The sequence below is a fragment of the Cronobacter sp. JZ38 genome (assembly GCF_008932145.1).
Lineage (GTDB): Bacteria > Pseudomonadota > Gammaproteobacteria > Enterobacterales > Enterobacteriaceae > Cronobacter > Cronobacter muytjensii.
The window spans coordinates 2,294,542-2,523,765 of record NZ_CP017662.1 but is presented as its reverse complement, the minus strand read 5'-3'; the positions used below and the strand labels follow the sequence as shown (position 1 = coordinate 2,523,765).

Sequence of the window (229,224 nt, the reverse complement as noted above, 5' to 3'; positions counted from 1 at the left end):
CACAGGATGTCGCGCAGATGTATCAGCAGAACCCGCAGCAGTTCGGCGAGTTTGTCGATCATCTTGGTCTAACAAGCCTCGGGCCGGAAAAGTATTTTGACCTGCAGGACAAAATGCAGGGCCGGCAGGTGACGATGCGCGGACAGGACATCGACGCTCAGACAGCAGCGCGCAACCAGGCGATCACCATGCGCGGGCAGGATATTCAGGCCGACCTTGGGCAGCAGCGAATCAATCTCGACGCCGAAACCAATCGTATCAACAACGAGAATAAGCGCCTCGACCGCATGCTATCAGCCGAAACAAACGACCTGAAACGACAGGAGATTCAGAGTCGAATTGCCGCTAACAATCAGCAGTTGCAGCAAAAGCAGCAGGCACTGAACGATGGTTATAAGGATGGCATTAACACGCTGACTACCAGCATGTTTACGCTGAATGACATCGTTAGCTCTCCTGCGCTTAAGAGCATTACCGGTCTACGAGGAGCCATCCCCAACGTTCCAGGCTCACAAGCTGCCGATACTCAGGCTCGCCTGGATACCTTTAAATCTCAGGCGTATCTTACGGCTGTTCAGGCCATGCGAGGCATGGGTGCCCTGTCTGACGCAGAAGGCAAGAAGCTCGACCAGGCTGTCGGCTCACTTCAAAACTCACAGAGTGAAGAATCATTCCGCCGCAACGCTGGCGTCATCCTGAACACGTTGAATCAGAAGCGTAACGAGGCGGTTGGTAAGTACGTTCAGCAAAATGGCATCAAGCGTATGGAAGCTCCGCAGGCTTCTATCGATTATCTGAAGCAGCATCCCGAGCTGTCCACCGACTTCATTAACCGCTACGGATACCTTCCACCTTTGGGGCAGTAAATGGCTAATTACCGTGATTTGTTAGAGCAGGCTGGCGCACGTCACGGTGTGCCAGAAGGTCTGATGACAGCTTTGGGTGCCAAGGAATCATCCTACAAACCTGCCGCCATAAGCTCCGCCGGGGCTGTAGGATTGACTCAGGTTATGCCAGGAACGTGGCGTGATATGGGTTATACCGATGAGCAAATGCAGGACCCCGAATATCAGGCGGATGCCGGAGCTCGCTATCTGGCAAAAATGTATCAGCAATTTGGTAACTGGCGTGATGCGCTTCAGGCTTATCACGACGGGCCCGGCAACGTCATGAAGGCAAAGCGAGGCGAATATACGCCGGGCCCGGAAGGTCGCGGCTACGTTGACGACCGTTTTGCTCAATGGGCTGGCGACCCGGTAACAGACTCAACCGTTGAACAGCGCGCCACGTCTGCAAAGGTTCATCCTCAGGAAGACCCGAATAACCCGTTTGCACAACTGGAAACCCAGGCATCGGCACAATCAGCAGCATCAAACGTGCAGTCAGATCCGAATAACCCATTTGCGCAGATAGAGCAGCAGGCCGCAAGTCAGCAGTCAGCTCAACCGGCAAGCGCAGCCGCGCCGCAACCTGCACAGGCTCAGCAATCAGGTGGAATAATGTCAGACCTCGGCAATGGTCTTGCAGAAACCGGGCGTGGCTTATTGCAGGCTGGAATCAACGTAGCGAACATACCCGCGGAACTCACTGATGCGGTAACGAGTGCTGCAACATGGGCTGGTAATAAGCTTGGCATAGGCGACGGAACGTATCAGCCAGCGCCGCGCGTAACCACTCAGGGTCTTGAACAGGACTTCGGACTTCAGCCGGGAACGTTAACACCTCAAACATCCGAGGGGCGTATTTTTGCTGAGGCGCTGCCTTATCTCACGCCTGTAGGGATTGAGCGCGCAGCGACAGCGGCTCCCACTCTTGCCGGCCGCATTGCTGAAGGTGGTTCGCGCCTGCTGGCAGAGAATGCCATTGGCTCACTGGCCGCTAACAGCGACAAGAACGATGCTGCCGCGCTGGCAACAGACTTAGGGCTTGGTGTTGGGCTTGGTGCAGCCGCAAACGGCGTCGTCAGGGCAGCAGGCGCGGGGTATCGCGCGCTGACTGGCTCAATGGCACCGGAAGCTGCACAGGCAATTCGTTTTGCAGAGCAGAACAACGTGCCATTGACCACAACTGACGTCATTCCTCCGACATCCAGAGTAGGGCGCGCTGCACAGACGACAGCCGAGAATATCCCCTTTGTTGGCACCTCAGGAATGCGCGCCGCGCAGCAGGAATCACGCAGCCAACTGGTGCAAAACTTTGCCAATAAGTTTGGCGAGTACAATCCAGCGGAAGTGGTAAACAGCCTCAAAGCCAAAACGTCAGGCATTAAGCAGGCTGCCGGACGCCGTCTTGAGCAGGTACAAAGCGCCATGTCTGGAGTCAGCATCCAGCCATCACGGGCTATTCAGCAGATTGATGATGAGGTTGCAAGGCTGCAAAAGCTAGGTGGAGTTGCCGACACTGACACCATCAGCAAGCTTCAGGCATATCGTGATGAGCTGGCAACGGGCAATGTTGACCTTGAGCAGTTAAGTAACCTGCGCAGTCAGTTCAGGATGGATGTGAAGGGAGAGCGTCCGTTAATGCCTACGCGCTCAGATGCGGCAGTCCAGCGCGTTTATCGAGCCATGACAGGAGATATCGATAGCGCCATAGGCCAGAGCCTTGGTAACGACGTTCTTCGCCGTTATCGGCAGGCTAACGCGGTATACGCTGATGAAGCTGCAAAGCTTCAGAACACGCGACTGAAGAGTGTGCTGATGAAAGGTGACCTGACTCCTGAGGTCGTGAACAATATGCTGTTCAGCAAGAACAAGTCTGAGATTCAGAGCCTCTATAACTCTGTGGGCCAGGCTGGGCGCGTGCAAATGCGCAACGGCATCATTGGGAAGGCGATGGAGAAATCAGGCGGATCACCAGACCAGTTCCTCCGCCAATTGAACATCATGTCTAACCAGGCAGGTATTGCTTTCAAAGGCGAGGAAGCGGCCTATGTCCGAGGGCTGAAGAACTATCTGGAGTCCACAAAACAGGCAGCCCGAGCAGGAGTAAGCACGCCGACAGGGCAGCAAGCGGTCCCGCTGATTATGGGGTTTGGTGCTGCCGCCAACCCTACAGCAGCCGCTGCTGGCGTGAGTTATGGGCTGATAGCACGAATGTACGAAAGCAAGGCTGTGCGCAATGCCATGCTTCGCCTGGCAAATACGCCGCGTGGAAGTTCAGCCTTTGAAAAGGCGGCAGCCGATGTTGCAGCCGCAATAAAAGCATTGTCTCAGGGTGCTAAATCTGACGCCTTAGCTCAGTAAATATTTACCTACGCAATAGGCAAATATCAGTAAAGCCAGATTCAAAAAATCTCTGTCCATTGATACCTCGCCTTTTACCTCATTATAACTAACGCCATCGCAAAGCTGCGCAAACTTAGCTTGTGCGGCGTTGCCACGCCCGGAGCTTACTAATGGCCGATATCACAGCAAATGTAGTTGTAACCAACCCGCGCCCCGTATTTACTGACTCGCGCACGTTCAAAGCAGTAGCTAATGGTCGCGTTTATATTGGGTTGCCTGACACTGACCCAACAATTCCTACAAACCAAATTCCCGTTTATATCGAAAACGAGGATGGCAGCCATGTGCAGATTCAGCAGCCGTTAATTATCAACGCAGGCGGAAAAATCGTATATAACGGGCAAATCGTCAAAGTTGTGACCGTTCAGGGCCACAGCATGAAGGTAGTCGATGCATACGGCGCCCAGGTTGACTATATCGCGAACGTTCTAAAATATGACCCTGATAAATTACGGCAGGACTTGGCAAGCGATGCGGATGGGATGGGTGATAGTCTTGTAACGGTCAAACAGCCATTTACCGGTGCGGTTGCAAGAACTCAGCATGATGTTAATGCTGATATGGTTATCAACGTCAAAGACTGTGGCGGAATTGGCAACGGGTCGGCAAGCTCAGCTTCTGACATTTCTGCGGTGCAGGCAGCCATCAACGCTTACGCACCAATGACCACTCCCGTCCACGTTAAAATCCCACGCGGCACCTGGAATCTTACTGGCATCACCATTCCCCGGCGTGGGGTTGTACTTGATTTAACTGAGGCCACAATCGTGGCGTCTTCCGGTAGCGTTTTTTCACGCGTATTTACTCAGCTTGCAGCTGCGGACTTCAAGGCTGCCAATTCCCCACTTGATGGCAACCAGACGTATTTTCGCCCTATCATCATCAAGGGTGGCACAGTAAATCTTAGTGGTACTGCAACGTTCGTTGAGATTCGCCAGCCATACCTTGCTGAATATAGCATCTGGGGTAAAACCCTAATTATTAGCGACACGCAGATAAAGACATACGGAACATCCGTCGCATTTGCCATCCACGGCGGCTGGGGTTTTGATTTCAACTCAGTGTCTGTAACTGGTGATATTACTGCCTCTACAGGTTTCGGTTCGTCAGTTGGTTCAGGCACATGCCTGTATATGCGACCAGACGGCAGTAACAATGCGTCGTCTCATCCTCAATTAATCTGTTTTAATTCCTGCAACATAAGCTATTGCAAAGTATTGGACGGGCTGAAGGGCACATGCACCAACTCATGCGAAGCGTTGGTTTTCAACAACAGCGCCTGCATGTTTGTTAATGGCGGAGATATCCAGGGGGTTAACCTCTTTCAATTCTACGGTGGGATGTTCGTTACTACTGCAAAAGAAATGACACTTACCGGCATGGCGGGAACTCGAATTATCGGTCCTCAGTTGCAGAGATATAACAACCCAAGGGGCGATCAAAAACGAGGTGGTTGCTTCGCTTTCGTAGGTGGTGGTAACGACATCGTTATCAGTGATATCAGGGGCCAGGCAGGTGCCGGATTAACAGGTGCCATGGTTTCATTCCTGGCGTCATCTGGAGAGCAGTTCATTGATATTGAGGTTTCCAACTTCAAGCAGGCATCCGGAGCGGTTGCAGATCTTAATGAAGCCAATGTAGACCTCCAGACATGCGCAGTGCGACTGATGACGGGGGGAACTGGAACTATAACCGGAATTACTCTCGACAATATAACTGGAATCAATCTCCATAATATTGTGGATATGGGAGATAGCGCGGCACCTCAAAGTATGAGTAGGGCCAATGTAACAAGAATACGAAACATAACAACCACCGTTAAAAGACGAGTGCGATGGACGCCTGAGAATGTTGGTCAGTTAAACGCACCTGAACTATATAAACAAGTAACGGTGAGGATGAAGGGGGCGTCAAACTCAGCAGCAGCTAACGTGGCATGTCTTACGGAATCATTTTACACCGGGCTGACTGGCACAATTACAGGGACAAGAATAACCACCTCTGGGATTAGTAACTCGACGGGGATATCGTTGAGAGAGGTGCAGGAAGGTGGCGTTGCGATATTGGATCTTTATCAGGTCTCCGGAATTGGTGCGGGAGCTTCTGTTGAAGCATCCGGTCAATTTAGATTTAGCTCTGCGGATTCAATACTTTCTTGAAAAGAAAGGGGCGTAAGCCCCTTCTTCTCATTTGCACCTATAATCTTTCATATTGCCCACAAAAAAGAATGAGCGAGACTCAGTTTTAAGTAATGTGTAATTACCCTCGTCAACGATTTCTTTGCGGCTGGCTTGGCAAGACTCGGCAAGCCAGTCTTGCATTTCAGATCTATTATAGCGGAATGAAATTCGTTCTATTCCTATGTTTTTAAGGCGCATATAGTTAGTCCAATCATATGAATTTAGGACTAATTTAGATATCACAGGGAATGTCTTTTGCTGTGTTCTGTTGAAAGAAGATGAGTTAAAAGTACCAAGAATTACTGATGTGCCAACACTTCGGTCTTTAATGATTTTGTTTGCTATAGCATAAAGGGTGTGTGACTCATACTCAATTTGAGATTTCTGAGCATTCACGAATGAATAGCAGATGCTAAAGCAAAGCAGTATGTTATAAACGCCAAGCGTTATGGATATTAATTTAAACGCCTTTCCTTGTTGTTGAAGAACGGAAACGCAATAAAAAATATATAGCGCAAATCCGGAAAATCCTACCAAAACTCTTGGAACAAAGCCGAAGTTTTTAAGTAAGAATAGTGGCCCGCAAACTGATACCAAAGCAACAATTGTAGATAAAGTTATGAGGAAAATATTACGCCAGCCCGACCTGTGAGCCAAAGCTGCCAATCCAAATATAGCAGCAGCAAACAATGGAATGTATGAGTAAAGAGCCCCGTGATTGAAAAGCGCAGAGATATTTTCTATGAGCGAGCTAACATTTCCCTCTATATGCTTAATCGAGCCTTGACCAACCGCTAACTCAGATCTTGACGTTGTGCTGAATATTGGGGCGATACAAAATGTATAAACAGCATATGAAGAACAGAAAATTGCCGACCTGATTGCAAGATTCTTAAATGCATTGCCATTGGCAGCCACATCTTTCAGCACTGAGACTGCAATCATCCCTATGAAAACATTCACTACCGGTTGATACAGGCATAAGGAAGCAACGAGAAGTGCCCCGGATAAAACATGCGATCTGATGTTATAATTATGGATAACAAACGCCATAGTCGTAAGGAAAACGCCAGCAGCCATGGTGATGCTATCGTATTTATAAGCAAGGTTTTGCAGGAAAAACGGATTGAGTAGTAACGGTGAACTAAACACAACGCCTGCCAGCGATACCTTTCCGTATACCGATGATGAATAATACCAAGCAGACATAGTTAGCAGTATGACAGATGCTATCTGAGGTAATGGGCTTATATCGACAATCCTACCAGATGAAAATCCAATAATGTAAAATATCAAATTTGAAAGCGGCCGCCCAAGCTCAGTCCAGCCAAATCCACCGCTAAGTGTTCTGACTATATCGTCTGCATAGTATATGTCTGCCGTTGCGAACGGATACACGTACAGGAGTGCGACTATCAAAGATATCTCTTTTACATGTGGAGCAAACGTTAATTTGGTCGAGAACATTTCTTATCCTTCAATAAATATTTCGGGCGCTGCTTAACTTCAACATATATCCGGCCTATATATTCCCCGAGGACACCTATGCCAATAAGCTGCACGCCTCCAAGAAAAAGAATAGATACAAGCAACGAAGGGTAGCCTCGAACCGGGTTACCAAAGGCCAAGGTGTCAACGATCATCCATGCGCCATAAAGGAAAGCCATTCCTGCAACGAAAAGGCCAATGTAGGTCCACATCCGCAGCGGAAAAGTAGAGAAGCTTGTAATACCCTCAAGAGCCAAATTCCACAGCTTCCAGCCATTGAACTTTGTGCTGCCAGCAACGCGTTCAGCTCGTGCGTATTCAACCACATCAGTGCGTCCGCCTACCCAGGAAAGCACTCCTTTCATGAACAAGTTCCGCTCAGGCATTAGCTTGATGTTTTCTACAACTTCTCTCGACATCAGGCGAAAATCACCGACGTTTTCCTCAATCTGAGGGTTACTGATTTTGTTGTGCAACTTGTAAAACATTTCAGCGCTCTTGCGCTTCAGGCGACCATCCGTAGAACGGTCTGTACGCTTAGCAAGCACCATGTCTGCGCCGGCCTTCCAGCGCTCGATTAACTGAGGGATAACTTCAATCGGGTCCTGCAAATCGACGTCGATTGGAATCACCGCGTCTCCGGTCGCATGGTCAAGACCTGCAAATAGCGCGGGCTCCTTTCCGAAATTGCGAGTGAAGGATAAAGGGACGACAAGCGGATCTGACACGGCTAGCGCATTAATAATTGACTCTGTAGAGTCTTTACTGCCGTCATTGATAAATACGATCTCCACCTCAAACGATTTGAGTGGTTCATACTCCCTGACGGTTTTATAGAAAATGGGTATTGTGTCTTCCTCATTGAAGACCGGAACCACGAGTGAAATCTTCATTTTGCTTCCCTGAAGACGATGTATTTCGAATAGATAAACCCGCACACCAGGCTGATAGCTGAGAACACGACCAGTGTCACAACTGGCGGGAGAGAGCATTTATCAGCGGCCCATCCGACAGCCGCGCTAAGCGACCCCATGAACCCCACGTAAAGCATGTAGCGCGCCGTGGTCGTAGAACTGTTGAAGGTAAATCTTGCGTTAGCGAAGAAGCTGAAGCTTACCGCGACCACAAATCCGCTGAAGTTCGCCAGCGCCTGGCTGGCTCCTAGCGCATAAAAGCAGGCAGCGAACACCACCCAATGGATTAGCGTATTGAGCACGCCCACAGAGGCGTACTTCGTAAAGAGCTTGAGCATATCTAAGTCCGTTAGATTTGAAGGGGAAGAGTCTAGCATCGGACGGGTCATCGATCGACGGGTAGTGGGGCATGGATGGGGCAAAAAATTAGCGCAAAACAACTCAAAACCTCGGAAGGTGTCGATTCGTCTTGCGCTAATGCATTGCTTGCAAGCTAGTTTTCTTCTACATCAACCCACTTTCGCAGAAAAGGCCCGCCTATCATGATAAAACACTAAGCAAAACCGTGGCTGGTTTGTCGCAGGCGAGCAAACCAGCCGTTTCGTTGCAGCGAACACGTAAGCGGTAATTTTACGAAAAATGGTAGGTAATAAAAAATTCATGAAATGTTAGGATGTTTCCGATTGTTATCAAAAGGAAGCATTGAATGAAAAAGGTTTTATTACTCGCTCTGGGCGCGATGTTATTATCCGGCTGTAGCGCACGCGTCGCTGACATGACGGTAGCGAGCACAAAAAATTACAACCTGAACTCCAATAAGTTCGTCAAAGGTGCGCGAATTACGGGTGAAGATTCTGCGCCAGTGGTTATTTTCCCGCTGGGCGTCCCGAACGTGAAAACCGCGATGGATCGTGCAATCGAGAAGAATCGTTGCGCTGTAGCACTCTCAGATGTTGTCGTTACTCAGTTTAACCACTCTTTCCTGTTTGGTAAGTTTGGCTTCATCATCGAAGGCACTGAAGTTATTGACCGCAGCCAGCCTGGTTGTGAGAACGCCAGCTAAAACAAAAAAACCGCCTTCGGGCGGTTTTTTACTGTAAGGGTTTTAAAGCGAATGCAGCAGGTTTTGCACCTGCGGCAAAAGCATGCATTAAATGGCATCCCCCGTTTCATTGATCTCTTTCTCGCGCAGCACGCGGCTAAATCCTGCCTGCCCCCCAGAAACCGCAGGTGACACGCACGCTTAACGCGGCTTACGCTCTCCCTGTGCCCGGCGCTTAACCGTGGCATACACCTGCCCCTTACTCGCCTAAAGAATGATAACGATGATAACCACCCGAGCCGCGACGCCCGCTGATGCCCTTGCCATCAGCGCCTTATTAACCGAACTGGATTACCCTGAGACTTCACGCTTTATCGAGCGACGCATCTCCGAACTGCTGGCGCACCCTGACGAAGCGCTGCTGGTCGCAGAAGAAGACGGTGTGCTGTTGGGCGTGCTGTCGCTACACTTTATCCCGCAACTGGCGCTGGAAGGCGCTTTCTGCCGCATCAGCTATTTCTGCGTCGATGGCAGCGCCCGCAGCAAAGGGATCGGCAGGCTGCTGGAAAGTGAAGCCGAGGCGCTCGCCCGCTCGCGCGGCTGCGATCGTATTGAAGTTCACTGCCACAGCCGCCGCAGCGACGCGCACCGCTTTTATTACCGCCAGGGCTACAGCGAATCGCCGAAATATCTGTGTAAATCGCTGGAAAAGGGAGGCGAGGTATGATTATCCGCGACGCTCGCCTGAACGACGAGACGCAGCTTTGTCTGCTCTTTGAACAGCTCGGCTATAGCATCGGCGAAACGCAGGTAGCCGCATGGCTTGGGCCGCGCGAGGCGTCAGGCACGCGGGTGCTGGTTGCGGAAACGGCAAAACGGATCAGCGGCGCGATTGTGCTGCACCTCATCCAGCCGCTGCACGAGCCGGGCAAATGGGGCCTTATCTCCGCGCTGATTGTCGATGACGCCTCACGCGGCGAGGGCATCGGCGCGAAGCTGCTTGCGGCGGCGCACGCCGAGGCGCGTGCGCAGGGCTGTACGCAGATTGAGCTTTCCAGCAGCGAACGTCGTGTTCGCGCGCACCAGTTTTACGAAACCCAGGGCTACCGCGAAGCGCGTAAGCGTTTTGTAAAACGCCCGGTGTGAATATCGAGTCCCCGACCGCTTCACATTCACATCCCTTTACCCTTTAGCGGCTTTGCTGGTTAAATTGGCGTTATGAATCAGTTAACATTCTGAACAGGCATTACCCCCGCATAACGCTGAGAACCCATGAAACGACTATTCACCCTGTTCGCGCTCGCGTGCGCGCTGTTTATCCAGGCCGCGCGGGCGGATATCGCGCCCGTGTCGCTCTCTGATGTGCATTTTGTCCGTACCGAAGCCGGTAAACTGCAGCTTGAGGGGATAGTAAAAAACCTGACTCATCACTCTCTGCGTCAGGTTTACGTGGCGTTTAACCTGTTGCGTAACGGCATGGTGGTGAGCTACACGACCGCGATCACGTTTAACCTTGCGCCGGACGACACCTGGCTCTTTCAGGCGCCGTGCCGCACGCGCGTGTTCAGGCCGGATCACTTCCGGCTGGCGGAGCTGTCGGCGATCCCCTGACGCGGTGCGAGAAATACTCTACCTTTTAAGTGTTGACGACTGAAAGGAGGATGTATGTCACTGTCTATCGACAAAAAACAGCAGCCGGGCGGGGCCTATGAATATACGGCCACCTGCCGGGAGGAAAATTACCACTTTGTCATTACCGGCAAAGGCGATACGGCCACCGAAGCGGACAATAATCTGCTGAACAATCTGAAAGAGATGCAGCAGCGGCTGGATGAAGTCGCCCAGACCGGCAAACTTTCCGCTTAAACCTTCCGCTATCCCACGCCTGCCGGGGTGCCCGGCAGGTAAAAATTCTGTACCATTACATAACAAACTGAAAACAATAATTTTTGTCCTTTAAGGAAGCTCTATGGCAATCACCCGACGTGATTTTCTTAATGGCGTCGCCATCACCGTGGCCGCCGGAATGACGCCGTGGCACATCTTGCGCGCCTCGCCGCAAACCGCAGCGCAGTCGCTTTATTACCCGCCAACCCTGACGGGGCTGCGAGGCAACCATCCGGGCTCGTTCGAGCAGGCGCATGCGCTGGGTCGTGAAGGCAAGCGGTTCGACCCGGCAAGCGTGCCGGTGGAAGAGCAGTACGATCTGGTGATTGTCGGCGCGGGCATCAGCGGGCTCGCCGCCGCCTGTTTCTGGCAGGAACTGCGCGGCAAACAGCAGCGTATTTTGTTGCTCGACAACCATGACGACTTTGGCGGTCATGCCAAACGTAACGAATTTCACATCGACGGGAAAACCGTGCTCGGCTACGGCGGCAGCGAATCTTTCCAGTCGCCCGCGAATAACTTCAGCGAAATCGCGATGGGTCTGCTGAAGACGCTTAATGTCAGCATCGAGCGGATGGCGAAAAGCTTCGACCAGACGTTCTACCCGGATCTCAACTTAAGCCGCGGCGTCTACTTCGACAAAACCAATTTCGGCGTCGATAAAATCGTAAGCGGCGATCCGGGCCGCGCCGTGGCGGACGATATTCCTCCCGATCGCATGAACGCCCGCGACATTCGCGCGTTTATCAACGATTTCCCGCTGCCGCAGGCGGACCGCGATGCGCTGATCGCCCTGCATACTGAGAAAAAAGATTATCTCGCCGGGATGCGCGTTGAAGATAAAGTCGCCTGGCTCGACTCACACAGCTACCGCCAGTTCCTGAGCGAAAAAGTCGGCCTGAGCGACAGCGCCATCCGTTATTTCCAGCAGCGCACCAATGATTTCCAGGCGATCGGCATCGATGGCACATCGGCGAGCGACGCCCGCATCTGCGCGCTGCCGGGCCTGGACGGCATGGATTTACCGCCGCTGGACGCCGAATCGCTGGCAGACCTCGAAGAGCCGTATATCTATCACTTCCCGGACGGCAACGCCGGGCTGGCGCGCCTGATGGTGCGTCATCTCATTCCGGCGGTAGCGCCGGGTGACAGCATGGACGATATCGTGATGGCGACTTTCGACTACAGCCAGCTCGATAAACCGGAACATCCGGTGCGTCTGCGCCTGAACAGCACCGGCGTGCATGCCGCGAACGTGGCAGGCGGTGTGGAAGTCACCTACCTGCGCGACGGCAAGCTGCATAAGGTGAAAGCGGGGCAGACCGTCATGGCGGGCTACAACATGATGATCCCGTATCTGGTGCCGGAAATCCCGCACGACCAGCAGGAGGCGCTGAAGCAAAACGTGAAAGCGCCGCTGGTCTACAGCAAAGTGGTGATTCGCAACTGGCAGCCGTTTGTGAAACTCGGCGTGCATGAAATTTATTCCCCCGCCGCGCCGTACAGCCGCGTCAAGCTTGACTACCCGGTGAATATGGGCGGTTACCCGCATCCGCGTGATCCCAATGCGCCCATCGGGCTGCATATGGTCTATGTGCCGACGTTCCCGGGCAGCGAGCTGAGCGCCCGCGAACAGTTCCGTAAGGGACGCGCGTTTCTGCTTGGCACGCCGTTCGAGGTGCATGAGAAGATGATCCGCGAGCAGTTGCAGGGGATGTTCGGCGAGGCCGGGTTTGACCACGAGCGCGATATCGCGGCGATCACGGTCAACCGCTGGTCACACGGCTACTCCTATTTCTTCAGCGGCCTGTTCGATGACGAAGAGGGATCGCAGAAAATCATCGAAAAAGCGCGTCAGCCGGTAGGGCGCATCACCATCGCCAACTCTGACGCCGACTGGAGCCCGTATGCCAACTCGGCTATCGACCAGGGCTACCGCGCGGTGAAAGAGCTGCACGAGATGGCGAAGGAGAGCGCATGAAACGATTAACGCTTCTGGCGCTGGGGCTGTTGGCGGCGCACGCGGGCGCGCAGGAGATGACGCGCGGCGAATATGTGGCGCGCGCGGGCGACTGCATGGCCTGTCACACGTCCCCCGACGGCGCGCCGCTGGCGGGCGGGCTGAAATTCGGCACGCCGCTTGGCGATATTTACTCTACCAATATCACGCCTGATAAGACGCATGGCATCGGTGGCTACAGCTATGACGACTTCGCCCGCGCCATGCGCGAAGGGGTGGCCAAAGACGGCCATCATCTCTACCCGGCGATGCCATACCCGTCCTACGCCAAAATGAGCGATGACGATCTGCGCGCGCTTTACGATTACCTGATGAACGAGGTGAAGCCGCAGGCGACCGCGAATCGCGAGAGCGATATTCCCTGGCCGCTCTCAATGCGCTGGCCGCTTGGCATCTGGAACCGCCTGTTCGTCGAGGATAAACCCTTTACGCCGCGAGCGGACAAAAGCGCTGCCTGGAACCGCGGCGCGTACCTGGTGCAGGGGCCGGGCCACTGCGGCGCATGCCATACGCCGCGCGGTGTGGGGATGCAGGAAAAAGCCTTCGACGAGCGCGACGAGCAGTTCCTCGCGGGCGAAGCCCTCAACGGCTGGTACGCGCCGTCGCTGCGCGGCCTGGCAATGTCGCAGGACGAACTCGCGGCGCTCCTGCGCGACGGGCGCAGCAAACACGCGGCGCTCAGCGGGCCGATGGATGAAGTCGTCACCAACAGCACGCAATACCTGAGCGATGACGATAATCGCGCGATAGCCGGTTATCTGTTAAGCCTGCCGGGCAGCGCGCCGGTGAAAAATGCTGTGCCGAAGACGGCGAAAGCCGAAATGGAGAACGGGCATCAGCTTTACGCCCGCTACTGCGCCACCTGTCACGGCAGCAACGGCGAGGGCGCGGATTACGCCGTGCCGGCGCTGAACGGCAACCTGACCGTCAATGCTGACAACACCCTGACGCTGCTGCGCGTAGTGCTTGAGGGCGGCAAAACCGCCGTCACTCAGGGCCATCTGCCGTACAGTATGCCCGGCTACGGCTGGGCGCTCAGCGACCAGGACGCGGCGGATGTCACCAACTATATTCGCGGCAGCTTCGGCAACAACGCCGCGCCGGTGACGCCGGATGATGTCAAAGAGGCCCGCGAGTGGCAGCATAACGAGTAACGCACACGACGCCGCCTTTACGGCGGCGCTTTTTTCTGGTTTCCGCCCACCCGTTTTTCTGAAACTTTCCGCTACGCGCCGTTCCGTTTTTTCCCATTGATACTCATCAAGCTTTCCCACCCAGGGGCTTTGCAGAATACGCCCTTTTGATGAGGGAGCATGATGAAACCAGTAACCAAAAAGGATGAACCTGGCGAGGGCGGGCTGTCGCGGCGCGACTTTCTGCTCGCCACGTCGGCGCTTGCGGCTGCGCCGCTGTTTAGCGCCGCAGGCACGGCGCATGCGATGCCAGCCCGCGACACGACGCCTGCCGAAACCCTGGTACCGACCTGCAGCACCTTCGACTGCGGCGGCAAGTGCGATATTCGCGCCCACGTGCAGGACGGCGTGGTCACGCGTATTTCCACCTGCCCGGATAACGAGGTTGACCCGGACATGCCGCTGATGCGCGCCTGCGTTCGCGGGCGCGGCTACCGACAGTTCGTTTATCACCCCGATCGGCTGAAATACCCGATGAAGCGCGTCGGCAAGCGTGGCGAAGGCAAATTCGCGCGTATCAGCTGGGACGAGGCGACGACGCTGATTGCCGACAATTTGCAGCGTATTACCGAAAAATATGGCCCGGCGTCGCGCTTTATGCACACCGACACGGCGGTGTCCGGCGGCGCGTTTTCTGGCGATAAAATGGCGCGGCGGCTGCTCAACCTGACCGGCGGTTATCTGGAGTCTTACCACTCCGTCAGCATGGGCAACACCGCGGCGGCCACGCCGTATACCTACGGCACCGCCGCCAGCGGCAGTTCGCTTGATACGCTCACAGAGACGAAGCTTGTGATCCTCTGGGGCCATAACCCCAACGAAACCATCTTCGGCCATACCAATCACTACTTTCAGCAGATGAAGCGCAACGGCACGCGGTTTATTGTGGTCGATCCGCGTTACTCCGACACCGTGGCGTCGCTTGCCGACCAGTGGGTGCCGCTGCTGCCCACCACCGATAACGCGCTGATGGACGCGATGATGTACGTCATCATCAGTGAAAATCTGCATGACAGCGCCTTTATTGCGCGCTACGCCATAGGCTTTGATGAAAGCACGATGCCGGAAGGCGTACCGGCGGGCGAATCGCTGACGGCGTATCTCTTTGGTAACAAAGACGGCGTGGCGAAAACGCCGGAGTGGGCGGAGCGCATCACTCGTGTTCCCGCACAAACCATCCGCCAGCTGGCGCGCGACTACGCCACCACGAAACCGGCGGCGCTGATCCAGGGCTGGGGCCCACAGCGGCATATCTGCGGCGAGCGCACCGCGCGCGGTTCCACGCTGCTCGCCACCATCACCGGCAATGTCGGCGTGAAAGGCGGCTGGGCGGCGGGCTACGGCGGCATTGGCAACCGGCTCTTCTGCGCCGATCCGTACAGCGTGCCAAACCCGGTCACGGCGAAAATCTCCATCATGAACTGGGTACAGGCCTGCGACGACGCGCAACAGGTGACGCCGGAATGCGGCCTGAAAGGCGCCGAAGCGCTCAGCAGCACGATTAAATTTATCTTCAACCTTGCCGGCAACTATCTGGCGAATCAGAACCCCGATATCAACCAGACCGTGAAAGTGCTGGAGGATGAAAGCAAGGTGGAGTTTATCGTGGTGAGCGATCTCTTCCTGACGCCGAGCGCCCGCTATGCCGATCTGCTGCTGCCGGAAACCAGCTTTATGGAGCGCTGGAATATTGGCGAAACCTGGGGTACCGGCAACTATCTGCTGCTGTCGCAAAAGCTGGTGGAGCCGCAGTTTGAGCGGCGCTCGGACTACGACTGGCTACGTGACGTCGCGCGCAAGCTCGGCATTGAGGCGCGTTTTAGCGAAGGGCGCAGCGAAAAACAGTGGGTAGAACATATCTGGGAGAAAACGCGCGAGGCGCTGGCGGACCGCGAGCTGCCGGATTTCGCCGGGCTGTGTCAAAACCCGCACGTGTACCTTAAAGCGCCGCCTTACGTGGCGTTTGAGGCGAATATTCGCGACCCGGAAAATCATCCGTTCCCGACGCCCTCCGGCAAAATTGAGATCTTCTCGAAACGGCTCTGGGAGATGAATCACCCGGAGATCCCGGCGCTCTCCCATTATGTACCCGCGCAGGAGGGGCCGCAGGACGCATTACGCGCTAAATACCCGCTGCAACTCATCACCTGGAAAGGGAAAAACCGCGCCAACTCCACGCAGTACGCCAACCCGTGGCTTCAGGAGGTGCAGCGCCAGCAGCTCTGGATCAACCCGCAAGACGCGCAGGCGCGCAACATCCGGCAAGGCGACATGGTGCGGATTTATAACGATCGCGGCGTGGTGCAAATCCCGGCGGAAGTAACGCCGCGCATCATTCCCGGCGTGGTGGCGATGCAGGCAGGCGCCTGGTGGCAGCCTGACGCGCAGGGCGTCGATAACGGCGGCTGCCCGAACGTGCTTACCAGCGCGCGCATTACCCCGCTTGCCAAAGGCAATGCCCATCAAACCCTGCTGGTCGAGGTTACCAAACATGAGTCAGTTTAAGGAATATCCCCCGGTCAGCGAGGAGCAACTGGGCTTTTTTATCGACTCGTCGCGCTGTTCAGGCTGCAAAGCCTGTCAGGTGGCGTGCAAAGACAAAAATAATCTGGAGGTCGGACGCCGCTACCGCCGCGTCTACGAGGTGCACGGCGGCGGCTTCACGCCGACGGGCGAGGGCGGGCTTATCCATAACGTCTTCGCGTATACCTTGTCTGTCTCCTGCAACCACTGCGCGGACCCCATCTGCACCCGCAACTGCCCGACCACCGCGATGCATAAGCGCCCCGGCGACGGCATCGTGCGGGTCAACACCGATAAATGCGTCGGCTGCGGCTATTGCGCCTGGTCATGCCCTTACGGCGCGCCGCAGCGCAACACCCAGACCGGGCAGATGTCGAAATGCGATTTCTGCGTCGACCGGCTCGCGCAGGGCCAGGTGCCGGTGTGCGTCGCCACCTGTCCGCTCGGCGCTATTCAGTTCGGGCCCATCTCCCGGCTTCGCGCGCGTTACGGCACCTTAAGCGAGGTGAAAGGGCTGCCGCCCTCATCCCTCACAAAGCCAAATCTGGTCATAAAACCGCATCAGGGCGCGCAGCAAGAGGAACAACACGATGCATGAGTTTCCGTTAGTGCTTTTCACGCTACTGATGCAGGGCGCCGTGGGCGTGATGCTGATGCTCTGTCTCACCGCCGGGCTGATGCCGCGCGCAGGCCACATGACGCTTGTCACGCTGCCCGCGCTGCTTGGCGTGGGAGTCGCGGCCGGGCTCGGACTGCTGGCCTCGACGCTGCATCTTGGCTATCCGCTGAACGCCTTTAACGCGCTGCGCCACCTCTCCAGCTCCTGGCTTAGCCGGGAAATAGCGCTCGCGGGCGTGTTTATGGCGCTGCTTGGCATCAGCGTGCTGCTCCTGATGATGAAACGCCGCGCGCCGTGGCCGCTGCTGTGGCTTGTCACGCTGGCGGGGCTTGCCGATATTGCCGCGATGGCGTCGATTTACTGCCACGCGTCGGTGGTCACCTGGCAGCACGTCAACACCTGGGCGATGTTTTTGGGCTCGGTAGTGGTGACGGGGGCTTCGATCACGTTGCTGCGCCTCGCACTCCGTCCACTGTTTAATGCGCAGACCGCACAGGCGCTCAGCCGACGCCTTTCGCTGCTGGCGCTGACGGCGGTACTGATTCGGCTGCTGGTGCAGCCAGCGTACGATCGCTTCCTGGCGCATGCCGTGGCGCCGGTGACGTTTCCGCTGCAGTCGCTGGCCGCGTTTGACGCCAGCGCCGGGCTGCGGCTGGCGGGCTGGTGCTGCTCGGTGGGGGGCGCGCTGCTGCTGATGGTCAACCTGACGCGCCCGCACGGCGCGCGCAGCGGCCAGACGACCAGCTGCCTGCTTCTCCTGTTGGGCGAGCTGCTGCTGCGCCTGGCGTTTTTTTGCATCAACGTCTGATGAAGCTCATTGATACCTTCGCGCCCGCCCCACCCGGAGTGGGCGCACGCTGCGCCAGAAAACGGCTGCGCCGCAGCCGCTGCGAGCATTGCGTCGCGCGCTGTCCGACCGGCGCGCTGGCGTGGCGCGACGGCGATATCCATCTGCTGGCCGAGCGTTGCACGGGCTGCGGCATCTGCCTGTTTGTCTGTCCGGCGGACGCGCTGGAAAACCTTGCGCCGTTGCGGCGTCACTACCGCGACGGAGTTTTACTCGGCCCGTTTACGCTGCCGGTGGCCGTCGGGGAGCTGTTACTGTGGCATACGCATTACGGCATTCGTGCGGTCGCAGTGGATCTCACGTTGTTTCCGCACTGGCTGCAACCGCTTGCCGAACTCAACCTGCGGCTGCGCGAGCGCGGCGAGCCGGGCTGGAGATGTTTGCCAGCCATGCAGACGCCAGGCGAGACGACGCGCCGTTGGCTGCGCGGCGAGGGGGGACGCGTGCCGCATGACGTCGCGACGCGGTGGGCCGCAGGTGCGCTATGCTCAAAGTATGGCGTTGCGCTGGCGTCATCGCGCTGCCTGTTATGCGGGGCCTGTGGAAAAGTCTGCGTTGCGGGCGCCATCACCTTTAGCGATGAGGCGGTCACGCTCGACCCGGCGCGCTGCACCGGCTGCGGCGACTGCGCGGCAGTCTGTCCGACAGATGCCGTAAGTATTGCGGCTGGCGACACCGGGCCGGTTAGCCGTCAGGCGATTTATCACGCGCGCTGTGAGCGCTGCGGCGAGCCCTGGCGCGCCTGGCGGCAAGACGAAACGCGCTGTCCACTCTGTCGACATCACCGCTTTGGCATGCGCGGCGGCTGACGCTGTGACCTGCTGAATCCACACAGGAAAACCGCGCTGTCATTATTCTGTCACGCATGCGCCTTATAACAGTGCCACGACAAATCCGGACTCGAAAATAATGAAAATCAAACCCCTTGCGCTGCTTTTCACCGTCGTGTTCCCGCTCAGCTCCCTGGCCGCCGCGCCGCAGGTGGAACGCTTTGTGGTCACGTTTCCGCAGGAAGATCACGTGGTCTATTCCGGCAACTACGCCAGCGCGTTTCCTGACGGTCTGCCGGTCGGCGTGGGCTCCGGCCTGCTGTTTTTGCGTAAAGAGGGCGATGACCTGATTTTCGCGACCGTCACCGATCGCGGCCCGAACGCCGACTCGCCGAAAATGGGCAAGCAGGAGTCGAAAATTTTCGCAAGCCCCGAGTATACGCCGCTGATGATGACAATCCGCGTCAGCAAAGATAACGCGCAGGCAAGCGACCCGATGCCGCTGCATGACGAGCAGGGCAATATCAGCGGCCTGCCGTTGCCCGCCGGGCTTATCGGCGCCACCAATGAACTGGCGCTGAACGATGCGTTGCAAACGCTGGCTGGCGATAAGCGCGGGCTTGATACCGAGGGCATCACGCCGGACGGCAAAGGCGGTTACTGGCTCTGCGACGAATATGGCCCGTTTATCATTAACGTCGACGCCAGCGGCGCGATTATCGCCAAACATGGCCCGCAGGCGGGCAAGGGTGAAGAGGGCGTGGCGGGCGGTCTGCCGAATATCCTGAAATGGCGTCAGCCTAATCGCGGTTTCGAAGGGCTGACCCGTATGCCGGACGGTCGCATTATCGCGGCGGTGCAGAGCACGCTGGATATCGACGGCAAAACCAAAAACACGGCGCGATTCACGCGTCTGGTGAGTTTCGACCCGGCGACCGGCAAAACCGCGATGTATGGCTACCCGATTGACATCGACGTCTATAAAAAAGCTAAAGATGCCAAAATCGGCGATATCGTGGCCCTGGATGACCACCGCATTCTGCTCATTGAACAGGGCGGCGATAAAAACAAAACCATGCGCAACCGCGTTTATGTGGTGGATTTGAGCAACGCTACCGATCTGAGCGCCCTGGATAACACCCAGCCGCCGGAATTTGACGATGCCGATAAACTCAACGCGCGCGGCGTGAAACTTGCCAGTAAAACCCTGGCGGTGGACTTGCGCGAGGCGGGCTGGCAGCAGGAGAAAGCCGAAGGGCTGGCGCTTATCGATTCGCAAACCATTGCTGTCATTAATGACAACGACTTCGGGCTGCAATCGGAACTGCTGGAGCCGCAGGGCGATAAAAAAGAGATGGACGATTATAACGTGGACGGCCAGGGCCATCTGACGCTCGACGGCCAGCCGGTCGCGAGCAAAATCGGCGTGAAGCCGCTGGAAAAAACCGCCTCGCAAAATGAGCTGTGGGTTATCAAACTCGACAAGCCTTTGTAAGCGCAATAAAAAAAGGCAGGCCACTGGCCTGCCTTTACGCTTTCCCGTCAGGCTTTTCTCGACTTAGTTCAGCCTGAACACCGCCACGGCCTGATTCAGCAACTGCGACTGCTCTTTCAGAGAGTGAGCGGCAGCGGAGGCTTCTTCCACCAGCGCGGCGTTCTGCTGGGTGACGGAATCCATCTGCGCCACGGCCTGGTTAATCTGCTCAATCCCGCGGCTCTGCTCGCCAGTGGAAAGCGCAATTTCCGACATCAGCTCAGAAACCTGCTTAATCGAGCCGATAATGCGCTTCATGCTCTCGCCTGCGCGCGCGACGCGATCGCTGCCCAGCACCACCTGCTCGCCGGACTGCTCGATAAGCTCTTTGATCTCCTTCGCGGCGACAGAAGAACGCTGCGCGAGGTTACGCACTTCGCTTGCCACTACGGCAAAACCACGACCCTGCTCACCGGCGCGCGCGGCTTCCACCGCAGCGTTCAGCGCCAGGATATTGGTCTGGAAGGCAATATCTTCAATAATGCCGATAATATTATCGATTTTGCTGGAGCTGGACTCTATCTCCTGCATTGATACCACCACTTCCTCAACGATAGCGTTGCCTTCCTGCGCGGCGCTACGCATATTGCCCGCCAGCTTATTAGCCTCGGCGGTATTTTCGGAGGTGTGCTTCACGGTCGAGGTCAGTTGCTCCATGCTGGCGGCGGTTTCGCCAAGCGAGGCAGCCTGTTCTTCGGTACGTGCCGAGAGATCGACGTTACCGGCGGCAATCTCTTCGGCGGCGTGCGCCACGCTCTGGCTGGAGTCGCGCACCTGGGCGATGATATTCACCAGCGACAGACGCATCTGCTCCAGCGAGCCGAGCATATCGCCAATTTCATCCTTCGAGCCGGAAAGCACCGGCGTGTGCAGTTCGCCTTCAGCCATCTGCTGGCAGTGAAGACGAGCGGCATCCAGCGGTGCCAGCACGCGGCGCTTGAGCAGAATAAACATTGCGCCAATCAGCAGCGTAAAGAGCAGGGCGAACACCGCGATGGTCACGATGCTGTTCACGAAGCGGTCCTGCGCGTCCTGGTTAAGGCGCTGGGCATATTTCTCGCGGAACGCCAGCAGTTGATCGAGCGTGATTTCAAACTGGCGATCGAGCTGCGGGATAGTGGTGCTGACCAGCTGATTAAAACGCGCGGTGTCGTTGCGGCTCGCCGCATCCATCAACGGACGCAGGCCCTCATCGACATAGGCCTGCCAGGCCTGACGGTACGGCGCGGCCAGCGCTTCTTCACCTTCGACCGCCGGGGCCGCTTTGTAATTATTAAACGCGGCGGCGGCTTTTTGCATCACCTCGTTCGCGCTTTGAAGCGACGCCTGTGTTTTCTGGGTATCGCCGATAGAGGCGTTAATCATCGCCTCCATCAGACGCACGCGCAGCGTACGGCTGTGGTTAATCGGATCAATCACCGACAGCACCACGCGAATTTCTTTATTCACGTTATCCAGCGACTGGTTGCTGCGGGTAAGAGACCAGAGGTTAGAGACGGTACTGACGAGAAAGATAAAAAGTAACAGACTGAATACGAGAAATGAAAAACGCCTTACTGACATGTTGTTCCCTTGCGTGAAGTTGCGACACAACGACCCGGCATCTCTGAAAATGAAGATTGCCACCAGACGGTTATCGGTCTGGCGCGAAATAAATTTAGGTTAAATGCCTTTCACTCACTAAAACAAGGGCTTATGAATATTGTCCGCGTCATAAGACAGGCGTATAAGCCGCCAGGCTATGCTTAACGCTGGTTTAGCGAACAGGCGCGCAGGCGCATAAGGAGCGATATTGAAAACGCTACAAGGACCTTCTCTTTTCCTCTCGCAATTTATCAGCGACCGGCCGCCGTTTAATCAGCTCGATACAATGGCGGCCTGGGCGGCGGGGCTTGGCTATAAAGCGGTGCAGTTGCCGACCCATCTGCCGCACATTTTCGACCTCGCTAAAGCCGCTGAAAGCCTCGACTACTGCGCAGAGGTGCGCGAAACGCTCGGTAACGTCGGGCTGCAAATCAGCGAGCTGTCAACGCACTTTCAGGGCCAGCTCGTAGCCGTACATCCGGCGTATGACAAGGCTTTTGCCGGTTTTGCGCCCGAGACGGTGCGTCACGATCCGAAGGCACGCCAGCAGTGGGCGGTCAGCACGCTCAAGCTGGCGGCGCGGGCCTCGCAAAATCTCAGTCTCACTGCACACGCCACGTTTTCCGGCTCGCTCGCCTGGCCTTTTTTCTACCCGTGGCCGCCGCACAATCCTGTGCTGGTGGAAGAGGCCTTTAACGAACTGGCGCGCCGCTGGCTGCCGATTCTGCAAAGCTTTGACGAGGCGGGCGTGGATCTCTGTTTTGAGCTTCACCCCGGCGAAGATCTGCATGATGGCGCGACCTTCGGGCGTTTTCTCGCGCTTACCGGCGACCATCCGCGCTGCCACATCCTTTACGATCCGAGCCACATGCTGCTTCAGCACATGGATTATCTTGGCTTTATCGATCGCTGGCACCCGCGCATCCGCGCGTTTCATGTTAAAGACGCCGAGTTCAACCGCTCGGCGAACAGCGGCGTCTATGGCGGCTATCAGCCGTGGATTGACCGCCCCGGTCGCTTTCGCTCGCCCGGCGACGGGCAAATCGACTTTACGGCCATTTTCAGCAAGCTCGCGCAGTACGACTACCCCGGCTGGGCGACGCTTGAGTGGGAATGCTGCCTGAAAGAAGGGGAAACCGGCGCGCGGGAAGGGGCTAAGTTTATCGCCGAACATATCATCAAAGTCTCGGAGCAAAACTTTGAAGACTACGCGGGCGGGCAGCACGAGAGGGAGGCGGTACGCGGGATGCTGGGGCTTGATCCGGCACCGTAAAAGAGCCGGGCGGCTGCCCGGCTCTGATGTCTGTGAGCGCGTTTATCAGTCAAACACGTTATTGATGACGGCGGTCACCAGCGCGGTACTGAGCGCAATCAGCACCAGGTTATCGCCGACCATTTTCCATTCGTAGCCCGGATAGTACGGCAGTTCATTGAGCATACTGGCCGGTACGGATTTTTTGGCGATGCCCGGCGGCAGCGGTTTGCCGCGCGCCAGGTTTTTGGCGATGCCCGGCGGCAGCGAGTCATAACCCGTCAGGCCATAATTTACCGCCAGGCTGCGCGCGCGGCTGAAGCTGATATCGGCGTCGACATTATCGGGTTTGCCATAGTTTTTACGTCCCGACGCGTTGGCGTTTTTCTTCTCTTTGTTGTCGGCACTTTTGCCATTATTGCCGTGGCCATTGCCATGATTTCCGCTGTTGCCGTTGCCGTTGCCGTTGCCGTTGCCGTTGCCGGGGTTGGCGAGCGCAGGCGTGGCGCACAGGGTAAAAGCCGCAAGCAGGAGCGCCATTGCGCCCAGGCGTTTCGTTTTCATAACGTTTCCTCAGTCAGGTGGAGCAACGCTATTTCAGCATAGCGGCAACAAAAAACGATTGCGCTTTTTCCTGGATTTCATACTTCTGAAGGCATCTCGCAAAATCGCAACGCCGGTTTGCTGGCACCCTCGAAAATCGGCATTATGACTGTATAAACAACCAGTGTTCCTGTGTTGTTCATCTTACGGTCAACCGGGCGCACACGGGTGGCGCAGGGAAGCGGGCGGTTTAAGCAAAGCCGCTCAAGTGAACCCACTGAAGCCATGCAACTGAATTAAACAAGGAGAACAGAATGTCGGAGGCCATGCTGAAAACCGCACCGCTGTCGACCCGCCCGATGTTAAACCGCGATGAGGCCGCCGCTTACACGCGGGAACATTACTTCGCACGGGGCGGCTGGCTGCATACGCCTGACGGGCCGTGGCACCCGGCGCCCATCGCTCCGCCGCCTGAAGGGCGCGTGTTGCAGGTCGATGCGCGAAAAGGGCCGTACCGCACGGTGCAGCAGGCCGTGAACGCCGCCGTCGCGTCAGGGCCGCGCAACGCGCGGGTGTGGATAGCCATCGCGCCGGGCGTCTATCGCGGCGTGGCGTATCTGCCGGCGGATTTTCCTCCCGTCACGATTTACGGCACCGGCGAGACGCCGGAACAGGTGCGCCTTGAACTCACGCTGGATGCGCGCTTTACGCCGCAGCACTATCAGGCGGCGGTGAATGCGCAGGGCGAGTTTCAGCCCGGCGACCCGGCGTGGGAGGTGTATCAGCATATTGCCGAATCAGGCGCGGCGGAAATCGGCACCGGCGCGTCTGCCGTCGTGCGGGCGCTGTGTGACGATGTTCAACTGGCGAACCTGAGCATCGTTAATACGCTGCTCGACAGCGTGGACGGCGCGTCGCATCAGGCTGTTGCGCTACGTACTGACGGCGACAGGGTGCAGCTTGCACGTCTGCGCCTTATCAGCCGTCAGGATACGCTCTGGCTTAGCAGCCGCAGCGCGCCGCAGGGCGAGGCGTCGCACATCAGTCGCGTCCACGTGACGGACTGTTATCTTGAAGGCGATGTCGATTACGTCTTTGGTTCGGCGAGCGCGGTTTTCGAGCGCGTTCACTTCCACACCGTCTCATCACGCGGCGCGGGCGAAGCTTTCGTACTGGCTCCCTCTACGCCATATAACGTGCCGTATGGGTTTCTGGCGCAGCAGTGCTGGTTTACAAGCGACAGGGGGTTTGGCAAGACGCTATACGGGAAGTTTGGCCGGGCATGGGATCACGGCGCGCGCGAGACCGGGTATCAGCCAGGACGCACCGCCAATGGTCAGGCGCTGATACGGGATTCCGTTTCAGATGCAGGTTTTGATTCGGCCGCGCCATGGGGTGCGGCGGCGACAACCGGGCGGCCCTTTGCGCCCAGCCGAAGCGGGGCGCGTAACGACCCACGCGGTAATCGCCTGGTGGAATACCAGAACCGGCAGGAGAGCAGGGAAGAACCGCGATAAAAACGCCGGCGCGGGTGCGCCGGCAGGGTTATCAGCGAAGGCCGATGATTTTCGCCAGCGCTTTACGGTCGGCGGGTTTGATATCGAGCGGATGCTCGTAGCCGATGTTCTCAATGGCGCGCGTATAGAGCGCCACCAGCCAGTCGTAGACATAACGCGTGGCCGCATGCACCGGTTTCTCGCCAAGACGCGTCAGACGCTGGTCATGCGCTGCGGCCGAGGCGAACAGTCGTTCGTTCGGGTTAACGCGGCTTGCCGGGCGTTCGGCCTGCGGCACGCGTTCGAAGCCGAGCCAGCTCACGAAATTACCCAGCTCAGCGCGCAGTTGCGCGCCGGAGAGGCCTTCGTGCGCAGCCAGCGCTTCCAGGCGACCAGCCAGGTTGAGGCGGTAGCTTGCGATGATCAGCGTATCGCCGAGCCAGTGCAGCGTGGCGGTGTCGATACCGAGCTGCGCGGCGTGGTCGTCATTCTGCATCCACTGGCGCACATGGTTCACCCACAAACGATGCGCGCGGCGGGCCAGCGACGCGCCGGAGGCGTTATCCACAGGGCGCGTGGAGACCGATTCGCCAAAGAGGTCGATCTCAGCGCTGAACAGCCCCTGGGGCGTCTCTTCGCGACGTTCTTCGGTTTCACACAGCGCCTGCAGCGCGGCCGGGTCTGGCAGCAGCGCCTGAAGCAGATCGCCGTGACGCGCGGCCTGACGCTGCAACGTACGCACGCCGTTTTCGGCGGTGGCACGCAGTGTAGCTTCATCGGCGGTAAGCGGCGCCAGATAACGGCTGAAAAGCAGGGCGGGTTGCGCCTGCGCGCTCGCGTTAAGCAGCGTCAGACGGCGCGCGCGGCTGTTTTCGCTCAGCGCCTGCGATAACCATTCGGTCAGGCGTTGCAGGTTGCGGCCATCGAGCGCCTGCAACGTGCCCCAGGTGTGGCCCGGCTTGCCGAGCAGACGCTGCACGCCTTCATCAAGGTGCTGGCCGTCGAGAAAACGGGCGTCGTGCGGCGTAATCGCCCACACCAGGCCCGGCAGCGCGTCCGGAGAGGCTGGCTGCGTGGCGTTCACCCAGCGCAGCAGCGTGCGCGCGACCGGCGCGATATCCGCGCGGCTCTGAACGGCATTACAGACCATCAGCACGTCCGGCTGTTGATGCTGGCGGTAGTAGTCGAGCAGAAACGCGATTTTGCTGGCGTTCAGGCTCTCCTGCTGACCATAGGTCGCGCCGGGGATATCCAGCAGGTCGACGCCTTCCGGCACCGACGGCGTGGCGAGCGGCAAGGTCAGTTCGGCGCACAGCAGCGTCAGCGTTGTCAGCGGCACGCTGACCATCCCCTGCAACTGCTGCTGTTCGAGCGCGCGGACCAGCACTTCATCGGGCAGCGCCTCCTCGCCGGAGCCTGCCGGGAGAAGAAAGCCTTCCACCGGCAGGGAAAAATTGTCCACCAGCAGGCTCAGCGGGGCGGCCACTTCGCGGGCGTGCCCGAGCAGAAGCAGCCCTTCGGCAAGCGTGACGAACTGCTGCGTCAGCTCGGCAATATCCCCCCACAGCAGCGCGTACAGGCGCACGCGCTCGGTGAGGTTCAGGGCGGGCAGCAGTTGCGCCATCTGATGCCACGCGTCATCGCCAAGCGTGCGCTGGCGCGCGGGCGTCAGTTCACGCCAGCGGGCGGCGAGCGTCATGACATCCGGCGCGCTGATGGCCGGGTGCGGCTGGGGCTGGCCGAGCGTCTGCAACTGCGCTAAACGCTGGCGCAGCTCCTCTTCGCTCACGGCGCGCGCCTGGCCGCTGGTCTGATAGTGCGCGAGGAAAATTTGTACCAGTTCCGCCTCGCTGAACAGACGCAGGCGCAGCGGAAACTCTTCCGGCAGCGTCTGCGGCGTGCGGGTGAAGCGAACGGCCATCGCCGTCGCGCTGTGGCCAGGGTTGATATGGGTCAGCCAGTCGAGATGTTTATCGCCAGGTGCTACGGCCACCTGACCCTGCGAGCCGTTGGCGAGCGTCGCCAGCAGGTGCGCTTTGCCTGCCTGCGAGTGGCCGTAAATACCGAGCGTGCGCGGTTCGCCCGCCAGCGCGTTCAGCGTCTGCGCCTGAGCATGAAGCGCGCTCAGACGCGCCAGCAGGGGGCCTGCTTCTTCATCCAGCAGCGGCGCATGTTCGCGGGTCTTCTCGACCCACTGGGTCAGGGCGGCAGGCGTCGTGATTGTCTGGTTAATGAGGGTAGAAACAGTCATTTCAGATAAACGCTCCCGCTGTCGATCCAGTAATGGCTGCCGGAACTGCGGCGGTCAGCCAGGGTATTAAGTTTAAACGTGACCTGCTCTGGCGGCACGCGGGTGCCGTCGGAAAGCCAGGCTTCGCTAAGGGTAAAGCCTTCCGGCGCCTGATGCTTGCCGCCGCCGGTCAGCTGCAGACGCACGTTGAGCACGCCGTCGCCGGCGATGGCTTTAGCAAGCTCCGGCGAGTTGACCGAGAGCGTATAGAGCGGCGTGGCGGGCCAGCGGGCGTTATCCAGCTGACGAAAGCCGAGCGTGACATTGCCGCGCAGCGGGAAATGCAAGCGTGCGTCGAGCTTCGCGCCCGGGGCGTCGAGGTCAATATCGCGATACCAGACGTTTTCGTCGCGCAGCGTGTTCACCACATTATCCAGCACGCCGAGGTAGCGCACGGTGGAATAAGCGCCGATATCCGCCGCTTTAAAGTTAAAGCGCGGCAGGCGCAGGTCGAGCGCCAGGCTGCAGAGCATCGCGCCGACGGCGGCGGTGGATTTCGGGTTTCCGACACGGCGGTGCTGACTGAAGGGATACCATTCATGCACTTCATAGTTATCAAGCCAGACCATACGGCTGACCGGCACTGGCTGGAGCAGGCGGATAAGCGACTGCAAGCCCGGCAGACAGCCCGGACGGCCCGTTATCAGCAGCACGTCGCAGCAGTAGTAAGAGATGGCTTCGCACAGCGCCTGGATGGGCGCGCAGATGCTGAATTTACCGGCATGCAGCGCCTCTTCCAGCTCGCTGAAGCTCACCTGCAGCGGCACGTCCAGCACGTTAAACGCCGGGCTGCCTGCCGGCAGCGCGTGTTCGATAGCCTGATGAAGATAATTATGCACATTGCGGGTCGGCGGTTGTTTCAGCATCTCGCCAAACGTGGTGTAGAGGCCGCTTTGCGGATCGGCCGGATCGCTGTTTTCCCATGCCGAAAGCACCGCGTGCCCCAGCGGCATAAACAGTTGCAGCGCGGTCTGCTGGCGCAAAATCGCTTGCGTGTCCATGCGTCCGGAATCACCGAACAGCGTGGACATCAGCGTCGCGGCGTCGGCGACGCCCGCTTTTTGCAGTTGTTCCTGCAACGCAGGCAGTACGCAGCGCTGGATAACGTCCAGCAGAATGTCATCGCCCGCCACTTTAAACCCTTCGCGGAACAGCAGCGTCGGGCTGATTTTTACGTTACTGCCGACGCCGTCATCCAACTGATACTCGGCAATCGCCATATCGGTGGTGCCGCCGCCGATATCTATCGAGGCAACGCGCAGCTGACGGCCCGGTGTGGCGCCAGGCGGCGTTTCGCGATCCGGACGGGCAAGGCTTGCGAAAAAGCGCTCGGTCTGGCCTGCGAAGTGCACCATCGCTTCGTTATAGAGCCACACCAGCTGGCCACAGCTGGCTTCGTCCCACTCCATCTGGATTTCCGGCACCGGTACGCGGCTCTGGCGCTGGCCTTTTTCGACGCTAAAGTCGTCATCATGCGGGTGCCAGCCCAGCGCTTTCCAGACCAGCGCGATGGCCTCCTGCATACGGCGGCGAAAAATCTCGCGCTCCTGTTTCGGCATCGCCGAGGGGAGCGTCAGGATCAGCTGGCGCAACTGGCGCGGCGAGCTGGCATTGCCCATGCGCAGACGGCTGGCGACGCTGTTAATCTGACATACCGCCTGGGCGAGCAGCTCGCACAGCATATGGGTCATCAGCGAGCTGCGGCTGTACTGCGGGGAAAATACCGGCAAACGTTCCTCCGGCGGCAACTGCCAGAGCGGTTCGCCATCGTCGTTCATCAGGTTCATCAGCGGGCCTGCGGTCGCGAGCGGCTCACGCTGGGTTTTCGGTGTCATCAGGTTAAAACGCCACTCCTGCGCCGCCGGGGTTTCATCCCACAGGTAACGGCGCGGGCTGGAGATGCCGCTGTTGCCTTCGGTGCCAAGACGCTGCATCGCCAGTTTGCGGGCTTCGTCGCCGACGCGCACGATGGAAGGCCAGACAAACGCTTCGTCACGACCGCTCTCTACCGAAAAATGCTGCTTACCAAAGCGCGCTTCGGCGAACGCGAGGCGGCTGGTGAACATCAGGGCGTTCATAAACTGCGGCTCGCTCAGCGAGCGCACCTGCAGCTCCATGGTCTGGCGCAGGCCGTCGTTGGCCTCGCCGTGATCTTCAATTATCACGCCGCAGGTGTGAGTGTTGCCGACGTCCAGGATGAGATCCACCGCGACCGCAGGCGAACTCAGGGTGCCGGTAACGATTTTCAGCTCCGGCACGTTCAACTGGTTGCCGAGCAGCGACATCACGTTCAGCCAGTGAGCCTGATACTCAAACACCTTCAGCGCGCGCTGGATCTCCTGTTCGCTGCGCGCTTCCTGAGCGCCGGCAAACTGCGTAAACGCCTCACGCAGCCAGCCGTCGACCCAGGTCTGGTCGAGGAAATCCGCCACTTCGTCATCGCGCCAGGCGAGCGCGAAACGCGTGCCGTTGCGGACATCGTTTTCGACCGGCGCAAGCTGGGAGGCCGCGCCTTCGTCCTGCTGGATCTGGGTGTCGAAGGCGAGGGTGACGCGGTGAGTATTGCCCGCGCTGTCCGGCTCGCTGAGCTTGCGGATCTGCACGCGGGCCCAGTTATCCGGCCCCTGCACGAACGTGCGCGGCGGGTTGAAGCGCAGCACCGGCAGCGGCAGCCAGACGCCATCCATCATCGCGAGCGACTGGCTCAGTGCGACGCTGCTTTCCGGTTTCACCACTTCCGGCTGCCCGCCGTGGCGGGCGGGCAGAGTGAACTTGCCGGAAGCGATATCGTAATCGAGGCGCAGCAGCGGCCCGTTGGCGGTTTTACGGACAAAACGCCCGTCGTGGGGCGCCTCCACCGGCGTCAGGCCGAAATCAAGAAATTGCACCCCGCTGTTTTCAATCAGGGTGACGCTCTGTTTGTAATCACACAGGTTTGCCAGCATAAATCAGGCGCTCACTTTCTTCATGGTCAGGGGCAGAACGGTCTTTTCATCATAGCGACCGGTACACTCGGCAACGTCATTCGGGCCCGCTTTGCAGGAAATTTCCGGCATCGGGTAGCGGGAGCCGTCGCTGCAGCGGGCTTTGCCGCGAGTCTTAATCATCAGCTCGCCGGACTGGTGCAGTCCGGAGAAAAGATCGGCGCGACAGACAACATTGTCGCCAAGCGTCACGCGGGCGCTGCCTTTGTTGCTTTTCATATCAATACGCATCGAGGTCGCCTTGCCGGTAATCGGGTCGGGGCTGCCGATGCTGAGACGCCAGGTGCCGTTAAGGAAACGGGTCGTGCCCGCTTTCACCTGACTGGCGTCCATCACCAGCGCATTTTTATCGACCGGCGCAGGCGCGACAGGCTTCTCTTCAGCCACCGGCGCGGGCGGTGTGACCTGGGCGGCGGCGAGCGGCAGCGAGGTCACGGGCGCGACAGGGGCAACCGCCGGAGCATCCACCGATTTCACGGGCGCGGGCGCAATTTCCAGCGCCTTGATCTGCTCGACTGAAACGGAGGGCGCAGGGACGGTTTTTTGTTGCAACGTGTACCAGGTGAGCGGGGCGGCGATGGCGCCAACCACCACGGCGGCCGCGAGCGGCCATGTCCAGAGCGGAATACGCGAGCGGCGGGCAGGGGCGGCGGTCGGCGCGGCTACTGGCGCGGTGTCTTCAGGCTGCGGCGCAGCCCCGGCGTCTGCGGCGTAGGCCGCGAGCACGGCGGCCTGAGTCGGCACCGGCACGGCTGGCGCAGGGGGCGCGACGGGGGCTGGCTGAGACGCGGCAGGCGGTACGGCCAGCAGCGGCGCGTCCGGCTCGTTCATCATGACCGGCGCGGGTTCCGGCTCCGGCTCGTCCTGCGGCGTCATGATGATTTCCGGCTCGACAGGCTCGGCTTCGCGCAGGCAGTCCAGCACGTCGTCACGCGCGCCCTGGTTTAAGTTAACGAAGCCCCAGAAGGTGATAACCGGCTTGCCGTCCACCAGATAAAGGAAATTCGCGCCGGGAAACTGCACGGCCTTTGCCAGCAGCGCGCCAAAAAGCTGCTGGGCGGTTTTTTCCGACCCCAGGCAGCGCTTGCTCAGCGCGCGGGCGCCAGAGAGGGCGCTTTCCAGAAAGCGCAGGGCGCGCTCGCGCTCTTCGTGGCTGGCGGAGGCCCAGCCCATGACCTTGCCGCTGACCGGTGAATACCAGTCCACGCGGTCACCCTCTTCATTGAGTTGCGGGATAGCCAGAGACTCCACCAGCGGCTGCTTGCGCAGGCGAAGCGTTTCACGGATTTGCAGCGCAGACTCGAAAACCGCCTGACCATTTTCGCCTACAGACTGGAAGTCATCGAGGTCGCCACTGCGCAATAGAATTTTTGCCACGTCATTCTCTCTGCCAGGAAAAACATTTTCACCACGCTACTTTGAACGATAGACCTGTCCAGCAAAGCGCGAAAGAAACGCGAAAAAGCGTAAATTCTCGGGTCATTGAATCTTAGGAATTTTCTTGACTTAAGCAAAAATTCGCGGTGATAACGCGACTTAACCGGAGCGTAAATCATTTTTAGCTGAAATTGACTGATATTCAGGCGAAAAATGCCAGAAAGGCATAAAGCAACAGTTTTTTGTTATTTGCCAGTTGACGCGGCCTGTGATGTGATGGCTTTCCTTCTGAAAAGTAAAATAAAAGGCACATGATGAAGACAGGGAAAACTCTGCTCGGGCTGCTGTTAAGCGCCCTGTTACCGGCAAGCGCGATCGCGGCGAACAGCGATACGATTATTTACTGCTCCGAGGCATCGCCGGAATCCTTCAACCCGCAAATCGCGAGTTCCGGGCCGAGCTTCGTGGCGAGCTCGCAGGTGTTGTATAGCCGCCTGGTCAACTTCGATCCGAAAACCAATACCCCGGTGCCGTCGCTTGCCACCGGGTGGACGGTGAGCCAGGACGGCAAGACCTGGACGTTTACGCTGCGCCAGGGCGTGAAGTTCAACAGCAACAAATTTTTCAAACCGACGCGCGACTTCAATGCGGACGACGTGATTTTCTCGGTGATGCGCCAGAAAGACCCTAACCATCCTTACCATAAGGTGTCGCAGGGCAACTACGAATACTTCCAGGATGTGGGCCTCGATAAGCTTATCACCGACGTGAAAAAGCTCGACGACTACCATGTCCAGTTCACGCTGAGCGAGCCAAACGCCGCGTTCCTGGCTGACTGGGGCATGGATTTCGCCTCGATCCTCTCGGCGGAATACGCCGATGCGATGCTGAAAAAAGGCACGCCGGAAAATGTCGATAACTGGCCCATCGGCACCGGCCCCTATGCGCTGCAACAGTATAAAGTCGACTCGCTTATCCGCTATATCGCTAACCCGAACTACTGGGACGGCGAAGTGCCGACCAAACACCTGATCTTCTCGATTACCCCGAACGTCGAGACGCGCCTTGCCAAGCTTAAAACCAACGAGTGCCAGATTATTCCGGCGCCAAGCCCGGTGCAGTTTGAGCAGATCAAGGGCGATAAAAACCTGACGCTGCACAGCGTCGAGGCGCTGAACGTCGGTTATCTGGCGTTCAACACCGAGAAGAAACCGTTCGATAACGTGCTGGTTCGTCAGGCGCTTAATTACGCGGTCGATAAGAAGTCGATCATTTATGCGGTATTTATGGGCAGCGGCAGCGTCGCGAAATCGCCGATCCCGCCGAATATGATGGGCTTTAACAAGGATCTCAAAGACTACGATTACAACCCGGAAAAAGCCAAAGCGCTGCTTAAGCAGGCGGGGCTGGATAAAGGCTTTGAAGCGACGCTGTGGTCGATGCCGGTTCAGCGCCCGTATAACCCGAACTCTAAGCGCATCGCCGAGATGATCCAGAGCGACTGGGCGAAAGTGGGCGTGAAGGCGAAAATCGTCAGCTACGAGTGGGGCGAATACCTCTCCGGCATTCGTAAAGGCGAGCACGACGCCGCGCTGTATGGCTGGATGTCTGACAACGGCGACCCGGATAACTTCGCCGACGTGCTGCTGAGCTGCGACAGTATCCAGAGCGGCTCCAACGCCGCGCGCTGGTGCGACAAGCAGTACACCTCGCTGATTGATCAGGCCAGGCGCGTCAGCGCGCCGCAAGAACGCGCTAAACTCTACGAGCAGGCACAGGAGATCTTCTACCAGCAGGCGCCGTGGGTGCCGCTCGCCAATGGCCGCACCTTCTACGCGACCCGCAGCAACGTGACGGGGTACAGCGTCAGCCTGATGGGCAGCGACTTCTCGAAAGCGAAAATCAATTAAGCACTGCGCCGCGGCCTCTGCCGCGGCGACGCGTTTAAGGAGGTTTAATGTCTCATCTTGATGAAGTGAAACGCCGGGTCGACGCGGTGATTGAAGAGCACGTTATCGCGCACATGAACGAACTGCTGATTGAACTCAGCGACGACGCGCAGCTCAGCCGCGACGAGCGCTACGTCGAGCAGCAGCGGCTGCGCACCGCCATTGCCCATCACGGGCGTCAACATAAAGAAGATCGCGAGCGCGAGGCGGCTGAACGCCTGGCGGAGCTGACCCGCGGCGGCACGATTTTATAAGGAATTGTCATGCATATTGCTTTTCTCGGCCTCGGCGGCATGGGCCAGCCGATGGCGACCAATCTTATCAACGCCGGTTTTACGGTAACGGTATGGAACCGCTCGCCCGCACCGTCTGAGGCGCTGCGCGCGCTCGGCGCGCAGGTGGCGCAAAGTCCGAAAGACATTTATGACGCCGACGTGTTAATCACCATTCTTGCTGATGACGCGGTCACCGAAAGCGTGGTGGTAGAGCAGGGCGCGCTGGCGTCGCTCGCGCCAGGGGCGCTGTGGATCAACATGGCGACGGTCTCGGTGGCTTTCACGCAGGCGATGGATGCGCTCTCGCAACAGCGCCGTATCGGGTACGTGGCCGCGCCCGTGCTTGGACGCGTGGATGTCGCCGCGGCGGGCAATCTCAACATTCTCGCAGCGGGCGCGCCGGAGTGGCTTGCGAAAGCGCAGCCGGTTTTCGATGTGCTGGGCCAGAAAATCTGGACGTTTGGCGACAGCCCGGCGCAGGCGGCCGCGGTGAAGCTTGCCGCTAATTTTATGCTCGCGAGCGCGATTGAGACGATGGGCGAAGCCTCCGCCCTGGTGGAGGCGTATGACGTCGGCAAAGGCGATTTTCTCGGGATGATGACGGGCACGCTGTTTGCCGCGCCGGCCTATAAAAATTACGGCGCGATGATCGCCGAAGACCGCTATTCGCCTGCGGGTTTCACCATGAAGCTCGGGCTGAAAGATGTGCGTCTGGCGCAGCAGGCGGCGGAGAGTAAAAACGTGCCGATGGGCATTGCGGGGGTGCTGCGCGATAATTATCTCGACGCGCTGGCCCACGGCGACGAGCAGCTGGACTGGGCGGCGCTTGCCACCGTCAGCGCGCGCCGCAGCGGGCAGAAACCGAAAGCGTAATCGTCAGAAGGTGCGCCTGGCGACCAGCCAGGCGCCAATCACCAGCAATACCGCGCCCGCCACAGGCCCCGCCACCATACGCAGCGTCAGGCCGCTGGTACGGGCGATATCAAACAGCAATCCGCCGATAAGCTGACTCGCCACGAGTACCGCAATGGTCGTGGCCGCGCCGAGATGCTGATAACCATTGATGCTCGCGAACACGAAAAACGAGCCGAGCAGCCCCGGCAGCAGCGTCCACCAGCGCACGGTGGCGATAAGCTCGCTAAAGCCCGCCGTGCCGTTACGCAGCAGCAGGATCGCGCAGAACAGCACAATCCCCACCAGCGAATTAAGCAGCATCGCAATCAGGATAGTGGACGCCGACTGCGTAATGCGCACCATCAGCATATTCTGCACCACCAGGCCCACCCCGGCGGCGGCGAGAAACAGCAGGCTCAGCGACGCATTCATCCGATGGCGTCCGGTTCACGGCGGTTATCAAGCTGGAGCTGCATAAACGTTAAATCGAGCCAGCGGCCAAATTTGGTGCCGACCTGCGGCATCTGCGCGGTGATGGTAAACCCGAGCTTTTCATGCAGCGCGATGGACGCCACGTTTTGCGACTCAATCCCCGCGACCATCACATGCTTGCCGATAGCCCGCGCCTCGGCAATCAGCTGCGTCATCAACAGCTTGCCGATGCCTTTGCCATGATGCTGCGGATGCACATAGACCGAGTGTTCGACGGTATGACGAAAGCCGTCAAACGCGCGCCAGTCGCCGAATGAGGAATAGCCTACGACGGTGTTGCCTTCAACCGCCACCAGCACCGGGTAGCCCGCGTTGCCGCGTTGATAAAACCAGGCGAGGCGGTTGTCGGTATCGACGGTAGTATCGTTCCAGATGGCGGCGGTGTGCTGTACCGCGTAGTTATAGATGTCGGCGATAGCCGCGCAGTCTTCGGCGGTGGCGTGGCGAATGAGCATGGTTGAACCCCGGTGGTTGTTCACTATAATGTTACGTAATGAATAATATAATCGACACATTAAATCAACGGATTGGTGAGCGTATTCGCCTTGAGCGCGAGACGCGCGGCTGGTCGCTCTCTGAACTGGCGGAGCGCGCCGGCGTTTCACGCGCCATGATCCATAAAATCGAGCGCGGCGAAAGCAGCCCGACGGCGACGCTGCTGGGCAGGCTTTCCGGCGCGCTCGGGCTTAGCATGTCCACGCTTATCGCGCGCGCGGAGATGAACGAAGGGCGGCTGCTGCGCTTTGCGGATCAGCCCGTCTGGCAGGATCCGCAGAGCCACTATCTGCGCCGCCACGTCTCGCCGAAATCCGATCTGCCGCTCGATCTCGTGCAGGTGGAGCTGCCCGCCGGCAGCGATATCCCGATGCCCGCCTCGGCCTACGCCTTCGCCCGCCAGCTCATCTGGGTACAGCGCGGGGAGCTGGTGTTTCGCGAAGGCGACACGCATCACCAGATGCGCGAGGGCGACTGTCTGGAGCTCGGCCCGCCGAATGAATGCCATTTCATCAACCCAGGCGACGCGCCCTGCGTCTATCTGGTGGTGCGTCTGAATAACGTCGCCAGTTGACGTGAATGCACTACGCTTTGGGGATGCCCTGAAAATAAAGGAGAACCGCATGACACAACAAGCTTCCCGTAATCGCCGCTGGGTGCTCGCCTCCCGGCCGCATGGCGCGCCGGTGGCGGACAACTTCCGTCTTGAAGAAGATACCGTCGCCACACCGGGCGAAAACCAGGTGCTGGTGCGCACGGTCTGGCTGTCGCTCGACCCGTATATGCGCGGGCGTATGAGCGATGAGCCGTCCTATTCGCCGCCGGTGCAAATCGGCGAGGTGATGGTCGGCGGTACCGTCGGGGTGGTGGAGCAATCCGAACACCCTGATTTTCACCCTGGCGACTGGGTGCTCGGGTACAGCGGCTGGCAGGATTACTGCATCTGTGACGCCAAACAACTGACTCCGCTCGGCACATCGCCAGAGCACCCGTCCTGGTTCCTCGGCGTGCTGGGGATGCCGGGCTTTACCGCCTATATGGGCCTGCTGGATATCGGCGCGCCGAAAGAGGGTGAGACGCTGGTGGTCGCCGCGGCGACCGGGCCGGTAGGCGCGAGCGTCGGACAGATTGGTAAAATTAAAGGTTGTCGCGTGGTCGGCGTGGCGGGCGGCGAAGAGAAATGCCGCTACGCCGTTGAGCATCTGGGGTTTGACGCCTGTATCGATCACCGCGCGCCGGATTTTGCGGATAAGCTTGCCGCCGCCTGCCCGCAGGGCATCGACGTCTATTATGAGAATGTCGGCGGTAAAGTGTTCGACGCCGTATTGCCGCTGCTGAACACCGGCGCGCGCGTGCCGCTCTGCGGTCTGGTCTCCGGCTATAACGCCACAGACCTGCCGCCAGGCCCGGATCGCCTGCCGCTGTTAATGGGCACGCTGCTTAAAAAACGCATCCGCATGCAGGGCTTTATCATCAACCAGGATTATGGTCACCGGATTGAAGAGTTCCAGCGTGAAATGGGCCAGTGGGTCTCAAGCGGGAAAATCCACTACCGCGAGCAGATTGTCGATGGTCTTGAACAAGCGCCTCAGGCGTTCATCGGCCTGCTGGAGGGCAAAAACTTCGGCAAGCTGGTTATTCGCGTGGGTCAGGATGAATCATAAACCAGCTAAATAACAACTTGTTAACCACGGCGGCTGCCGATATGCTCGACCCATGCCTGTTGTCGGGAGCCGCCTGTGCCGTTGTTAACCGTATCCCACCTCAGCCTGCAAAGTCGGCAGGCTGTTTTACTTCATGACGTCAGCCTGACCGTTGACCGCCGCGAAATGGTCGCGCTGGTGGGCGAATCGGGTTGCGGCAAAACCCTCACGTCGCTCGCCATTACCGGCCTGCTGCCGCGCGGCGTCTGGCAGAGCGGCGGCGAAATCCGCTTTGACGACGCCCACTCGATTATCCCGGATTCGCCATACCCGACGGGCCTGCGCGGACGGCACATCGCCATGATTTTTCAGGAGCCGATGAGCAGCATGAATCCGGTGCTGAAAGTGGGCGAACAGATAGCCGAAGTGCTGGTGCGTCATCGCGGGCTTGGCTGGAAAGCCGCCTGGCGCGAGGCGGTGGCGCTGCTCGGCCATGTCGGCATCGGCGAGCCGGAAAAGCGCGCGCGCCAGTATATTCATCAGCTCTCCGGCGGCATGCGCCAGCGCGTGATGATTGCGAGCGCCATCAGCGGCAAACCGGATCTGCTGATTGCGGATGAACCTACCACCGCGCTGGACGTGACGCTCCAGGCGCAAATCCTCGGGCTGTTAAAACATCTCCAGCAGGAGATGGGCATGGGCGTGCTGCTGGTCACGCACGATCTCAGCGTGGTTGCGCGTTTTGCCGATCGCGCCTGCGTGATGAACGGTGGTGAAATCGTCGAACAGGGCCCGGTGGAGCCGCTCTTTACCGCGCCTCAGGCCGACTGGACGCGGCGGCTTATTGCGGCATCCACGCCGCAAACGCCAGAGGTCCGTGAAATTGAACGCCAGACGCCGCCGCTGTTGCAGGTGACCGGCATCGTGAAAAGTTATCCGCGCCGTCAACGGTTGCCGTTTATTCCCCCGGAGCGCCAGCGGGTGCTGCATCCCACTTCCTTCAGCCTGGCGCGCGGGGAAATCGTCGGGCTAATCGGCGAATCCGGGTCCGGCAAAACCACGCTCGGGCGCGCGGCTATCGGGCTTATCGAAGCAGACAGCGGCGCTATTCTCTTTGACGGCGTCGATATGGCGCAGGCGAGCCGCGCCGAACAAAAGCGCGTGCGCCGCCGCGCGCAAATGATCTTTCAGGACCCCTACGCCAGTCTCGATCCGCGTATGAGCATCGGCGAGCAGCTCGCGGAGCCGCTGCGGGTACACGGCCTGCGCCACGGCGACGCCATCCCCGCGCGGGTGAGCGAACTCATGACGCTGGTGGGGCTTGACCCTTCCTGGGCGCAGCGGCGTCCGGCGGCTTTCTCCGGCGGGCAGCGCCAGCGTATCGCCATCGCCCGCGCGCTGGCGCTGGAACCCGATCTGCTGGTCGCCGACGAAGCCGTGGCGGCGCTCGACCTGCCGGTTCGCGGACAAATCCTGCGCCTGCTGGCGGAACTTCGCGACAAGCTCGGGCTGTCGGTGCTGTTTATCAGTCACGATTTACAGGCGGTGCGCCAGCTCTGCGATCGCGTGCTGGTGCTCTATCTTGGCGATGTCGTGGAGGAGGGGCCGACGCATCAGGTGCTGGCGTCGCCCGCGCACCCGTATACCCGGCGGCTTATCGACAGCGCGCCGGATCTTCACCAGGCGCTGCGCCTGCGCCACACCGTTTAAGGCGCGCAAGAGAGCGCAAGCGAGGTGCCCACATCGTCGCGCTCCGCCGCCTGCAACACGCGCGCGGCGAGCGCGATATCAAACACATTCAGACCGAACGACGAAAAATAGACGCAGTCGTCAGCCGCCGGACGCCAGCGCCCGCTGACCAGCGCCGGAAGATCGGCGGCCCAGCCGTCATCCGGGAATTCGCCTGCGCGATACATCTGAAACAGGCTCTTGGCGCTGGTATGGCGAAACTCGCCCCAGGCGTCGACCACCACCTTTGTGGCGCGTTTAATGGCCGCAAAGCTCACTTCGTGATAACCAATCTGCATCACCAGCCTGCCGGGGGTAAACCAGGCCGGGCCGAGAAACGGCTGCTGCGCGCCGGTACAGGTGATAACCGCATCCCAGGGCTGCGCCTGCGCGTCGTCAGGATGACAATAACGCGTAAACGGGAACGGCAGCGGGGCGGCGGTGAGGCCGTCGAGGCGTTCCGGCGTGCGGTTCCACAGGCCAAGCGCCTCAAGCGACGGGAAATGCGCGCTGAGCATGGCGAGATGCGCGCGCGCCTGGACGCCCGCGCCGAGCAGCAGCACGCGTCTTATCTCGCGGGGCGCGGCGTGGCGCAGGGCCAGCGCCGAGACGGCGGCGGTGCGCACCGCCGTCAGCCCGCCACTCTCCACAAGCCCGACCGGCAGCCCGCTGTCGGCGCGGTTGATGAGCGTCACCGTCAGCGCCATCGGCAGGCCGTCCTGCGGCTGCGGGCGGTGCGCCGTCCATTTGACGCCGGTGGCGTTAAAGCGTCCGCCGACCCGCGCGGGCAGCGCATAGACCTTGCCCGGCGCGGTATCGAGCGGAACGTGCGTTTCGGCTGGCATCACGGCGTCTCCAGACGCCATGAGCGTTACCGTATCGGTCACATCGCGCAGCGCCGCCTGCGGGTCGAGCCCGCCGAGGCTCGCCACCTGCTGGCCGCTAAGAAATCGCATGAAATCCTCCTGAATCCATCAGAATGAGAGCAGCCAGTCGCGAAGCGATTGGGTAAAGCGCGACAGCCCGCGCAGGGTGACAAATTCATTCACCCCATGCGCGTTGCCGCCATAGCCGAGCCCGCCGATAAGAAACGCCGGAGCGACGGGCGCGAACGCATACGCCGGGGCGCAGCCGGGCGCCCAGGGCCAGATTTGCGGCCGGGCCTGCTGCTGGTGATAGCTGTTTAACAACTCCAGCACGCCCGGATCGTCATCGGAAAAGCGGCGGCCCGGGTAGCTGTCATCCACCATCAGTTCCGCGCCGCTTATCTCCTGCATGGAAAGCTGCGCGCGCATGGCATCCAGCAGCCTTGAGGGCGAGCTGCCAGGCGGGGTGCGCAGGGCAAATTCGGCGCAGGCGAGCGGGGGAATAATGCCGCGCCCCGGCAGCGGTGAGGTGCGGATCTCGCTGAGATTGAGCACCGCGCTGCCGAGTAAAAACGCCAGCGCTTCGCGGCTGTCGCCGTCGACAGTCAGCCGCTGGCTTTTACGCATCGTCAGTTCATCCTTGATGCTGAACTGCGGCGCCAGTTCGTCGAGCCAGCGCAGGGCGCGCTCGTCAAGCGGCAGCGTTTCCAGCACGCCGTTGCGCCCGGCAGGCGCGATCGCGGCCAGCGCCTGCACCAGTCGCCAGGCGGGGTTGGCAATCCAGGCCGCGTTGCTGGCGTGAATGGCGGCCTGCGGGCCGCCCCAGTCGCCGCCCGCGACGCGCAGACGGCCTGTCGTCATGCCGGTAAAGCCGAGGTAGAGGCGCGGCGCGCCGCCGCCATATTCGCATAATGACGGAAAAAGCACCGCCAGCGCGGGCGATACCGGGCAGGGCGTGCGGGCGAGATAGCGTCGCAAGGCGCCGCTGCCGCACTCCTCTTCACCCTCCAGCAGGATCTCCAGATTGGTGGCGAGCCTGCCGCTCTGCCACAGCTCGCGCACCACGGTAAGCATCCCGGCGAGCGGGCCTTTGTTGTTTTCCGCGCCGCGCGAGATAAACACATCGCCTTTATCAGCCCAGCGACGGATGCCGCCGGTGAACGGGTCGACCTGCCAGCCTTCTCTGTCTGCGGGCATCACGTCATACATGTTGTAGAGCACCAGCGTATCGGGCGCGCCGATATCGACGCGCACATGCACCAGCGGCGGGTGGTCGGGGGGCTGCTGCGCCACCGGCAGCATCACCTGCGCGTCCAGCGCGTCCACCAGCCAGGCCTCCAGCCAGGCGGCAAGCGAGCGCTGCTCGTCCGGCTCATCCGCCACGCTTTGCCATGCAGTGAGCGACGCGAGCAGCTCCAGGGTCGCATCCAGGTCGGCATGCGGCTGAACGGTCATAAACGGATCCTCGGGTTCAGTACCAGATAAAGCAAATCAATCAGCAGGTTAACGACCACGAATGTCAGCGCGGCGAGCAACACCACGCCCTGCACCAGCGGAAAATCACGATTCTGGATGGCCTGCACCGCCAGGCGGCCAATGCCGGGCCAGGCGAAGATTATCTCGGTGACCAGCGCGCCGCCGAGCAGGGCGGCGAGCGAAATCCCCTGAACCGTCACGACCGGGATCAGCGCGTTGCGCAGCCCGTGTCGCACCAGCACCCGCCAGGCGCTGAGTCCTTTGGCGCGCGCGGTGCGGATATACTCCTGGTCCAGCACGTCAATCAGGCTGGCGCGCACCAGACGGGCCATCGCGCTCATGTAGTAGGCGCCAAGACAGACGGCAGGCATGATGAGCTGCAACGGCTCGCCGTAGCCGCCGGAGGGCAGCCAGCGCAGTTGCAGGCTGAAGAACAAAATCATCAGCAGCCCCAGCCAGAACACCGGCACCGCCTGACCGCTGAAGGCCACCAGACGCGCCAGCAGATCCCAGAACGTGTCGCGCCACAGCGCGCTGATAAGCCCGAGCGCGAGCCCGGCAAGCGTGCTCCAGGCAAGCGCGGTGAGCGCGAGCAGCGCGGTGGCGGGTAAGCGCTCGGCAATCAGCGTCGACACCGGCTGGCCAAAGCGCAGGGAATCGCCCAAGTCGCCGCGCAGCAGATGGCCCGCGTAATCGGCGTATTGCGCAAGCAAGGGCCTGTCAAAGCCCATCGCGTGGCGGAAATCGGCGATCTCCTGCGTGGTCGCGCCGGGCGGCATCATGACGGCCGCCGGATCGCCCGTCAGATGCAGGCTGAAGAAGATAAGCAGCGAAACGCCGAACATCACCAGCAGCGCCTGGAAAAACCGTGAAATGAGATAACGCGCCATTATTCAACCCTCGCCTGCGTGGTGCGCAGCCAGTAATCGCCGAGCAGGTTACAGCCCACCACCAGCATCGCGATAGCGCAGCCGGGCCAGACCACCAGCCAGGGCGCAAGGAGCATATAGGCGCGGCCTTCGCCGATAAGATTGCCAAGCGTCGGCGTCGGCGGCTGAATGCCCATGCCGAGAAACCCGACCGACGCCTCCAGCACGATAAGCCGGGGAATATCGAGCGTCAGCAGCACCAGCAGCGGGGTGGCGAGCGCCGGTAAAATATGGCGCAGCATAATGCGCAGATGCGAAAAACCCATGGTTTTCGCGGCGTCGATATACTCCAGCTCGCGAATTTCCAGCGTTCTGGCGCGCGCCACGCGGGCGTAAATCGCCCAGCTTGTCACGCCCATAATCACAATAATATTCACAAGCGAAGTGCCGAAGAGCGCCATCACCAGCAGGATCAGCAGGATAAACGGCACGGCCAGCTGGATGTCGATAAGCCGCATAATCAGCGCATCGACCCAGCCGCCGAAGTAACCGGCCATCATGCCCATCAGCGTGCCCATCGTGGCGGCGATAACGGCGGCGATGATCACCACAAAGAGCGACAGCCGGGCGCCCGCCAGGATGCGCGCGAGCAGGTCGCGGCCCAGCTGGTCGGCGCCCAGCCAGTGGCTCGCGCCAGGCGACTGAAAGACCGCCGTGAGATCGCTTAACAGCGGGTCGGGCAAAGGGAGCCAGGGAGAAAGCAGCGCGGCCAGGATGAGAATCGCCAGCAGCGCGCCGCCGAGAAGGCCGTCCCCCGGCAGGGGACGGCGACGTGAACGGGATGCGTAACGGCCAGGGAAGATCATTTCACCCTCATGTCGAACAGCGACACGCGCGCGTCTTCACGCCCTTTAAACGTGACGTTGTCACTGGAGGCGTAAATCGCATCTTCCCGGTAGAGCGGGATGAGCGGCTGTTCGCTGGCCACGCGGTCCTGGATTTGCTCCAGCAGCGCTTTGCGCTTCGCGGCGTCCACAGTGGCGCGGCTCTCGTTTAAGAGCTTATCCAGCGCCGGATCGCTTACCGTTGAGTACGGCTCGCCCGCGTGCAGCACCGGATAGAGCGCGGCATCGGCATCCAGCGTCTGGGTGGAGCCCCAGCCGAGCATATAGAGCGGCGCCTGCTTGCCTGAGGCCACCTGCTGGGTATAGACCGACCACTCCGGCACTTCGAGCTGCGCCTTCACGCCGATTGCGGCGAGATCCTGGACAATCGCCTGGCCCACATCGGCGCTGGCGATATAGCGTCGCGGCGCCTGGAATTTCAGCGTAAAGCCATCAGCAACACCGGCCTCTTTCAGCAGCGCTTTGGCTTTCGCCAGATCCTGTTTCGGGGCGGCAATCGCTTTGTAGCCATAATCTTTCGGGCCCGCGAGCGTGCCGGTCGGCGTGCCGAAACCATGCAGCAGCGACTGGGTATAGGCGTCGCGGTTCAGCGCCAGCGACAGCGCCTGACGCACGCGCGCGTCGTTCAGCGGCGGCTGGTTATTTTTAATGCCGAGGTAAATGGTCAGCCCGCCGCCTTTAACCTGCTCAAGCCTGACGCCCGGCTTGCTTTTCACCAGCGGCGCGAGATCCGCCGGTACGCCTTCGACCAGTTGCGCTTCGCCGGTCAGCAGCGCGGTGATGCGCGCGGTCGCTTCCGGAATGGGGCGCCAGGTCACTTCGTCAATGGCCGGTTTGCCGCGCCAGTAGTTCGGGTTGGCCTCCATCACAACGCGCTCGTCGGGAATAAAGGTTTTGACGATATAAGCACCACTTCCGACAGGTTTTCGTGCAAATTCCGCAGCACCGACTTTACTTACATAACCAGGCGGCACGATATAGGCCGGATAACGGCTCATGCGGGTAGGCAGGAGCGGGTCCGGGCCGTTGGTGTGAATGCGCACCTGATAGTCGCCGACCGCCTCAACCGATTTAATGGTGCGGATATACGAAATGGTGGGGGCGTGGTTAGCCGGGTCAAGAATGCGGTCGATAGAGAATTTCACCGCGGCGGCATTCACCGGCTCGCCGTTGGTAAATTTCACATCCTTGCGCAGATCGAACTGCCATGTGGTGTCGTTAACGGCCTCCCAGTGGGTGGCGAGGCCGGGTTTGAGTTGCATCTGCGCGTCACGCAGCACCAGCGTATCGAAAACGTTATCCACCAGGGTCGCGGCTTCTTTCAGAAAGCCGGGATCCATGGCAGTGGCGGAAGTCGGCTGCGCGATAGTCAGCGAGCTTGCCTGACTGAGCGGAGCGAATAATGAGAGCGCCACAGAAAGAGAGAGAAGCTTACGGGACAGTCGTTTCATTAGGTCAATACCTTAATGGTTGTCGTACTGGTCAGTGAAAGTTTTGATTATTTTGGGTTTTCCTGACCCCTAAAGCCATGTTATCAAGGATATAACATATATCCTCTGGTCAGGATAATGAGACGTCAGTTAAGCGCCTGCTAATACAAAGTAAATTTTTTACGACAGGAAATAAACATGCTGGATCTGGAAAAAGCGCAACGCCTGAGTTTAACCATGCAAGTGGAAGTGAGATTGAAAAACGCCCTTATCGTCGGCAGCCTGCGCCCTGGCGCGCGTCTGGTCACGAAGGAAATCGCCGATCAACTGGGGATCAGCATCACGCCGGTACGTGAAGCGCTGCTGCGTCTGGTGTCCTCTGGCGCGCTGAACGCCACCCCGGCCCAGGCGTTTCTGGTGCCGGAAATTAGCGAAGCGCGTTACGACGAAGTCACAAAGATCCGCAAAAATCTCGAAGGCATGGCCGTTGAGGCGGCGGCGGCGTATATCACGCCCGCCCGTATGGAGCACCTGCGCGAACTGTGCGACGCGTTCCGCGACGCCAAACTTGCCGGCAATGTTGAGCAGGCGTTGCAGGCCAACCGCGCGTTTCGTTTTCAGATCTACAGCTGGGCCGAAATGCCGACGCTGGTGGCGCTGATAGAACAGCTCTGGATGCGCATCGGCCCGTGCTTTAACTATCTCTATCCGCAGTCGGAAGATTTTGTGCGCGGACATCATAATTACGACGATTTGCTGGCGGCGCTGGAGGCGGGCGACGGTGAAGCCTGCGTGCGTGCGGTGCACAAAGCGATTAACGACGGCGCGGCCATCCTTAAAAAACAGTATTTCGGCTAAGACGCGCCCCGGCAAACGATTGCCGGAATGCGTATTTCCCTTTTCGTCTCCCCGGCGCTTTACTGACAGGGCAGCACAACGCCTGCGCACCCGCCGAGGAGGCGATTATCATGCATACCCCCGCACAGCGTCATGCGGCGCGCTCGCGCCTTCGCCGCATGCTCGGCGCCTGGCTCACGCCGCAACCGCCCGAGGCGCGAGCACTGATGCTCGAATCCTTTATCCCTTATGGACACCTCTATGGCCTTGACTTCGGCAACATCGATCCGGGCCTGCACCGCCCGCGCTAACCGCTACCGACGCGGTATCCGGCTGCGCTACTGGAATGAATTATGCGCGCCGCGTAATGGCCTTTGTCACGACAGCTTCCCGCGAGGCTTTCAGGTAAAAGGCCATTTTTATTGCCGATAATTTCTTCTTTTTGCTAAAAAAACCGCCGTCCTTGCCGATAACCTCCTGTGGCTCTCCGGGAGCCCGATTATCGTAAAACAGGAGGCAGGATGGCTGGACTGGTAAACCGATTACGCAACGTTCGCATAACCCGCAAGCTCGCCGTCGGATTTGGCGTGGTGCTGCTGCTGGTGGCGCTGGCGACCGCGCTCTCCGCGGCGCGCTTTATGGCCATCCGCGACGTCAATGTTAAAAGCAATCTTATCTACGATATCAATATCGACGTTTTTCAGGCCAAAATTAACCGGCTGAAATATTTCTATACCGGCGATGACGAGGCTCGCGTGCTGATGAGCCGCTACGTCGATGAGGCGCTGGCCAGAACCGGCGAGGCGCGCTCGCTGACGTGGTCTGCCAGCGAGCGCGTCCTCGTTGATGATATCCATCGCTATCTGCGAAGCTTTCAGAGCGGCATCACCACGATGAGCGACACCACCGGAAGGCTTGGCCAGATCCGCCGCCAGCTCGACGCGCTGGCAGGCCAGGACGATACCGCGCGCTATAGCCAGCTTATCCGCACCCCGGTCGCCGACACCGAACTCTCTTTCGCGATTTACGATCTGCTGTTCGCCATCAGCAGCCTGCGCGATGACGCCTGGGCGCTGCGCTTTAGCGGCACAGAACAGGCGAACCAGGCGCTCGCCAGCCGCTTTCAGGCGGTGGAAGGGCAATATCAGGCGCTGGTAAGCCGGCTGTCGCCGGAACTGCTGCCGCCGTTCGCCGGACTCTGGCAGGACACCGTGCGCTACCAGACGTTAAGCCGCGACTATTACACTGCCTGGGAGGCGCTGAAAGGCGCTGAAAACGCGGTGAAAAACGCAGGCGATAGCAGCAGCGCCGCCATCAAACAGATGGTCTTGCTCACCAAAGCGCAGAATGACGCGCTGACGTCGGGTTCTTCGACGCTCGCCATTCTCCTGGGCGCACTGGCGATAGTGACAGGGGTTTTCGTGGCCTGGGCCATCACTCGCCAGATTGTGCGCCCGCTGATGATGAATCTCGCGCTCGCCGAGCGTATCGCCGATGGCGACCTGAGCGCGCAGATTGCAACAGATCGCCATGATGAATTCGGCAAGCTCACCGGCGCGATGGCCCGTATGAACGCACGCCTGCGTGAGATGACCGGCGAGCTGCGCGCAAGCGTCGGGCGGCTCACCCACACGGCAGGCGATATCGCGTCCGGCAACAGCGCGCTGGCGGCGCGTACTGAGCAGCAGTCCAGCGCCGTCGTGCAGACGGCGGCCAGCATGGAGCAGCTCACCGCGACGGTGAAAAATAACGCCGACAACGCCCGCCACGCCAGCCAGATCGCCGCCACAGCCTCGCAGACGGCCGGGCGCGGCGGTGGCGTGGTGCGCGATGTTGTGCAGACCATGCAGGATATCTCCGCCAGTTCGCGCAAAATCGCCGACATTACCGAGGTGATAAACAGTATTTCTTTCCAGACCAATATCCTGGCGCTGAACGCGGCGGTGGAAGCGGCGCGCGCGGGCGAACATGGCCGTGGTTTTGCGGTGGTCGCCGCCGAAGTGCGTAGCCTCTCGCAACGCAGCGCGCAGGCGGCGAAGGATATCGCGGCGTTGATTGATGAGTCGGTGAACCGTATTAAAACCGGCAGCACGCTGGCGGCCCGGGCCGGTGAGACGATGGATGAAGTGTTGCACTCCGTCACGCGCGTAAACGATATCATGGAAGAAATCGCTTCCGCCTCGCAGGAGCAGAGCCGTGGCATTGAGCAGATCTCCCGCGCGGTGAGCGCGCTCGACGCCACCACGCAGCAGAACGCCGCGCTGGTGAGCGCCTCGTCAAATGCCGCAGGCGATCTTGAAGCTCAGGCGGCGCGCCTGCGCGGGCTGGTCGGCGCGTTCCGTCTCGACGCGCGAACCGCACCAACACGCCCTGTAGTGGGCTTCGCGGCGCGTCCGGTCGCACCCGCGGCGACAGTGAGGCCGCGCGCGCCCGTAACGGACGAGGGCTGGACGACATTCTGACATTCCAGCTTCCCCGCCCACGCTTTCTTCTCCCGCGCCCGGTTTACCGGGCGCTCACTTTTCCCGTGGTGTACTAAGCTTTCGTTACCCTTAACGCAAATCAGGATAACGACATGACAAAAAACGCCTTTGTTGCTGTCGTGACCGGCGGCAGTTCAGGAGTCGGGCGCGCGACAGCCAGTTACTTTGCGGCCTCTGGCTATGATGTGGCGATCATTGCCCGTGGAGAGCAGGGCGTGGCGGAGACCACGGAAGAGTTAAAGCGCTACGGCGGTCGCGTGCTCGGCATCTGTGCCGACGTGGCCGACCCGCAGCAAGTCAGTAACGCGGCGCAACGTATTGAGGAAGAGCTGGGGCCGATGGCGGTGTGGGTCAATTGCGCCATGACGACCGTGCTCGCGCCGGTGGAACATATCAGTTTCGATGAGTTCAGGCGCGTCACGGAGGTGACCTATCTCGGCGCGGTAAACGGTACCCGCAGCGCGCTGCGCTATATGCAGTTACGCGACAGCGGCACGATTATTCAGGTAGGGTCGGCGCTCGCATGGCGCTCGATTCCGTTGCAGTCGGCCTATTGCGGGGCGAAAGCGGCTATCCGCGCGTTTACCGACTCGCTACGCTGCGAGCTCCTGCACCAGAAAAGCGGCGTGCGGGTGTCGATGGTGCAGTTGCCCGCCATCAACACCACGCAGTTCAACTGGGCGCGTAATAAGTTTCATCACCGGATGCAGCCGCTTGAGCCTATCTACCAGCCAGAAGTGGCCGCGAAAGCGATTTATGATGCCGCCGTGGCGCGCCGTCCGCCGCGCGAAGTGTGGCTGGGTAAAAACACGGTCATGTCGATTGTCGGCAATATGTTTTTCCCGGGTCTTCTCGACCGCTACGTGACAAAAACCTGGGAAGGGCAACTGACCGACGAGGCCGAACCGACGCAACGCCCCGATTACCTGTTCCAGCCGCTGGACAATGGACATCAGGCACACGGGCGATTTGACAGCCAGGCGAAGAACAAGGCCGTGGCCGTCGATTCGCGCGTGATGGGCGTGGCGGCGGTGGCGGTAGCCGGGCTGTTACTGAAAAGCCTGTTCCGCCGCCGTTAAGGACTAGCGCATTCGCAGCCAGCGGTAGCCGTAACCGTTGATGCGAAGCTCGCAGGCGACTGGCGGATAATCATCATCCGCCAGGATCTCGCGGGCGTCCGTTAAATCCAGCTCGCCTAAATCCACCGTCACCGGCGCATGGCTCAGATTAGTGAGCATCAGCGTGGCGACGTTGTGATTCTGGTAGCGTACCGCGAAGACGCTCTTTTCCCGTACCGTGAACGGGTGAAAGTGCTGATAGCAGATCTCCGGCAGGGTGCGCCAGACTGCGATAATCTCGCGGATACGGTGCAGTAATGAGTCCGCGCGCGCCTCTTGTTCTTCAACGTTCACCACCTGATAGCGAAACGGCCCCTCTGCGATGAGCGGCTCCACAAACCTCGCCGGATCGCAGGCCGAAAACCCGGCACCAGTTCCGGCATGCCACTGCATCGGCGTGCGTACCGATTCCCGCTCCGGCTGTGAAAGCAGATCCCCCATGCCGATTTCCGCGCCGTAGCGCACTACTGGCGTGCCCGGCAGTGAAAACAGCAGGGCATGCGCCATCGCCTGATGACGCTCATCGCCGCCGAGCATCGGCGCCAGGCGGCGACGGATACCGCGCCCGTAGATGCGCATATCCGGGTCCGGGGCGTATTTCTCCATCACGAAGTCGTAATCTTCAGGCTCCAGATCTTCAAGGTCCAGCTCGTCATGGTTGCGCAGCCAGAAACAGTAGCCGCCGTTGGCAGGCGGCATGGGCAGTTCGTTGAGCGCTTTCACCAGCGGCGCGGCCGCTTCGCGGGCCAGCGCCAGAATCGTGTTTTTGTTTATCCAGAAGTTCAGCAGCGTGGTGAGGCGCTCGCCGCCGCCGAAGAAATCTTCAAATTCTGAGACGTTCACGTCCACTTCGCCAAGCAGGATCATATCCGGGTGGTCGGCGGTCAGCAGATCGTAGAAGTGGTTAAAGAGCCGGTAGCCGCTCTCGCGGTCGCCAGGCAGGCTCGCCTGTTCCACCATGTGCGAGGCCGCGTCGACGCGAAAGCCAGCCACACCTTTATCAGCCCAGAAGCGCAGCACGTGATCGACTGCCTGGATAACATCCGGGTGACGCAGGTTGAGATCTGGTTCGTGATGGTAAAAGAGGTGCCGATAGTAGCGCTGCGCCTGTTCATCAAAACGCCAGATATGCGGCTCGACGGTAGGAAACATCGGCGCAGGCTCATCCGGCCCCGGCGTGTCGCGCCAGAGATAGAAGTCGTGAAACGGGCTGTCGCGGCCCTTGCGCGCCTCCAGAAACCAGTTGTGCTCATTGGACGTATGTTGCGCCACCAGTTCGATAATCACCCGGATATCGCGTTTGCCCGCTTCGGCAATCAGCCACTCGACATCTTCCAGCGAGCCGATGCGCGGGTCGGGTTCCGTATGGTTTTCCACGTCATAACCGTTATCGCGTCGCGGCGAGAGATAAAACGGGGTCAGCCAGATGGCGGTCGCGCCAAGCGATTCGACATAGTCGAGCTTTTCAACAATGCCGCGCAGGTCTCCCCAGCCGTCGGCGTTGCTGTCAAAAAAACGGGTAGGATCGATCTGGTAGATGACGGCGTTCTGGTGCCACAGACGGCTCATAAGCGGACTCCTTTTAGCGGAAATCAGCCTTTAGTATAGGCGGGACGGGGAGATGACTAAAAAATGTGCGCCGTTTCGATGAAAAAAAGCGGGCGGCGCGAGGCCGCCCGGCGGGGTTATTCAAAGCGGTAGCTCAGGCTCGCGCCCACGCCATAATTGCGGCCCGGCGCGGGCTCGTAGTAGCGGGCGTTGGATTCATTAACGATGACCGACCCGACATAGGATTTATCAAACAGGTTATCGACGCGACCAAACACGTCCAGCAGCCAGTTGCCGCGCTGGAATTTATAGCCCGTGTTGAGGCCGACAGTGGTATACGACGGCACTTTCGCATCGTTGGCGTCATTGGCCATGATGCTGCTCATGTAGCGCACGTCGCCGCCCGCGTACCAGCCGTTCTCCGGCTCATAACCGAGCGAGGCGTAAACCATGTTGCGCGCGATGCCCGGCATCCGGTTGCCGTTGCAGTCGCCGGTGCGGCAGACATTGGCGCGGTAGGTGGCGTCAAGGTAGGTCCAGGCGGTTTTCAGCTTCCAGGCGTCGCCAAACTGCTGGTCGAGCGCAAGCTCAACGCCCTGACGGCGGGTTTTGCCGGCGTTTTTATAGCTGCTACGCCCGCTGCCGACGCTCTGATCGACCACGATTTCGTTATCGGTGTCGGTCTGGAACAGCGCCACGGTGACAAGCCCGTTGCCGATGCGGGTTTTGCTGCCCACTTCCACGGTGTCGCTGGTGGACGGCTTAAGCGCGAAGTTCAGACCGCTCTGGCCACCTGAGCGATAGGAGAGCTCGTTGATGGTTGGCGTTTCAAACCCGCGGCCCCATGAGGCGTAAACATTCCAGGCGTCTGTCAGCGCATATTTCAGCGAGCCTGCCGGCAGCCACTTGTGGTAATTGGCCTCACCGCTGTCGTCGCCATTGCCCGGCGCGACATAAAAATCGTTGGAGTCGAACCAGATGTTGCTGTAGCGCACGCCCGCGTCGAGGCTCAGTTTGTCGGTGAGCTGCCATGACGTTTGCAGGTACGGATCGACATTCCACATCAGGTTGCGCTCATTGCGGCGCAGCTCACCTTTCTCGCCATACTGCGGCGCGCCGTTGACCAGGCGGAAGTTTTTATAGCCTTTGCGGTCTTCGCTCATGTTTTCATAGGCGAGGCCGAGCGTGACGCTCACCGGCAGCCCTGCGAGCGCGTCGCGGTGCGTCCAGCGGCTGTCGATGCCCTGGTAGTGACGGGTGAGACTGATAACGCCGCCGGGGTTGGTGGGCGCGGCCTGAAAGCCCTCTTTGAATGACTGGAACTGCGTGGTTTCGCGCTCGCCCGCGTACGCCATCACGCTCAGATCGTCCTGTTCCGTCAGCGCGCGCTCGTAACGCAGGCCCGCCTGCGTCTGCTTTGTGGTTTTTCGGGTGTTGAATTCATCGCCGCGCGGCGACTGGCGCGGATTTTGATGCCACTCATCGCGGGTCAGGCCGCCCGGATCGTTGGCTTTGATATCAACGCTGTTGAACAGCAGCGTCAGCTTGCTGGCCTCATCCAGGCGCACGCCGAGCTTCGCGTTAGCGAGATTTTTACGCGCGCCGCTGTGATCGCGGTAGCCGTGCGTGGTGAAACGGGTGGTGGAAACGGTGTAATCGACATCGCCTGGCTGCGTGCCGTCGCCGGTCGCGCCGCTGGCTTTCAGCCCGTAGCGTACGCTGCCATAGCTGCCGTAATACGTGCCCGCTTCGATTTTCGGCGGCTGCGCTCCGGTTTCGGTTTTCACGTTGATAACGCCGCCCGAGGCATTGCCGTACAGCGCTGAGAACGGGCCGCGCAGCACGTCAACGCTCTCAATGCTGTTTAAATCGAAGTTTGAGGTATAGCCCTGGCCGTCCGGCATCGTCGCCGGGATGCCATCGACATACATGCGAATACCGCGCACCCCGTACGTGGAGCGCGACCCGAATCCGCGCATCGACAGTTGTAAATCCTGCGCGAAGTTCTGACGATTCTGGATTTGCAGCCCCGGCACGCTGCCGAGGTTTTCCGACAGGTTTATCTGGGGAGCGGCGTGACGGAGCGTTTCGCCGTTTACCACGCTGACGGAGGCGGGCGTGTCCAGCTCAGAGATCCCGCCGGGGGCGGCGGTGACGATCAGGGTTTGTTCATTGATGGCGGCATGTGCGGGTGAGAGCGCGACAGGCAGCAAAAAAGCGAAGGGCGCATAGCGAGCGCGGGAGATTTTCATGCGGTTTACTGAATCCCGGAAGTCATAAAATGAATAAAATCTGTGACGTAATGTTAAGCGTTATGTAAATTTTTGAAAAACTTAACGGCACGTTGCGTTAACCCTGCAAGTGTAGACGCCGCTTGCGGTTTCTACCCACCGTAAAAAGATTTCCCTTTGGTTGAATAATGATTATTATTCTCATCCATAATAAAACGCCACGGCACTGCCGGGCAACGCTTTTGGATTCAATGTGATGCAACCCATTCTGTTTGTTTCAAAGGGAGTTCTTATGCAGTTACGTCACCTTTCCACGCCGCGCGCGCTGCTCGGCGCGCTGCTGTTCGCCAGCACGTTCGCCACATTTACCACCCAGGCCGCTGAGGAGATGCTGCGCAAGCCAGTCGGCAAGGGCGCGTATGAAATGGCCTACAGCCCGGCGGAACAGGCGCTGTTCGTCGCTACCTCGCAGAGCCGCAAGCTGGATAAAGGCGGCGTAATTTACCGTCTCGACCCGGCGACGCTTGAGATAACGCAGGTCATTCATAACGATCTCAAACCGTTTGGCGCAACCATTAACACGAAAACCAACACGCTGTGGTTCGGCAATACGGTCAACGGCGCGATAACGGCGGTCGATGCGAAAACCGGCGAGGTGAAAGGGCGTCTGGTGCTCGACGGGCGCGCCCGCTCAGAAAGCGTGAAGCCGCTGCAACCACGCGAACTGGCGGTGGATGAAACCACCAATACCGTTTATATCGGCGGGATCGGCAAAGAGAGTGAAATCTGGGTGGTGGATGGCGAGACGCTGCAAAAGCGCGCGAGCATCACCGGGCTCGGTAAATTCAGCGCCGGGCTGGCGCTGGACGCGGCGGCGAAGCGCCTTTATACCACTAACGCCGACGGCGAATTTATTACTATCGACACGGCGACCCATCAGGTACTGTCACGCAAAAAACTGGCCGATGACGGGAAAGCGCATTTCTTTATTAACCTGAGCCTGGACGCGGCGAATCACCGTGCCTTTGTGGCGGACTCGCAACAGCCGCAACTGCTGGTGGTCGATACCCGCAACGGCGAAGTGCTGAAGAAAATTGACGCGCCGGACGCGCTGGCCGTGCTGTTTAACCCCGCGCGCAATGAAGTTTACCTGACGCACCGCGAGGCGGGCAGCGTCAGCGTAATTGATGCAAAAAGTTACGCTGTCACTAAAACCTTTAAAACGCCGGTGCATCCGAACAGCCTCGCGCTGTCGCCGGATGGCAAAACGCTTTACGTCACCGTCAAACAGGCTTCCAGCCGTCAGCAGGAAGCGACCAGCCCGGATGACGTTATCCGTATCGCGCTGTAATCAACCGCCCCGCATCAGGCGGGGCTTTTTTAGCGCTGCATACCCCAGCGCCGCACCGTGGCTTTCTCCAGCGTGGCGAAAACCAGCCCTTCCACCAGTAAGCCGATGATAATCACCGTCGCGAGGCCCGCGAATACCCGATCGGTAAAGAGTTCATTGCGGTTCTGGAAGATATACCAGCCGAGGCCGCCGTCGCCGCTTGAGGCGCCGAATACCAGCTCGGCGGCGATAAGCGTGCGCCAGGCGAACGCCCAGCCAATCTTCAGCCCCGAGATAATGGAGGGCAGCGCCGCCGGGATCAAGATATTCACCACCAGCCGCGGGCCGCTCAGCCCGTAATTGCGACCCGCCATGCGCAGTGTCTCCGGCACGCCCTGAAACCCGGCCCAGGTATTGAGCGCAATTGGCCACATCACTGAGTGCACCAGTACCAAGATAAGGCTTCCCTGACCCAGCCCGAACCAGAGCAGCGCCAGCGGCAGCAGCGCGATGGCGGGCAGCGGGTTGAACATGGCGGTGAGCGTACTGAGCAGGTCACGTCCGGGCCGCGTCGAGATAGCCAGCGCGCTGAAAAGCAGCGCCAGTATGCTCCCCAGGGCATAGCCTTTTAAGAGCGTACCGAGCGAATTCACCACTTTATCGGGCAGCGCTCCGCTGTGCATATCTTCACTGAAAGCGCGCAGGGTTTGCACAAACCCCGGCAGCATCAGATCGTTATTCTGAACGCGCGCCACGCCTTCCCAGAGCGCGAGCAGCACAACGACCAGCAGCGTTTTGCGCGCCCAGGCCTGGTTCCAGAGCCGGGTGAGTAGCGGCAGCGGCGTATCTATCTATTTCGCCGGAATAACCGTCGTCACAAGCGTCGGCATCTCCCAGGTGCCGCCCGCGCGAATAAGACGGCATTCACCCGTATTGTAATCGTCGCTCTGTACGAAGGTGTCGCCGTTCCAGGTCCAGCTTGCGCCGCTCATGCAGTCGCCAATGCCGCGCCCGCGCTGAACGGAGGTGATAACGCCCTGGTCATAGTCGTTGGCGATAAGCGTTATCAGCGTCGGTTTGCCTCTGAGCGCCTCATCAATCACCCAGTAGCCGTTACCCTCGTTGTAGGCCGCGCGCCAGCAGGTCGCGGCAATCAGCGCCTTGCCGTTGCTTAACGGCGTAACGGTCACCGGCTCGTTACGCAGCGTTTCATCGGTCAGCCCGTCGCAGCTGTCGCCGTCGAGTTTTGTGGCTTCAAGCCGCGGCAACAGCGTGGCGAGCGCTGCCCCGGTGAGCGTGACAGGCTGCGCCTTGCTTACCACAGCGGCGTGGATAACAGGCGCCGGAACGGCGGCGGGAACGGCGCTTTCCGGTTTATCCCCTTTTTTGATGAGGGCGCCCGGCGTGCCGACGCGGCCCTGTACGTCGTCCATTTTCAGCAATACGGCGCTGGCGCCCGCAGCGGAGAGCGCGAAGCGGCGGTTATCAGATTTAAACACCACGTTGCCGCGGCCTTTGACGGCGTTGATGACGGCCGCGGTCTGCGCCTCGTTGAGCTGCCAGGTCTCATCTTTGCGCTCTTCAGGGAGCGTGCCGAGATCTTTACCGTCGATAGCAAGGCGCATCGGCCCCTGTGAGGGTTTATCGTCGTCATTCATGTCGCCAAGACGAATCTGGCCGGTGACCGGCGTATTCGGCCCGGCCTCCCGGGTCAGCAGCAGCGAGCCGCCGGTGCCGTCACTGGCTTCATAGGCATCGACGCGGCAGGTGCCGGTGTTATCGCAAACCATGCTCCAGTCTTTATGGTTGAAGTAAGCTCGCTCGGGCATCACGGCCGCGGCGCTGAGCGCGAAACAGAGGGGAGTCAGTGCGAGACCACGCAGAGTTGCGGCTTTCATAACGGTTCCTTGTGTACGTTTTGCTGCGCCATAGGGTGAAGCGCCGCGGCGTTTCGGACAACCTACCAGTAATAGTACGCACAAAAAAAGGAGCCTGGCGGCTCCTTTTCACGCAGGCGGGGTTACTCCTGATGCTGTTGCGGCGCGGTGCTGTGGATTGCTTCCACGCGCTTGCGCACGCCGAACCAGCCCGCGATCAGCAGAATGGCGATCAGCGGAATGGAGGCGATGGTGAAGGTGCCGTTCGGGTAGTCGAACGCCATCAGCACCAGCACGGTGGCGAGGAACAGCAGCGTCAGCCAGGAGGTAAACGGCGCGCCCGGCAGTTTAAACGGCACGTCATCGGCCTTGCCTTCTTTGATGGCTTTGCGCAGGCGCATCTGGCAGACCACGATAAACGCCCAGGAGGAGATAATACCGAGCGACGCGACGTTCAGGACAATCTCAAACACCTGCGACGGCACCAGATAGTTCAGGAATACGCCGACCACATAGACGCACACCGTAACCAGAATGCCCGCAAACGGCACCTGAGATTTGCTCATCTTCGACATGAACTTTGGCGCGGAGCCGCCCATCGACATCGAGCGCAGGATACGGCCAGTAGAATAGAGACCGGAGTTGAGGCTGGAGAGCGCCGCAGTCAGCACCACCATATTCATGATATCGCCGATATAAGGCACGCCGAGCTTCGAGAAGAAGGTCACAAACGGGCTCTGGCCCGCCTGGTAGGCGTTCCACGGCAGCAGCAGCACCAGCAGCACCACTGAGCCGACATAGAACAGGCCGATACGCCAGATAACGCTGTTAATGGCTTTCGGTACCATCGTCTGCGGATCTTTACATTCGCCCGCCGCGGTGCCAACCAGCTCGATGGACGCAAAGGCGAATACCACGCCCTGCACCAGCACTAACGCAGGCAGCAGGCCATGCGGGAAGAGGCCGCCGTTATCGGTTATCAGATGAAAGCCCGTGGCGTTGCCGTCGAGCGGTTTACCGGTGCCGAGAAACACCACGCCGACAATCAGGAACACCACGATGGCCAACACTTTAATCAGCGCGAACCAGAACTCCATTTCAGCAAACCACTTCACGCCGATAAGGTTCATGGTACCGACAATCGCCAGCGCGCCAAGCGCGAAAACCCACTGCGGCACGTCACCAAACGCGCCCCAATAGTGCATATAGAGCGCCACGGCGGTGATATCGACGATCCCGGTCATCGCCCAGTTCACGAAATACATCCAGCCCGCCACGTAAGAGGCTTTTTCACCGAGGAACTCGCGGGCGTATGAGACAAAACTGCCGCTCGACGGACGGTGCAGCACCAGCTCGCCCAGCGCGCGGAGGATGAAGAAAGAGAAGATACCGCACACCAGATAGACCAGCGCCAGCGACGGCCCGGCCGCCTGCAGACGCGCGCCCGCGCCCAAAAACAGGCCCGTACCGATGGCGCCGCCGATAGCTATCATCTGCACCTGACGGTTGCCCATCGCTTTGTGATAACCCTCTTCATGAGAGTTCAACCAGCGTCGTTTCGCGGCGCGATGCTCAGCCGCGTTTTGCTTCGTTGTTTTCATTCGTTTTCCTGTAGTCCTGTCTGAACCTGAACGAGCCAAAATAACCGCCCGCCGTAAACCAACCAAACGATTGCCTGTGCTGGTTTTTTGTACGGCAAATGTCTGTCTTTCCTGTGATTATGTTGTGCGGATAAGACAAAACATGGCGCAGCATCCTAACCCCAAATTCCGGGCTACGCAAAGCCTACCAGTCAGGGTGTGAACCAGAACTTGTTAGCCCATAACGCCATCAGGGTTGTTGTGCGCAGAGTGCGCAAAAAAGCCGTCTTGTCTTGTCCTGCAAAACCCTGATAATGCCGTTTTCTGTGCGGCATTGATGGCGAGGAGAGCCGATGAAAAGCAAAGCACGCGTGCTGTTAATGATGATGTTGATGGGCGGGAGCGCGCAGGCCGCGACCGACTGGACGCCGGATGCGGTAGTCAAACCGCTGATAGCGCAATACCAGATCCCCGGCATGGCGGTGGCCGTGTCGGTCAATGGCGAAACGCATTTCTGGCATTATGGCGTGGCGTCGAAGGAGACCCGCAAACCGGTGGATGACCACACCCTGTTTGAAATCGGCTCGCTCAGTAAAACCTTTACCGCCGCGCTGGCAAGCTACGCGCAGCAGGAGGGCAAACTCGATTTCAGCGCGCCCGCCAGTCGCTATCTGCCGACGCTTAAAGGCAGCGCGTTTGATGGCGTGACGCTGAAAAACCTCGCCACGCACACCTCCGGCATGCCGCTGTTTGTGCCGGATGAGGTGAAAACCACGGCGCAACTGATGGACTGGTATCGCGCCTGGCAGCCGAAACAGCCGGCAGGCACCGAACGCGTTTACTCTAATCTCGGCATCGGGATGCTTGGGCTTATCACCGCAAAGGCGCTTGATAAACCTTTCAGCGAGGCGATGGAGCAGGGGCTGCTGGCGGAATTCGGTATGAAACAGAGCTTTGTGAATGTGCCTGCCGCTGCGATGCGCGACTACGCGCAGGGTTATAACAAAGACGACAAACCGGTGCGCGTCACGCCCGGCCCGCTGGACGCCGAATCCTACGGGCTGAAATCAAGCAGCGCCGATTTGCTGCGCTATCTGCAAATTCAGCTCGGCGAGCGCGAGGTGTCGCCGCGCTGGCGGGCTTCGCTGAATGCCACGCATAACGGTTACTACCGCAGCGGCGAGTTCACGCAGGGACTGATGTGGGAGTATTATCCGTGGCCCTCGCCGCTCTCAACGCTGCTGGAAGGCAACAGCAGCCAGCGCATTATGAAAGGGCTCACGGCGACCGCCATCGTGCCGCCGCAGCAAGCGCCACAGGCCGCCTGGTATAACAAAACCGGCTCCACCAACGGGTTTTCGACCTATGCGGTGTTTATCCCCGGAAAACGTATCGCGCTTATTATGCTCGCGAACAAGTGGTTCCCGAATGACGATCGCGTAAAAGCGGCGTATCAGATTGTTGAGCATTTCGATAAATAGCACGCCATAAAAAAGGCCGCCCGCGGCGGCCTTCGCATGACGCATCGCGAATCAGAGCTTCGTGATAACCACATCCTGATCGAGACGGGATTTCGGCAGCGTGGCGTTGAAATCCGCGTCGCTACGATAGCCGATAGTCGCCACCACGACGCTCTTCAGGCCTTTTTCTTTAAGTCCCAGCACCTCGTCCATTTTCTCCGGGTGGAAGCCTTCAATCGGCGTCGCGTCGAGGCCCATCGCGGCCGCGCCCAGCAGCAGGAAGCCGAGGGCGAGATACGCCTGACGGGTCATCCACTCGCGCTGCTGCTCCGGGGTTTCGCTATTCAGGCCCACGAAGTAGCGACGGCCTTTATCGTTGCCGGCGCGCGCTTCTTCGCTGTCATAACGGCCATCCTGCTGCTCTTTTTCCAGCAATTGCAGCAGGTGCGCTTCGTTCAGCTCTTCTTTAATGGTGAAAACCACGGTCATGGCGGCGTTCTGCGCTTTGACCTGGTTGGCCTCCATCAGCGCGGGCAGGATCTGCTGTTTGCCTTCGTCGCTGGTTACCGCGAAGAAGTGCCACGGCTGGGAGTTGACTGAGGAAGGGCTAAAGCGCAGCAGATCCAGCAGTTGCTGCTGCTGGTCGGCAGTGAGCTTACGGCTGTTGTCATAGGCTTTGCTGGTATGGCGTGTGCGAATAATGTCATTAAGGTTCATAAGCATTTCCTGATGTAATGCCGGGCCGGTTTATCACCGGCTAGGGCAGGTCTGTTATTATCATGATTAAGGAAACTGATAGTAGTCGAAACCTGACGGCAGCAACACCCGGCGCGTTCTGTCGGGCGCGTAAGCGGCAAAAAATGCTAAAAATTACGTGACACTGTCACTAAAAAGCCTGGACAGCGACCGTTGCGGCAAGAAAAGGGTAAACGGCGCGCGCGGTTTCAGGCATTATCAACCCACGCTTACTCCACCAAGGAACTGTTATGCCGCATATTGATGTGAAATTCTTCCCGCGCGATCTCAGCGAACCCCAGCAGCAGGCGCTCGCCGAGGCGTTAACTCAGGTCATCGTGAAACATCTGCAAAGCAAAGAAAGCGCGGTGTCAGTGGCGCTTAACGAAGTGCAGCCGGAGCAGTGGAAGGAAGCCGTGTGGGATAAAGAGATAGCGCCGCATCTTGATACCCTGGCGCGCAAGCCTGGCTACGAAATGTAAGCCATAAAAAAACCCTGCCGTGGCAGGGTTTTCGTTTAATCATCGCTTATTTTTTCTCGCCCGGCTTTTTCGCCTGACGCTCAACCGGGGGCACAGAAGCGCCCATCTCAGCGCCGGTCACCGGGTTGATGCTCGGATCGGACTGCAGACGCTGCGCCATGTTCAGTACGCTTGCCTGCTGATCGGGGCCAAGCTGGATATCAATCATACCGTCGCCTCCATTAACTGCGGGCTGCGGATCGGCAACGTATTCAAAGTTTTCGTCGCTGTTCCAGCTGCCGCGCAGGTCGTCACCTTTGGACATGTTGTAGTAAACATTCGTGTACTGTTCCACCGGCGGCAGTTTGCCCGGCGGGAAGTTATTACGGATAGAGTAGAGCGCTTTCTCAAACGAAAGCATATGCGCCACTTCACGGGTCATCAGGAAGCCCAGCGCGTCTTTCACGCCCGGGTCATCCGTCAGGTTAATCAGACGCTCATAAATAATCTTCGCGCGTGCTTCCGCTGCGATGTTAGAACGCAGATCCGCGGTGATTTCGCCGATCGTGTCGATGTAAGCCGCAGTCCAGGGTACGCCTGCGGAGTTGGTCAGCGGCGGCCCGCCCCCGTACAGCACCTGGGTCAGGTGGCTGTCATTGCCGGCACCGGTAATGGAGCGATACAGCTCGCCTTCGGTTTCGGTAGCTTCCGCCAGATCGCCTTTGGCGCCTTTGTTGAGCATCCCCACAAGTGAACCGATAATTTCAAGATGGCTCAGTTCTTCTGTGGCGATATCCATCAGCATTTCTTTACGCGCCGGATCTTCATCACCCAACCCCTGGGTGAAATAGCGGGTGGCCGCAGCCAGTTCGCCCTGCGGGCCCCCAAATTGTTCCAGCAGTAAATTTGCCAGCCCCGGGTTCGGCTCCGCAACGCGGACCGTATATTGCAGTTGTTTTACATGTCGGAACATCAGGCTCTCCTGTTTACACGACAACACTCAATACAAACCTGCCAGCGAACTGGCAGGCAAAGTTAAATCACTTTTATTTTTTCGCTTCTACGCCAGGCGCCGCTGAACGATTAAGGAATTGCTGAGTAACATCCGGTAAATGATTCAGGCACCATTCGGCCATTGCAATTTCCTGCTCAAGGATTTGCTGGAATACCGCAACACCCTGTTCGTCGCCTACCGCTTTTGCAGCGGCAATCAGCGAGGTGTAGCAGGCGATTTCGAACTGTTCGAAAACGTAGCCGCTGATAGCGCCTTTCACCACTTCGTCCGAGGCGAACATGCCGCCTACGGCCTGGCCCATTGCCGTCATTTTGCTCATGGTGTCTTTAACGACAGAGCTGGATACGTTATTTCTTTCAATAACCGAATCAATCAGTTGCAGCTGGTGACGTGTCTCTTCAATGTGCTGCTCAATGCGTGCTTTGAGATCCGGATAGTGCTCGATACGGGAAGCCATTGATTCCAGCATCTGTTCCGCTTGTTTCTCCATCGCATGGGCGTCACGCAGCCAGTCATGATAATTTTCTTCGTATGTCGTCATAAATCACCTCTTCCGGAATAAAACAGTTGCCTGTAAAGAAATTTTTTATGCGTCCTCTACAGAATTTATTAAATTTGATACGCACTAAAAAGCGTAGCAGATATTTTTGAACGGAAGCGGCAATTCGGGATATTCTGTTTTTTGAGAGTAATCCTAAGTGAAATTAACTGGATAATAATTATTCACTTGAGGCTTAAATATGTACATCATTTCGCGCTATGTATAACTTCAAATAATAAATAATTGCAATTGCATTTTATTTTTACAATCCGTTTACCTGACCTGTCATTAATGCGTTATTTTATTTTAAGCGAGGCGGTAAATTAAGGTCAGGGCGGTTTAAGGCGTGATCACTTTATTTATGCTGCCAGGGAGGAGAGAGCCAGACGCGCTGTGCTACGAGAAGCCACGCCGCCAGGCGTGAAAGCGTCTATTCTCAGACAGGCATAACGTAAGGACGCAGAATAAGGAACACCTCATGGCTTTCAGAAGACAGGATTACTTTTCCCGTATCGGCTTTACCGGCGAGCCACAACCGACGGCTGAAACATTACACGCGCTCCATCGGCGCCACACCGCCACCATCGCGTTCGAGAACCTCGATGTCCTGTTAGGGCGCGAAATCCTGCTCGACGACGACGCGATTTTTACCAAGCTGGTGGAGGCGGGCCGCGGCGGGTATTGCTTTGAGCAGAACGCGCTCTTTACCCGCGCGCTGGCTGAATGCGGGTTTGCGGTAGAGGCGCTGGCGGCGCGGGTATTAATTGCCGGGCCCAGCGACATGCCGCCGCGTACCCACCGGCTGGTGCAGGTGATGATTGATGACGCCCCCTGGATTGCCGATGTCGGCTTTGGCGGCGCGACGCTCAGCGCGCCGATCCCGCTCAGGCACGGCGCGGAAATCACCGGCCCCGAAGGCCGCTTTCGCATCGAAAGCCAGCAGAGCGAATTTCTGCTCATGAAAGAAGAAGGCGACGACTGGCATGCGCTCTATCGCTTCGACCAGGCGCGTCAGTATCCGGGCGATTACCTGATGGCCAACCATTTCATTGCCCACTGGCCGGACTCGCACTTTCGTCATCATCTGCTGGCGGCGCTGCATCCGCCAGGCCAGACGCCGTTAAAATTGCTGAACCAGCAACTGACCGTCAACGGCGAACGGCGAACGCTGGCGGATGACGCGGCGGTTTATGACTGCCTGCAAAAATCATTTGGCTTGCGTTTCGATCATCCGGTGCACGGCGTGGGGCGCGACCAATTCTGCGCGATGATGGCGCAGCTGCGTCACGATAATCCTTAAACGCCCGCGTGCTGCTGGCGAAACTGGCCGGGGGTGACGCCCCAGGCGTTTTTAAAGGCTTTGCTGAACGCGGCCTGCGTCAGATAGCCGCACGCCTCGGCCACGCGCCCGATGGCGTCCTGTTCACGCTCCAGTAGCCGGGCGGCGCGCGCCATACGCACCTGCGTCAGCCAGGCCTGAGGGGTGAGCGGGTAACGGCCCGCAAAGTGTCTTGCAAAGGTGGCGCGGGAGAGAAAACAGCGCGCCGCCATGCTCTTGAGCGTCCAGGGGTGCTCCGGGTTTGTCAGCACGGCGCTCACCGCGGGCGCCAGTCGCCTGTCAGCCAGCAGCGGCAGCATTCCCGGCGCGCCGTTTTCCTCGCTTAACAATGCGCGCAGCACCAGCGTCAGCAGCGTAGACGACAGCTCGCGCACAATCGCGGCGGCGCCCGGACGCCCGCTCAGGCTCTCATCTGACAGCATGGTTAACAGCGCCGCCAGCGAGCGGCAGTCATCTCTGCTGCCTGTCGCGATACGTTGTACCGCAGGCTGCCCGCTAAAGAGCAGCCCGCCGCTAACGCCGGTGCGAAATTCGCCGCACAGCATCACAAGTGGCGTATCGTCGCCTTCCGTAACCACTTCTGTGACGACCGCATTATCGCGCCGTAACACGGGCGCGCGTGCGCCTGTCTGCTGATGACTTTCCAGACGGTGCGCAGCGCCGTGAGGCAGCAGAAAGATATCACCGGCCTGGGCGTCAAAAGCCTGGCCGTTCACCGCAAGCCTGGCGCTGCCTGCGAGGATCGCATGCCAGGGAATGTGACCCGCGGGGCGCTGCGCATGATCCGACTGCCAGCGACCGGCGAAACGGCAGTGTAAATCGACAGAACTCTCCGGCGCGAGGAGGGCGATAAGCTGACTGAGGCTGTCCATAGAGCTCCTGAGACGATAAGACAAAAACCCGGGACGCCGGAGGGCAGATAGCGACAGGCGTCGGGCGTAGTATGCACTCAACGCCCGCAGACGGGTATCCATTGACGAAGGAGTGCATCATGAGCCGTTTACACACTATTGCGACAGACACCGCCACCGGTAAAACCGCCCAGCTGTTCGATACGCTGAAAAGCGCGATGGGTAAAGTCCCTAACGCCTATGCCACCATCGGCAGCAACGCGCCGGACATTCTCTCTCAGGCGCTGCAACACTCAATGGCGCTCAAAAAAGGCGCGCTGAGTGCCCGCGAGCTTGAGGCCATCAATCTGGTGGTGAGCGAGACCACCGGCTGTGATTATTGCCTCGCCGCACATACCCTGATGGCGAAAAAAGCGGGCTATAGCGCTGAAGACGTGCAAGCGCTCCGCGCCGGGCGGTTCGCCCAGGACACGCACATCGACGCGTTGCTGCACTTTGTGAAGACCGTCATCACGACACGTGGCACGTTGCCGGAACGCGACGTCACCGCGCTCCGCGAGGCCGGTTTCGACGACCGCCAGATGATTGAGATCCTGAGCGCCATCAGCGCGATTCTCTTTACCAACATGGTGAACCGGGTCAACGATACTGTGGTGGATTTTCCGAAAGCAGAATAATCCGCCGCGGTGGGGGAGGGGAGCGGCTTATTCATTATCAATGAGTTAGACGTTTTTCCTCCGCCCCGTTATTCCTGCGACACGCCCCGACGCCTGGCAAAAGTCACCGATGCGCTGTATAAGAAATAAACACCGCTGATACGCGTAACCGGAGATGACGATGACCATGAAAGTGCTGGGCTATGCCGCGCAAACCGCAGAGGCGCCGCTGGCTCCCTTTGAATTTACCCGCCGCACCCCGCGCCCCGATGATGTGGTGCTGGAGATCCTCTACTGCGGCGTCTGCCATTCCGATCTCCATCAGGCGCGTAATGACTGGGGCTTTAGTCAGTATCCCATCGTGCCGGGCCACGAAATTATTGGCCGCGTTACCGCCGTAGGCAGCGACGTGAAGAAATTCAAACCGGGCGATCTCGCGGGCATCGGCTGTATGGTCGATTCCTGTCGTCATTGCGACCCGTGCCGCGAGGGGCTTGAGCAATACTGTCTCGAAGGCAATATCCAGACCTATAACGGTATCGACCGCCACGACGGGGAACTGACCTTTGGCGGCTATTCGCAAATTATCCTCGCTTCGCAGGACTTTGTGTTGCGTATTCCGGAGGGGCTCGATATCAAAGGCGCCGCGCCGCTGCTCTGCGCCGGGATCACCACCTGGTCGCCGCTGCGCCACTGGAAGGTCGGTAAGGGGAGTCGCGTTGCGGTGACAGGCTTAGGCGGCCTCGGACATATGGCGCTGAAGCTCGCCCATGCGCTGGGTGCAGAAGTGACGCTGTTTACCCGTTCGCCCGGTAAAGAGCAGGACGCCCGCAGGCTCGGCGCGCACCACGTGGTGCTGTCAGAGGATGAGAGCCAGATGGCGCAGGTGGCCGGTCATTTTGATCTCATCATCGACACCGTGCCTTACGCGCACGACATCAATCCGTATCTCGCCACCCTGAAGATTGACGGCACGCTGGTATTCGTCGGCCTGCTGGGCGATATGGAGCCGCCGGTAAGTACCGTGCCGATGATCATCGGGCGGCGGTCCATCGCAGGCTCGTGTATTGGCGGCATCGCGGAAACGCAGGAGATGCTCGACTTCTGCGCGAAGCACCAGATTTCAGCGGATGTGGAAGTCATCAACATTCAGGAAATCAATGAGGCGTGGGAGAGGATGCTCAGGAGCGACGTGAAGTATCGTTTTGTTATCGATATGGCGTCGTTACAACAAGGCGCGCGTCTGGCACCGGTAACTGCGCCATAATGTCAGCACCGAAGAAAAGAGCGGGCCTGAGGGCCCGCTGTTTATTTACGCCTGTTTCGGCTGACCGTTTGACGCCGTCAGGCCGCCATCGACCGGCAGATTGACGCCGGTGATATAACGGGCGTCTTCGCTTGCGAGAAACGCAATGGCATCGGCGATATCTTCCGGCTCGCCCGCACGCTGCATCGGGATGCGGTCATAGAATTTTTGCAGCAGCGCCTCGTCCTGTTTCATATCTTCAGTCAGTTCGGTAAAGGTAAAGCCCGGACAGATAGCATTCACGCGCACGCCATCCGCGCCATAGTCCATCGCGAGCGAGCGGGTAAAGTTAGTGACCGCGCCTTTCGCCGCGTTGTAGACGCTCATGCCCCAGTCACCGCCGAGCCCCGACACTGACGAGATATTAATCACGTTGCCTTTGGTCTTCAGCAGACCCGGCATAAAGGCGTGCAGGCAATAGAAAACGCCATTGAGATCGGTGCCCATCAGCGTTTCCCAGTCCTCAAGCTTAATCTCGTGGATTTTGCCCTGAACAATCACGCCCGCGTTATTCACCAGCACATCGACCCGACCAAACTCGTCGGTCACGCGTTGGGCGAGCGCCTGAACCTGGGCCGGATCGGAGACGTCACACGGCGTTACCAGATGCTTACCTTGCGAGAGCGTCGCCGCCACTTTATCCAGCTTCTCTTTTGTGCGGCCAACCAGCACAACGCTTGCGCCTTCTCGGGCAAACCGACGCGCTGCCGCCGCGCCAATACCTGAACCTGCACCCGTCACGACCACCACTTTTTCTTGAAAACGGTTCATACATCCTCCTTTTCAGTGTCTGGCACAATGCTGTGCGTAATCATCAAGTCCTTGTTAACTCTGGCATTCATTGCGCGCTTCGCAAGTCGGCAACGTCGAAATGCGCGTAACTGACTGTTTTCACGCAAATAAAAAGTCATTAAAAAATGTGATCCATACCAAATATTCGCGGCGCGAATAAAGAGGTCGGGTAAGCCTGCGCTTTTCACTTTGCTTATCAAAAGGTTAGTCATTTATCATAAAGATATTGTTGTGCGGCTTCGCCTGGTTGTGGATAACATGTGCAAAGTGAACAAAAAATATCCTGAGAGGGGATCGCATCAGATCCAACCACATGCAGTGCGGGCAACCCTGTCACGTTTAAGGATCGTTTTTGATTAAAAGGATCGTGTAAGCGATCCTGGCCGGCATGACGTTGCGTTTAATTTGTGTTGCCCGTACACCGGGCGGAGGAAGGCAATGAAGGTTTCGCGTGAATACCTTACGTTTCTGCTAGATCAGCTGGCACCGCTCGGCGCGGTAGAGACGCGCCGCATGTTTGGCTGTGTGGCGCTGTTTCAGGGCGGCAGGATGTTCGCGCTGGTGGACAGCGACGCACAGTTTTATCTCAAAGCCGATGCGCTGAACCGTGAACGCTTTATCGCCGTAGGGTTCCCGCCTTTTACTTATCTCACCACGCGCCGCAGCGGTGGCCAACAGGAGGTAGCGCTCGGTTATTACCAGTTGCCGGAGGAGCTGCTGGAAGATAACAACGAATTCCTGCGCTGGGCGCGTGAGGGGCTGGCCGCCGCTGCGCGTGCGCCTGTGAAGAAACCGCGCAAAACCGCGCTAAAAGATCGCGATAACGCTAAAACGAACGATAAACCGCTTTATTAGTTACAACATACTTAAAACGATCCAATCATTCTGCTGTAACGACAGCGCCGTGAATTTTGCCTTGCAGGAAGAAATAGGGCGAATAGAGAGCAAAGGGGCGTCGTGTCGTAAAGACGATAAAAAAGCCAGGCAGGCTGGCTTTGAGAAGAACTAAAGCGAAAAGGGCCGGTGTCAGATGTCGCTGTCGGGGCGCGCGAACGCCTCGCCAATAGCATAGAAATGCCCGCCCGCAACGTGATGCAGGCTGCGCAGTTCCGCAGGCGCATCCTCAAAGCGCCAGCGGCCTTCGCGAAATACCCGTGTATCAGCCCAGGCGGCCGTCACCTGGCCGATGAACAGATCGTATTGCTGCTGGTTATGCGGCTCGGGAATGAGCTTACAGGCAAGCCATGCGGAACAGCCCGCGACCAGCGGCGCGTCCACGCCTTCCATCTCTAACAGCTCCGCTCCGGCGAGCCTGAGCTTTTCCGGCTCGTTATGCAGGCTCAGCGTACCCAGCTGGTACGTCATTTCGCGCTGCGCGACGGTCGGCACCTGAAGCACAAACGTACCGCTGCGCTCCAGCAGCTCGCGGGTGCGGGCGATTTTATCAATCACCACCGTGACTTTCGGCGGCGCGAAATCGAGCCCGCAGGCCCACGCGGCGGCCATTATGTTCTCCACGCCGTCATGACGGGCGGAAACCAGCACCGTCGGCCCGTGGTTAATTAACCGGTACGCCTTTTCCAGCGGCACCGGCGCCATAAAGGCACGATTGTCATTCATACGCATAACCCTTTGTTATCGAAGGCGGGCAGGGTAACACAGCCCCGGCGGGGCCGTTTTACGCTATGTGTCGCGCATGCCGAGCGCCAGCGACTGCGCCGGGTCGAACAGCGACAGGCTCTCAATCTGATTGAGTAAAATGACCTTGCGGTACGCCAGCGCCGATTTCTCGCCCGTAGTGAGCGTAATGTCATGGCTGTCATACCAGGCGCTGTAGTTATGCTCGACGCGCAAATCCAGCGTCTCGCGGTCGCGGTAACCGCTCAGCATCGGGATCAGCACCAGATTACTGATGTCGCTGCGCGTGCTGTCAAAGGTCGCGCTGTGGATCATCCCGATATACACACGCTGGGATTTCATGGTTATCCAGATAAGCTCGCCCTCTTCCATACATTCATACAGCAGCCCCTCAATGCCATTAGCGCGCGATAGCGTCCGGTAAAGCGTGCGACGCCCGCTGTTATCGAGCTTCGCCGTCGGCGACCAGTTTGCGCGGTAGAGGCAAAAGAGAATAGCGAAGCCGAGCATAATCACGACCGGCGCCTGGATGCCGAGAAAGCTCCAGTTCATAAACGCCATCTGGTAGTGATAATCGTCGCTGCCGGACCACGCCGGGAAGGCATTCAACAGGCTTGATACGCCCAACAGCGCCAGCCACAACAGCCCGGTGGCGAGCACGCCCTGGAGGACGAAAATACAGCCGTAAAGGGCAACCAGGAAATAGACATCCCACCCGGAGGTGCGCATAAACTTAAAGCGCGTGGAGAGATCGCGGCTGGTATACCAGTAGCCGCATACCATCAGTACCATAAATATCGCCGTGCCCATCTTAAGCCCTCTTCAGCATGTCAACGTGACGGGCGAAATCTTCCTGTACGGCAAGGCATTCAATATTCACCGAGGCGTTGCCGTCCTCGTCGATGATGATGCGTTCCCCTTCGTCAATAGCGTCCTGTATATGTGCCGGATGAACGGCATGAACCAGCTTTTCCGGGCTGGTAAAAAGCGATCGAAATATTCTTAGCATGTAAAACCTCCCGGCCAACAGTATAGAAAGCCTGATAGAAGCAGGGAGAAATCAACACGTTTTACAGGATTATCCGAAGGAAAACGCCCGCCGTGGGGGCGGGCGGCGGGGACTGCGCCGTTTACTCTACCGCGCGCAGGCCGTCGAGCAGCGCTTTATGGAGCCGCTCCGGCGCCTGGATTTGCGGGGCGTGGCCGAGGTCGTCAAAGGTGACGAGCGTCGCGTGCGCAATGGCGCGGGCGGCCGCTTTGCCAAGCGTCGGATAGTCGCCGAGCGTTTTTTGCACCTCCGGCGGCGCCGCGTCTTTGCCCGGCGCCGTGGTGTCTTTATTGCCGATAAGCAGCAGCGTCGGCATCTTCAGCTGGCCGAATTCATACACCACGGGCTGGGTATAAATCATGTCGTAGAGCAGCGCGGAGTTCCACGCGACGCGCGCTTTGCCTTCGCCCTGATACATGCCGGCCAGCATATTCACCCAGCGGTCATACTCCGGTTTCCACTCTCCGGCGTAATAGGTGTTCTGTTCATATTTGCGGATCCCCGCGGCGCTGGTTTTCAGCTCGCGCTGATACCACGCGTCCACCGACTGCGACGGCACGCCTTTCGCTTTCCAGTCCTCAAGCCCGATAGGGTTAATCATCACCAGTTGTTCTGTTTCATTCGGGTACATCAGCGCATAGCGCGTCGCCAGCATGCCGCCGGTGGAATGGCCAATGAGCGTCGCCTTCTTCACGCCGAGTTTTTCAAGCAGCGCATGCGTATTCTGCGCCAGCTGCTGGAAGCTGTACTGGTAGCGCGCAGGCTTGGTGGATTTGCAAAAGCCAATCTGATCCGGCGCGATAACCCGATACCCGGCGTCACGTAACGTGCGAAGCGTCGTATCCCAGGTGCCGGCGCAGAAATTTTTGCCATGCATCAGCACCACCGTGCGGCCATTCGGGGCGGCAGGTTTCACATCGATATAAGCCATCTGCATCGGCTGGCGCTGGGATTCAAACTGAAAACGCGCCACCGGCCAGCCGTAATCAAAGCCCTCAAGTTCCGGGCCGTAAGCGGGGGTGGCGGCAAAAGCGGGAGCGGCGAGGGCGCAGAGCAGCGCCGCGCTGGAAAGGCGTAAAGACACAGGCAGTTTCTCCTTAACGGTTTATCAGCTGTTGCTGACTATAGCTGACACGCAGGATGCAGGTGTCGGTGCGGGTAAATGGCCTGTAAAAAAGCGCAAAGAGGGAAAGTCTGTGGCGACGCGCGCCACCAGAGCGATAAAACGCCAGGGCGAACCCTGGCGGTGAGCGATTAATGCGGGCTGGCGGTCGGGCGCACGACGATCTCACTGACATCGACGTTATCCGGCTGTTCGATGGCGTAGGCGATAGCACGGGCAATCGCGTCCGCCGGCAGGGCGATGCGGCGAAAATCGTCCATCGCCGCGCGTGCGGTCTCATCGGTGATATGGGTCGCGAGCTCCGATTCCACCACGCCGGGGCTGATTAACGTCACGCGAAGCGTGTCATTTTCCTGACGCAGCCCATCGGTAATGGCGCGCACAGCATATTTAGTGGCGCAGTAGACTGCGGCGGTAGGTGAGACGCGGTACGCCCCAATCGAGGCGATATTAATAATCTGCCCGCGGTTGCGCGCCTGCATCACCGGCAGCACGGCGGCGATGCCGTGCAGCACGCCGCGCACGTTTACATCCAGCATCTGGTTCCATTCATCCACCTTCAGCGAGGCGAGCGGCGAGAGCGGCATCACGCCCGCGTTATTGATAAACGCGTCCACCTGGCCATATTTCTCCAGCGCAGTGCGCACAAACGCCTGCATGCTGTCGAGTGATGTCACGTCCAGCGCGGCATAGTCAATCTGCGCGCCGTTAAAGCGCAGTTCGTCGCACAGCGCCGCCAGGCGGTCGGTGCGGCGCGCGCCAATCAGTAAACGGTAGCCCTGGGCCGCTAAAAGGCGCGCCGTGGCTTCGCCGATACCGCTGCTGGCGCCGGTGAGCAGGATAACTTTGCGTTCTTCGGTCATCGTCATGGTGCTTACTCCGTCGTTTGAAGGCCCGGCGGGCTTGCCGGCGCCATATGCATAAAGCCTACGCCCGCCAACGGCCTCCCGACAGCGCCATTCCTCTCGGTGTATTGCCTGATCCTATTCACCCTGGTGAAGCTTTACGCACAACGTGCCACAATCCTTGCAGGAAATTATGAGGAGAGACCGTGATGACGATGACGCAGAGCCAGCGTGAGACGATAGCGCTCCTGGCAAAACTCGCCCCGCAGGAGGGCTACACCCGCTCGCTGCTTGATACCGTGCGCTTTATGCGCTCGGATCGCGCGCTGCCGCGCACGCCGGTGCTGTACGAGCCGTGCATCGTGATTGTCTGCCAGGGCTGCAAACGCGGATACCTTGCCGATAACGTCTATACCTACAATGCCAGCCACTATCTGGTGCTGTCAGTGCCGCTGCCATTCTCCACCGAAACCGACGCCACTCCCGAGGAGCCGCTGCTGGCCGTCGCGGTACGGCTCGATATGACCGTTATCGCCGAACTGGTACTGACGCTTGATGGCAGGCAGGGGGCGCGCGCCACGCCGCCGGAGGGGATCCTCTCCACGCCGCTCGACGAACCGCTGGCCGACACCACGCTGCGCCTGATGCGCGCACTGAGCCACCCGCAGGAGGCGCAGATCCTCGGCCCGGCAATTGTCAAAGAGCTCTACTACCGGGTGCTGATTGGCGAGCAGGGCGGCGCCATTCGCGCGGCGCTGGCGAGCGTCGGTAAATTCAGCCGCATCGCCCGCGTGTTGCAACGCATTCACGTCGACTATGCAGCGCGTCTCGATGTCGCGACGCTCGCCGCTGAAGCGGGCATGAGCGCGCCCGCCTTTCACGCGCATTTCAAAGCGGTCACCAGTAACTCGCCGGTGCAGTACATCAAAGCGGTGCGGCTGCATCAGGCGCGGCTCATGATGATCCGTGACAACCTCAGCGCCGCCACGGCGGCCGTGCGCGTCGGTTATGAAAGCCCGTCGCAGTTTAATCGCGAGTTCCGCCGTCTGTTTGGCCGTACGCCGGGCGCCGAAACCCGGGAGATGAAACACTCTTTCGCGCTACTGCCGCCCACGCAGTTTGAGGCCATGACGGCGAATCATTAACGCTGCGCCAATTAATCAGGCTTATATTTCCCGACGCCGCATTACGGTTGTGATATTTCACTTAAGATTAAATAAGCCGGGGAATATATTTCCCCGGAGAGTGAGATAAATCCAAAATGAATTAATCGCCCGCGTTACGGGTTTCATTATTTTCCGGCAACGGGCGCGCCAGCGCCCTGTGACGCGGCTCTCGCTTTGCGCTCAGGCCGCGCCAAATGGGATTATTCCCACTTAACGACTTTCCGGTTGCCGATAATATGACCGCATCATCATCACCCGATATCGATTATTTCACGCCTGCCGGCTATGTAATTTCGCGCCTGCAAAATATAACGCGTGTGGTCGTGCCATTACGGGGATATAGCCATGCGATTCACCGGGTTTTGTAATGCGGACATTCTGATGGCAACCTTTAACGGGAGTACGCATGGTTAACCGAATTCGCGTTTCCTCACCATCCGCGCCCGACTCGCTGTTATTCTGGGCGCTGAGGGGCGAAGAAAGCCTCGGCGCGCCCTTTCGCTTTACGCTCGATCTGTTAAGCGATGACTTCACGCTCGACAGGCAGCGGCTATTGGGCCAGCCGATGAGCGTGACCATCCCCACCCAGACGCCTGAACCGCGCTACCTGTCCGGTAAAATTACCGCCGTGACGGTGCGCAGCGAAGAGCTCGACAGCAAGCGCTACGCCGTGTATCAGCTGACGCTGGAGCCCGATTTCTGGCCGATGATGCGCGATCGTAACTTTCGTATTTTCCAGCAGCAGCGCGTGCCGGATATCGTTAAAACGCTCTTTTCCGAACACGACGTCAAACTCGAAGACAAACTCACCCGCAGCTACCGCCAGTGGGATTACTGCGTGCAGTACGTCGAAAGCAGCTTTGAGTTTGTGAGCCGCCTGCTGGAGCTGGAAGGTATCAGCTATCTCTTCCGCCATGATAAAGACGGGCACACCCTGGTGCTGATGGATGACTACACCAGCGCGTCGCCGTTCCCGGGCTACGACGTGATTCCCTGGCACGCCACCAGCGGCGGCGGGGTGGTTGAAGAAGAGGGCATAAGCCAGCTCACCGCAAGCCATGTGGTCACGCCCGGTCTTTACAGCACCGACGATTACGACTTTCGCAAACCGCACGCCTGGATGCTGCAAACCCTGCAAAACCCGGTGTCGCCAACCCCGGGTAAAATCGACGTCTACGACTGGCCGGGGCGTTTCGTGGAGCATGGCGACGGCGAAGCTTACGCCCGCATTCGCCAGCAGGCGTGGCAGGCGCAACAGCAGCAGACGCGCGGCTCCGGCACCGCCAGCGGTATCGCGCCGGGGCACACCTTCCGGCTGATTAAAGCGCCGCACGTCGCTGATAACGCCGACTGGCTGGTTGTCAGCGCGCAGTATGACTTCGAAGAGAACCCTTACACCTCCGGCGGCACCGGCGAAGGCCGCCAGCGGATCGATTTTACGGTGATCCCGGCGCAGACGCCTTTTCGCCCCGCGCCCGTCACGCCGTGGCCGCGCACTTATGGCCCGCAAACCGCCCGCGTTGTGGGGCCGAAGGGCGAGTCTATCTGGACGGATCGCTATGGCCGTGTGAAGGTGAAATTCCACTGGGATCGCATGAGCCAGGGCGATGAGAACAGCTCCTGCTGGGTACGCGTCTCCAGCGCCTGGGCAGGCCAGGGCTTCGGCGGCATTCAGATCCCGCGCGTGGGCGATGAAGTGGTGGTCGATTTTATCAACGGCGAGCCCGACCGGCCGATTATCATCGGGCGCGTCTATAACGAGGCGCGGATGCCGCCGTGGGCGTTGCCCGCCGCCGCCACGCAGATGGGCTTTATGAGCCGCTCGAAAGACGGCTCGCCGGATAACGCCAACGCCCTGCGTTTTGAGGATAAACCCGGCGAGGAGCAGTTCTGGCTGCATGCGGAGCGCAATATGGATACCGAGGTGGAGCAGGATGAAACCCACTCGGTGGGCAGCAACCGCACCAAAACCGTCGGCAAAGACGAAACCAGCCACATTAAGCAGAACCGCACCCGCACCGTAGACGGTAACGAAACGGTCACGGTGGGCCAGGATCGCACCAAAACCATTCAGGGCAGCGAAACCACGACGGTAAACCAGCACCGTACCGAAACGGTGAAGGGCAATGAGACCCTGAGCGTTGAGCAGAATCGCGACGAAACCATCACCGGCAACCACACGGCGACCGTGAAAAGCAACCAGACTGGTACCGTTGATGGCAACCAGACGCTGACGGTCAATCAGGATCGCACCCGTACCGTCAACGGTAATGAAAACGTGCAGGTACAGCAGAACCGCACCGTCGCCGTTACCGGCAACCAGACGCTGAACGTTTCCGGCCATCGGGATGTCACGGTGAGCCGCAATGAAAACCACGTGGTAAGCCAGAAACAGGTGGTTTCTGTTGGCGCGGGGCGCACGCTGACCATTACCGGCGGCGACACCCGCTTTACCGAGGGCAGCGTCGCCGACAGTGCCACCACCACGTTTCAGATTAACGTCGGCGAGAGCGGGATCCTTATCAGCAACGGCAGTATCGAGATAACCGCTGGCGGCGCCAGTATCACCATCAATGCCGCAGGCGTCATGGTCAACGGCAAGAAAATCGAGCTTAACGCCTGACAGGATGCCCGGATGAGTGCGAAAAACCCGACCGAAAACGCCATCAGAGAACTGGAAATGCACTGGCTTGACCGCACCGAAAACAGCGCGGCCAGGGTTATCGTCTGGCGCGTGCCCGCGAGCGGTGAATGTGTGCTGAACGGTTTTTTCGCGCTGCAACAGCACCCGGAAGGCCGAAGCCTCGCCGATCTTTTTCTTACGCTTGATACGCCGTTTGAGACTGGCTATGGCTACAGCCAGGCGCTGGCGAATGATTTTCTGGAAAGCGTGGAGGCGACGCCCGATGCGCGCCCCTGGACGGGCGAGGCCTTTCTGCCGTGTTTCAGCGCCGGCGCGCTGCGCGCCATGCTGGAGAGTTTCGCGCGCGCGCACGAGGAAGATTTCACGACGCTAATTGTCATCCTGAAACCGGCTGCGGTCAGCGACATCGCGGCGTACAACCGCTGGCTCGCGCAGTGGCTCGCCGCCCCGGCAGCGCGCGTGCGCCTGCTGCTGACGGACACCACCGAACAACCGCTCTGGCAGCCGCTGGTCGACGCGCACCCGCCGCAGGTTTTGTTGCTCACTGACACGCCCGACGCGATGCAGGTGATGCAGCAGACCGCGCGCCAGCAGACCGATCCGGACAGCGATCGTCTGCTGTTTCGCCGCTATCTCGCCGACGCCATGCTGCTGCTCGAAAAGGGCAGCGCCGCGCAGGTCGCGAGCCGGGCGGCGCTCGCCATGCCGATCGCGCAGCGGCGCGGCTGGGCGGATCAGGAGGCGTTACTGCATCACCTGGTCGCCGGGGCGTGGCTGAAGGCGAAAAACACGGCGCAGGCCGTGGCGCACTACCAACAGGCGCAGTCGGTGGCGGCGCGCGTCGCCGATGTGCCGGTGCGCGGCCAGCTCGCGGTGCAGGGCGCCTTTGGCGAGGCAGGCGCCTGGTTTGCCGATAAAAATTACACCGAGGCGGCGAAGCACTACCGCCGCGCCGCCGCGCTTGCGCGCGAGATCCCGCATCCGCTCTTTGAGCTTGAAGGCTGTCGCATGGCCGGGTTCGCGCTCTGGCAGGCGGGGCACCGCACCGTGGCGATGGAAGATTACGCGGCGGCGGTTCGCGCGGCAAAGGCCATCGCGCAGGAAGAACGCGCACAGACCACGCTGCCGCTGGTCTTCGCCGACCTGCTGCGTATGCAGGATAAACGCCGCAGCGAGGCGCTGGAGGTTGCCGCCGCGCGTTTTCAGCAGGAGAGCCAGCGGCTGCTCCTGGAGGCGGAAACCGCCGTCAGCACCCTGAACCCGCCCACGGCCCCCGCCGTTAAGCAGGCCGACCGGCGGTTGCAGTTGGGCCTTGAAGCCGCGTTTCTGGCGCTGCGCCAGCAGCGCGAAGCGTTAATCGCGCAGGGCGATGAGAGCTTTCGCCAGACGGTGCGACTCGCCCGCGACCTGTTACACCCGCACTGGAACGGCCTGCCGGATGTCGCGCACCCGTTCGACGCCCCGCCGGGCGAATGGCGCTCCCTTCCCGCCTGGAGCGCGAGCGCGCCCGCGGCCCCGTTATCTGAACCTGCAGGAAGCAACAACGTATGAAACGTCGCAACAGCCATTTCAAAACCAAAGCCATCGTGATTGTCGTGGCGATCCTTCTCGCCATGCTGTTTTTAAGCGTCTCTGACAGTGAGCTTGCCACAGAGATCCGCACCTTCCTGCGCGCGCTGCTTCGCGCCTTATTCTGACGGTAACGCGATGCACTCCGGCGCCCATTTCGACCCACAGCTTGGCCTGGATATCCACCTCTACCCGTGGCCGCTGCCGACGCCGCATATCGGCCTGGTGTTCGACGTGTTCGACTACCTGCCGTTTATCGGCACCACGGTGCATGTGAACGGCATCCGGCGCGCCAGCGCGGGCACCGGAGGCATCGCGATTCATATTCCCACCGGCGGAGCCTGGGTGCCGCCGCTGCGCCTGCCGGGCGGCCCGCAGCTCGAAGATGAACTCTTTATGGGCAGCAAAACCGTGTCGGTGGACGGCGAGCCGTTTTCGCGTATCGGGATGCCGGTGCTGAGCTGCAACGTCGTGGGCATGGTGCCGCCGTTTCGGCCAAAGCGCGCCGCCAAACCGAAGCTGCCGTCGCTGACGTTGCCGCTCACGTTCAACCTGGCGCTGCCCAATAACGTCATCGTCGGCGGGCCGCCGACCGTCAACCTGATGGCGCTGCTGATGCGCGCGGGCTTAAGCGGCCTCGGCAAAGGCGTGAAAAAGCTGAAAAAGACGCCCCAGTGGCGGCTCTTTATGCGCCGGTTTACGAAATTTCGCCAGAAACTGTTCCGCAATATGGCGCCCGGGTTTCTTAAATGCCGGGTGCTGCGCGCCGAGCCGGTCGATATTCGCGACGGTAGCGTCCATCTTGAGCAGCGCGACTTCCTGCTGCCGGGGCGGCTGCCGCTCGACTGGGGACGTTTTTACTCCTCGGCGGATATTAACGAGGAGGGGCTGTGCGGCTTCGGCTGGCTGACGCCTGCCGATACCACGCTTGAGATCATGCGCGACGACGGCGTGGCGCTGCTCACCGAGCCGGAAGGCGTGACGCTGTTCGTCGGGCTGCCGCCTGCGCCCGGGCGCGAGCACGCGGTGTCTGGTCTGCCGGACGGCAGCCGCCTCTGGTATGAGCTGCGCGACGGCGAGCCCTGCTGGCAGGTGGAGCAGGAGAGCGCGCTGTGCTGGCAGTTTACCGGGCGCGACGGGCGGCTGTGCGTTGATGCCGTCGCCGACCGCAACCACAACCGCTGGCAGTTTGAACGTGACGCGGGCGTGCTGACGCGCCTGCGTGAATTCAGCGCCGAAGGCCCGACGGGGCGCGAGATCCTCGTGACCTGCGAGCAGGGCCGCTTGCAGGCGTTGCGGCTGCGTAATGCATCGGATGGCGACGTGACGCCGCTCACCCGCTATGAATATGACGAGACGGGCCAGCTGGTTGCGGAAATCGACGCGCTCTCGCACCCGCGGCGCTTTCGCTACCAGCAGCGGCGCATGGTCAGCCACGTCGATCGCAACGGGCAGGGGTTTCATTACGCCTTCGATGACGCCTGGCGCGTGGTGCACGCCTGGGGCGACGGCAACGTCTGGGATTACCGGTTCGAGTACCACACGCTGCTTAACGAAGTCGCGGTCACCGATTCGCTCGGCCACCTCTCGCGCATCACCTTTGATGACAACGGCCTGCCGGTGTCCGAGATTGATCCGCTCGGCGGTAACACGGTTTTTCGCTATGACGATGCAGGCCGCACGGTGGAAGTGACGGAGCCTGACGGCAGCCAGCACCGCTGGGAGTATGACGCGCACGGCCGGATGACGGCGGAGCATCTGCCGGGCGGCGGCGTGGTGCGCGCCACGTTTAACGATTTCGGCCAGCCGCTGTGCGTCACGGACGAGAGCGGCGCGCAGTGGACATCGGACTATGACGCGGCGGGCAACCTCATCGCGGGGTGCGACCCGACGGGCATGTCTGCGCATTACGTGTACGATACGCTCGGCCAGTTGCGCGAGGCGGACGTGCCTGGCCGCCCGGTAACGCGTTATGACTACGATCGCTACGGCTTTCTGACGCTTATTGCGCAGGCAGGCGCGGGCGAAACGCGGCTGCGCCATTCGGTGCGCGGTAATCTGCTGGAGAAACGCGACGCGAGCGGCGGCGTCACCCGTTACTTCTGGGATATGAAAGACCGGCTGGCCGCGATGCAGACGCCGGAGGGGCAGGAGATCCGCATCGGGTACAACCGCGAAGACGAACCGGTGCGCTACACCGATGAGGCGGGCCGCGAGACGCGCTTTATCTATAACGCCACCGGCATGGTGACGGCCTGCCACACGCCAGACGGCACGCAGACGGGTTATGAATATGATCCGGAAGACCGCCTGCTGGCCGTTATCAACCAGAACGGCGAACGCTGGGCGCTGGCCCGCGACGCGCTGGGCCGCGTGGTGACGGAAACCGACTACTGGGGCCAGGCGACACGCTACGAATGGGATAAAGGCGACCGGCTGATACGCCGCCTCGACCCGCTGGGGCGCGAGGTGCGCTACGGCTACGACGCCTCTGACCGCCTGCGGGAACGGCGCAGCGGCGACACGCTCACCGCCCGTTACCACTACGACGACGGCGGCCGCCTGACGCTGTGCGAAAACCCGTGGCGGCGGCTCGCCTGGCGCTACGACCGCGCAGGCCGCGTGCTGTGTGAAGATCAGGACGGTTTTCAGCTTCGCTATGCCTATAACGCGCGTGGCCTGCCGGTACTGCGCGAGAGCGACGCCGGGCACCGCGTGGGCTATACGTGGGACGACGACGACCGGCTCATTGGCGTGCAGCTTAACGACGACGCGCCCGTGGCGCTGCGTTATGACGAGACGGGCAGGCTTGCAAGCGAACAGCTTTCGCCGACCCTGCGGCGCGCGATGGCGTATGACGCGCAGGGCCGGCTGACAACACAAGAAGTGACGCAGGGCGATATGCCTCTGTTTGCGAGCGGTTACGCCTACGACCGCGCCGGGAATATGACGCGGCGGCAGGACAGTCAGTGGGGCGATGACCGCTACCGTTACGATCCGGTGGGGCGTCTCGTCGCGCACAGCGAGCCCGACGGCGCGCTGCGCCAGTTTGTACACGACGCCGCGGGCAATCATCTGCACACGTGCGTTCAGGCGGTTGATGATTCGCCGGGCGGCTGGTTTCGCGAAGGCGTTCACGAGGGCGTGCGTTACGTCTTCGACCGGGCGGGCGAACTGCGCCAGCGCCGTAACCTGCACACCGGCGAGGCGAAAGAGGATTTCCTCTGGGATGAGAACCGCCAGCTGATTGCGGTGCGCAAGGGCGAGCATCAGGTGCGCTACGGTTATGACGCGCTCGGACGCCGCGTCTTCAAGCAGACGCCAGACGAGACGCGCTGGTTCTACTGGCAGGGCGACGCGCTGGCGGGCGAAACGGTCACTCGCGCAGCGGCGTCGCTTGCGCCCTTAAGCCTCTTCGACACCGGCGGGCGCATCAAACGCGAGCAGGCCCAGGCGGCGCTTTTTCATCGGATGCGTGAATACATCTATTACCCCGGCACTTTCCGCCCGCTGGCGCTACTGACGCAGGAGGGATCTCTGCGGGAGAGCTGGCACTACCACTGCGATCCGAACGGCGCGCCGGTCCGCCTGACGTCGGTCTGCGGGGAGATCGTCTGGGCGGAGCGCACCGGTGCGTGGGGCGAAAAAGGCCAGGTTTTTGCCAGCCGCATCGATAACCCGCTGCGCTTCCAGGGGCAGTATTTCGACCCGGAAACGGGTTTACATTACAACCGCTACCGTTACTATGATCCGGCGATAGCCGCCTATATCAGCCAGGACCCGATAGGGATGCTGGGTGGGGGAAACCCGTATCGCTACGCTCCTAATCCATTGATGTGGATTGACCCTTTGGGTCTGATTCGCGGTCCGTCAACTCTACCCGATGAGCCCGGTGTTTATATCATCCATGCAGGCGGAAAGTCATATGTAGGCTCGGCAGGTATTAAGCAACAGGGGATGCTTTCTCGCGTATCGAGCCCGGAACATGCCAAGGCGCAAAGATTGCTTTCTCAACCAGATGTCAAGGTTCAATACATTCGTGTTCACCTTGATGATTCGCTTACAGAAAGCGAAAGAAATAATATTCTGCGCTATTTTGAACAGCGTGAGTTCGATAAGGAAGTAAAAACTGTAGGTATAAATAACATGCTTAATGATAAGGGTTCGAGGATACAGGCTAAGCGAAAAAGATCTTACGCATTGTCGTTAATTTCTGAAAATAAAATTCGTTCATCAAGTAGACGAACAACTTGTAAAAAAAGTTAGTGCGAGGGAGTAAAATGCAACAGACTAAACTTGGTGCTATCACGTATCATTATTTACCCGATAAAGATAATAGATATTATTGCATGGGAAATAAAACCGCCTGCCAGCATTTTGCTGAGGATGGCGCAAAAATTATACCCTGGTCTAAGGCTCCAGAATTTGATGATGATGTCGTCTCTCTTCGACTGGAACTGACCGACAAAAATGTGAAATCGCTGAAGGGTAGGCCTCCTCAGTGGCTGGCAGGCTTAGCTAAGCTAACGTTTCTGCAAATGCCACTTGAGTTAATGGTAAATATGGAGCCGGGAGATCTTCCCGTCGGACTTAAAAGTTTAATGTTAGTTCATTATGAAACAAGTAGTTATTCCGCTCCTATTGCATGGAGGGCGCTTGCTGAATCGACTGCATTAGAAGCGTTAACTTTGCAAAATGATTTTGGATCAGAATCCTGCGCTGCTTTCACTTGCGTTAGTGACTTTCAGATGTTGAATTTATCATTCCTCTCTTACGATTCTGCAAAAAATGGGAAACTTGTAACGCTGATCGATAATAATAAAAGTTTCGAATTTATCAGTATAGATTGCATCACCCATGATGAAATAAATTCAGACGCTGTAAGAAACGCGACCGGGCTAAGTTTTATCGGCGTAGATAAAACCATAGATCTACATTCACTCGAAGGCTTAAGCAATCTGGAAGCTATTTTCATCAACAGCGCAAAATGCGAAATTGATTGTAGCATTTTTGATAAAATACCGAATATTAAAGAAGTGGAAATTATTAATAGCAAGAAAATAACTAACCCCGCTGCACTGTTAGCTAATCGAAAGGTTAATAAGCTTTTTGTTTTAGATTGCGGCAATCCGTTTAAGAAATTAAAAAAAGAAGTCGATCCTGGCGATTACGAACTTCTTGATATCGATTATTCGTAACGGATTGGTAGGGTGGGTCAGCTTGCGCACCCACCATTGTGTTAACCCGGCGGGTGCGCAAGCTTACCCGCCCTACATCGCTGTACCCAAAACGGCGCACCCACCGATATGGCGCACGCAAAAATCACGCTACCTTCATCACGCCTTTCAGTAGCGCATAATCGTAGAGTCGGTCGCGGGCGATATTTTTCATCTTCACTTCGCACATGATGTCGAAATCGGTAAAAGACAGCGCCCAGTCGTTCAGCGTGCTGTTGAAATAATAATCGGAATGCGCGCGCAGTTTGGTTTTGGGAATGCCCAACTGCGACTGCTCCGGGTATCCCTGTTCCGGGATAAGCCCTTCCTGAGAGATAGAATAATGCAGCACCGGGCGCACGCCGCGCCAGGAGGCTTTTATCTGTTCGATACGTGGATCGTCCGGCGTAATAAACGCATTCTCTTTTACCCAGTAGTGATGAATATCCAGCACGATGGGGCACAGCCCCTGGGCCTGTAATACATCATCCAGCGAGCAGGAGATTTCATCGTTCTCCACGGTTAACATCTTCTGCGCCTGCGGGCTTAAGCGGTTAAACGCGTCGCGAAAGCCTTCGACGCCGCGCTTGCCATTCATGTGAATATTGATTTTGAAATCCTGAAAACGCTGCCCGTAGCCCATCATCACCGCACAGGTGGCGTGATATTCCACATCCTCAATAGCGCGATCGACCACATCAGGATTATCTGACGCTAACACCGAATACTGGCCGGGATGAAAGGAGAGGCGGATATCCTGTTCGCGCGCATATTCGCCGCAGCGGGTAAACAGCGGCGCGAGATCGCCCAAAAATTCCTGATAGACAGGTCCTGCCTCGGGCACCGTATAGAGAGGAAGTAAATCGCTGCCGATGCGCATCATGCGCAATGCAGGCGGTAACTGTGCGAGCTGCTCAAATGTAGAATACAGATTCCTGAGATTGGTCTCAGAGAGCTGATATAAGAGCGCCAGCCGTTGCTCATGGCTGAGGCTTAAAAAACGGGTGCGGGTCGTCGATTTAAACGGAAACTCCTGCTTTAGCCCTGAATCTAAAAACTTACACGCGAAACCTAATTTCATGCACCCTCCGGTTATCTCTGGTTTTAGTGTAGCAGTTGAAAACCGGCCGCCGCGTTACACCGTAGAGCCGCGGTTTAAGGAAGGGCGTTATACTGTCCGTTTGTTGCGGTTCTGCCGCGCTATTTACTGGCTTATCAGAAACAACTTATGAAATTTTTCACCTGGCGCGTTGTTCTTTTCCTTTTCGCCGTCGCGGCGATGGCGTACGCGTGGCTGGCGCCACATTACAGCACTGAAGATAAGGCGTATTACGCTGCGGTCTTTTGTGCCATCCATGCCGACGACCCGGCCACATGGCCCGCCCGCATGGAAAATGCCATTGAGGGCAGCAACAACGATTACGCCCTGCAAAAAAGGCACTATAACGCCTCGCTTGGCCGTGAAGTGATCAAAACCTGGCAGGGAATGAACGGGGCAACGCGCGCCGCGCTCGCCGCCGCCCCGCAAACCTGCGGCGACGAACTTGCCCGCGCGATGCGTTAAGGTTGCCGATTGGCGGCTACACTCAGTGACGGGATTGACTGAACTGAGGTCGCTTTGCTGTCCGGACATAAATTTCTCGCCCTGAGCGGGTTTTCGCTGATTGCCGCCGCCTATGGCCTGGCGCGTTTCTCCTGGGGATTGCAGTTGCCCGCCGTCATCCGGGATATCCCGATGTCTTCAACGCTCGTCGGCGTGCTGTCGGCGGCGTCGTTCGCGGCGTATGGCGTGGCGAGCGTCGTCGCCTCTCTCTGTACCGCCCGCACCGGCCCCCGCTTACCGTCGCTGCTGGCGGGTCTCTTCGCCATTGTCGGGTTGCTTATCCTGGCGCGGTCGCCCGGCCCGCTCTGGCTGCTGGTGGGAGTGATCTGCGGCGGCGTCAGTTCCGGCCTGGTGTCGCCGCCTATGGCCGAAGCGGTGAACCGGAATGTCGCGCCGCCGCAGCGCCCCGGCGTCAATACGGTTATCAATGCCGGTACCGGCGGGGGAATTATCGTCTCCGCGCTTGCCGTACTGCTGATGCCGGGCCAGTGGCGCGATATCTGGCTGCTGTTTGCGGCTGTAGCGGTTGTCCCGACGCTGATGGCGATGCGCGCTATGCCAGCGGGCGCCACCGGCGAGCGCGTCTCGTTGCAGCGCCAGCTTGCGGCAGTCCGACAGCCCGCGCTGCGCCCGCCGCTGATCGTCGCGCTGTTAAGCGGGATCGTTAGCGCCGCGTACTGGTCTTTCGGGCCGCTGATGTTTGCCTCACTTGCCGATAAAGCCGCGCGCGACATCACGCTGCTGTGGCTGGTGACCGGCGCGGCGGGATGCTTCGGGGTTCTTACCGGCGCACTGATCGGACGCGTCGGGATTAATACGGCTCACCGGCTGATGCAAATCCTTACGCTGCTCGCCTTCGGCCTGCTGGCGCTCTCTTATACGCAGCCGTGGCTGTGCTGGGGCGTGGCGGCGCTGTATGGGTTTGCGTATATCACGCTCTCCGGCGTGTTGCTGGTGAGCGGCGTGGAGGCGGCGGGCGAGTTCCCGGCTGCCGGGCTTGGCGCGGTGTTTCTGCTGCTGGCGATTGGCCAGATGGCGGGCTCCGCGCTGTTTGGCGCACTGCTTGATAGCGTCGGCGCAGTCACGGCGCTGGGTATTTTTGGCGTCCTGGCGCTGGTGGCGCTCCTGTTACCGGCGACGCGCGCGAAATAACGGCGCGTGGATATATGCTCAAGAAAGCCTGCCGCACGCCGATAAACGTCTTATAAAGCTGCGCCTTTGATGGCGTACGGGGCGGGAGAAGGGGATCGGGCGCTTCCGCTGTGCTTTCTGGTCTGCCGGCGGAGTGCCGGAAGGGTAATTCAGGAATGTTTAAGTGCCGGTCGAACAAGCAGCGAAACGCTGTAATGGACGTCGAAAATGAAACCGGAGGTTGAAATGTATTCCTTCATAGCGCGACAGCCTATCTTTGATGCGTCGCTGAACACGGTGGCCTATGAGCTGCTCTACCGGGACGGACTGACGAATGCCTTCCCGAAAGTCTCCGCCGAGTTCGCCACCAGCCAGCTGCTCGCCGATCATTTTCTGGTAACGCCGTTACAGCGTCTTTCCGGCAACCATACGTCGTTTATCAATTTCCCGTATGAGATGATCGTCAACGGGCTGGCGCTGTCGCTGCCCCGCCACAAAGTAGTGATTGAAATCCTGGAAGACAGCACGCCGGATAACGCGCTGTTTACAACCGTGCGCGACATGTATGAGCGGGGCTACTGCTTTGCGCTGGACGATTTTACGCTGGAGAGCGAATGGAGCCGGTTTCTGCCCTATATCAGCGTCATCAAGTTTGATATTCAGTCGACAAGCGTTAATCAGATCAAAGCGTTTTTGAAAAATCATCCCAACCTGCGCTGCAAACTGCTGGCTGAAAAAGTTGAGCGCCGCGAAGAGCTGGAGCAGTATCAGAAACTCGGCTTTCATCTTTTCCAGGGCTATTTCTACAGCAAGCCGGAACTTATCAAAACCAAAAAGCTTCCTGAACAAAAAGTCTTTATTCTTGAGTTGATTCGCGAGGTCAATGCCGCCCGCCCGGATATCGCCAAGATAGAAACGCTCATCAGCCGGGATGTCGCGCTGACTTATAAGCTGATGCGCTATGTGAATAACATCAAATATCAGCATAACTACCACGCCAACGCCGAATCGCTGCCGTTTCGCAGCATTTTTGCGTTTCTCGGGCTCTATGAGCTGAAAAGGTTTATTACTATCCTCGCTGTCACCCATATCAGCGATCCGTCAGTGAGCGAGCTTTATAACGTGAGTCTGGTGTACGGACGCTTTTGCGAGCTGGCGGCGCACCGGATAGGCGGCGTCAGTGAGGATGACGCGTTTATCGCCGGGCTGTTCTCACGCCTCGACGCGATTATGGATATCCCGATGGAGACGCTGCTGGAGCAGATTTACGTCTCTAAAGAGGTCAAGAAAGCGCTTCTCAACCGCGAAGGCATTCCAGGAACGCTGGTTCGTCTGTGCGAGGCGTTCGAGCGCGCCGACTGGCCGCAGGTGGTGGTCGTGGCGAAAGAACTTAATCTCACCCAGCGCGATATCATCGATATGACGCATGAAGCCGTGAAGTGGGGCGACACCTTAATCTGATTTTTTCACGTCTGGCGGCCCGCCCGGCGCCGCCGTCACGCTCGCAAGCTAAAACGTTGTTCCGATTATCCCGTCATTCTCGCGCATCTTGACTACGCTTTTACAGGCACGCCGACGTGCGGCGCCTGTGCGCTGACGTCGTTGGTTCTGGATGACTTCAGGAGACGGAGATGCACCCTCACACGACCTCACGATCCCCGGCAGTTGCCGTGGCGCTGTATGAACTGCTCAACCCCATTCCCTTAGGCTTTTTCGTAGCCGCGTGGATTTTCGACATCATCTACATGAAAAGTTTTGTGCTGATGTGGACGCACGCCGCCAGCTGGCTCATCGCCATCGGGCTGGTGGTCGCCATTATCCCGCGACTGATAAGCCTCGGGCAGATCTGGCCTGGGCGTCGCCATCTGCACGGCCCGGCGCAGCGGCTGCATTTCTGGCTGAACCTGGTCGCGATTGTGCTGGCGATCGTTAACGCCTTTATTCACAGTCGTGATGCTTACGCCGTGGTGCCTGCGGGCGTCATTCTCTCTACGCTGGTCGTGGCGCTGATGCTGCTCGCCAATGTTCAACTCGCGTTACGCCAACGCACTGCTTAAGGAGAAGCCCGCATGAACAACATTCATCGACTCGCGCTTGCCGTTTCGCTGGGCGTTTTACTCGCCGGCTGTGATAACAGCGCCACGCTCGACCCGCAAAAACAGGTCGGGCCGAACCCGGAACTGCCGGAGGCGAAAAATTTCCTGCTGCCGCCGATGCAGGTGCCGGAAGGCGTCGCGTGGAAAGAGGGCGAAATGCCCACAGTGGCGCAGGGCCTGAAAATTGAAAAAATCGCCGACGGGCTGATGCATCCGCGTCAGGTCTATGTGCTGCCGAATAACGATATTCTGGTGGCGGAATCCAACGGCACGCCGAAGCCCACCACCCGTCCCAAGCAGCTGATTATGGGCATCGTACAGAAGGCGTCCGGCAAGGGCGGTCCTGGCGGTAACCGCATTACTCTGCTGCGTAACGTTAACGGCAAATGGGAAAAACATACCTTCATCGAAAATCTCAACGCGCCGTTCGGCATCCAGCTTACCGGCAATACGCTGTGGGTGGCGAACGCCGACAGCCTGGTAAAATTCCCGTACCAGGAAGGGCAAACCGAGATCCGCACGCCGGGCGAAGAGGTGACCGAACTGCCCGGCGGGCCGATTAACCATCACTGGACGAAAGCGCTGCTGGCAAGCCCGGACGGCAGCAAGCTCTACGTGGGCGTGGGTTCGAACAGTAACGTGACAGAAAACGGCATCGGCGCGGAATACCGCCGCGCGGCGGTGCTGGAGGTGGACGCCGCTACCGGCGCGAGCCGTATCTACGCAAGCGGCCTGCGTAACCCGACTGGCCTGCAGTGGGAGCCGCAGAGCGGCAAGCTGTGGGCTATCGTCAATGAGCGCGATGAGATCGGCTCCGACCTGGTGCCCGATTACATGACCTCAGTGCAGGAGAAGGGCTTTTACGGCTGGCCGTACAGCTATTTTGGCCAGCACGTGGATGAGCGCGCCAAACCGCCGCGCCCGGATCTGGTAGAGAAAGCCATCAAGCCTGACTATGCGCTTGGCTCGCATGTCGCACCGCTCGGTCTGCATTTCTATACGGGCGAGAATATGCCGCAGTATCGCGGCGGCGCGTTCATCAGCGAGCACGGTAGCTGGAACCGCTCGCCGCTCAACGGTTATCAGGTCGTATGGGTGAAATTTGAAAACGGCAAACCGGTGGGCATGCCGCAGCCGGTCGTCACTGGCTTTCTGACGGACGATCAGAAGCAGGTGCGTGGGCTGCCGGTCGGCGTCGCGCAGGATAAAAACGGCGCGCTGCTGATTGCCGATGACGCCGGTAACGCCATCTGGCGCGTGAGCGCCGCGCAGTAACCCTAAAGGCCGCCCCGTGCGGCCTTTTCTCCCTCCCCGAAGCAACGTACCGCCGCCTGCTATACTTCTCTTTCATTCAACAGCAAGGAGTTAACGATGCCGGAATCTGTTCAACGCGACGCGATGCCTTATTTTCTCTTTCTCTGCGAAGGCCGTGTGCTGGCGCAAAATATTGATGGCCGGATTATCGATCTTGGCGAGGCCACCGATGAGAACGGCACCTTCGCCTGGCGTCTTGATGGCAATGACGAGCACGGCGAAGGGCTAAAAAGCGCCGCTGCGGTGCTGGACGATATCGCAGGGCATCTGGAATTTCTGTTCCTTGACGGGCAGTTTACCAGCCTGCCGGATGTGGCTGAGGATTACGCCGGTAAACTCGACGAGGCGCCCGCCAAAGAGATCGTACTCAATGAGATGAGCGATAAGGGCGGCGACGATAACCCGACAGCCGTATGACGTCGCGCCGCTGTTCATTACGGCGGCGATTCGCTAAGCTCCCGGCGTAAAGTGACAGGAGAGCAGGCGATGGATTACCCGGACGCGGAAAAGCGCGCGCGTGATAAAACGGATTTCCGGGTACGGCTGGCGTTAATCGATGAACTGCGTGACGCGCCAGCGCCCGAAAGCGTCACGCTGCTGACGTGGATAATGAAAAACGACTTTGTGTTTGCGGTGCGCGCCGCCGCCTGGCGCGCGCTGGCGCATAAAGGCGTTCACTGCGCGCCACCGCGTGAGAAAAACGGTTTTCGGCTCTGGCTGGAGGGCGCGGCGCGCAAAACCGGGCGCGGCCTGCAAAAACTCTACGACTGGCTGTGGATTTTTACCTGACGCCGGTTATTTCTCTTCCTGCGTCTGCTCGTCCTGGGTCTGTTCCTCTTCCTCATTGCCTGGCAGGAAATCAGACACTTTCAGCTCTGACAGCGACGCCGCTTTCTCTTTAGCGGCGTCAAGCTGTGCTGTGGCGTCGCCCGGCAGGAGATCGGAGACGGTCGTTTGCGCCGCACTGCTCGCTTTTTCTTTGGCCTCATCCCACTGGTTTTGCGCTGAATCTCTCAGCCCGGCGGCGCTGGCGCTGGCCTGCGCTTTCAGTGCTTCCGCCTGTGTTTGCGCCTCTTTCACATGGCTGTTGAGTTCCTCTTTGGCCGCGTCGTCGCAGGCCGCCAGGATAAACGTGGCGCCGACCAGCGCCGCGAGCGCGAATCTGTTCATGATGTTTTCCTTTATATAAACGCAGGTGTGTTCGCATCTTACCTGCTGGCGCGTCCATGCGCAGCGGGCGGGCGAGGGCGGGGCGTGCAGGCGCGCCAAAGGCTTTAAGCAGATTTACGTAGCCTGTTCAGGCAAATAAATGAAGTCGTTTATTTTCAAACAGTTAATTCGACAAGACGCAGGCGCGCGGCGGATTCTTTACACTGCGGCTAAAATTACCAGCGAGGTAAAGGTGTGTAAAACAGCGAGGCGGTGATGAATTTACTACTCAATTTCCCCGATGCCGCGCAGCGGCGCGAGGCAGAGACGTTCGAAACCCTGATAGAACGCCCGGCGCTGCGGGTGGAGCGTATCGTCTCAACCGGCCAGGCGAGCCCGCCCGGTTTCTGGTACTGCCAGGCGCAGGGCGAATGGCTGGCGCTTATCGCAGGCCGCGCCGCGCTGCGCTTTGAAGACGGCGAGGAAGTTACGCTACACCCCGGCGACTGCCTGAATATCCCGGCGCGGCGTAAACACCGCGTGGAGTGGACCGACGCCACCGCGCCAACCGTCTGGCTGGCGGTATTTTACGACGAGGCGTAAATCAGGAGCGGTTACTGGCGAGATCCGGCGTTGTATTGTGATTCAGCGTGACCACCGAACTGATATTATCCGGCAGCCGACGCGCTTCTAAATAAACGGTTTTCCAGTAAGGATTATCTAAAGACGAGCGGGTTACGCCTTTACTGGTGGAGGCGTGAATAAACTGCCGGTCAGAATCATAGAAGCCCACATGCAGCGCGCCCTTAATACGGAAAAATACCAGATCGCCAGGCCGCAGTTTATTTTTATCGACCCCTTTGCCCATCTGAATTAATTCATGGGTGGTGACGCGCGCCATCGGCAGATTAAAGCGGTCGTGTAAGGTACGCCAGACAAAACCAGAGCAGTCGATGCCGTCGCGCTCTGTGCCGCCCCATTCATAGGGCGTGTTGTGCCAGGTATTCATCTGATCATGCAATGCCGCGATAACCGGGATCAAATCGGGGCGCTGGCTGTTGGCAGTGGCCGCAGGATACGGGGCGACAGCTTCAGGTTTTGGGGCTTTGGTTGCGCATCCTGTCAGATAAGTACAAAAGAGTAGGGCAAAAAAAGCGGTGGCGCGGAATTCCATATCGACTCACTGACAAGAAGGTTTACTGTTTCGGTGCCGGGATTTTTACTAAAAAAGCGTTTTATCGCCAGCGCTTTCTCATGCTTTACACTTATTGACGTATATGAAAAATAATGTTTCGCCAGACTGCGATTTTTCTGAATAGAGTATTCAAATGTGACCGCTTAAATGTCAGTTGCGAGGATAACCAAATATTTTTCGTGGGGAAAATAACGCATTGTGATTACATTTATTTGTGATTAGCTTTTGCGCGCCATTTATTTAACGCCAGCAACTATGAGGTTATTTTAACGCGCCGGTGTCGTTATTCTGGCGCAGCGCTGCCAGCAGGCGCGCTTTACGCTGCTCGAGCTCGATTATCTGTTCTTCAATAGCTTTCAGACGCTGATACTGTACGGCCTGGGTTTCCGGACAGAATGATGCGCCTTCAATCAACAGCATGCAGACGGGAAAGGCGCGGATCTCAGCCACGCTAAAGCCGGTTGCGATTAACCGCTGGATCAGCAGGAACGGCGGCGCGACGGGAGTGATACGCCGGGCGCCGCTTACTGGCGAGAAAAAACGGTGCGCTACGTGAATTCTGAGAAAAAGCGTGAGGCTCAGCCGTGCAGATTTCGCGTAGCGCAACGGCATTACGTTAACGCGATGCGGGGGTTACGCATCAGGCATGCAGGGCAGGTCAGAATGGGGACAGGCGAACAGCGTCGGATGGCCGGGTTCCGGATTAAAATGTAATTTAACATAATATACATTATGCGCACCGAGGTGATTCGTGGCTGAATCCAGCGTTTATCGGTCGTCATCGCCCTGGTCGCTGACAGCGTCTCTGCGCTCATTGCTTTCGTTAGGACACCTTTATCTGAAATGGTTTTCTCTCGTTTGCCTGTTCCTGCGTTTACCGCCCAGGTCGCGAGCGCGCTCTCGTTTGCTGAACGATAGCTCTTATGCTGACTGACTGAATCCATAACCGACCTTTTGGCTTTGTGTGAACAGAATTATTATCAGTCATACAACCACCGCCCAGCCCTGGCAGACTCGATAAGCATGCCGACAGTAAAAAACGGCACCTGCGGGATCTCGTTTTTACGAAATGGATTGAGCATGACGCTCAGCGGCGGATCGGGCGGATAGTATGTGGTTATGGAGAAATTCCCGCGCGCCACGCGAAACGTCGTGAAGAAATCCTCCATCAGCTCCAGCGCGTCGTCATCGTCCAGCTGCAGGTCGACATCCAGATCGGTCTGTTCTGTCAGTTCAGGTTTCCCGAAGAGGTAAAAACCGTGATGCTTTCTTACGAGCGTATAAACCCGCGCTTCAAGGCTGTCGCTTGTCATCAGATCCTCCGCGCTTAACGCTTATCACTGCGCCAGCGCCTGCCGCTCATGCGTTGCAATAAATTCGTTTTTCAGCGCGCTGTAGAGAACAGACTGATACCCGCTGTCGCGGGCGGCGGCCAGTTTCAGCGCTTCATATTCCCGCGCGATTTCCTCATGGGCGCGCAGATAATCGCGAAACGCCAGGTGGCGCGTAATGTGCGCGCTGCCGGTACGGAAAGCATGAATATGATGCGTGCGTGCGGCGTCGCCTTTCACAAAGTAACGCCTGCCCGGTATACCGTATTCGCCGCGCGGCGTGTAGCCCAGCGCCTGCATGGTATCAGCGCATGCATCGAGCGCGGCTATATCAGCCACCTCAAGCAGGATGTCGATAACCGGTTTGGCTGTAAGCCCCGGTACTGACGTACTGCCAATATGATGAACGGCCACAACAACCTTGCCGAGCGAGGCGCGCAGCCAGTTTGCTTCTTTACTGAAACGATCCGGCCAGGCCGGGTTATACGACTCAAGCGTGATTAATCGTGCGGCCATTGTTATCTCCTGCATAAACTCAGCCAGGCGCAAGCGTTTCCATAACTATCTGCGCGCCCGGCATCATCGCGGTTAACCCGTCGATAAGCTCCCGGGCTGCGGCACTGGCGGCGTCCTCCGGCATCGGCGGCAAGCATTCCAGAATAAACCACATCGCCTGCGCGTGCGAATCCAGGCGGGTACGCACGCCCTGCCGCCAGTTCCAGCGCCGACATGTTACGCCTGCGTCATCGCGCCATACCGGTTCGCCCGGCTCCGGCGATTCGTTTACTGTCTCGCCTGCTTTAACGGTATCGAAAGCTTCCGTGCCGACGGCCATCACCAGGCGCGGTTCCCCCTGGTACGCCGCAACGTTTTCACCGCCAACGGGTACGGCGTATTTGATACTTATCGCGTTATAGAGGTCGACGACAGGATCGAGAGACGGCATGCTGCCATCGCGCGCGACGCGTTTGCGCAGCGCCTGCGCCGAGCACGGCGTGCGTTTGGGTTTAGCGCCAAAGGCCTGAAACACGGCGTCCCACGCGTCAAGATGCGCCTGCGCCCACGGAAAATCATCGTGTTGAACGTGGCGGCAGGCCGCCTCCAGCGCCCTTCTCCCTGCATCACTGTCAACCAGCGGTGCGGCAATCACGTGAATACTGATGGCCCTGAAGCCGGGTGCAAGCTGCATGATTGCCGGCGCGATTGACGGTTTTAACGGTTTCATCGGATAATCCTGTAATGACTATTTTATTTCATGGTAATGACCAGTGACCCATAAAGTCAATATAATGACTGATTCAGGTTCCGATGCTGACTCTCTGAGCCTCGCGCTGGCACAGCGCTTAAAAGCCTGGCGTAAAGCGCACAAAGTGACGCTGGACGCGCTCTCGCAGCGCGCAGGCGTCAGTAAAGGCATGCTGGTTGAGCTGGAAAAAGCGGCTGCGAACCCCAGTATCGCCATCTTATGTAAGATTGCCGCCGCGCTGGGACTGTCGGTGGCCGATCTCCTAAATGTGGCGAGTCAGCCTGCGGCGCGGCTGATTGATGCCGGGTCTATTCCGGTGTTATGGCGCGGAGAAAACGGCGGTACGGCGCGGCTCCTTGCCGGTACAAGCGGCCCGAATATGGTTGAGTTGTGGCGCTGGGAGATGCCGCCGGGCGAGGCTTTTAGCTCAGCGGGGCACCCGCACGGCACCGCTGAACTGCTGCATGTCGAATGCGGGGTGCTGACGCTTGTTATCAACGAAGAACCGTTGCAGGTGCCTGCCGGGTCGTCTGCGGTGGCCCGTACCGATGCGCCGCACCGCTACGTCAATGCGCATAATGAGCCGCTGATCTTTACCATGACGGTATATGAGCCGCACTGAAGCGGGTTTTTAAGTGACAACGTCACCAGTAAACTGCTTGCACAGCGTCAGGCGATTTAGTGCACCGGCGCTGTACAGGACGTCATCGACGCACGCGACTATCAGCATCAACCCTCGCCCGCCTTCACACATCAGCGCCGCGTCGTCGTCCTGCGCCGCCTGACGAGCCTCGTCGAGTTTGCCGTCAGGAATGGCGTTGCCGTCATCAGTGAAAATGACGCGCGCGCACTCGCCCTCGCGCTGAAACTCCACGGTAAACTCACGCGTCGGGATCTCGTCCAGCGCGTGGCGGATGACGTTCGCCGCCGCCTCGCAAACCGCTAAATCCAGCGCGAAACGCCAGCTGTCGTCCACCGGCAGCGATGCCATAAACTGTGCGAGCGCATCGGCGATCGGGCCGAGTGCCTCTAGGCGCGCCGGGAACGTCAGGACGTCGCTCATTGGCTTATCCTTTTAGCCGGGCGAGCGCGGCGGCGCGATCGGCGCAGAGGACAAATACCCTGTCCATGCGGGTGAGTTTGAACATGTTCATGATGTTGTTATTCAGCGAACAGAGCGCCATCTCCCCTTTGCCGTTCATCTGCTTAAAGAGCGCAATCAGCGTGCCGAGACAGCTACTGTCGATAAAATCCACGCGCGAGAAATCGATAATCAACCCGCCGGTGGTGCGGGCTATCTCTTCGCTTACGCCCTGGCGAAACGCGGCCGCCACCGAAGCGTCAAGCCGACGCGCCACGGGCGTTATCACGCTTACGCCGTCCAGATGTTCAGTTTCAAGATTCATCGCGCACTCCCTCTGTACTGCGTTCAATAATTAACAGTGATACGTCATCGGCCATCGCCACCTGATCGCCCTTCCTCCCGGCGCGCCAGCCGACAAGTTTCTCATGCAGCGCGGGAAAGATAGCATCCAGCGGGCTGGAAACGTGACGCTGTAACCAGTTTTCCAGACGCTCCTGGCCGAATTGCTCATGCTGCGAATTTTCGCACTCGGTAATGCCGTCGCTGTAAAGACAGAGACGGTCGCCGGGGCGCAGCGTGAACGGCGTTTCATCCCAGCTTAAGCCCGCCAGTAACCCTACCGGCGCCCCGCCGCCGCCGATGCGTGTAATGGCGCCGTCGGGGTGCGTGATAAACGGCGTCGGATGCCCGGCCTGGCACAGCGTGCCCTCCCCGGTGTTGATATCAATAACGCCGTAGACCATCGTGAAATAGCTGACAATTTCGGTGTCGTCATGACAAAAACGCTCGTTGAGGATACGAATGACCTCGTGCGGCGCGGTCACGCTGTCGCCGTCAAACAGAAAGCGCTCTACCGCGCGCCCGTGCAGGAACTGGCGCGCCACCGCGAGCGACATCATCGCCGCGCCCACGCCGTGGCCTGCCACATCTACGCAGTAAAAGCCAAGATGGCTGTCGAGCGGGAAAAGATTGAAGATATCGCCGGAGACATAGGCCGACGGGACAAACAGCCAGTCGGCGAAAAAGCTGTCGTAGTGCATCCGCCGCCCGGGCAGCACCGACCGCTGAAGCTGCGCCGCCGCCTGGAGATCGCTTTCGATTTGCGTCAGCGCCTCGCGCAGCCGCGCATTGCGGGCCGCAAGCGTCGCTTCCAGCTCCAGGATACGCTCGCCCGCGTGCAGCCTGGCGCGCAGCTCGCTCTGGTTGACAGGTTTACTGAGGAAATCATCGGCGCCCGCCTGAAAGCCGAGCGCCAGATCGTCCACGCTCTCGCGCGCGGTGAGTAAAATCAGGTAGATGTAGTGTTCCTGAAAGCGCGCGCGGATCTCCTGGCAGAGCGTCAGCCCGTCCATCACCGGCATCTCCCAGTCACTTAACACCATATTGACCGGCTGTGTGGCGAGCACGTCCAGCGCCGCCTCGCCGTTGACGGCTTCCAGCACCTCGTAGCCCCATTTTCCCAGCATACTGCCGAGCAGCCGCCGGTAAACGGTGGAATCATCAACAATTAACACGCGCTGTCTGTCAGGCATGGCGGCTCCTCAAAGCGGTAAATACCAGATAAGGCTGACGGTACCCTCGCGGAACTTGCCATTGCCGCTCGCATGGCCAGGGTAACGCGTGCCGCTGTAGTTGGCGTACTGAATCGAGAATGTGCCCGGCTTGTAGCCCGCGTAGCCGAAGCTGTAGCTGTAATCGCCGTTCCACGGCTGTTGCTGGCTGCTTTCCGGATACCAGAACGCGGTGGCGCGCACAAAATAGTGTTGCTTGTACGTATAGCCGCAGCCGCCCAGCACCACGTTTTTATTACTGCGGATGCCGTTGCTGGCGAGATCGTAGTAACGCGGCACCCAGGTATAGCCCACCTGGCAGATAATGGAATCGCCCTTGTTAATCAGCAGATGCTTCTCCAGCGGTTTGGGAAGCGAGAATTTATACGCCGCTGTGACGCCGCCCTGCTCAAAATAGGTGCGCCGCTTGTTGCCTGAAGGCCAGATATGGTTATCGCCATAGTTGCTGTAAACCAGGCTGAAGGTGTTGGCGTGCCAGTCGTCATAGCCGAAGCTGTAGCGAAAGTCGCTGGTATAGCGGCTAAAGTCACGTACCGGCGCGCGCAGCGTGACGTTAGCGAAGAGAAAGCTCCACGGCGAATACTGCATGCTCAGGTTAACGGTCTGGTTGATTTTGTTAGTCTGCGACGCGGTATCGCTACTGTTCGGGATCGTCACCCACTGATCTTTCAGCCCGCTGTTAAAACTCAGCGCGCCGGAAAACTTATTGTCATTGCCGGAGAAAAGCCGTCCCCAGCGGCTGGTGAACACGCCTGTCTGAATCGGCTCCGCCTCGGTATCGGTGCTTTGCTTCGCCGCCGCAGCGGCGGGCGGCGTGGCGGCGATGCCCGGTTGCGCCGCCAGTGCGAGCGTCGCCAGACCGAAGTAGTGAAATGCCCTCGTCATACCCTTGTCGTTCCTTAATTGGGGATCCAGCGTCCGGCGACGTCATATTTCGCCATCAGCCAGAGAATGCCCAGCGCCACGCTGTGAACCAGCGTATTTTGCAGCCAGGCCTGATGCCATAAATCGAAATGCACCACCTGGCTTACCAGCAAGACCACATACACATGCAGAATAAAGGTATAGAGCGAGTGCTGGCCGAGCGGGATAAGAAACCAGCCGGTCAGGCGGTAGATGGGCGTCCAGCACCAGGTCAGCAGCAGATAGACCGTCACCATCAGGCTAAAATCGTTCAGTACGCGCAGCGGCCCAAGCCCGTTCTTGGCAGCCCAGGTGTGGTACAGCGCGTTGAAATCCGCAGGCGATATCACATGCATCAGCAGGCCCGGCGGCATAAAGGGGTTGGTATGGTTCTGGGCGATAAACAGTAATATCAGCGCGCAGATGACCATTACCGTGACGGTCACTTTCCCCGGCCCGGTGCGTGCCAGCGACAGCAACTCCTCTTTATGCCAGCCACAGCACATCCCTAAAACGTAGATAAACTGCCAGGCCATCAATGGAAACGCGAACTCAAATTCGCTGTGGGTCAGGCGCATCGGGTTCACCTGATACAGTCCGTAAATCAGCGCTGATATGGCAATCAGCCACGGAGTTTTACGATATTGCAGCAGCGCGAGATACAGCGGGCTAATCAGCAGCAAAAAGACGTAAAGACCCAGAATTTGCGTCTGATGCGGCCCAATTTGTAAAAATAAAACAATGTTGAACCAGGTTTCTTTAATTTGCGGCGTGGTGGGAAACAGTGACCAGGTATTGCCAGAGAAACGATCGACAAAGTGCGTTATTTCAAAGGTATTAATGAAGGGCAATTTCGATAGCAACAACACACTCAAAATAATAACGACATTAACGAGATAGATCTTCCATGCGCGCTGCCAGAGCGCCCATCCCACCGTCAGTAATACGGCTTTTTGCAGTCGCTGACGATTGAGCATGCCAAGCATAAACCCCGCCAGGATCACAAACCCTTCAGCGCCTGTGGTTAATCCGAAACGTTCCCACGTCAATATATTAAATATCGACATCACTTCGGTATGCGCCACTATCATCATAACCAGCGCAATGCCGCGCATCAGGTCGATACGCAGGTCGCGCCGGTCTGCCGCGACATAGCGCCAGGAGACGCGCGAGCGCGGCATGTCGCGGGTTGAAGCTACGCTTGCAGAATCGCTCATCGGCACGGTTTCTTATCGGCTGGGGCCGCCCACGCCCGGACAGCGCAATATATTCTGAGTATTATCAGAAAAGTGTATACGGCAATAAGCGGCTGTCAGCGTTTCGCGGAAAATATATTTTCCCGCGCGGGTAATCGCAAAAGCGAAACGGCGCAAACGACCTGGTGAAATTATCCTGCTGGAAACTTTAGCGCGGGCATCTACAATCACTTCATAAACTTAAAACCAATGATCTGTTGCGCCAGAGATATTTCGCTGACGGGGAATAGTTGCCTTTGATAATTATTCCGCGCCGCTGTCTGGGTTGTGTCTGGATGATGATACCGCTATGGGCTTTTATTTCTCCCGCTTTGAAGACCGTAAACCGCCGGAGCCGTTAAAAACGCCCCGCGTCGTGAAAATTCTCTGGCAGATAATGTCCGTCGCGGCGTTGGTGCTGGGCGCAAATTATATTCGCTGGCGCTGGACCGATTCACTGAATATGGATGCGCTGTGGTACGCGCTGCCGCTGGTCATTGCGGAAACCTGCGCCTGGATAGGCACGGTGCTTTTTACCATCAACCTGTGGCGTGAGGATGATCCGCCCCAACAGCCCGCCCCGCTGGATATCAACGACTGCCTGAATCCGGATGACCGCGCGGAGCCGCGCCCGGTGCGCGTCGACCTTTTCATCGCCACCTATTCCGAAGATGTTGAGCTGGTGCGGCTGTCCATCAAAGATGCGCTGAAAATCCGCTATCCAGGCCCGCTCGATTACCGCATCCATGTCCTGGACGATGGCCGCCGCCCTGCGATGCGCGCGGTCTGTGAGGAAGAAGGCGTTAACTACATCACCCGCGAAACCAATATCGGTTTTAAGGCCGGTAACCTGCGTAACGGCCTGGAGCAGACTGACGGCGATTTTATCGTGATTTGTGACGCCGACACCCGCGTATTCCCGACGCTGCTTGAACATACGCTCGGCTATTTCCGCGACCCGGACGTCGCCTGGGTGCAGACGCCGCAGTGGTTTTTCGATTTGCCCGAGGGCGAACGGCTGCCGCGCTGGCTGGCGCGCAAAGCGGGCAAGCCGGGCTATGCGCTCGGCTGGCTGTCGGAGAAAATCGTCGGCCCGGTGACTATCGGTCGCGACCCGTTCTTCAACGATCCGCGCATGTTTTATGATGTGATCCTGCGCCGGCGCAACTGGGCGAACGCGGCTTTTTGCTGCGGTGCGGCGTCGGTGCATCGCCGGGAGGCGATTATGCAGGCGGCGCTGCGCAGTTATGTCTGGACGGTGGAAGAAGAAATCGACCGCCACACGCGCGACATCCGCGACCCGTCGATGCGTGAAGCGCTCCAGGACGCTATGCGCCCGCATGTGCTCTATGATACCGAGCTGACGCCTTATAAATTCCACGTCTCGGAAGATATCTATACCTCTATCGTATTGCATGGCGACAGCGCGCGTCGCTGGCGCTCGGTGATGCATCCGCGCATCGAATCGAAAATGCTCTCGCCGCAGGACATGCTGACCTGGATTATCCAGCGTTTTAAATATGCCGCCGGCTCCCTCGATATTCTGTTTCACGACAATATTTTCAGCCGCCGTCGCTTTAAGCTCTCGCTGCCCCAGACGCTGATGTACGCCACCACATTCTGGTCTTATCTCGCCTGCGTCTGGAATACCGTGTTTCTGGTGTCGCCGCTAATCTATCTCTTTACCGGCATTCCCCCCGTTTCCGCCTGGTCGACGCCCTTTTATCTGCATTTTCTGCCCTTTTTTATCGTCTCGGAGCTGGCGTTTATGTTCGGTACCTGGGGGATTTCGGCGTGGGATGGCCGCGCCTCGTATCTGGCGTTCTTCTCCATGAATCTCAAAGCGCTGGATACGGTGCTGCGCGGCGAGCAGATCAAGTTCCACGTGACGCCGAAAGAGCGCCAGACCGGGCGCTTCCTCTACCTGGTGAAGCCGCAAATCGCCATTGTGGTGCTGACGCTTGCCGGGCTTATCTGGGGCGGTATTCAGGTGGCGCGCGGCGCGGTGGACGATCCGTCCGGCTATGTGATTAACATCTTCTGGGGCGCGGTGAATATCGCCGCCATGCTGCCGATGATTATGGCCGCCATGTGGCAACCGGCGGATGAGGAGAGCGGCGCATGAAAGTCACCGACGCCCTGCTGAGCGCGCGCAGCTATATCACCATTCTGGTGGGCTTTTTGATTGGGTTCGCCGTCGTGGTCTGGGTTGAACGCCAGATGCCGACGCGCGTGGAGAGCAGCAGCGGCATTACGCTTAGCGAAGATTTCCCGCCGCTGCCGCAATCGCGCCAGCTCACCTTCGACGAAGCCGTGTGGGCGCGCGTCGCCTGGCAATATTTTGTCAACAATACCCGCCCCGACGGCCTGGTGAACGCCCAGGACGGCGCGCCGTGGTTCAGCCTCTGGAGCACCGGCAGTTACCTGCTGGCGGCGGTCTCCGCCTACCGCCTGGAGGTGATCACCCGCGACGAGTTTGACGAGCGCGTCACAGAGGCGCTGTATGCGCTCGGCGAACTGCCGCTCACACCGCAGGGCCTGCCAGCCGCTTACTACCGTGCAGAGTCGCAGGAGATTTTGGGCAAGCCCGAGAGCAGCGCCATTGGGGCCGGACGCTTGCTGATGGCCTTACAGGTGCTGCTGTGGCACTACCCGCAGCATGCGCCCGCCGTGACCGCGCTAATGTCGCGCTGGGATCTCGACGCGCTGTTTGTTGAGGCGAAAAATACCAGCGCGGCGCTGCCGGTGCGCCACTGGGTGATCCCGACCGACGAGCCGCGCGACAGCTTCGGCTATCGCACCTACGCAAGCCATACGCTGCGCCTGATTAACACCACGGCCGGGCTTGCCGTCACGCAGCCGCCGGAAGGCCAGAGCATGATTGATATCGACGGGATCATGGTGCCGGACGAAGGGCTTCGCACGCCGTGGGGCAAACAGCCGTCGCTGGTGAGCCTGCCCTGGCTGTTGACCGGGCTTGAGCTGGGTTTTGACGCGCAGAGCGGCGAAGTGGCGTGGCGCATCATGCAGATCCAGCAGCGCCGCAACAGCCTGCGGGTACGCAAGCCGCCCATCAGTACCGACTACGCCGAACAGGCGCCCGATTACGCAGCCGCCATTCCTGAGCGTCAGCCGGAGCGCGAACCTGGCGAAACCGCCTATGACAAAACCGCGCCGGAGCGCACGGCCATTACCTCCACCCGCTCCGCCTTCGCCTGGTACGCGCTTTTTCGCAACGGCTGGAGCGAAGCCCTGCGCCAGCAGGTGCAACCGTTGCTGGTGCCGGGTAAAGGCTGGCAGCGCGGTCTGAATCTGAATAACAGCGTGAATAACGTGATTGATGCCGACACCAACGCGGTGGTGCTGGAGAGCCTTGCCTATATCACCGGCGGGCAATTGCTCTGTCTGGGATGCCAGCACACGCCTTCCACCGCCAATGCTTCTGCGGGAGTAACACCATGACTTTGACATCTTTGCCCCAGTTTTTTCGCTTTTGCGCCTGCATTTTTTTACTGCTGGGCTGTTCGGTGACGGCCCAGGGGCGGGGCCAACTGCCCGCGAATGATTATCCGGCGCGTCACGGCGAGCTGACCGAGCGTGAAATGACCATGGCGAAAAACGCCTGGCAATATTTCGTGGTCAACTATCAGCCCAAAACCGGGCTGGTCAATGCCGTAAACCAGTATCCGTCGACCACCATGTGGGATACCGGCTCTTATATCGGCGCGCTTGTCGCGGCGCGCGAGCTGGGGATTATCGATAAAGCGGAGTTCGACCGCCGGATGCTGAAGCTGCTCGGCACGCTCAACAAACTCGATCTGTTTCGCAACCAGGTGCCGAACAAAGCCTATAACACCATTACCGCGCAGAAGGTGAACTACGTAAACAAACCCGGCGAGATAGGCTTCTCGGCGCTGGATATGGGACGCATGCTGCTGTGGCTGCGGATCGTTAAAGAGCGCTACCCGGAGTATGGCAACAGCGTCGATAACATCGTGCTGGGCTGGGATTTCACCAACGTGGTCGACCCGTGCGGCACCATGTATGGGGCTTATCTCGAAAACAATCAGCCGAAATATGTCCAGGAAGGCCGTCTGGGGTATGAAGAGTACGCGTCGGCGGGCTATCAGCTCTGGGGTTTTAACACCTGCCAGGCGAACCGCCCGGAGCCTTACGCGCTCGCCGATATCTATTGCGTACTGGTGCCGTATGACTCCCGCGACCCGCGTCGCACTAATCAGCATAACTACGTGGTCACCGAATCGTACCTGCTCTACGGGCTTGAGATGGGCTGGGATACCGCCAAAGACCGCGACGACAGCCCGAATAATTTCACGCACCCGTGGATGAAGGATTTCGCCGACCGCGTCTATCAGGCCCAGGAGAACCGCTACACCATCACCGGCGTGCTGACTGCCCGCTCCGAGCATCAGCTCGATAAATCTCCCTACTTCGTTTACGACACCGTGTTCAGCGACGGTTTCAACTGGAACACGATTACTGATAAAGGCCAGTACGTGCCGCAGGTGGCGGCGGTGTCGCTCAAGGCGGCGCTCGGCATGTGGGTGCTGTGGGATTCGCCCTACACCGACCGTCTTTTTACCACCATCGAGAACGCCAACGATCCGAAACAGGGCTACTACGAAGGCATCTATGAAAACGGCGACGGGACCATTAACGCCTTCACCGGTAACAACAACGGCATCATGCTCGAAGCGCTGCTGTATAAAAAACAGGGCAAGCTGATGCGCTTTAACACCAACGATCCGAAGAACAAAGATTACGCGCCGTCATTGTGGGAGAAAAAACTGGTCGATCTGTTTGAGGACAATAACACCCGACGCAACCGTCCGTTCCTCAACATGACGCCAGGCATCCAGAACTGGTGCCAGCAGAGCGGCACGGCGGTACGCAGCAAGCCGACCTGTCAGGCCTGCCAGTGCGCCACCTGTAACGATGACGCACCAGTGAAATTGCCACCGGTAACCGCGACATGCTTAAAACAGTAAGCCGACTGCTGCTTATTCTCGCCGTTCTGGGCGCGCTCGTCGCCTGGCTTTTGCTGCGCGATGACCGCGCGGGGTGGCGCTGGGTCTCGCACGGGGGCTGGCACACCACGGCACGCATCAGCGCGCTCACGCCGCAGGAGCGCGAATGGGCCGCTATCGCCTGGCGCTATTTCGAAAATAACACCCAGGAGGCGACGGGTCTGGTGAACGGCAGCGATAAGCGTCCTGTCGCCTCGCTATGGCAGATGGGCGACGCGCTGATTGCGCTGACCGCCGCGCGTGAGCTTAACCTGGTGGATGAAAAGACGTTCGATGCGCGCCTGACCCGCCTGCTCGGCACGCTCAACCGCCTGCCATTGACCGCCCGCCAGACGCCGAACCGGCTCTATTCGACCTGGACCCCGGCGATGGTGGATTTTACCGGCAAACCGGGCGTGATGGGCTGGTCGGCGCGCGATATGGCGCGCCTGATGCTGGCGCTGCGCCTGGTGGCGCAATATCACCCGCAGTACAGCGAATATCTGGAACGCGTGGTGATCCGCTGGAATTTCTGCCCGGTCATCGATAAAGACGGCGCGCTGTATGCCGCGCAGATGCAGAGCGGGCAGCTCGCGCCGCGTGACGAAATCCGGCTCGGCGAGAGCGAATACGCCGCTGCGGGCTTTAGCCTGTGGGGGTTTTCGCCCGCGAAAGCCTGGAGCCCGCCTTCGCAGAACGTGATTATGTATGATCGCGCGCTGCCGGTGGACGCCCGCGATCCGCGTACGACCTGGCAGCCATCGCTGATTACCACGCTGCCCTACACCCTGCCGGGGCTGGAGTTCGGCTGGGAAGTGCCGGGGGTTGAACGTGACAAAATCAACAACCTGCGCGAGCGCGCCCATCTCGTTTACCTGACTCAGGAGAGCCGCTGGCAGCAGGAGCGTATTCTGACCGCCCGCGCCGATTTCAATACCAGCGCCGCGCCGTGGCACGCCGCCGACACCCTCTGGGCTAATGGCTATGCGTGGAATACGCTTGGCGACGACGGCAAAGAGTATCCGCGTCTGGCGCAGGTCTCCACCAAAGCGGTGTTCTCGCTCTGGGTGCTCTGGGATACGCCTTATACGGACGCGCTGATGCAGGCGACCCGCCTGATGTATGACGAAAAGCGCGGCTGGTATGAGGGCCGCATTGAGGCGACGGGCGACTACAACCGGTCGCTGACGCTTTCCACCAACGCTACCGTGCTGGAGGCGCTGTTTTACAAAGCCAACGGCGGCCCGCTGTTGTCCAGTGACGCCCCCGCCCCCGGCAGCTATTTCAGCCGCCGTCTGAGCGACGTGTTCAACCCCCTGCGCCAGTGTCTGCCTGGCGAAAGCCGCCCGGAGGTTCGCCGATGATGCTCTATCGGGATCTGTTTGATGAAAGCTACAGCCGTCTCTTTCCCAACGACGACAAACAGCCGTTTTTCGAACGCTTTTTTGCCCGTTTTATCCATATGACCCCGGAAACCGAACACCACTTCGCCACGGTGGATCCGCAGACGCTGCGCAAATTCGTCTATAAAAGCTTTTTCGCGATGTTAATGGTCGACGGCGTGCTGATGGTGCCCGATTTTCTGGAACGCCTGGCGCGCCAGCAGGAGAGCAATGGCGTGCGCCTGCCGCCCAACTTCTTTGCCCACTGGCGGCGAGCGATCCTGGAAACGGTAGCGGAGCTCGATCCGAACTGCGATGAAGAAGTGCTGACGGCCTGGGCGATGACCATCGCGCCGGGGCTTGAGTATATGCGGCGCCAGGCGGAGCTGAACTATAAGCCAGGGGCGCAATTATGAACGGCCACGCCTTTCCGCCAGCGCTCGACGCGCTGCCCGCCGCCCTGCTGTTTTACGATAAAGACGAGCGGCTGGTCGCCTGGAATGCCCAGGTCAGCCACTTTTATCCGGGGATCGTCGGCCATCTGGCGCACGGCGCGACGCTAAGCGCGCTGGCGGCGCAGTTTGTTAACGCCGGTTTTCAGACCGACAGCCGCAGCCGTAACGCGCTTATCGCCTCGCTGCTGGCCAACTGTCGGCAGGATGGGCACTGCGAAGTGCGCCAGCTTCACGCGCGGCGGCTCTTTATTCAGCATCAGCGTACCGCCGACGGCGGCATTATCAGCCTGCACACCGATATCAGCGCGCTCGATACCCTCCAGAGTACCCGTCAGCTGCTGCATGACGATTTCCTGCTGGCCGCCGAGTCGATTCATATCGGCATCTGGGACTGGCAGGTCACCACCGACGCCCTGCACCTTAACGACGCCTTTCTGAACCTGCTGGGCGAGCCGCGCGGGCAGTTGCAACACAACAGCCGCTTTTTACTGGGGCTTATCCATCCCGAAGACCGGGATCTGCTGAAAAACGCCATGCAGCGCGCCAGCGAACACCAGATGCCGGTGTTTGAATGCGAAATTCGCGTGCAGCATCGCAGCGGTAAATGGCTCTGGATGCTGCTCTCCGGGCAGATAATCGCGCTAACCGTCAGCGGCGAAATTGAGCGGTTAATCGGTACGCTCCAGGATATTACGCGCCGCAAAGAGGCGGAGCTTATCTCCCGCGAGGCGGCCAACGCCGCACGCGCCGCCAGTGAAGCTAAAAGCGCGTTCCTGGCGAACATGAGCCATGAGATCCGCACGCCCATGAATGGGATCCTCGGCATGACGCAGCTGTGCCTGGATACCGATCTCAACGCCGAACAGCGCGAATACCTGACGCTGGTGATGAGCTCCGCGCAGTCGCTGCTGCATATCATTGATGACATCCTCGATTTCTCCAAAATCGAGGCGGGTAAAATTGTGCTGCATGAAGAATATGTGGCGCTGCGGCCCTTTATTCAGTCGCTGGTGCGCCCGCTGATGCCGCTCGCCAGCGAAAAACAGATAGAGCTGCTGGTAGATGTGGACGAGCGCGTGCCGGAGATGATGCGCGTCGACGTCGTGCGGCTGCGCCAGGTGCTCACCAATTTGCTCAGCAACGCGCTGAAATTCACCCCTCAGGGCGAGATCCTCCTCGCCGTCGCGCCCGGCGCGCAGCCCGGTGAATGGCGTTTTCGGGTGCGTGACAGCGGCATCGGCATTCCGCCGGAAAAACAGCAGGTGATTTTCGAAGCCTTCAGTCAGGCCGACACCTCAACAACGCGCCGCTACGGCGGTACCGGTCTGGGGCTGACGATTTCCGCGCGGCTGGTGGCGATGATGGGCGGCAAGCTGACTGTGGCCAGCGAGCCGAACCAGGGCAGCGAATTCAGTTTTACTCTGCCGCTGCAAAGCGCGGCGCAGACGACGCCGGACGTGCAGCCGCTGACGCACTTTAGCGGCGAGCGGGTGCTGGTGGTGGACGATAATGCCACCAACCGCCGCCTGATGCAGGCGATGCTCAATCAGCTTGGCTTAAACCCGATCTGCGTTTCCGGCGCTGCCGGCGCGCTCGCCCTGCTGGAGACCGACAGCGATTTCCCCGTGATCGTGCTCGACGCCCAGATGCCGGAGATGGACGGCATCTCGCTCGCGCTCGAGATCTCCGTACTGCCTCAGGCGTCGCGCAGCAAAATTATTATGTTGAGCTCCATGAGCCGCGACCTGGATCTCTCGACGCTGCGGCGCACCGGCATTGCCTGGTATCTCAATAAACCGGTCGACCAGCATGAACTCGCCCGTGCGCTTGGCGAAGCGCTGAGCCCCGATCTGGCGCCATCCCCCGCGCCGGTGGCGGTCGCGCCTGCGCCGGTGCTGGCGGAAAGCGCGCCGATGCGCATTCTGCTGGCAGAGGATAACCCGGTAAACCAGCTACTGGCGGTGCGGCTGCTGGAGAAACTCGGCCATACGTGCGTGACGGTGGATAACGGCCTGCTGGCGCTGGAGCAATGGCGTCAGGGCGGCTGGGATATTTTGCTGATGGATTTGCAGATGCCGGTGATGGACGGCGAAGCGGCGATCCGCGCGCTGCGCCAGGAAGAGGTTCAGCGCGGTGGGCATCAGATGGCGATTGTGATGACCGCGCATGCGATGCAAGGCGACAGAGAGCGCTGTCTGGCGATGGGGTTTGACGGGTATCTCTCCAAACCGGTCTCTCTGGTAGCGCTGGCCGATGAGCTGTCGCGCTTCTCCCCCGGTACGCCGCCCCCACCGCCCGGCGGCCTGCCGGACGCCGCGCAGCTGCTGGCGGCATTCGACGGCGATCTGGGGCTGCTAAAAGAGCTGCTCGGGCTCTTTTCCGACGGTTTTGACGAGCTGGCGGCGCTGCTGGACGCGGCTCTGGCCAGCGGCGATGGCGAACAGGCCCACCGGCTGGCGCACAAGCTGCGCGGCGAAGCGGCGACCTTCGGTTTTGAAGGGCTGACGACGCTGTTGCAGGAGGTCGAAAGCCAGGAGCCCGGCGCGTCTGCGGCGCAGCGCGAGGCGTGGCGTCAGGCGCTCGCGACGCAGCAGCGTCGGGTGCGTGAATTCCTGATTCAACTGCTGGAGGGATAATGAAACGTCTGGCCTGTGCGGTATTTTTGCTGACGAGCGGCGCGGCGTATGCCAGCCCGACGCCTTCTGTACCCGTGCCGGTGAGCTGGTCGCTCGCGGGCGACTGGCGCGCCCATGACGGCAACGACGCCGCCTTTATCGGGCAGCAAGGCCCGGTGCGCGACTGGCGCAAACTGCGGGTGCCGGCAAACTGGTACACGGCGGGCCTCGATCATCAGGGCGTGCTCTGGTATCGCCACGAATTCACCTTGCCGCCGCTGCCGGCGGACACGATGGCGACGCTGCAATTTGACGGCGTGGATTACTTCGCCGAGACCTGGCTGAACCGGCAACCGCTCGGTAAACATGAAGGTTACTTCCAGCGTTTCGCGTATGACATCAGCGATAAGTTACAACGTCACAACAAGCTCGCGGTACGCGTTGACAGCCCGTTTGAAGATCCGAAAACCATCTGGCCTTTACATAAAACGATGGTGAAAGGCGTACTGAATCAGCACGATACCCGCCCCGGCGGCGCCTGGTCGCCGCGCGGACAGGATGCTAACTCCGGCGGCATCTGGGCGCCGGTGCGGCTGCATCTAAGCCGCGGCGTAACGGTGGATAACCTGATCCTGCGCCCCGACTGGCAACACGGGCTCGATAAACCGCAGCTGCGCGTCGAGCTGGTCTACCGCGCCACCACGGCGCGCGAGGTGGATTTAGTCTTGCGCGCCCGTCCGGCGAATTTTGCGGGCGAGCGTTTTACGCAACAGCAGAAAGTGCGCCTTGAAGCCACAGGCGCCACGCCGCAGCGCCTGACATTCACCCTGCCGATGGAAGGCGCCAGACTCTGGTGGCCGAAAGGCTACGGCTTCCCGCATCTTTATCGCGTCAGCGCAACCTTCAGCGATGACCAGGGCGTGATGGAGCAGATTGCGAGCCGCACCGGGTTGCGGCAGATAGTGGAACAGCCGGATAACAAAGGCTGGGTGCTGAACGGCAAGCGGATTTTCATCAAGGGCAGTAACTATATCGGCTCGCCGTGGCTGAGCGAGATGGATGAGAAGAAATATCGCCGCGATATTCAACTGGTGCTGGATATGAACGCTAACGCGATCCGCGTACACGGGCATGTCGCGGGCCGCCCGCTCTACCGGATGGCCGATGAAATGGGCCTGATGATTTGGCAGGATGTCCCGCTCCAGTGGGGCTATAACGACAGCGAGGCGTTCGCCGACAACGCCGCGCGCCAGAGCCTTGAGATGACCGAACAAATCGGCAACTCCCCCGCCATTATCGCCTGGGGCGGTCATAACGAGCCGCCGTGGAACTCGCCGTGGATGGAAAAACGCTTCCCGGACTGGCACAACAACCTTAACCGCGTGCTGACGGAGCGCGTGGCGGATGCGCTGGCGAAGGACAACAGCCGTATCGTGCACCGTTATTCCGCCGTAGAAGAGCATTACTGGCAGGGCTGGTATTTCGGCGTGATGACTGACGTGCTGCAACCGGCAAAAACCGGCATCATCACAGAGTTTGGCTCCCAGGCGCTGCCGAAACTCTCGACGCTCAACACCATCATCCCTGCCGACAAACGCTGGCCCGCCTCTACCCGCGCGGATGACCCGGACTGGACGGTATGGAAATACCATAACTTCCAGCCGTTCCAGACATTCAGCTTTGCCAAAATCCCGCGTGGCGAAAATATGGAGCAGTTCATTCATAATACGCAGAAATATCAGGCCGATCTGGTGAGCCTGGCGGCGGAGAGCTATCGACGCCAGCGGTATCAGCCGGTGACCGCCCTGTTCCACTTTATGTTTGTCGAAACCTGGCCGTCGATTAACTGGGGCGTGGTGGATTATCTGCGCCAGCCGAAGGCGGGCTACTATGCGCTGCAACGCGCCTATCAACCGCTGCTGCCTTCCATCGAACCGGTGACGCTGAACTGGCGGGCCGGCACGCCAGGGACGATTAAATTATGGACAGTAAACGATAGTTTTTCAGCCTGTGACGGGTGTACACTGCGCTGGCGCGTGAAAATGCCCGGCAACACCGAGCAGCAAGAGAGCAAGCCGATGACCATCCCGCCTGACAGTGGTCGCCAGGTGGCCCAGTTGACGTTCACTCCCTCCGCCCCAGGCGCGCTGCGTATTGAGTATGAAATCCTTGATTCGCAAGGCAAAACGGTAGGTCAAAACGTTTACGAGACCGCCGTCGCGCCCTGAGGCGATTAAGCACTGTATGGATAACTGGACGCCCCGTGGCGTTCAGTCTCTTCTTAAACTCTTTGCCGCCCGGTTAAAGAGCGATAGCGATTTGCTAAACTTACAGAATCTGAAACGAAAGCCGCTCTGGAGGTACGTATTAGCATGTTTCAACAGACAACACGCTTACCTTTTACAGAGGAGTTAGCTGAAAAGGTGCGTATGGACCCTGAATCTGGCGAACTTATCCCGGATACCCGCGATGTCGAGCCGCAGCCTGAGACGATCGAGGGCATGCCTGCCCCGGACGCGCTGACGCCCGCCGACCGCTACTTAGAGCTGTTTGAGCATGTTCAGGCCTCCCGTATTTTCGCAGACAGTAAAACGTTCCCGGACTGCGCGCCGAAAATGTCGCCGCTGACTATCCTGATGAACTATCGTCAGGCCAAACGCCTGCCAGGTTTCGACCTGCGCCGTTTTGTCGAAGAGCATTTTTACTTTCCGGTGATTAACACCAACCCATATGTCTCAGACCCGAACCGGACGCTGACGGAGCATATCGACAATCTATGGCCGATCCTGACGCGCCAGCCGCATGAGCATCTGGAGAACTCCTCGCTGCTGCCCCTGCCGCAAGCCTATATCGTGCCGGGCGGGCGTTTTACCGAGACCTATTACTGGGACTCCTACTTCACCATGCTCGGCCTTGCCGAAAGCGGCCGTCACGATATGTTGCGCTGCATGGCGGATAACTTCGCCTGGATGATCGAAAACTACGGGCATATTCCGAACGGCAACCGGACATATTACCTGAGCCGCTCGCAGCCGCCGGTGTTCGCGCTGATGGTAGAGCTTTTTGAGGAAGACGGGGTGCGCGGCGCGCGACGCTATCTGGATCACCTGCTGATGGAGTACGCATTCTGGATGGACGGCGCGGAAAACCTCGACGCCGGCCAGGCCTTCCGTCACGTGGTGAGAATGCCTGACGGCGCGCTGCTGAACCGCTACTGGGACGATCGCGACACGCCGCGTGACGAATCCTGGCGCGAGGACGTGGAAACCGCGAAACTCTCGGGCCGCCCGGCGAGCGAAGTGTATCGCGACCTGCGCGCGGGCGCGGCGTCCGGCTGGGACTACTCCTCACGCTGGCTGCGCGACGCCGACCGTCTGGCAAGCATCCGCACTACCCATTTCCTGCCGGTCGATCTTAACGCGTTTCTCTACAAACTGGAGACGGCTATCGCCAATGTCGCCCAGCTGAAAGGCGATCCGCTGACCGCGACGGTATTCCGTAAAAAGGCTATCGATCGCCGCGAAGCGGTGAATCGTTATCTCTGGGATGATGAACTCGGCTCGTTTCGCGATTACGACTGGCGGCGCGGCCGTCTGGCGTCGTTCTCCGCCGCCTGCGTGGTGCCGCTGTATGTCGGGATGTCCAGCTACGCACAGGCAGATCGTATCTCAACGAACATTCGCGAACGGTTACTGTCGCCGGGCGGTATCCTGACCACGGAAGTGGAAACCGAACAGCAATGGGATAAACCTAACGGCTGGGCGCCGCTGCAGTGGATGGCGATCCAGGGCCTGAAAAACTATGGCGATGACGCGCTGGCGGACATTATCGCCAATAACTGGTTGCGTACGGTGAAACGTTTCTACAATGAAAACCATAAGCTCATTGAGAAATATCACATCGCCGACTACTCGCCGCGCCCCGGCGGCGGCGGTGAATATCCGCTGCAGGACGGCTTCGGCTGGACTAACGGCGTGACGCGTCGCCTGATTGCGCTCTACGGCGAGCCGTAAAGCAGTGAACGCGTTGGCGCGAGCGCAAATCCTGCACAAAACATAAGGGCAGCCCTGCGGCTGCCCTTTTTACTGCGATGTCTGACCATCAGAACGAGGCGCTGACGCCCAGGTTATAGCGCGTCTGCTCGCCGCTGCTCAGTCCCGCCGTTTGTGACAGCGCCGCAAATGCCGAGACGTTACGGCTAAGCGCAACGCTGGCCCCTGCGGTAATATCCATCCAGTTTTTGTCATCCTGCGCGCCGTCGCGGCTGAACGTGAGCGCAGTCGATTTCAGCCCACCCTGACCGCGCCACACCGAATCCCCGAACTGATGACGATAATCCACCTGCGCGTACGGTTTCACCGGGCCAATGTCCGCGTCAAGACGCCAGCCGACGCTGCCGATTTGCGAATGGAAATTCTGGTCGCGAAAGCGCATCGCGGTACTGTCGTCACCCGCTTCGCTGTACCCATCCACATGGCTGTAATCCCAGGCGTATTGCACAACGGGGCCGGTTTTTAGCGCGTCGGTCACGGGGATATCCAGGCCCGCCGTCAGGCGCGCGCCCCAGAGCTTAGCGTCGGTTTCGCCTGTCTCGACGCGCGTCAGCGGCCCGAGCTCTACGCGACGCTGGATGTTGCGGTACTCGCCTTTAAGCCAGTGGACGTCCGCGTTGATCCAGCCAGGCCCGACATCGAGCGCCGTAAAGAGCGCCGCCTGATAGCCGCGCGCGTCGAAGCTCAGATTATCGGTTGGCCGCTGGTCATCCAGCGAACCGGCAATCAACGCGCCGACCAGCCAGTTTTCGGTAATACGGTAATCCGCGCCCAGGGTGAGATTGTTGGTGTTGGCGCTGCCGTCGGCGGTTTCATTCGCGGTAAAGCGCGCATACTCGCCGCTGTAACCACCGAACACGCCCGCGCTGCCCTGCTCGCGATCCTCACTACGGCGCTGCTGATAGCGGCTGTCGAGCGTGGCGCGGCTGTTCTGCACCTGCGCGGCGGTCGCTTTGTTGAGCAGCGCAACCTGCGCCGGCGCGGCGAGGATTGACTCGATGTAATCGGCGATAAGGCTGTGCACCTGCGGGCTCGGATGCAGGTGATCGGCGAAGAGCCACGCCTGGCTTGCGTCAAAACCGGGGCTTGACGAGGCGCAGTCGGCGGCGGAAAGCCCCGGCGGACACGCCATTCCGGCGGTATTGGTGATACCGAACTGCGTCGGGTTAGCGAGGATTTCATTGAAAATTTTGTTGATGTCGGCACGCACGATATTGCCGCCACCGCTGGCGACCAGCGCCTGCTCTTCGGTGGTGTTATAAAGCGTACTTAATGCCGACACCTGCTCTGCAAGCGTCTGATATGCGGAATAGAGACCGTCGGCCAGCGCCTGTTGCAGCGCAGGCAGCGCGCTGACCTCGCCCGCCGCCGCGAAAAACGCAGCACGGATAGCCTCCTGACGCGCCGCAAGCGTCGGCGTGGCGGCGCTGTTGAGCGAGGCGAACGCGGCCTGTAGCGCCGCAGTGTTGCCGCCGGTGCCGAGCTGAATAACGGATTCCACCATCGTCGGCGTGGCGGAGACATCCGGGACCGTTGGTACAATCACTGTTCCCGCCCCCGCGTTCAGCAGCGTGCGTACCTGCGAGGCGGCCGCCGTCGCGCTCCCCGTGACCACCGAGGTGGCCTGTAACGGGTTCAGCACCGCCGCGCCGAGATCGTTACCGCCAACCCAGTGAATGTACAGCCCGTTTTTGTCCGCCCGCCCGCCGGTCTGGCTGAGATAGCGTTGCACCTGATCCTGGGTATTGTCATCGCCCAGCGCAGGCACTGCCACGCCCCCGCCGGCGGCATAGTTATTGCCGCCGCTGTCGGATGGCGAAAGCGTGACCCCATATTTTTGGGCGAGGATTTCGTCATACAGCGGATAGCGGTCGCTGTCGAAGGTATAACGGCCATTGTTGCCGGTGTCGCTCAGGCTGTCGCCGAAGACATAAAGGTTATCCCAGGCGACGGCGGGCGCGGCGGCGCTACAGGCTAAGCCCAGCGCCAGCGCTACCCGGACAGAGAGACCAGAGAGAGGAAAAGACATACGCGCTCCTGCGTTTCACATGTTTCAGAGGTAAATGTCATAACCAGGGTTATGCGCTATTGAGTGTAGAGCGTTTCTGGAAGCGCACCGGGCAAACGCCTGGAAATGAGAGCCTGCCAGAAAAAGATGACAGTTTGCCCTTTTCCTCCTGCTGGAAATTTACCGACGCGGTGGTTGAGGTGATGGTTTTATTACTAATAATAAGAATGTTGTAACTAAAGAGTTGTACCTAAAACAGATGTGCCATAAAAAAACCCGGGCAGCGCCGGGTTTGCTCAGAGTGTCGTGTGATTTAGCACAGCGGCGCGACGGCCTCGCGCATCCCTTTGGTGAGGATAGCGTCGAGGTCGCGCGTGACCTGTTCAGCGAGGCCGGGCACGGTGGTCAGATCCTGCTCCCAGTGTTCGCAATCAGCCAGTACCACGTCCACCAGCTCGCGCAGCGAAATAGTGTTATCACCGAGTTTTGTCCAGAGCTGCTGATAGCGCTCCAGCCAGTGGGCGTCATCCTGCAACGGATACCTTTCGCCGTTGCGCTCGCCGCGATAAAACGCCACCAGCGCCGCCAGCGCGAATGTCAGGCGCGGCGGTAGCGTCCCCTGCTGCGCCTGTCCTGCCAGCAGTTGCGGCAGAATACGGGTGCGGAATTTTGTCATGCCGTTGAGCGCAATCGACAGCAGTTGATGCTTGATATACGGGTTGCGAAAACGGCTCACCACCGCGTCAGCAAAGGATTTAAGCTCGTCACGAGGCAGATCCAGCACCGGGATAATCTCATCGTGGATAGCCTTCTCCACAAAAGCGCACATCTGCGTATCATCCATCGCCTCGCCGACCGTATTCAGCCCCGCCTGGAAAGCCACCGGCACCAGCGCGGTATGCGCGCCGTTCAGGATCGCGACTTTACGCGCTTTATACGGCTTGATGTCATCCACAATCCGCACGTTGAGCGGCAGTTTATCGAGCCGTAATTCCTGCGCGAGCCACTGCGGCCCCTGGATAACAAACAGGTAAAAGTGCTCGGCGGTATCGAGAAACGCGTCGTGGTAGCCGAGGCTCGCCTCAAGGGCCGCGACTTCATCGCGCGGATAACCTGTGACGATGCGGTCAACCAGCGTCGAGCAGAACGTACAGGCGCTGTCGAGCCATGCGCTAAAGGCTTCCGGCAGCGCCCATTCGCGGGTATAACGCAGCACCAGTTCATAAAGCGCCTCACCGTTATAATCAATCAGCTCGCAGGGAATGATCACCCAGCCTTTATCCTGCGCGCCGTGACAATAGCTGAAACGCTCGAACAGCAGCCGGGTCAGCTTCGCCGGGTAACTGAGCGCGGGCGCGTCGTCAAACTTATCGCCCGCGTGATAGCTGATCCCCGCTTCGGTGGTATTGGAGAACACAAAACGGATATCCGGATTATGGGCGAGCTCCAGAAATTGATCGTACTGCGTGTAAACGGCAATCTCACGATTCACGGAGCGAATAAGTCGCGCTTCGCTCACCGCCTCGCCCTTCTCATTCAGACCGCGAATGATAGTGGTATAGAGCCCGTCCTGCGTACTGAGCGAAGGTGGGAAATCGCTGGCGATGGGACGCACGATCACCACCCCGGCATTCAGATCGGTGTGTTCATTGAGCAGATCCACCTGCCAGTCGACAAACGCCCGCAGGAAATTCCCTTCACCGAACTGAATGATGCGCTCCGGGTAGAGCGCGCCGGGAAAATCACGACGATTCAATGTTTTCACAATGTGTTCCTTGATGGATGATAAGCAGACCACGGACTGAGAATGCTCTCCACGCTATCAGAACAAACATTAATGAAACCCCGTTTCGATCAAACTGCACTGAGTTATTAAAAAATTTTATAGATGCTTAAAAAAATAGGTGGTCGAACAGGTGTCGCCATCCGGCATTAAGGCGTAATGCGGGATCTCACCGACTCGTTGCCATTGATTTCGTGAATAAAAACGTTCGGCATCGCTCCCGGTAGCGGTATCCAGCACCAGAACCGTTTTCCCGGCCTTGCGGGCTTCCTGTTCCAGCGTTTCCATCAATGCCTGCGCCACACCGCCGCGTCGCGCGCGAGTATGCACCAGCAGCTTAGAGACATCCGCCCGGTGCGGCTGGTTTTCTGGCTGATCGGTCACCAGTTGCACAGTCCCAATGACGTGGCCGCCCTCATCCAGCGCCGCCAGCACAACGCGCTCGTCCCGCGCCGCGCTTTGCGCCACGTTGAGCCAGAACGCGCGGGCTTTCTCCGGGCTGAACGGCAGCATAAAGCTCACCGAAGCGCCGCCTTCCACGCAGTTAATCAGGACATCACACAGGGAATCGAGATGAGAGGGAATTTCCGCCGCGCTGAGGCGACGCACAGTAAAGGGTAACGCCATGTTTACTCCGCCATGAGTTGTTATTAAAAGGTTAACCTGCTAATCACTATCATGGCGGAGAAACGACGCCAAAGGTCAGAGGAAAATCTTATCGTCCGGCCTTTTTATTCGCCGTTTTCATCTGATACATCTCTTCGTCGGCCGCGTTGAGAAGCCCTGCGAGCCCCTGATGCTTCTCCTCATCAAACTGCACCACGCCCCAGGAAAAACCGAGTCGCCACGGCTTGCCGCTGTCGCGGTTAAAGGCGTCGGTCTGCTCTACCAGATACTGCATCGCAATCCAGGCGCCTTTATCGTCGGTATCGTTAAACAGCACCGCGAATTCATCGCCGCCCTGGCGCGCCAGCAGATCGCTGTCGCGAAACGCGCTTTTCATCAGCGTGGCCATCGCGCTTAATGCTTCATCCCCGGCGGCATGCCCCCAGGTATCGTTGATCGCTTTAAACTCATCGAGGTCAATAAACCCGAGCGACATCGGCTCGCTACGACGACGATGGGTGGAAATGGCATACCCCGCAAGCGAGGCGAAACCGCGGCGATTCAGCAGGCCGGTCAGCTCATCGCTGGTCGCGACACTCAGCACCGTAAACTCATCTTCAACGATGGCCGCCAGATCGCGCAGCAGCATCGCGTCAGTCTCACTGAACGCGCGGGGTTCGGTATCGATAATGCACAGCGAGCCGGCAGTCGCGCCATCGGGCAGCCGTACCGGGCAACCGGCATAAAAACGAATATGCGGCGGACCGCTTACCAGCGGGTTATCGCGAAAGCGCTCGTCGCTCAACGCATCAGCAATAATCAGCGGCGCGTTGTTGAGAATGGTGTGACCGCAGAATGAGACGCGGCGCGGCACCGGCTCGGGTGCGATGCCATCGCAGGAGGCGAACCAGAGCCGCTCCTGATCCACGAGGCTAATCAACGCCACCGGCGAGTTAAAAAGGCGCTTTGCAAGCCGGGTAAGACGGTCAAAACGCTCTGTCGGCGCCGCATCTAGCAGGCCAGAATCATGCAGGGACTGAAGACGCGCCTGCTCATTAACCGGGATATCGGGTGTTTTCATTGCGCAACCTGTAAGCACTGTTTAATTGAAGCATAGCGTATCCGGCATCAGGCAAAGAGACCGCCGCCGTCAAAGCGCGTAAATACGATTTTTACCTTCGCGCCTGGCGCTGTAAAGCGCGTTGTCCGCGGCCTTCAGCCACTGCGCCGCCCCGCTCATTTCCGGTGCGGCGCGCGCGATGCCGATACTGAGCGTGCAGCGCAGCGCGCTGTCCTCAAAGACATTGACCAGCGCGGCCTGCGCCATCATCCTGTCAGCCACGGCGCAGGCGACGCCAGGCGGCGTATCAGGCAACAGGATGACACACTCATCGCCACCAAAACGCGCCACCGTATCGCCAGGCCGCGCTGTCTGGCGCAGGATATCGGAAAACGTCACCAGCAGCCTGTCGCCCGCCTCATGGCCGTAGCGATCGTTGGCGGCTTTAAAATCGTCGATATCGATAAACATCAGCGCCGCGGGCTGTCCGCTTCTGTCGCAGCGCTGGAGCGCCCTGTCGATATCGCGCTCCAGCTGTCGCCGGTTGGCGATATTCAGCAGCGGATCGGGATTTGCGTAACGCTCCAGTTCCCGTGACTTCAGACGCAACCGCTGCGCTAGCGCATGGCTCACAAAACTCAGCGTCAGCACATAGACCGCGATCAGCGGCAGCGTGGCGTAAAGCGTACGGGGCGAAACCGCCTGCGGCGAGCCGGTCGGAGAGTAAAATGGTGGCGATAACTACGGAAGTGAGCGGTGAGACCACCGTCTGGGCTATCCAGAAGCCGCCCGCCGCCGCGTCGGCCACCAGGTGTTGCCGCTCGGTTTTGGCGGGATGACGGCTGCGCCGGGCGCGAAGCCGCGCGACACCGGGCCAGAGAAACGTGTTCGCCGCCAGCAGCGCCCGTGTCCATACCGGACGATGCAGCTCCTGCAACAGGACAATGAGCGGGATAAAGCTGAGCGTGGTGCCCAGCTGGCGCATAAAAAACATGCGCCTGACAAACCTGAGCGCAGAGGAAGGCTGATGACGGTTTAGCTGCTCAGATGCGCTCTTCATACCAGTATCCGGTGACGAAACCCAGCCATCTTAGTAACCCAGGATCGTACCGGCAAGTACTTTAAAGCGCTTCGAGAAACAATCGGTCACATTCTGAAAAGAAACCGCCGTTCAGTGACTTATTACCGTGACGTTGTCACGATAGCGTTACGATAACGTTATGATAAAGGCTGCGCCAGATGTAACGTCGACTGATGTTCCTCCTGAACCGACGTCCGGTTGCGGCCCTGACGTTTAGACTGATACAGCAGGCCGTCAGCCTGGCGCATCAGCCGGTTAAAGGTCTCGCTGACGCTGTCGCGCGGCGCGGCGTCATAACCCAGTCCGATACTGACGCTGATATGCAGCGTCTGATCCCCAAAGATAACCGCCTCCCCGGCGACCTGCTGACGAATGGTTTCGGCCAGCACGCAGGCGCGCTCAAGCGTCATACCGGGGCAGACCACCACAAACTCTTCGCCGCCCATACGCGCCACGCGCCCTTCTTCGCCTGCGAGCTTACGCAGTTTCTTACCGAAAGCCGCCAGTACCGCGTCGCCGCATTCGTGACCGTGGTTGTCGTTAATACTCTTGAAGTGGTCAAGGTCCATCAGCATCACGCACAGCGGCTGCCCGGCAAGCGACGGGTTGGTATCGTCGCGCGCGAGCGTTTCATACAGGCCTGAGCGTGACCAGACGCCGGTCAGATGGTCGTAATTGGCGCGGCGGGAGATCTGCGCCAGCAGATCGTTAATCGCGCTGACGCTGACTGCGACAATCGCCGGGCAGATAGCGATCGTCGCCACGCCGAGGCGCGCCGAGAACATCTGGCTGCCGAGGGAGAGCTTCGCGGAGCTGATTTCGATGATACCGTTACTGACGAGGATAATTTGCAGTACGCCGGTACAGAGCGTTAAGAAACAGGTGACGTTCAGCGGATAACGCACCGCGCACCAGATAAGCGCCGCCACCGGAAACGCCAGACAGCCCGCCCCGCCAATGACCACCGAGGCGGCCAGCGACGCCGCCAGCGCCAGTAGCGGCCACAATTGCTCCGGCTGCACGCGCGCAGGCCACGACGGACGCGTCAGCGTTAAGATCCACGGCATCAGCAAAACGCCCGTGGAGAACTGCTCGCTGAACCAGTCGCACAGCAGCGGCAGAAAGCCCTGATCGTTTACCCCGAGACTGCCGGTTGCGCCGAAAAAGGCGCACAGCAGCGCGGCAACCAGACAGTAGTTAAAGAGCCGTAGCGCGTTAATCGGGCGCGAAAGCGCGTGCCCACGGCGTTTATCGCGCACCAGCAACTGCGCCACCGTGACGATAAACACCATATTGGAGAAGTTAATCAGCAGCGACGCGGAGCCCCAGCTTGTCGTCATCGCATCATAGGCGAGCATCGCCACATAACAGATGGCGTAATACCCCGGCCGGTTAAGCCAGGGATATCGCGCAAAGACCGCCGCCATCACCGCATTGAGCGGCCAGAACAGCGACAACGGCTCAACCAGACGCATCATCGCGCCCAGAAAGTAAAACAGCGTGGTCAGGAGAAAGAGAAGGGATGCGTTTAGCCACATCCTGTTTTCACGAAAACCAGTCAACGTCGCCTGGTTAAAAAACATAATCTATCGCTTACGGCTGGGCGCGGCTGAGAAACGGCGCCGGGGATAACGGAATAGCAGTAAGCTTAACACGTTTTCATAACAATTTAATTTGAGTTTCGGAAAACCGCAGCGCGGTTCAGGGGTTCATCTCCTGCACCAGCCAGCGGTGGATAACCGCGACGATATACGCCTGCTGCGCGTCGCTCAGCGCCACGCCCGCCGGGATGTTATGCCACTTTGCGAGGCAGCCGCGACAGCAGGTGGCGGTGGCGTGCTGGGCGATAAATACCGGGTGGCCGCGCATCGGCGTCTGCCTGCCGTCGTTCGCGGGCTCGGCGGTTGCGAGCCGTTTTGCGATAAAGTCCGCCGCGTGCTGGTCAATCACCTCCGGGCCCTTATCCCAGCAATACTGCCGCTCTTTCGCGCCGAGATGAAAACGGCGGCGAAAGGCGGAACGGTTCAGGCGCGCGAACAGCGCATCCATATCCTCTCCTCAGAAAATAGACCGGCCAATTTCGCGGGCGAGAATTTCCAGCGCCGCGATACCCGCCAGCGAGTTACCGGCGTTATCCAGCGCCGGACTCCAGACCGCGATAGACATCTCGTGCGGCACCACCGCGATGATCCCGCCGCCCACGCCCGATTTCCCCGGCATCCCGACGCGCCAGGCGAATTCGCCCGAGCTCTCATACATGCCGCTGGTCGCCATCAGGGCGTTCACCTGGCGCGCCTGCACCGGGCTTATCACCGGCGTGTCGAGGTGCGGCGCTCTTCCCTGATTCGCGAGAAACAGAAAAGCGCGGGCAAGCTCCGCGCAGCTCATTTTCAGCGCGCAATAGTGGAAATAGTTTTGCAGGACGGTAATCACATCGTTATGGAAATTACCGAAGGACTTCATCAGATAAGCGATGGCGGCGTTACGGGCCGAGTGTTCGAACTCAGATCGCGCCACGCCGGTGTCATAGACAATATCCTGAGCGCCGCAGAGCCCGCGCACCACTTCCAGCATCCGCTGCTTCGGCGCGCTGAGGCGGCTTTGCAGCATATCGCAGACTACCAGCGCTCCGGCGTTAATAAACGGGTTGCGCGGTTTGCCCTGCTCCAGCTCCAGCTGCACCAGCGAGTTAAACGGCTGGCCGGACGGATCTTTCCCCACCCGCCGCCAGATCTCGCTGTCGTCATAGCGACCCATGGCGAGGATGAGGCTCAGCACTTTGGAAATGGACTGAATTGAAAAGCGCTCGTCGGCGTCGCCTGCGCTAAAGCACTCGCCGGAGACCGTACAGACGGCGATGCCGAGCCGGTCGGCGGGCACCTCCGCCAGCGCCGGTATATAGTCGGCCACTTTGCCCTGTGCGGCGAGCGGGCGCACCTGCTCAAGAATTGAAGCCAGTAAATCGTTGTTAAGCTTGTGGGTCACCAGAGACTCCCGGCGCGAATGACGTTCGGGCCGGGAGTATATCAACCTCAGGCGGGAAGACGAAAGCGCGAGACGGCATCCGTAAGGCGGCGCGACTCGTCGCGCAGGCGCAGCGACGCATGCGTGGTGTGCTGCACCAGTGAGCCGGTCTCGCCCGCCACCTGATTCAGCGCGCCGATGCGCTGCGTCACCTGATGAATGCTTTCGCCCTGGTTGACGGTCGCTACCGCGATTTCGCCAAGCAATCCCGTCAGGTGGCTGACCAGCGCCATCACCCGTTGCAGGTTCTCTTCAAGCTTCGACACCGCCTCCGAGCCTTTTTCAATGCCCTGCAAGGAGTGGTGAATAAGCGCCTGGATAGTCTGCGTCGAATGGCTGCTCTTGCGCGCCAGCAGCCCGACCTCTTTTGCCACAACAGCGAAACCGCGACCGTGATTCCCGGCGTGCGCCGCTTCTATCGCGGCGTTAAGCGCCAGAATATTCGTCTGGAAGGCGACGCTGTCAATCATCGCCACGATGCCGCGCATCTCGGCGGAGCGCGACACGATATCCTGCATCGAGTGGTTTACGGTTTGCATCATCGCGTCGCCGCCTGCCGCTACGCCGCGCGCCTCGTCGGCGCGGGCGTTGGCCACGCGGGCATATTCGCTGTTCTCTTCGACATGCACTTCGAGCGTTTCGATATGCGACGTCACCTTGCGCAGCTCTTCGGCCTGTAACGCAGACTGGCTGAACAGCTGTTCGTTGCCCGCCGCCAGCTCGCTGATATTGGCGACAATAGCGGAGGTCGCCTCCCGGACATCGCTCACCAGCTGTTGCAGGCCGCCCTGCATCTGCCCGATGCTTTCGCTAAGCTCGGCCATCTCCCGGTTGATCAACGTGCCCGCCGGCAGCGGCGCGCAGAGATCCCCTGCCGCCAGACGATTGATATGATCAATAAGCCGCCTGAGCGGGCGAATCACCCACACGGCCATGCTGCGCCACACCAGCACGGCGATGAACAGCAGCACCCCCAGCGCCACGATAAACATGCGTTGCGCCTGCTCCAGTCCGCCCAGCAGTTCCTGGCTCTCTTTGTCCGCGCGCTGCGCGTTGTCGCGCTGGTAGCGGGCAAAGTTATCGTTGAAATCCGCCTGGAAGGCCTGCACCGGCACCGCGAAAAACGCGTCGATGCTGTTAGTGGTAACCAGCCCGTCCGCCTGCTCTTTCAGCGCGCTGTAAAAGTTCTGGTAGCTTGCCTTGAGCGGATCGTCTTTTGCGGTATTGAGTTGGCCGTAACGTTCAAACGCCGTATGGGAGCGTTTCAGCGCCGACTGCGCCTCATCCATCAGGCTGTTCCAGCTTCCTACCGAGCCGGTCTCTTTATCCTGCATAAAATAGATGCCGGCGCGGTTCAGCAGGTCGCTTGCCATCAGGAGCGTGACGCGCGCGTCATCCATCGCCGCCTGCTGCTGGCGCTGCGCTTCGTGGCGCTGAACCTGCTGCTGCGTTTCGCCAAGAAGCGATGAAAGCAGTAATGTTGAGAGAATTTGCAGTGCGGAGAAAAGCGTAATAACACACAGAATGCCGGCCATCAGCCCGAAGCGGGTGCGGGGCACGACGCGCCGGAGCGCGCGGAAAATTTTAGTTAGGTTCATGTTTTTCTTCGTTAAACAGCGAAAACCTCCGCGAGTCTACAAAGCAAAAATGACAGAACCATGTCACTTAAATGACAAAGAGCCGCGACAGCGGCTCTTTTGATGCTGGCATGACGCCACGATTCAGTATCCAGGGCGGGTAAGCAAAGCGCACCCGCCAGTCAGACCACACCCCTGTGCGCGCCCGGCGGGATAACGCTATTATTCACCGCATCGTTTAACGACGGTTTTTCCAGACGGTCTGAATATTGCAGAACTCATGCAGGCCGAAATGGGAAAGCTCGCGGCCAAATCCGCTCTTTTTCACGCCGCCGAACGCCACGCGGGCGTCGCTCGCGCAGTAGCCGTTAATAAAGACGCCGCCGCACTCCAGACGCGCCGCGAAATCGTTCGCGCGCGCTTCATCGGCCGTCCAGACGGTGGCGCAGAGGCCGAACTCGCTCTCGTTCGCGAGCTCCAGCGCCTGTTCGGCGTCACGCGCCACGCTGATGGCCGCCACCGGGCCAAACAGCTCCTGGCGAAACGCGGTCATGTCGCGCGTCACGTTGCCAAGCACTGTCGGCGCATAGTAGTTGGCCGCGCCGGCAATCTTCTCGCCGCCAAGCAGCAGCGTCGCGCCTTCACTTAAGGTCGCGGTCACCTGCGCATGCAGTTCGTCGCGCAGATCGAAACGCGCCATCGGCCCAAGGAAGGTCTCTTCATCGGTCGGCGCGCCCATTGTCAGCGCTTGCGCGGCAGCCACGAATTTTTCGGTAAAGGCGTCAGCGATGCTGGCTTCAACAATAAAACGCTTCGAGGCGGCGCAGACCTGTCCGGTATTCTGGTAGCGCCCCGCCACCGCCGCTTTCACGGCCTCGTCGAGATCGGCATCCGCCAGCACAATGAAAGGATCGGAGCCGCCCAGCTCCAGCACGCATTTTTTCAGCGCCGCGCCCGCCTGCGCGCCAATGGCGGCACCCGCGCGCACGCTGCCGGTAACGGTGACCGCAGCGATACGCGAGTCGTTAATCGCCTGGCTCACGCCGTCGTTGGTGGCGTTAATCACTTCAAACACGCCGGCCGGCACGCCCGCGTCTTCAAAAATCTCGTTAATTAACAGCGCGCAGCCCATCACATTCGGCGCATGCTTGAGCAGATAGGTGTTGCCTGCAAGCAGGATGGGCACCGCGCCGCGCATCACCTGCCACAGCGGGAAGTTCCACGGCATCACGGCGAGGACGGGCCCGAGCGGACGGTATTCAATCACCGCCTGCTGGTTTTCCACCAGCGTCGGCTCTGTCGCGAGCATCGAAGGGCCGTGCTCCGCGTACCAGTCGCACAGCCCGGCGGATTTCGCCACTTCGCCGCGGGCCTGGCGGATCGGTTTGCCCATTTCGGCGGTGATCATCTGCGCCAGTTCTTCACTCCGGGCGCGCAGCGCATTACCGATATTACGCAGCGTCTGCGCGCGCTCATCCAGGCGGGTGGCGCGCCAGCGGCGAAAGCCCTCGCTTACGCGGGTTATCGCCAGTTCGACCTGTTCGGCGCTCGCCAGCGGGTACACCGCCAGCGTTTCGCCAGTGGCCGGGTTAACGGAAATCGCGTGGGTCGCAGGGGAAATGCTCATCAGTGGGCCTCTTTTCATCGTTGTTATGCGCGACGATTTTTACGCTACATCGTCAAAATGATTGCTATAGCCTGGCCTGCTCTGGTATTTCTGAAAAGTGAATAATATTGACGATTCCATTCACCCGGAGAGAATGCAATGGATTTAACCCAGCTTGAGATGTTCAACGCCGTGGCCGAAACCGGCAGCATTACTGCCGCCGCCCAGCGCGTGCACCGGGTGCCGTCGAATCTGACCACCCGTATCCGCCAGCTCGAAGACGATTTGGGCGTGGATCTGTTTATCCGCGAGAATCAGCGACTGAAGCTCGCCCCGGCAGGCCACAGTTTTCTCGCCTACAGCAAACGCATCCTGGCGCTGGTGCAGGAGGCGCGTGAAGTCGTCTCCGGCGACGAGCCGCAGGGCATTTTCTCGCTCGGTTCGCTGGAAAGTACGGCGGCGGTACGTATCCCTGCCGTGCTCGCCGCGTTTAACCAGCGCTACCCGAAAATCCAGTTCGATCTGGCGACCGGCCCTTCCGGCACCATGATTGACGGCGTGCTGGCGGGCGAGCTGAGCGCCGCGTTTGTCGACGGGCCGGTACTGCATCCGAACCTGGAGGGTATGCCCGTGTATCGCGAGGAGATGATGCTGGTGGCGCACGCCGGTCATCCGCCGGTGACGCGCGCCCAGGCGATTAACGGCGCGAGCATTTACGCCTTTCGCGCCAACTGCTCCTACCGGCGGCATTTTGAAAGCTGGTTTAAAGAGGATCAGGCGATGCCGGGTAAAATTCACGAAATGGAGTCTTACCACGGCATGCTGGCGTGCGTGGTGGCCGGCGCAGGGGTCGCGATGATCCCGCGCAGCATGCTGGAGAGCATGCCGGGGAGCCATCAGGTGCAGGCCTGGCCGCTGGCCGATAAATGGCAGTTTATTGATACCTGGCTTATCTGGCGGCGCGGCGCGAAAACCCGCCAGCTGGAGGCGTTTACGGAACTGCTGCCGTCGTCGCCGACACCGACTTTTGCATAAACAGGCTCAACGGATCGGGCAGATAGGGCGCAAATGGCCCGGTGTGATGAAAGCCGCAGCGCTCGTAGAGCCTTACCGCGGCGTTCTGGTGAATGCCGGTTTCCAGTCGCAGCGTATGGCAGCCGCGCAGCCGCGCAGCCTCCTCCAGCGCCGCCATCAGTTTTTCTCCAAGCTTCTGACCGCGGTGGCGCTCATCGATATAGACCCGCTTGACTTCGCCGCAGCCGTCGCCGGTCAGCAGCACCGCGCCGCAGCCTACCGCCGCCTGCTGATGGCGTATCACCATAAAAATCAGCGCGCCGTCATCCACGCCCGCGAGATCCACCAGATGATTACTCTCAGCCGGGTACAGCGTGCTCTGGTAAGCGTCGAGGGCGGCGATCAGCGCCCGGCTCTCCGCGCTTTCGGGTGATGCGACAGTTATCTGGTACATGGGTGCGCTCCTGTATTGTTTTTATTAGCTTTACGGTGCCGCGTCGCCGCGCGCAACCCACGGGTCAGAGGATTGTCTTATGATCCCCGATAAATAAGCAAAGGGGATTTCCGGGTACGGCTCTGTGCAGGTACTCTGTCGGGAAATGGGTTAACAAGGAATGACGCCATGAACAACCAGGCACGAAAAGTGATGATTATCGGCGCAGGCAATGTCGGCACCGCCGCCGCGTGGGCCCTGCTGAACCAGAATATCGGCGAGGAGCTGATTCTGGTGGATCTCGACGCCGCGCGCGTTGAGGGACACTGTCAGGATCTGCGCGACGCCGCAGCGTATATGCCAGGAATGATAAAAATCTCCACCCGGCAGGCGAGCGACTGCGCGGATGTGGATATCGCCGTCATCACCGTCTCCGGGGGGCGCTGAAGCCCGGCCAGACGCGACTTGACGAGCTGACTAATACCGCGCGCATCGTCGGGCAGATAGTCCCGCAGATGATGGCGGGCGGCTTCAACGGCATTTTCCTCGTGGCGACCAACCCGTGCGATATCATCACCTGGCAGGTCTGGACGCTCTCGGGCCTGCCGCGCAACCAGGTGATTGGCACCGGCGTCTGGCTCGACACCACGCGCCTGCGCCGCACGCTGGCCGAGGCGCTGGATATCGGCCCGCAGAGCATCGACGCTTTTATCCTCGGCGAGCACGGCGACACACAGTTCCCGGTCTGGTCGCATTCATCGGTCTACGGCTCGCCGGTGGCGCAGGTGTATGAACGCAAAACGGGTACACCTCTCGACACCACGGCGCTCGCCGAAAAAGTACGCAAATTAGGTTTTGAGATTTACGCCCGCAAAGGCTGTACCGAATACGGCATCGCCGGGACGATTGCCGAGATCTGCCGCAATATCTTTACCGGCAGCCACCGCGCGCTGGCGGTATCGTGCATTCTCGACGGCGAATATGGCGTGGATAACGTGGCAATCGGCGTGCCGGCGGTACTCGCCCAGCGCGGCGTGCAGCAGATTATCGAGTTACAGCTGGAAGGCGAAGAGCAGGCGAAGTTTCAGCATTCCGTCGCGGTTATCAAAGAGAATATCGCCCGCCTGCCCTGAAATATGACGGCGCCCGGCCTGGGCGCCGGACGTTTAGCGCAGCAATACCTGGCCGATAAGATAGGTCACGGCCTGCCCGCTAATCAGTACCCGCTCCCCCTGCCATTCACAGCGCAAATCGCCGCCGCGCGCCGACACCTGGCGCGCCAGCATCGTGGTTTTGCCAAGCTTCGCGCCCCAGTACGGGATAAGCATACTGTGCGCGGAGCCGGTAACCGGATCTTCCGCCACGCCTTCGCCGGGGCAGAAAAAACGGCTCACGAAATCATACGGGCCGCCAGGCGTGCCCGGCGCGGTGACGCACACCATTTTGCCGAGCGGCAGCATAGCGTGAATATCCGGCCTCAGCGCCTCGACCTGCGCCTGGGTTGCGAGCTCGACGAGATAATCGCGCCCGGCGCGCACCGCGACCGGGTTGTCGATACCGAGCGAGGCCAGCAGCAGCGCGGGCGCCTCTGCCGGCTGCGTCTGCCAGGCCGGAAAATTGAGCGTCAGCCAGTCGCCGCGGCGCGTCACGATAAGCTCGCCGACAAAGCGCGTCGAGAAGCGGATCTGGCTGTGCGGATAGTCGAGATGCTCGAAAATAACGTGCGCGGCGGCAAGCGTCGCATGGCCGCACAGGTTGATTTCATTTTGTGTGGTGAACCAGCGCAGTTCAAAGCCGTCGTCGGTACACACGAAAAACGCGGTTTCCGACTGGTTATGCTGCTGCGCCATTGAAAGCAGCGTCTCGTCAGGTAGCCAGACGCTGAGCGGACAGACCGCTGCCGCATTGCCGCTGAAAATTTTGTCGGCAAACGCGTCCACCATATAAAAGTCCACTGATTGCATTATGTTCCCTGCCCTTTTCGTGTGGTGATGGTTCTCCCACCGTATCACGCGCGCCGAAAACCGTGACGCGATTTGCATACGCGCCGCTGCGCTTGTTGCAAAACCGGCGCAAAAGTGAGATTTACGTCACAAAATGGTTGTATCCCGACCAGCGATAGTTTTAAGATCGCTTGCTTCTTATTCACTTCTGACCAGCGCGAATCTTTTTTATGACGATGAATACAGTCTCTCGCAAAACCGCATGGCTGCGGGTTGTCACGCTTGCGGTCGCGGCATTTATCTTTAACACCACCGAATTTGTGCCGGTGGGCCTGCTCTCCGATATCGCCGCAAGTTTCCATATGGAATCCGCGCAGGCGGGCATCATGCTGACTATCTACGCCTGGGTGGTGGCGCTGATGTCGCTGCCGTTTATGCTGCTGACAAGCCAGGTGGAGCGCCGCAAGCTGCTGATTGCGCTGTTTGTGGTCTTCGTCGTAAGCCATATGCTGTCGTTTATGGCCTGGAGCTTTGAGGTGCTGGTCATCAGCCGCATCGGTATCGCCTTCGCCCATGCGATTTTCTGGTCGATCACCGCATCGCTGGCTATTCGCCTTGCGCCGCCGGGCAAACGCGCCCAGGCGCTGAGCCTGATTGCTACCGGCACCGCGCTGGCTTCCGTCCTTGGGCTGCCCATCGGGCGCATCGTCGGGCAATATTTTGGCTGGCGCACTACGTTCTTCGCCATCGGCATCGGGGCGCTCATTACCCTCGCCTGTCTGGTGAAACTGCTGCCGAAAATCCCGAGCGAACACTCCGGCTCTCTTTCAAGCCTGCCGGCGCTGTTCCGCCGCCCGGCGCTGCTGTGCATCTATATTCTGACCGCCGTGGTGGTGACCGCGCACTTTACTGCTTACAGCTATATTGAGCCGTTCGTGCAAAACGTCGCGGGCCTGAGCGAAAACTTCGCGACCTTCCTGTTGCTGGTGCTCGGCACCGCCGGGATCATCGGCAGCGTGATATTCGGCAAGCTCGGCAACCTGCACGCCTCGGGACTTATCAGCAGCGCGATTGGCGTACTGGTTATCTGCCTGCTGCTGTTACTGCCGGCATCGCACAGCGCGGTGAACCTGACCATTCTCAGCGCCTTCTGGGGCATCGCGATTATGCTTATCGGCCTTGGAATGCAGGTCAAAGTGCTGGCGCTGGCGCACGATGCCACCGATGTCGCGATGTCGCTCTTCTCCGGTATCTTTAATATCGGCATCGGCGCAGGCGCGCTGGTGGGCAATCAGGTCAGCCTGCAGCTTTCAATGTCCTCCATCGGCTATATGGGCGCTATTCCGGCGCTGGCCGCGTTTATCTGGGCGATTGTGATATTCCGGCGCTGGCCGGTACAGCTTCCGGATGAGCAACCGCACCACAGTTGATCCTGACGCCGCCGCTTGAGGCGGCGTTTTTTTACCTCTTTTCCGGCTACTTTTGTCCGACGTCTTGCGCCACCCCTTCATCAAAAGGCTATGGCTATCGTACTGATAGCCACCATTTAGCCTTTGATTTTTAAATGGTTTCCCGCAGTTTTAACAGATCGTGTGATTTCAAAAATCATTCAGTTGACTTATGTTTGCCTGGGCAATAATATCTCGCGTGACTAATCTACTTGCCTGGGCAAATATGTTGGAAAATAACAGCGATCTGTTTAACGAGATTATTCCTTTAGGACGGCTGATTCATTTGGTGAATCAGAAAAAGGATCGCCTGCTCAACGAGTATCTCGCCCCGCTCGATATCACTGCGGCGCAGTTTAAGGTGCTTTGCTCCATTCGCTGTCCTGGTCGTATCACGCCGGGAGAGCTGAAAAAGGTGCTCTCAGTAGATTTAGGCGCCCTGACGCGCATGCTGGACCGTCTGGTCTGCAAAGGCTGGGTGGCACGCCTGCCCAACCCGAACGATAAACGGGGCGTACTGGTTGAGCTCACGGAAGACGGCGCGGCGCTGTGTGAACAGTGCCACCAGTTGGTAGGACAAAACCTGCATCAAGAATTAACAAAAAACCTGACGGCAGACGAAGTGGCGACCCTCGAATACCTGCTTAAAAGGGTGCTGCCGTAACAGCAAAGAGGTAAAACGATGTCCAGACGCAATAATGATGCCATTACAATTCATAGCATTTTGGACTGGATCGAAGATAACCTGGAATCCCCCCTTTCCCTTGAGAAAGTGTCGGCGCGTTCGGGTTACTCGAAATGGCACCTGCAACGGATGTTTAAAAAAGAGACCGGCCATTCGCTGGGCCAGTACATCCGTAACCGGAAACTGACTGAAATCGCGCTCAAGCTTAAAGAGAGCGATGAACCGATCCTTTATCTGGCCGAGCGCTATGGGTTTGAATCCCAGCAGACGCTGACCCGCACGTTCAAGAACTATTTCTCCGTGCCGCCGCATAAGTATCGCGTAACACGGATGCCGGGCGAAGGTAAGTACCTCCACCCGCTGAATCACTAAGTGGTAAAGCACACAGACGGCACCATTGCGCCGTTACACTTCTCCTGCGGGAGATAACCGAGGACAACATGAAATCCGTAACGCGCGCCACCGTGCTGTTTCTGGCGCTGACCTCCGGCTACGCGCTGGCGGGCAGCCCGACAGCCGACGTGTGCGCCGGTGACCACAGCACGATGACGGTGCCGATTGAGCATCACGAATCGCTGGATCTCAGCCATCGCAGCGCCGGCAGCGATAAATCCGACGAGCTGGGCGTACCGTACTACAACTAACCACTCGCGCGAAAAACCGGGCACAGGCCCGGTTTTTTTATGCGCTGCGCACTGCCCGCCGCACCCGCCAGCCAAACACGTTGATATACAACCCCGCCATGACCAGCAGCGCGCCGACAATCTGCAACACCGACAGCCGCTCATCCAGCAGCAGCGCGGCGCTGGCAAGGCCGACCACCGGCACCAGCAGTGAGAGCGGCGCCACACGCCAGGTTTCATAACGCCCGAGCAGCGTCCCCCAGATGCCATAACCGAGAATGGTCGCGATAAACGCCAGGTAAACCAGCGAGAGCACCGTCACGCGGTCGATATGAAGAAGGCTCTGCGTCACCGCCTGCGCGCCGTCAAACAGCAGGCTTGCCGCGAAGAACGGCAGCACCGGGATAAGCGCGCTCCACACCACCAGCGACATCACCGCAGGCGACGTCGGCAGTTGCATGATTTTTTTGTTAAAGATATTGCCGCAGGCCCAGCTCAGCGCCGCGGCGAGCGTCAGCATAAAGCCGGTCAGCGCCACATGCTGGCCGTTGAGGCTGCCTTCGATCAGCACCAGCATGCCGATGACCGCGAGCGCGATACCGGTCAGCTGTTTCGCCTGGAGCCGTTCGCGAAACGCAAACACGCCGAGCACAATGGTAAAAAACGCCTGCGCCTGGAGCACCAGCGAGGCGAGGCCCGCGGGCATGCCAAATTTGATGGCGCTGAAGAGAAACGCGAACTGCCCAAAGCTGATGGTCAGCCCGTAGCCTAACAACAGGCGCAATGGCACCTTCGGGCGCGCCACGAACAGCAACGCGGGAAAGGCGACAAGCAAAAACCGCAGCCCTGCCAGGAGCAGCGGCGGCATGGCGTGAAGCCCGACTTTGATTACGACGAAATTCAGCCCCCAGGCCAGCACTACCAGTAGCGCCAGCAACCCGTCTTTGCGCGTCATCCCCTGCCCCTGTTATTTATTAAAATTATGTTAATACTTCACCATACCGGAATCTTCCGGTGAGAGACAGATCACTAAATTATGGGGGGAAGGTAAAGCACTTCTGAACACCCGTCAGGGTATACAGCGCCGTGTGAGCGTGTTATTGCTTAAAAAGAGGCCTGCATCAGGTTATCGCTCCCGCTCACCTCATAAAAAAGATAAGAAAATGTTATCAAAGAAAACGCGTTCTACCGTCGCGCTGCTCGGCTCGTCGTTATTACTGACTATCGGTCGCGGCGCCACGCTGCCCTTTATGGCTATCTACCTTGCAAAGCGCTTCGCAATGTCGGTGGATGAAATCGGCGTGGCGCTCACCAGCGCGATGACCGCGGGGGTCTTCTTCAGCCTGGCGTTCAGCGTGCTCGCCGACCGCTTCGATAAAAAGCGCTATATGCTGATCGCCATCGCCATCTTTGTGGCGGGCTTTGTGGCGATCCCGCTGATGCATAACGCTCTGCTGGTTATCCTCTTCTTCGCGATAATTAACTGCGCGTACTCCGTGTTTTCCACCGTCCTGAAAAGCTATTTCGCCGATACCCTGGGCGCGGCGGCGAAGGCGCGCATTTTCTCGCTCAATTACACCTTTTTAAATATCGGCTGGACGGTCGGCCCGCCCATCGGCACGCTGCTGATGGTCTATGGCCTGAATATGCCGTTCTGGCTTTCAGCCGTAACCTCCGGCATTACCTTTATGGTCATTAGCGTCTTCGTGCAGCGTGTCGCGCCCGCGCATGAGCAGGCGGATTCCCCTTCCGGCCCGCCGCCGCTCTCGCTTTTGTGGCGCGACCAGCGTCTGCTGTGGTTCACCGGCTCGGCGTTTCTCGGCTCGCTGGTGGCGGGCTCCTTCGCTATCTGCATCTCGCAATATGTCCTGACCTTTTCCGACAGCGCGCTGGCGCAGCAGATTGTCGCCGTTGTATTGCCGGTAAACGCCATACTGGTCGTCTCGCTCCAGTATCTGGTAGGGAAAAACCTGCGCGCTGACAACTTAAGCCGCCTGATGCTGTTCGGCACCGTCTGCTTTATTCTGGGCCTCGGCGGTTTTCTGATGGCGGGCACCAACCTCTGGATCTGGGGCGCGGCGGCAGCGGTCTTTACGATTGGCGAAATTATCTACGCGCCGGGCGAATATATGCTTATCGACAACATCGCGCCGCCAGGGCTCAAGGCGGGTTACTTCTCAGTCCAGTCGCTCGGCTGGCTGGGCGCGTCCTTCAACCCGATGTACAGCGGGTTTGTGTTAACGACGCTGCCGTCGTGGTCGCTTTTCGCCTCGCTGATGGTCTTCGCCGCCATGGCGTACCTGATGCTGGTTAAAGGTATGCGCGTAAAAGCCGTTGGGGTGATGCAGCCGGGCTGAGTGGAGCGCGGTCAACCTATGTAAAAATGCCCCTCTGAGGGGCATTTTCTTTTGGTGTTAAAGTCGGTAATAACGCTATCACCACCGCCACGCTCTGGCGCTCTCCACCAGCATCCCGCCAGCCCTGCTCCCCGCGCTAAATCGCCACCAGCCCTCTTACGCCCTCGGCCTCCATGTCCGCGCCGCGACCGCGCTGGATAATCGTCCCGCGCGACATCACCAGATAGTTGTCCGCAAGCCCGGCGGCGAAGTCGTAGAACTGCTCCACCAGCAGAATGGCCATATCGCCGCGCGCCGCCAGCTCGCGGATCACCGCGCCAATTTCTTTGATAACAGACGGCTGAATGCCTTCGGTCGGCTCGTCGAGGATCAGCAGTTGCGGACGGCTCGCCAGCGCGCGTCCGATGGCAAGCTGTTGTTGCTGACCGCCGGAGAGATCGCCGCCGCGCCGCTGGCGCATCGCTTTCAGTACCGGAAACAGCGTGTAGATCTCCTCCGGCACCCGCTTCGCCTGCGCGCCGTGAAAGCGTGACAGCCCCATCAGCAGATTTTCCTCAACGGTCAGGCGCGGGAAAATCTCACGCCCCTGCGGCACATACGCGATCCCCGCCCCGACACGCTGGTGCGGCTTATGGCGGGTGATGACGTTGCCCTGCCAGGTGACCTCGCCTGAGCGCGCCGGAATCAGCCCCATCAGGCATTTCAGCAGCGTGCTTTTTCCCACCCCGTTGCGTCCTAGCAGACAGGTGACTTCGCCTGCGCGCGCCGCAAGCGACACGCCGCGCAGAATATGGCTGCCGCCGTAATATTGATTCAGTTCGCTGACTTCTAACATGCCGGCTCCTTAACGCCCAAGATAGACTTCAATCACCTGCTCGTTCGCCTGCACCTCGGCAAGCGACCCCTCTGCCAGCACCTGGCCCTGATGCAGCACCGTCACTTTATCGGCGATGGTTTCCACAAAGCCCATGTCGTGCTCCACCACCATCAGCGAATGCTTCCCGGCGAGCGCGCGAAACAGCTCGGCGGAGTATTCCGTTTCGGCGTCGGTCATCCCCGCCGCTGGCTCGTCGAGCAGCAGCAGATGCGGCTCCTGCATCAGCAACATGCCTGTCTCCAGAAACTGCTTTTGCCCGTGGGAGAGCGCGCCAGCCGGGCGGCGACGCTCGCCTGCCAGGCGCAGCGTCATGAGCATTTCATCAATGCGATCCCGCTGTTCGCCGCTAAGCCGCGCACGCAACGTACCGCGCACCGTTTTGTCGCCCTTTTGCGCGAGTTCCAGATTCTCCGCGACCGTCAAAGCCTCAAAGACGGTTGGCTTCTGGAATTTGCGCCCGATGCCGCGCCGCGCAATGTCCACCGGCGTGAGCCGCGTCAGGTCGGTTTCCTGATCGTAGATAACCCGCCCGCTCTGGGGCCGGGTTTTCCCGGTAATCACATCCATCAGCGTGGTTTTCCCTGCGCCGTTGGGGCCGATAATGCAGCGCAGCTCGCCAACGCCGATGGAGAGCGTCAGATCGGTGAGCGCCTTAAACCCGTCGAAACTGACATTAATGTTTTCAAGCTGCAACACCGGGTCAGTCTGCGCGCGAAAACGGTCGGTCTCATACTGCCGGGTATGGAGGGTATCAATGGCGTGCATTATTTCTCTCCTCTGCGCAGAAGTCCCGCCACGCCGCGCGGCAGAAACAGGGTGATAACAATAAAAATAAGCCCGAGGAAAAGCTGCCAGTACTCCGGCATCACCACGGTGAAGAGGCTTTTCGCGCCGTTTACCAGCAGCGCGCCGAACACCGGGCCTACCAGCGTGCCGCGCCCGCCGAGCGCCACCCAGATAGCCGCTTCGATGGAGTTAGTGGGCGACATTTCGCCGGGGTTGATAATGCCGACCTGCGGCACGTAGAGCGCGCCCGCCAGCCCGCACATCACCGCCGACAGCGTCCAGACCAGCAGCTTGAAGCCGCGCGGATCGTAGCCGCAATACATCAGGCGGCTCTCGGCGTCGCGCACCGCCGTCAGCACCCGGCCAAACTTGCTGCGCGCAAGCCAGAACCCGACGCCGAGACAACCCAGCAGCAGAGCCAGCGTCGCGATAAACAGCGCAATGCGTGTGCCGGTGTGGGTCAGTGAAAAGCCGAGCAGCGTGGTGAAACCGGTGAAGCCGTTATTACCGCCAAAGCCGGTTTCATTGCGGAAAAAGAGCAGCATGCCTGCAAACGTCAGCGCCTGAGTAATGATGGAGAAATAGACGCCTTTGATTTTTGAGCGGAAGGCGAAAAAGCCGAAGACCAGCGCCAGCAGCCCCGGCACCAGCACCACCAGCAGCAGCGCCCAGAGGAAATTCGACGTGCCCCACCAGTACCAGGGCAGCTCGCTCCAGGAGAGAAACGACATAAACGCGGGCAGGCCGTCGCCCGCGGCCTGGCGCATCAGGTACATGCCCATCGCGTAGCCGCCAAGCGCGAAGAAAATCCCGTGACCGAGCGACAGCAGCCCGGCGTAACCCCAGACCAGATCGAGCGCCACGGCGACAATCGCATAGCAGAGAATTTTACCCATCAGCGTCAGCGTCCAGGTGGAGACCGCCAGCGGATGGCTTGCCGGCAACAGCGTCAGAAACGGCAGCGCGAACAGCGCCGCCAGCGCGAGACCGCCCGCGATAAGGCTCAGGCGCGGCGCTTTCTGAACGAGCGTTAAGGTGACTGGCTGCGTCATTCCACGGCCCTCCCTTTGAGTGCGAACAGCCCCTGCGGGCGTTTCTGGATAAACAGGATGACCATCACCAGGATGGCGATTTTACCGAGCACGGCGCCCACCTGCGGCTCAAGAATTTTATTGAAGATGCCAAGACCGAACGCCGCCGCGACGCTGCCCGCCAGCTGGCCCACGCCGCCCAGCACCACCACTAAAAAGGAGTCAATGATATAGCCCTGGCCGAGTTCCGGCCCGACATTGCCGAGCTGCGACAGCGCAACGCCGCCAAGGCCCGCGATGCCGGAGCCGAGCCCGAAGGCGAGCATATCGACGCGCCCGGTCGGCACGCCGCAGCAGGCCGCCATCGCGCGGTTTTGCGTTACCGCCCGCACGTTCATCCCAAGGCGCGTTTTGTTCAGCACAAGCCAGGTGAAGAACAGCACCAGCAGCACAAAGCCCATCACCACCAGGCGGTTCCACGGCAGGATCAGGTTCGGCAGCACCTGGACGCCGCCGGAGAGCCACGCGGGGTTCGCCACCTCAACGTTCTGCGCGCCAAACGCCATACGCACCAGCTGAATAATCATCAGGCTGATGCCCCAGGTGGCGAGCAGCGTCTCAAGCGGTCGCCCGTAGAGATGGCGGATGATAGTGCGCTCAAGCGCCATGCCGGCGCAGGCCGTCACCAGAAACGCCACGGGCAGCGCCAGCAGCGGATAGAACGCCAGCCACTGCGGCGCAAAGGTGGCCAGCGCGTTTTGCACGCACCAGGTGGCGTAAGCGCCGAGCATGAGCATTTCGCCGTGGGCCATGTTAATGACGCCAAGCAGCCCATAAGTGATAGCGAGGCCGAGTGCGGCGAGCAGCAGGATCGATCCAAGCGACAGCCCCATAAACGCCTGACCGAGCAGGTCGCCCGCCATCAGGCGGCGCTCTATCGCCCGCACGCTGGCCGTGGCGGCCTCACGCACGCGGGCGTCCGGCTCAGTCGCCGCCTGCGTATAAGGCTGCAACCGCGCGCGGGTCTGCGGGTCGCCCGATTCGCCAAGCAGCGTGACGGCGTTTAAGCGCACCGCGGCGTCGGGGCTGGTGAGCTGGAGGCTCGCGAGCGCCGTCGTCAGCGCCTCGCGCACGCCGTTTTCTTTCTCCGTCGCCAGGCGCTGCGTCAGTAAAGGCGCCATCTGCGGGTCGGCGTCGCGCTGTAATGCGCGGGCGGCCTCAAGCCTTTCCGTGACGTTGTCACTTACCAGGCGATGCGTCGCCAGCGCCGCAGCCGCGAGATTGCGCAGGCGGTTGGTAAGCCTCAGGGGTTTAAGCGCACCCGCAGGCGTCGCGGCGCGGCCAAGCGGCGTCAGGCCGTCGGCGCGCTGCGCGAACGGGTGTTTTTCGCTATCCACCACCAGGTTTTCCTGGTTGAGCGATACCAGCAGCGGCAGACGCGCGGCGTCCGGGCTGGTCGCCCAGGTTTGCAGCAGCGCGGCCTGCTGGCTGCGGCTGCTCGCTGCGAAATCATCGGCATCGGCGGCGCGGGCAACCCACGGCAGCAGCAAGGCGGCGACCATCAGCCAGCGAAATAATGTCATGGTTATCTCCTGTGAAACCGTTATGGCGTCAGGGGCCCGAAGGTCAGTCGATGGATAACGTTGATGGCGGTGCGCAGGCTTACCCCCTGCAACAACACGTTTTGTAGATGCAGGGCGGGTAAGCGAAGCGCCCCCGCCGCGTCAATCCACGCCACCTCATCCGGCACCCCATGTGCCCCGTCACCGCCCTTAATTGCTGGCGGTTTTCACCGGCGCGTCAGCTTTCTTGTCGTTGCCGGCGATATACGGGCTCCACGGCTGCGCGCGGACCGGCACTTCGGTCTGCCACACCACGTTGAACTGCCCGTTGCCTTCAATCTCGCCAATCATCACCGGCTTGTGCAGATGGTGATTGGTTTTATCCATCGTCAGCGTAAAGCCGGAAGGCGCGTTAAAGGATTGCCCCGCCATCGCCTCGCGCACTTTGTCCACATCCGTCGTGCCTGCCTTCTCTACCGCCTGCGCCCACATATGGATGCCCACATACGTTGCCTCCATCGGGTCGTTGGTCACCACCGTGTCGGCGTTCGGAAGCTTGTGGGCTTTGGCGTAAGCGCGGTAATCAGCAACAAATTTCTGGTTCTGCGGGTTATCCACCGACTCAAAGTAGTTCCACGCCGCGAGATTACCCACCAGCGGTTTGGCGTCGATACCGCGCAGCTCTTCTTCACCCACCGAGAACGCCACCACCGGCACGTCGGTCGCCTTCAGGCTCTGGTTGGCCAGCTCTTTATAGAACGGCACGTTGGAATCACCGTTGATAGTGGAGACCACCGCCGTTTTACCGCCAGCGGAGAATTTTTTGATATTCGCGACGATGGTCTGGTAATCGCTGTAGCCAAACGGCGTGAAGACCTCTTCGATGTCTTTATCCTGAACGCCTTTTGAGTGCAGGAAGGCGCGCAAAATCTTGTTGGTGGTACGCGGGTAGACATAATCGGTGCCGAGCAGGAAGAAGCGCTTCGCGCTGCCGCCGTCTTCGCTCATCAGGTACTCCACCGCCGGGATCGCCTGCTGGTTCGGCGCGGCGCCGGTATAGAAAACGTTCGGCGACATCTCTTCGCCTTCATACTGCACCGGATAGAACAGCAGGCCGTTGAGCTCCTCAAACACCGGCAGCACCGACTTGCGCGAGACCGACGTCCAGCAGCCGAACACCGCCGCCACCTTATCCTGGCTCAACAGCTGACGGGCTTTCTCAGCGAACAGCGGCCAGTTGGAGGCCGGGTCCACCACCACCGGTTCGAGCTTTTTGCCGAGCACGCCGCCTTTGGCGTTTATCTCGTCGATGGTCATCAGCGCCACGTCTTTGAGCGGCGTTTCGGAAATCGCCATCGTGCCGGAGAGCGAGTGCATGATGCCGACTTTTATGGTGTCGGCGGCCTGGGCGCTGAAGGCGAACCCCATGCTGATGACCGAGGCGGAAAGGGCGAACGCTTTTAACAAGGTACGACGATGCATAAACTTCACTCCTGGTAGTAAGGGCTGTGTGTATGGTTAATCTCGCGTCTTCCGCCGCGCCTGATGCAGGGCGTGAAGCGTTATCTTGCGAACCTCTTTCTGGCTTTGAGCAATGTGGTCGTGCAGTTTGGTTCGGGCCTCCTGTGCGTTACGTTCAAGAACCGCGAGCAGGATCTGACCGTGCTCGGCGTACGTGGCGCTGATACGCGCCGCCTGGGTGAAATCCATCCGGCGCACGATGCGAATTTTTTCAGTGATCTCGCGATGCACACGCGCCATTTCCGGGTTACCTACCGCGCCCACGAGCGTCATATGGAACGCCTCGTCAAAGGGGGCGACGTCGCAGCCTTCGGAAAGCGGCGGCGACTCTATCCAGAACTCGCGCAACTGAAGCAGCGGCAGCGGCGTAACGTGCGTCGGGAGCGCGCAGAGCCGCGTCACCGCCTCGGTCTCCAGCACGACGCGCAGATCGTAGAGCGCCTCAAGATTGTCGAAATCAATCGGCCTCACCTGCCAGCCGCTGCGCGGCTGAACATCCAGATAGCCCTCCTGTTCGAGCCGGTGCAGCGCCTGACGCACCGGCGTGCGGCTCGCCCCCATCCGCGCCGCGATGTCGTTTTCGCTAAAGCGATCGCCAGGCAGCAGGAGGAAATCGAAAATCTCCTGTTTAAGCAGCCGGTAGATGCGCTCGCCCTGCGCCTCCGGCTGCGCCGCGCGTTGTCTGGCCGTTAATGGCATATCCTCTCCTTTTGTGTGCCGTCCGGCGGGTGCGCTAACGCTTACCCGCCCTACAGTTAACGAGGCGCACTGGCCGTCGGCGGCGACGTCAGATTGAGCGCGGACTGCACGCCGCGAGGGGAACGTACACGCCCTACGTGCCCCAGATGAGCGCAGCCCGGCGCAATCTGACCAGTAAGCCAGGTCAGCCCAGCCACAACAGGGCATCGCCGGGGGCCACGGGCCGCCCTTGCTGACAGCGAATTTTTGACACCACACCGTCGACCGGCGCATGGACCATCAGCTCCATTTTCATCGCCTCGACCACGATCAGCGGCTCGCCCCGCTTCACCCGCTGGCCCGGCTCGACCAGGATTTTCCAGACGTTGCCATTGAGATCGGCGCTCACCAGTTGGCCTGCGGTGTCCGTCTCTTCTTCGGGCTCTACCGTAAGCGCGTCGCTCTCATTGGTCTGCGTCTGCCAGTGGGCCACTTCGGCGCTGAAAGCCGCCTGTTGACGCTCGCGAAACGCGGCGATATCCGCCGCGTTGGCGTCTAAAAACGCCCGGTAGGCGGCGAAATCGAACTCGGTTTCTTCGATGCGCACCGGCGCGCGGCCCTCGCGGAAGGCGTCGCGGAAATCATTCAGCTCGGCTTCGCTCACCGGGTAAAACCGCACCTGGTCGAAGAATTTCAGCAGCCACGGCTCGTCGCCGAACTGCGGGTTTTTGAGGAATTTGTTCCAGATGGGCAGCGTGCGCCCTACCAGCTGATAGCCGCCTGGCGAATCCATGCCGTAAATGCACATATACATGCCGCCAATACCGACGGTGCCTTCGGCAGTCCAGGTGCGCGCCGGGTTATATTTCGAGCTCAGCAGGCGGTGGCGAGGATCCACCGGCACCGCGCACGGCGCGCCGAGATAGACGTCACCCAGCCCCAGGATCAGATAGCTGGCGTCAAAGACGATGTTTTTCACCTCGTCGCGGTGCGAAAGGCCATTGGCCCGGCAGATAAAATCGACATTGTTCGGCAGCCACGGCGCTTCTTTGCGCACGGTCTGCTGGTAACGCTCGACGGCGCCGAGCGTCGCGCTGTCTTCAAAGGCCATCGGCAGCCAGACGATGCGCGACGGGATTTTCAGCGATTCCACATCACCGAGCTGCTTCTCAAGGCTCATCAGCAGCGTTAACAGCGGGCGCTGCCCCAGACGCTGGCTGTCATAGCGCACCTGTAGAGAACGCACGCCGGGCGAAAGTTCTTCCACGCCATCGACGCCGCTTGCGCGGATCGCTTTCATCAGCAGATGCACCCGCAGGCGCAAGGCCAGATCCATCACGTTGTCGCCATACTCGATGAGAATGTAGCTGTCGCCCGCCTGTCGCCATACCACCGCAGGCAGCCCGTTTTGCGCGGGCACTTCGGCGAGGATCGCCGCACTCGACGTGCTGCCCGGCAGCATTGAGGGCGTCTCGTGCGGGCGCGCGCTGACCGCGCGCAGATGGTTGCACGCCACCTCCTGCGCCAGCTCCAGCGACTGCGCGTGTTCAATGCTTATCGGGTGAAAGCGGATGCGATCGCCGGGCTTCACCTGGCCTACTTTCCAAAGCTCCGCGCGGGCAATGGTGACCGGGCAGACAAAACCGCCAAGGCTCGGGCCGTCGCGCGTGAGGATCACCGGGAAATCGCCGGTGAAGTTGATCGCCCCGATGGCGTATTCGCAGTCATGCACGTTAGACGGATGCAGGCCCGCTTCGCCGCCATCGTCGCGGCTCCATTCCGGTTTCGGGCCGACCAGGCGCACGCCGAGCCGGTTGGAGTTGTAATGCACCTGCCACTCGGCGGCGAAGAAGGTATCCATCGAGGCGGGCGTAAAGAAATCGGGCGCGCCGTGCGGCCCGTAAAGCACGCCGATATCCCACACGTCGCCATAGCCCGGGATCAGCCCCGGCTCCGGCGTCTGGGGCGGCGCGATGGGCGCAGGCGTGGTGCACGCGGCGAGCGCCGGGCGGGAGACAGCCAGCACGTCGCCGGGGCGCAGCGTGCGTCCGGCATGGCCGCCGAACTGCCCGAGCGCGAAGGTGGAGCGGCTGCCGAGATAGCACGGCACGTCGATGCCGTTACGCACCGCCAGATAGCCGCGGCAGCCAGTGCGCGCGCGGCCAATCCTCAGCGTCTGTCCGGCGCGGGCGGTTAGCGGCTGCCAGCAGGCGACGGGCTCGCCGTCGAGCGTCGCGTCGCAGTCCGCGCCGGTTAGCGCGAAAATCGCCTCGCTGTGAAAGCGCAGCGTCGGCCCCTGGAGCGTAAACTCCAGCCCGGCTGCTTCAGGCGCGTTGCCAACAATGCGGTTTGCCAGCCGGAAGGCGTAGTCGTCCATCGGCCCGGAGGGCGGCACGCCGATATCCCAGTAGCCCAGACGTCCCGGATAATCCTGCACGCTGCTCCAGGTGCCTGGTTCCAGCACTTCAATGGCGTGCGCCTGGTATTTCACTTCATCCAGCAGGCGCGTCCACATGGTCGCCTCTTCGAATGCCTCCAGCCGGATAATCTGGCGCAGATAGTCAAGGTTAGTGGCGATGCCGTGCAGGCGCGTCGCGTCCAGCGCCTTCCGTAGTTTCGCCAGCGCCTGCGGGCGGTCGTCGGCGTGAACGATGATTTTGGCGATCATCGGATCGTAAAACGCGCTCACTTCCGCGCCGGTGCTGACCCAGCCATCCACCCGCACGTTCGCGGGGAATGCGACGTCGGTGAGTTGTCCCGGCGACGGCTGGAAATTTTTCAGCGGATCTTCAGCATACAGACGCACCTCAATGGCCGCGCCCTGCGGCGCCTGCGCCAGCCGCGGCCAGTCCAGCGGCTCACCTGCGGCGACCAGGATCATGCATTCGATAAGATCGAGCCCGGTCACGGCTTCAGTCACCGGATGCTCCACCTGCAAACGGGTGTTGACTTCCAGAAACCAGAAGTGGTCGCTGTCGGCATCATAAATAAACTCCACGGTGCCTGCGCTGCGGTAGTTAACCGATTCGCCCAGCGCCACCGCAGCGGCGTGCAGGGCGTCGCGCGTCGCCTGCGGCAGCCCCGGCGCTGGCGTCTCTTCCACCACTTTCTGGTTGCGGCGTTGCAGCGAGCAGTCGCGCTCGCCGAGCGCCGCCACGCGCCCCTGCCCGTCGCCCATGATTTGCACTTCGAGATGGCGGGCGCGGCTGACGAATTTCTCAATAAACACGCCGTCGTCGCTGAAGAACTGCTGACCCTGACGTTTCACGCTCTCCCAGGCGTCCCTGAGCGCCGCCTCGTCCCCGCAGCGCATAAGCCCGATACCGCCGCCGCCAGCGGTGGTTTTCAGCATCACCGGGTAGCCGATTTCGCGCGCCGCCTGTAGCGCTTCGTCAGGGGAATGCAGTAGCCCGGTGCCAGGCGTCATCGGCACGCCCGCGCTGGCGGCAAGCGCACGGGCGCGGTGTTTAAGCCCAAAATCGCTAATCTGCTGCGCGGTCGGCCCGATAAACACGAGATTCGCGGCCTCGCACGCCGCCGCGAACTCCGCGCGCTCCGATAAAAACCCGTAGCCGGGGAAAATGGCCTCTGCCCCGCTCGCTTTCGCGGCCGCCAGGATTTTATCGACGTTGAGATAGGTGTCGCGCGCCGTGTCGCCGCCGAGCGCGATGGCGATATCGGCGTCGTGCACGTGTTGTGCGTTACTGTCCGGATCGGAATAGACCGCGACGCTGACAATGCCCATTTTCTTCAGGGTACGGATGGCGCGGCAGGCGATTTCGCCACGGTTGGCGATAAGCACTTTGCTGAACATGGTCGGGTCTCCTCAGGCGCGCTGGTGACGGGCAAGCCAGGCTTTCCAGCCGCCCCATTCGGTGATGTCGGTGGCGCTCTCAAGCGCCTGCGGCTCGCAGATAAAGCCTTTTACGGCGCGACCATCGGCGAGCGTCAGCGTACCGATGCCGAGCGGTGATGGGATCTCCGCGACAAATTCGCCAAAGCGCGCGAGCGGAATGTCCCACAACTCCACCGCGATGGGCTGACCGGTAGCAGCACGCGCGAGGCCGGGCTTCGGCGGCGTGGTGTTGGCGAGCGCATAAAGGCGGTAATCCGCCGCCGTGGCGGTTTGTTCAATAAACACGGCATCACGCGTGGTGAGCTGGTGGTTGAGCGGCATGCCGCGCAGATGCGCGCCGACCACGGCGAGGCGCACATGGTGCGGGGAGGACGGCGGCGACAAGGCGGCGGGCAGCGCTTTATGGGTGGCGCCGAGGGGCAGCGGCGTCGCCTGCTGCCAGAGCGCGCCGAAATGCGCCAGCGCGGCGTCATACCAGGCGGGCGCGATAAGCGTAATGCCCGCAGGCAGACCATCGGCGCGGAAATCGCCAGGCAGCGCCAGCGCGCAGAGATCGGCCAGATTGGTGAAGTTGGTGTAGTAGCCGAAATGCGAGTTGTAGCGCACCGGCTCAGCTTTCATTTCTTCAAGGGTGTGAATGGTAGGCGACGTCGGGACGACCAGCGCATCGACCTCATCCAGCGCCAGGGCGATGCGCCGCGCGAGTTCCGCACGGGTGTATTCCGCCTGCCAGGCGTCGCAGGCGCTGTACTTAAGCCCCCCTTCGACGATGCCGCGCACCGTCGGGTCCATCACCTCCGGCGGCTGGTTGAGCATCTCGCCCACCGCGACGGTGCGCTCCGCCACCCAGGCCCCCTGATAGAGCTGCTCCGCAAGCTGGCGAAACGGCGTGAAATCGACCGGCACCAGCGTCGCGCCCAGCGCTTCAAGCCGGGCGAGGCTCTGGCGAAAGGCCGCTTCGCTGTGCGGGTCACCGTAAAATTCGAGCACATCAGGCACCGCCAGACGGGGTTTCGCGGGCAGACGCGCGGGCGCAGTGCGCGGGTTATGGCGCGAATACGCGTCGTCTGCGTCATAACCGCCTGCGATACTCGCAACCTGAAAGGCATCGGCGGCGCTCAGCGCGAAGACCGAGACGCAGTCGTTAAGCCGACAGGCGGGCACCACGCCGCGGTTTGAGAGCCAGCCTTTGGTGGGTTTCAGGCCGACAATATTGTTGAACCCGGCGGGCACGCGGCCGGAGCCTGCGGTGTCGGTGCCGAGCGCAAAGGCGACCAGGCCCCGCGCGACCGTCGAGGCGGAGCCGGAGCTGGAGCCGCCGCTGACATAAGCCGGGTTAAACGTGTTGGGTACCGCGCCAAAGGGCGAACGGGTGCCGACAAGCCCGGTGGCGAACTGATCGAGGTTGGTTTTGCCAAGCACAATGGCCCCGGCGGCTTTAAGCTTCGCAACCACCGCGGCATCGTCCTGCGGGGTATACGCAAACGCCGGACACGCCGCCGTGGTGGGCAGTCCCGCGACATCGATATTGTCTTTCACCGCGAACGGCACCCCGAAGAGCGGAAAATCCGCCAGGGTTTTTCCCTCCTTCAGCGCGGCCAGCAGCAGCGCAATTTGTTCTTCAAGATGCGTCGCGCTGGCCCGCGTTATCCACGCCGGATCGTTATTGTCGGCATCATTAAAGGCAGCGGAATATATTTCGCGAATGCGCTGCGGGCAGTCCTGATATTCCCTGCGCCACTCAGCAAGCGTCAGCGGCGTAAACAGCGGTGAACTCTGTGACATAACTGGCATCCCATCTGGTATACAAGATGGAAGGTATTTAGCAAAGGGAATGCCAGTTTTATTAAAACCTTTAAAATCATGAATTTAATTATTTAAAAAGGCGTTAGTGACGGGATTGGTTATGTAGCGCTGCGTATTTTAATAAAAAAGGGATACGTGATGGTGCAGCGGTGCGACATAAATGTGCAATGAAGGGAGAAATAAAGAAAAGTGATGATGAGCAGCGCGGGGAATAAGGTTTTGCGATGCATCTTTTTATAAATGGGATATCACGGCGGGTGGGTGCGCTGCGCTTACCCATCCTGGACAGGAAGACAAGGTAAAATTGGGCGGGTAAGCGCAGCGCACCCGCCGAACGGTTTTCGCAGCCGGGTTGAAGGGAAATATGCAACGGCGATGACATCGTTCCGTTCGCCATTTCACTACCCCGACATATTTTTGTTGTCCCAAAACCCGAGCCGGGAGGGAGAAAAGCCGCCCCGTCCCCCGCCCATAAAAAAGGGGGCGTGCGCTACGCTCCCCCCCTCGTAAAAAACCGATAACCCGGCGCCTTCGCTTCTGTTACCACACCTCGCTGGCGACGCTGGTTACGAGGCGCACTTTCTGCCACTGCTCGTCCGGGCTGATGCTGTTGCCTTCTTCGGTCGAGGCGAACCCGCACTGCGGACTTAAGCAGATCTGGTTGATATCGACATATTTCGCGGCCTCGGCCAGACGCGCCTTGATTAATTCCGGGTTCTCCAGTTCGCCGTTTTTCGTGGTGATAAGACCCAGCACCACCTGCTGTTTACCCGGACGGATAAAGCGCAGCGGCGCGAAATCACCGGAGCGGTCGTTGTCATATTCCAGGAAAAACGCATCAATGTTCACGGTGCCGAACAACACTTCCGCCACCGGCTCATAGCCGCCTTCCGCAATCCAGCTGGAGCGGAAATTACCGCGGCAGACATGCAGCCCGATGGTTAAATCTTCCGGCTTGCCTTCCAGCGCCTGGTTCAGCACGCGGGCATAGATGCGCGCCAGCTCGTCCGGACAGTCGCCGCGCTCGCGGATCTGGCGGCGCTGTTCGTCAGAGCACAGGTACGCCCATACGGTATCGTCAAGCTGCAGATAGCGGCAGCCCGCGTCGTAGAACGCACGTATTGCGTCACGCCAGGTGGTAGCGAGATCGTCGAAATACGCATTCAGATCCGGATAAACGTTACGGTCGATCGCCGCAGCACCGCCACGGAAATGCAGCACGCTTGGGCTCGGGATGGTCATTTTCGGTTCGGCGTTGCCGCTGACGCTTTTCAGGAAGCGGAAATCTTCCAGCATCGGATGGTCGCCAAACGCCACTTTACCGGTCACACGCACGCTCTGCGCTTTGGTCTGAATGCCGTTGAACTGGATGCCCTGATTCACTTCCACCAGCTCCACGCCTTGCAGCGCGGCGAAGAAATCCATGTGCCACCAGGCGCGACGGAATTCGCCATCCGTGACCACATGCAGGCCGCAGGCGCACTGCTGTTCAACGGCGTGGCGAATGGCCTCGTCTTCAACTTTGCGCAGGCGCGCGGCGTCTATCTCCCCTGCCGCAAACTGCTGGCGGGCGTGCTTAATGGCATCGGGACGTAAAAAGCTGCCGACGATATCGGCGCGAAACGGGGCGTGTTGACGCTGCATGGTGTTCTCCTCGTGGCCTGACGCGATGATTGCGTCAGGTGATAGTTCAAAATTTGAATATTTGGCCGTCTGGATGGCTATATGTCCGAAGAATGACATCTGGCAGGCTTTCAGGCAAACGAGGAAATTTCATGGGTGTTGAAAAAAATTCATCTAAAAGAATCCCCACCGGAGTGGGGAAAAGAAAGGCACAATGCGTATTTATTTTTTCCCGGCGGCGGCGTTGCTGTCCACGACGCCCGGGATGGGTGTGGTTTCACGTTTGAACTGGCCGTTGAGGGCATCCACGCCACTTTGCGGCTTCGCGAATGTCTCTAAATCTGCGCGCGAGCGGCGGATCTCATCTGTATTAACACCAAGTTTTTTATCGCGCTCGCTGACAAGCTCCGGTTTCGCCTCGCCATCGCGACTGAACGACCAGGCAAGCATTGGCGGGCCGAGCGGCAGCGCGTCGCCCTTCTCGCCCGGCCCGCCGGTATGCCAGACGTGCCAGGTTTTACCGTAGCTGTTCATCTTGCCCTGCATCAGACGATGCTCAACCGGTGCCGGAATACCGGGCGCGATTAACTGGCCGCTAAGGATTTCACCATTATGCGGATGCCAGTACTGCTTTTCCTGCGGCGGCAACTGGTTAAAAAGTTTTTCAGAGATAATATATTCTACGCCGTTCATATTGGCGTCTTTAGAATTCCCGTCAAATAAAACGCACTGGGCGAAATCTTCGTTGACCTGATGGCAATAGTGGTGCGCTTCCATCTGTTTTTCCGGGATCTCTTTCATCGGATGGAAACCCACCAGATAAATATCAAAACCTTTTAACGGGGCATTACTTTGCAACACTGCCGAGCCGGTTTCGAGTAAATTGGTACTGGTCGATTTACTGGCGCCCGGTGGGGTATCTTTTTCCGCATGGGCAATAAATGCGACGGATAAAAGCGGGAGTAACGTTATTTTTAATGCACGTTGTAATTTCATAGGGTAATTAAACTGATGAAGAGGTATTTATGTCATGCGCGACACGACCTCCGGTATGAGCATTAACCCATACCGGAGGGACGTTATGCCGGGCGCATGCGGCCCGCCGCTCCGTCAGGAAGAGGAACGGCTGCTGCTTTTACCGCCTTTGCGGCCTGCTTCTGCTGCACGCTCGCGGTCATTTTTAAAATTCCCGCCGCTATTCTGGCCGCCTTTACGACCGGCTTCAGAAGCGCGCTCACGATTTTCAGCAAAATTACCTGAACCACCACGATGTTGAGCCATAATATTCTCCTCGGATTAGCAGAGATAATTTAAACCGCGTCCTCACAATGCGAACGCAGAACTAACTATAGGCACGCTTTCCCGTTTCGCAAGTTACATTAGCCGCCGGCATCTATTTTACCGCTGCGTTCTGCCAGATATTTCAGGAAATGCACTTTTATCTCCTGAATGCCAAAGGAAATTCTCTCCCCGCCCCTTCGCTTAATAAGAAAATTCTTAAAAGAAAGCATTAATAATTTCGTTTCTGTCGTTGCGACTATTCTTTATCTGCGAAGTGTCGTTCGTTGATTTAATTTCCGCTGAGGAGTGATTAATGAAACAGAAATGGTACTGCTGCCCTGCCATCAAACTTAAAGACCGGTTCATGGTGCTGATTATGGGACAGGATGTTTTCCTGCTGTTCCGCAAAGGCGGTTCAATAAGAAAGTCCCGCGACTGGCTGGCCCGCGAGAAAGCGAATTTTATTCCTCTGGGGTAAACCACGACGTTTTTCTGGTTGCAGACAAAAGCGCTATCTCGTTTAATGTGTAGCGCTTTTGTTAACCCCTTGTGAGTATCATGATTGTTCGTCCCCCACAGCACTGGTTTGCCCGACTCTTTGTCTGGCATGGATCCGTATTAGCCAAAATATCCACGCGTCTACTCCTTAATTTCCTGTTATCCATTACGGTTATTTTCTTTTTGCCGTGGTATGAAGCGCTCGGAATAAAACTGACCACCGCGCCATTCAGTATTCTCGGCGTGGCGATTGCGATTTTTCTCGGCTTTCGCAACAGCACCTGTTTCGCCCGCTTTAATGAAGCGCGTCAGATTTGGGGGCAACTGGTTATTCACTGCCGCTCGATGTTGCGCACCGCCCGCACGCTGATGCCCGATAACACGCAGGAGCTGCATCATCTTGTGAATCTGGAAGTGGCGTTCTGCCACTGCCTGCGCCTGACGCTGCGCCGTAAAAAGCTTGATAATGTGTTAGACCGTTATTTAACCCGCAACGAAATGGCGCGTGTGATGAACAGCAATTCGCCGTGCAATACGATTTTACTCATCATGGGCGAATGGCTCGCCGCGCGGCGCAACGGGCTATCCGATATTCTTTTCCAGACGCTCGATCAGCATATTAACCAGCTCGCGGCTGTGCTGGCAGGCTGTGAACGCATCGCGAATACGCCGCCGCCTTTCGCCTATTCGCTGATGCTGCACCGTACGGTCTATTGCTTTTGCATTATGCTGCCGTTCGCGCTGGTGACCGACCTGCATTTTATGACGCCGTTTGTTTCGGTGTTTATTTCCTACACCTTTATTGCGCTGGATACGCTCGCGGAAGAGCTGGAAGATCCGTTCGGCACCGAAGATAACGATCTGCCGCTGGATGCGCTGTGTAATAACATTGAAATAGACCTGCGTGAAATGAATAACGAGTCGCAAAAACCGGCTAAGCTTTTGCCGAACCGGCATTATCAGCTCACCTAATGCGAGAGGCGATTCTCGATTTTTAATGAATAATGCGTAATTAATTACCCGCAGGGGGAACGAGGTGTGTTAGCGTGAACCCTGCTCTCCTCATCCCTTCATGTCGCCTGTTGGGCCTTTTCCTTCCCCTGTTTTATTGCAGCCTGGCTTTAAGGAAACGCCATGTCTCATTTCACGATCGAAATGCTCTCAGATCAGTGCGGAGTCAGCATGACTAATTTACGCGCCTGGCAACGGTCCGGATTACTGAAGCCCGCGCGCGATGATGGCGGCAGACGCTTTTTTGATTACAGCCACCTGATGCGTATTCACGCCATTATGAAATTCCTCGACCGCGGCCTGCCCCTGAATGAAGTCGCCCGCCTTCTAAAAGGTGAAGAACGCTCGCTGGCAAGCCAGTGGGAGGTGTGGCAGGAACAACTGCTCGCCGCGCTGGAGAAGCCCACCATGGAAAAAGCCCGCGCGCTGCTGCGCAAAATGGGCCGCGAGCTGCCAGCGGCGATGCTGCTGGATAACGTGGTGCTGCCGCTGCGTCTGTGGCTGAACCATGGCGCGAGCGGCACGCAGCTCACCCTCCGCTCCCGTTTCGACACGCTGATTATTGAGTACGCCACCTTTACGCTGCAGGCGCTGCGCAAGCGCCCGGCCTCCGGGCTGGTGATCATGGCCATGAACAGCCAGGATTCGCTCAACGTCTGGCTGGAGGCGATTCGCTTCTCAGGCGAAGGATTTCGCATTGATGTGCTGCACCAGCCGGTGCCACTGCCGGATCTCACGCAGTTCGACGCCGATCATTACCTGGTATACAGCGATGTCGCGCTGACGCCCGCGCAACTGGCGCTCTGGCAGCAGTGGCAGCTTGCGGGCAAGCCCGTTTTCAGCGCAGGCGCCGGGTTCGCCGTGCCGCCGCAATTGCCGGACGCCGCCAACGTGCCTGACGCGCCGCGTCGCGAAGAGGCGCGCTAAACGCGCGTGTCGCAAAACCGTTATCGGACTGTCGTCTTTTCGTCACATATCAGGGTCTTTGTTAAAGGATGGTGTGAATGAAAAGGCGGGGTTACGATGCCGGATGCCGCGGAGCTGTTGATCTGTATGCCGGGAATTGTGTTACTGGTGGGGTTTCTTGCCGCTTATTGCAGTAATAAATGGGATGACTGAACGCGGAATAAAAAAAATACCGCCAGGCGGACCTGACGGTAAGGCTTGCATGGATTGTTATTGTCCTGCGCTCAACATCACGCTTATTTCCGTATCTTCGCACGCGCAGGTTCAACGCTGCTTAAACGCGGCGTTATTCGCTTAAGCCACGGTTTTTCAGCATCGGCTCGATACGTGGTTCATGCCCGCGCCAGTCGAGCCATACGTCTTCCAGATCCTGACTGTTGCCCCGCGAAAGCACCGCCTCGCGAAAACGCGCGCCGTTCTGCGCCGTCAGCCCGCCCTGCTCCTCAAACCACTGGTAGCCGTCATCGGCGAGCATCTGCGTCCAGAGATAGGCGTAGTAGCCCGCCGCATAGCCGCCGCCGAAGATATGCGCGAAATAACTGCTGCGATAGCGAGGCGGCACGGCGCGCAGCGCAATATTCTCCTGCGCCAGCGCAGTCGCCTCAAATACCGCCACGTCGTCGGGGGACGATGACGGCGTCAGGCTGTGCCAGTGCTGGTCGAGAAGCGCCGCGGCCAGCAGTTCGGTCATGTCATAGCCCTTATTGAAGCGCACCGCGCGGAAGAGTTTTTCGCGAAGCTGCGCCGGCATCGGCTCGCCGGTCTGATAGTGACGCGCGTAATGCGCGAAAACCTCCGGGTGGCTCGCCCAGTGCTCGTTGATTTGCGACGGGAACTCGACGAAATCGCGCGGCGTGTTGGTGCCGGAGAGCGTGGCGTAACGCTGGTTCGCGAACAGGCCGTGGAGTGTGTGGCCGAACTCGTGGAACAGGGTGATGACGTCATCCCAGGAGATTAACGCAGGTTGACCGGCGGCGGGCTTCTGGTAATTACACACGTTGTAGATAACCGGCTTGTGACCGGCGAGCGTCGACTGTTCGACGAAATTGCCCATCCAGGCGCCGCCGCTTTTGCTGTCGCGCGCGAAGAAATCACCGTAAAACAGCGCCAGCCCGCTGCCGTCTTTATCGAAAATCTCCCAGACGCGCACGTCCGGGTGGTAAACCGGAATATCGGTGCGCTCGGTAAACGTGAGGCCAAATAGCGCGCTGGCGGCATAAAAAACGCCGCGCGTCAGCACATTGTTGAGTTCGAAATACGGTTTGATCTGTGCCTCGTCGAGCGCGTATTTCTCACGCCGCACCTGCTCGGCGTAAAATGCCCAGTCCCAGGCTTCGGCCTGAAAACCGCCATTCTGTCGGTCGATAGTCTGCTGAATATCCGCAAGCTCTCTCCCGGCGCGCGCCGTCGCCGCAGGCACAATATCGCGCATAAAGCGCAGCGCCGCGTCCGGAGTTTTCGCCATCTGATCGGCGATTGTCCAGGAGGCGAAATCGTCAAAGCCCAGGAGCGCCGCCTGCTGCGCGCGCAGCGCTGCAAGCCTCAGCACCAGCGCGCGGGTGTCGTTAGCGTCGCCTTTTTCGGTACGATGCCAGCCCGCGTTAAAGAGCGCCTCGCGCGTGGCGCGATCGGTGAGCGACTGCAGCGCGGGTTGCTGAGTGGTGTTGAGAAGCGCGATAAGCCAGCGCCCTTCCTGCCCCTTTTCACGCGCGGCTTCTGCGGCTGCGGCAATCTCCGCCTCGCTCAGGCCCGCCAGCTGTTCGCGGGATGAGATGAGCAGGCCGCCCGCTTTATCCGCCGCCAGCAGGCGCTGGTTAAACTGGCTGGTCAACTGCGCCGCCTCCTGATTCAGCGCCTTGAGCTGCGCTTTTTGCTCCGCGCCAAGCGTCGCGCCCGCGAGCATAAACTGCTGCCAGACCACCTCCACCAGCCGCAGCGACTCGTCATCCAGCCCGAGCGTGTGGCGCTGTTCATATACTGCGTTGAGCCGCGCGAACAGGGTCTCGTTAAAGTGGATATCGTCCGCCAGCGCCGCCAGCTCAGTGGAAAACTCTTCATCCAGCGTTTGCAGGTAATCGTTGGTGTGCGCTGAGGTCATCGCGAAAAAGACGCTGGTGACGCGCGCGAGCATCGCGCCGCTGCGCTCCAGCGCCAGATATGTATTTTCAAAGGTGGGCGCCGCGCTATCGGCCGCGATAGCCTCCACTTCGGCGCGCTTCTGGCGCACCGCCTCATCAAAGGCGGGACGATAGTGCTGATCGGTTATCGCATTGAACGGCGGCGCTTCATATGGCAGCGCGCTCGCTGAAGAAAAAGGGGTAGTCACCGGCATGAAAGTCTCCCGCAAAAGCGTGATGGCAAAATCACAGCTTATGCAGCCACGTCCTAAACAGCAATGGTTTCACGACGCAAGCTATCAGGAAGTGATATTCCACAGTTCGCGCCGCGCGTGCTAAGGTAACGGTTCTGAAAAAGCCTTGAGGAACAGCGAGATGATTATTCTGGTTACCGGCGCCACGGCAGGCTTTGGCGAGGCCATTACCCGTCGTTTTGTGAAAAACGGCCATAAAGTGATCGCAACAGGCCGCCGCCAGGCGCGTCTTGATGCGCTGAAAGACGCGCTCGGCGAGAGCGTGCTGACGCTGCAACTGGACGTGCGCAACCGCGCGGCTATTGAAGAGGCGATGAGTAGTCTGCCGCTGGAGTGGCGCGACATCGACGTGCTGGTCAATAACGCCGGGCTGGCGCTGGGGCTGGAGCCTGCGCATAAAGCGAGCGTCGAAGACTGGGAAAATATGATAGACACCAACAATAAAGGGCTGGTGTATATGACCCGCGCCGTACTGCCGGGCATGGTGGAGCGCAATCGCGGACACGTGATTAACATCGGCTCCACGGCGGGCAGCTGGCCTTACGCGGGCGGCAATGTTTACGGCGCGACCAAAGCGTTTGTGCGCCAGTTCAGCCTTAACCTGCGCACCGATCTGCATGGCACCGCGGTCCGCGTGACCGATATTGAGCCGGGTCTCGTGGGCGGCACGGAGTTCTCAAACGTGCGCTTTAAAGGCGACGATGACAAAGCCGGTAAAACTTACGAAAACACGAACGCGCTGACGCCGGAAGATGTGACCGAGGCCGTCTGGTGGGTAGCTTCGCTGCCTGCGCATGTCAACATCAACACGCTGGAGATGATGCCGGTCAGCCAGAGCTTTGCCGGGCTTAGCGTACACCGCCAGTAGTTCCCGCCTTGCCCGTTCCCCGCGCCGCCGCTGGGCGGGGTGGGCAATTAATGGTAAATTGCCGCGGTAACCCGCAAATAAAGACAGAAGAATGGCCGCTGAAACTCCGCTCAACCCGACCCAGCCGGTGAGTCAACAAATTTACCGCATCCTGCGCCGCGATATCGTGCACTGTCTGATCCCGCCAGGCACCCCGCTTTCTGAAAAAGAGGTGTCGGTGCGTTTTGACGTGTCGCGCCAGCCGGTGCGCGAGGCTTTTATTAAGCTTGCGGAAAACGGGCTGATTCAGATCCGCCCGCAGCGCGGCAGTTTCGTGAATAAAATCTCGCTGCGCCAGGTGCGCAACGGCTGTTTTGTGCGTCAGGCCATTGAGCGGGCGGTGGTACAGCGCGCGGCCACAATGCTGACCGACGCCTCTCTCTATCAGCTTGAGCAAAATCTTAACCAGCAGCGCACCGCCATTGACCGCAAACAGCTGAGCGATTTCTTCCAGCTTGACGACGAATTTCACTACCGCCTGACGCAGGTGGCTGACTGCCAGCTCGCCTGGGACACGGTGGAGAATATTAAAGCGACCATCGACCGGGTGCGCTACATGAGCCTTGATCACGTCTCCCCGCCGGAAATGCTGCTGCGCCAGCATAACGATATTTTTCACGCGCTGGAGCGGCGCGATCCGCAGGCCGCCGATGAAACGATGCGTCTGCATTTGCAGGAAATCAGCGAATCGGTGCTGCTGATCCGCCAGGAAAACCGCGACTGGTTCAGCGAAGACTAGCTGCGCGACGATACTTTGCTAAGGATGGATGCGATGCGCGCATTACTGCTGCTGGGCTGCGCCCTTTTCTCTTCTCCGCTGCTGGCGGACTGCCTGCAAAAAGAGGCCATCGCCACGGCCGCTGCGGATTTCACGTCATCCATCAGTACGGTGACCGGCGCGCCCCGCGCCAGGTTCTATTCCGCCCCGTCGCCGGAGTGCAAACTCGCGGCGTTTCTGGTGCCCGGCGACGCGGTGCAGGTGGTTCGGCTTTCCCGCAGCGAGGCGGACACTCGCGATGACGCGGCGCGCCCCTTCGCCTGGGTGCGCTATCGTGATGCCGCCGGGCGCGTGGCGACGGGCTGGATGGAAACCGCCGCCCTGCGCGCGCAGCCTGACGCATTAACCCCACAGGGCGTCTGCGCCGCCCGGCTGCCGGCCCCTGACAATACGCCATTACCTGACGCGGGCACCCGTTATCAGGTGACGGGCAGCGGTCGCCATTACTTCTACTCCGCCCCCGATGCGCAGTGCCGCAGTCCGCATCTGTTTCTGGTGGACGGCGACACGGTGAGTGTCAGCCGTACGTTGCCGGACGCCGGATACCGCGAGGCGACGTGGTATGGCAAAGACGGGCGCATTATTAAAGGCTGGCTCGACGCGGCCTCGCTTCGCGCGACCAACGCGCACGATGTGTGGCGTGACGATATCAGCACCAGTCCGCTTGCCCGCGTGACCCGCACCGTTTCGTTGTTGCTCGACCCGCGTGGCCAGTGCATTTTTTATGAGAACGCGCAGGATGGCGGCGTGTATCGCCTGCTGGTGCGCGAAGACCATACCCGCGAGGGGTGTCGCGGCGGCGCAGATCCTGAGGTTGCCCCCGTGGTCGCGACTATCGATGTTGATATCGCAAGCGGAAAAATCGTGCGTAACGCGCCTGCCGGAGAGTAATCAGACGGCGTGACATTCATCACACAAATGCCTCGTTTTTGATCGAGATTAACGTTTTTGTGGTCGTGATTTTTAAAATGGGCCTCGTCTGGATCATTCCCAACTATTCAGAGGAGATATCACCATGATGACCTACGATCGCAACCGTAACGCCATTACTACCGGCAGCCGCGTAATGATCAGCACCTCCGGCGAAACCGGCATCATTAAAGCCATCCACGGCGACGGCCTGACTCCGGAGCAGATCCGACGTGGCCGTACCGTGGAAGTGGAAGGCTGCGAAGGTAAATTCGAGCCGATCGAGTTGATTCGTCTGGGTATGAATTAATAACGCAGGCGTTGTGAATGGCGGGTTCGCTGCGCTTACCCGCCCCACGTGCGACAAATAATGAACATGACAGCCTGTTCAGAGTAAGTCCCGAAGCGCCGCCCACGCTTGCGCCGTCAGAATCCCGCCACTTCTCTCCATCCCTTTTCCTGTCACGCATCCACCGCCGCGTTACGCCATTTGCTGCATATATGCCGCCACGGTGGCTTTCGCGCCGTGCGATAACAACAGGTGATAGGCTTGCGTCACTGCCGCCACAAACGCCGGCTGCTGCGCGAGATCATCGCCAAAAATCGCCTTCAGCCCCAGAAGCGCATGTACGCGCGCCTCGCCATCTTCGCTGATACGCACCGCCTGTTGAATCGCGTCAAGCAGCGGATCGCAAACCTCAATCGCCTTGCCCTGCTCATCCACTCCGCTCACATAGCGCATCCAGCCTGCGACGCCGAGCGTCAGCAGATCGTGACGGCTGCCGTGCGCCCGGTGCCAGCGGATGGCATCGAGCCAGCGCTGCGGCAGCTTCTGGCTGCCATCCATCGCGATTTGCCAGGTGCGGTGGCGCAGCGCCGGGTTGCTGTAACGTTCAATCAGCAAATCTGCGTAGTGCGCCAGATCCACCCCCTGCACGCGCAGCGTCGGCGCCTGTTCATTGAGCATCAGCATGCGGGCCGCGCGGCGGTAATGGTCATCCTCCATGCAGTCGTTGATATGTGGGTAACCCGCCAGATAGCCGAGATACGCCAGAAACGAATGGCTGCCGTTGAGCATGCGCAGTTTCATCTCTTCAAACGGCACCACGTCGCGCACCAGCTGCGCCCCCGCCTTTTCCCATGCGGGGCGGCCCGCCACGAAGTTATCTTCAATTACCCACTGGCGGAACGGCTCGCAGGCGACGCCCGCGGGGTCCCGTACGCCAGTGATAGCGGCGATGCTATCGAGCGTCTCCGGCGTCACGGCGGGCACAATGCGGTCCACCATCGTCGAAGGAAACGTCACGTGCGTTTCAATCCACGAGGCCAGCGCCGGGTTCACCGCGCGGGCGTAGGCCGTCACCACGTTGCGGGCCACGCGGCCGTTTTCCGGCATGTTATCGCAGGACATCACACTAAAGCCTTTAAGCCCGGCGGCCTGACGGCGCGCCAGCGCCTCGACAATCACTCCGACAGCAGAGGATGGACGTTGCGGATGCGACAGATCGGCGGCGATAAGCGGGTTATCAATGACCAGCTCGCCGGTCGCGGGCGAATGGCAGTAGCCTTTCTCGGTGATCGTGAGTGACACAATCGCCACCTGCGGCTGGCAGAGCGCCGCGAACACGGCGTCCAGGCCATCCACCTCAGCATGCAGCGCGCTTTTCACCACGCCGACCACGCGGGCGCGCCAGGCGTCGGCAGACATTTCCGCCACGGTATAGAGGTTATCCTGACGCCGGATATCGGCGATTTGCTGCTCTCCGCCGATCAGGTTGATTTCGCAATACCCCCAGTCGCTGCCGTGTTCTGCGGCGAGAATATCGGCGTAAACCGCCTGGTGCGCGCGATGAAACGCGCCAAAGCCGAGGTGAACAATGCGGGCGGTGAGCGCGTCGCGGTCGTACGTGGGGAGAATGGCGCGGGCTTTAAGAAGCGTGTTTTCCATAGTCATGACTCATTTGATAAATAAAGTAATTTGTATGAAGCCTACGCATCGCAGCGGCGCGCTTTATGATTTGCGACAGCTTTTACTAACTACCTTAACTAGAATGGTAGCAAAGCGTGATTTTCATCACGCTTTCGCATAAGGGCCGAGGGGCAGAGCCGGGATCAGATCGTGACGGGTTTTGCGGCGAGTTTTTCGTGACCGTGCGCTTTTACCACGGTCCAGAGAATAATGGCGCCGAGGATGTCCATCATGCTCAGAATAATAAAGAAGGGATTGTAACCAACGGTTTTCACCAGGCCGCCCATGATAAGCGTGCAGATAAAAATGCCCGTCCAGCCTGCCGTGCCGGCAAAACCGCTGACGGTGGAGGTTTCATTACGGCGAAAGAGATCGGTCGCCATCGTAATCACCTGGGTTGACAACATCTGGTGCGCGAACGCGCAGATGGACACCAGCCCGACCGCCATATAGGCACTGTCGACAAACCCGACAAACGCCAGCGGCAGCATCAGTACCGCGCCGGTGCTGAACCCGATGCGCCGCGCGTTGATGGTCGAGATATTCCAGCGCTTCATCATAGAGTTATTTAAAAACCCACCCGCCATGCCTCCAAAATCCGCCGCCAGAAACGGCAGCCAGGCGAACAGCGCGATGTCTTTAAGCGGCATGTGTCGAACGGTCATCAGATAGACCGGCAGCCAGAAGTTAATGGTGCCCCAGGCCGGGTCGGCCAGAAAACGCGGCAGCGCGATACCCCAGAAATTACGCTGCCGCAGGATCTGCATGACTGACGGTTTGCTGCCGTCTGCCTCCAGATGTTTCTCCTGCCCTTCATCGATGTACTGCGCCTCTTGTACGCTCAGCGCGCGGTGGCGCGCCGGAGACTCATAGCCGAACCACCAGATGACCGCGAACACCAGGCCGAGCGCGCCGGTTATCACAAACGCCATTTCCCAGTTGTACGCCATGATGGCCCAGACCACGAGCGGCGGCGCCAGCATCGCGCCGATGGAGGTGCCGATATTCGCAACCCCGCCCGCAATGCCGCGCTCTTTCGCCGGGAACCACTCTGAGTTGCACTTCACGCCAGCCGGAATGGCTGAGGCTTCGCTCAGCCCCATCAGCCCGCGCAAAAAGGCCAGGCCGCCCCACGAATGGCAGGCAGCATGCGCCATATTGGTCACCGACCAGGCGATAATCATGATGAAAAAGCCGAGCTTTAAGCCCACCACATCGATAAAGAAGCCGCAAAGGGGCTGCGCAATCGTGTAGGCGAACTGAAAGGCGCTCAAGATCCAGGCGTATTGTTGTTCATTAATATGGAGCTCGGTAAACAATGTCGGGGCCGAAACGCTGAGCGAACTGCGCGCCAGCGCATTGATAATCGTGCCCAGTGACACCAGGCCTATCATATACCAGCGTAGATGTTTAATTTTCATGGGTAGGGTCCGGGTATTGTGATGTTATCGCAGGGACAGGCGCGCCGGGCTTACCAGTTCCACAGCGTGCCGTCTTCGAGGCGGGCGACCGGGAGGTAAGCCGGATCGTAGGGGTATTTCGCCGCCAGCTTTTCATCGAACTCAATGCCAAGCCCCGGCTTGTCGCCCGGATGCATATAGCCGTTGTCGAAAGTCCAGCTGTGCGGAAAGACCTCCAGCATCTGCGCCGAATAGCCCATATATTCCTGCACGCCGAAGTTCGGCACCCAGAGATCGAAATGCAGCGCGGCGGCGTGGCAGACGGGCGAGAGATCCGACGGGCCATGCGAGCCGGTGCGCACCTGATACAGCGCGGCGAAATCGGCGATGCGCCGCATGCCGGTGATGCCGCCCGCGTGGGTAACGGTGGTGCGGATATAATCAATCAACTGCTCTTCTATGAGCTGTTTACAGTCCCAGATGCTGTTAAAGACTTCGCCGACCGCAATGGGCGTCACGGTGTGCTGGCGGATAAGCCGGAAGCAGGCCTGATTTTCGGCGGGCGTTGGATCTTCCATCCAGAACAGCCGGTGATCTTCAATGCTTTTGCCAAAACGCGCGGCCTCGATGGGCGTCAGACGGTGATGCATGTCGTGGAGCAGATGTTCGTGAAAGCCGAATTTACTGCGCACCGCTTCGAACAGTTTTGGCGTGAAATCGAGGTATTTCTCCGTTGACCAGAGCTGCTCTTCCGGCCATTGCCCTTTGGTGGCGGGCTCATACGCCGCGCCTTTGCTCTTCGCCATGCCGTACGTGGTTTTCATGCCCGGCACGCCGCACTGCACGCGAATCGCTTTAAAGCCGAGTTCTTTATGACGCGCGTAGTCGTCCAGCACGTCATCGATGGTGTGGCCGGTGGTGTGACAGTAGACCATCACGCCTTCGCGCGACGCGCCGCCCAGCAGCTGATAAAGCGGCATCCCGGCGGCTTTGGCTTTGATATCCCACAGCGCGGTGTCGATAGCCGAAATGGCTGACATCGTTACCGGGCCGCGTCGCCAGTAGGCGCCCTTATAGAAAAATTGCCAGATATCTTCGATGCGCTGCGCATCACGCCCCACCAGCTGTGGACAGAGATGATCGCGCAGGTAGCTCGCCACTGACAGTTCACGCCCGTTAAGCGTGGCATCGCCCAACCCGGTGAGCCCATCGTCCGTTGTGATTTTTAGCGTGACAAAGTTGCGACCGGGACAGGTGACAAACACTTCCGCCTTACTGATTTTCATGCATCTTTCCTTTTAGACATGGCGATACGCAAACTGTACGCACCGCGAACAACTGACTTAACTACCATACAAGTTGATTAAGAGGAAAAATGCGCGACGCTTCACAAAGCGTGAAGCGCTGCCAGAGTTACCCGTAAAGAGGAATTCACAGAAACGTCAGGCGCGGCCCCAGCCGGCGACGATAATCAGCATGCCGCACAGCGCCACCGCCGCCCCTGCCCAGTCGTAAACGCTCAGGCGGACACCGTCGACGACGCGCAGCCAGAGCAGCGCGGTCATCACATAGACGCCGCCGTAAGCGGCATAGACCCGCCCGCTCGCCGCCGGGTGCAGCGTCAGCAGCCAGACAAACAGTATCAGCGACAGCGCCGCTGGCAGCAGCCAGAGTATGCTCGCCCCCTTGCGCAGCCACAGCCACGGCAAAAAACAGCCGACGATCTCCGCAAGCGCGGTGGCGAAAAAAAGCAAAGTGGTTTTAATCATATTGAGGCTCATGTAGATAATATCGGCAATCGTCGCCGCTGTGCGCGATTCGCGCACGATGATATAGTAAAGCGTGTCGGCTTCACGACAAGAACAGCTTCATTAAGGATATCGCCATGAATAAATTCCTTCGCCACTCACTGCTGCTGGCGCTGTTGACCGGTGCATTCACCAGCGTTGCCCACGCGCAGACCGATAAACTGATTATCGAATCCGGCGACAACGCCCGCACCCGTCAGGACGCCGCGATGGATAAAGAGCAATGGAATGACACCCGTTCTTTACGCCAGAAAGTCAATAAACGCGCCGAAAAAGAGTGGGATAAAGCGGATGTCGCGTTTGACGCCCAGGATAACTGCGAAAAAAGCGCCAACCTCAACGCCTACTGGGAACCCAACACCCTGCGTTGTCTTGACCGCCGCACCGGCCGCGTCATTAATCCGTAACGCTCGTTTGCACCACGGCTCCCGCGCGCCGGGGGCCGGCTTTCCCGCGCACAAAAAGGATGAACGATGTCAGACTACGTTGATGTCAAACTGCGCCCGCTGGAACGCGAAGATTTGCGTTTCGTCCATCAGCTCGACAATAACGCCAGCGTGATGCGCTACTGGTTTGAAGAACCTTATGAAGCGTTCGTTGAGCTTTCCGATCTCTATGACAAACATATTCACGATCAGAGCGAACGCCGCTTTGTGGTGGAGTGCGACGGCGATAAAGCGGGCCTGGTGGAGCTGGTGGAAATTAACCATGTTCACCGTCGCGCCGAATTCCAGATAATCATCTCCCCGGAACATCAGGGCAAAGGCCTCGCCAGCCGCGCGGCGAAGCTTGCGATGGATTACGGCTTTACGGTGCTGAACCTCTATAAGCTCTATCTGATCGTCGATAAAGAGAACGCCAAAGCCATCCATATTTATCGCAAGCTGGGCTTTATGGTCGAGGGCGAGCTGGTCCATGAATTCTTTATTAATGGCGAGTATCGTAACACCATCCGCATGTGCATTTTCCAGCATCAATACCTGACGCAGCTCAAACCTGCCGGGAACAGCCTGCTGAAACCCACCGCGCAGTAAGCCCGTGAAGCGCAGGATGCCTGCGCTTTTCACGGCCCGTCACCACACCGCCTGTCAGTAGTAATTGATTTCGTTCTGGATGGTGAACTTATGCTGTTTTGGCGGCGTTGTGCCCGTGTCGGTCAGTTCCAGCACGCAGCTTAACGGATTGAGATGGCGGTCATATTCGCAACTTTGCTTCGCGGTATCGACGACCTTGTCGTTAAGTTTCGTCACCGAGGTGTAGTCATGCTTTTTACGCTTGTCGCTCGGCGTGGCTATCGTGGAAAGCTCCGCGTCTTTGGCTTTGCTGGTTTTGCCAAGCGGATAGCCTTCGTCGTCGTAACGGTAGCTGACCGTGACTTCCTGCGTATGCCCTTTCACCACGAATTCGCGCTCGTTGGTTTCATAGATCATGCCGACCGCCGGCAGCTCCGCCAGCTGGCATTTCCCCTGTAGCCGGATGCGCTTTTCGCGGGTCAGCGCGTCCAGGTAATAATTCGCGTCCAGCACCAGCGAGAGATGGCTGTTGCTCGGTTTATCGACGTAGTTCAGCGTCTCGAAGCACCCCTCTTCTGAAAGCGTGCCATTGACTTCGGTTTCCACGTCGCCGCTGTCGTTTATCAGCTTCTGGGTGAAGTTTTTTACCGGGCCGCGCAGCGGATCGAAATTAAACTCGCTGGAGAAACTGGCCATTTCCGGGCTGAACGGCGCGAGCGCGTCCGGCTTATCGCAGCCGGTCAGCGCCAGCGACACCATCATTACCGTCACGTATTTATTCACGTTTTATTATCCTTCTGCGGCCTCGCCAAAAGCGGCATGATATCTGAAAAGTCAGTGATATATATAACAACTGCTATGCTTACTACATCTGTTTTACGCCAATAAGGAGCCGTTAATGAAAAAACGTTACTGGGCAGGCGCCCTGCTGCTGGCCGCGACATTGCCGGTCAGCGCCGCGCAAAACTCCTGTGAACGGGTAAAAGCCGATATTGAACAGCGCATCATTAATAATGGCGTACCGGAAAACGGGTTTACGTTAACTATCGTGCCTAATGACCAGGCTGACCAGCCGGATGCGCAGGTTGTCGGCCACTGCGCCAACGATACGCAAAAAATTCTCTATACCCGCACCCAGAGCGGTAACGCCGCAGGCGGTGCGACGTCGCAAGGCGCGGCGAGCGAACCACAATAATCATAAGGGGCTTCGGCCCCTTTTTTGTTCCTGTCACATCCCTCAAGCCCCATCTATTGACCCTCGTTAACGTTTACTACTCCATTCCGGGTAAAAATATTCCCACGCTAATCATTAGCGCTCTAATCGTCTGAATTTTTCCCTCATGGCCGCCGGTCGCTGCTCGCCAGAGGCAATCCGCAGCACACCAGGCTTGTGCATATAGCGAAGATCCGCTGCGGGCTAACCACAACCCTGACAACAGGTACCACATTGACTCTCCGCTATGGAGACAAGGAGCAAGTAATGTCAAATACCGATAGTCCGGCCGGGATCAGCCGCCGTACGCTGGTGAAATCCACCGCACTGGGGGGTCTGGCGCTGGCGGCAGGCGGCATCTCTCTGCCCTTCGGGCTCCGGCATGCCGCCGCCGCAGTGGGACGCGCCGTTGGCGCGCCGGATGAACGTGTCGTCTGGAGCGCATGCACCGTCAACTGCGGCAGCCGCTGCCCGCTGCGAATGCATGTAGTGAATGGCGAGATCCGTTATGTCGAAACCGATAACACCGGCACCGATGACTATAACGGGTTGCACCAGGTACGCGCCTGCCTGCGCGGGCGCTCCATGCGGCGGCGCATCTACAATCCGGATCGTCTGAAATACCCCATGAAGCGCGTCGGCAAACGCGGCGAAGGCAAATTCGTGCGCATCAGCTGGGAAGAAGCGCTGGATACCATCAGCCAGGGGATGAAGCGCATTATCAGCGAATACGGCAACGAGGCGATTTATCTCAACTACGGCACCGGCACGCTCGGCGGCACCATGACCCGCTCCTGGCCGCCAGGCAAAACGCTGATTGCCCGGCTGATGAACTGCTGCGGCGGTTATCTTAATCACTACGGCGACTACTCCAGCGCGCAGATCGCCGCAGGCCTGAACTACACCTATGGCGGCTGGGCTGACGGGAACAGCCCATCGGATATTGCCAACAGCAAGCTGGTGGTACTGTTTGGCAATAACCCTGGCGAAACCCGCATGAGTGGCGGCGGCGTGACGTACTACCTTGAACAGGCGCGCGCCGCATCGCAGGCGCGGATGATAGTCATCGATCCACGCTATACCGACACCGCCGCCGGGCGCGAGGATGAATGGATCCCGATCCGCCCTGGCACCGATGCCGCGCTGGCCTCCGCCATCGCCTGGGTGTTGATCGCTGAAAACTATGTCGATCAGGCGTTTCTGGATAACTACTGCGTCGGCTATGACGAGAAAACCCTGCCGCCCGGCGCGCCTGCCAATGGTCATTATAAGGCGTATATCCTCGGCGACGGGCCGGACGGAATAGCCAAAACGCCCGCCTGGGCCGCGCCCATTACCGGCATCCCCGAAGCGCGCATTATCAAACTCGCCCGCGAAATCGGCCAGGCCAAACCGGCGTTTATCGCGCAGGGCTGGGGGCCGCAGCGCCACTCTAACGGCGAACTGGCCTGCCGCGCGATAGCGATGCTTCCATTCCTCACCGGCAATGTCGGCGTTCACGGCGGCAACAGCGGCGCGCGCGAAGGCTCATTCTCGCTCCCCTTCGCGCGGATGCCGACGCTGGAAAACCCGGTACAGACCAGTATCTCAATTTTTACCTGGACCGACGCCATCGAGCGCGGCCCGTCGATGACCGCGACCGCCGACGGCGTGCGGGGTAAAGAGAAGCTCGACGTGCCGATTAAGATGATCTGGAACTACGCCGGTAACTGTCTTGTTAACCAGCACGCCAACATCAACCGCACCCATGAAATTTTGCAGGACGATAAAAAGTGCGAGCTGATCGTTGTCATCGACTGCCATATGACCGCCTCGGCGCGCTATGCCGATATCCTGCTGCCGGACTGCACCGCGTCGGAGCAGATGGATTTCGCGCTCGACGCCTCCTGCGGCAACATGGCCTACGTGATTTTCGCCGATCGGGCCATTGCGCCGCGCTTTGAATGCCGCACTATCTATGACATCACCAGCGCGCTGGCGGCGCGTATGGGTGTCAGCGATAAATTTACTGAAGGCCGCACGCAGGAAGGCTGGCTGCGCCATCTTTACGCGCAATCGCGGCGTGCTATCCCCGAGCTGCCGGATTTTGAGACGTTCCGTAAGCAGGGCATTTTTAAGCTTCGCGATCCGCAGGGCCATCACGTGGCCTATCAGGCTTTCCGTGAAAACCCGACCGCGAATCCGCTTACCACGCCCTCCGGCAAAATCGAGATTTACTCCTCGGCGCTTGCCGATATCGCCGCGCACTGGCAGTTGCCGCAAGGCGATGTGATCCACCCGCTGCCGGTCTACAGCCCCGGCTTTGAACAGGCAACCGATCCGCAGCATGCGCACTACCCGCTCCAGCTCACCGGTTTTCACTATAAATCCCGCACCCATTCCACTTACGGCAACGTCGATGTTTTACAGGCCGCCTGCCGCCAGCAGATCTGGATCAATCCGCAGGATGCGCAGGCACGCGGCATCAATGATGGCGACCAGGTGCGGGTCTGGAACGCGCGCGGCGAAGCGCGCATCGAGGCGAAAGTGACGCCGCGCATTATGCCGGGCGTCGTGGCGCTGGGTGAAGGCGCGTGGTACCAGCCTGATGCGCAGGGCATCGATCACGCCGGTTCCATTAACGTACTGACCACCCAGCGGCCATCACCGCTGGCGAAAGGAAACCCGTCTCACAGCAATCTGGTTCAGCTTGCCAGGGTTTAAGGAGTCCCGATGACCACACAATATGGCTTTTATATCGATTCCAGCCGCTGCACCGGGTGTAAAACCTGTGAGCTGGCGTGCAAGGATTACAACGATCTCACTCCAGATGTGAGCTTTCGCCGCATTTATGAATACGCGGGCGGCGACTGGCAGGAAGACAACGGCGTCTGGCATCAGAACGTTTTTGCTTATTACCTCTCCATTGCGTGCAACCATTGTGAGGATCCCGCCTGCGCCAAAGTGTGCCCGAGCGGCGCGATGCACAAGCGTGAGGATGGCTTTGTGGTGGTGAATGAAGATGTCTGCATCGGTTGTCGCTACTGCCATATGGCGTGTCCGTACGGCGCGCCGCAGTATAACGCGGCCAAAGGGCATATGACCAAATGCGACGGCTGCTATGAGCGCATCGCTGAGGGCAAAAAACCGATTTGCGTCGAATCCTGCCCGCTGCGCGCACTGGATATGGCGCCGATTGAAGAGCTGCGTAAAAAGTACGGCTCGCTGGCGCAGGTCGCGCCGCTGCCCGCCGCCCACTTTACCCGCCCGAATATCGTGATTAAACCCAACGCAAACAGCCGCCCGACCGGTGACACCACCGGCAGACTGGCGAATCCGAAGGAGGTCTGAAATGGGAAGTGGATGGCATGAATGGCCGCTGGTGTTATTCACCGTGCTCGGCCAGTGCGTGGCGGGCGGGCTTATCGTTACCGGTCAGGCGTGGTTTAACGGCAATCAGAATGACCGCGCCCGCATCGTGCGCGTCATGTTTTTTCTCTGGGTATTAATGGGTATCGCGTTTCTCGCCTCGGTGATGCATCTCGGCTCGCCGCTGCGCGCGTTTAATTCGCTGAACCGTCTTGGCCACTCACCGCTCAGTAATGAGATCGCCAGCGGATCGCTGTTTTTCGCGGTCGGCGGGCTGTGGTGGCTGGTGGCGGTACTCGGCAAAATGCCGGAGGCGCTCGGGAAAGCATGGCTTATCGTGGCGATGGCGCTCGGCGCGCTGTTTATCTTCGCGATGACGCGCGTGTACCAGATCAACACCGTACCCACCTGGCACAACGGTTACACCACGCCCGGCTTTTTCCTGACGGCGTTTCTCGGCGGGCCGTTGCTCGGCGCGCTTCTGCTGGCGGCCGCGGGTGTGGCAGGGTCGCGGGTTTTCACCGTGGTTTGTGTGCTGGCGCTGGTGATAAGCCTCGCGGGGGCGCTGATGCAAAGCGCAAGCCTTGCGGGCATCCATACCTCCGTACAACAGGCGAGCGCCCTGCTGCCGGATTACGGCTTCTGGCAGGCGTGGCGCATGGTGCTGCTGGCGCTCGGCATTGGTTGCTGGCTCTGCCCGCTGATACGCCGCGTTCCGCCGCGCCCGTGGGGGCTGACTGCAGGGTTTACGCTGGTGCTGGCAGGCGAGCTTATCGGTCGTGGCCTTTTTTATGGCCTGCATATGACGGTGGGTATGCCCGTTGCAGGATAACTTCGGGTGGCGACGCCGCCCGGCTTTTTCAGGACAGTGAGCAGTGAAACAGACATTAACGGATATCTCTACCAGCGCCCGTATTCTCGGCGCGCTTTTTTATTATTCGCCGGATGCCCCGCAGGCGCGCGGCATCGTTGACGCGCTGCGCGCGCCGGGCTGGGAGCGAGAATGGCCCCGGGCGTTTGACGCCGCGCTGACTGCAGGATTTAGCGCGCCTTACGCTGAGGGCGAAACGCTGGCGCAGGCGTGGCAGCGGCTGTTTATCGGCCCGCACGCGCTGCCCGCGCCGCCGTGGGGCTCGGTCTGGCTCGATCGCGAATCGGTACTGTTTGGCGACTCCACGCAGGCGTTGCAGCGCTGGCTGCGTGAGAACGCCATCGCCTTTGAAACGCCGCCGCAGGAGCCCGCGGATCATATCGGTCTGTTATTGCTGCTGGCCGCCTGGCTTGCCGGGGAGGGAAAAACGCGTGAGCTGGAAGAGCTGCTGGCCTGGCATCTGCTGCCGTTCGCGCCGCGCTTTCTGGAGGTCTTCTGCGCACAGGCGCGTCACCCGTTTTACGTGGCGCTCGGCGAACTGACGCGCGCGACGCTTGGTTGGTGGCGCAGTGGACTGGCGATGCCGGTGGCGCAAAAGCCGCTGTACCGTTAGTGAAAGCGGCTCCACAGCGCAATGAGCAGCCAGGCGCTCAGGCACCAGCAGGCGACCGCCCCGCCGAGCTCCAGCGGCATTTTGACCATGCCGCTCGGCACCCACAGCGAGGCCAGACAGACAAAATAGGGAATAACCGCCCACATGCCGAAAATCACCGTGGTGCGTAGCGCCCCGACGCCGCGCCCGGTGACGACGATATAGTGCGCAATAAGCGCAAAGGCCGGAAAAAGCGGGATCAGCCCGGCAAGATAATAATTTTTGTTTTTCGACAGCATGCCTGGCAGCACCACGACCGCCGCGCCAGGCAGCGCTTTTATCGACAACCCCATCGTCTCACGTTCCGTTTGCAGGTTTCGGTTTTTTCCGACCCTGTCATAACCGCTCGCATTACCGGGATTTTTTCACGGCAGCCCTCTCCTTTTGTGACGGCGTCACTTATCGCGCTCCGCTTTTAAGATAATTCTCTTGATCGCTGTGTAAACGAGACGGCGTAAGGGCAAACCGTTAATTGCCGGGATAAACCATTTGTCAGTTAATGGTCACGCCGACTGGAATCCTTCCCGCGCGGTTGCTATAGCTCAATACACCCTGCCGACACACGGCATAACAACAGGCGATACCCATCGCCATAAAACGTGCACCAGGGAGACAACGCCTCATGCAGAAAGCCTCACTGACTTTACGCGCCATCGGGGCGCTGGCCGGCCTCGCGGTGGTTATCGGGCTGCTGGTCTGGGGCATCGGCCCTGCGACTATCGCCGCCCGCCGCGAAGATCTGCTTTATCTGGGTAAACAGCATCTGATTCTGGTGTTCAGCTCAATGGCGCTGGCGCTCGCGGTCGGCATCCCGAGCGGCATTTTGTTAAGCCGCCCTGCCGCCCGTCGTTTTGCGGAATATGCGATGCAGATATTTAACATCGGCAACACCCTGCCGCCGCTGGCGGTTCTCGCCCTGGCGATGGTGGTGGTCGGCATCGGCGACAAGCCCGCCATTGTGGCGCTGTTTCTCGCCTCCCTGCTGCCGATTGTGCGCAACACTTATGCCGGGCTCTGCTCCGTGCCAGGCTCGCTGCTGGAGGCGGCCAACGGTATCGGCATGACCAAAGGACAGCGACTCTGGCAGGTAGAACTGCCCAACGCCTGGCCGGTGATGCTCTCCGGTATCCGCATCGCCACCGCCATTAACGTCGGCACCGCGCCGCTCGCTTTTCTTATCGGCGCCAGCAGCTTCGGCGAGCTGATTTTCCCCGGCATCTACCTGAACGATTTCCCGACGCTCATTCTCGGCGCTGCCGCCACGGCGTTGTTCGCGCTGATTCTGGATATGGCGCTCGCCGCGCTGGGCCGCGTGCTCAGCCCGCATACCGCCTGATGATAAGGAGCTTCCGATGACCCTGTTATATCGTCTGCTGGCCTTCGCCACCGCGGGCTTACTCTTCGCCGGCTCCGCCAGCGCCGCGCCGCTGGTGCTGACCACCAAGAGCTTTACCGAGCAGCATATTCTTTCCGCCATGACCGTCCTGTACCTGCAAAAGAAAGGTTTTCAGGTCGAGCCGCGCACTAACATCGCGACGGTCATTTCACGTAACGCCATGATCAACAAACAGGTGGATATGACGTGGGAGTACACCGGCACGTCGCTGATTATCTTTAATCACATCAACAAACGGATGTCGCCGGAAGAGACCTACGACACGGTGAAAAAGCTGGATGCGAAACTCGGTCTGGTGTGGCTCAAGCCCGCCAGCATGAACAACACCTACGCGTTCGCCATGCAGCGTAAACGCGCCGAGGCGGAGCACATCAGCACCATTTCGCAACTGGCGGAAAAAGTGGAGCAGGTGCGTAAAACCGACCCGGATAACAACTGGATGCTGGCGCTCGATCTGGAGTTTTACGGGCGTAGCGACGGCATGAAGCCGCTGCAAAAGGCGTACAACATGCCGCTTGACCGCCCGCAGATCCGCCAGATGGACCCCGGCCTTGTCTATAACGCGATTCGCGACGGCTTTGTCGAGGCAGGCCTGGTGTACGCCACTGACGGGCGCGTCAAAGGGTTCGATTTAAAAGTGCTGGAGGATGATAAAGGCTTTTTCCCAAGCTATGCCGTGACGCCGGTGGTGCGCAAAGACACGCTGGCGGCGAACCCGGGCCTTGAGGACGCGCTGAATACGCTCTCCGGGCTGATGGATAACGAGACCATCACCACGCTTAACGCGAAGGTGGATATCGATCACCAGACGCCGCAACAGGTCGCCCGCGACTTCCTGCGCGACAAAGGTCTGCTTTAAGGAGAGATGATGGATACCCTTCACTATATGATCGATAACGCCGGTTTCCTCGCCACCCTGACGTTCCAGCATTTATGGCTGGTGCTGCTGGCAGTAGGGTTCGCGATTATTATCGGCGTGCCGCTCGGCATTCTGATTGTGCGCTACAAATGGCTCGCCACGCCTGTGCTGGGACTGGCCACGCTCGTGCTGACCATTCCGTCCATCGCCCTGTTCGGGCTGATGATCCCGCTCTTTTCGCTGATAGGCCAGGGCATTGGCGCCCTGCCCGCGATTACCGCCGTGTTTCTCTACTCGCTGCTGCCGATTGTGCGCAACACCCACACGGCGCTCGACAGCCTGCCGCCGGGGCTACGTGAAGCCGGACGCGGCATCGGCATGACGTTCTGGCAGCGTCTGCGCTGGGTAGAGATCCCGATGGCGCTGCCAGTGATTTTTGGTGGTATCCGCACCGCCGTGGTGATGAATATCGGCGTGATGGCGATCGCCGCCGTCATCGGCGCGGGCGGGCTCGGGTTACTGCTGCTTAACGGCATCGGCGGCAGCGATATTCGTATGCTCATCGCCGGCGCGCTGATGATCTGTTTACTGGCAATTATTCTGGACTGGTTACTGCACCGCTTGCAGGTCGTGCTGACGCCTAAGGGGATCCGATAATGATTAAACTTGAAAACCTCACCAAACAGTTTACGCAGAAAAACGGCCAGACCGTCAATGCCGTGGATAACGTCAACCTGAACGTGCCGGAAGGCGAAATGTGCGTACTGCTCGGCCCTTCCGGCTGCGGCAAAACCACGACGCTGAAGATGATTAACCGGCTGATAGCCCCCTCCAGCGGCAAGATTTACATCAACGGCGAAGACACAACCGATCTGGACACCGTGACGCTGCGCCGCAACATCGGCTACGTTATCCAGCAGATAGGTCTCTTCCCGAACATGACCATTGAAGAGAATATTACCGTGGTGCCGCGAATGCTGGGCTGGGACAAAGCCCGCTGTAAGGAGCGCGCGACCGAGCTGATGGCGATGGTGGCGCTCGATCCGAAACGCTTCCTGAACCGTTATCCGAAAGAGATGTCGGGCGGCCAGCAGCAGCGTATCGGTGTGATCCGCGCGCTGGCGGCGGATCCGCCGGTGCTGCTGATGGATGAACCGTTCGGCGCGGTGGACCCGATCAACCGTGAAGTTATCCAGAACCAGTTTCTTGAGATGCAGCGCCAGCTGAAAAAAACCGTGATGCTGGTGAGCCACGATATCGACGAAGCGCTGAAGCTTGGCGACCGCATCGCGGTATTCCGCCAGGGGAAAATCATTCAGTGCGCGAGCCCCGACGAGTTGCTCGCCAAACCGGCGAATGAATTTGTGGGCTCGTTCGTAGGCCAGGATCGCACGCTCAAGCGTCTGCTGTTGATTCAGGCGGGCGATGTGACCGACAAACAGCCGACCATTACGGTGCGTACCGCAACGCCGCTCGCCGAAGCCTTCGCGCTGATGGATGACAATGATATGCGCTCGGTAACCGTGGTGGATGAAAACGAGAAACCGCTGGGGTTTGTGAAGCGTCGCGAAGCGCGCGGCGCGGTGGGCGTCTGCGCCGATATGCTCCACCCGTTCCGCGTGACCGGCAAAGCGGAAGATAACCTGCGCGTGGTGTTGTCGCGTCTGTATGAGCACAACACCGTCTGGATGCCGATTGTGGATGAAGATGGCCGCTACAGTGGTGAAATCTCTCAGGATTATATCGCCGATTACCTCAGTTCCGGTCGTACCCGCCGGGCGCTGAATATTCATGAAGGGCTGTGAAGGGTGGCAGGGTTGTGAAGTGATATCAGGCGTTATGGGTATGATGGCGGGCCTGTGAGTGTGGCGGCGGGTGCGCTGCGCTTACCCGCCTTACCGTCCGGCATTAACGCCACTGTCGTACAGGGCGGGTAAGCCCGCCCTTTTCATGTCTTACCAATGCCGGGTAGCGCCGGGTAGCGTTCACACCATGATAACCGGTTCAAACCGCGCTCATACCGCGGTGCGCAGCGGGTTTGTCGCGCCAAGGCGCGTGACATCCACCCACTTCGCCAGCTCGCGCTGTTCGGCGCGCGGCAGATACGGCAGCTCGCCGAGCAGCGGCGCCGGGAGTTTCTGGCTTAACACGTCGATGATTTCCGCATAATGCGCCAGACCCGGATTAATACGGTTCGCCACCCAGCCCACCAGCGGCAGACCGTCGCTCGCAATCGCCTGCGCGGTTAACAGCGCATGGTTCAGGCAGCCTTCCTGAATACCCACTACCATCAGCACCGGCAATTGTTCCTGCACTACCCAGTCGGAGAGCGGGCGTAAATCGTTCATCAGGCTGCGCCAGCCGCCGGTGCCCTCGACCACGACGTGATCCGCCTGTTCGCTCAACTGCGCCAGGCCTTTTGATAACAAGGAATAGTTAATCGCGCAGCTGTGCGCCACGCTGCTCTCTTCTTCGCTAAACGCGACAGGGTTAATCGCCTCATACGGCAGCGCCAGGGTGGACACGCTTTGCAGCACCAGGGCATCTTTGTTGCGTAGCCCTTCCGGCGTGACTTTGCTTCCTTTCGCCACCGGCTTATAGCCCACCACGCGCTTGCCGGTGGCGGCCAGCGCCTGTAACAGGGCGCGGGAAACCACCGTTTTCCCGACGGCGGTATCTGTACCGGTAATAAAGACGCGCTTAAGCATCGCTGACTCCATCTGCCATTGTGTTAAAAAGAATGATCCAGTGGCAAAAGTCTAAAAGAAGACTTTCAGGGTCAGCTTGAGATAGCGCAATTTTTAGTGGATCAGGGAAAAGTTGTCACCCTTGCAGCAGGCGAATCAATAACGAACCGTTATACATCGCGTCTTTCACCAGCGCCGCGCCGGCCATTGTGCCGCGGTTGGAGAACTGGGTACTTTCGACGCTGATGTTACGGCTATAGGCGGGCAGCGACTGCTGGCGAACCGCGTCAGCAATGGCCGGGAACAGAATATCCGAGGCCCGGTTGAGCGGCGAACCAATCAGGATTTTCTGCGGATTAAACAGATTCACCATAATAGCGAGAATGCGCCCGACATTCGTGCCTACGCCGAGAATGATATCGCGCGCCAGCAGATCGCCCGCCAGCGCCGCATCGCACAGCGACGCCACGCCGAGCGGCTGTCCGTGCAGCATCGAGCCCATCGACTGGTTCATGCGCTGCTGGGCAAGCTCCAGTACGCTGTCGATGCTGGCGATGGTTTCAAGGCAGCCATGATTGCCGCAGTAGCAACGCTTGCCGTAAGGATCGACCTGCGTATGGCCAATCTCCACCAGACTGCTGCTGCCCGCATGCAACAGGCGGCCATCGGTAATAACGCCCGCGCCGACATTATGGTCGATTACCACCTGAATTACGTCGCGCGCGCCGCGGGAGGCGCCGAACAGCCCTTCGGCCATCGTCCAGGCGCTGATGTCATGCTGAATAAACACCGGCACGCCGGTATGGGCTTCCAGCGCCGCGCCGAGCGGCATATCGGTGACATCGTAAAACGGCATCTGGCGCACCAGCCCGTGCTCGGTGTCGATAACGCCCGGCAGCGTAATGGCGATGGCGGTGAGTCGTTCCAGCTGGCGCTGGTGGCGAATAAAAAAGCGATCGATATGGTCGATGATACGATCGAGCAGCGGGCGGGCCTCTTTCAGCGGCAGGTCGAGCTGCTCTTCCACCACCAGTTTGCTGCTGAGATCGCGCAGCGCGAGGTTGATTTCGCCGCGGTTGATGCGTACCGACAGATAGTGCCAGGCGTCCGTTTCCACGGCGAGCCCCACCGCCGGACGCCCGCGGCTGCCTGGCTCCTGGATTTCCGTCTCCTGCACCAGATGCGCCTCGAGCATTTCGCGCACGATTTTCGTGATGCTGGCGGGAGCGAGCTGCGCCAGTCTGGAAAGATCGATACGTGATACCGGGCCAAGCTGATCAATCAGGCGATACACCGCGCCCGCATTGGTCTGTTTTATCTGATCGATATGGCCCGGTTGACTATCAGCAGCCACGTCTCACTCCCTTATTTTCGCGCTTCGAAATAAACATTCGGCTATGGTGAAGCACTTCGCCAGGGCGCGTCAAATTTTTACTTAGCCTTGTGATTTACTGCACATTTTATTGGGCTTCAGCACGGGTTTCGGGGGGCGTGGGCGCGCCGGTCAGCAGCGAAATAAAACGTTGTGCCGCGGCGCTTTGCTCGCGGTGACGCGCCCAGACCAGCCACATTTCTGAAATCGCGTCCGGCTCGCGCAGTTTTACCCAGCGCATCTCGTCAAGCCGCACGCGCTGAAACGACGCAGGCAGAATCGACACGCCGAGCCCGGCCGCCACCAGGCCGATGATCGTCATCGCCTCGCCCACCTCCTGAGTGATGCGCGGCTGCACGCCGTAACGATGCAGCAGGCCGAGAATATCGTCATACAGGCCGGTGCCGACATGCGGATCGAAAAAGACGAACGGCTCGCCCGCCAGTTCGCTTAACGACACCGCCTCGCGCGCGGCGAGCGGGTGATCGCAGGGGATCAGCGCCAGCAGCGGCTCGCGCAGCACCAGTTGCCAGGCGAGCGTCTCCGGCAGCGGCGTGTTGCGCATCAACCCGACATCCAGCCGCCCTTCCGTCAGCGGCGCTATCTGAGCACGGGTGTTGATTTCCAGCGTCTGCAGATGCACGTCCGGGTAGCGGCGGCGAAACACCGACAGCGTATCGGAAATGGCGCGGATAAAGGGAGCCGACGACGTAAAGCCAATGCGCAGTTCGCCGGTTTCGCCATTATGGAGCCGGGCGGCGCGCACCGCCGCGGCTTCCACCTCGCTTAAGATCTGGCGGCTGTCGGCGAGAAACTGCCTGCCTGCCGCCGTCAGGCTGACGCTGCGGTTGGTGCGGGCCAGCAGCCGCGCGCCGGTCTGCGCCTCCAGCGCCTGGATCTGCTGGCTCAGGGGCGGCTGGGAGATATTCAGCCGGGCGGCGGCGCGGCCAAAATGCAGCTCCTCGGCGACCGCCACGAAATAGCGAAGATGGCGCAGTTCGATATTCATATTTAATTCATATTATTTGAGATTATTAATATATTAGACAGATGATTCGCCGCTTTCTACTCTTGCGTGAGTGCCTTACCCGTCGGCCAACAATCGCGGGGATATTACGTAAGGATCTGCTGTGAGTCGTACCTCTTCCGTCAGCGCCGCGCCGGCGCAGGCCGCTGACGATGCTGTGATTGCCGCGCCGGCGACCTATATCAAACGCGGCACGCCCGCTTTTATGCGCGTCACGCTCGCGCTCTTCTCAGCGGGCCTCGCGACTTTCGCCCTGCTCTATTGTGTGCAACCTATACTGCCCGTGCTGTCGCAGGAGTTCGGCGTGACGCCCGCCGCCAGCAGCGTCTCATTGTCCATCGCGACCGGGATGCTGGCGATCGGGCTGCTGTTCACCGGGCCGCTCTCTGACGCCATCGGGCGCAAAAACGTCATGGTGACCGCGCTCCTGCTGGCCTCCATCTGCACCCTGCTCGCCACCATGATGCACAGCTGGCATGGCATTCTGCTGATGCGCGCGCTGATCGGGCTCTCTCTGAGCGGCGTGGCGGCGGTCGGGATGACCTATCTTTCCGAGGAGATCCACCCAAGCGTGGTGGCGTTCTCGATGGGGCTGTACATCAGCGGCAACTCCATCGGCGGCATGAGCGGTCGTCTGCTGAGCGGCGTTATCACTGATTTCTTCGGCTGGCGCGCGGCGATGGCGTTTATCGGCTGCTTCGCGCTCGCGGCGGCGCTGATGTTCTGGAAAATCCTCCCCGCCTCGCGCCATTTTCGCGCCTCCTCGCTGCGCCCGCGCACGCTGCTCATTAACTTTCGCCTGCACTGGCGCGACGCCGGTCTGCCGCTGCTGTTTGCCGAAGGCTTTCTGCTGATGGGCGCGTTCGTCACGCTCTTTAACTATATCGGCTACCGGCTGATGCTCTCGCCCTGGCACTTAAGCCAGGCGGCGGTGGGCCTGCTGTCGGTCGCCTATCTCACCGGCACCTGGAGTTCGCCGAAAGCGGGCGCGATGACCGCGCGCTTTGGCCGCGGCCCGGTGATGCTTGCCTTCACCGGCGTGATGCTCTGCGGGCTGCTGCTGACGCTGCTCTCCTCGCTGTGGCTGATTTTCGCAGGCATGCTGCTCTTCTCCGCCGGGTTTTTCGCCGCCCACTCGGTCGCCAGCAGCTGGATTGGTCCGCGGGCACGGCGCGCCAAAGGCCAGGCCTCGTCGCTCTATCTCTTCAGCTATTATCTGGGCTCAAGCGTCGCAGGGACGCTCGGCGGGCTGTTCTGGCATCGCTTCGGCTGGAACGGCGTCGGCGGGTTTATCGCGCTTCTGCTGGTGCTGGCGCTGCTGGTGGGGAGCGGCCTGCATCGCCGGGTCCACTGATCTGCCTCAGGGCCTCGTGTTTCGTCAGGGTTAATGCTACCTTTTCAGCTTGCCGACAACGTCACGAGGCCTTATGGAAAACAAAAACTATCAACAGCTTAGCCGCACGTTCCTGCGACTGTCCCGCTTCTCTCATCTCTCGGCTATCGCCAGCTGGGATATGTTTTCGATGATGCCGCCGGGCGGCAGCCGCGCCCGTGGCGAAGCCCTGGCCGAGCTGAGCGTGCTCCAGCATCAGATCCTCACCGATAAAAAAATGGCCGAGTGGCTGCGCGGCGCGGAGCAGGAAGACCTCAACGACCTTGAACAGGCCAATCTGCGCGAAATGCAGCGCCACTATCAGCAGGCGGCGCTGCTGCCCGAGGCGCTGGTGGAGGCCAAATCGCTTGCCGGTAGCCGCTGCGAGCACGCCTGGCGCAGCCAGCGTCCGGCCAATGACTGGGACGGCTTCGCGGAAAACCTCAAAGAAGTGGTGAAACTGAGCCGTGAAGAGGCAGCCATCCGCGCCGAAGCCAAAGGCTGCTCGCGCTACGACGCGCTGCTCGATATTTTCGAGCCGGATATGACCAGCGCGCGTCTCGATACGCTGTTTGGCGATCTGCGCAGCTGGCTGCCGGATCTCCTCGCCCGCGCGGTGGAAAAACAGCAGCGCACCGAGCTTATCACGCCGCAGGGGCCGTTCCCGGTCGCGCAACAGCGCGAGCTGGGCCTTGAAGCGATGCGCCTGCTGGGATTCGATTTCGACGGCGGCAGGCTGGACGTCAGCGCGCACCCGTTCTGCGGCGGCGTGCCGGAAGATGTGCGCATCACCACACGCTATGACGAAAACGAACTTTTCAGCGCGCTGTTCGGCGTCATCCATGAAACCGGCCACGCCCGCTATGAGCAAAATCTGCCGCGCGAATGGCCGGGCCAGCCGGTGGCGCTGGCGCGCTCCACCGCCATCCACGAATCCCAGAGCCTGTTCTTCGAGATGCAGCTTGGGCGCAGCCGCCCGTTCCTGAAACTCCTGCTGCCGCAGGTGGTTGAGCGTTTCGGGATGCAGCCCGCGTTTGAGGAGGAGAACTATCTCGCCTGGAACCAGCGCGTGAAGCCAGGCTTTATTCGCGTCGATGCCGACGAGGTGAGCTACCCGGCCCACGTGGTGCTGCGCTATGAAATTGAACGCGCGCTGATTGATGGCGATATCGAAGTGGACGATATCCCGGCGCTATGGGATGAGAAAATGCAGAGCTGGCTTGGGATTTCCACCACCGGCAACTATCGCGACGGCTGTATGCAGGATATTCACTGGACCGACGGCGGTTTCGGCTATTTCCCGTCGTATACGCTCGGCGCGATGTATGCCGCGCAGCTGTTCCACGCCGCGCGCCAGGCGCTGCCGAACCTCGACGCCGCGATTGCGGCAGGCGATCTGCGCCCGCTGTTTGACTGGCTGCGCCAGTCGGTGTGGCAGCACGGCAGCCGTTTCAGCACGTCGCAGCTGCTTACCAACGCCACCGGCGAAGATCTCAACCCGCGCTACTTCCAGGACCACCTGACGGCGCGCTATTTGTAACCGCGCTCCTCAGCGCCGGGCCCTGCGCCCGGCGCTGTACATTCCGTTACACGCCGATACTAATCACCTACGGACGCCCGCCCCGCCGCGCCTTTATAGTCCCGCCACGCCCCGCCGTTTTTTTTCGCCGCTTTGGTCAGGCCTGCGCGCTCAGGCACGCGCGTTGCCGTTTGCGCCGGACGCGCGGGCTGCGATTTCCGGAGGCCCGACATGATCCGCCGTTATCAGTTTGAGATAATCCTGACGCTGCTGCTGTTGTGCGGCGCGCTGACGGCCTTTTTTTACTGGTAAACCACGCTAGCACGCTGATTTTATTCTCACTTTGCTCGCGTCACGTCTATAGTTACCTCACAGGGTTACTTTAATAATCATAATTGCCCCACCAGAGAGTGATATGCGCAAAACCGTTTTCTTGTTACTGGGATCGCTATTATTACCTGCTTTTAGTACACACGCCGACGAGGGGGATGACGCCTCTGACGCCGCCAGCGAGGTGCAAACCCTCTTTTTTGGCCATGATGACCGCACGCCCGTGCCGGACCCGGCCTCTTCCCCCTGGGACGCTATCGGCCAGCTCGAAACCGAGAGCGGCAACCTGTGCACCGCCACGCTCATCTCTCCCCATCTGGCGCTGACCGCTGGCCACTGCCTGCTCTCGCCGCCGGACGGCACGGCGGATCGCCCGGTGGCGCTGCGTTTTGTGTCGCAAAAGGGCAAGTGGCGCTATGAGATCCACAGCATTGAAGGGCGTGTCGCGCCGTCCCTCGGCCGCAAGCTGAAAGCCGACGGCGAAGGCTGGATCGTGCCTTCATCCGCCGCGCCTGAAGATTTCGGGCTGATTATCCTGCGCAATCCGCCGTCGGGCCTGACGCCGCTGCCGCTCTTTGAGGGCGACCGCGCGGCGCTGAACAGCGCGTTGAAGGCCACGGGCCGCCGCGTGACGCAATCAGGCTATCCGGAAGATCATCTCGACGCGCTCTACAGCCATCAGGATTGCCTGATAACGGGCTGGGCGCAGCGTTCCGTGCTGGCGCATCAGTGCGACACGCTGCCCGGCGACAGCGGCTCGCCGCTGATGCTGCGTACCGACAGCGGCTGGCAACTGATTGGCGTACAGAGCTCCGCGCCTGCCGCCAAAGACCGCTGGCGCGCCGATAACCGGGCGATTTCAGTCACCGGCTTTCGCGAGCGGCTCGAAGCGCTGGCGGGCGAATAAAAAAGGGGCGCTCAGCGCCCCTCTTGTTTTTTGCTCGCGTTACGCCAGCTTGATAATCACCATTCCCACCAGCAGCAGCCCGAGGCCCACCCAGCCTTTGCGATTCAGGCGCTGGCCGAACATTATCCAGCCCGCCGCGACCGTGGCCGCAATCCCGAACCCGCCCCACAGCGCATACGCCACGGCGAGATCAATGCCCTTCACCGCCTGACCGAGCGCGCTAAAGGCGGCCAGCACCGCCAGCAGCGAGGCCACGCCATACACCGGGCGACGAAAGCCGTCGGAAAATTTCAGCCAGATATTGGCGACAATTTCGAGGCCAATTGCCAGCAGCAGCCAGAGGATATGCTGTAATTCAACCTGCGACATGGCGCACCTCCGGTTTACGGGTCTGCGTCTGGGTACCAGTTTTAATCAGCAGGATCCCGGCAATCAATACCAGCAGACCCAGCCCTTTTTGCAGCGTCAGCGTTTCGTTAAACAGCAGGACGCTGAAGAGTGTAATTAAGACAATCCCAACGCCTTCCCACAGGGCATACGCCACACCGAGCGCAATACGCTTAATCGAAAAAGAAAGAAAAATATAAGAAAGGGAAATCATCACCAGCATTAAAATAAATCCGGCGTAGCCACCGCCCACACTTGCCCATTTTAATGACAGCGTTCCGGTAATTTCGGCGACAATCGCCAGGGCTAATAAAATCCAGTAAAACATGGTCTCTCTCCTGCCTGAAAAAATACACAGGCGTATCTGATGACGCGTAGCGACACGTCATAAAAAACGGCGTCTTAAAACGACGTGATAAAAAATGACAAAACCGTTCGGGCGCACAGGGGCGGCCCAGGCCGATAAAAAGAGAGAACCTGACTACAGCGCGTTGCGCCAGTGCTGTTCGCCGCAAGGAAAGACGGCAGAGGAAAGAGTGGAAAAAGCGTAAAACGATGAAATAAAGCGATTGAACTGGTTGTCCATAATCATTCAATTTATCCGCGGTCTTGCTTCTCGTCGTTGCGGATCAAAATTGTCCTCGGTAGTCAAACACGGCTGAATTAAACCATGCCGTTAGACTTTTCTCAACCCGTTTACACTACTTTACGGCACGGTTTATTTTTTATTGAACCAGAGAACAGTGGCTTATTTTCAGGGCACGATTATTTACGCATGGCCAGCGATTAAATAATCATTGGCGAACGTTTATTCAGACAGTATGATAATTTTCTACATTATTTTAACAGGGAAGAAATATGACAACGCAACACGACCTGCAACAGAAATATCCCGGCGCGCGCGCCTGGGGTTTCGGCGATTCACCGCACATGGCGGACGAGCTGGGCGCACTGGTGGCAAGTGGCGCTAAACGCGCAACCTGTAGCGATTATCACGCCTGGCGCCAGGACGCGGAGCCAACCCTGCCGGGGGATTACCATATTATCCTCAACGGCGCGGGCGAGCCGCTGTGCGTTATTCGCACCCACACGCTGCGGATGGTCGCGTTTTGCGACGTGACCGACACGCTGGCGGCGCTGGAAGGCGAAGGCGATTTAAGCCTCGCATACTGGCGCCATGAGCATGAAGCGTTTTTTACCCGCGCGGGTTGTTTCGCGAAAGACATGCTGCTGATGTTTGAAGAGTTTGCTCTGGTGGAGCGCTGCTGAACACGCCCTGGTTTATTCATGCGCTTCTGAAGACGTCAAGCTGTAGAGAATATGCCCCGCCATGACCGAAGCTGACGGAGTTATTCGCATACTGCCGCAGATTGAGCTTCAGCCCGCTTTCCGCGAGGTAGTGGATGCGGTGATAAACGCCATGGCGCGCCGTCCGGGAGATACGCTTTACAGCATCTTACGGTAGCGTCGCGCGCGGTAACGCCATTGAGGGCATATCCGACCTCGAACTCTGCCTCATCCTGACGCACACCGCCACCGAAGCGGAAAGCGCGCAGTTGGCCGCCATCAAACAGGAAATGGAGGCGGCGTTTCCGGTGGTGAGCAAAATCGATTTCGCTATCGGCAGCGTCGCCGGGGTGCTTGCGCCGGACAATCTTGATAGCTGGGGCTACTGGTTAAAGCATCACTGCCGCTGTCTTTATGGCGAGGATCTTTCACAGCGTTTCGCGCGTTTCAGGCCATCACGAACCATTGCGCAGGCTGTTAACGGCGATGTCGTTGCCGTGATAAACGCTGATATCACGGCGCTTTCAGGACAGCCGGATGAAAAGCGCCGTATACCGTTCCAACGCGCGGCCTCCAGAAAACGTATTCGCGCGACGAATTTACTTCGCGCCGACGATGACACTGACTGGCCAGATACGCTGGAAGATTACCTGGCGCTGTTCGCCAAAAAGTACCCGTCAAAAGTCCACGAGTTAAACGACGTTTTACGTGAAAGCCGCACGCCTGGCGAAGCGCCCGACAAGTTCATCGCGCGACGCAACGGTTTATGGCGTGGTTCCGCCAGCAACTGGCGGAACAGAAATCAGCGCCAGAAGCGGGGTTAGCGCGAGGCGTGACGCCGCCCTTCTCTTGCGCGGTCCTGCCCCGTTACAGAACGGATCACCACACGCTCGCGCGCGGCAGCTCGCTGAAACGCGTGGTATAGCCGGGTGAGAGAAATTCACGCTTCATCGCCCAGGGTTTGACGATGCCCTGGCCTGCGAACCAGAGCTTGCCCTTGCCGGAGCGATTATATTCATCCAGCAAATGCATCAGCGGCGCGCTGTTGGCCTGCGGCAGATGCTCATCAAACAGATTCAGTTGCGCCACGCCCTGGCTGAAAAAATCCCCCAGCATGACGCCCGCCTTGATGTAGCGATAACCTTCGCGCCAGATGGCGTCCAGCGCGCTCACCGCCAGACGGACGATATCGCGGGTGTCGTTGGTGGGCGTCAGCGCCTGGCCGAGCGCCTGATTGCTGTAGCGCGCCTGCGGATCGTCATGCGGACTGGTGCGGATAAACACCGCCACCTGGCGGCAGAACTGATGCTCCTGACGCAGCTTTTCCGCCGCGCGCTCGGCCCAGGCGCAGACCGCCTGACGCATATCCTGATAGTCGGTCACGCGGTAGCCAAACGAGCGGCTGCAGACTATCTGCTGCTTCGGCGCGGTAAACTCATCCAGCCCCAGACACGGCTCGCCGCGCAGCTCGCGCACGGTGCGCTCCAGCACCACGTTGAAGTTTTTGCGGATAACCCACGCCGGGCTGTTCGCCAGATCAAACGCGGTGTTGATGCCCATTACGTTGAGCTTTTTGCTGAGCCGGCGGCCAACGCCCCACACTTCGTCCACGTCAAAATGCGCCAGCGCCCGGCGCAGCCGGGCCGGATCGGAGAGATCCACCACCGCGCCCGACTTCGGCCATTTTTTCGTGGCGAGATTGGCAAGCTTGGCGAGGGTTTTGGTGGGCGCGATGCCGACGCCCACCGGCAGATGGGTTTCACGCCAGAGCCTGTCGCGGATCTCCTGTCCAAATTCCGTCAGCGCCATCACGTTGCTGACGCCGCGCAGATCGATAAACGCCTCATCGATCGAGTAGATCTCCACCTGCGGCGCCATCTCTTCGAGAATATCCATCACGCGTTTGCTCATGTCGGCGTAAAAAGCGTAGTTGGAACTAAAGACCGCCACCCGGTGGCGCTCGAACAGCGCGCGCTGTTTGAAATAAGGCTCCGCCATCGTGATGCCGAGCGCTTTCGCCTGACGGCTGCGGGCAATGACGCAGCCGTCGTTATTGCTCAGCACCACGACAGGCTTATCCCGAAGATCCGGGCGAAACACCGTCTCGCAGGAGGCATAAAAGCTGTTGACGTCGACCAGCGCGTACATGTCAGCGCCTCTTTTTCAACACCCAGGTCACCACGCCGAAAATCACCAGTTCGCCGTCGCCTGCAAGCGTAATGGGCGGGAAATCCGGGTTCATTGGCACCAGCTGCGCCACCGGGCGCAGACGCAGGGTTTTTACCGTGAACTCCCCTTCCAGCGCCGCGACGACGATATCGCCCTCCTGCGGCTTCAGGGCGCTGTCGACCACCAGCAGATCGCCATCCTCAATGCCGGCGCCGTTCATCGACTCGCCAGACGCCCGGAGAAAATAGGTCGCGTTGGGATGCACAATGCAGTGCGCATCCAGGCTCACGCGCTTTTCAATGTAATCCTGCGCGGGAGACGGAAAACCGCAGGCCACCTTCTCCAGAAACAGCGGCAGCCCTTCGGCATCAGGCTGTGGTAAGAGACGCATCATTAACATGGCGTGCTCCATCCGTTTATTATGTTATTGTTTACTGTGTTTATATACAGTAGTTTGAATTGCGGTATTCTGACAACCCTATTTTTAAGCGAAGCGGCGTAATTGCCTGGAGAACGGCCAGTTTGTGCGGGTTTAGTCAGCAAATGCGGGGATAACAGGCATAAAAAAGCCAGAGCGCATGCTCTGGCTTTTACGGATAGGCGAATCAGGTGCCCTTGCGTTTCGGCAGGGTTTTCAGCAGATCTTCCGGGCTGATGGAGGCTACCACGCTCCCGGGGTGCGGCATTTTCAGGATGTGGTTTTTGATTTTGCCGACCACGTGCATTTCACAGGGTTTGCAGTCAAAGCGCAGCGTCAGCACTTCGTCGCCGTGCACCAGCTGCATCGGCGTCGCCTTCCAGCTCTTGATGTTGCCCTTCGCCTGTTTCGGACAGAGGTTAAAGGCAAAGCGCAGGCAGTGTTTGGTGATCATCACCGGCACGTCGCCTTTTTCTTCGTGCGCTTCATAAGCGGCATCAATCAGCTGCACGCCATAGCGCTGATAAAATTCACGCGCTTTATGGTTATAGACGTTGGCGAGGAAGCTCAGGTGCGTTTCCGGATAGACCGGCGGCGGCACGGAAACCGGCTTGCGCACGCCGCGCTGGTAATTCGCCAGACGCGCGGCGTCCAGCGCCTCGACAGCCTCGCGGCGCAAGGCGTTGAGCTGGCCGTTCGGCACGAACAGCGCGCCCGGAAGCGTAATCTGCACGTCGCGGGCGAAATAGATAGTCTGCCCCAGTTTCGCCAGGCCCTCTTTCAGGCTGGTCAGCGCTTTTTCCGGGTTATTGGCTTCGTCGAACTGCCCGTCCAGCGTATGCGTCACGCTGACGCCGTCTTCGCTGGTTAAGGTCAGAATTAGCTGTTCCTGCCAGCCGCCGAGCTCGATATCCACCGCCACGCGGCGCTCGCTGGAGGTTTTCAGCAGCGCCTGCTGCCAGTTGTGATCGAGATTGCGGTTAAGCGTGTGGCGCGGGCGCAGGGTTTTCAGCGCGGCGGGCATCTCGTTCGGGAAGACGCGGTAGCGGTTTTCGCCGGTTTTTTCCGCCACGTTAACGCGAAAACCCACCACTTCGCGCTTGATCATGACGTTCAGCCCGTCGCCATTAGCGAGCGGCTCGGTGGTTTCGACATCCAGATGATCTTTCGCAACGCTCAGCACTTCGCCGACCGGCAGGCCGACAAACGTCGGCGTGTCGAACGCGCCGATATCAATCTTACGGGCATTCACGAAGTAATCGGTGCTGCCGCGATGGAAGGTTTTCTCGGTGGATGGCACGAAATAGTGCGCCGTGTTGCCGGCGGAAGACCGCGCAAGATCGCCGCGATCTTCGATAATCGCGTCAAGCATCTGACGGTAGTGCGCCGTGATATTTTTCACGTAGCTCATGTCTTTGTAGCGCCCTTCAATCTTGAAGGAGCGCACGCCTGCGTCGATAAGCGCCGCCAGGTTGGCGGTCTGATCGTTGTCTTTCATCGACAACAGGTGTTTTTCATAGGCCACCACGCGGCCCTGATCGTCTTTCAGGGTGTACGGCAGACGGCAGGCCTGCGAGCAGTCGCCGCGGTTGGCGCTGCGCCCCGTCTGGGCGTGGGAGATATAGCACTGGCCCGAATAGGCCACGCAAAGCGCGCCGTGAATAAAAAATTCGATGGTGGCGTCAGTGCTTTCGTGAATGGCGCGGATCTGGTTGAGATTTAGCTCGCGCGCCAGCACGATTTGCGAGAACCCGGCATCGGAGAGGAACTTCGCTTTCTCGACGCTGCGGATATCACACTGGGTGCTGGCATGTAGCTCAATGGGCGGAATATCCAGCTCCATGATCCCCATATCCTGCACGATCAGGGCGTCGACGCCCGCGTCGTAGAACTGGCCGATAAGCTTACGGGCCGGCTCCAGTTCGTCGTCGTGCAGAATGGTGTTGAGCGTGACAAACACTTTCGCGCCGAAGCGATGGGCGAACGGCACCAGGACTGCGATGTCCTGGAGGCTGTTGCTGGCGTTGTGACGGGCACCGAAACCGGGGCCGCCAATATAGACTGCATCTGCGCCGTGCAGAATGGCTTCGCGGGCGATAGCGGTATCGCGGGCGGGGCTGAGCAGTTCAAGGTGATGCGATTGCAGGCGCATAATTCGTCGTTATCCGTTATTTGAAAGGCGGCTATTGTAGTCACATTCGGGGCGTACGGAAACTGTTTCACGGCGCTGGCGGCGGTTTGCCATTCTGCGGGAAAGTATTGCACAAAGGTTTCGTTCGCGCGGCGTGCAAGACGCGATACGCTGGGGCGGTATTCCTGACTTATCACCTCAGTTTCATCGTGTCGTTGTAGATTGTCGTTGGCCGCAAGCTCGCTTGCGGTTTTTTTTATGCCGCCGGGTAGTGAATGAGCGAATGAAAGCGCACCGGCAGCGGCGTCGCGTTGCGATAGGCGTGCGGCTGGTCGCCGGCAAACTTCAGCCCGTCGCCGGGACCGAGCCGTCGCCAGACGCCCTCCGTCTGAAGCTCCAGCTCGCCCTCAATCACCACCACATGCTCCGTCACCCCTTTCTCATGCGGCGTGGAGTCGCTCTGCGCGCCGGGCGCGAGCGTAATGGCGAGCATATCGAAGCGCAACTGTTCATCCCACGGAAACAACGGCTCGACGATCATCGCCTGCCCGCCGTCAAATACGGCGCGCGCCCCCGACGCGCGCGGCAGGATAAACACCGAGAACGGCACGTTGAAGCCGGTGGCTATCTTCCACAGTGTCGCCACCGTCGGGCTTGATTCATTGCGCTCTATCTGGCCAAGCATTGCTTTCGACACGCCGGTGATTTCAGCGGCCTGCGTCAGGCTCCAGTTTTTCCGCTGGCGTAGCGCTTTCAGCGTCTGCGCGAGATGGGCGGTGATATCCATGCGTTCTCCTTTGCTGCGGTCAGTATAGCGCCTTGTGCGTTATAGCGCACGATGCTAGAGTCGCTGGACGTTATAACGCACAGCCGGAGTTATTATGCGCTTTTCGCTTCCCCCCGCGCCTGCCGTTATCGCAGGCTTTGTGGCGGTGCTGGTCGGTTACGCCAGCTCCGCCGCCATTATCTGGCAGGCCGCGGCGGCGGCCGGCGCCACGCCTGCGCAAACGGCGGGCTGGATGACGATGCTCGGCATCGGCATGGGCGTCAGCACGCTCGCGTTAAGCCTGTGGTATCGCGCGCCGGTGCTGACCGCCTGGTCGACACCCGGCGCGGCGCTGCTGGCGACGGGGCTTCACGGCCACACTCTGCATGAGGCGGTCGGGATCTTTATATTCGCCAGCGCGCTTATCATTATCTGTGGCGCTACCGGGCTGTTCGCCCGCCTGATGAAAATCATTCCGCCTGGGCTTGCCGCCGCGATGCTGGCAGGCATTCTGCTGCGTTTCGGGCTACAGGCGTTCGGTACGCTGGAGGAGAATTTTGTGCTGTGCGCCGCCATGACGGGCGCGTGGCTTATCAGTAAAGCGATCGCTCCGCGCTATGCCGTGGTGGCCGCGCTGCTGGCAGGCGTCGCGGTCTGTCTGTTGCAGGGCGAGGTGAACACGGCAGCGCTGCATTTCGCCGTCGCGCCGCCGGAATTCGTCACGCCCGCGTTTAGCCTGTCGTCGTTGCTCGGCGTCGGCCTGCCCTTCTTTCTGGTGACGATGGCCTCGCAGAATGCGCCGGGCGTCGCCACATTACAGGCCTCCGGCTACCGGGTGCCGGTCTCGCCGCTGATGGTGACGACCGGGCTGCTGGCGCTGCTGCTGGCGCCGTTTGGCGTCTTTTCCATCTGCATCGCCGCCATTACCGCGGCCATTTGCCAGAGCCCGGAGGCTCATCCGTCGCACGACAAACGCTGGATAGCGGCGGCGATGGCGGGCCTGTTTTATCTGCTGGCGGGCGTGTGCGGTGGGTCTATCGGCGCATTGATGACCGCCCTGCCGACGCCCTGGCTGCAGACGCTCGCCGGGCTGGCGCTGCTCGGCACCATCGGCGGGAGCCTGCATCAGGCGCTGGCGAATGAACGCGCCCGCGACGCGGCGCTTATCACATTTCTGGTAACGGCGTCCGGCGTCACGCTGCTGGGCGTGGGCTCGGCTTTCTGGGGGGTGATCGCGGGGGGAATAAGCTACGCGCTGCTGGCGCGCCGGGCGGGATAAAAAAGAGGGAGCCAGGCTCCCTCGTGACCATTACTTCGGTGCGGGCTCGAACATGCGCGCATCGGTCGCCATATCGTCGATGACCTGTTTGAGGTTGTCGACCGTCAGCGGCGTATTTTCGTTGTTCAGATCTTTCCCCTCGCCCTTACGCACTAATTTCACTACCGGTTTTTGCGTCGCCGCGTCAATCAGTTCGCCTTCAAAGAACAGGCTGGTGTCCATGGTGCGATGGCCGGTCGCCACCTGAGTGCCCGCCACGACCAGCGCCACCGGTAACACCTCATAGAATTGCAGGCCTTCTTTGCTACTGTCCACCGCCGTGATCGCCCCGCGGAAAATGACGCTGCGCGGCCCCGGCGTCGCCACCAGCGGCTTGCGGCTCGCCGCTGCGGTTTTAAGCTTATCATTGGTGTAATTCAGCAGGCCATCCAGCACTTTTTGGGAGATCTGCCCGGTGGGTTTCGGGGCCGGGTAATAGACCACAGGGTTATAGACGATACTGTCGTAATTATTGAGATTAACCCCTGGCGCAACCCAACGCATGACCGGTTTGCCGGTGGCGGAGGTGGTTTTTTCAAGCCCCGAATAGTCTTTCAGGAAGCCAGAATATTGTTCGGGTTTAGTGACGCTGGATGAACAACCAGCCAGCAGCAAAAGCGCCGCCAGCCCGGAGGCTTTAAATAACGATGTGCTTTGCATAGGACGTTACCTGTGATTGGGTGAGCACTGAATTTATAGCAAACGGGCACGTAAAAAGAGTCATAAAAACGGTGGGATGAGAGGAAAAAGCGATCCGGGGCGTAAAATCAGATTAGAACAATAAATAAAATTGATGTTGGTTATAAAAATATATACGAGTGGTTATATTTTTAACCGGGAACCGCGCGATGGCCGTTCCCGGGCGCGCCGGTTGATTAGCGTTTTTTTGCAAGCATCGTCGCAAAGCGTAAACGAATACGATTACCGCTGGCGTCGGTTTTATGCAACTGCCCGACATCCTCATTATATTTAATCAGCTCCCAGCCTTCATAATAACGACGCAGCTCGCCCTCCTGAAAAGCAAACGGAAAGCCGACGGTACACGGATAATCAGCGGTGTCCATCGCCGCCACAATCAGGTTATAACCGCCTGGCGCGGTGCAGCGCTGCATATTATCGATAAGCCCAGGGATCGTGTCGCGCTCAAGAAACATCATCACCACGGTTGAAAGAATAAGGTCATATTCTCCCTCAAACCGCAGCGTATTGAGATCTTTCACGGCGGTATGCAGGTTATTCAGCCCTTCCGCTGCGGCGATGCGCTCAAGATTAGCGATGCTTGCCGGGTTTTTATCCCAGGCGTTGACCTCAAACCCGCGCGCGGCGAGATAAAGGCTGTTGCGCCCGTTGCCGCAGCCGAGATCCAGCGCGCGGCCCGGCTGGACGTAATTCACGGCGTTCAGTACGTCGGAGTGCGTGGCCGTCAGGCCATATTTTTCAGTGAAGTAATTTTCATCGCGAACGTTCATGGGAGTTCCTCAGAGATGTCGCCTGCGGACAATAACCCGTGCGGCCTGTCGGCGAGACGGCAAAGATATGTTCTGAATGCATTTTATAAAACTTCCGCGCTGAACGCTATCGCCTTCCCGGCGCGCTAAAATTTGCTACGGTTAATTTATCGCCCCCGACAGGAAGCCATGATGAATAAATACCAGCTGAGTGAGGCCACGCGGGTGTATCGCTATACGCGCAACGGCGAACCCTGCAGCGTGACGCTGCGCCAGCTTATCGCGCTGCGCGATTTCGCCGATGTGAGCGCCGGAACGGCGGGCGGCTGGGTGGAATCCGCAGAAAACCTCAGCCAGCAGGGCGCGTGCTGGGTTTACGATCACAACAGCGCCGTGTTCGCCGGGGCGAAAATCCGCGGCAACGCGCGCGTCAGTCAGCCGTGCGTCATTCATCATAACGCGGTGATTAACGACGATGCCTGGATTGACGGCGCAGAGATTAGCGACGGCGCGCACGTGAGCGGCCGCGCAATGGTTCAGCGCTCGGTCGTGCGCGGCGACTGCCATATTTTCGGCGAGGCGCGGGTGATGCAAAACAGCCTGGTGGTGGGCGCGAAAGGGTTAACCGCTGACGGCGATAACGCGCTGCATATTTACGGCCACGCCACGGTCAGCGCCTCCCGCGTAGTGCATCAGGCGCAAATCTACGGCCACGCGCTGGTGACGCACGCGTTTATCGAACATCGCGCCGAAGTGTTTGAAAACGCCATCCTGGAAGGCAACGACGAGAATGACGTCTGGGTGTGCGACTGTGCGAAAATTTACGGCAACGCCCGGCTGGTGGCGGGCCTTACGGAGAATGCCTCGCCAACGGTGCGCTACAGCTCTGAGGTGGCGGGCAACGCGCTTATCGAAGGCGAATGCCTGCTGGGGCATCACGTGCGCGTCGAGGGCCATGCCAGGATAACCGGCGGGCCGGTACGGCTCGACAATTATGTGTCGATCGCCGGGCGGGCGCAGATTAGCGGCGAGGTGATGATTGAAGATCGCGTGACCATCCTTGATGACGTGACGATCGCCGCGCCGCCGGGCGATATTATCCGGCTGAATGGTTTTAAAACGCTGAGCGGGGACGAACGCATTCTGCGCACGCCCCTTCCAGGTCTTGCCTAAGGGCGTGTATCGGCATCGATGATGCGCCCGTAGATATGCTGGTCATGGAACGCGCCGTTGAGATATTCCGCCTCTTTTAAGCGGCCTTCCAGCGTAAAACCGTTGCGCTGCGCCACGCGGTTGCTCGCCTCGTTGGTAACAATGCACTTAATCACAAACCGCCGGACTTCGCCGGTTTGCGCATAGTGCGCCATCATCGTTTGCAGCGCGCCGGAGATAATTCCCTGGCCCTGATGCTGCTCGTCGAGCCAGTAGCCGATATAACCGGCTTTATTGGTCGGCTCAATCTGGTTAAATGACACCACGCCCACCAGTTCGCCGTCGCGCAAAATCATAAACATTTTCGCGTAGCCGCGATGGTGCAACAGATAATTGCCCTGAATGGTCTGGCGCGTGTCGTCGATTTTATTAACAAACTGCGGCCAGTCCATCGCCTTCTGCAGCCACGCTTTGTTGCGCTGCACCAGCGCGAACAGCGGCTCAGCGAATCGTTCATGAACGGAATGCAGCGTAAGGCGGTCATTGACGATAAGAATGTCGTCCTGCCAGGTGTTGGCGGTGGCGTTTTGCAAGTGAGGCTCCTTTTGGTTGTGAAGCCCCTACAGTTACCACAGCACAGGCCGCAAAAACACTGCCGGAATCGGCAGGGGTGTGCTGAACCCGCAGCGTGCCTGTCGCCTTCTGCGCCTGACGCCCATAAAAAAGCCCCGTCGAAACGGGGCTTGCAGGCATTTTTTAGCGCATCTGCCGGTCGTCGACATATTTGCGCTTATCCGGCGCGGGCGGGAAATATTGCCACAGCCAGGTTTCGCTGATGGCCTCGCCCTGACAGCGCAGGAACATGCGCATCTCGACCGGGTCGACGGAGTCAGACGTTGGATACCAGTCAAACAGAATGCGATAACCGTCGAACGGCTCCACATACAGGATCTCGACCTGTTTCGCCTCGCCGCTGGAGAGCGTGATGACCGGCTCGATACCGCGCGGCGCGGCGTCTTTCAGATCGCCACCGACAAAATCCACCGCAATACGGCGCGACCATTGCGTCGGGAAATGCTCGCCCGGCGCCCAGCCTTCCGGGAAACTGCCCATGCCGGTACGGGTAGCGTAAACGCGCGCCAGCGGCGTGCGTACCGGCGCGTCGGCGCTCCAGTAGAGGCGATACTGGAAGTTCAGCTTATCTCCGGCGCGGATCGGTTTTTCTGGTTGCCAGAAGCAGACGATGTTATCCAGCGTTTCGCCGGTGGTCGGGATCTCCATCAGCGCGACGGTGCCCTTGCCCCAGCGGTTACGCGGCTCAACCCACAGGCTCGGCCGCTTGTTATACCAGCCCATCACATCCTGGTAACTTTCGAATTTATGGTCGGTCTGCAACAGCCCGAAGCCTTTCGGGTTTTCATCCATAAACGCGTTGAACTGCAGGCGCTGCGGATTGTTGAGCGGGCGGCACACCCACTCGCCATTGCCGCGCCACATGGCGAGGCGATCGGAATCGTGGATCTGCGGATGAATGGTGTCGCACATGCGGCGTTCGTTATTGCCGCAGCTGAACATACTGGTCATCGGCGCGATGCCGAGCTGCTTAATGTCTTTGCGCGCGAACAGGAAGTTTTCCACTTCCATGACAACCTGGCTCGACTCGCAATGGATGATGAATTTATAGGCGCCCGTAACGCTCGGGCTGTCGAGCAGCGCGTAAGCAACAAACGTGGTGTCCTGCGCTTTCGGGGTTTCAAACCAGAAGGCCGTGAAATCCGGGAACTCTTCCGGCGTGTCGGTGAAGGTATCTACTGCCAGCCCGCGCGCGGAGAGACCGTACTGATACGTGCTGTCTACCGCGCGGAAGTAGCTCGCGCCGAGGAACGAAACGATGTCGCGGCGCGCCAGCTCTGGCGCTTTGAACGCGCGGAAACCGGCGAAGCCGAGGTCAGTCTGCCCTTCCAGCTGGCGGGTATCGACGCCCGCGTCGTGGTAGTTAAAGAGTTCAGGGCGGAAATGCACCTCGCGCGCCTGGCGGGTGGCAGGATCCAGCGAGAACATCCGCACCCGGCGGCGAAAGCCCATGCCGACGTGGAAGAACTGCACGTCAAGCTGGCGGCCATCAATGTTATTCCACAGCGAATGCCCGGCGTCATACTGAATGCTGTTGTACGCCTGCGGCGTCAGGGTTGCGAGCGTATCGGGCAACGGACGCGGCGCGCCGCCCCACGGTTTTTCCGCGAGATCGGCGGCCATTGACTGTAACACGCTGAAATCGAAGGCGCGCATCTGGCCGTCCGCAATATCGGACTCCTGCGCCCAGGCGTTGCGGGAGAAGAGCGTGGCGAGACCTGGAGTGCCGCATGCCGCGGCGAGGGCCAACGAGGCCTTGATAAAACGTCTGCGGTTCATGCCTGAGAAACCGTCCTTTTTTGTCGAAGTATTTCGCAAGGCCAGAGCCTGGCGGCGGCAAATGTTACAAGCAATATGACCGCCCACTCTAGACAAAATTCAGAGTGAAGCCAACAGGCGGCGGGAAAATTAAATAATCCCTTATATTTCAGATTAATAGATGCATAAAGATGGGTAAATTTATGTCAACGGCAGCGGCGTGAGGACGACTGGAATCAACAGGTTACTTCGCGTGCGGCCATTACAAGGCACGCCACGGCGGGTTTCGCAAAGATTAGCGAGAGCCATCACAAAAAACTATGGCTGACGATATTGCCAGCCGCACCGGGACAGGATAGTTTCTCGCACGCAGAGACTGGCGGCGCTGCGCCGTTCAGGCCCCTGTATATGCCTATATTCCTCCCTGTGGGAGGGGCCGACAGACGCACGATACAAACACATCGGCCAACACCATAATTTAATGATGATAGCTCACGGTGGCCCGGCTTCGCCGGGTTCTCTTTCGGGAAACACCGCGTATAACCCCACGCCACGGCGCGGGGTTTTGTTTTTTGCGCGCTAATCCAGCGTGACGTGATAGCGCATCACACGCTTAAACAGCGCCAGCCGCGCGCGCATAAAGCGGTTTTCAAGCCGCCACCCCGCTTTTTTATTGATGCCGATACGCAGCAGGCGATCGCGACCGCGCACGCAGGTGAGCCAGCGCACCGGGCCGTCGAGCGCCTGGCTTTGGGCCGTCGCCTCGGTGGCAAAGCGCACCCAGTAATCCGCTACCTGGCCTGCGAAATCCCGATCCGCCTGTGTCGCGTACGTTTTCACCGGTTCGGCAAGCGTAAGGTTATCAAACACGTAAGGCACTTCATTGCCGTGCCAGGCGCCGTGAGTGTAAGTCTCCCGTTCGGCCTCGGCCACATAGTCAAACCAGTAGCGCCAGCACGGCACGCCGCGACGGCTCTGCGCCTGCATCACCACAAAACCGAGCGTGGTAAACGCCATATCGCGGCAGACCTGTCGCCCCAGCTCGCGGTCGCCGCGCACGCCTGGGTACAGCAACCGGATAAGCCCAAGCCCGAAGCGCCGCTCGCGACGCAGCTTGCGGATCTGCTCTTCGAGATTGACGCCAAAGTAAGCGAGCACGCTGGCTTCGTCGCTGTTGCTGCCGACCATCACCGGCATCGGGTGCTGGCGCGCGGCGAAAAAGGTTTCCAGCATCGGCTCCGGCAGCACGATATCGCCCGCGACTGGCGCGGGGCCGATGACATGCGGCGCGGTGAGTTGCCAGAAGGTTTCTGCGGGCAGCGCGCGCAGTTGCGCCGACGTGGGGTTTTCCAGGCCGAGATGCCGGGTCAGCGCCGCGCCGTTCGCCAGCGCTTTACGGCGCGGGATATCCGGCAGCGTATAGCCGCTCTGGATAATCGCTTTGTGGAACAGCCCCTTCGCCAGCGGCGAGGCCATCAGCGACAGTACGCTGCGCGCGCCAGCGGATTCGCCAAAAAGCGTGACGTTGTCACGGTCACCGCCAAAAGCCGCGATGTTGTCCTGCACCCAGCGCAGCGCGGCGATGTGATCGAGCAGCGCGAAATTATGCACCGGCCCGGCCTCCTCTTCGCCCTCAAGGGCCGGATGGGCAAAGAAGCCGAGATGGCCGAGGCGGTAGTTAACCGTCACCAGTATTACGCCGCGGCGCGCCAGCGCGCGACCGTCGTAAGGCGGCAGACTGCCCGCGCCAAGCGTAAACCCGCCGCCGTGCAGCCAGACCATGACCGGTAGCGGTTTATCGCGCGCGGCCGGCGACCAGACGTTGAGATAAAGGCAATCTTCGCTGAACCCGCCCGGGTCGCCGCCGGCAAGTTCGCGGCAAAACTGCGCGTTCTGCCAGCTGGCGGCGGAAAAGGCGGTGGCGTCGCGCGTCTCGCGCCAGGGCTGCGGCGGCTGCGGCGCGCGCCAGCGACGCTCCCCCACCGGCGGCGCGGCATACGGAATGCCCCGCCAGACGTCTATATCCTGTTCTGTCACGCCGCGCACCTGGCCGTAGGTGGTCATGACGATCGGCTGTTCCGGGTTGCGCATTACGGCTTCCTTTTTTTAATGGCAATCCCTGGAGCGTAGCCGGTTCAGAGCAGACCGCAACGTCGTTTGCTGCGATCTTCCGCCTCCTGATAGAGCGTAAACTCATCCAGCACCGGGGAGCCGAGCGCCGCTTCGAACGTATCGCGGCTGGCGTTGCCGTGGCGGCGCGCTCGGGCATCTTCGCCAAGATTGGACTGAAAAATCCCCGCCGCGCTGACCGGCAGAAAATCCTCATAAATAATCGGCTGCGCCACCAGCCAGCCACGTTCAATGAGCGGCTGCGGATCGTCGCCCGGTCGGATGGCGTGACGGTGCGTTTCGCCGACCGGCGTCAGGCGGTAGCGGAAATAGGCCAGTCCCTGACGGCGCAGCAGCGTATCGCTGTCAGGAAAACGGCTGAAGGCTTCCTGTAATTTCAGCTGGTGGGTCAGGTTATCTTTGCCGCTGCCCGCCGCAGCCAGAAGTTCGTCGTAAAGCGCGCGGCCTTTGGGCGTCAGCGCCATGCCGCGCTGTTCAATTTCGCCAAAGCGCGCAGTATGCGTGCCGGGGCTGTCGCCGCCGAAGCGAATCGGCTCTTCCAGCGCTTTAAAGCTGGTCTGGCGCAGCAGGATAGGAAATTCCCGACGCGGCGGCCCTTCAATGACCGCTTTCGGCTCAATGCCATATTCCGGCATCAGCGCCTGTACCCGGTCGATATCCAGCGTGCGTGGCGTCAGGTGGTTGATATGGCAGCCGCGAAAGCACACCACATCGGCAATCAGCCGGTGCTCGTCATGCAGCGCCTGATAGGTGGCCGCGTCCACCGTCGCGTGGCTGTGCCAGCGGAAGGTCTCCAGCGCCTCGCGCACAAACGCTTCCGCCTGCGCGGCGTCGAACCCGCCCTGCTCGTCGTAGAGATTCAGCAGCTCATAGCAGCGGTGAGTAAAAATATCGCGCCGGGCAAGCACGGCGGCGGCGCGCCTGCGCAGCTTTTCGTCGTCAATCAGCTCCAGGCGCAGCAGCGAGGTAAAAATGCGAAACGGATTGCGCGCAAGCGAGACGTCATCCACAGGACGAAACGCCGTCGAGTGCACCGGCACCCCCGCCTGTGAAAGATCGTAATAGCCGACCGGGTGCATGCCCATGATGGCGAAAATGCGCCTCAGCGTCGCCAGCTCTTCAGCGGTGCCGACGCGAATGGCCCCGTGGCGCTCGACGTTAAGCCGCGCCAGTTCATCGGCGTTGGCGAGCTGTTCATGCAGCTGCGGGTGGCTTTCCAGTACCGCCAGGTTAACGTCGGCCACCAGTTCCAGCAATGTGCCGTATTGCGGCACCTCATCCTGATACATGGCCGACATGGCCTGCGAAAAATGTTCCCGAATCTCATCTGCCGTGATGCTGTTCGCCATGGTGTCGCGCCTCCAGTGAATATTGCTGAGATTGTAGAGAACGGCGGCAGTTTCAGCGGTGAAGAATTTACAATTTGTGATCCAAAACGTAACAAGGGGGCGGACGCCGCACGCAAGGCAAAACGCGCGTGAAAACAACAGAGAACGGCGCAGATCTACCTGCCACCGCGCGCCGTCTGGCTTACATCCGGTCACACCCGGATCCACGAACGCTCCTGCGTTATGGATAACTCTTCTGCGCGGCGGAGGATGATGTTGAAAATTTATCTGTTTTGTTAATATTATTTTGCTAGCAAGTTATCAAAATTAAACAAGTTATCTTGTCACCACTCCCGCTCTGTTTTTAACATCAGATATGGAAAAAAATGGTTTGTTCTCCCAGCGCATTCGCTTGCGCCATTTGCATACTTTCGTGGCCGTCGCTCAGCAGGGAACCCTCGGGCGCGCGGCGGAAACCCTTAATCTCAGCCAGCCTGCGCTGTCTAAAACGCTCAACGAGCTGGAGCAACTGACCGGCGCGCGTTTGTTCGAGCGCGGACGCCTCGGCGCGCAGCTCACCCTCCTCGGCGAGCAGTTTCTCACCCATGCGCTGAAAGTGCTCGACGCGCTCAACCACGCCGGCCAGGCGCTGAACCGCAAGCCGGAAGAAGGCTGCGACGTGGTGCGCATCGGCGCGCTGCCTACGGCCGCGCTCGGTGTACTGCCCGCGGTGATAGGCCCGTTCCATAAACAACAGAGCGATATCACGCTGCAGGTGGCTATCATGAATAACACCATGCTGCTGGCGGGCCTGAAATCGGGCGAACTGGATCTCGGCGTGGGCAGAATGTCCGATCCGGAACTGATGACCGGGCTTAATTATGAACTGCTGTTTATGGAATCCCTGAAGCTGGTGGTGCGCCCCGGCCATCCGCTGTTGCAGGACACCGTGACGCTAAGCCGCGTGATGGAGTGGCCCGTGGTGGTCTCGCCCAAAGGCACCGTGCCGCGCGACAACGCCGAAACGCTGCTGGCAAGCCAGGGCTGCGAGCTGCCTTCCACCTGTATCGAAACCCTCTCGGCCTCGCTGTCGCGCCAGTTGACTGTCGATTATAACTACGTCTGGTTTGTGCCGTCGGGCGCGGTAAAAGAGGATTTACGTCAGGGCACGCTGACGGCGCTGCCGATAGCCATACCGGGCCCCGGCGAGCCGATTGGCATTCTGACGCGCGTTGACGCTCCGCTCTCGCAGGGCGCGCGGGCGCTGCTGTCGTCCATCCGTAAATCGATGCTGAACTGAGCCGCCGGCGCGTAAACGCATTGATTAGCGTGAAAAGTAATAAGCCCGAAGGCTTGCCATCCGGTGCGTGATATCGTTTAAATGACAGATACGCCTTTATCCTGACGGGAGTTCTGTTATGTCAACGCTGTTAGAACCGGTAAACATTGGCGCGCTGGAGTTAAAAAATCGCGTCGTGATGGCGCCGCTGACGCGCATGCGCGCGGTGAACGATCGCACGCCGGGGGAAATCGTCAAGACGTACTACACCCAGCGCGCCAGCGCAGGGCTTATCTTCACTGAAGCGACCTCGGTCACACCGCAGGGCGTCGGTTACCCGAACACGCCGGGGATCTGGTCAGAGAATCAGGTTGGCGCGTGGCGGGAAATCGTCGATGCGGTGCATCAGGCGGGCGGCAAAATGGTATTGCAGCTCTGGCACGTAGGCCGCGTTTCCGACCCGGTGTTTCTCAACGGCGAAAAGCCGGTCGCGCCGAGCGCTATCGCGCCGGAAGGCCACGTTACCACCGTGCGCCCGAAGCGCCCTTACGAAACGCCGCGCGCGCTGGAAACCCATGAGATCCCAGGCATTGTGGAAGATTTCCGCCGGGCGGCGATCAACGCCAAGCGCGCGGGCTTCGACGCGGTGGAAATTCACGCGGCGAACGGCTATCTGTTCGATCAGTTCCTGCATGACGGCTCCAACCAGCGCACCGATCAATACGGCGGCAGCATTGAAAACCGCGCCCGTTTTCTGCTGGAAACCGTGGATGCGCTGCTGACCGAGTGGCCTGCCGACCGCGTCGGGGTGCACCTGAATTTAATGTCCAACTCCTATTCAATGCACGACTCCGACCCGGTGGCGATGTTTGGCTACGTGCTGGAACAACTGAACGCGCGCCGTCTGGCGTTTGTCTTCTCGCGCGAGGCGCTGGACACGCCGAACCGCGTCGGCCCGCAAATTCGTCATAAATTCAGCGGCGCATGGATTGCCAACGAGGGGCTGACCAAAGAGAGCGCCGAGGCGGTGATTGCCAGCGGCGAAGCGGACGCAGCCGCGTTCGGCAAACTCTACATTGCCAACCCGGACTTAGTGGCGCGTTTTCGCCAGGACGGGCCATATAACCCGCTTAACGACGCGACCATCTACGCCGAAGGCGCGACCGGCTACACCGACTACCCGTTCCTGGGCGACGAAACCGCGTAAAGGCGGGCAACAACATGAGGGCGCTGCGGCGCCCTTTCCTTTTGCTTTTCAGATGCGGGCATAAACGCCAGGCATAAAAAACCCCCGGCGAGCCGGGGGTTGCGCGTGTGCTCTGCTTTCATGCGGTCATGAAAGCACAGGACGATCGGGATTATGCCGCTTTGGACGCTTTCGCGTTGATGGCGGTTTCGGCGATAGTGGTCAGCTTGCCGTCGGTGGATTTCTCCTCCTCAAGCGTCGCCGCCAGCAGTTTTTTCGCGTCTTTATAGCCTAACTGTTCCGCCAGGGTGCAGAGCGTGCCGTAGGCGGCGATTTCATAGTGCTCCACTTTCTGCGCGGCGGCGATAAGACCTGCATCGCGTACCGGGCCCTGTTCAATCTCGTCAATCACTTCCTGGCCTTCTTCAATCAGCCCTTCCATCGCCACGCATTTGATGCGGCGCAGTTTAAGCTCAGGCACGCTTTCAACCACCTGGTCGATACGCTCAATCTGGCCCCGGGTTTCCTCAAGGTGAGCGCGGAATGCCGCGGCCAGCTTTTCATCAGAAGAGGCGCGCGCCAGCTTCGGCAGAGCGCGGGTCAGCTGTTTCTCTGCGCTATAGGTGTCTGAAAGTAAATGTACAAAAAGATCCTGAGCGGTTTTGATCTGCATCTCTTGCCTCCATTAGGGTTGTGAAAAGTAAAGCCCTTTAAGCATGGACAAGGAATGGAAAAATAAGCCAGGCGGCAAACGCGAAAAGTGATACAGCATATTCCGAAAACGATGCGCCAAAAAAAAGCCGCTCACGGGAGCGGCCAAAGGTCAGGCTAAGAGTAGAGCGATGGGCAGGCTGCGCTGCCCTTGATGGATCAGAAGGTTTCCCAGTGTTCGCTTTTCGCGAGCGCCGCGCGCGGAACGACGGGCGCCAGCGGCTGCGCCGCCGGGGATTGCGGTTCGTTTTTACGGGCAGGCGCCGCGCCGCTTAAGCGGAAAGTGCCGACCGCCTGGGTCAGACGTCCGGCCTGCTCTTCAAGCGATACCGCCGCCGCTGAGGCCTCTTCCACCAGCGAGGCGTTCTGCTGCGTCACGTTGTCCATTTCGGCGATAGCCTGCGCCACCTGCTCAATGCCCTGACGCTGTTCGTCAGAGGCGGCAGCGATCTCCAGCATAATGTCGGTCAGGCGTTTCACCGCCTCGACGATACCTTTCATGGTATCGCCAGCGTTAACCACTTCGCTGGAGCCGCGATCGATAAGCGCCACCGACTCGCTGATAAGCCCCTCAATCTCTTTCGCCGCCTGGGCGCTGCGGCTGGCGAGCGTGCGCACTTCGCTTGCGACCACCGCGAAGCCGCGGCCCTGCTCACCGGCGCGCGCGGCTTCCACCGCGGCGTTGAGCGCCAGGATATTCGTCTGGAAAGCGATACTGTTTATCACGGCGGTGATTTCAGAAATTTTCTTCGAGCTGCTGGAGATGTTGCCCATTGTCGTGACCACGCCGGAGACAATCTGCCCGCCGGTGGTGGCTTTGCCGGAGGCGTCCTGCGCCAGTTTGCTGGCATGGTGGGCGTTGTCGGCGTTCTGTTTCACGGTGGCGGTTAACTGCTCCATGCTCGCGGCGGTCTGCTCCAGCGCAGCGGCCTGTTGCTCGGTGCGAGAGGAGAGATCGGTATTGCCCGCGGAGATTTCGCTGGTGCCCTGATAAATGGCCTGCGCGCCTTCGCGCACCGCGCTGACGGTTTTCACAAGCGAGTACTGCATCATTTGCAGATGCTGGCTCAGGCGGCCGATTTCACTGCGCCCTGTCGCCTCTTCCGGCAGCGTCAGATCGCCGCTGGCGATGGTTTCAATGCGCGTCGCGGCATGTTGCAGCGGGACTATCACCACGCGGCGCAGCACCACGAAGGTGAGGAGCGTCATGACCAGCGCTACGGCAAACGCGGCGACCATCACCATCAGGCTGACGTGGGTGCGGCTACTGGCGTCGCTTCGCAATTGCTCGACGCGATCGGTGCGGCTCGCCAGCGCTTTCGACAGCACCTGGTTGTAGTCATCGTCAAGCTTGCGGGCCGTTTCATTTTCATGCTCGATAATCGCTTCGAACATGCCGTTTTTGGCATATTTAAGCATCGGCGCGAGGCCGCTCACGTAGGCGTCGTAACGGGCTTTCAGCTCGCTGTCGAGCGCCTCTTCCGACGCGCCGTGCGACTCGCGGTTCACATACTGCTTATAGCCCTGGTCTGCCTGGGCTATTGCTTTTTCGGCGTCCGCGATGTTGCGCTTCATCGCGTCCATCTCCGCCACACGGCTGGCAGCGCCCGCGTGGATCATATTGATTCGCGCCGTACGAAGCTGGTTAGCGCTATCCGCAAGCCCACTGCGGATTTGAATTTCCTGCGTTACGTTATTAAGCGCGCTGTCGCCTTGCATAAGGAAGTATCCTGCCAGCCCGCCGCACAGGGCGAACAACACCAGAATCCCTCCCAGAATGACAGAGAACAGCGGGACAAGCCGAATGTGATGCCAGAAGCTTAGCGCCCCGGAATCACGGGTTGTTGTTTTATTCATGGCCACGATTTCCCTTTGGGTAAGATGCAAAAATAGTCTTGCCTTTAAGACATCGGCATTTTTGCGTAAACGCTTACCCTGAAAAGCGATACCTGGCTCACAGATTCGAAAAGAGGGGCTAAAGGGCGGGGAAGTGAAAACGCCAGCGGTAGCTAACCCGCTGGCGGATAAGGTTATTTATCCCCGAAATGGATGACGGTACGAATCGATTTACCTTCATGCATCAGGTCAAACGCTTCGTTGATCTGCTCAAGCGGCAGGCGGTGCGTGATGAACGGATCGAGGCGAATTTTGCCCGCCATCGCATCTTCCACCATGCCCGGCAACTGGGTGCGCCCTTTCACGCCGCCGAACGCTGACCCGCGCCACACGCGGCCTGTCACCAGCTGGAACGGACGGGTTTTAATTTCCTGGCCCGCGCCCGCGACGCCGATGATAACGCTTTCACCCCAGCCTTTATGGCAGCATTCCAGGGCTGCGCGCATCACGTTGACGTTGCCGATGCACTCGAAGCTGAAGTCGACGCCGCCATCGGTCATCTCGACGATAACGTCCTGAATGGGCTTATCGTAATCGTTCGGGTTAACGAAATCCGTGGCGCCCATTTCGCCCGCCAGCTTAAATTTCTCCGGGTTGGTGTCGACCGCGAGAATGCGACCGGCTTTCGCCTGAACGGCACCCTGAATAACCGCAAGACCAATACCGCCGAGACCGAACACGGCAACCGTATCGCCCTCTTTCACCTTCGCGGTGTTATGCACCGCACCGATGCCGGTGGTGACGCCGCAGCCCAGCAGGCAAACTTTATCAAGCGGCGCCTGCGGGTTCACTTTCGCCAGCGAAATCTCGGCGACCACGGTGTATTCAGAGAAGGTGCTGGTGCCCATGTAGTGATAAACCGGCTCGCCGTTATAAGAGAAACGGGTGGTGCCGTCCGGCATCAGGCCTTTGCCCTGGGTGGCGCGCACCGCCTGGCAGAGGTTGGTTTTGCCCGATTTACAGAACTTACACTCGCCGCATTCGGCGGTATACAGCGGGATCACATGGTCGCCCGGCTTCAGGCTGGTGACGCCCTCGCCCACTTCCACGACCACGCCGCCGCCTTCATGACCGAGCACCGCCGGAAACACGCCTTCCGGATCGTCGCCGGAGAGCGTGAACGCATCGGTATGGCAGACGCCGGTATGGGTGATTTTGACCAGCACTTCGCCCTTTTTCGGCGGCGCGACGTCAATTTCTACGATCTCCAGCGGCTTGCCGGGACCAAATGCGACTGCTGCACGTGATTTCATAATGTCCTTCCGTTGTAGTGAGTCGTCATAGTTATTTTAGATAAGCACGCAGAAGCTGGCCGATTTCCGCCATCCGCTGCGCGCGCTGTTCGGGCGTGGTATCGCCGCTGACCAGCTCATCTTTTAAGTGGATTTCCACCATCTCGCCCATCAGGCCGTTGGCGGCGCCGCGCACCGCGGCGATTTGCTGCAAAATGGCGATACAGGGCTCGCCCGCCTCAAGCGCGCGCTCCAGCGCCTCCGCCTGCCCGCGAATGCGGCGCACGCGCGTCAGAATGCGTTTTTTATCCTCAGGAGAATGCGGCATGGTTGTGGCCTCATTGATACTATAGGGGAGTATGGTATACGAGCATGAAGTCATCTGTAAACAGCAAATTTAGCTGCATAAATGTTAATGTAAAACAATAGTGGCAAAAGAATAAAAACATATTAACTGGCTAGCTTAATAACATCGCAATTCATAATGGAACGCCTGGCTTTTATTTTCTCCAGGCACAATATGTCAAAAACCAAATGCCTTAAGGCGTCATTTTAGACCTCTAAAATTGATTACAGGTAGTCATTACGTGACACATTCCTGTAATTTATAAATCGACGCAACACCTTATTAAACCTCAATATATCACCAAATCATAACTTAATTACTCACATGGAGTGACAGTAATGGATTTACTGCGGTGCACATTTCGCCTGAATGGAAAAAACTATGGAACGCTTTCATGCCCTGGCGTTGGATTTTTTTCAGCATTTTCAGGTAGTGGTTCAGCTATTAACCTCGCTGATAAAACAATGCTAAAAGACATCGGCCCCTTACCCTGCGGGCGTTATTATATTGTTTTACGAGGCAGAGGCGGAGCGTTTGCTCAGGCAAGAGATAAAGCCAATGCATTTTTTACCGGCTCAGATCGTAGTACATGGTTTGCTTTGTATCGTGATGATGGCAAAATCGATGACAGCACATTCATTAATGACGTACAACGTGGGATGTTTCGTTTACACCCTATAGGCCCCAGCGGGCTAAGTAAAGGGTGCATTACCCTTTATAGCCAGCAAGATTTTGATATACTGGCTAAAGCTATTCTCAGAACCTCTGGGCAGTATGTGGGCAATTATCTTATAGCGCATGGTGTAATACAGGTTTATTGATGAAATATCTATTAATTATCGTTGCATGGGTGGTTACCCTTTTCATCTTCATTAAAAGCTTTTATGCTTTCATACCAGCAGAGACTCAGTACGCCTTTGCTGAGTTTATGGGATGCTATGGTGACGAAAACGTAATGGATTTCATTTTATATGTTTTCACCTGTACAGGGGTGGTAGTCAGCACCCTATTGCTTTACTTTTTTTTGCAGCTTATTAAATGCAAGTGAAGTGATCATTTAAAGCCCACATCATTTTTTTGTGGTCAGGTTACATGAAAAAACAGGTGCAATACTTTTAACCAAAAAGCCGCCAGTAAGGCGGCTCTGTCGGGTTAACCTTGAGAAGATTCAGGATCATCTTTACGCTGATAAGTTCTCTCCTCCTGAATTTTACCATCCGTTGTGTGAATTTTAACTGACCCTGTTTTATCAGACATAAATTCCTGCATCTGCCTGATCATTTCTGCTTTGGTATCTGCCGTTTTACTGGGCCTGGTATTTCTTTCTGCAATTTCCACTTATCGCCGTCTTTGGTGATGTGATAATTATCCATGCCTGAACTCCTTTGGTGAGCCATAACGTCATATGGCGATCAAATTTCATCCAAAGCGGAGCGACGAAATTGTGAATGTGATCGAGCACTGAGGGGTTTCTGCTGTCATTTATGCCGCCCATTTACCCTGTGTCTCGACAAGGAAGATCCACCCTGACTTAAAAACATTCACCAGATGTATATATAACCCTCAACCAAACTAGCAGCATGATATATCTCAATGCCGTCAGATTTACAGCGTGTCATAACGGCCACTCTGTAAAAAACAGGATGGTTATGAAAACGTTTTTGTTAGTGGTTGTACTCGCGCTTATCCCCCGCCTCGCGTATGCCTTCGCTTTTGATAACAGCGTGCTGATGCTGCGCTGCCCAGGCAGAGGCAGCATTGAGGTGATCCTGCATCGCTATGAGCACACGCAGGAAGCCTGGGGCAACGACGAGTTTGAAACCGGCGGCGGTCATATGAAGAGAGGCAGCCTGGTGATTTTTCAGTTCGCTAATCTGGATCGCATGATTTATGACCAGATGACGCAATCTTTTGGCTTCTGGTACGCCCGGGAGGCGCAGTTTGTCCACTGCCAGCTCCAGAGCATCAGAAACGCCTGGCCTGTGGATCTCCCGTATTTTCACGAATGAACCGCCGCCGGGCGTTTAACGCCGCAGCGGCAGCCCGGCGGTTTCTTTCGCGCGCATGACGGTAATAAACGTAATCAGCGCAGCCCCCATGACATAAAACGCGGGCGAGAAAAGATTGCCGGTCGAGGCGATGAGAAACGCCGAGAACCACGGCGTGATACCGCCGAAAAAGGCGACCGAGAGGTTATAGGCGACCGACAGCCCGCCGTAGCGCACGCTGGTCGGAAACAGTTCGGCCATCGCCGCGCTGCAGGCTCCGTCAAAGGCGGCGATAAACGCGCCCAGCAGCAGCATCGCCAGCACGGCGGAAAGCATATCGCCGTTGGCCATCACCATCATCGCCGGGTAGGTAAAGAGGATAAAGCCGCCGCAGCCCGCCAGCATCAACGGACGACGACCGTAGCGGTCGGAGAGCCAGCCCATAAACGGCACCATCACCGCGATGCCGAACAGGCCGATGGTGGTAATGGCGTAGGCGTCGAGTTTGCTAAAGCGCATCTGGGTGATGAGATAGCCCGGCATAAAGGTTTGCAGCATCCAGTGCCCCACCGCTTTAATCACCACAAACCCGACACAAAACAGCAGCGCGCCGCGGGCGCTTTTGAGCGTACTGCGCAGCGGCGCGGCCTCGGTCGTGCCCGCTTTCACCGCCGCCTGGAATTCCGGCGTATCCTCAAGATGCGTGCGCAGATAAAGCCCCACCCAGCCGAGCGGCCCGGCAATCAGAAACGGAATGCGCCAGCCCCAGTCGTTCATCGCCGTTTCGCCAAGCCCGGCGGTAAGCAGAAACACAAGCCCGGAGCCCGCCACAAACGCCATAAAACCGAAGTTATCTATCCAGCAGGTAAAGTAGCCGCGCTGGTGTACCGGCGCGTATTCGGCAAGGAATGTGGTCGCGCCGGAGGTCTCGCCGCCCGCCGCGAAGCCCTGAACCAGGCGGGTGAGCACCAGCAGCGTCGGGGCCAGCAGGCCAATCTGATGATAGGTGGGCAGCAGGCCCATAATGAAGGTCGCGCCAGAGGTGAGCAAAATGACCGTCGCCAGCACCCGTTTGCGACCGATGCGATCGCCGAGCGAGCCGAAATACAGCCCGCCAAGCGGGCGCATCACAAACCCCGCGCCGAACACCGCGAACGACGACAACAGCGCCGCCGCCGGGTCGCCGGTCTGGAAAAACTGCATGCCGATAATCGCAGCGAGCGTGCCGTACAGCCCGAAATCAAACCATTCGACAAAATGCCCGACGCCGGTCGCCAGCAATACCTTGCGTAATTTACGCGCCAGCTGCGCCTGGTCATCCACGGCGGCTGCCCCTGTCACTTCACGTTGTACCGACTGCGTCATGACGCCTCTCCTGGCTGGCGCTGCGAATCACAGCGCGAGCGTGTTTCTATAATAGATATAGATCTATAAGCCGCGCCCGCAAGACCGCCCACCGTGGGGCGCACAAAATGTGAGCTGCGCCGCGCAGAATCGCGCAAAAAGCTGAATGGCTCACAGTTTGGGCGCTCGACTAAACAGGTTGATTACCCGCGCTTGCCCGGCATCATGCGCAGCAGCGTGTTGTCCCGCCAGAAATAGTGGTGCAGCAGTGCCGCCGCCGCGTGTAGCCCAATCACAACGTAGCTGAGATTGGCGATAAACGCATGAATGGCGCGCAGTTCCATTTCGCGATCTTCGTTGGGCTCGGAAGCCACCGGCATGCTGATGCCAAAGGCGAACCATTCGCCGCCGCCATAATATTTGGCGACAATGCCGAGCAGCGGCAGGCCGATAAACATCAGGTAGATAATCAGATGCACAAGATGGGAAAGCCCGATATACATCGCGCGCGGTTTCGGCACGATGGGCGGCGCCGGGTATTTAAGCCGCACCAGCAGGCGTGTGACCATCAGCACCAGAATCGCGATGCCGCAACTGAAGTGCGTCCAGATAAACAGCCGCCCGACGCTTCGCGGCACCATCCCCCGTAACTCCATGGCCGCGTAAGCCATCACCACCAGAATAAACACCAGCCAGTGAAGCGTGATTTGCAACGACGTGTATTTACTGCGCATAAGACTATCCTGATTAAACGCAACGAAAAGACCAGGATAACGGCTGAAGATGAAAAATTCATTCGTTTTCACAGGCCCACTGAATAATGACAGCAAGGAGAGAGCATGAAGCCGGATCATCACGCCCGCGACGTTCTGCTAACCCGTATGCGCGAGGCGGTGGCGCGCGCCCAGGAACTGGCCGTCTGGCCGCAGGAGGAGGCGCCAGGCGCGCACGAAAGCCAGGCGGTGTTTACCCTTGAAGAGCGCCAGACCGGCGAGAGCGAACTCGACCGCGCCGTCAGGGGCGTGCGCGCGCCGCGCATCGTGGTCTACCCGCCGCGCGAGCCAAACGGCATCGGGCTGCTGGTGACGCCAGGCGGCTCTTACCGCCGCGTGGTGCTCGATAAAGAAGGCAGCGCGCTGTCGCCGGCGTTTAACGACCGCGGCTATACGCTGTTTGTGATGACCTACCGGCTGCCGGGCGATGGCCACGCCGAAGGGGCCGACGCGCCGCTTTCGGATGTGCAGCGCGCCATGCGGCTTATCCGCGCCCAGGCGGCACGCTGGCGGCTCGACCCGGAAAAAATCGGCGTGCTGGGGTTCTCCGCAGGCGGCCACGCCGCTGCAAGCCTCGGCACCCGCTGGAACGATGCCGTCTACGCGCCGCTTGATGACATCGACGCCTGGAGCGCCCGTCCGGCATTTATGGGGCTGGTCTATCCGGTGATGACGATGGAGGAGCCCGTAGCGCACCCCGGCTCCCGACAGGAACTCATCGGCACGCGCCCGGATGAAAGCGCCATCCACCGCTATTCGCCGGAACAGGCCGTGACCGCCGAAACCCCGCCCGCCTTTTTACTGCATGCGGTGGACGACCCGGCGGTGAAAGTGGAAAACAGCCTGCTGATGTTTAACGCGCTGCGCGCGCAGGGCGTGCCGGTGGAGATGCATCTGTTCGAAGAGGGCAAGCACGGTTTCGGCATTCGCGACGCCCTGGGGCTGCCCGCGCAGGTCTGGCCGGAACTTCTGATGAACTGGATCGAGAGTAAACAATAATGCAGCGGGCCGCCCGCAGGCGGCCCGGAAACGTTAGCTTTGCAGATAGACGACCTGGGTTTGCAGATATTCATGCAGCCCATGTTTGCCGTCGGCCCCGCCGATGCCGGATTTACGCCAGCCCGCGTGGAACCCCTGCATCGCCTCGAAGTTTTCGCGGTTGATGTAGGTTTCGCCGAATTTCAGGCCCTTAATCGCCTTCATGGCGGTCGCAAGCGAGGTGGTGTAAATCGACGATGTCAGACCATAATCGCTGTCGTTCGCCATCGCGATGGCCTCTTCCAGCGTATCGAAGGTGACAACCGGAAGCACCGGCCCGAATGTCTCCTCGTGCATGATGCTCATCTCCTGGCGCACATCCACCAGCAGCGTCGGCGGGTAGAAATAGCCTTTACCCTCGACCGGCTTGCCGCCGAGCGCTACCGTTGCGCCCTCACTGACTGCGCGCGCCACTTTTTCTTTCACGCGCTCAAGCGCCGCGCCGTTAATCAGCGGCCCCATCGCGATATCGTTGCGCGCCGCCGGATCGCCGAATTTCACCGCGCTCAGCGCCTCGCCAAGCTGGCTCACAAAACGGTCATAGATGCCCTTCTGCACATAGACGCGCTCGGCGCAGTTACAGACCTGCCCGGTATTAATGACCCGCGAATCGACAATCGCTTTTACGGCGAGCGAAAGATCGGCGTCATCCATAACGATGGCAGGCGCTTTGCCGCCAAGCTCCAGGCAGACTTTTGTAATGTTTCTGGCCGCCGCCGTCATGATTTTCTCCCCCGCTCCGACGCTGCCGGTCATGCTTACCAGCGCCACTTTCGGGTTGCCCGCAAGCTCCTGACCAACGGTTTCGCCGCGCCCGAGCACCAGGTTAAAGACGCCTGCCGGCAGGCCCACCTCATGGACGATCTGCGCAAAAGCGATGGCGTTATTCGGCGTGAACTCGCTTGGTTTAATGACAATGGTGTTGCCGGTAAGCAGCGCGGGCGCCATTTTGCGGGCGATCAGAAAGAACGGGAAGTTCCACGGCAGAATGCCGGTGGTGACGCCAAGCGCACGTTTAAACACCAGAATGTTTTCGCCCGGACGATCGCTTTGCAGGATTTCGCCCTCATAGCGGCGCGCCCACTCGGCCATATAGTCGATGTAATCGGCAGTGAAGCTGACCTCCACGTCAGCGAGCTGCTGCGTTTTGCCGCCTTCCGCGACAATCAGCGCGCTGATTTCCGCCGCTTTGGCGCGAATGCCGGCGGCGATTTTACGCAGCCAGCCTGCGCGCTCAATCGCCGGCAGCGCCTCCCAGGCGTCCTGCGCGCGGGCGGCGGCGTCAATGGCGCGGCGGGCGTCATCCGCCGTGCCGTCCGGAATACGGGAGAGCACCGCTTCCGTGGCGGGGTTGACCACATCGATCCACGCGTCGCCCTGCCACTGAACGAACTGACCGTCGATATACATCGGGTGTTGTACGGATGCTGTCATCGTTGACTCCTGCTGTCGCATTGATGTTTTTAACAGGTGAATGGTTTGTTAAAAAACTACGAACAACAGGACGTCTGACGAAGCGTTTTAGCTGAAACTGTGAGGCAGCTCGGGAAAAGCGGCGAAGAGAGGCGCAAAAAATAACAAAAGCGCAACACGCCGCTGCCCGTTTGCGCGGTTTATGGCGCAAACGGGCAGCCCGACGCGCTCAGGCAAGCGAACGATGACGTAAAAAGCTGGTGAGCTGCGGCTCATCGTGCAGCGCCTGCCAGGCGTCCAGCACCTCAGGCGGGATAGCCACCGCGTCGATAAAGTCGCGTCCCGCCGGGCCGTAGCCGTTCGCATCGTTGCGCAGGCGTGGGATCTCACCCAGCACCAGCGACAGATAACGCTCCACCGGCCAGAGCCCTTCCGAGGGTTCGCGAAACTGCACCGCCCGCGCGCCGTTTTCCAGCACCGGCTGCACCGCCGGGTAGCTCAGCCACTGGGGCGCTGATGGCGCGTCGCGCCAGGCGCGGGTGAACGTGGCATGGGTGCGCCGCTGCATGGTCGGATCCTGAATCAGCACCGCCCGCGCGGGCAGCTCGCCGCGTGTCTCCAGCAGCGTACGGGTGAAGCTGGCGTTCTCGCCGCAGTTCGTGGATTTCTCCTCAAGGATAAGCTGCGCTTCCGGCACCTCATGGAACTCGCGGGCGATGCGGGCCAGAATGCCCGCTTCGGTAAGCCCGGTGGTGCGCAGCCGGTTATAGCGCGGGTGCTGCGCCACGGCGGCGTAGAGGAACGTGGTTGAATGGCCCAGCCCGCCGGTGATAAGCAGCGGCAACCCGCTCTCTTTGGCAAGCTGCGCGGCGGCGTCGACGGTCGGCAACACCGCATTGCCCGCAAGCACGATAAGCTGGGCGTCGCCGGCACCGGGCGCGGCAGTAAAATCGTTACGGGCCAGCCACCCGCCGATGAGGTTAACGCGCTGCAGCGTGCCTTCCGCCAGCAGAGGAAAAGGCATCATGTTCATGGTTACCTCCTTATCAAGAGCCAGTATTCAGCCTACCGGCCGGAGCATGTCGCCCCTACCGGAGAGCTCCTAATCTGCCTGCGCCTCCTGCGCCGCAGACCGCCAAATGTTACAAATTTGAAATAAATCGAATTTGCTGAAAATCGTCGGGTTGCACCTGTTTCCCATTCTGACTGATTCCCCATCCCAAATAATAATCTGCGGCAAACCAGCGTTATTTAAGGTTTTACGCCTGGTCGAAATGGCTGTTTTTACGCCACTGGCGCGACCAGTCACTTGCCAAACGCCCTGGCCAAACATAATTTGCTTAACACTTTGACAACCTTTTTTACCGTTCAGGGTTGCACCTGTCGCGCGCCAGGTAGCGCCTTGCACCACCATTCCACGTGCGAGGGTTTTACTCTAATGACGACACACGACAGCAGTATCGCTATCCTCAAAAAGAACCGAAAAGTGCTTATCGCGAGCCTCACCGGCAGCGCTATTGAATGGTTCGACTATTTTCTCTACGGCACCGCCGCCGCGCTGGTGTTTAACAAGATCTTTTTCCCGATGGTTGACCCGGTGATCGGGCTTATTCTCTCCTGGCTCTCCTTTTCGCTGACCTTTTTTATCCGTCCCATTGGCGGCATGTTTTTCGCGCATATCGGCGACCGTATCGGGCGCAAGAAAACGCTGGTGCTGACGCTCTCGCTGATGGGCGGCGCGACGGTAATGATTGGTCTGCTGCCCACTTACGAAACGATAGGGATCTGGGCGCCGGTGCTGCTTATCCTGATGCGCATTATCCAGGGCATGGGCATTGGCGGTGAATGGGGCGGCGCGTTACTGCTTGCTTACGAATACGCGCCCGAAAAACGCAAAGGGTTTTTCGGCAGCATCCCGCAGGCGGGTGTGACCATCGGCATGCTGATGGCAACGTTTATCGTCTCGCTGATGACGCTGTTTAGCGAAGCGCAATTTCTCGCCTGGGGCTGGCGCATTCCGTTTCTGCTGAGCGCGGTGCTGGTGCTGCTGGGGTTATGGATCCGCCGTGGGATTGATGAAACGCCTGATTTTCAGCAGGCGAAGCGCACCGGACAGCTCAGCAAAACGCCGCTGCGCGTGACGGTTCGCCATCACTGGCGCGAAGTGCTGATCGCCGCCGGGTTAAAAGTCGTGGAGACCGCGCCCTTTTATATCTTCTCCACTTTCGTGGTGAGCTATGCCACCACGACGCTTGCCTATGAGAAATCCCAGGCGCTGGAATCGGTGACGCTGGCGGCGCTGGTGGCGACGATACTGATCCCGCTCATGGGGCTGCTGTCGGACAAAATTGGCCGCAAGCGGATGTATGCGGTGAGCGTAATGCTGCTGGGCGCGTTTATCGTGCCGTGGTTTATGCTGCTCGACACCGGCACCACCTGGGGGATCATGCTGGCGACCGTTATCGCGTTCGGCGTGCTGTGGGCGCCCATCACAGCGGTGCTCGGCACCCTCTGTTCGGAGATTTTTCACGCGCGGGTGCGCTATACCGGCATCACGCTCGGTTATCAGCTGGGCGCCGCGCTCGCCGGCGGCACTGCGCCGCTTATCGCCACAGGCCTGCTGGCCCATTCCGGCGGCGACTGGACGCCTGTCGCCTGGTATCTGGCGGTCACGGTCGCGATTTCGCTTCTCGCTATCCTGTGCGCCAGCCGCCTCCATCGTCGTGAGACGCCTGTGGCAGGCGAAACCACGCCGCGCTGATCAGTCAAAAAATCGCATTCCCCGGTACGGCCGCGCGCGACAGGCGGCCAGCCGGGTGGCGAGGCTGCCGACATGCAGTTCGAGCGGGTGCCCGTCCGGGTCGAGGAAATACCAGGAGTCACCTTCGCTGCGGTTGGTTTTCCAGGTCTGCACGCCCGCGAGGGTGAGCTTATCCACCAGCCGGGGAAAATCCGCCTCGCTGACGCTAAACGCGTAATGGGTGTAATCCGCAGGCGGCGTGCCTGCCGCGTCGTCAAGCGATAAGCAGAGCCACAGCTCACCGCAGGAGAGATACGCCCCGCCGTCCCAGACGGCATGCAGCCGAAGCCCCAGCAATGTATGGTAAAACGCGACGCTTCGCGCTACATCACGCACCGCGAGCGTCAGATGATTAAGGCCGCTCAGCATGCGGCGGCGCCTCTTCCTGCAACGGTCTTGCGAAACAGACCGCGTCTTCCTGGCCTACGTAGCGCCCGTAGTTGTCGATAATCTGGTAGCCGCGCCGCAGGTAAAACTCCACCGCGCGCGGGTTGGTGCGGCGGGTTTCAAGCCACGCCTGCTGGTAGCCGAATTCGCGGGCGAAGTGCTCCGCCGCGCTTAAGAGCTGGCTGCCCGCGCCGGGGTTATCAGGCAGCGCAAACAGACGTTTAATTTCGGCGACGCCAGGCCTGAGTGGCCGGCACGCCACGCAGCCGATGGCTGCGCCGTCGGCATTACGCGCCAGCAAAAACGTCGCGCCCTCGACGCGCACATCTTCATTATCAAACGACTGGCGGCCAGAGCTGCCGGTGAGCGCCGCCAGCGTCTCGGAGAGCGCGGCCAGCAAGGGAATGGCGTCCGGGTGTGTCGGGTCGCTCGGTTCAATCAGATAATCAGGCATCTTTTTCTCTCAGTCATGCGGCATCAGACCGCATCAACAGCATAGCGCAGCGGTGATATGCCCCACGCGATTTCAGACAACGCGCCTCAATCCATTCATACAATTATTCAAAGATAAATTTACATTCACTTGAATTATTAAAATAGCGGGTTCTAAAATAGTTAGAGCACTAACGAAATGGATACCTCAGTGGATACACGCGACCTGTCTTTCTCACATCTTTTGTGGATGACCGCCCACCACTGGCGGCTCGCGGTAGACCGTCGCCTGAAAAACCTCGGCATGAGCCAGGCGAGCTGGGTGGCCGTCGCCGCTATCGCGCGCCACGACACGCCGCTGTCGCAGGGCGAACTGGCCCAGCAGCTGGGCGTCGAGAGCGCCACGCTGGTGCCGCTGTTGAATCGTCTGGTCGCGCAGCAGCTCATTGAGCGCGTCACGCCGCCAGGCGATCGTCGCAAGCGGCTGCTGGTCGCCACCGCCCGGGGCCAGGCGCTGTATGAAAAAGTGAAAGTCGAAGCGGATGGTCTCAGGGAGACTATCCTTTCCACTATTCCCCCGAAGAACTGGCCGTAACGCGTCGCGTGCTGGACCGTTTGTTGCAGGAAATTGAAAAACAGTAATGCGATCGGTGAAACAGGACCCTTACGCGCCGCGCGAGTGGGCGCCCCATGAAAAACCCATGCTGCTCGGCTCGCCGTCGACGCCGCATCATCCGCCCTATAAGCGCATCGCCTATGGCATCGTCGGGCTGCTGGTCTGTCTGACCGGCGCACTCAGCAACGCGATGGTGACCGCCAATCTGCAAAATTTGCAGGGCACGTTCGCCGCCTGGTCAACCGAAATCGCCTGGCTGCCGGCGGTCTATGTGATGACCAACGTCTCCATCAATTTGCTGCTGGTGAAGTTTCGCCAGCAATACGGGCTGCGCGCCTTCACCGAAGGGTTTCTGGTGCTGTATGTGCTGGTGACGTTTTTCCACCTCTTCGTAAACGATATCAACACGGCGATGATGGTGCGCGCCGCCCACGGCATGGTGGGCGCGGCGTTAAGTTCGCTTGGCATCTATTACCAGATCCAGGCCTGGCCTGCGAAACACCGTCTGAAGGCGCTGACTATCGGCATCACCGGCTCACAGCTCGCGATCCCCATCGCCCGTCTTTTTTCAACGGAACTGCTGGAGCTTGACGAATGGCGCGGGCTCTATCTCTTCGAGCTGGGGCTGGCGATGATCTCGCTCGCCTGCGTGGTGGCGCTGAAACTGCCGCCGGGCGACCGCCGTAAGGTTTTTGAGAAAAAAGACTTTATTACGTTTTGTCTGCTGGCGCCGGGCATGGCGCTGCTGTGCGGCGCGCTGTCGCTCGGGCGGCTCGACTGGTGGTTTGAAGCACCGTGGATAGGCTGGGCGCTCGGCGCATCGCTGGTGCTTATCGTGGCGGCTATCGCTTTTGAACATAACCGCAATAACCCGTTGCTCAACACCCGCTGGCTCTCCAGCGGCAGCATCGTGCGGCTTGGGCTCATTATGGTGCTGATCCGCATTGTGCTGGCGGAGCAAAACACCGGCGCTATCGGCTGGCTGCAGTATGTCGGGTTGCAGAATGAACAGATGACCCATCTGGCGCTGGCGATCCTGGCGGGCGTGATATGCGGCATCGTCACCAGCGCGCTCACCATCAACCCGCAGAAAACCGTCTGGCCGATTATGGTATCGCTGGCGCTGATGATCATCGCCTCGCTGATGGACAGCCAGGCCACCAGCCAGACCCGCGCCGATCAGATGCTGATAAGCCAGTTTCTGCTCGGTTTCGGCAGCGCATTTTTTCTCGCCCCGGCAATGCTCGCGGGCATCGGCGGCGTTATCGCCGACCCGCGAAACCTGGTGAGCTTTTCGGTGCTGTTTGGCATGAGTCAGAACCTCGGCGGGCTTATCGGCTCGGCGCTGCTCGGCACCTTCCAGACCTGGCGGGAGAAATATCACTCCAGCCTGCTTGCCGATCAGCTCTCAACGTTAAGCCCGCTGGTGAATGAGCGGCTCGCGCAGTACAGCCAGTTGTGGGGCAATGTGCTTAACGATCCCACGCTGCTGAACGCCCAGGCGGTGCAGCAGTTACAGACCGTCGCCACCACCGAGGCGAATATTCTGGCCTATAACGATACCTGTCTGCTGACGGCGGCCATCGCCGCCTCGACGCTGCTGTGGATCTTCTGGCGTCTCATCCGTCTGCGGCTCGCCGCGCGGCGGGCGCTGAAGCAGGCGATGCAAAGCGGCCAGTAACCTGACGATTTTTTGACTGACATAATTCTGGAGTAGTGATGAGCCAACAAGGCGCCCCCACCCCCGCGACGCCGGAAAAGAACAACCTGCGCGTGGTCTCCTTTTTTGCCGCCGGCGCCATCGGGCTGGTCGGCCTGCTGGTGATTATGTATGCCTGGCAGTTGCCGCCGTTCACCCGGCACGCAGCCTCCACCGATAACGCTTACGTGCGCGGCATGACGACATTTATCAGTCCGCAGGTCAACGGCTATATCACCGCCGTCAATGTGCAGGATTTCGCGAAGGTGAAACAGGGCGACGTGCTGATGACGATTGATGACCGCATCTACAAACAGCGGGTGCATCAGGCGCAGGCGACGCTTGCGATGCGTGAAGCGGCGCTCGCCAATAATCTGCAACAGCGCCGCAGCGCCGAGGCGACCATCGCGCAGAATAAAGCCGCGCTCGCCAGCGCCCGCGCCCAGAGCCTGCATAACCAGGCTGATTTGCGCCGCGTGCAGGCGCTGACGCAGGACGGCTCGCTGTCGGTGCGCGAGCGCGACGCTGCTATCGCCAGCGCCGCTCAGGGCAGCGCCAGCGTCGAGCAGGCCGCCGCCCAGCTAGAAGTGTCGCGCCAGAATCTGCAAAGCGTGATTGTGAACCGCGCGTCGCTGGAGGCGGATGTGGAAAATGCCCGCGCGGCGCTGGAGCTTGCCGAGATCGATCTGCAAAACACCCGTATTATCTCCCCGCGCGACGGGCAGCTCGGTCAGATAACAGTGCGCCTGGGCGGCTACGTGACCGCCGGCACGCGGCTCACGTCGCTGGTGCCGCCGCAAAACTGGATAATCGCCAACCTCAAAGAGACGCAGCTTGCCGATGTGAAAACTGGCCAGCCGGTCACCTTTACCGTAGACGCGCTGAATGACGAGAAATTCGAAGGCCGCGTACAGAGCATCTCACCGGCGACGGGCGTGGAGTTCAGCGCCATCACGCCCGATAACGCCACCGGCAACTTTGTGAAAATCGCCCAGCGTATTCCGGTACGCATCGAAGTGCTGGGCGACGACGACAAACGCGCGCGTCTGCGCCCCGGCATGTCGGTGCAGGTCACTATTGACACTCACAGCGAGGAGAAGTGATGCGTCGTTCACTCGCGCTGTTGACCGCCGCCCTGCTGCTGGCGGGCTGTCATTCAGGAGACGTCGGGCAGGCCCGGCCCTCGCTGATTATTCCGCCCGCCTGGCGCGCCGCCGTCGGCCCGTCGTCGCCAGTTGAGGGGTTCTGGTGGCGTAATTTTCATGACCCCGCCCTTAACCGCTATGTAGACCAGGCGCTGCGTTATAACAGCGATGTGCTGCTGGCGCGCGAGCGGGTGAATCAGTATCAGGCGCAGGTACAGGCCGCGCTGGGCGACCGCTTCCCGACGCTCAACGCGGGCTTCAGCGCCGGGCGCAGCCGTTCGCAGTCCGCCGCGACGGGCCTGCCGGTGTATGGCGATCTCTATAAAGGCAGCCTGAACGCGAGCTATAACGTCGATATCTGGGGTGAATACCGCAGCGCCGCCGACGCGGCCCGGGCGAACCTTGAGGCGCAGAAAGCCGCGGCCGCCGCCGCCAACCTGACCGTGGCGTCCCAGGTGGCGTCCGGCTATATCACGCTCCTGGCGCTCGACGAACAACTGCGGGTGACCCGCTCGACGCTGGCGGCGCGCGAAGACGCGCTGAAGCTTGCCAAACGTCAGTATGAGACGGGTTACAGTTCGCGGCTGGAGCTGATGCAATCTGAGTCTGAACTGCGCGCCACGCGCGCGCAAATTCCGCAGCTTCAGCATCAGATAACCCAGCAGGAGAACGCGCTCAGTATTCTTATCGGTCAGAATCCCGGTACGATTGCGCGCGGCGGCGAATTTGACGCTTTAAGCCCGCTCGCTATTGCGTCGCCATTGCCCTCATCGCTGTTAAACCGCAGGCCGGATATCGTGCAGGCTGAACGGACGCTGGTGGCGAGCGACGCGCAGCTGGCGGTTGCCCGCGCGCGCCTGCTGCCGGGGATCAACCTCACCGCCTCCGGATCGCTTCAGGAAAATACGCTGCCGGAACTGCTCGCCAATCCGCTGCGGCTCTGGAGCGTGGGCGCGAGCGTGCTGGCACCGCTGCTTAATCGCGAGGCGCTGAATGCGCAGGTAGACGTGACAACGTCACAGAAAAACCAGGCGCTCTACAGCTATGAGAGCACAGTGCGTAACGCGTTCAGGGAGGTGAACGACAGCTTAGACGCGGTGCAGCGCTTTAGCGAACAGCTTGCCGAGTTACAGGCTCAGGAGCAGGCGGCGCAGGAGACGCTGCGCATCGCGCACAACCGCTACCAGAACGGCTATTCCTCTTATCTTGACGAGCTGGACGCCAGGCGCACGCTCTTCTCCACCCAGCTTAATGTGGTACAGGTGAAAAATAATCTGCTGCTGGCGCAGGTCGATCTTTACCGCGCGCTTGGCGGCGGCTGGCCAGGCGCAGCGGCGCCGGGCGAGAAACCCGACTATGCTGCTTATAACACCCACCCGTAGCATAACGCGCCCCTGCGGCGCGCTTTCAGGAGAGCGGTTCGATGCAGCAAAAGTGGAGCGAAGTGGACGAGTATCTCGCGCAGGCGCTAATCGCAGACGATCCGCTGATGGCGCAGGTGCTGGAGAACAACCGGCTGGCAGGCCTGCCGCCGCATGAGGTGTCGCCGTTACAAGGACAGTTTCTGGCGCTGCTGGTAATGATGACCGGCGCGAAACGGGTGCTCGAAATCGGTACGCTCGGGGCTTACAGCACGCTGTGGCTGGCGCGCGCGCTGCCGGAGGACGGGCTGGTTGTGACGCTTGAGGCGAGCGCGGAACACGCCGGGGTAGCGGCAGCCAATCTCGCGCTCGCCAGCGTGACGCCAAAGGTGCAGTTGCGCGTCGGCCCGGCGGCCGAGAGTCTGCCGCTCTACGCCGATGAGCCGCCGTTTGATTTGATATTTATCGACGCCGATAAGCCGAACAACCCGCTCTATCTGGAGTGGGCGTTAACGCTGTCGCGCACCGGGACGGTGATTGTCGGCGATAACGTGGTGCGTGACGGCGCGGTTGCCGCCCCGCACAGCGACGACCAACGCGTTCAGGGCGTGCGCACGTTTATCGAAATGCTCGGCAACCACCCGCGCCTGCGCGCCACCGCCCTGCAAACCGTCGGCAGCAAAGGCTGGGACGGGTTTACTCTCGCGGTAGTGAAGTAGTAAAGGTCTGGCGGGGAGGAGAAGTTTTGACATGGCAGACAGGTGTGAACTGTGACAGGGCGGGTGCGGCATCGCTTACCCGCCCTGAGCACTGCCTGATGCGGGCGTTGTAGCGTGGGTAAGCGAAGCCGCCCCCCGCGCTACACACCTTAACCACCCACCCTACCCGCTGACCTGCTCCATCGCCTGCAAGACGCGCTTATCGGAGACCGGGTACGGCGTGCCGAGCTGCTGGGCGAAATAACTCACCCGTAGCTCCTCTATCATCCAGCGGATCTCGCGGACGTCGTCATCGTCGCGGCGCGCGGGCGGTAGCTTGTTAAGCCACTGCTGCCACGCCTGCTGTACCGCTTCCACTTTCAGCATCTGGGCGCGATCGCGGTGCGGGTCGACGGCCATTTTCTCAAGGCGCTTTTCAATCGCATTGAGATAGCGCAGCGTGTCGCCAAGCCGCTTATAGCCATTGCCGGTAACGAAACCGCGGTAGACCAGCCCGCTCATCTGGGCTTTGATGTCCGAAAGGCCGAGCGCCATCGTCATATCCACGCGCCCTTTCAGCCGCTTGTTGATGCTGAAGACCGCCGTCAGGATCTGCTCCACCTGTTTTGCGATATCCACCACGGTGTCGTTCAGCTCCGCGCGCACTTTCTCATGCAGCTGCGCGAAGCCCTCTTCGGTCCATACCGGCCCGCCGTTTTCGGCGATAAGTTTATCGACGCCGCAGGAGATGCAGTCGTCAATCAGATCCAGCACCTTGCCGTACGGGTTGAAGTAGAGCCCAAGCTTGGCCTTGTTCGGCAGCTTTTCATGCAGATACTTAATTGGCGACGGAATGTTCAGCAGCAGCAGGCGGCGCAGGCCGCGCCACATGGCGTGCTGCTGCTCCTGCGGGTTGTCGAACAGCCGGATGCCGACGCTCTCTTTCTCATCCACCAGCGCCGGGAAGGCTTTCACCTGATAGCCGCCGCGCTTCTGCTCGTAGCGCTCAGGCAGCTCGCCGAAGCTCCAGATATGCAGGCCACTCTGCTCGATGCCGTCATCCGCCACCGCCGAGAGCGTTTCCTGCACTTTTTCCTTGAGCCCTTCTTTCAGCGCGCTGAGATCTTTGCCCTCGCGCAATTTGCGGCCTTTCTCATCCACCACGCGGAAGGTCATTTTCAGATGATCGGGCACCTGTTCCGCCTGCCACGCCTCGCGCTCAATGGTGACGCCGGTCATACGGCGCAGCTCGCGCTCCAGCGCATCCAGCAGCGGTAATTCCAGCGGCGTCGCGCGGCCTAAAAACGCCTCGGCGTAGTTCGGCGCGGGCACGAAATTGCGGCGCACCGGTTTCGGCAGCGATTTGATCAGCGCGATGACAAGCTCGCGGCGCATGCCCGGCACCTGCCATTCAAAGCCCGCCTCTTCCACCTGGTTTAACAGCGGCAGCGGAATATGCACCGTCACGCCGTCGGCGTCGCCGCCTGGCTCGAACTGATAGGTCAGGCGCAGCTTCAGGTTGCCCTGATGCCAGAAGTTCGGATAGTCGAGTTTGCTGACCTTCTCCGCGCCTTCTTTAATCAGCATGCTCTTTTCGAAATTAAGCAGATCCGGCGTTTCACGGCTCGCCTTTTTCCACCAGCTATCGAAGTGGCGTGCGGAAATCGCGTCAACGCTGATGCGCTGGTCGTAAAACTCAAACAGCGTATCGTCATCCACCAGAATGTCGCGGCGGCGCGATTTATGCTCAAGCTCCTCCACTTCGGCGCGAAGCCGCTGATTCTCGCGGAAAAAGGCGTGGCGCGTCTGCCAGTCGCCTTCCACCAGCGCGTGACGGATAAACAGCTCGCGGGAGAGCACCGGATCGATCTGGCTGTAGTTCACGCTGCGCGCCGCCACAATCGGCAGGCCATAGAGTGTGACTTTTTCGCTCGCCATCACCGCGCCCTGCGCGCGCGACCAGTGCGGCTCGCTGTATGAGCGCTTAATCAAATGCCCCGCCACCGGCTCTATCCACTCCGGATCGATACGGGCCGCGATGCGTCCCCACAGGCGGCTCGTTTCCACAAGCTCCGCCACCATCGTCCACTTCGGCGGCTTTTTAAACAGCCCGGAGCCAGGGAAGATAGAAAAACGGGCGTTGCGCGCGCCGGTGTACTCCTGTTTATCCGCGTCTTTCATCCCGATATGCGAAAGCAAACCGGTGAGCAGCGCGGTATGTACTTCGCGATAGCCTGCCGGTTCGCTGTTAACCGGAATGCCGAGTTCTTTCACCACCTGACGCAATTGGGTGTAGATATCCTGCCATTCGCGCACGCGCAGATAGTTCAAATAATCGGTGCGGCACAGGCGGCGGAACTGGTTGGATGACAGCGCCTTCTGCTGCTCGCCAAGGTAGTTCCACAGGTTCACGAACGCCAGGAAATCGGACTCTTTATCATGGAAGCGGCGGTGTTTCTCATCAGACGCCTGCTGTTTATCGAGCGGGCGCTCGCGCGGGTCCTGAATGGAGAGCGCGGAGGTGATAATCATCGCTTCGCGCACGCAGCCGTGCTTTTGCGCCTCCAGCACCATGCGCGCCAGACGCGGATCAACCGGCAACTGCGAAAGCTGGCGGCCGAGCGGCGTCAGTTTATAGACCGAGGCCTGCGCGTCCGTGGTAATCGCGCCCAGCTCTTCAAGCAGACGGACGCCATCCTGAATATTGCGTTTATCCGGCGCCTCGACGAACGGGAACGCCGCAATATCGCCAAGCCCCAGCGCGGTCATTTGCAGAATAACGGACGCCAGATTGGTGCGCAGAATTTCCGGGTCGGTAAATTCCGGGCGCGAGAGGAAATCGTCCTCAGAATAGAGACGGATACAGATGCCTTCCGAGACGCGACCGCAGCGGCCTTTACGCTGGTTAGCGGAGGCCTGGGAGACCGGCTCAATCGGCAGGCGCTGCACTTTGGTGCGATAGCTGTAGCGGCTGATGCGCGCCGTACCGGGGTCGATAACATATTTAATGCCCGGCACCGTGAGCGAGGTTTCCGCCACGTTAGTCGCCAGCACAATACGCCGCCCGGCGTGCGGCTGGAACACCCGGTTCTGCTCGCTGTTCGAGAGCCGCGCATAGAGCGGCAGCACTTCGGTATGCGGCAGGTTGAGCTTCATCAGGCCGTCGGCGGTATCGCGAATTTCGCGCTCGCCGCTCATAAAGATAAGAATGTCGCCCGGCCCTTCGCGGCCCAGTTCGTCCACGGCGTCGAAAATCGCCTGCAGCTGATCGCGCTCGGTGTCGTCCGCGTCCTCCACTATCGGGCGATAGCGCACTTCTACCGGATAGGTGCGGCCAGAGACTTCAATAATCGGCGCGTGATTAAAATGGCGCGAAAAACGCTCGGGATCGATGGTCGCCGAGGTGATGATGATTTTCAGATCCGGGCGTTTTGGCAGCAGCTCGCGCAGGTAGCCCAGCAGGAAATCGATGTTCAGGCTGCGCTCGTGCGCCTCATCGATAATGATAGTGTCGTACTGCATCAGCAGCCGGTCCTGCTGGATTTCCGCCAGCAGAATACCGTCCGTCATCAGCTTGACCATCGTATTATCGCTGACGTGATCGCTAAAGCGCACCTTATACCCTACGCAGCCGCCCGGCTCGGTTTGCAGCTCTTCGGCGATGCGGTTGGCGACGGTGCGTGCGGCGAGACGACGCGGCTGGGTGTGGCCGATAAGCCCTTTCACCCCGCGGCCCAGCTCCATACAGATTTTTGGCAGCTGGGTGGTTTTCCCTGAGCCGGTTTCACCAGCCACGATGACCACCTGATGGTCGCGCACCGCGTTGAGAATATCCTGTTTCTTCTGGCTGACCGGCAGGTTTTCCGGGTAGGTGATAGCCGGGCGCGCGGCTGCGCGCAGCAGGACTCTCCCTGCCGCCTCGTCTATCTCCTGAACAAGCTGCGTAAAAAGCGCCTGCTGAGATTCAGTATTTTTAATCTTTTTCGCCCCGTGAAGACGGCGAGCGAAACGGCTCCTGTCGCGCAGCATCAGCGAATCGAGACGTGCCATCAGGGCGGAGAGCGTAATATTTTGTTTTTCCATCATTGCGTTATAGGGCCTGAGCACAGCCCGTTAAATCTTAGGGTTTCGTTAAGCGTAGAGTACCACACCACTTTCTGGCGCGCCTTGTTCAAAAATTTAGAACATAGACTTCGATATATTGCGCTATCACTGTCATCGGTTTGTGAATAGAGTTGTCGACAAGCAACGGGGGCGACCGCCCTGACAACCAAATCAAAAAGGAACATCCCATGAGCAAAGTACTCGTTCTGAAGTCCAGTATTCTGGCAGGTTACTCCCAGTCCAACCAGCTTTCCGACTATTTCGTTGACCAGTGGCGTGAACAGCACAGCGCGGATGAAATTACCGTGCGCGATCTCGCCGCGAACCCGGTTCCGGTGCTGGATGGCGAGCTGGTTGGCGCCCTGCGCCCGTCCGACGCGCCGCTGACACCACGTCAACAGGACGCGCTGGCGCTGTCTGATGAACTGATTGCTGAGCTGAACGCGCACGATGTGATTGTGATTGCGGCGCCGATGTACAATTTCAACATCCCGACCCAGCTGAAAAACTACTTTGACCTGGTGGCCCGCGCGGGCGTCACCTTCCGCTACACCGAGAAAGGCCCGGAAGGCCTGGTGACGGGCAAACGCGTTATCGTACTGACCAGCCGCGGCGGCATCCATAAAGATACCCCGACCGATCTGGTGACCCCGTACCTTTCCCTGTTCCTGGGCTTTATCGGCATGACCGATGTGAAATTCGTCTTCGCCGAAGGCGTGGCGTACGGCCCGGAAATGGCGACCAAAGCGCAGAGCGACGCGAAAGCCGCTATCGACGCGCTGATCTCCGCGTAAGCGACGCGCGAGAAAAAAAACCGCCTTCCGGGGCGGTTTTTTTATGGGCGAACGGCACCGTTACACCACCACCCACGGCGTTTCGTCGAGCGCGAAAAACAGCGTGTTGTCACGCACCTGATAAGGAATGGTATAGGTGCGGGGATCGTGCATATTGCGGTCGCAGCACGGCTCAAAATAATGCACCAGACAGCGGAAGGTAAACGTGCTGTCGGTCATCTCCGTTATCTCAAATGACTCCGGCTGGTACGCGTAACGGATATCGTCCGGATGTTCGGACATCACCAGATGTTTAAACAGCCCGGCGTTGGCGCGCAATGTGTCGGCGATAGCGGACAACGACGGCGCGCCATCCAGCGGCAGAGTATAGTCAGTTGCCATAAGGTTTCTCCTGTAAGAACGCGCCCCGAGCGTGACACAGGGGCGCGCGTTCGTCTGTTACCCGTGGGAGGTACGGCGCTATTTTTTCATCCAGCGGCCATTAATCCCGCGCACATATTCACCGGCTTTGCTGCGCTCCACCAGCTTCTGGCCCGCCATGGTCGCCACAGCATCGACCGGCAGGCCATTTTGCCGCGCCACCTGGCGGTAGCTTTCCGCGCGCGCCTGATTGATGCGCGCCACAAGCGCGGTGGTCTCGGCATCCTGCGTCACCGGCGCGAGATAGCCCGTCAGCGTTTCACCTACGCGCCCCTGAGCGCGCGCCTCTTCCAGCGTCAGCGCGACACTGACAGGGCTTACCAGCAGCAGCGCCAGCGTTAACACCAGCAGGCGTTTCATCGTCTCGCCTCCTCAGAAGAGATCGCTGCGGCTTTGCAGCAACGCTTCGACGTCTTTATCCACTTTGATATGGATATCGTGTTCGATTTTGACGTTCATATTAATGGTAATCGGCTCTTTCGGCGCCGCCACCTCAATGCGCGGCGTACAGCCGGACAGCGCTATTGTGATGATGCCCGACAGAAGCGCGGTTACGATTTTCATGGTTGTTCCTCGCAGGTCTCCCCTGACGTTGCCTTGCAGCGCGCGGCGGGCAGCGTCGCGTGTTGCTCAAGCCAGGACTGTAAATTGTCGCCAAAACGTAAACTACGCCACAGCGTGAAAAGATTTTCCTGATGCTGATAGTTAAGCCGCACGCCGCTTTTTTTGCCGTCGACGTGGCTTTCGCCCTGAAATTCCGAGCGCATGCGCAACACCCCGAGGTTATCGACGTCGAGCCGCGTCCAGGAGCGGGAAATTTCCATATAGCGCAGCCAGTTCACCGCCGCGGCGGCCGCCGCGTTATCGTGCGCCATCGCGTCGGCCATCTCTTTATCGACGCGCAGCGTTAACGGGCCGGGGCTGGTGAGCCAGCCGTCGTGCACAATCCACTGAGGGTTATCAAGCCACAGCGGCAGCGCGCCGTTAATCGCCCCGGAGAGCGCCACCTGTTTCACATTCGTGGCAGTGATAAGCTCACTTGACGAGATATTCTCAAGGCGCAGCAGCGCGGGCGTGTGCTGCGGCATCCGTAGCTGCTGCATGCGAATTTTCCCGCCAAGCAGCGAGGCGCTGACGTCGCTTAACACCAGCGGGTTTTCCTCACTCCACGGGTAACTGCCCTGCAACGACGCCGTTATCTCCCGCGCCGGCACCTGGCTTGTGATTTCCTTGATGTTCAGCCGCACCGGCCCGCGCGTGCCGAGCTGCCAGGTGGCATCGCGAAAGCGGAACGGCAGCACGAAATCGACGCCGTTGAACTGATTGTCTTTGGTCCAGGCGCTGCCCTGTTTCACTACGCCATGTCCGCCCGCCTCGAAGCCCTGGCCTGCGGCGGCGGAAAACGCCACCTGGGCGTAAAAGCCGCCGTCGCGCAGCAGCAGCTTCCAGTCCGGCGGCAGCAGCGGCTGGAAAACCGCGAGCGGCTGCGGCGACCACCAGGCCTGACCACGCAGACGCTCGCCATCCCAGCGCCCGTTGACGCGTACCGGCCCGATGTCGCCCGCGTGCAGATCGCCCTTAAACTGGAACGCGCTCGGGTCACGCCCCTGCACGCTGAAGTTGAGCGTCGACGGCGGGAGGCTCGCGCCGCTGGTAAAACGCGTCGTCCCGGCGTCAAGCGTGAGCGCGCCCTCCAGCGCCTGCGCGGCTTGCGCCCTCGCCCAGCGCACCGGCGTGCTGAGCGCCAGCCGGGGGTGCTCGACCGTCATGCTGCCGTAGCGCCACCGATCGAAGCGGGTAGTGAGTTCGCTGAGCGTTATCACCTCGTCGCGCCATTCGCCGCGCCCGGCGATGGACCAGCGAGACTGCATCGGCTCGAAGGTGCCATTCCCCCAGTAGCGCCAGCGCCACAGCCCGGCATCAGGCAGAAAATCCTCGGCGCGGCCATCGAGATGCAGCAGCATATCACCCTGGCCCGGCTCGCTGGCGCGCGCGATGGCCTGTAATCGTCCGTCGATGCCCTTCTCTGTCACCGTCACGCCTGCCAGCGGCCAGCGAATCTCTTCAATATTCAGCGCGTCAATGACGCGACCGCGCGAGCGCAGCAGCGCGCCCGGCAGAAAGCGCAGCTCGGGTGACAGTAGCGGCCCGCCGAGCGTGGCGGGCAGGCTCGCGTAAAACGCCAGCGCGTTCTGTTTGGCCTCGCCGGTAATGCGCAGCGGCATGGCGCTCTGGCGCAGGCTCAACGTGCCGGGGCCGAAGCTGAGCACCGCGTTCCCCTTACCCGCGTTCCCTTGCGTGACCACATTCATGCGCCCGCTGACGCGCGCCGCCTCAATGCCGCCGCGCCAGTTCTCCACGCGCAGCGCCACGCGCCCGCTCAGCGGAAAGCCCTGATAAGGCCAGCGCCAGCGTCCGTCGCTGAAGGCAAACGCGTCGTGCCCGGCCTGCCAGGGCAGATCCAGTAGCGGGTCCGGATCGCCGTCGGCGAACACCAGCAGTTGTCCTTCGCCGCCGCGCCACTCCAGCTCCGCGCGGGCGTGGTATGGCGCCTGCGGCAGAGAGAACCGCGCCTGCGCCGCGCCTTTGGTGGGAATGCCATCCGGCATCAAGCCCAGCGTGAAGTCGCCAAGCAGCGAAACCGGCGGCTGGCCCTCGAACGCGTGTACGCGCAGACGCTCAATGCGCAGCGCCTGCCCCACGAGGCGGGCTTTGACGTCCAGATTATCGCCGGTAAATGTCACCACCTGCGCCTGTGGACTCAGGCTCGCCTGCAGTGCGCCGACGTAATCGGCGAGGTCAACGAGCGTCAGACGCGCGATCTCTACGTCACTTTCAGGAAGCATCGATTGCCACTGGGCAAGCGTGCGCGGCGCGCCGGGCGTCGGGTCGTCGGGAATGGCGCTGAAGCAGCCGGTGTTAAGCGTGAGCGCGTCAAGATGAAGCCGCCAGCGCGCAGGGTGGCTTAAGACGACGTTATGGGCGCGGGCGAGTTCGCAGTCGCCTGCGAAATAGCGCAGATCCGGCAGTACGATGGCGGAGCGGGTCAGGCGCGGGCGATGCTCCAGCGCGATTCGCGTTCCTTGCGGCAGCCAGACGCCCGCGAGCGTCGGCAGCCAGTAGCCTGCGGTTAACAACAGGGTGAGCGGCAGCAGCACAAGCAGAAGTAATAAAGCGATGACGGCTCTGTATTTACCCTTCATGGGCCGTTAATATCCTGATTCAGCGAGAAATTATGCCGGGGAAAGCATTTATTGTGACACCTTTGGCAGGCCAGGTGAAGCCAGGGCGGCTCTGAAAGCATAGTTGACCTAAACTTAGAGGTAAGCGCCTGTACGGCAATTAATTTTTAAACTTTGTACGATATTTTTAATTATGCTAACGTGATCACAGAAAATCACTGGAGAAAGTCTTATGAAACTGGCGGTTTATAGCACAAAGCAGTACGACAAAAAGTATTTGCAGCATGTTAACCAGGAATATGGCTTCGATCTTGAATTTTATGACTTCCTGTTAACCGAGCGCACGGCGAAAACCGCTATTCAGTGTGACGGCGTCTGCATTTTCGTTAACGACGATGGCAGCCGCCCGGTGCTGGAAGAGCTGAAAAAGCATGGCGTCAAGTTTATCGCGCTGCGCTGTGCCGGCTTTAATAACGTCGATCTCGACGCGGCGAAAGAGCTTGGCCTCAAAGTGGTGCGCGTCCCGGCGTATTCGCCGGAGGCCGTGGCGGAACATGCCGTGGGCATGATGATGTGTCTGAACCGCCGCATTCACCGCGCTTATCAGCGCACCCGCGACGCCAACTTCAACCTTGAAGGGCTGACCGGCTTCACCATGTATGGCAAAACCGCTGGGGTTATCGGCACCGGTAAAATCGGCGTCGCCGCGCTGCGCATCCTCAAAGGTTTCGGCATGCGCCTGCTCGCGTTCGATCCCTACCCGAGCGCCGCCGCGCTGGAGCTCGGCGTTGAGTATGTCGATCTTAAAACGCTGTTCTCTCAGTCAGACGTCATTACCCTGCACTGCCCGCTGACGCCAGAAAACTACCACCTGCTGAACCAGAATGCGTTTGAGCAGATGAAAGACGGCGTGATGATCATCAACACCAGCCGCGGCGGTCTGGTCGATTCTCAGGCGGCGATTGAAGCGCTTAAAAGCCAGAAAATCGGCGCGCTGGGCATGGACGTGTATGAAAACGAGCGCGACCTGTTCTTTGAAGATAAATCCAACGATGTTATCCAGGATGACGTGTTCCGTCGTCTTTCCGCCTGCCACAACGTGCTGTTTACCGGCCATCAGGCGTTCCTGACCGAAGAGGCGTTAATCAGCATCTCTGAAACCACGCTTGAAAACCTGCGCCAGCTGGAGCGCGGCGAGACCTGCCCCAACGAACTGGTGTGATACAGACCGGCGCGTCACACGGCGCGCCGCGTCATTTACCTCAGGGAGACCTTCATGAAAAAAATCCTTATCCCTTTACTGGCGGGCATGACGCTCGCGGGCTGTCACAGCACCGCCCCCTCGTCTTCGCGCCTCACCCCGGAAACGCTGCAACACCACCGCTACGTGCTGCAAACCGTCAACGGCGCGCCGCTGGATGCCACGCGTCGCGTACCGGAGCTGAGCTTTGGCGAACATATGCATGTCTCTGGCAGCATGTGCAACCGTTTTATGGGTCAGGGCGAGCTGCATGGCGATACGCTGAAAGTGAACGGGCTTGCATCGACGCGTATGCTGTGCGCCGAGCCGCAGCTTAATGAGCTGGATAAACTGATTGGCGAGATGTTAAGCCAGGGGGCGACGGTGAGCGTCGGAAAACAGCAGCTCACCCTGAAGTACCGCCAGTATACGCTGGTATATAAACTGGCGGATCTGGTGCAGTAATCAGTACGCGGCGCAGGCGCCGGTGGCGAGCGCCGCTTCGCTGCAACGTTTGCCGTTGGGCAGCGCGCACATGCCGGTAGTGGAGCCGTCAAGCTGACGCGCAACGGACATCGACCCGCCCACCATCGCGCAGTTCGCCTGGCCTGCGCTCGACATCGCCGCCCGCATGCCCGGCGGCACGTGCGCCGCAGTGGCCTGCTGAACGGGTTCGCTGCTGCATGCCGATAACAGTAACGCGGCACAACCTACCCAAAACGCTGCTCGCATGATTCTCCCCTTTCGTTGACAAGCAAAACCTGAGCATCATAGGCCGCCCGGCGCGGCCCGTCGAGATTCGCACTGCTGCTTTTTTGGACGAAGACACATTTTTTTGCCTTTTTCTGCATCGTGCGCGTGTTCACTCGCATGAAACCATTCACTTTGCAAATAGTCAGTACACAAAAACGAAAATCCCGCCCTCCGCCCTTTGCTAAAATTCCCTTATTACTACAGGGTCTGTTTTTCTGCGCAGGCCTGACAATGTTGCGCAATGTAAGGGTCACTTATGATTACTATCGACGGCAACGGCGCAGTCGCTTCAGTCGCTTTTCGCACCAGTGAAGTTATCGCAATTTATCCCATCACACCGAGTTCAACCATGGCGGAGCA

The 229,224-nt window shown here is 59.5% G+C and carries 208 protein-coding genes and 3 pseudogenes (2 of these 211 cut by a window edge); 105 read left to right on the top strand and 106 right to left on the bottom strand.

Going from position 1 to position 229,224, the window contains the following annotated elements:
* From BJP61_RS11945 to BJP61_RS21730, 3 genes are all read left to right on the top strand, one after another.
* On the top strand, positions 1-866 hold the 3' portion of the coding sequence (locus BJP61_RS11945) for a phage DNA ejection protein (RefSeq protein ID WP_171998415.1). 469 nt of this gene lie to the left of the window's left edge; only the last 866 of its 1,335 coding nucleotides appear in the window; its start codon lies beyond the left edge, outside the window; it ends in the stop codon at positions 864-866.
* A complete protein-coding gene (locus BJP61_RS11940; protein ID WP_171998414.1) occupies positions 867-3,245 on the top strand; it encodes a lytic transglycosylase domain-containing protein in 2,379 nt (792 codons plus the stop codon). It begins immediately after the preceding gene.
* A gap of 152 nt (positions 3,246-3,397) precedes the next feature.
* Positions 3,398-5,446 (top strand): phage head-binding domain-containing protein, encoded by a 2,049-nt coding sequence (locus BJP61_RS21730; protein WP_255485154.1) that lies wholly within the window; start codon positions 3,398-3,400, stop codon positions 5,444-5,446.
* A gap of 27 nt (positions 5,447-5,473) precedes the next feature.
* Here BJP61_RS21730 and BJP61_RS11930 read toward each other — a convergent pair whose 3' ends face one another.
* Genes BJP61_RS11930 through BJP61_RS11920 form a run of 3 tightly spaced genes read right to left on the bottom strand, consistent with a single transcriptional unit; the run spans position 5,474 to position 8,207 of the window.
* Positions 5,474-6,934: a glucosyltransferase domain-containing protein gene (locus BJP61_RS11930; RefSeq protein ID WP_171998413.1), complete on the bottom strand. Its 1,461-nt coding sequence runs from the start codon at positions 6,932-6,934 to the stop codon at positions 5,474-5,476.
* The gene (locus BJP61_RS11925; RefSeq protein ID WP_171998412.1) at positions 6,916-7,848 is read right to left on the bottom strand and encodes a glycosyltransferase family 2 protein; all 933 of its coding nucleotides are present in this window, start codon (positions 7,846-7,848) and stop codon (positions 6,916-6,918) included. The genes BJP61_RS11930 and BJP61_RS11925 overlap by 19 nt, the downstream gene beginning before the upstream one ends.
* Positions 7,845-8,207 (bottom strand): GtrA family protein, encoded by a 363-nt coding sequence (locus BJP61_RS11920; protein ID WP_171998411.1) that lies wholly within the window; start codon positions 8,205-8,207, stop codon positions 7,845-7,847. The genes BJP61_RS11925 and BJP61_RS11920 overlap by 4 nt, the downstream gene beginning before the upstream one ends.
* A 368-nt stretch (positions 8,208-8,575) precedes the next feature.
* Between BJP61_RS11920 and BJP61_RS11915 the strand changes: the two genes are divergently transcribed.
* From BJP61_RS11915 to BJP61_RS11860, 12 genes are all read left to right on the top strand, one after another.
* The gene (locus BJP61_RS11915) at positions 8,576-8,932 is read left to right on the top strand and encodes a hypothetical protein (protein WP_038863086.1); all 357 of its coding nucleotides are present in this window, start codon (positions 8,576-8,578) and stop codon (positions 8,930-8,932) included.
* A gap of 262 nt (positions 8,933-9,194) precedes the next feature.
* Complete coding sequence (locus BJP61_RS11910; RefSeq protein ID WP_171998410.1) at positions 9,195-9,638, top strand: GNAT family N-acetyltransferase; 444 nt, start codon at positions 9,195-9,197, stop codon at positions 9,636-9,638.
* Positions 9,635-10,057, top strand: a complete 423-nt coding sequence (locus BJP61_RS11905; RefSeq protein ID WP_171998409.1) for a GNAT family N-acetyltransferase — start codon at positions 9,635-9,637, stop codon at positions 10,055-10,057. Before BJP61_RS11910 ends, BJP61_RS11905 begins: the two co-directional genes overlap by 4 nt.
* Before the next feature lie 126 nt (positions 10,058-10,183).
* Positions 10,184-10,522 carry an FxLYD domain-containing protein gene (locus BJP61_RS11900; protein ID WP_038863082.1) on the top strand — a complete coding sequence of 113 codons (339 nt, stop codon included), beginning with the start codon at positions 10,184-10,186 and terminating at the stop codon, positions 10,520-10,522.
* Between the two features lie 54 nt (positions 10,523-10,576).
* Positions 10,577-10,777: a hypothetical protein gene (locus BJP61_RS11895; protein WP_038863081.1), complete on the top strand. Its 201-nt coding sequence runs from the start codon at positions 10,577-10,579 to the stop codon at positions 10,775-10,777.
* A gap of 103 nt (positions 10,778-10,880) precedes the next feature.
* The gene (locus BJP61_RS11890; protein ID WP_038863079.1) at positions 10,881-12,779 is read left to right on the top strand and encodes an FAD/NAD(P)-binding protein; all 1,899 of its coding nucleotides are present in this window, start codon (positions 10,881-10,883) and stop codon (positions 12,777-12,779) included.
* Positions 12,776-13,972, top strand: coding sequence for a cytochrome c (locus tag BJP61_RS11885; RefSeq protein ID WP_171998408.1), 1,197 nt, complete (start codon positions 12,776-12,778; stop codon positions 13,970-13,972). Before BJP61_RS11890 ends, BJP61_RS11885 begins: the two co-directional genes overlap by 4 nt.
* 162 nt (positions 13,973-14,134) lie before the next feature.
* Entirely contained in the window at positions 14,135-16,516 is a 2,382-nt protein-coding gene (locus BJP61_RS11880; protein ID WP_171999311.1) for a DMSO/selenate family reductase complex A subunit, read from the top strand.
* Positions 16,503-17,132, top strand: a complete 630-nt coding sequence (locus BJP61_RS11875) for a DMSO/selenate family reductase complex B subunit (RefSeq protein WP_161578820.1) — start codon at positions 16,503-16,505, stop codon at positions 17,130-17,132. Before BJP61_RS11880 ends, BJP61_RS11875 begins: the two co-directional genes overlap by 14 nt.
* Positions 17,125-17,961 carry a DmsC/YnfH family molybdoenzyme membrane anchor subunit gene (locus BJP61_RS11870; RefSeq protein ID WP_171998407.1) on the top strand — a complete coding sequence of 279 codons (837 nt, stop codon included), beginning with the start codon at positions 17,125-17,127 and terminating at the stop codon, positions 17,959-17,961. Before BJP61_RS11875 ends, BJP61_RS11870 begins: the two co-directional genes overlap by 8 nt.
* Positions 17,961-18,809, top strand: coding sequence for a 4Fe-4S binding protein (locus BJP61_RS11865; protein WP_171999309.1), 849 nt, complete (start codon positions 17,961-17,963; stop codon positions 18,807-18,809). Before BJP61_RS11870 ends, BJP61_RS11865 begins: the two co-directional genes overlap by 1 nt.
* A 100-nt stretch (positions 18,810-18,909) precedes the next feature.
* Positions 18,910-20,265 (top strand): esterase-like activity of phytase family protein, encoded by a 1,356-nt coding sequence (locus tag BJP61_RS11860; RefSeq protein WP_171998406.1) that lies wholly within the window; start codon positions 18,910-18,912, stop codon positions 20,263-20,265.
* Positions 20,266-20,328: 63 nt separating this feature from the next.
* Here BJP61_RS11860 and BJP61_RS11855 read toward each other — a convergent pair whose 3' ends face one another.
* On the bottom strand, positions 20,329-21,867 hold the full coding sequence (locus tag BJP61_RS11855) for a methyl-accepting chemotaxis protein (protein ID WP_038863068.1): 1,539 nt from the start codon (positions 21,865-21,867) through the stop codon (positions 20,329-20,331).
* 229 nt (positions 21,868-22,096) lie between these two features.
* On the opposite strand from BJP61_RS11855, the gene BJP61_RS11850 reads away from it, so the two are divergent.
* Positions 22,097-23,161, top strand: a complete 1,065-nt coding sequence (locus BJP61_RS11850; protein WP_075192056.1) for a sugar phosphate isomerase/epimerase — start codon at positions 22,097-22,099, stop codon at positions 23,159-23,161.
* A gap of 45 nt (positions 23,162-23,206) precedes the next feature.
* On the opposite strand, the gene BJP61_RS11845 is transcribed toward BJP61_RS11850, so the two are convergent.
* Positions 23,207-23,704, bottom strand: coding sequence for an anti-virulence regulator CigR family protein (locus tag BJP61_RS11845; protein WP_171998405.1), 498 nt, complete (start codon positions 23,702-23,704; stop codon positions 23,207-23,209).
* Between the two features lie 293 nt (positions 23,705-23,997).
* Between BJP61_RS11845 and BJP61_RS11840 the strand changes: the two genes are divergently transcribed.
* Positions 23,998-25,200 (top strand): putative acyl-CoA thioester hydrolase, encoded by a 1,203-nt coding sequence (locus BJP61_RS11840; protein ID WP_171998404.1) that lies wholly within the window; start codon positions 23,998-24,000, stop codon positions 25,198-25,200.
* A gap of 31 nt (positions 25,201-25,231) precedes the next feature.
* Here the strand turns inward: BJP61_RS11840 and BJP61_RS11835 are convergent, their stop codons facing one another.
* From BJP61_RS11835 to BJP61_RS11825, 3 genes are read right to left on the bottom strand one after another with little or no spacing between them, the layout of a single operon-like run.
* Positions 25,232-27,430 carry a virulence factor SrfC family protein gene (locus BJP61_RS11835; protein ID WP_171998403.1) on the bottom strand — a complete coding sequence of 733 codons (2,199 nt, stop codon included), beginning with the start codon at positions 27,428-27,430 and terminating at the stop codon, positions 25,232-25,234.
* A complete protein-coding gene (locus BJP61_RS11830) occupies positions 27,427-30,414 on the bottom strand; it encodes a virulence factor SrfB (RefSeq protein ID WP_171998402.1) in 2,988 nt (995 codons plus the stop codon). The genes BJP61_RS11835 and BJP61_RS11830 overlap by 4 nt, the downstream gene beginning before the upstream one ends.
* Positions 30,415-30,417: 3 nt before the next feature.
* A complete protein-coding gene (locus BJP61_RS11825) occupies positions 30,418-31,830 on the bottom strand; it encodes an SrfA family protein (protein WP_171998401.1) in 1,413 nt (470 codons plus the stop codon).
* A 314-nt stretch (positions 31,831-32,144) separates the two neighbouring features.
* Between BJP61_RS11825 and BJP61_RS11820 the strand changes: the two genes are divergently transcribed.
* Genes BJP61_RS11820 through BJP61_RS11810 form a run of 3 tightly spaced genes read left to right on the top strand, consistent with a single transcriptional unit; the run spans position 32,145 to position 34,927 of the window.
* Entirely contained in the window at positions 32,145-33,740 is a 1,596-nt protein-coding gene (locus BJP61_RS11820; protein ID WP_171999307.1) for an ABC transporter substrate-binding protein, read from the top strand.
* A 47-nt stretch (positions 33,741-33,787) separates the two neighbouring features.
* Entirely contained in the window at positions 33,788-34,033 is a 246-nt protein-coding gene (locus BJP61_RS11815) for a DUF2526 family protein (protein WP_075192050.1), read from the top strand.
* Between the two features lie 9 nt (positions 34,034-34,042).
* Complete coding sequence (locus BJP61_RS11810) at positions 34,043-34,927, top strand: NAD(P)-dependent oxidoreductase (protein ID WP_171998400.1); 885 nt, start codon at positions 34,043-34,045, stop codon at positions 34,925-34,927.
* Between the two features lie 3 nt (positions 34,928-34,930).
* Here the strand turns inward: BJP61_RS11810 and BJP61_RS11805 are convergent, their stop codons facing one another.
* The gene (locus tag BJP61_RS11805; RefSeq protein WP_038863054.1) at positions 34,931-35,380 is read right to left on the bottom strand and encodes a DMT family transporter; all 450 of its coding nucleotides are present in this window, start codon (positions 35,378-35,380) and stop codon (positions 34,931-34,933) included.
* Positions 35,377-35,895 carry a GNAT family N-acetyltransferase gene (locus tag BJP61_RS11800; protein WP_171998399.1) on the bottom strand — a complete coding sequence of 173 codons (519 nt, stop codon included), beginning with the start codon at positions 35,893-35,895 and terminating at the stop codon, positions 35,377-35,379. The genes BJP61_RS11805 and BJP61_RS11800 overlap by 4 nt, the downstream gene beginning before the upstream one ends.
* Before the next feature lie 38 nt (positions 35,896-35,933).
* Between BJP61_RS11800 and BJP61_RS11795 the strand changes: the two genes are divergently transcribed.
* From BJP61_RS11795 to BJP61_RS11785, 3 genes are all read left to right on the top strand, one after another.
* A complete protein-coding gene (locus tag BJP61_RS11795; protein ID WP_038863052.1) occupies positions 35,934-36,509 on the top strand; it encodes a helix-turn-helix domain-containing protein in 576 nt (191 codons plus the stop codon).
* Positions 36,510-36,558: 49 nt separating this feature from the next.
* Positions 36,559-37,599, top strand: a complete 1,041-nt coding sequence (locus tag BJP61_RS11790; RefSeq protein ID WP_038863051.1) for an NADP-dependent oxidoreductase — start codon at positions 36,559-36,561, stop codon at positions 37,597-37,599.
* A 75-nt stretch (positions 37,600-37,674) separates the two neighbouring features.
* Complete coding sequence (locus BJP61_RS11785; RefSeq protein WP_171998398.1) at positions 37,675-39,288, top strand: ABC transporter ATP-binding protein; 1,614 nt, start codon at positions 37,675-37,677, stop codon at positions 39,286-39,288.
* On the opposite strand, the gene BJP61_RS11780 is transcribed toward BJP61_RS11785, so the two are convergent.
* The 5 genes from BJP61_RS11780 to BJP61_RS11760 are packed head-to-tail and all read right to left on the bottom strand — an operon-like array spanning position 39,285 to position 44,873.
* Positions 39,285-40,262 (bottom strand): ornithine cyclodeaminase, encoded by a 978-nt coding sequence (locus tag BJP61_RS11780; RefSeq protein WP_171998397.1) that lies wholly within the window; start codon positions 40,260-40,262, stop codon positions 39,285-39,287. The genes BJP61_RS11785 and BJP61_RS11780 overlap by 4 nt on opposite strands.
* A gap of 18 nt (positions 40,263-40,280) precedes the next feature.
* Positions 40,281-41,627: a M20/M25/M40 family metallo-hydrolase gene (locus tag BJP61_RS11775; protein WP_171998396.1), complete on the bottom strand. Its 1,347-nt coding sequence runs from the start codon at positions 41,625-41,627 to the stop codon at positions 40,281-40,283.
* A complete protein-coding gene (locus BJP61_RS11770) occupies positions 41,624-42,538 on the bottom strand; it encodes an ABC transporter permease (RefSeq protein ID WP_038863044.1) in 915 nt (304 codons plus the stop codon). Before BJP61_RS11770 ends, BJP61_RS11775 begins: the two co-directional genes overlap by 4 nt.
* On the bottom strand, positions 42,538-43,383 hold the full coding sequence (locus BJP61_RS11765; protein WP_171998395.1) for an ABC transporter permease: 846 nt from the start codon (positions 43,381-43,383) through the stop codon (positions 42,538-42,540). Before BJP61_RS11765 ends, BJP61_RS11770 begins: the two co-directional genes overlap by 1 nt.
* Entirely contained in the window at positions 43,380-44,873 is a 1,494-nt protein-coding gene (locus BJP61_RS11760) for an ABC transporter substrate-binding protein (protein WP_171998394.1), read from the bottom strand. Before BJP61_RS11760 ends, BJP61_RS11765 begins: the two co-directional genes overlap by 4 nt.
* A 177-nt stretch (positions 44,874-45,050) precedes the next feature.
* On the opposite strand from BJP61_RS11760, the gene BJP61_RS11755 reads away from it, so the two are divergent.
* From BJP61_RS11755 to BJP61_RS11740, 4 genes are all read left to right on the top strand, one after another.
* Entirely contained in the window at positions 45,051-45,710 is a 660-nt protein-coding gene (locus BJP61_RS11755) for a GntR family transcriptional regulator (RefSeq protein WP_171998393.1), read from the top strand.
* 110 nt (positions 45,711-45,820) lie between these two features.
* On the top strand, positions 45,821-46,000 hold the full coding sequence (locus tag BJP61_RS11750) for a hypothetical protein (protein WP_171998392.1): 180 nt from the start codon (positions 45,821-45,823) through the stop codon (positions 45,998-46,000).
* 210 nt (positions 46,001-46,210) lie between these two features.
* Entirely contained in the window at positions 46,211-48,151 is a 1,941-nt protein-coding gene (locus tag BJP61_RS11745) for a methyl-accepting chemotaxis protein (protein WP_171998391.1), read from the top strand.
* A 113-nt stretch (positions 48,152-48,264) separates the two neighbouring features.
* On the top strand, positions 48,265-49,251 hold the full coding sequence (locus BJP61_RS11740; protein WP_161579612.1) for an SDR family oxidoreductase: 987 nt from the start codon (positions 48,265-48,267) through the stop codon (positions 49,249-49,251).
* Positions 49,252-49,254: 3 nt separating this feature from the next.
* Here BJP61_RS11740 and BJP61_RS11735 read toward each other — a convergent pair whose 3' ends face one another.
* Both BJP61_RS11735 and pqqU read right to left on the bottom strand, forming a co-directional pair.
* On the bottom strand, positions 49,255-50,859 hold the full coding sequence (locus BJP61_RS11735; protein ID WP_171998390.1) for an alpha-amylase family protein: 1,605 nt from the start codon (positions 50,857-50,859) through the stop codon (positions 49,255-49,257).
* Between the two features lie 116 nt (positions 50,860-50,975).
* Positions 50,976-53,090: a TonB-dependent receptor PqqU gene (gene pqqU, locus BJP61_RS11730; protein WP_171998389.1), complete on the bottom strand. Its 2,115-nt coding sequence runs from the start codon at positions 53,088-53,090 to the stop codon at positions 50,976-50,978.
* A gap of 271 nt (positions 53,091-53,361) precedes the next feature.
* Here pqqU and BJP61_RS11725 point away from each other — a divergent pair, with 271 nt between their 5' ends.
* Positions 53,362-54,420, top strand: coding sequence for a YncE family protein (locus BJP61_RS11725; RefSeq protein ID WP_171998388.1), 1,059 nt, complete (start codon positions 53,362-53,364; stop codon positions 54,418-54,420).
* Between the two features lie 29 nt (positions 54,421-54,449).
* Here BJP61_RS11725 and BJP61_RS11720 read toward each other — a convergent pair whose 3' ends face one another.
* The 3 genes from BJP61_RS11720 to ansP form a co-directional block, all read right to left on the bottom strand.
* Entirely contained in the window at positions 54,450-55,250 is an 801-nt protein-coding gene (locus tag BJP61_RS11720; protein ID WP_171999305.1) for an ABC transporter permease, read from the bottom strand.
* Positions 55,251-56,297, bottom strand: a complete 1,047-nt coding sequence (locus BJP61_RS11715; protein ID WP_075192033.1) for a DUF1176 domain-containing protein — start codon at positions 56,295-56,297, stop codon at positions 55,251-55,253.
* A 122-nt stretch (positions 56,298-56,419) separates the two neighbouring features.
* Entirely contained in the window at positions 56,420-57,877 is a 1,458-nt protein-coding gene (gene ansP, locus BJP61_RS11710) for an L-asparagine permease (RefSeq protein WP_038863025.1), read from the bottom strand.
* A 332-nt stretch (positions 57,878-58,209) separates the two neighbouring features.
* On the opposite strand from ansP, the gene ampC reads away from it, so the two are divergent.
* Positions 58,210-59,337, top strand: a complete 1,128-nt coding sequence (gene ampC, locus BJP61_RS11705; RefSeq protein WP_171998387.1) for a class C beta-lactamase — start codon at positions 58,210-58,212, stop codon at positions 59,335-59,337.
* Between the two features lie 51 nt (positions 59,338-59,388).
* Here the strand turns inward: ampC and nfsB are convergent, their stop codons facing one another.
* Positions 59,389-60,033, bottom strand: a complete 645-nt coding sequence (gene nfsB, locus BJP61_RS11700; RefSeq protein WP_038863023.1) for an oxygen-insensitive NAD(P)H nitroreductase — start codon at positions 60,031-60,033, stop codon at positions 59,389-59,391.
* A 269-nt stretch (positions 60,034-60,302) separates the two neighbouring features.
* Here nfsB and pptA point away from each other — a divergent pair, with 269 nt between their 5' ends.
* On the top strand, positions 60,303-60,533 hold the full coding sequence (gene pptA, locus BJP61_RS11695) for a tautomerase PptA (RefSeq protein WP_038863021.1): 231 nt from the start codon (positions 60,303-60,305) through the stop codon (positions 60,531-60,533).
* Positions 60,534-60,579: 46 nt separating this feature from the next.
* Here pptA and BJP61_RS11690 read toward each other — a convergent pair whose 3' ends face one another.
* Together BJP61_RS11690 and BJP61_RS11685 are read right to left on the bottom strand one after the other, a co-directional pair.
* On the bottom strand, positions 60,580-61,485 hold the full coding sequence (locus BJP61_RS11690) for a manganese catalase family protein (protein WP_075193092.1): 906 nt from the start codon (positions 61,483-61,485) through the stop codon (positions 60,580-60,582).
* 73 nt (positions 61,486-61,558) lie between these two features.
* Entirely contained in the window at positions 61,559-62,068 is a 510-nt protein-coding gene (locus BJP61_RS11685) for a ferritin-like domain-containing protein (RefSeq protein ID WP_038863019.1), read from the bottom strand.
* A 478-nt stretch (positions 62,069-62,546) separates the two neighbouring features.
* Here BJP61_RS11685 and BJP61_RS11680 point away from each other — a divergent pair, with 478 nt between their 5' ends.
* Positions 62,547-63,368 carry an arylamine N-acetyltransferase gene (locus tag BJP61_RS11680; RefSeq protein WP_171998386.1) on the top strand — a complete coding sequence of 274 codons (822 nt, stop codon included), beginning with the start codon at positions 62,547-62,549 and terminating at the stop codon, positions 63,366-63,368.
* Here BJP61_RS11680 and BJP61_RS11675 read toward each other — a convergent pair.
* Positions 63,365-64,279, bottom strand: coding sequence for an AraC family transcriptional regulator (locus tag BJP61_RS11675; protein WP_171998385.1), 915 nt, complete (start codon positions 64,277-64,279; stop codon positions 63,365-63,367). The two genes, BJP61_RS11680 and BJP61_RS11675, sit on opposite strands and share 4 nt — an antisense overlap.
* Positions 64,280-64,398: 119 nt before the next feature.
* Between BJP61_RS11675 and BJP61_RS11670 the strand changes: the two genes are divergently transcribed.
* Positions 64,399-64,935 carry a carboxymuconolactone decarboxylase family protein gene (locus BJP61_RS11670; protein ID WP_171998384.1) on the top strand — a complete coding sequence of 179 codons (537 nt, stop codon included), beginning with the start codon at positions 64,399-64,401 and terminating at the stop codon, positions 64,933-64,935.
* A 160-nt stretch (positions 64,936-65,095) separates the two neighbouring features.
* Complete coding sequence (locus tag BJP61_RS11665; protein WP_038863011.1) at positions 65,096-66,181, top strand: NAD(P)-dependent alcohol dehydrogenase; 1,086 nt, start codon at positions 65,096-65,098, stop codon at positions 66,179-66,181.
* A gap of 45 nt (positions 66,182-66,226) precedes the next feature.
* Here BJP61_RS11665 and BJP61_RS11660 read toward each other — a convergent pair whose 3' ends face one another.
* Positions 66,227-66,991: an SDR family oxidoreductase gene (locus BJP61_RS11660; RefSeq protein WP_038863010.1), complete on the bottom strand. Its 765-nt coding sequence runs from the start codon at positions 66,989-66,991 to the stop codon at positions 66,227-66,229.
* A 459-nt stretch (positions 66,992-67,450) separates the two neighbouring features.
* On the opposite strand from BJP61_RS11660, the gene BJP61_RS11655 reads away from it, so the two are divergent.
* Complete coding sequence (locus BJP61_RS11655) at positions 67,451-67,867, top strand: TfoX/Sxy family protein (RefSeq protein WP_171998383.1); 417 nt, start codon at positions 67,451-67,453, stop codon at positions 67,865-67,867.
* Between the two features lie 171 nt (positions 67,868-68,038).
* Here the strand turns inward: BJP61_RS11655 and BJP61_RS11650 are convergent, their stop codons facing one another.
* The 5 genes from BJP61_RS11650 to BJP61_RS11630 form a co-directional block, all read right to left on the bottom strand.
* Complete coding sequence (locus tag BJP61_RS11650; protein WP_171998382.1) at positions 68,039-68,632, bottom strand: flavin reductase family protein; 594 nt, start codon at positions 68,630-68,632, stop codon at positions 68,039-68,041.
* Between the two features lie 63 nt (positions 68,633-68,695).
* Positions 68,696-69,460: a hypothetical protein gene (locus tag BJP61_RS11645; RefSeq protein WP_038863005.1), complete on the bottom strand. Its 765-nt coding sequence runs from the start codon at positions 69,458-69,460 to the stop codon at positions 68,696-68,698.
* A gap of 1 nt (position 69,461) precedes the next feature.
* Positions 69,462-69,659, bottom strand: coding sequence for a hypothetical protein (locus tag BJP61_RS11640; protein WP_007710153.1), 198 nt, complete (start codon positions 69,657-69,659; stop codon positions 69,462-69,464).
* Positions 69,660-69,780: 121 nt separating this feature from the next.
* A complete protein-coding gene (locus tag BJP61_RS11635) occupies positions 69,781-70,782 on the bottom strand; it encodes an alpha/beta hydrolase (protein WP_038863002.1) in 1,002 nt (333 codons plus the stop codon).
* A 170-nt stretch (positions 70,783-70,952) separates the two neighbouring features.
* Positions 70,953-71,690 carry an SDR family oxidoreductase gene (locus tag BJP61_RS11630; RefSeq protein ID WP_075193100.1) on the bottom strand — a complete coding sequence of 246 codons (738 nt, stop codon included), beginning with the start codon at positions 71,688-71,690 and terminating at the stop codon, positions 70,953-70,955.
* Between the two features lie 185 nt (positions 71,691-71,875).
* Between BJP61_RS11630 and BJP61_RS11625 the strand changes: the two genes are divergently transcribed.
* The 6 genes from BJP61_RS11625 to BJP61_RS11600 all read left to right on the top strand — a co-directional run bounded on the left by BJP61_RS11625 (position 71,876) and on the right by BJP61_RS11600 (position 82,243).
* Positions 71,876-72,811 (top strand): AraC family transcriptional regulator, encoded by a 936-nt coding sequence (locus BJP61_RS11625; protein ID WP_161579681.1) that lies wholly within the window; start codon positions 71,876-71,878, stop codon positions 72,809-72,811.
* 427 nt (positions 72,812-73,238) lie between these two features.
* On the top strand, positions 73,239-75,455 hold the full coding sequence (gene tssI / locus BJP61_RS11620; RefSeq protein WP_171998381.1) for a type VI secretion system tip protein TssI/VgrG: 2,217 nt from the start codon (positions 73,239-73,241) through the stop codon (positions 75,453-75,455).
* 12 nt (positions 75,456-75,467) lie between these two features.
* On the top strand, positions 75,468-77,027 hold the full coding sequence (locus tag BJP61_RS11615) for a hypothetical protein (RefSeq protein WP_171998380.1): 1,560 nt from the start codon (positions 75,468-75,470) through the stop codon (positions 77,025-77,027).
* Positions 77,024-77,173 carry a hypothetical protein gene (locus tag BJP61_RS11610; protein ID WP_165688852.1) on the top strand — a complete coding sequence of 50 codons (150 nt, stop codon included), beginning with the start codon at positions 77,024-77,026 and terminating at the stop codon, positions 77,171-77,173. Before BJP61_RS11615 ends, BJP61_RS11610 begins: the two co-directional genes overlap by 4 nt.
* Positions 77,174-77,183: 10 nt before the next feature.
* The gene (locus BJP61_RS11605; protein ID WP_171998379.1) at positions 77,184-81,311 is read left to right on the top strand and encodes an RHS repeat-associated core domain-containing protein; all 4,128 of its coding nucleotides are present in this window, start codon (positions 77,184-77,186) and stop codon (positions 81,309-81,311) included.
* 14 nt (positions 81,312-81,325) lie between these two features.
* Positions 81,326-82,243 carry a hypothetical protein gene (locus tag BJP61_RS11600; RefSeq protein WP_171998378.1) on the top strand — a complete coding sequence of 306 codons (918 nt, stop codon included), beginning with the start codon at positions 81,326-81,328 and terminating at the stop codon, positions 82,241-82,243.
* 124 nt (positions 82,244-82,367) lie between these two features.
* On the opposite strand, the gene uvsE is transcribed toward BJP61_RS11600, so the two are convergent.
* Positions 82,368-83,342 (bottom strand): UV DNA damage repair endonuclease UvsE, encoded by a 975-nt coding sequence (gene uvsE / locus BJP61_RS11595; protein WP_075193106.1) that lies wholly within the window; start codon positions 83,340-83,342, stop codon positions 82,368-82,370.
* A 147-nt stretch (positions 83,343-83,489) separates the two neighbouring features.
* On the opposite strand from uvsE, the gene BJP61_RS11590 reads away from it, so the two are divergent.
* From BJP61_RS11590 to BJP61_RS11560, 7 genes are all read left to right on the top strand, one after another.
* Positions 83,490-83,825 carry a hypothetical protein gene (locus tag BJP61_RS11590; protein WP_171998377.1) on the top strand — a complete coding sequence of 112 codons (336 nt, stop codon included), beginning with the start codon at positions 83,490-83,492 and terminating at the stop codon, positions 83,823-83,825.
* 54 nt (positions 83,826-83,879) lie between these two features.
* A complete protein-coding gene (locus tag BJP61_RS11585; RefSeq protein WP_171998376.1) occupies positions 83,880-85,016 on the top strand; it encodes a YbfB/YjiJ family MFS transporter in 1,137 nt (378 codons plus the stop codon).
* 225 nt (positions 85,017-85,241) lie between these two features.
* The gene (locus tag BJP61_RS11580; RefSeq protein ID WP_171998375.1) at positions 85,242-86,456 is read left to right on the top strand and encodes an EAL domain-containing protein; all 1,215 of its coding nucleotides are present in this window, start codon (positions 85,242-85,244) and stop codon (positions 86,454-86,456) included.
* 170 nt (positions 86,457-86,626) lie between these two features.
* Complete coding sequence (locus tag BJP61_RS11575) at positions 86,627-87,052, top strand: DUF2231 domain-containing protein (RefSeq protein WP_038862987.1); 426 nt, start codon at positions 86,627-86,629, stop codon at positions 87,050-87,052.
* Positions 87,053-87,064: 12 nt separating this feature from the next.
* Positions 87,065-88,366, top strand: coding sequence for a sorbosone dehydrogenase family protein (locus BJP61_RS11570; protein WP_053531564.1), 1,302 nt, complete (start codon positions 87,065-87,067; stop codon positions 88,364-88,366).
* Between the two features lie 96 nt (positions 88,367-88,462).
* Positions 88,463-88,822 carry a hypothetical protein gene (locus tag BJP61_RS11565; protein WP_171998374.1) on the top strand — a complete coding sequence of 120 codons (360 nt, stop codon included), beginning with the start codon at positions 88,463-88,465 and terminating at the stop codon, positions 88,820-88,822.
* A 69-nt stretch (positions 88,823-88,891) separates the two neighbouring features.
* Entirely contained in the window at positions 88,892-89,194 is a 303-nt protein-coding gene (locus tag BJP61_RS11560; protein WP_171998373.1) for a hypothetical protein, read from the top strand.
* A gap of 6 nt (positions 89,195-89,200) precedes the next feature.
* Here the strand turns inward: BJP61_RS11560 and BJP61_RS11555 are convergent, their stop codons facing one another.
* Positions 89,201-89,575: a hypothetical protein gene (locus tag BJP61_RS11555; RefSeq protein ID WP_171998372.1), complete on the bottom strand. Its 375-nt coding sequence runs from the start codon at positions 89,573-89,575 to the stop codon at positions 89,201-89,203.
* Positions 89,576-89,830: 255 nt separating this feature from the next.
* Here BJP61_RS11555 and BJP61_RS11550 point away from each other — a divergent pair, with 255 nt between their 5' ends.
* Positions 89,831-90,157 carry a cupin domain-containing protein gene (locus BJP61_RS11550; protein ID WP_171998371.1) on the top strand — a complete coding sequence of 109 codons (327 nt, stop codon included), beginning with the start codon at positions 89,831-89,833 and terminating at the stop codon, positions 90,155-90,157.
* Position 90,158: 1 nt separating this feature from the next.
* Here BJP61_RS11550 and BJP61_RS11545 read toward each other — a convergent pair whose 3' ends face one another.
* The 5 genes from BJP61_RS11545 to BJP61_RS11525 all read right to left on the bottom strand — a co-directional run bounded on the left by BJP61_RS11545 (position 90,159) and on the right by BJP61_RS11525 (position 93,305).
* A complete protein-coding gene (locus BJP61_RS11545) occupies positions 90,159-90,728 on the bottom strand; it encodes an NlpC/P60 family protein (RefSeq protein WP_171998370.1) in 570 nt (189 codons plus the stop codon).
* A 282-nt stretch (positions 90,729-91,010) separates the two neighbouring features.
* Entirely contained in the window at positions 91,011-91,361 is a 351-nt protein-coding gene (locus BJP61_RS21725) for a hypothetical protein (protein ID WP_255485122.1), read from the bottom strand.
* A gap of 368 nt (positions 91,362-91,729) precedes the next feature.
* Positions 91,730-92,062, bottom strand: coding sequence for a DUF1493 family protein (locus BJP61_RS11535; protein WP_161581706.1), 333 nt, complete (start codon positions 92,060-92,062; stop codon positions 91,730-91,732).
* A gap of 24 nt (positions 92,063-92,086) precedes the next feature.
* Positions 92,087-92,596 (bottom strand): GrpB family protein, encoded by a 510-nt coding sequence (locus BJP61_RS11530; RefSeq protein ID WP_171998369.1) that lies wholly within the window; start codon positions 92,594-92,596, stop codon positions 92,087-92,089.
* 19 nt (positions 92,597-92,615) lie between these two features.
* Complete coding sequence (locus tag BJP61_RS11525) at positions 92,616-93,305, bottom strand: B3/4 domain-containing protein (protein WP_171998368.1); 690 nt, start codon at positions 93,303-93,305, stop codon at positions 92,616-92,618.
* A 43-nt stretch (positions 93,306-93,348) separates the two neighbouring features.
* Between BJP61_RS11525 and BJP61_RS11520 the strand changes: the two genes are divergently transcribed.
* Entirely contained in the window at positions 93,349-93,948 is a 600-nt protein-coding gene (locus tag BJP61_RS11520) for an XRE family transcriptional regulator (RefSeq protein ID WP_171998367.1), read from the top strand.
* Between the two features lie 9 nt (positions 93,949-93,957).
* Here BJP61_RS11520 and BJP61_RS11515 read toward each other — a convergent pair whose 3' ends face one another.
* Genes BJP61_RS11515 through opgC form a run of 5 tightly spaced genes read right to left on the bottom strand, consistent with a single transcriptional unit; the run spans position 93,958 to position 98,101 of the window.
* On the bottom strand, positions 93,958-94,389 hold the full coding sequence (locus BJP61_RS11515; protein ID WP_171998366.1) for an ATP-binding protein: 432 nt from the start codon (positions 94,387-94,389) through the stop codon (positions 93,958-93,960).
* 4 nt (positions 94,390-94,393) lie between these two features.
* Positions 94,394-94,732: an STAS domain-containing protein gene (locus BJP61_RS11510; RefSeq protein ID WP_038862958.1), complete on the bottom strand. Its 339-nt coding sequence runs from the start codon at positions 94,730-94,732 to the stop codon at positions 94,394-94,396.
* Complete coding sequence (locus BJP61_RS11505) at positions 94,722-95,942, bottom strand: SpoIIE family protein phosphatase (RefSeq protein ID WP_171998365.1); 1,221 nt, start codon at positions 95,940-95,942, stop codon at positions 94,722-94,724. Before BJP61_RS11505 ends, BJP61_RS11510 begins: the two co-directional genes overlap by 11 nt.
* A 9-nt stretch (positions 95,943-95,951) precedes the next feature.
* A complete protein-coding gene (locus BJP61_RS11500; RefSeq protein ID WP_038862956.1) occupies positions 95,952-96,866 on the bottom strand; it encodes a hypothetical protein in 915 nt (304 codons plus the stop codon).
* Between the two features lie 14 nt (positions 96,867-96,880).
* Positions 96,881-98,101 carry an OpgC domain-containing protein gene (gene opgC, locus BJP61_RS11495; RefSeq protein ID WP_171998364.1) on the bottom strand — a complete coding sequence of 407 codons (1,221 nt, stop codon included), beginning with the start codon at positions 98,099-98,101 and terminating at the stop codon, positions 96,881-96,883.
* Positions 98,102-98,429: 328 nt separating this feature from the next.
* On the opposite strand from opgC, the gene BJP61_RS11490 reads away from it, so the two are divergent.
* The 8 genes from BJP61_RS11490 (at position 98,430) to BJP61_RS11455 (ending at position 111,611) form a co-directional block, all read left to right on the top strand.
* Positions 98,430-100,244 carry a cellulose synthase catalytic subunit gene (locus tag BJP61_RS11490; RefSeq protein WP_038862953.1) on the top strand — a complete coding sequence of 605 codons (1,815 nt, stop codon included), beginning with the start codon at positions 98,430-98,432 and terminating at the stop codon, positions 100,242-100,244.
* Complete coding sequence (locus BJP61_RS11485; RefSeq protein WP_075193123.1) at positions 100,241-101,581, top strand: DUF3131 domain-containing protein; 1,341 nt, start codon at positions 100,241-100,243, stop codon at positions 101,579-101,581. Before BJP61_RS11490 ends, BJP61_RS11485 begins: the two co-directional genes overlap by 4 nt.
* Positions 101,578-103,128, top strand: coding sequence for a DUF3131 domain-containing protein (locus BJP61_RS11480; protein WP_151030345.1), 1,551 nt, complete (start codon positions 101,578-101,580; stop codon positions 103,126-103,128). Before BJP61_RS11485 ends, BJP61_RS11480 begins: the two co-directional genes overlap by 4 nt.
* Positions 103,113-104,510, top strand: a complete 1,398-nt coding sequence (locus BJP61_RS11475) for a DUF3131 domain-containing protein (RefSeq protein WP_075193124.1) — start codon at positions 103,113-103,115, stop codon at positions 104,508-104,510. Before BJP61_RS11480 ends, BJP61_RS11475 begins: the two co-directional genes overlap by 16 nt.
* Positions 104,507-104,944, top strand: a complete 438-nt coding sequence (locus tag BJP61_RS11470) for a globin (RefSeq protein ID WP_038862949.1) — start codon at positions 104,507-104,509, stop codon at positions 104,942-104,944. The genes BJP61_RS11475 and BJP61_RS11470 overlap by 4 nt, the downstream gene beginning before the upstream one ends.
* Positions 104,941-107,619, top strand: a complete 2,679-nt coding sequence (locus BJP61_RS11465) for a response regulator (protein WP_161581711.1) — start codon at positions 104,941-104,943, stop codon at positions 107,617-107,619. The genes BJP61_RS11470 and BJP61_RS11465 overlap by 4 nt, the downstream gene beginning before the upstream one ends.
* A complete protein-coding gene (locus BJP61_RS11460) occupies positions 107,619-109,826 on the top strand; it encodes a sugar-binding domain-containing protein (protein WP_161579641.1) in 2,208 nt (735 codons plus the stop codon). The genes BJP61_RS11465 and BJP61_RS11460 overlap by 1 nt, the downstream gene beginning before the upstream one ends.
* A gap of 201 nt (positions 109,827-110,027) precedes the next feature.
* Positions 110,028-111,611: an alpha,alpha-trehalase gene (locus BJP61_RS11455; protein ID WP_237584643.1), complete on the top strand. Its 1,584-nt coding sequence runs from the start codon at positions 110,028-110,030 to the stop codon at positions 111,609-111,611.
* A gap of 88 nt (positions 111,612-111,699) precedes the next feature.
* On the opposite strand, the gene BJP61_RS11450 is transcribed toward BJP61_RS11455, so the two are convergent.
* From BJP61_RS11450 to sad, 10 genes and pseudogenes are all read right to left on the bottom strand, one after another.
* Positions 111,700-113,679, bottom strand: coding sequence for an autotransporter domain-containing protein (locus BJP61_RS11450; RefSeq protein ID WP_171998363.1), 1,980 nt, complete (start codon positions 113,677-113,679; stop codon positions 111,700-111,702).
* Positions 113,680-113,971: 292 nt separating this feature from the next.
* A complete protein-coding gene (locus BJP61_RS11445; RefSeq protein WP_171998362.1) occupies positions 113,972-115,423 on the bottom strand; it encodes a tagaturonate reductase in 1,452 nt (483 codons plus the stop codon).
* Positions 115,424-115,540: 117 nt separating this feature from the next.
* Positions 115,541-116,068 (bottom strand): GNAT family N-acetyltransferase, encoded by a 528-nt coding sequence (locus BJP61_RS11440; RefSeq protein ID WP_075193130.1) that lies wholly within the window; start codon positions 116,066-116,068, stop codon positions 115,541-115,543.
* A gap of 88 nt (positions 116,069-116,156) precedes the next feature.
* Entirely contained in the window at positions 116,157-117,128 is a 972-nt protein-coding gene (locus tag BJP61_RS11435; protein WP_038862938.1) for a sensor domain-containing diguanylate cyclase, read from the bottom strand.
* 69 nt (positions 117,129-117,197) lie between these two features.
* Positions 117,198-118,101, bottom strand: a pseudogene (locus BJP61_RS11430) (diguanylate cyclase AdrA).
* 224 nt (positions 118,102-118,325) lie between these two features.
* Positions 118,326-119,771, bottom strand: coding sequence for a GGDEF domain-containing protein (locus BJP61_RS11425; protein ID WP_075193133.1), 1,446 nt, complete (start codon positions 119,769-119,771; stop codon positions 118,326-118,328).
* A gap of 118 nt (positions 119,772-119,889) precedes the next feature.
* Positions 119,890-120,237: a DUF4186 domain-containing protein gene (locus BJP61_RS11420; protein WP_171998361.1), complete on the bottom strand. Its 348-nt coding sequence runs from the start codon at positions 120,235-120,237 to the stop codon at positions 119,890-119,892.
* 9 nt (positions 120,238-120,246) lie between these two features.
* A complete protein-coding gene (gene glsB, locus BJP61_RS11415; protein WP_038862930.1) occupies positions 120,247-121,173 on the bottom strand; it encodes a glutaminase B in 927 nt (308 codons plus the stop codon).
* Positions 121,174-121,220: 47 nt separating this feature from the next.
* On the bottom strand, positions 121,221-122,810 hold the full coding sequence (locus tag BJP61_RS11410) for a methyl-accepting chemotaxis protein (RefSeq protein ID WP_171998360.1): 1,590 nt from the start codon (positions 122,808-122,810) through the stop codon (positions 121,221-121,223).
* 217 nt (positions 122,811-123,027) lie between these two features.
* Entirely contained in the window at positions 123,028-124,416 is a 1,389-nt protein-coding gene (gene sad, locus BJP61_RS11405; protein ID WP_171998359.1) for a succinate-semialdehyde dehydrogenase, read from the bottom strand.
* A gap of 138 nt (positions 124,417-124,554) precedes the next feature.
* Here sad and BJP61_RS11400 point away from each other — a divergent pair, with 138 nt between their 5' ends.
* On the top strand, positions 124,555-125,430 hold the full coding sequence (locus BJP61_RS11400) for a LysR family transcriptional regulator (protein ID WP_038862927.1): 876 nt from the start codon (positions 124,555-124,557) through the stop codon (positions 125,428-125,430).
* On the opposite strand, the gene BJP61_RS11395 is transcribed toward BJP61_RS11400, so the two are convergent.
* The gene (locus BJP61_RS11395) at positions 125,387-125,863 is read right to left on the bottom strand and encodes a GNAT family N-acetyltransferase (RefSeq protein ID WP_161579648.1); all 477 of its coding nucleotides are present in this window, start codon (positions 125,861-125,863) and stop codon (positions 125,387-125,389) included. The two genes, BJP61_RS11400 and BJP61_RS11395, sit on opposite strands and share 44 nt — an antisense overlap.
* 168 nt (positions 125,864-126,031) lie before the next feature.
* On the opposite strand from BJP61_RS11395, the pseudogene BJP61_RS11390 reads away from it, so the two are divergent.
* A pseudogene (locus BJP61_RS11390) lies at positions 126,032-126,975 on the top strand (L-lactate dehydrogenase).
* 33 nt (positions 126,976-127,008) lie between these two features.
* Here the strand turns inward: BJP61_RS11390 and BJP61_RS11385 are convergent.
* Positions 127,009-127,806: a PhzF family phenazine biosynthesis protein gene (locus tag BJP61_RS11385; RefSeq protein WP_171998358.1), complete on the bottom strand. Its 798-nt coding sequence runs from the start codon at positions 127,804-127,806 to the stop codon at positions 127,009-127,011.
* Between the two features lie 209 nt (positions 127,807-128,015).
* Here BJP61_RS11385 and BJP61_RS11380 point away from each other — a divergent pair, with 209 nt between their 5' ends.
* The 4 genes from BJP61_RS11380 (at position 128,016) to marB (ending at position 130,562) form a co-directional block, all read left to right on the top strand.
* Entirely contained in the window at positions 128,016-129,215 is a 1,200-nt protein-coding gene (locus BJP61_RS11380; RefSeq protein WP_171998357.1) for a sugar transporter, read from the top strand.
* A 247-nt stretch (positions 129,216-129,462) separates the two neighbouring features.
* Complete coding sequence (gene marR / locus BJP61_RS11375) at positions 129,463-129,897, top strand: multiple antibiotic resistance transcriptional regulator MarR (protein WP_038862977.1); 435 nt, start codon at positions 129,463-129,465, stop codon at positions 129,895-129,897.
* Positions 129,898-129,915: 18 nt separating this feature from the next.
* Positions 129,916-130,290 (top strand): MDR efflux pump AcrAB transcriptional activator MarA, encoded by a 375-nt coding sequence (marA, locus tag BJP61_RS11370; RefSeq protein ID WP_004384918.1) that lies wholly within the window; start codon positions 129,916-129,918, stop codon positions 130,288-130,290.
* A 68-nt stretch (positions 130,291-130,358) separates the two neighbouring features.
* Entirely contained in the window at positions 130,359-130,562 is a 204-nt protein-coding gene (gene marB, locus BJP61_RS11365; protein ID WP_038862920.1) for a multiple antibiotic resistance regulatory protein MarB, read from the top strand.
* A gap of 37 nt (positions 130,563-130,599) precedes the next feature.
* Here the strand turns inward: marB and eamA are convergent, their stop codons facing one another.
* Positions 130,600-131,496: an O-acetylserine/cysteine exporter gene (gene eamA, locus BJP61_RS11360; protein ID WP_171998356.1), complete on the bottom strand. Its 897-nt coding sequence runs from the start codon at positions 131,494-131,496 to the stop codon at positions 130,600-130,602.
* Positions 131,497-131,704: 208 nt separating this feature from the next.
* Here eamA and ydeE point away from each other — a divergent pair, with 208 nt between their 5' ends.
* Complete coding sequence (gene ydeE, locus BJP61_RS11355) at positions 131,705-132,898, top strand: efflux MFS transporter YdeE (RefSeq protein ID WP_171998355.1); 1,194 nt, start codon at positions 131,705-131,707, stop codon at positions 132,896-132,898.
* Positions 132,899-133,034: 136 nt separating this feature from the next.
* Here the strand turns inward: ydeE and urtE are convergent, their stop codons facing one another.
* From urtE to BJP61_RS11300, 11 genes are all read right to left on the bottom strand, one after another.
* Positions 133,035-133,733, bottom strand: coding sequence for an urea ABC transporter ATP-binding subunit UrtE (gene urtE, locus BJP61_RS11350; protein ID WP_075193144.1), 699 nt, complete (start codon positions 133,731-133,733; stop codon positions 133,035-133,037).
* A gap of 9 nt (positions 133,734-133,742) precedes the next feature.
* Positions 133,743-134,540: an urea ABC transporter ATP-binding protein UrtD gene (gene urtD / locus BJP61_RS11345; protein WP_038862915.1), complete on the bottom strand. Its 798-nt coding sequence runs from the start codon at positions 134,538-134,540 to the stop codon at positions 133,743-133,745.
* Positions 134,540-135,613 carry an urea ABC transporter permease subunit UrtC gene (gene urtC, locus BJP61_RS11340; protein ID WP_161579650.1) on the bottom strand — a complete coding sequence of 358 codons (1,074 nt, stop codon included), beginning with the start codon at positions 135,611-135,613 and terminating at the stop codon, positions 134,540-134,542. Before urtC ends, urtD begins: the two co-directional genes overlap by 1 nt.
* Positions 135,610-137,175, bottom strand: coding sequence for an urea ABC transporter permease subunit UrtB (urtB, locus tag BJP61_RS11335; RefSeq protein WP_171998354.1), 1,566 nt, complete (start codon positions 137,173-137,175; stop codon positions 135,610-135,612). Before urtB ends, urtC begins: the two co-directional genes overlap by 4 nt.
* A gap of 189 nt (positions 137,176-137,364) precedes the next feature.
* Positions 137,365-138,636, bottom strand: coding sequence for an urea ABC transporter substrate-binding protein (gene urtA, locus BJP61_RS11330; protein WP_171998353.1), 1,272 nt, complete (start codon positions 138,634-138,636; stop codon positions 137,365-137,367).
* 36 nt (positions 138,637-138,672) lie between these two features.
* Entirely contained in the window at positions 138,673-139,374 is a 702-nt protein-coding gene (locus BJP61_RS11325; RefSeq protein ID WP_171998352.1) for a GntR family transcriptional regulator, read from the bottom strand.
* Between the two features lie 184 nt (positions 139,375-139,558).
* Positions 139,559-143,167, bottom strand: coding sequence for an urea carboxylase (gene uca / locus BJP61_RS11320; protein WP_171998351.1), 3,609 nt, complete (start codon positions 143,165-143,167; stop codon positions 139,559-139,561).
* A 12-nt stretch (positions 143,168-143,179) separates the two neighbouring features.
* Positions 143,180-144,994: an allophanate hydrolase gene (gene atzF / locus BJP61_RS11315; RefSeq protein WP_171998350.1), complete on the bottom strand. Its 1,815-nt coding sequence runs from the start codon at positions 144,992-144,994 to the stop codon at positions 143,180-143,182.
* 561 nt (positions 144,995-145,555) lie between these two features.
* Positions 145,556-146,659: a cobalamin-independent methionine synthase II family protein gene (locus tag BJP61_RS11310; protein WP_038862906.1), complete on the bottom strand. Its 1,104-nt coding sequence runs from the start codon at positions 146,657-146,659 to the stop codon at positions 145,556-145,558.
* Positions 146,660-146,860: 201 nt separating this feature from the next.
* Positions 146,861-147,634: an OBAP family protein gene (locus tag BJP61_RS11305; RefSeq protein ID WP_171998349.1), complete on the bottom strand. Its 774-nt coding sequence runs from the start codon at positions 147,632-147,634 to the stop codon at positions 146,861-146,863.
* A 114-nt stretch (positions 147,635-147,748) separates the two neighbouring features.
* Positions 147,749-147,919, bottom strand: a complete 171-nt coding sequence (locus BJP61_RS11300; RefSeq protein ID WP_038862904.1) for a general stress protein — start codon at positions 147,917-147,919, stop codon at positions 147,749-147,751.
* Positions 147,920-148,232: 313 nt separating this feature from the next.
* Between BJP61_RS11300 and BJP61_RS11295 the strand changes: the two genes are divergently transcribed.
* The 4 genes from BJP61_RS11295 to mgtS all read left to right on the top strand — a co-directional run bounded on the left by BJP61_RS11295 (position 148,233) and on the right by mgtS (position 150,547).
* Complete coding sequence (locus tag BJP61_RS11295) at positions 148,233-148,397, top strand: hypothetical protein (protein ID WP_007726200.1); 165 nt, start codon at positions 148,233-148,235, stop codon at positions 148,395-148,397.
* An 80-nt stretch (positions 148,398-148,477) separates the two neighbouring features.
* Entirely contained in the window at positions 148,478-149,389 is a 912-nt protein-coding gene (locus BJP61_RS11290; protein WP_038862903.1) for a bestrophin family ion channel, read from the top strand.
* Positions 149,390-149,551: 162 nt separating this feature from the next.
* On the top strand, positions 149,552-150,355 hold the full coding sequence (locus tag BJP61_RS11285) for a MerR family transcriptional regulator (protein WP_171998348.1): 804 nt from the start codon (positions 149,552-149,554) through the stop codon (positions 150,353-150,355).
* Positions 150,356-150,451: 96 nt separating this feature from the next.
* Positions 150,452-150,547 (top strand): protein MgtS, encoded by a 96-nt coding sequence (gene mgtS, locus BJP61_RS21720; protein WP_255485096.1) that lies wholly within the window; start codon positions 150,452-150,454, stop codon positions 150,545-150,547.
* A 133-nt stretch (positions 150,548-150,680) separates the two neighbouring features.
* On the opposite strand, the gene dcp is transcribed toward mgtS, so the two are convergent.
* Positions 150,681-152,726 carry a peptidyl-dipeptidase Dcp gene (gene dcp, locus BJP61_RS11280; protein ID WP_171998347.1) on the bottom strand — a complete coding sequence of 682 codons (2,046 nt, stop codon included), beginning with the start codon at positions 152,724-152,726 and terminating at the stop codon, positions 150,681-150,683.
* A 160-nt stretch (positions 152,727-152,886) separates the two neighbouring features.
* Between dcp and ydfG the strand changes: the two genes are divergently transcribed.
* From ydfG to ydfZ, 4 genes are all read left to right on the top strand, one after another.
* Complete coding sequence (gene ydfG / locus BJP61_RS11275) at positions 152,887-153,633, top strand: bifunctional NADP-dependent 3-hydroxy acid dehydrogenase/3-hydroxypropionate dehydrogenase YdfG (RefSeq protein ID WP_038862897.1); 747 nt, start codon at positions 152,887-152,889, stop codon at positions 153,631-153,633.
* 91 nt (positions 153,634-153,724) lie between these two features.
* On the top strand, positions 153,725-154,411 hold the full coding sequence (locus tag BJP61_RS11270) for a GntR family transcriptional regulator (protein WP_038862895.1): 687 nt from the start codon (positions 153,725-153,727) through the stop codon (positions 154,409-154,411).
* A gap of 33 nt (positions 154,412-154,444) precedes the next feature.
* A complete protein-coding gene (locus BJP61_RS11265) occupies positions 154,445-155,341 on the top strand; it encodes a hypothetical protein (RefSeq protein ID WP_171998346.1) in 897 nt (298 codons plus the stop codon).
* A 124-nt stretch (positions 155,342-155,465) separates the two neighbouring features.
* Positions 155,466-155,669, top strand: coding sequence for a putative selenium delivery protein YdfZ (gene ydfZ / locus BJP61_RS11260; RefSeq protein ID WP_038862890.1), 204 nt, complete (start codon positions 155,466-155,468; stop codon positions 155,667-155,669).
* A 171-nt stretch (positions 155,670-155,840) separates the two neighbouring features.
* On the opposite strand, the gene BJP61_RS11255 is transcribed toward ydfZ, so the two are convergent.
* The 4 genes from BJP61_RS11255 to BJP61_RS11240 form a co-directional block, all read right to left on the bottom strand.
* On the bottom strand, positions 155,841-157,307 hold the full coding sequence (locus BJP61_RS11255) for a fructuronate reductase (protein ID WP_038862889.1): 1,467 nt from the start codon (positions 157,305-157,307) through the stop codon (positions 155,841-155,843).
* A 164-nt stretch (positions 157,308-157,471) separates the two neighbouring features.
* Entirely contained in the window at positions 157,472-158,749 is a 1,278-nt protein-coding gene (locus tag BJP61_RS11250) for an MFS transporter (RefSeq protein WP_161579661.1), read from the bottom strand.
* 50 nt (positions 158,750-158,799) lie between these two features.
* Positions 158,800-160,014 carry a D-mannonate dehydratase ManD gene (manD, locus tag BJP61_RS11245; RefSeq protein WP_171998345.1) on the bottom strand — a complete coding sequence of 405 codons (1,215 nt, stop codon included), beginning with the start codon at positions 160,012-160,014 and terminating at the stop codon, positions 158,800-158,802.
* Positions 160,015-160,170: 156 nt separating this feature from the next.
* The gene (locus BJP61_RS11240) at positions 160,171-160,497 is read right to left on the bottom strand and encodes a YnfA family protein (protein ID WP_161579663.1); all 327 of its coding nucleotides are present in this window, start codon (positions 160,495-160,497) and stop codon (positions 160,171-160,173) included.
* A gap of 116 nt (positions 160,498-160,613) precedes the next feature.
* Between BJP61_RS11240 and BJP61_RS11235 the strand changes: the two genes are divergently transcribed.
* Together BJP61_RS11235 and speG are read left to right on the top strand one after the other, a co-directional pair.
* Positions 160,614-160,943 (top strand): DUF1283 family protein, encoded by a 330-nt coding sequence (locus BJP61_RS11235; RefSeq protein WP_075193159.1) that lies wholly within the window; start codon positions 160,614-160,616, stop codon positions 160,941-160,943.
* A gap of 66 nt (positions 160,944-161,009) precedes the next feature.
* On the top strand, positions 161,010-161,570 hold the full coding sequence (gene speG, locus BJP61_RS11230; RefSeq protein ID WP_038862882.1) for a spermidine N1-acetyltransferase: 561 nt from the start codon (positions 161,010-161,012) through the stop codon (positions 161,568-161,570).
* A 54-nt stretch (positions 161,571-161,624) separates the two neighbouring features.
* Here the strand turns inward: speG and BJP61_RS11225 are convergent, their stop codons facing one another.
* On the bottom strand, positions 161,625-162,332 hold the full coding sequence (locus BJP61_RS11225) for a YnfC family lipoprotein (protein ID WP_038862881.1): 708 nt from the start codon (positions 162,330-162,332) through the stop codon (positions 161,625-161,627).
* A 115-nt stretch (positions 162,333-162,447) separates the two neighbouring features.
* On the opposite strand from BJP61_RS11225, the gene BJP61_RS11220 reads away from it, so the two are divergent.
* From BJP61_RS11220 to dmsD, 5 genes are all read left to right on the top strand, one after another.
* Complete coding sequence (locus tag BJP61_RS11220) at positions 162,448-162,744, top strand: DUF1161 domain-containing protein (protein ID WP_007671423.1); 297 nt, start codon at positions 162,448-162,450, stop codon at positions 162,742-162,744.
* A 285-nt stretch (positions 162,745-163,029) separates the two neighbouring features.
* Complete coding sequence (gene dmsA / locus BJP61_RS11215; RefSeq protein ID WP_171998344.1) at positions 163,030-165,465, top strand: dimethylsulfoxide reductase subunit A; 2,436 nt, start codon at positions 163,030-163,032, stop codon at positions 165,463-165,465.
* Between the two features lie 9 nt (positions 165,466-165,474).
* Positions 165,475-166,092 carry a DMSO/selenate family reductase complex B subunit gene (locus tag BJP61_RS11210; RefSeq protein WP_038862878.1) on the top strand — a complete coding sequence of 206 codons (618 nt, stop codon included), beginning with the start codon at positions 165,475-165,477 and terminating at the stop codon, positions 166,090-166,092.
* A gap of 1 nt (position 166,093) precedes the next feature.
* Positions 166,094-166,942: a dimethyl sulfoxide reductase anchor subunit family protein gene (locus BJP61_RS11205; protein ID WP_171998343.1), complete on the top strand. Its 849-nt coding sequence runs from the start codon at positions 166,094-166,096 to the stop codon at positions 166,940-166,942.
* A gap of 43 nt (positions 166,943-166,985) precedes the next feature.
* Positions 166,986-167,594: a Tat proofreading chaperone DmsD gene (gene dmsD / locus BJP61_RS11200; protein ID WP_171998342.1), complete on the top strand. Its 609-nt coding sequence runs from the start codon at positions 166,986-166,988 to the stop codon at positions 167,592-167,594.
* Here the strand turns inward: dmsD and BJP61_RS11195 are convergent.
* Entirely contained in the window at positions 167,591-167,926 is a 336-nt protein-coding gene (locus tag BJP61_RS11195) for a GlpM family protein (RefSeq protein WP_171998341.1), read from the bottom strand. The two genes, dmsD and BJP61_RS11195, sit on opposite strands and share 4 nt — an antisense overlap.
* 329 nt (positions 167,927-168,255) lie before the next feature.
* On the opposite strand from BJP61_RS11195, the gene BJP61_RS11190 reads away from it, so the two are divergent.
* Genes BJP61_RS11190 through osmV form a run of 4 tightly spaced genes read left to right on the top strand, consistent with a single transcriptional unit; the run spans position 168,256 to position 171,693 of the window.
* Entirely contained in the window at positions 168,256-168,969 is a 714-nt protein-coding gene (locus BJP61_RS11190) for an ABC transporter permease (protein ID WP_038862873.1), read from the top strand.
* 16 nt (positions 168,970-168,985) lie between these two features.
* Positions 168,986-169,888: an osmoprotectant ABC transporter substrate-binding protein OsmX gene (osmX, locus tag BJP61_RS11185; protein ID WP_038862872.1), complete on the top strand. Its 903-nt coding sequence runs from the start codon at positions 168,986-168,988 to the stop codon at positions 169,886-169,888.
* Between the two features lie 9 nt (positions 169,889-169,897).
* Entirely contained in the window at positions 169,898-170,545 is a 648-nt protein-coding gene (gene osmW / locus BJP61_RS11180) for an osmoprotectant ABC transporter permease OsmW (protein WP_038862871.1), read from the top strand.
* Positions 170,545-171,693 (top strand): osmoprotectant ABC transporter ATP-binding protein OsmV, encoded by a 1,149-nt coding sequence (osmV, locus tag BJP61_RS11175; protein ID WP_038862869.1) that lies wholly within the window; start codon positions 170,545-170,547, stop codon positions 171,691-171,693. The genes osmW and osmV overlap by 1 nt, the downstream gene beginning before the upstream one ends.
* A gap of 210 nt (positions 171,694-171,903) precedes the next feature.
* Here the strand turns inward: osmV and bioD are convergent, their stop codons facing one another.
* From bioD to BJP61_RS11160, 3 genes are all read right to left on the bottom strand, one after another.
* Positions 171,904-172,596 (bottom strand): dethiobiotin synthase, encoded by a 693-nt coding sequence (gene bioD / locus BJP61_RS11170; RefSeq protein ID WP_075193165.1) that lies wholly within the window; start codon positions 172,594-172,596, stop codon positions 171,904-171,906.
* A 115-nt stretch (positions 172,597-172,711) separates the two neighbouring features.
* Positions 172,712-173,929 carry a sugar metabolism global transcriptional regulator Mlc gene (gene mlc / locus BJP61_RS11165; RefSeq protein ID WP_038862867.1) on the bottom strand — a complete coding sequence of 406 codons (1,218 nt, stop codon included), beginning with the start codon at positions 173,927-173,929 and terminating at the stop codon, positions 172,712-172,714.
* A gap of 106 nt (positions 173,930-174,035) precedes the next feature.
* Positions 174,036-174,956 (bottom strand): LysR family transcriptional regulator, encoded by a 921-nt coding sequence (locus BJP61_RS11160; RefSeq protein WP_075193166.1) that lies wholly within the window; start codon positions 174,954-174,956, stop codon positions 174,036-174,038.
* A 121-nt stretch (positions 174,957-175,077) separates the two neighbouring features.
* On the opposite strand from BJP61_RS11160, the gene BJP61_RS11155 reads away from it, so the two are divergent.
* From BJP61_RS11155 to BJP61_RS11145, 3 genes are all read left to right on the top strand, one after another.
* Positions 175,078-176,328 (top strand): MFS transporter, encoded by a 1,251-nt coding sequence (locus BJP61_RS11155; RefSeq protein WP_171998340.1) that lies wholly within the window; start codon positions 175,078-175,080, stop codon positions 176,326-176,328.
* Between the two features lie 73 nt (positions 176,329-176,401).
* Entirely contained in the window at positions 176,402-177,886 is a 1,485-nt protein-coding gene (locus BJP61_RS11150) for a carboxypeptidase M32 (protein WP_171998339.1), read from the top strand.
* Positions 177,887-178,280: 394 nt separating this feature from the next.
* Positions 178,281-179,102: a serine protease gene (locus tag BJP61_RS11145; protein WP_171998338.1), complete on the top strand. Its 822-nt coding sequence runs from the start codon at positions 178,281-178,283 to the stop codon at positions 179,100-179,102.
* A gap of 39 nt (positions 179,103-179,141) precedes the next feature.
* Here BJP61_RS11145 and mdtI read toward each other — a convergent pair whose 3' ends face one another.
* Positions 179,142-179,471, bottom strand: a complete 330-nt coding sequence (mdtI, locus tag BJP61_RS11140) for a multidrug/spermidine efflux SMR transporter subunit MdtI (protein ID WP_075193170.1) — start codon at positions 179,469-179,471, stop codon at positions 179,142-179,144.
* Positions 179,458-179,817, bottom strand: coding sequence for a multidrug/spermidine efflux SMR transporter subunit MdtJ (mdtJ, locus tag BJP61_RS11135; RefSeq protein WP_171998337.1), 360 nt, complete (start codon positions 179,815-179,817; stop codon positions 179,458-179,460). Before mdtJ ends, mdtI begins: the two co-directional genes overlap by 14 nt.
* Before the next feature lie 530 nt (positions 179,818-180,347).
* Between mdtJ and BJP61_RS11130 the strand changes: the two genes are divergently transcribed.
* Complete coding sequence (locus BJP61_RS11130) at positions 180,348-180,758, top strand: ASCH domain-containing protein (protein WP_075193172.1); 411 nt, start codon at positions 180,348-180,350, stop codon at positions 180,756-180,758.
* Between the two features lie 287 nt (positions 180,759-181,045).
* Entirely contained in the window at positions 181,046-181,600 is a 555-nt protein-coding gene (locus BJP61_RS11125; RefSeq protein ID WP_171998336.1) for a hypothetical protein, read from the top strand.
* Positions 181,601-181,655: 55 nt separating this feature from the next.
* Here the strand turns inward: BJP61_RS11125 and umuC are convergent, their stop codons facing one another.
* From umuC to BJP61_RS11105, 4 genes are all read right to left on the bottom strand, one after another.
* A complete protein-coding gene (gene umuC / locus BJP61_RS11120) occupies positions 181,656-182,924 on the bottom strand; it encodes a translesion error-prone DNA polymerase V subunit UmuC (protein ID WP_075193174.1) in 1,269 nt (422 codons plus the stop codon).
* Position 182,925: 1 nt separating this feature from the next.
* Positions 182,926-183,345: a translesion error-prone DNA polymerase V autoproteolytic subunit gene (gene umuD / locus BJP61_RS11115; RefSeq protein ID WP_038862853.1), complete on the bottom strand. Its 420-nt coding sequence runs from the start codon at positions 183,343-183,345 to the stop codon at positions 182,926-182,928.
* A gap of 205 nt (positions 183,346-183,550) precedes the next feature.
* Positions 183,551-185,515, bottom strand: a complete 1,965-nt coding sequence (locus BJP61_RS11110; RefSeq protein ID WP_171998335.1) for a U32 family peptidase — start codon at positions 185,513-185,515, stop codon at positions 183,551-183,553.
* Between the two features lie 235 nt (positions 185,516-185,750).
* Positions 185,751-186,281: an XRE family transcriptional regulator gene (locus tag BJP61_RS11105; protein ID WP_075193176.1), complete on the bottom strand. Its 531-nt coding sequence runs from the start codon at positions 186,279-186,281 to the stop codon at positions 185,751-185,753.
* A gap of 94 nt (positions 186,282-186,375) precedes the next feature.
* On the opposite strand from BJP61_RS11105, the gene BJP61_RS11100 reads away from it, so the two are divergent.
* The gene (locus BJP61_RS11100; protein WP_171998334.1) at positions 186,376-187,539 is read left to right on the top strand and encodes a benzoate/H(+) symporter BenE family transporter; all 1,164 of its coding nucleotides are present in this window, start codon (positions 186,376-186,378) and stop codon (positions 187,537-187,539) included.
* Between the two features lie 30 nt (positions 187,540-187,569).
* On the opposite strand, the gene BJP61_RS11095 is transcribed toward BJP61_RS11100, so the two are convergent.
* On the bottom strand, positions 187,570-188,238 hold the full coding sequence (locus tag BJP61_RS11095; protein ID WP_171998333.1) for a DUF3313 domain-containing protein: 669 nt from the start codon (positions 188,236-188,238) through the stop codon (positions 187,570-187,572).
* A gap of 215 nt (positions 188,239-188,453) precedes the next feature.
* Positions 188,454-189,047, bottom strand: coding sequence for a tellurite resistance methyltransferase TehB (gene tehB / locus BJP61_RS11090; protein WP_038862845.1), 594 nt, complete (start codon positions 189,045-189,047; stop codon positions 188,454-188,456).
* A gap of 171 nt (positions 189,048-189,218) precedes the next feature.
* Here tehB and ydcK point away from each other — a divergent pair, with 171 nt between their 5' ends.
* Positions 189,219-190,199 (top strand): YdcK family protein, encoded by a 981-nt coding sequence (gene ydcK / locus BJP61_RS11085; RefSeq protein WP_171999304.1) that lies wholly within the window; start codon positions 189,219-189,221, stop codon positions 190,197-190,199.
* Here the strand turns inward: ydcK and rimL are convergent.
* The 4 genes from rimL to BJP61_RS11065 all read right to left on the bottom strand — a co-directional run bounded on the left by rimL (position 190,196) and on the right by BJP61_RS11065 (position 196,048).
* On the bottom strand, positions 190,196-190,771 hold the full coding sequence (gene rimL, locus BJP61_RS11080) for a 50S ribosomal protein L7/L12-serine acetyltransferase (protein ID WP_171998332.1): 576 nt from the start codon (positions 190,769-190,771) through the stop codon (positions 190,196-190,198). The two genes, ydcK and rimL, sit on opposite strands and share 4 nt — an antisense overlap.
* A 163-nt stretch (positions 190,772-190,934) precedes the next feature.
* Positions 190,935-192,590: a glucan biosynthesis protein gene (locus BJP61_RS11075; protein WP_038862841.1), complete on the bottom strand. Its 1,656-nt coding sequence runs from the start codon at positions 192,588-192,590 to the stop codon at positions 190,935-190,937.
* Between the two features lie 558 nt (positions 192,591-193,148).
* Positions 193,149-194,660 carry a carboxylesterase/lipase family protein gene (locus BJP61_RS11070; RefSeq protein ID WP_171998331.1) on the bottom strand — a complete coding sequence of 504 codons (1,512 nt, stop codon included), beginning with the start codon at positions 194,658-194,660 and terminating at the stop codon, positions 193,149-193,151.
* Between the two features lie 44 nt (positions 194,661-194,704).
* Positions 194,705-196,048 carry a VOC family protein gene (locus BJP61_RS11065; RefSeq protein WP_075193181.1) on the bottom strand — a complete coding sequence of 448 codons (1,344 nt, stop codon included), beginning with the start codon at positions 196,046-196,048 and terminating at the stop codon, positions 194,705-194,707.
* A 355-nt stretch (positions 196,049-196,403) separates the two neighbouring features.
* Between BJP61_RS11065 and BJP61_RS11060 the strand changes: the two genes are divergently transcribed.
* A complete protein-coding gene (locus BJP61_RS11060) occupies positions 196,404-197,327 on the top strand; it encodes a LysR substrate-binding domain-containing protein (RefSeq protein ID WP_038862835.1) in 924 nt (307 codons plus the stop codon).
* A 118-nt stretch (positions 197,328-197,445) separates the two neighbouring features.
* On the top strand, positions 197,446-198,513 hold the full coding sequence (locus BJP61_RS11055; RefSeq protein ID WP_038862833.1) for an alkene reductase: 1,068 nt from the start codon (positions 197,446-197,448) through the stop codon (positions 198,511-198,513).
* 151 nt (positions 198,514-198,664) lie between these two features.
* Here the strand turns inward: BJP61_RS11055 and BJP61_RS11050 are convergent, their stop codons facing one another.
* From BJP61_RS11050 to BJP61_RS11035, 4 genes are all read right to left on the bottom strand, one after another.
* Complete coding sequence (locus tag BJP61_RS11050) at positions 198,665-199,165, bottom strand: ferritin-like domain-containing protein (RefSeq protein WP_007726297.1); 501 nt, start codon at positions 199,163-199,165, stop codon at positions 198,665-198,667.
* Positions 199,166-199,362: 197 nt separating this feature from the next.
* Complete coding sequence (locus tag BJP61_RS11045) at positions 199,363-201,060, bottom strand: methyl-accepting chemotaxis protein (protein ID WP_171998330.1); 1,698 nt, start codon at positions 201,058-201,060, stop codon at positions 199,363-199,365.
* Between the two features lie 173 nt (positions 201,061-201,233).
* Positions 201,234-202,352, bottom strand: a complete 1,119-nt coding sequence (locus tag BJP61_RS11040) for an S-(hydroxymethyl)glutathione dehydrogenase/class III alcohol dehydrogenase (RefSeq protein ID WP_038862828.1) — start codon at positions 202,350-202,352, stop codon at positions 201,234-201,236.
* Positions 202,353-202,383: 31 nt separating this feature from the next.
* Positions 202,384-202,659 carry a metal/formaldehyde-sensitive transcriptional repressor gene (locus BJP61_RS11035; protein ID WP_038862827.1) on the bottom strand — a complete coding sequence of 92 codons (276 nt, stop codon included), beginning with the start codon at positions 202,657-202,659 and terminating at the stop codon, positions 202,384-202,386.
* Between the two features lie 356 nt (positions 202,660-203,015).
* On the opposite strand from BJP61_RS11035, the gene BJP61_RS11030 reads away from it, so the two are divergent.
* Positions 203,016-203,498 (top strand): DUF2778 domain-containing protein, encoded by a 483-nt coding sequence (locus BJP61_RS11030; RefSeq protein ID WP_071603682.1) that lies wholly within the window; start codon positions 203,016-203,018, stop codon positions 203,496-203,498.
* Between the two features lie 331 nt (positions 203,499-203,829).
* Here the strand turns inward: BJP61_RS11030 and BJP61_RS11025 are convergent, their stop codons facing one another.
* Positions 203,830-204,015: a DUF2188 domain-containing protein gene (locus BJP61_RS11025; protein WP_255485076.1), complete on the bottom strand. Its 186-nt coding sequence runs from the start codon at positions 204,013-204,015 to the stop codon at positions 203,830-203,832.
* 311 nt (positions 204,016-204,326) lie between these two features.
* Here BJP61_RS11025 and BJP61_RS11020 point away from each other — a divergent pair, with 311 nt between their 5' ends.
* Positions 204,327-204,686: a hypothetical protein gene (locus BJP61_RS11020; RefSeq protein WP_075193184.1), complete on the top strand. Its 360-nt coding sequence runs from the start codon at positions 204,327-204,329 to the stop codon at positions 204,684-204,686.
* 15 nt (positions 204,687-204,701) lie between these two features.
* Here the strand turns inward: BJP61_RS11020 and BJP61_RS11015 are convergent, their stop codons facing one another.
* Together BJP61_RS11015 and cybB are read right to left on the bottom strand one after the other, a co-directional pair.
* Positions 204,702-206,030 carry an MFS transporter gene (locus BJP61_RS11015; RefSeq protein WP_171998329.1) on the bottom strand — a complete coding sequence of 443 codons (1,329 nt, stop codon included), beginning with the start codon at positions 206,028-206,030 and terminating at the stop codon, positions 204,702-204,704.
* Between the two features lie 182 nt (positions 206,031-206,212).
* The gene (gene cybB, locus BJP61_RS11010; RefSeq protein ID WP_161580283.1) at positions 206,213-206,743 is read right to left on the bottom strand and encodes a cytochrome b561; all 531 of its coding nucleotides are present in this window, start codon (positions 206,741-206,743) and stop codon (positions 206,213-206,215) included.
* 105 nt (positions 206,744-206,848) lie between these two features.
* On the opposite strand from cybB, the gene BJP61_RS11005 reads away from it, so the two are divergent.
* A complete protein-coding gene (locus BJP61_RS11005; RefSeq protein ID WP_171998328.1) occupies positions 206,849-207,781 on the top strand; it encodes an alpha/beta hydrolase in 933 nt (310 codons plus the stop codon).
* Between the two features lie 33 nt (positions 207,782-207,814).
* Here the strand turns inward: BJP61_RS11005 and aldA are convergent, their stop codons facing one another.
* The 3 genes from aldA to BJP61_RS10990 all read right to left on the bottom strand — a co-directional run bounded on the left by aldA (position 207,815) and on the right by BJP61_RS10990 (position 210,641).
* Positions 207,815-209,254 carry an aldehyde dehydrogenase gene (aldA, locus tag BJP61_RS11000; protein ID WP_075193188.1) on the bottom strand — a complete coding sequence of 480 codons (1,440 nt, stop codon included), beginning with the start codon at positions 209,252-209,254 and terminating at the stop codon, positions 207,815-207,817.
* A 208-nt stretch (positions 209,255-209,462) separates the two neighbouring features.
* On the bottom strand, positions 209,463-210,266 hold the full coding sequence (locus BJP61_RS10995) for a YdcF family protein (protein ID WP_038862788.1): 804 nt from the start codon (positions 210,264-210,266) through the stop codon (positions 209,463-209,465).
* Between the two features lie 69 nt (positions 210,267-210,335).
* On the bottom strand, positions 210,336-210,641 hold the full coding sequence (locus tag BJP61_RS10990) for a hypothetical protein (protein ID WP_171998327.1): 306 nt from the start codon (positions 210,639-210,641) through the stop codon (positions 210,336-210,338).
* A gap of 30 nt (positions 210,642-210,671) precedes the next feature.
* Between BJP61_RS10990 and BJP61_RS10985 the strand changes: the two genes are divergently transcribed.
* Positions 210,672-211,994 (top strand): MFS transporter, encoded by a 1,323-nt coding sequence (locus BJP61_RS10985; protein WP_171998326.1) that lies wholly within the window; start codon positions 210,672-210,674, stop codon positions 211,992-211,994.
* On the opposite strand, the gene fos is transcribed toward BJP61_RS10985, so the two are convergent.
* Positions 211,995-212,402 (bottom strand): FosA family fosfomycin resistance glutathione transferase, encoded by a 408-nt coding sequence (fos, locus tag BJP61_RS10980; protein WP_171998325.1) that lies wholly within the window; start codon positions 212,400-212,402, stop codon positions 211,995-211,997.
* Positions 212,386-212,874, bottom strand: a complete 489-nt coding sequence (locus BJP61_RS10975; RefSeq protein WP_171998324.1) for a GNAT family N-acetyltransferase — start codon at positions 212,872-212,874, stop codon at positions 212,386-212,388. The genes fos and BJP61_RS10975 overlap by 17 nt, the downstream gene beginning before the upstream one ends.
* 189 nt (positions 212,875-213,063) lie before the next feature.
* On the opposite strand from BJP61_RS10975, the pseudogene BJP61_RS10970 reads away from it, so the two are divergent.
* From BJP61_RS10970 to BJP61_RS10950, 5 genes and pseudogenes are all read left to right on the top strand, one after another.
* A pseudogene (locus BJP61_RS10970) lies at positions 213,064-213,494 on the top strand (MarR family transcriptional regulator).
* Positions 213,494-215,149 carry an MFS transporter gene (locus tag BJP61_RS10965; RefSeq protein ID WP_038862780.1) on the top strand — a complete coding sequence of 552 codons (1,656 nt, stop codon included), beginning with the start codon at positions 213,494-213,496 and terminating at the stop codon, positions 215,147-215,149. The pseudogene BJP61_RS10970 and the gene BJP61_RS10965 overlap by 1 nt, the downstream one beginning before the upstream one ends.
* 38 nt (positions 215,150-215,187) lie before the next feature.
* On the top strand, positions 215,188-216,270 hold the full coding sequence (locus BJP61_RS10960) for an HlyD family secretion protein (RefSeq protein WP_171998323.1): 1,083 nt from the start codon (positions 215,188-215,190) through the stop codon (positions 216,268-216,270).
* A complete protein-coding gene (locus BJP61_RS10955; RefSeq protein ID WP_171998322.1) occupies positions 216,270-217,694 on the top strand; it encodes an efflux transporter outer membrane subunit in 1,425 nt (474 codons plus the stop codon). Before BJP61_RS10960 ends, BJP61_RS10955 begins: the two co-directional genes overlap by 1 nt.
* A 41-nt stretch (positions 217,695-217,735) precedes the next feature.
* Positions 217,736-218,392 (top strand): O-methyltransferase, encoded by a 657-nt coding sequence (locus BJP61_RS10950; RefSeq protein ID WP_171998321.1) that lies wholly within the window; start codon positions 217,736-217,738, stop codon positions 218,390-218,392.
* 162 nt (positions 218,393-218,554) lie between these two features.
* Here the strand turns inward: BJP61_RS10950 and hrpA are convergent, their stop codons facing one another.
* Positions 218,555-222,457 carry an ATP-dependent RNA helicase HrpA gene (gene hrpA / locus BJP61_RS10945; RefSeq protein ID WP_171998320.1) on the bottom strand — a complete coding sequence of 1,301 codons (3,903 nt, stop codon included), beginning with the start codon at positions 222,455-222,457 and terminating at the stop codon, positions 218,555-218,557.
* A 206-nt stretch (positions 222,458-222,663) separates the two neighbouring features.
* Between hrpA and azoR the strand changes: the two genes are divergently transcribed.
* Entirely contained in the window at positions 222,664-223,269 is a 606-nt protein-coding gene (azoR, locus tag BJP61_RS10940) for an FMN-dependent NADH-azoreductase (protein WP_038862770.1), read from the top strand.
* Between the two features lie 60 nt (positions 223,270-223,329).
* On the opposite strand, the gene BJP61_RS10935 is transcribed toward azoR, so the two are convergent.
* From BJP61_RS10935 to BJP61_RS10920, 4 genes are all read right to left on the bottom strand, one after another.
* On the bottom strand, positions 223,330-223,650 hold the full coding sequence (locus tag BJP61_RS10935; RefSeq protein ID WP_038862769.1) for a hypothetical protein: 321 nt from the start codon (positions 223,648-223,650) through the stop codon (positions 223,330-223,332).
* A 78-nt stretch (positions 223,651-223,728) separates the two neighbouring features.
* Positions 223,729-224,049, bottom strand: coding sequence for a YdbL family protein (locus tag BJP61_RS10930; protein WP_161581183.1), 321 nt, complete (start codon positions 224,047-224,049; stop codon positions 223,729-223,731).
* A 12-nt stretch (positions 224,050-224,061) separates the two neighbouring features.
* Entirely contained in the window at positions 224,062-224,253 is a 192-nt protein-coding gene (locus tag BJP61_RS10925) for a YnbE family lipoprotein (protein WP_038862764.1), read from the bottom strand.
* Positions 224,250-226,892: a YdbH family protein gene (locus BJP61_RS10920; protein ID WP_161581184.1), complete on the bottom strand. Its 2,643-nt coding sequence runs from the start codon at positions 226,890-226,892 to the stop codon at positions 224,250-224,252. The genes BJP61_RS10925 and BJP61_RS10920 overlap by 4 nt, the downstream gene beginning before the upstream one ends.
* Positions 226,893-227,103: 211 nt before the next feature.
* Between BJP61_RS10920 and BJP61_RS10915 the strand changes: the two genes are divergently transcribed.
* Together BJP61_RS10915 and hslJ are read left to right on the top strand one after the other, a co-directional pair.
* On the top strand, positions 227,104-228,093 hold the full coding sequence (locus BJP61_RS10915) for a 2-hydroxyacid dehydrogenase (protein WP_038862761.1): 990 nt from the start codon (positions 227,104-227,106) through the stop codon (positions 228,091-228,093).
* A 54-nt stretch (positions 228,094-228,147) separates the two neighbouring features.
* Entirely contained in the window at positions 228,148-228,576 is a 429-nt protein-coding gene (hslJ, locus tag BJP61_RS10910) for a heat shock protein HslJ (protein ID WP_038862759.1), read from the top strand.
* On the opposite strand, the gene BJP61_RS10905 is transcribed toward hslJ, so the two are convergent.
* A complete protein-coding gene (locus BJP61_RS10905; protein ID WP_038862758.1) occupies positions 228,577-228,843 on the bottom strand; it encodes a DUF333 domain-containing protein in 267 nt (88 codons plus the stop codon).
* Positions 228,844-229,120: 277 nt separating this feature from the next.
* Between BJP61_RS10905 and nifJ the strand changes: the two genes are divergently transcribed.
* Positions 229,121-229,224, top strand: partial view of a pyruvate:ferredoxin (flavodoxin) oxidoreductase gene (gene nifJ / locus BJP61_RS10900; protein ID WP_171998319.1) — the 5' portion only. It continues 3,418 nt past the right edge of the window; the window shows 104 of its 3,522 coding nt (coding positions 1-104); its start codon is at positions 229,121-229,123; its stop codon lies beyond the right edge, outside the window.

Bases quoted from the DNA above. Each gene is read 5' to 3' on its own strand.
- BJP61_RS11490 (WP_038862953.1), top strand. From the start codon at position 98,430: ATGGGCTTTTATTTCTCCCGCTTTGAAGACCGTAAACCGCCGGAGCCG.
- BJP61_RS11820 (WP_171999307.1), top strand. From the start codon at position 32,145: ATGAAGACAGGGAAAACTCTGCTCGGGCTGCTGTTAAGCGCCCTGTTA.
- pqqU (WP_171998389.1), bottom strand. From the start codon at position 53,090: ATGAAAATCTCCCGCGCTCGCTATGCGCCCTTCGCTTTTTTGCTGCCT.
- BJP61_RS11015 (WP_171998329.1), bottom strand. From the start codon at position 206,030: ATGACGCAGTCGGTACAACGTGAAGTGACAGGGGCAGCCGCCGTGGAT.
- hslJ (WP_038862759.1), top strand. From the start codon at position 228,148: ATGAAAAAAATCCTTATCCCTTTACTGGCGGGCATGACGCTCGCGGGC.
- osmW (WP_038862871.1), top strand. From the start codon at position 169,898: ATGGATACCCTTCACTATATGATCGATAACGCCGGTTTCCTCGCCACC.
- BJP61_RS11835 (WP_171998403.1), bottom strand. From the start codon at position 27,430: ATGACTGTTTCTACCCTCATTAACCAGACAATCACGACGCCTGCCGCC.
- osmV (WP_038862869.1), top strand. From the start codon at position 170,545: ATGATTAAACTTGAAAACCTCACCAAACAGTTTACGCAGAAAAACGGC.
- ydcK (WP_171999304.1), top strand. From the start codon at position 189,219: ATGAATAAATACCAGCTGAGTGAGGCCACGCGGGTGTATCGCTATACG.
- BJP61_RS11385 (WP_171998358.1), bottom strand. From the start codon at position 127,806: ATGCAATCAGTGGACTTTTATATGGTGGACGCGTTTGCCGACAAAATT.
- BJP61_RS11690 (WP_075193092.1), bottom strand. From the start codon at position 61,485: ATGTTCCGACATGTAAAACAACTGCAATATACGGTCCGCGTTGCGGAG.
- dmsA (WP_171998344.1), top strand. From the start codon at position 163,030: ATGTCAAATACCGATAGTCCGGCCGGGATCAGCCGCCGTACGCTGGTG.
- BJP61_RS11615 (WP_171998380.1), top strand. From the start codon at position 75,468: ATGAGTGCGAAAAACCCGACCGAAAACGCCATCAGAGAACTGGAAATG.
- BJP61_RS11645 (WP_038863005.1), bottom strand. From the start codon at position 69,460: ATGGGCACGGCGATATTTATGGTACTGATGGTATGCGGCTACTGGTAT.
- BJP61_RS11305 (WP_171998349.1), bottom strand. From the start codon at position 147,634: ATGAAATTACAACGTGCATTAAAAATAACGTTACTCCCGCTTTTATCC.
- sad (WP_171998359.1), bottom strand. From the start codon at position 124,416: ATGAGCATTTCCCCTGCGACCCACGCGATTTCCGTTAACCCGGCCACT.
- BJP61_RS11300 (WP_038862904.1), bottom strand. From the start codon at position 147,919: ATGGCTCAACATCGTGGTGGTTCAGGTAATTTTGCTGAAAATCGTGAG.
- BJP61_RS11095 (WP_171998333.1), bottom strand. From the start codon at position 188,238: ATGCAAAGCACATCGTTATTTAAAGCCTCCGGGCTGGCGGCGCTTTTG.
- BJP61_RS11440 (WP_075193130.1), bottom strand. From the start codon at position 116,068: ATGGCGTTACCCTTTACTGTGCGTCGCCTCAGCGCGGCGGAAATTCCC.
- BJP61_RS11765 (WP_171998395.1), bottom strand. From the start codon at position 43,383: ATGATCTTCCCTGGCCGTTACGCATCCCGTTCACGTCGCCGTCCCCTG.
- BJP61_RS11550 (WP_171998371.1), top strand. From the start codon at position 89,831: ATGAATTTACTACTCAATTTCCCCGATGCCGCGCAGCGGCGCGAGGCA.
- BJP61_RS11040 (WP_038862828.1), bottom strand. From the start codon at position 202,352: ATGAAATCACGTGCAGCAGTCGCATTTGGTCCCGGCAAGCCGCTGGAG.
- BJP61_RS10950 (WP_171998321.1), top strand. From the start codon at position 217,736: ATGCAGCAAAAGTGGAGCGAAGTGGACGAGTATCTCGCGCAGGCGCTA.
- BJP61_RS11235 (WP_075193159.1), top strand. From the start codon at position 160,614: ATGAATAAATTCCTTCGCCACTCACTGCTGCTGGCGCTGTTGACCGGT.
- BJP61_RS11160 (WP_075193166.1), bottom strand. From the start codon at position 174,956: ATGAATATCGAACTGCGCCATCTTCGCTATTTCGTGGCGGTCGCCGAG.
- BJP61_RS11420 (WP_171998361.1), bottom strand. From the start codon at position 120,237: ATGGATGCGCTGTTCGCGCGCCTGAACCGTTCCGCCTTTCGCCGCCGT.
- BJP61_RS11525 (WP_171998368.1), bottom strand. From the start codon at position 93,305: ATGAAACCGTTAAAACCGTCAATCGCGCCGGCAATCATGCAGCTTGCA.
- umuC (WP_075193174.1), bottom strand. From the start codon at position 182,924: ATGTACGCGCTGGTCGACGTCAACAGCTTTTATGCCTCCTGCGAGACG.
- BJP61_RS11210 (WP_038862878.1), top strand. From the start codon at position 165,475: ATGACCACACAATATGGCTTTTATATCGATTCCAGCCGCTGCACCGGG.
- BJP61_RS11195 (WP_171998341.1), bottom strand. From the start codon at position 167,926: ATGGGGTTGTCGATAAAAGCGCTGCCTGGCGCGGCGGTCGTGGTGCTG.
- BJP61_RS11670 (WP_171998384.1), top strand. From the start codon at position 64,399: ATGAGCCGTTTACACACTATTGCGACAGACACCGCCACCGGTAAAACC.
- hrpA (WP_171998320.1), bottom strand. From the start codon at position 222,457: ATGATGGAAAAACAAAATATTACGCTCTCCGCCCTGATGGCACGTCTC.
- BJP61_RS11800 (WP_171998399.1), bottom strand. From the start codon at position 35,895: ATGCTCATTCGCCACGCCACCGCCGAAGACTGCGCGGCTATCGCCGAC.
- BJP61_RS11860 (WP_171998406.1), top strand. From the start codon at position 18,910: ATGAAAATCAAACCCCTTGCGCTGCTTTTCACCGTCGTGTTCCCGCTC.
- BJP61_RS11930 (WP_171998413.1), bottom strand. From the start codon at position 6,934: ATGTTCTCGACCAAATTAACGTTTGCTCCACATGTAAAAGAGATATCT.
- BJP61_RS10985 (WP_171998326.1), top strand. From the start codon at position 210,672: ATGACGACACACGACAGCAGTATCGCTATCCTCAAAAAGAACCGAAAA.
- BJP61_RS11530 (WP_171998369.1), bottom strand. From the start codon at position 92,596: ATGGCCGCACGATTAATCACGCTTGAGTCGTATAACCCGGCCTGGCCG.
- BJP61_RS11940 (WP_171998414.1), top strand. From the start codon at position 867: ATGGCTAATTACCGTGATTTGTTAGAGCAGGCTGGCGCACGTCACGGT.
- BJP61_RS11100 (WP_171998334.1), top strand. From the start codon at position 186,376: ATGCGCTTTTCGCTTCCCCCCGCGCCTGCCGTTATCGCAGGCTTTGTG.
- BJP61_RS11880 (WP_171999311.1), top strand. From the start codon at position 14,135: ATGAAACCAGTAACCAAAAAGGATGAACCTGGCGAGGGCGGGCTGTCG.
- BJP61_RS11470 (WP_038862949.1), top strand. From the start codon at position 104,507: ATGATGCTCTATCGGGATCTGTTTGATGAAAGCTACAGCCGTCTCTTT.
- BJP61_RS11840 (WP_171998404.1), top strand. From the start codon at position 23,998: ATGTCGGAGGCCATGCTGAAAACCGCACCGCTGTCGACCCGCCCGATG.
- BJP61_RS11500 (WP_038862956.1), bottom strand. From the start codon at position 96,866: ATGACGAGGGCATTTCACTACTTCGGTCTGGCGACGCTCGCACTGGCG.
- BJP61_RS11075 (WP_038862841.1), bottom strand. From the start codon at position 192,590: ATGAACCGCAGACGTTTTATCAAGGCCTCGTTGGCCCTCGCCGCGGCA.
- BJP61_RS10915 (WP_038862761.1), top strand. From the start codon at position 227,104: ATGAAACTGGCGGTTTATAGCACAAAGCAGTACGACAAAAAGTATTTG.
- BJP61_RS11675 (WP_171998385.1), bottom strand. From the start codon at position 64,279: ATGGACAGCCTCAGTCAGCTTATCGCCCTCCTCGCGCCGGAGAGTTCT.
- BJP61_RS11750 (WP_171998392.1), top strand. From the start codon at position 45,821: ATGCATACCCCCGCACAGCGTCATGCGGCGCGCTCGCGCCTTCGCCGC.
- BJP61_RS11510 (WP_038862958.1), bottom strand. From the start codon at position 94,732: ATGAATCTTGAAACTGAACATCTGGACGGCGTAAGCGTGATAACGCCC.
- marA (WP_004384918.1), top strand. From the start codon at position 129,916: ATGTCCAGACGCAATAATGATGCCATTACAATTCATAGCATTTTGGAC.
- BJP61_RS11640 (WP_007710153.1), bottom strand. From the start codon at position 69,659: ATGCTAAGAATATTTCGATCGCTTTTTACCAGCCCGGAAAAGCTGGTT.
- BJP61_RS11270 (WP_038862895.1), top strand. From the start codon at position 153,725: ATGGCCGCTGAAACTCCGCTCAACCCGACCCAGCCGGTGAGTCAACAA.
- BJP61_RS11505 (WP_171998365.1), bottom strand. From the start codon at position 95,942: ATGCCTGACAGACAGCGCGTGTTAATTGTTGATGATTCCACCGTTTAC.
- uvsE (WP_075193106.1), bottom strand. From the start codon at position 83,342: ATGAAATTAGGTTTCGCGTGTAAGTTTTTAGATTCAGGGCTAAAGCAG.
- BJP61_RS11325 (WP_171998352.1), bottom strand. From the start codon at position 139,374: ATGCCATTAACGGCCAGACAACGCGCGGCGCAGCCGGAGGCGCAGGGC.
- BJP61_RS10960 (WP_171998323.1), top strand. From the start codon at position 215,188: ATGAGCCAACAAGGCGCCCCCACCCCCGCGACGCCGGAAAAGAACAAC.
- aldA (WP_075193188.1), bottom strand. From the start codon at position 209,254: ATGACAGCATCCGTACAACACCCGATGTATATCGACGGTCAGTTCGTT.
- BJP61_RS11465 (WP_161581711.1), top strand. From the start codon at position 104,941: ATGAACGGCCACGCCTTTCCGCCAGCGCTCGACGCGCTGCCCGCCGCC.
- BJP61_RS11105 (WP_075193176.1), bottom strand. From the start codon at position 186,281: ATGGATATCACCGCCCATCTCGCGCAGACGCTGAAAGCGCTACGCCAG.
- BJP61_RS11425 (WP_075193133.1), bottom strand. From the start codon at position 119,771: ATGTTTTTTAACCAGGCGACGTTGACTGGTTTTCGTGAAAACAGGATG.
- BJP61_RS11875 (WP_161578820.1), top strand. From the start codon at position 16,503: ATGAGTCAGTTTAAGGAATATCCCCCGGTCAGCGAGGAGCAACTGGGC.
- BJP61_RS11205 (WP_171998343.1), top strand. From the start codon at position 166,094: ATGGGAAGTGGATGGCATGAATGGCCGCTGGTGTTATTCACCGTGCTC.
- BJP61_RS11680 (WP_171998386.1), top strand. From the start codon at position 62,547: ATGGCTTTCAGAAGACAGGATTACTTTTCCCGTATCGGCTTTACCGGC.
- pptA (WP_038863021.1), top strand. From the start codon at position 60,303: ATGCCGCATATTGATGTGAAATTCTTCCCGCGCGATCTCAGCGAACCC.
- mgtS (WP_255485096.1), top strand. From the start codon at position 150,452: ATGCCGGATGCCGCGGAGCTGTTGATCTGTATGCCGGGAATTGTGTTA.
- BJP61_RS11810 (WP_171998400.1), top strand. From the start codon at position 34,043: ATGCATATTGCTTTTCTCGGCCTCGGCGGCATGGGCCAGCCGATGGCG.
- BJP61_RS11805 (WP_038863054.1), bottom strand. From the start codon at position 35,380: ATGAATGCGTCGCTGAGCCTGCTGTTTCTCGCCGCCGCCGGGGTGGGC.
- bioD (WP_075193165.1), bottom strand. From the start codon at position 172,596: ATGCTTAAGCGCGTCTTTATTACCGGTACAGATACCGCCGTCGGGAAA.
- BJP61_RS11020 (WP_075193184.1), top strand. From the start codon at position 204,327: ATGAAAACGTTTTTGTTAGTGGTTGTACTCGCGCTTATCCCCCGCCTC.
- BJP61_RS11600 (WP_171998378.1), top strand. From the start codon at position 81,326: ATGCAACAGACTAAACTTGGTGCTATCACGTATCATTATTTACCCGAT.
- BJP61_RS11630 (WP_075193100.1), bottom strand. From the start codon at position 71,690: ATGACGATGACCGAAGAACGCAAAGTTATCCTGCTCACCGGCGCCAGC.
- BJP61_RS11030 (WP_071603682.1), top strand. From the start codon at position 203,016: ATGGATTTACTGCGGTGCACATTTCGCCTGAATGGAAAAAACTATGGA.
- BJP61_RS11625 (WP_161579681.1), top strand. From the start codon at position 71,876: ATGACGATGACGCAGAGCCAGCGTGAGACGATAGCGCTCCTGGCAAAA.
- BJP61_RS11580 (WP_171998375.1), top strand. From the start codon at position 85,242: ATGTATTCCTTCATAGCGCGACAGCCTATCTTTGATGCGTCGCTGAAC.
- BJP61_RS11565 (WP_171998374.1), top strand. From the start codon at position 88,463: ATGCCGGAATCTGTTCAACGCGACGCGATGCCTTATTTTCTCTTTCTC.
- mdtI (WP_075193170.1), bottom strand. From the start codon at position 179,471: ATGTCGCAGGTTGAATTACAGCATATCCTCTGGCTGCTGCTGGCAATT.
- manD (WP_171998345.1), bottom strand. From the start codon at position 160,014: ATGAAAATCAGTAAGGCGGAAGTGTTTGTCACCTGTCCCGGTCGCAAC.
- uca (WP_171998351.1), bottom strand. From the start codon at position 143,167: ATGTTCAGCAAAGTGCTTATCGCCAACCGTGGCGAAATCGCCTGCCGC.
- BJP61_RS11915 (WP_038863086.1), top strand. From the start codon at position 8,576: ATGAAAAAGGTTTTATTACTCGCTCTGGGCGCGATGTTATTATCCGGC.
- BJP61_RS11410 (WP_171998360.1), bottom strand. From the start codon at position 122,810: ATGAACCTAACTAAAATTTTCCGCGCGCTCCGGCGCGTCGTGCCCCGC.
- BJP61_RS11610 (WP_165688852.1), top strand. From the start codon at position 77,024: ATGAAACGTCGCAACAGCCATTTCAAAACCAAAGCCATCGTGATTGTC.
- nfsB (WP_038863023.1), bottom strand. From the start codon at position 60,033: ATGAACCTTAATGACATTATTCGCACACGCCATACCAGCAAAGCCTAT.
- BJP61_RS11755 (WP_171998393.1), top strand. From the start codon at position 45,051: ATGCTGGATCTGGAAAAAGCGCAACGCCTGAGTTTAACCATGCAAGTG.
- BJP61_RS11885 (WP_171998408.1), top strand. From the start codon at position 12,776: ATGAAACGATTAACGCTTCTGGCGCTGGGGCTGTTGGCGGCGCACGCG.
- BJP61_RS11070 (WP_171998331.1), bottom strand. From the start codon at position 194,660: ATGCGCAACCCGGAACAGCCGATCGTCATGACCACCTACGGCCAGGTG.
- BJP61_RS11130 (WP_075193172.1), top strand. From the start codon at position 180,348: ATGACAACGCAACACGACCTGCAACAGAAATATCCCGGCGCGCGCGCC.
- BJP61_RS10975 (WP_171998324.1), bottom strand. From the start codon at position 212,874: ATGCCTGATTATCTGATTGAACCGAGCGACCCGACACACCCGGACGCC.
- tssI (WP_171998381.1), top strand. From the start codon at position 73,239: ATGGTTAACCGAATTCGCGTTTCCTCACCATCCGCGCCCGACTCGCTG.
- BJP61_RS11150 (WP_171998339.1), top strand. From the start codon at position 176,402: ATGGAAAACAAAAACTATCAACAGCTTAGCCGCACGTTCCTGCGACTG.
- BJP61_RS11110 (WP_171998335.1), bottom strand. From the start codon at position 185,515: ATGCGCCTGCAATCGCATCACCTTGAACTGCTCAGCCCCGCCCGCGAT.
- BJP61_RS11250 (WP_161579661.1), bottom strand. From the start codon at position 158,749: ATGAAAATTAAACATCTACGCTGGTATATGATAGGCCTGGTGTCACTG.
- BJP61_RS10935 (WP_038862769.1), bottom strand. From the start codon at position 223,650: ATGGCAACTGACTATACTCTGCCGCTGGATGGCGCGCCGTCGTTGTCC.
- BJP61_RS10925 (WP_038862764.1), bottom strand. From the start codon at position 224,253: ATGAAAATCGTAACCGCGCTTCTGTCGGGCATCATCACAATAGCGCTG.
- BJP61_RS11725 (WP_171998388.1), top strand. From the start codon at position 53,362: ATGCAGTTACGTCACCTTTCCACGCCGCGCGCGCTGCTCGGCGCGCTG.
- BJP61_RS11460 (WP_161579641.1), top strand. From the start codon at position 107,619: ATGAAACGTCTGGCCTGTGCGGTATTTTTGCTGACGAGCGGCGCGGCG.
- speG (WP_038862882.1), top strand. From the start codon at position 161,010: ATGTCAGACTACGTTGATGTCAAACTGCGCCCGCTGGAACGCGAAGAT.
- BJP61_RS11910 (WP_171998410.1), top strand. From the start codon at position 9,195: ATGATAACCACCCGAGCCGCGACGCCCGCTGATGCCCTTGCCATCAGC.
- BJP61_RS21725 (WP_255485122.1), bottom strand. From the start codon at position 91,361: ATGCCGTTGCGCTACGCGAAATCTGCACGGCTGAGCCTCACGCTTTTT.
- BJP61_RS11545 (WP_171998370.1), bottom strand. From the start codon at position 90,728: ATGGAATTCCGCGCCACCGCTTTTTTTGCCCTACTCTTTTGTACTTAT.
- BJP61_RS11895 (WP_038863081.1), top strand. From the start codon at position 10,577: ATGTCACTGTCTATCGACAAAAAACAGCAGCCGGGCGGGGCCTATGAA.
- urtB (WP_171998354.1), bottom strand. From the start codon at position 137,175: ATGACATTATTTCGCTGGCTGATGGTCGCCGCCTTGCTGCTGCCGTGG.
- BJP61_RS11865 (WP_171999309.1), top strand. From the start codon at position 17,961: ATGAAGCTCATTGATACCTTCGCGCCCGCCCCACCCGGAGTGGGCGCA.
- BJP61_RS11450 (WP_171998363.1), bottom strand. From the start codon at position 113,679: ATGTCTTTTCCTCTCTCTGGTCTCTCTGTCCGGGTAGCGCTGGCGCTG.
- BJP61_RS11555 (WP_171998372.1), bottom strand. From the start codon at position 89,575: ATGAACAGATTCGCGCTCGCGGCGCTGGTCGGCGCCACGTTTATCCTG.
- marB (WP_038862920.1), top strand. From the start codon at position 130,359: ATGAAATCCGTAACGCGCGCCACCGTGCTGTTTCTGGCGCTGACCTCC.
- mdtJ (WP_171998337.1), bottom strand. From the start codon at position 179,817: ATGTTTTACTGGATTTTATTAGCCCTGGCGATTGTCGCCGAAATTACC.
- fos (WP_171998325.1), bottom strand. From the start codon at position 212,402: ATGCTGAGCGGCCTTAATCATCTGACGCTCGCGGTGCGTGATGTAGCG.
- BJP61_RS11830 (WP_171998402.1), bottom strand. From the start codon at position 30,414: ATGCTGGCAAACCTGTGTGATTACAAACAGAGCGTCACCCTGATTGAA.
- BJP61_RS10930 (WP_161581183.1), bottom strand. From the start codon at position 224,049: ATGAAACGCCTGCTGGTGTTAACGCTGGCGCTGCTGCTGGTAAGCCCT.
- BJP61_RS11005 (WP_171998328.1), top strand. From the start codon at position 206,849: ATGAAGCCGGATCATCACGCCCGCGACGTTCTGCTAACCCGTATGCGC.
- BJP61_RS11240 (WP_161579663.1), bottom strand. From the start codon at position 160,497: ATGATTAAAACCACTTTGCTTTTTTTCGCCACCGCGCTTGCGGAGATC.
- BJP61_RS10995 (WP_038862788.1), bottom strand. From the start codon at position 210,266: ATGAACATGATGCCTTTTCCTCTGCTGGCGGAAGGCACGCTGCAGCGC.
- BJP61_RS11515 (WP_171998366.1), bottom strand. From the start codon at position 94,389: ATGAGCGACGTCCTGACGTTCCCGGCGCGCCTAGAGGCACTCGGCCCG.
- BJP61_RS11435 (WP_038862938.1), bottom strand. From the start codon at position 117,128: ATGAAAACACCCGATATCCCGGTTAATGAGCAGGCGCGTCTTCAGTCC.
- atzF (WP_171998350.1), bottom strand. From the start codon at position 144,994: ATGTCACAGAGTTCACCGCTGTTTACGCCGCTGACGCTTGCTGAGTGG.
- BJP61_RS11045 (WP_171998330.1), bottom strand. From the start codon at position 201,060: ATGAATAAAACAACAACCCGTGATTCCGGGGCGCTAAGCTTCTGGCAT.
- eamA (WP_171998356.1), bottom strand. From the start codon at position 131,496: ATGACGCGCAAAGACGGGTTGCTGGCGCTACTGGTAGTGCTGGCCTGG.
- BJP61_RS11395 (WP_161579648.1), bottom strand. From the start codon at position 125,863: ATGTACCAGATAACTGTCGCATCACCCGAAAGCGCGGAGAGCCGGGCG.
- opgC (WP_171998364.1), bottom strand. From the start codon at position 98,101: ATGAGCGATTCTGCAAGCGTAGCTTCAACCCGCGACATGCCGCGCTCG.
- urtC (WP_161579650.1), bottom strand. From the start codon at position 135,613: ATGACGCAGCCAGTCACCTTAACGCTCGTTCAGAAAGCGCCGCGCCTG.
- BJP61_RS11400 (WP_038862927.1), top strand. From the start codon at position 124,555: ATGGATTTAACCCAGCTTGAGATGTTCAACGCCGTGGCCGAAACCGGC.
- BJP61_RS11285 (WP_171998348.1), top strand. From the start codon at position 149,552: ATGTCTCATTTCACGATCGAAATGCTCTCAGATCAGTGCGGAGTCAGC.
- cybB (WP_161580283.1), bottom strand. From the start codon at position 206,743: ATGCGCAGTAAATACACGTCGTTGCAAATCACGCTTCACTGGCTGGTG.
- BJP61_RS11740 (WP_161579612.1), top strand. From the start codon at position 48,265: ATGACAAAAAACGCCTTTGTTGCTGTCGTGACCGGCGGCAGTTCAGGA.
- BJP61_RS11220 (WP_007671423.1), top strand. From the start codon at position 162,448: ATGAAAAAACGTTACTGGGCAGGCGCCCTGCTGCTGGCCGCGACATTG.
- BJP61_RS11855 (WP_038863068.1), bottom strand. From the start codon at position 21,867: ATGTCAGTAAGGCGTTTTTCATTTCTCGTATTCAGTCTGTTACTTTTT.
- azoR (WP_038862770.1), top strand. From the start codon at position 222,664: ATGAGCAAAGTACTCGTTCTGAAGTCCAGTATTCTGGCAGGTTACTCC.
- ampC (WP_171998387.1), top strand. From the start codon at position 58,210: ATGAAAAGCAAAGCACGCGTGCTGTTAATGATGATGTTGATGGGCGGG.
- BJP61_RS10965 (WP_038862780.1), top strand. From the start codon at position 213,494: ATGCGATCGGTGAAACAGGACCCTTACGCGCCGCGCGAGTGGGCGCCC.
- BJP61_RS10955 (WP_171998322.1), top strand. From the start codon at position 216,270: ATGCGTCGTTCACTCGCGCTGTTGACCGCCGCCCTGCTGCTGGCGGGC.
- BJP61_RS11255 (WP_038862889.1), bottom strand. From the start codon at position 157,307: ATGGAAAACACGCTTCTTAAAGCCCGCGCCATTCTCCCCACGTACGAC.
- BJP61_RS11845 (WP_171998405.1), bottom strand. From the start codon at position 23,704: ATGAAAACGAAACGCCTGGGCGCAATGGCGCTCCTGCTTGCGGCTTTT.
- BJP61_RS10905 (WP_038862758.1), bottom strand. From the start codon at position 228,843: ATGCGAGCAGCGTTTTGGGTAGGTTGTGCCGCGTTACTGTTATCGGCA.
- BJP61_RS11870 (WP_171998407.1), top strand. From the start codon at position 17,125: ATGCATGAGTTTCCGTTAGTGCTTTTCACGCTACTGATGCAGGGCGCC.
- BJP61_RS11455 (WP_237584643.1), top strand. From the start codon at position 110,028: ATGGACCCTGAATCTGGCGAACTTATCCCGGATACCCGCGATGTCGAG.
- BJP61_RS11190 (WP_038862873.1), top strand. From the start codon at position 168,256: ATGCAGAAAGCCTCACTGACTTTACGCGCCATCGGGGCGCTGGCCGGC.
- BJP61_RS11605 (WP_171998379.1), top strand. From the start codon at position 77,184: ATGCACTCCGGCGCCCATTTCGACCCACAGCTTGGCCTGGATATCCAC.
- BJP61_RS11905 (WP_171998409.1), top strand. From the start codon at position 9,635: ATGATTATCCGCGACGCTCGCCTGAACGACGAGACGCAGCTTTGTCTG.
- BJP61_RS11310 (WP_038862906.1), bottom strand. From the start codon at position 146,659: ATGCAGCGTCAACACGCCCCGTTTCGCGCCGATATCGTCGGCAGCTTT.
- BJP61_RS11065 (WP_075193181.1), bottom strand. From the start codon at position 196,048: ATGGCGAACAGCATCACGGCAGATGAGATTCGGGAACATTTTTCGCAG.
- urtE (WP_075193144.1), bottom strand. From the start codon at position 133,733: ATGTTAGAAGTCAGCGAACTGAATCAATATTACGGCGGCAGCCATATT.
- BJP61_RS11480 (WP_151030345.1), top strand. From the start codon at position 101,578: ATGACTTTGACATCTTTGCCCCAGTTTTTTCGCTTTTGCGCCTGCATT.
- urtD (WP_038862915.1), bottom strand. From the start codon at position 134,540: ATGCACGCCATTGATACCCTCCATACCCGGCAGTATGAGACCGACCGT.
- BJP61_RS11145 (WP_171998338.1), top strand. From the start codon at position 178,281: ATGCGCAAAACCGTTTTCTTGTTACTGGGATCGCTATTATTACCTGCT.
- ydfZ (WP_038862890.1), top strand. From the start codon at position 155,466: ATGATGACCTACGATCGCAACCGTAACGCCATTACTACCGGCAGCCGC.
- ydfG (WP_038862897.1), top strand. From the start codon at position 152,887: ATGATTATTCTGGTTACCGGCGCCACGGCAGGCTTTGGCGAGGCCATT.
- BJP61_RS11570 (WP_053531564.1), top strand. From the start codon at position 87,065: ATGAACAACATTCATCGACTCGCGCTTGCCGTTTCGCTGGGCGTTTTA.
- BJP61_RS11380 (WP_171998357.1), top strand. From the start codon at position 128,016: ATGACGATGAATACAGTCTCTCGCAAAACCGCATGGCTGCGGGTTGTC.
- BJP61_RS11060 (WP_038862835.1), top strand. From the start codon at position 196,404: ATGGAAAAAAATGGTTTGTTCTCCCAGCGCATTCGCTTGCGCCATTTG.
- BJP61_RS11770 (WP_038863044.1), bottom strand. From the start codon at position 42,538: ATGGCGCGTTATCTCATTTCACGGTTTTTCCAGGCGCTGCTGGTGATG.
- BJP61_RS21730 (WP_255485154.1), top strand. From the start codon at position 3,398: ATGGCCGATATCACAGCAAATGTAGTTGTAACCAACCCGCGCCCCGTA.
- BJP61_RS11745 (WP_171998391.1), top strand. From the start codon at position 46,211: ATGGCTGGACTGGTAAACCGATTACGCAACGTTCGCATAACCCGCAAG.
- BJP61_RS11760 (WP_171998394.1), bottom strand. From the start codon at position 44,873: ATGAAACGACTGTCCCGTAAGCTTCTCTCTCTTTCTGTGGCGCTCTCA.
- BJP61_RS11795 (WP_038863052.1), top strand. From the start codon at position 35,934: ATGAATAATATAATCGACACATTAAATCAACGGATTGGTGAGCGTATT.
- BJP61_RS11535 (WP_161581706.1), bottom strand. From the start codon at position 92,062: ATGACAAGCGACAGCCTTGAAGCGCGGGTTTATACGCTCGTAAGAAAG.
- ydeE (WP_171998355.1), top strand. From the start codon at position 131,705: ATGTTATCAAAGAAAACGCGTTCTACCGTCGCGCTGCTCGGCTCGTCG.
- dcp (WP_171998347.1), bottom strand. From the start codon at position 152,726: ATGCCGGTGACTACCCCTTTTTCTTCAGCGAGCGCGCTGCCATATGAA.
- BJP61_RS10920 (WP_161581184.1), bottom strand. From the start codon at position 226,892: ATGAAGGGTAAATACAGAGCCGTCATCGCTTTATTACTTCTGCTTGTG.
- BJP61_RS11655 (WP_171998383.1), top strand. From the start codon at position 67,451: ATGAAGGTTTCGCGTGAATACCTTACGTTTCTGCTAGATCAGCTGGCA.
- BJP61_RS11475 (WP_075193124.1), top strand. From the start codon at position 103,113: ATGCTTAAAACAGTAAGCCGACTGCTGCTTATTCTCGCCGTTCTGGGC.
- BJP61_RS11685 (WP_038863019.1), bottom strand. From the start codon at position 62,068: ATGACGACATACGAAGAAAATTATCATGACTGGCTGCGTGACGCCCAT.
- BJP61_RS11715 (WP_075192033.1), bottom strand. From the start codon at position 56,297: ATGAAAGCCGCAACTCTGCGTGGTCTCGCACTGACTCCCCTCTGTTTC.
- BJP61_RS11485 (WP_075193123.1), top strand. From the start codon at position 100,241: ATGAAAGTCACCGACGCCCTGCTGAGCGCGCGCAGCTATATCACCATT.
- BJP61_RS11890 (WP_038863079.1), top strand. From the start codon at position 10,881: ATGGCAATCACCCGACGTGATTTTCTTAATGGCGTCGCCATCACCGTG.
- BJP61_RS11815 (WP_075192050.1), top strand. From the start codon at position 33,788: ATGTCTCATCTTGATGAAGTGAAACGCCGGGTCGACGCGGTGATTGAA.
- tehB (WP_038862845.1), bottom strand. From the start codon at position 189,047: ATGAACGTTCGCGATGAAAATTACTTCACTGAAAAATATGGCCTGACG.
- umuD (WP_038862853.1), bottom strand. From the start codon at position 183,345: ATGTTAATGATGCGTCTCTTACCACAGCCTGATGCCGAAGGGCTGCCG.
- BJP61_RS11035 (WP_038862827.1), bottom strand. From the start codon at position 202,659: ATGCCGCATTCTCCTGAGGATAAAAAACGCATTCTGACGCGCGTGCGC.
- BJP61_RS11775 (WP_171998396.1), bottom strand. From the start codon at position 41,627: ATGACCGTTCAGCCGCATGCCGACCTGGATGCGACCCTGGAGCTGCTC.
- BJP61_RS11650 (WP_171998382.1), bottom strand. From the start codon at position 68,632: ATGAATGACAATCGTGCCTTTATGGCGCCGGTGCCGCTGGAAAAGGCG.
- ansP (WP_038863025.1), bottom strand. From the start codon at position 57,877: ATGAAAACAACGAAGCAAAACGCGGCTGAGCATCGCGCCGCGAAACGA.
- BJP61_RS11055 (WP_038862833.1), top strand. From the start codon at position 197,446: ATGTCAACGCTGTTAGAACCGGTAAACATTGGCGCGCTGGAGTTAAAA.
- BJP61_RS11590 (WP_171998377.1), top strand. From the start codon at position 83,490: ATGAAATTTTTCACCTGGCGCGTTGTTCTTTTCCTTTTCGCCGTCGCG.
- BJP61_RS11660 (WP_038863010.1), bottom strand. From the start codon at position 66,991: ATGAACCGTTTTCAAGAAAAAGTGGTGGTCGTGACGGGTGCAGGTTCA.
- BJP61_RS11780 (WP_171998397.1), bottom strand. From the start codon at position 40,262: ATGCGATTTCTTAGCGGCCAGCAGGTGGCGAGCCTCGGCGGGCTCGAC.
- BJP61_RS11925 (WP_171998412.1), bottom strand. From the start codon at position 7,848: ATGAAGATTTCACTCGTGGTTCCGGTCTTCAATGAGGAAGACACAATA.
- BJP61_RS11290 (WP_038862903.1), top strand. From the start codon at position 148,478: ATGATTGTTCGTCCCCCACAGCACTGGTTTGCCCGACTCTTTGTCTGG.
- BJP61_RS11575 (WP_038862987.1), top strand. From the start codon at position 86,627: ATGCACCCTCACACGACCTCACGATCCCCGGCAGTTGCCGTGGCGCTG.
- BJP61_RS11295 (WP_007726200.1), top strand. From the start codon at position 148,233: ATGAAACAGAAATGGTACTGCTGCCCTGCCATCAAACTTAAAGACCGG.
- BJP61_RS11050 (WP_007726297.1), bottom strand. From the start codon at position 199,165: ATGCAGATCAAAACCGCTCAGGATCTTTTTGTACATTTACTTTCAGAC.
- BJP61_RS11265 (WP_171998346.1), top strand. From the start codon at position 154,445: ATGCGCGCATTACTGCTGCTGGGCTGCGCCCTTTTCTCTTCTCCGCTG.
- urtA (WP_171998353.1), bottom strand. From the start codon at position 138,636: ATGCATCGTCGTACCTTGTTAAAAGCGTTCGCCCTTTCCGCCTCGGTC.
- BJP61_RS11665 (WP_038863011.1), top strand. From the start codon at position 65,096: ATGACCATGAAAGTGCTGGGCTATGCCGCGCAAACCGCAGAGGCGCCG.
- BJP61_RS11920 (WP_171998411.1), bottom strand. From the start codon at position 8,207: ATGCTCAAGCTCTTTACGAAGTACGCCTCTGTGGGCGTGCTCAATACG.
- BJP61_RS11790 (WP_038863051.1), top strand. From the start codon at position 36,559: ATGACACAACAAGCTTCCCGTAATCGCCGCTGGGTGCTCGCCTCCCGG.
- BJP61_RS11735 (WP_171998390.1), bottom strand. From the start codon at position 50,859: ATGAGCCGTCTGTGGCACCAGAACGCCGTCATCTACCAGATCGATCCT.
- osmX (WP_038862872.1), top strand. From the start codon at position 168,986: ATGACCCTGTTATATCGTCTGCTGGCCTTCGCCACCGCGGGCTTACTC.
- BJP61_RS11560 (WP_171998373.1), top strand. From the start codon at position 88,892: ATGGATTACCCGGACGCGGAAAAGCGCGCGCGTGATAAAACGGATTTC.
- BJP61_RS11900 (WP_038863082.1), top strand. From the start codon at position 10,184: ATGAAACGACTATTCACCCTGTTCGCGCTCGCGTGCGCGCTGTTTATC.